188 protein-coding genes, 1 tRNA gene and 4 pseudogenes are annotated in these 190,821 nt (G+C 45.7%); 77 read left to right on the top strand and 116 right to left on the bottom strand.

Features of this window, described 5'->3' with window-relative positions:
- Positions 1 to 469 precede the first annotated feature (469 nt).
- Both CAG58_RS13195 and CAG58_RS13190 read right to left on the bottom strand, forming a co-directional pair.
- Positions 470 to 1,726 (bottom strand): HD-GYP domain-containing protein, encoded by a 1,257-nt coding sequence (locus CAG58_RS13195; protein WP_004394611.1) that lies wholly within the window; start codon positions 1,724 to 1,726, stop codon positions 470 to 472.
- A gap of 182 nt (positions 1,727 to 1,908) precedes the next feature.
- Positions 1,909 to 1,993, bottom strand: a tRNA-Leu gene (locus tag CAG58_RS13190).
- 189 nt (positions 1,994 to 2,182) lie between these two features.
- Between CAG58_RS13190 and CAG58_RS13185 the strand changes: the two genes are divergently transcribed.
- Positions 2,183 to 2,659 (top strand): RDD family protein, encoded by a 477-nt coding sequence (locus CAG58_RS13185; protein ID WP_161426508.1) that lies wholly within the window; start codon positions 2,183 to 2,185, stop codon positions 2,657 to 2,659.
- Positions 2,660 to 2,756: 97 nt separating this feature from the next.
- Here CAG58_RS13185 and lptG read toward each other — a convergent pair whose 3' ends face one another.
- Together lptG and lptF are read right to left on the bottom strand one after the other, a co-directional pair.
- The gene (lptG, locus tag CAG58_RS13180) at positions 2,757 to 3,827 is read right to left on the bottom strand and encodes an LPS export ABC transporter permease LptG (protein ID WP_004394610.1); all 1,071 of its coding nucleotides are present in this window, start codon (positions 3,825 to 3,827) and stop codon (positions 2,757 to 2,759) included.
- Positions 3,828 to 3,830: 3 nt separating this feature from the next.
- Positions 3,831 to 4,934, bottom strand: coding sequence for an LPS export ABC transporter permease LptF (gene lptF / locus CAG58_RS13175; protein ID WP_004394609.1), 1,104 nt, complete (start codon positions 4,932 to 4,934; stop codon positions 3,831 to 3,833).
- A gap of 192 nt (positions 4,935 to 5,126) precedes the next feature.
- Between lptF and pepA the strand changes: the two genes are divergently transcribed.
- The 3 genes from pepA to CAG58_RS13160 all read left to right on the top strand — a co-directional run bounded on the left by pepA (position 5,127) and on the right by CAG58_RS13160 (position 10,093).
- On the top strand, positions 5,127 to 6,635 hold the full coding sequence (gene pepA / locus CAG58_RS13170) for a leucyl aminopeptidase (RefSeq protein ID WP_004394608.1): 1,509 nt from the start codon (positions 5,127 to 5,129) through the stop codon (positions 6,633 to 6,635).
- Positions 6,636 to 6,690: 55 nt separating this feature from the next.
- Positions 6,691 to 7,140 (top strand): DNA polymerase III subunit chi, encoded by a 450-nt coding sequence (locus CAG58_RS13165; RefSeq protein ID WP_158138932.1) that lies wholly within the window; start codon positions 6,691 to 6,693, stop codon positions 7,138 to 7,140.
- 94 nt (positions 7,141 to 7,234) lie between these two features.
- Positions 7,235 to 10,093 carry a valine--tRNA ligase gene (locus tag CAG58_RS13160; RefSeq protein ID WP_161426688.1) on the top strand — a complete coding sequence of 953 codons (2,859 nt, stop codon included), beginning with the start codon at positions 7,235 to 7,237 and terminating at the stop codon, positions 10,091 to 10,093.
- Between the two features lie 62 nt (positions 10,094 to 10,155).
- Here the strand turns inward: CAG58_RS13160 and CAG58_RS13155 are convergent, their stop codons facing one another.
- Together CAG58_RS13155 and CAG58_RS13150 are read right to left on the bottom strand one after the other, a co-directional pair.
- Positions 10,156 to 11,118, bottom strand: coding sequence for a D-2-hydroxyacid dehydrogenase (locus CAG58_RS13155; RefSeq protein ID WP_154170085.1), 963 nt, complete (start codon positions 11,116 to 11,118; stop codon positions 10,156 to 10,158).
- 64 nt (positions 11,119 to 11,182) lie between these two features.
- Complete coding sequence (locus CAG58_RS13150) at positions 11,183 to 11,920, bottom strand: pseudouridine synthase (protein ID WP_161426689.1); 738 nt, start codon at positions 11,918 to 11,920, stop codon at positions 11,183 to 11,185.
- 444 nt (positions 11,921 to 12,364) lie between these two features.
- On the opposite strand from CAG58_RS13150, the gene CAG58_RS13145 reads away from it, so the two are divergent.
- The gene (locus CAG58_RS13145; protein WP_161426690.1) at positions 12,365 to 13,636 is read left to right on the top strand and encodes an NRAMP family divalent metal transporter; all 1,272 of its coding nucleotides are present in this window, start codon (positions 12,365 to 12,367) and stop codon (positions 13,634 to 13,636) included.
- 102 nt (positions 13,637 to 13,738) lie between these two features.
- Here CAG58_RS13145 and rapA read toward each other — a convergent pair whose 3' ends face one another.
- The gene (gene rapA, locus CAG58_RS13140) at positions 13,739 to 16,648 is read right to left on the bottom strand and encodes an RNA polymerase-associated protein RapA (protein WP_161426691.1); all 2,910 of its coding nucleotides are present in this window, start codon (positions 16,646 to 16,648) and stop codon (positions 13,739 to 13,741) included.
- A gap of 445 nt (positions 16,649 to 17,093) precedes the next feature.
- Between rapA and CAG58_RS13135 the strand changes: the two genes are divergently transcribed.
- The 5 genes from CAG58_RS13135 to CAG58_RS13115 all read left to right on the top strand — a co-directional run bounded on the left by CAG58_RS13135 (position 17,094) and on the right by CAG58_RS13115 (position 21,790).
- Entirely contained in the window at positions 17,094 to 18,470 is a 1,377-nt protein-coding gene (locus tag CAG58_RS13135; RefSeq protein WP_004394601.1) for a PhoH family protein, read from the top strand.
- 115 nt (positions 18,471 to 18,585) lie between these two features.
- On the top strand, positions 18,586 to 19,590 hold the full coding sequence (gene argF, locus CAG58_RS13130) for an ornithine carbamoyltransferase (protein ID WP_161426692.1): 1,005 nt from the start codon (positions 18,586 to 18,588) through the stop codon (positions 19,588 to 19,590).
- 260 nt (positions 19,591 to 19,850) lie between these two features.
- Positions 19,851 to 20,780 carry an aspartate carbamoyltransferase gene (pyrB, locus tag CAG58_RS13125; RefSeq protein WP_161426693.1) on the top strand — a complete coding sequence of 310 codons (930 nt, stop codon included), beginning with the start codon at positions 19,851 to 19,853 and terminating at the stop codon, positions 20,778 to 20,780.
- Positions 20,781 to 20,791: 11 nt separating this feature from the next.
- Positions 20,792 to 21,259, top strand: a complete 468-nt coding sequence (gene pyrI, locus CAG58_RS13120) for an aspartate carbamoyltransferase regulatory subunit (RefSeq protein WP_158138937.1) — start codon at positions 20,792 to 20,794, stop codon at positions 21,257 to 21,259.
- A 141-nt stretch (positions 21,260 to 21,400) separates the two neighbouring features.
- A complete protein-coding gene (locus CAG58_RS13115) occupies positions 21,401 to 21,790 on the top strand; it encodes a RidA family protein (RefSeq protein WP_004394597.1) in 390 nt (129 codons plus the stop codon).
- A gap of 100 nt (positions 21,791 to 21,890) precedes the next feature.
- On the opposite strand, the gene CAG58_RS13110 is transcribed toward CAG58_RS13115, so the two are convergent.
- From CAG58_RS13110 to mlaF, 8 genes are all read right to left on the bottom strand, one after another.
- Positions 21,891 to 22,628, bottom strand: coding sequence for a 1-acylglycerol-3-phosphate O-acyltransferase (locus CAG58_RS13110; RefSeq protein ID WP_158138938.1), 738 nt, complete (start codon positions 22,626 to 22,628; stop codon positions 21,891 to 21,893).
- Positions 22,629 to 22,700: 72 nt separating this feature from the next.
- The gene (gene murA / locus CAG58_RS13105) at positions 22,701 to 23,966 is read right to left on the bottom strand and encodes a UDP-N-acetylglucosamine 1-carboxyvinyltransferase (protein ID WP_161426694.1); all 1,266 of its coding nucleotides are present in this window, start codon (positions 23,964 to 23,966) and stop codon (positions 22,701 to 22,703) included.
- A gap of 9 nt (positions 23,967 to 23,975) precedes the next feature.
- Positions 23,976 to 24,230 (bottom strand): BolA family iron metabolism protein IbaG, encoded by a 255-nt coding sequence (ibaG, locus tag CAG58_RS13100; protein ID WP_004394594.1) that lies wholly within the window; start codon positions 24,228 to 24,230, stop codon positions 23,976 to 23,978.
- Positions 24,223 to 24,549, bottom strand: coding sequence for an STAS domain-containing protein (locus CAG58_RS13095; RefSeq protein WP_040904013.1), 327 nt, complete (start codon positions 24,547 to 24,549; stop codon positions 24,223 to 24,225). Before CAG58_RS13095 ends, ibaG begins: the two co-directional genes overlap by 8 nt.
- Entirely contained in the window at positions 24,546 to 25,184 is a 639-nt protein-coding gene (locus tag CAG58_RS13090) for an MlaC/ttg2D family ABC transporter substrate-binding protein (protein WP_154170073.1), read from the bottom strand. The genes CAG58_RS13095 and CAG58_RS13090 overlap by 4 nt, the downstream gene beginning before the upstream one ends.
- Positions 25,185 to 25,187: 3 nt before the next feature.
- Positions 25,188 to 25,676, bottom strand: coding sequence for an outer membrane lipid asymmetry maintenance protein MlaD (gene mlaD, locus CAG58_RS13085; protein ID WP_154170071.1), 489 nt, complete (start codon positions 25,674 to 25,676; stop codon positions 25,188 to 25,190).
- Positions 25,677 to 25,678: 2 nt separating this feature from the next.
- On the bottom strand, positions 25,679 to 26,470 hold the full coding sequence (gene mlaE / locus CAG58_RS13080; RefSeq protein ID WP_154170069.1) for a lipid asymmetry maintenance ABC transporter permease subunit MlaE: 792 nt from the start codon (positions 26,468 to 26,470) through the stop codon (positions 25,679 to 25,681).
- The gene (gene mlaF, locus CAG58_RS13075; protein WP_040904029.1) at positions 26,460 to 27,263 is read right to left on the bottom strand and encodes a phospholipid ABC transporter ATP-binding protein MlaF; all 804 of its coding nucleotides are present in this window, start codon (positions 27,261 to 27,263) and stop codon (positions 26,460 to 26,462) included. Before mlaF ends, mlaE begins: the two co-directional genes overlap by 11 nt.
- A 371-nt stretch (positions 27,264 to 27,634) precedes the next feature.
- Between mlaF and CAG58_RS13070 the strand changes: the two genes are divergently transcribed.
- The 12 genes from CAG58_RS13070 to mgtE all read left to right on the top strand — a co-directional run bounded on the left by CAG58_RS13070 (position 27,635) and on the right by mgtE (position 36,899).
- Positions 27,635 to 28,600, top strand: coding sequence for a calcium/sodium antiporter (locus tag CAG58_RS13070; protein ID WP_154170067.1), 966 nt, complete (start codon positions 27,635 to 27,637; stop codon positions 28,598 to 28,600).
- Positions 28,601 to 28,614: 14 nt separating this feature from the next.
- Positions 28,615 to 29,589: a KpsF/GutQ family sugar-phosphate isomerase gene (locus CAG58_RS13065; RefSeq protein WP_004394588.1), complete on the top strand. Its 975-nt coding sequence runs from the start codon at positions 28,615 to 28,617 to the stop codon at positions 29,587 to 29,589.
- Positions 29,589 to 30,146, top strand: coding sequence for a 3-deoxy-manno-octulosonate-8-phosphatase KdsC (gene kdsC, locus CAG58_RS13060; RefSeq protein WP_161426696.1), 558 nt, complete (start codon positions 29,589 to 29,591; stop codon positions 30,144 to 30,146). The genes CAG58_RS13065 and kdsC overlap by 1 nt, the downstream gene beginning before the upstream one ends.
- Positions 30,143 to 30,706: an LPS export ABC transporter periplasmic protein LptC gene (gene lptC / locus CAG58_RS13055; RefSeq protein WP_040904008.1), complete on the top strand. Its 564-nt coding sequence runs from the start codon at positions 30,143 to 30,145 to the stop codon at positions 30,704 to 30,706. The genes kdsC and lptC overlap by 4 nt, the downstream gene beginning before the upstream one ends.
- On the top strand, positions 30,687 to 31,184 hold the full coding sequence (lptA, locus tag CAG58_RS13050; protein WP_040904005.1) for a lipopolysaccharide transport periplasmic protein LptA: 498 nt from the start codon (positions 30,687 to 30,689) through the stop codon (positions 31,182 to 31,184). Before lptC ends, lptA begins: the two co-directional genes overlap by 20 nt.
- 2 nt (positions 31,185 to 31,186) lie before the next feature.
- Entirely contained in the window at positions 31,187 to 31,912 is a 726-nt protein-coding gene (gene lptB, locus CAG58_RS13045; protein WP_161426697.1) for an LPS export ABC transporter ATP-binding protein, read from the top strand.
- Positions 31,913 to 32,011: 99 nt separating this feature from the next.
- On the top strand, positions 32,012 to 33,466 hold the full coding sequence (locus CAG58_RS13040; RefSeq protein WP_161426698.1) for an RNA polymerase factor sigma-54: 1,455 nt from the start codon (positions 32,012 to 32,014) through the stop codon (positions 33,464 to 33,466).
- Between the two features lie 23 nt (positions 33,467 to 33,489).
- On the top strand, positions 33,490 to 33,777 hold the full coding sequence (gene hpf, locus CAG58_RS13035) for a ribosome hibernation promoting factor (RefSeq protein WP_004394583.1): 288 nt from the start codon (positions 33,490 to 33,492) through the stop codon (positions 33,775 to 33,777).
- Between the two features lies 1 nt (position 33,778).
- Positions 33,779 to 34,231, top strand: a complete 453-nt coding sequence (gene ptsN, locus CAG58_RS13030; protein ID WP_004394582.1) for a PTS IIA-like nitrogen regulatory protein PtsN — start codon at positions 33,779 to 33,781, stop codon at positions 34,229 to 34,231.
- Between the two features lie 8 nt (positions 34,232 to 34,239).
- On the top strand, positions 34,240 to 35,100 hold the full coding sequence (rapZ, locus tag CAG58_RS13025; RefSeq protein ID WP_154170061.1) for an RNase adapter RapZ: 861 nt from the start codon (positions 34,240 to 34,242) through the stop codon (positions 35,098 to 35,100).
- Between the two features lie 6 nt (positions 35,101 to 35,106).
- Complete coding sequence (locus tag CAG58_RS13020) at positions 35,107 to 35,385, top strand: HPr family phosphocarrier protein (RefSeq protein ID WP_161426699.1); 279 nt, start codon at positions 35,107 to 35,109, stop codon at positions 35,383 to 35,385.
- A 158-nt stretch (positions 35,386 to 35,543) separates the two neighbouring features.
- Positions 35,544 to 36,899 (top strand): magnesium transporter, encoded by a 1,356-nt coding sequence (gene mgtE, locus CAG58_RS13015; RefSeq protein ID WP_004394579.1) that lies wholly within the window; start codon positions 35,544 to 35,546, stop codon positions 36,897 to 36,899.
- Positions 36,900 to 36,970: 71 nt separating this feature from the next.
- On the opposite strand, the gene pmbA is transcribed toward mgtE, so the two are convergent.
- Positions 36,971 to 38,314 (bottom strand): metalloprotease PmbA, encoded by a 1,344-nt coding sequence (pmbA, locus tag CAG58_RS13010; protein ID WP_161426700.1) that lies wholly within the window; start codon positions 38,312 to 38,314, stop codon positions 36,971 to 36,973.
- A 111-nt stretch (positions 38,315 to 38,425) separates the two neighbouring features.
- On the opposite strand from pmbA, the gene yjgA reads away from it, so the two are divergent.
- Positions 38,426 to 38,953 carry a ribosome biogenesis factor YjgA gene (gene yjgA / locus CAG58_RS13005; RefSeq protein ID WP_154170055.1) on the top strand — a complete coding sequence of 176 codons (528 nt, stop codon included), beginning with the start codon at positions 38,426 to 38,428 and terminating at the stop codon, positions 38,951 to 38,953.
- Between the two features lie 108 nt (positions 38,954 to 39,061).
- On the opposite strand, the gene thiQ is transcribed toward yjgA, so the two are convergent.
- From thiQ to mpl, 5 genes are all read right to left on the bottom strand, one after another.
- Positions 39,062 to 39,775 (bottom strand): thiamine ABC transporter ATP-binding protein, encoded by a 714-nt coding sequence (gene thiQ, locus CAG58_RS13000; RefSeq protein WP_158144656.1) that lies wholly within the window; start codon positions 39,773 to 39,775, stop codon positions 39,062 to 39,064.
- A gap of 3 nt (positions 39,776 to 39,778) precedes the next feature.
- Complete coding sequence (gene thiP / locus CAG58_RS12995; RefSeq protein ID WP_161426701.1) at positions 39,779 to 41,371, bottom strand: thiamine/thiamine pyrophosphate ABC transporter permease ThiP; 1,593 nt, start codon at positions 41,369 to 41,371, stop codon at positions 39,779 to 39,781.
- Between the two features lie 3 nt (positions 41,372 to 41,374).
- On the bottom strand, positions 41,375 to 42,388 hold the full coding sequence (gene thiB, locus CAG58_RS12990) for a thiamine ABC transporter substrate binding subunit (protein ID WP_161426702.1): 1,014 nt from the start codon (positions 42,386 to 42,388) through the stop codon (positions 41,375 to 41,377).
- Positions 42,389 to 42,641: 253 nt separating this feature from the next.
- Positions 42,642 to 43,262, bottom strand: a complete 621-nt coding sequence (locus tag CAG58_RS12985; protein ID WP_161426703.1) for a flavin prenyltransferase UbiX — start codon at positions 43,260 to 43,262, stop codon at positions 42,642 to 42,644.
- Between the two features lie 31 nt (positions 43,263 to 43,293).
- Positions 43,294 to 44,655, bottom strand: coding sequence for a UDP-N-acetylmuramate:L-alanyl-gamma-D-glutamyl-meso-diaminopimelate ligase (gene mpl, locus CAG58_RS12980; protein WP_161426704.1), 1,362 nt, complete (start codon positions 44,653 to 44,655; stop codon positions 43,294 to 43,296).
- Positions 44,656 to 44,956: 301 nt separating this feature from the next.
- Here mpl and fbp point away from each other — a divergent pair, with 301 nt between their 5' ends.
- Entirely contained in the window at positions 44,957 to 45,970 is a 1,014-nt protein-coding gene (fbp, locus tag CAG58_RS12975) for a class 1 fructose-bisphosphatase (protein ID WP_004394571.1), read from the top strand.
- Between the two features lie 254 nt (positions 45,971 to 46,224).
- Entirely contained in the window at positions 46,225 to 46,755 is a 531-nt protein-coding gene (gene ppa, locus CAG58_RS12970; protein WP_004394570.1) for an inorganic diphosphatase, read from the top strand.
- 80 nt (positions 46,756 to 46,835) lie between these two features.
- Here the strand turns inward: ppa and CAG58_RS12965 are convergent.
- The 3 genes and pseudogenes from CAG58_RS12965 to tamA form a co-directional block, all read right to left on the bottom strand.
- Positions 46,836 to 47,183: pseudogene (locus CAG58_RS12965) on the bottom strand (gamma-glutamylcyclotransferase family protein).
- Positions 47,184 to 47,194: 11 nt separating this feature from the next.
- Positions 47,195 to 50,956, bottom strand: a complete 3,762-nt coding sequence (gene tamB, locus CAG58_RS12960) for an autotransporter assembly complex protein TamB (RefSeq protein WP_161426705.1) — start codon at positions 50,954 to 50,956, stop codon at positions 47,195 to 47,197.
- Positions 50,953 to 52,671, bottom strand: coding sequence for an autotransporter assembly complex protein TamA (gene tamA, locus CAG58_RS12955; RefSeq protein WP_161426706.1), 1,719 nt, complete (start codon positions 52,669 to 52,671; stop codon positions 50,953 to 50,955). Before tamA ends, tamB begins: the two co-directional genes overlap by 4 nt.
- A gap of 295 nt (positions 52,672 to 52,966) precedes the next feature.
- Here tamA and msrA point away from each other — a divergent pair, with 295 nt between their 5' ends.
- From msrA to CAG58_RS12910, 9 genes are all read left to right on the top strand, one after another.
- Positions 52,967 to 53,590, top strand: coding sequence for a peptide-methionine (S)-S-oxide reductase MsrA (gene msrA / locus CAG58_RS12950; RefSeq protein ID WP_161426707.1), 624 nt, complete (start codon positions 52,967 to 52,969; stop codon positions 53,588 to 53,590).
- A gap of 95 nt (positions 53,591 to 53,685) precedes the next feature.
- Entirely contained in the window at positions 53,686 to 54,363 is a 678-nt protein-coding gene (locus CAG58_RS12945) for a hypothetical protein (RefSeq protein ID WP_154170043.1), read from the top strand.
- Positions 54,360 to 54,917 carry a YtfJ family protein gene (locus tag CAG58_RS12940; RefSeq protein ID WP_161426708.1) on the top strand — a complete coding sequence of 186 codons (558 nt, stop codon included), beginning with the start codon at positions 54,360 to 54,362 and terminating at the stop codon, positions 54,915 to 54,917. Before CAG58_RS12945 ends, CAG58_RS12940 begins: the two co-directional genes overlap by 4 nt.
- Before the next feature lie 66 nt (positions 54,918 to 54,983).
- On the top strand, positions 54,984 to 55,277 hold the full coding sequence (locus CAG58_RS12935) for a DUF2607 family protein (protein ID WP_233268182.1): 294 nt from the start codon (positions 54,984 to 54,986) through the stop codon (positions 55,275 to 55,277).
- A gap of 59 nt (positions 55,278 to 55,336) precedes the next feature.
- Positions 55,337 to 55,924 (top strand): zinc uptake protein ZrgA, encoded by a 588-nt coding sequence (gene zrgA, locus CAG58_RS12930; RefSeq protein WP_161426709.1) that lies wholly within the window; start codon positions 55,337 to 55,339, stop codon positions 55,922 to 55,924.
- Between the two features lie 80 nt (positions 55,925 to 56,004).
- Complete coding sequence (locus tag CAG58_RS12925) at positions 56,005 to 56,721, top strand: ABC transporter ATP-binding protein (protein WP_158144650.1); 717 nt, start codon at positions 56,005 to 56,007, stop codon at positions 56,719 to 56,721.
- Positions 56,718 to 57,977: an ABC transporter permease gene (locus tag CAG58_RS12920; RefSeq protein ID WP_161426710.1), complete on the top strand. Its 1,260-nt coding sequence runs from the start codon at positions 56,718 to 56,720 to the stop codon at positions 57,975 to 57,977. The genes CAG58_RS12925 and CAG58_RS12920 overlap by 4 nt, the downstream gene beginning before the upstream one ends.
- A gap of 13 nt (positions 57,978 to 57,990) precedes the next feature.
- Positions 57,991 to 58,491 (top strand): DUF3299 domain-containing protein, encoded by a 501-nt coding sequence (locus CAG58_RS12915; RefSeq protein WP_158144649.1) that lies wholly within the window; start codon positions 57,991 to 57,993, stop codon positions 58,489 to 58,491.
- A gap of 307 nt (positions 58,492 to 58,798) precedes the next feature.
- On the top strand, positions 58,799 to 59,695 hold the full coding sequence (locus tag CAG58_RS12910; protein WP_161425535.1) for a TIGR03899 family protein: 897 nt from the start codon (positions 58,799 to 58,801) through the stop codon (positions 59,693 to 59,695).
- A 70-nt stretch (positions 59,696 to 59,765) separates the two neighbouring features.
- Here CAG58_RS12910 and cysC read toward each other — a convergent pair whose 3' ends face one another.
- The 4 genes and pseudogenes from cysC to cobA all read right to left on the bottom strand — a co-directional run bounded on the left by cysC (position 59,766) and on the right by cobA (position 63,693).
- Positions 59,766 to 60,383, bottom strand: coding sequence for an adenylyl-sulfate kinase (cysC, locus tag CAG58_RS12905; protein WP_154170028.1), 618 nt, complete (start codon positions 60,381 to 60,383; stop codon positions 59,766 to 59,768).
- Positions 60,383 to 61,816, bottom strand: coding sequence for a sulfate adenylyltransferase subunit CysN (gene cysN / locus CAG58_RS12900; protein ID WP_158138949.1), 1,434 nt, complete (start codon positions 61,814 to 61,816; stop codon positions 60,383 to 60,385). The genes cysC and cysN overlap by 1 nt, the downstream gene beginning before the upstream one ends.
- 17 nt (positions 61,817 to 61,833) lie before the next feature.
- Positions 61,834 to 62,745, bottom strand: a pseudogene (gene cysD, locus CAG58_RS12895) (sulfate adenylyltransferase subunit CysD); the annotation flags it as partial.
- A 66-nt stretch (positions 62,746 to 62,811) separates the two neighbouring features.
- Positions 62,812 to 63,693, bottom strand: a complete 882-nt coding sequence (gene cobA, locus CAG58_RS12890; RefSeq protein WP_161425536.1) for a uroporphyrinogen-III C-methyltransferase — start codon at positions 63,691 to 63,693, stop codon at positions 62,812 to 62,814.
- A 255-nt stretch (positions 63,694 to 63,948) separates the two neighbouring features.
- Here cobA and cpdB point away from each other — a divergent pair, with 255 nt between their 5' ends.
- Positions 63,949 to 65,910, top strand: coding sequence for a 2',3'-cyclic-nucleotide 2'-phosphodiesterase (gene cpdB / locus CAG58_RS12885; protein ID WP_161425537.1), 1,962 nt, complete (start codon positions 63,949 to 63,951; stop codon positions 65,908 to 65,910).
- A 237-nt stretch (positions 65,911 to 66,147) separates the two neighbouring features.
- Positions 66,148 to 66,723, top strand: coding sequence for a Crp/Fnr family transcriptional regulator (locus CAG58_RS12880; RefSeq protein ID WP_040903982.1), 576 nt, complete (start codon positions 66,148 to 66,150; stop codon positions 66,721 to 66,723).
- A gap of 33 nt (positions 66,724 to 66,756) precedes the next feature.
- Here the strand turns inward: CAG58_RS12880 and dbpA are convergent, their stop codons facing one another.
- The gene (dbpA, locus tag CAG58_RS12875) at positions 66,757 to 68,142 is read right to left on the bottom strand and encodes an ATP-dependent RNA helicase DbpA (RefSeq protein WP_161425538.1); all 1,386 of its coding nucleotides are present in this window, start codon (positions 68,140 to 68,142) and stop codon (positions 66,757 to 66,759) included.
- A 299-nt stretch (positions 68,143 to 68,441) separates the two neighbouring features.
- Here dbpA and CAG58_RS12870 point away from each other — a divergent pair, with 299 nt between their 5' ends.
- Entirely contained in the window at positions 68,442 to 68,894 is a 453-nt protein-coding gene (locus CAG58_RS12870; RefSeq protein WP_040903979.1) for a GNAT family N-acetyltransferase, read from the top strand.
- An 18-nt stretch (positions 68,895 to 68,912) separates the two neighbouring features.
- Here CAG58_RS12870 and CAG58_RS12865 read toward each other — a convergent pair whose 3' ends face one another.
- The gene (locus tag CAG58_RS12865) at positions 68,913 to 69,539 is read right to left on the bottom strand and encodes a LysM-like peptidoglycan-binding domain-containing protein (RefSeq protein ID WP_004394552.1); all 627 of its coding nucleotides are present in this window, start codon (positions 69,537 to 69,539) and stop codon (positions 68,913 to 68,915) included.
- A 230-nt stretch (positions 69,540 to 69,769) separates the two neighbouring features.
- Between CAG58_RS12865 and CAG58_RS12860 the strand changes: the two genes are divergently transcribed.
- Positions 69,770 to 70,390, top strand: a complete 621-nt coding sequence (locus CAG58_RS12860; protein ID WP_072670429.1) for an FKBP-type peptidyl-prolyl cis-trans isomerase — start codon at positions 69,770 to 69,772, stop codon at positions 70,388 to 70,390.
- Positions 70,391 to 70,569: 179 nt separating this feature from the next.
- On the top strand, positions 70,570 to 71,061 hold the full coding sequence (locus CAG58_RS12855) for a DUF2780 domain-containing protein (protein ID WP_154170020.1): 492 nt from the start codon (positions 70,570 to 70,572) through the stop codon (positions 71,059 to 71,061).
- A 151-nt stretch (positions 71,062 to 71,212) separates the two neighbouring features.
- Here CAG58_RS12855 and rplQ read toward each other — a convergent pair whose 3' ends face one another.
- The 37 genes from rplQ to kefG all read right to left on the bottom strand — a co-directional run bounded on the left by rplQ (position 71,213) and on the right by kefG (position 95,420).
- The gene (gene rplQ / locus CAG58_RS12850) at positions 71,213 to 71,599 is read right to left on the bottom strand and encodes a 50S ribosomal protein L17 (RefSeq protein ID WP_001216361.1); all 387 of its coding nucleotides are present in this window, start codon (positions 71,597 to 71,599) and stop codon (positions 71,213 to 71,215) included.
- Between the two features lie 26 nt (positions 71,600 to 71,625).
- Entirely contained in the window at positions 71,626 to 72,618 is a 993-nt protein-coding gene (locus CAG58_RS12845) for a DNA-directed RNA polymerase subunit alpha (RefSeq protein ID WP_004394549.1), read from the bottom strand.
- Between the two features lie 24 nt (positions 72,619 to 72,642).
- A complete protein-coding gene (rpsD, locus tag CAG58_RS12840; RefSeq protein WP_040903976.1) occupies positions 72,643 to 73,263 on the bottom strand; it encodes a 30S ribosomal protein S4 in 621 nt (206 codons plus the stop codon).
- 27 nt (positions 73,264 to 73,290) lie between these two features.
- On the bottom strand, positions 73,291 to 73,680 hold the full coding sequence (gene rpsK, locus CAG58_RS12835; RefSeq protein WP_001118870.1) for a 30S ribosomal protein S11: 390 nt from the start codon (positions 73,678 to 73,680) through the stop codon (positions 73,291 to 73,293).
- 19 nt (positions 73,681 to 73,699) lie between these two features.
- Positions 73,700 to 74,056, bottom strand: a complete 357-nt coding sequence (gene rpsM, locus CAG58_RS12830) for a 30S ribosomal protein S13 (protein WP_004394544.1) — start codon at positions 74,054 to 74,056, stop codon at positions 73,700 to 73,702.
- 149 nt (positions 74,057 to 74,205) lie between these two features.
- Positions 74,206 to 74,319: a 50S ribosomal protein L36 gene (rpmJ, locus tag CAG58_RS12825; protein WP_000868186.1), complete on the bottom strand. Its 114-nt coding sequence runs from the start codon at positions 74,317 to 74,319 to the stop codon at positions 74,206 to 74,208.
- 38 nt (positions 74,320 to 74,357) lie between these two features.
- The gene (gene secY / locus CAG58_RS12820) at positions 74,358 to 75,692 is read right to left on the bottom strand and encodes a preprotein translocase subunit SecY (RefSeq protein ID WP_004394541.1); all 1,335 of its coding nucleotides are present in this window, start codon (positions 75,690 to 75,692) and stop codon (positions 74,358 to 74,360) included.
- A gap of 20 nt (positions 75,693 to 75,712) precedes the next feature.
- Positions 75,713 to 76,147, bottom strand: coding sequence for a 50S ribosomal protein L15 (rplO, locus tag CAG58_RS12815; protein WP_004394540.1), 435 nt, complete (start codon positions 76,145 to 76,147; stop codon positions 75,713 to 75,715).
- A 5-nt stretch (positions 76,148 to 76,152) separates the two neighbouring features.
- Entirely contained in the window at positions 76,153 to 76,329 is a 177-nt protein-coding gene (rpmD, locus tag CAG58_RS12810; protein WP_000201159.1) for a 50S ribosomal protein L30, read from the bottom strand.
- Between the two features lie 6 nt (positions 76,330 to 76,335).
- Positions 76,336 to 76,839 (bottom strand): 30S ribosomal protein S5, encoded by a 504-nt coding sequence (rpsE, locus tag CAG58_RS12805; RefSeq protein ID WP_004394539.1) that lies wholly within the window; start codon positions 76,837 to 76,839, stop codon positions 76,336 to 76,338.
- Between the two features lie 14 nt (positions 76,840 to 76,853).
- On the bottom strand, positions 76,854 to 77,207 hold the full coding sequence (rplR, locus tag CAG58_RS12800) for a 50S ribosomal protein L18 (RefSeq protein WP_004394538.1): 354 nt from the start codon (positions 77,205 to 77,207) through the stop codon (positions 76,854 to 76,856).
- Positions 77,208 to 77,216: 9 nt separating this feature from the next.
- Positions 77,217 to 77,750 (bottom strand): 50S ribosomal protein L6, encoded by a 534-nt coding sequence (gene rplF, locus CAG58_RS12795; protein ID WP_004394537.1) that lies wholly within the window; start codon positions 77,748 to 77,750, stop codon positions 77,217 to 77,219.
- Between the two features lie 16 nt (positions 77,751 to 77,766).
- Positions 77,767 to 78,159, bottom strand: coding sequence for a 30S ribosomal protein S8 (rpsH, locus tag CAG58_RS12790; RefSeq protein ID WP_004394536.1), 393 nt, complete (start codon positions 78,157 to 78,159; stop codon positions 77,767 to 77,769).
- 29 nt (positions 78,160 to 78,188) lie between these two features.
- Positions 78,189 to 78,494 (bottom strand): 30S ribosomal protein S14, encoded by a 306-nt coding sequence (gene rpsN / locus CAG58_RS12785; protein WP_004394535.1) that lies wholly within the window; start codon positions 78,492 to 78,494, stop codon positions 78,189 to 78,191.
- Between the two features lie 17 nt (positions 78,495 to 78,511).
- Positions 78,512 to 79,051, bottom strand: a complete 540-nt coding sequence (gene rplE, locus CAG58_RS12780) for a 50S ribosomal protein L5 (protein ID WP_004394534.1) — start codon at positions 79,049 to 79,051, stop codon at positions 78,512 to 78,514.
- A gap of 22 nt (positions 79,052 to 79,073) precedes the next feature.
- On the bottom strand, positions 79,074 to 79,391 hold the full coding sequence (gene rplX, locus CAG58_RS12775; protein WP_004394533.1) for a 50S ribosomal protein L24: 318 nt from the start codon (positions 79,389 to 79,391) through the stop codon (positions 79,074 to 79,076).
- Between the two features lie 13 nt (positions 79,392 to 79,404).
- Positions 79,405 to 79,776: a 50S ribosomal protein L14 gene (rplN, locus tag CAG58_RS12770; protein ID WP_004394532.1), complete on the bottom strand. Its 372-nt coding sequence runs from the start codon at positions 79,774 to 79,776 to the stop codon at positions 79,405 to 79,407.
- Positions 79,777 to 79,936: 160 nt separating this feature from the next.
- Positions 79,937 to 80,191, bottom strand: coding sequence for a 30S ribosomal protein S17 (gene rpsQ / locus CAG58_RS12765; RefSeq protein ID WP_161425539.1), 255 nt, complete (start codon positions 80,189 to 80,191; stop codon positions 79,937 to 79,939).
- Entirely contained in the window at positions 80,191 to 80,382 is a 192-nt protein-coding gene (rpmC, locus tag CAG58_RS12760; RefSeq protein WP_072670434.1) for a 50S ribosomal protein L29, read from the bottom strand. Before rpmC ends, rpsQ begins: the two co-directional genes overlap by 1 nt.
- Positions 80,382 to 80,792: a 50S ribosomal protein L16 gene (gene rplP / locus CAG58_RS12755; protein WP_004394529.1), complete on the bottom strand. Its 411-nt coding sequence runs from the start codon at positions 80,790 to 80,792 to the stop codon at positions 80,382 to 80,384. Before rplP ends, rpmC begins: the two co-directional genes overlap by 1 nt.
- 11 nt (positions 80,793 to 80,803) lie before the next feature.
- Positions 80,804 to 81,502: a 30S ribosomal protein S3 gene (rpsC, locus tag CAG58_RS12750; protein WP_004394527.1), complete on the bottom strand. Its 699-nt coding sequence runs from the start codon at positions 81,500 to 81,502 to the stop codon at positions 80,804 to 80,806.
- 19 nt (positions 81,503 to 81,521) lie between these two features.
- Positions 81,522 to 81,854, bottom strand: a complete 333-nt coding sequence (gene rplV, locus CAG58_RS12745) for a 50S ribosomal protein L22 (RefSeq protein WP_004394526.1) — start codon at positions 81,852 to 81,854, stop codon at positions 81,522 to 81,524.
- Positions 81,855 to 81,864: 10 nt separating this feature from the next.
- Positions 81,865 to 82,143 carry a 30S ribosomal protein S19 gene (gene rpsS, locus CAG58_RS12740; protein ID WP_004394525.1) on the bottom strand — a complete coding sequence of 93 codons (279 nt, stop codon included), beginning with the start codon at positions 82,141 to 82,143 and terminating at the stop codon, positions 81,865 to 81,867.
- Positions 82,144 to 82,164: 21 nt separating this feature from the next.
- Positions 82,165 to 82,989, bottom strand: a complete 825-nt coding sequence (gene rplB, locus CAG58_RS12735) for a 50S ribosomal protein L2 (RefSeq protein WP_004394524.1) — start codon at positions 82,987 to 82,989, stop codon at positions 82,165 to 82,167.
- A 16-nt stretch (positions 82,990 to 83,005) separates the two neighbouring features.
- Positions 83,006 to 83,308, bottom strand: coding sequence for a 50S ribosomal protein L23 (rplW, locus tag CAG58_RS12730; protein WP_004394523.1), 303 nt, complete (start codon positions 83,306 to 83,308; stop codon positions 83,006 to 83,008).
- Positions 83,305 to 83,907, bottom strand: coding sequence for a 50S ribosomal protein L4 (gene rplD, locus CAG58_RS12725; protein ID WP_004394521.1), 603 nt, complete (start codon positions 83,905 to 83,907; stop codon positions 83,305 to 83,307). The genes rplW and rplD overlap by 4 nt, the downstream gene beginning before the upstream one ends.
- 16 nt (positions 83,908 to 83,923) lie before the next feature.
- Positions 83,924 to 84,553: a 50S ribosomal protein L3 gene (gene rplC / locus CAG58_RS12720; protein ID WP_004394520.1), complete on the bottom strand. Its 630-nt coding sequence runs from the start codon at positions 84,551 to 84,553 to the stop codon at positions 83,924 to 83,926.
- A gap of 14 nt (positions 84,554 to 84,567) precedes the next feature.
- On the bottom strand, positions 84,568 to 84,879 hold the full coding sequence (gene rpsJ / locus CAG58_RS12715) for a 30S ribosomal protein S10 (protein ID WP_001181007.1): 312 nt from the start codon (positions 84,877 to 84,879) through the stop codon (positions 84,568 to 84,570).
- 370 nt (positions 84,880 to 85,249) lie between these two features.
- Complete coding sequence (rlmB, locus tag CAG58_RS12710) at positions 85,250 to 85,990, bottom strand: 23S rRNA (guanosine(2251)-2'-O)-methyltransferase RlmB (protein ID WP_004394510.1); 741 nt, start codon at positions 85,988 to 85,990, stop codon at positions 85,250 to 85,252.
- Positions 85,991 to 85,997: 7 nt separating this feature from the next.
- Complete coding sequence (gene rnr, locus CAG58_RS12705; protein ID WP_004394509.1) at positions 85,998 to 88,445, bottom strand: ribonuclease R; 2,448 nt, start codon at positions 88,443 to 88,445, stop codon at positions 85,998 to 86,000.
- A 327-nt stretch (positions 88,446 to 88,772) separates the two neighbouring features.
- Positions 88,773 to 89,408, bottom strand: coding sequence for a flagellar protein MotX (gene motX / locus CAG58_RS12700; protein ID WP_040903975.1), 636 nt, complete (start codon positions 89,406 to 89,408; stop codon positions 88,773 to 88,775).
- Between the two features lie 225 nt (positions 89,409 to 89,633).
- Positions 89,634 to 90,932 carry an adenylosuccinate synthase gene (locus tag CAG58_RS12695; protein WP_004394507.1) on the bottom strand — a complete coding sequence of 433 codons (1,299 nt, stop codon included), beginning with the start codon at positions 90,930 to 90,932 and terminating at the stop codon, positions 89,634 to 89,636.
- A 147-nt stretch (positions 90,933 to 91,079) separates the two neighbouring features.
- Positions 91,080 to 92,021, bottom strand: coding sequence for an isoaspartyl peptidase/L-asparaginase family protein (locus CAG58_RS12690; RefSeq protein ID WP_158138951.1), 942 nt, complete (start codon positions 92,019 to 92,021; stop codon positions 91,080 to 91,082).
- A 135-nt stretch (positions 92,022 to 92,156) separates the two neighbouring features.
- Positions 92,157 to 92,747: a peptidylprolyl isomerase gene (gene slyD, locus CAG58_RS12685; protein WP_004394505.1), complete on the bottom strand. Its 591-nt coding sequence runs from the start codon at positions 92,745 to 92,747 to the stop codon at positions 92,157 to 92,159.
- Positions 92,748 to 92,834: 87 nt separating this feature from the next.
- On the bottom strand, positions 92,835 to 93,035 hold the full coding sequence (locus CAG58_RS12680; protein ID WP_004394504.1) for a YheV family putative zinc ribbon protein: 201 nt from the start codon (positions 93,033 to 93,035) through the stop codon (positions 92,835 to 92,837).
- Positions 93,035 to 94,837 carry a glutathione-regulated potassium-efflux system protein KefB gene (gene kefB, locus CAG58_RS12675; protein WP_161425688.1) on the bottom strand — a complete coding sequence of 601 codons (1,803 nt, stop codon included), beginning with the start codon at positions 94,835 to 94,837 and terminating at the stop codon, positions 93,035 to 93,037. Before kefB ends, CAG58_RS12680 begins: the two co-directional genes overlap by 1 nt.
- A complete protein-coding gene (gene kefG, locus CAG58_RS12670; RefSeq protein ID WP_050782705.1) occupies positions 94,827 to 95,420 on the bottom strand; it encodes a glutathione-regulated potassium-efflux system ancillary protein KefG in 594 nt (197 codons plus the stop codon). Before kefG ends, kefB begins: the two co-directional genes overlap by 11 nt.
- A gap of 257 nt (positions 95,421 to 95,677) precedes the next feature.
- On the opposite strand from kefG, the gene CAG58_RS12665 reads away from it, so the two are divergent.
- The 6 genes from CAG58_RS12665 to crp all read left to right on the top strand — a co-directional run bounded on the left by CAG58_RS12665 (position 95,678) and on the right by crp (position 101,240).
- Positions 95,678 to 97,597, top strand: a complete 1,920-nt coding sequence (locus CAG58_RS12665) for an ABC transporter ATP-binding protein (protein WP_161425689.1) — start codon at positions 95,678 to 95,680, stop codon at positions 97,595 to 97,597.
- Entirely contained in the window at positions 97,597 to 98,067 is a 471-nt protein-coding gene (locus tag CAG58_RS12660) for a TIGR02444 family protein (protein ID WP_154170012.1), read from the top strand. Before CAG58_RS12665 ends, CAG58_RS12660 begins: the two co-directional genes overlap by 1 nt.
- A gap of 25 nt (positions 98,068 to 98,092) precedes the next feature.
- Positions 98,093 to 99,061: a hydrolase gene (locus CAG58_RS12655; RefSeq protein WP_161425690.1), complete on the top strand. Its 969-nt coding sequence runs from the start codon at positions 98,093 to 98,095 to the stop codon at positions 99,059 to 99,061.
- 80 nt (positions 99,062 to 99,141) lie between these two features.
- Complete coding sequence (locus CAG58_RS12650) at positions 99,142 to 99,351, top strand: YheU family protein (protein ID WP_004394499.1); 210 nt, start codon at positions 99,142 to 99,144, stop codon at positions 99,349 to 99,351.
- Between the two features lie 95 nt (positions 99,352 to 99,446).
- Positions 99,447 to 100,316, top strand: coding sequence for a phosphoribulokinase (locus tag CAG58_RS12645; protein WP_004394498.1), 870 nt, complete (start codon positions 99,447 to 99,449; stop codon positions 100,314 to 100,316).
- A gap of 291 nt (positions 100,317 to 100,607) precedes the next feature.
- The gene (gene crp / locus CAG58_RS12640; protein ID WP_004394497.1) at positions 100,608 to 101,240 is read left to right on the top strand and encodes a cAMP-activated global transcriptional regulator CRP; all 633 of its coding nucleotides are present in this window, start codon (positions 100,608 to 100,610) and stop codon (positions 101,238 to 101,240) included.
- A 97-nt stretch (positions 101,241 to 101,337) separates the two neighbouring features.
- Here the strand turns inward: crp and CAG58_RS12635 are convergent, their stop codons facing one another.
- The 19 genes and pseudogenes from CAG58_RS12635 to pilM all read right to left on the bottom strand — a co-directional run bounded on the left by CAG58_RS12635 (position 101,338) and on the right by pilM (position 119,584).
- Positions 101,338 to 102,132 carry a DUF1338 domain-containing protein gene (locus tag CAG58_RS12635; RefSeq protein WP_161425691.1) on the bottom strand — a complete coding sequence of 265 codons (795 nt, stop codon included), beginning with the start codon at positions 102,130 to 102,132 and terminating at the stop codon, positions 101,338 to 101,340.
- 91 nt (positions 102,133 to 102,223) lie between these two features.
- Positions 102,224 to 103,684, bottom strand: coding sequence for a succinylglutamate-semialdehyde dehydrogenase (gene astD, locus CAG58_RS12630; RefSeq protein ID WP_161425692.1), 1,461 nt, complete (start codon positions 103,682 to 103,684; stop codon positions 102,224 to 102,226).
- A gap of 21 nt (positions 103,685 to 103,705) precedes the next feature.
- On the bottom strand, positions 103,706 to 104,725 hold the full coding sequence (astA, locus tag CAG58_RS12625; RefSeq protein ID WP_161425693.1) for an arginine N-succinyltransferase: 1,020 nt from the start codon (positions 104,723 to 104,725) through the stop codon (positions 103,706 to 103,708).
- A 97-nt stretch (positions 104,726 to 104,822) separates the two neighbouring features.
- Complete coding sequence (locus CAG58_RS12620; protein ID WP_004394493.1) at positions 104,823 to 106,034, bottom strand: aspartate aminotransferase family protein; 1,212 nt, start codon at positions 106,032 to 106,034, stop codon at positions 104,823 to 104,825.
- Positions 106,035 to 106,410: 376 nt separating this feature from the next.
- Positions 106,411 to 106,989 (bottom strand): aminodeoxychorismate/anthranilate synthase component II, encoded by a 579-nt coding sequence (locus CAG58_RS12615; protein WP_161425694.1) that lies wholly within the window; start codon positions 106,987 to 106,989, stop codon positions 106,411 to 106,413.
- A 103-nt stretch (positions 106,990 to 107,092) separates the two neighbouring features.
- Complete coding sequence (locus tag CAG58_RS12610) at positions 107,093 to 107,869, bottom strand: substrate-binding periplasmic protein (RefSeq protein ID WP_161425695.1); 777 nt, start codon at positions 107,867 to 107,869, stop codon at positions 107,093 to 107,095.
- A 136-nt stretch (positions 107,870 to 108,005) separates the two neighbouring features.
- A complete protein-coding gene (gene trpS, locus CAG58_RS12605) occupies positions 108,006 to 109,022 on the bottom strand; it encodes a tryptophan--tRNA ligase (protein WP_161425696.1) in 1,017 nt (338 codons plus the stop codon).
- Between the two features lie 254 nt (positions 109,023 to 109,276).
- Positions 109,277 to 109,957: a phosphoglycolate phosphatase gene (locus tag CAG58_RS12600; protein WP_004394489.1), complete on the bottom strand. Its 681-nt coding sequence runs from the start codon at positions 109,955 to 109,957 to the stop codon at positions 109,277 to 109,279.
- A 96-nt stretch (positions 109,958 to 110,053) separates the two neighbouring features.
- Positions 110,054 to 110,734, bottom strand: a complete 681-nt coding sequence (gene rpe / locus CAG58_RS12595) for a ribulose-phosphate 3-epimerase (protein WP_004394488.1) — start codon at positions 110,732 to 110,734, stop codon at positions 110,054 to 110,056.
- Positions 110,735 to 110,858: 124 nt separating this feature from the next.
- Positions 110,859 to 111,674 (bottom strand): Dam family site-specific DNA-(adenine-N6)-methyltransferase, encoded by an 816-nt coding sequence (locus tag CAG58_RS12590; protein ID WP_004394487.1) that lies wholly within the window; start codon positions 111,672 to 111,674, stop codon positions 110,859 to 110,861.
- Between the two features lie 68 nt (positions 111,675 to 111,742).
- Positions 111,743 to 112,267 (bottom strand): annotated as a pseudogene (locus CAG58_RS17170) (SPOR domain-containing protein); the annotation flags it as partial.
- 528 nt (positions 112,268 to 112,795) lie between these two features.
- A pseudogene (locus CAG58_RS17165) lies at positions 112,796 to 113,191 on the bottom strand (AAA family ATPase); the annotation flags it as partial.
- Between the two features lie 143 nt (positions 113,192 to 113,334).
- Complete coding sequence (gene aroB, locus CAG58_RS12580; protein ID WP_004394485.1) at positions 113,335 to 114,420, bottom strand: 3-dehydroquinate synthase; 1,086 nt, start codon at positions 114,418 to 114,420, stop codon at positions 113,335 to 113,337.
- 28 nt (positions 114,421 to 114,448) lie between these two features.
- Positions 114,449 to 114,967: a shikimate kinase AroK gene (gene aroK / locus CAG58_RS12575; RefSeq protein WP_040903956.1), complete on the bottom strand. Its 519-nt coding sequence runs from the start codon at positions 114,965 to 114,967 to the stop codon at positions 114,449 to 114,451.
- 186 nt (positions 114,968 to 115,153) lie between these two features.
- Complete coding sequence (locus CAG58_RS12570) at positions 115,154 to 116,875, bottom strand: type IV pilus secretin PilQ (protein ID WP_158144635.1); 1,722 nt, start codon at positions 116,873 to 116,875, stop codon at positions 115,154 to 115,156.
- Positions 116,876 to 116,899: 24 nt separating this feature from the next.
- On the bottom strand, positions 116,900 to 117,421 hold the full coding sequence (locus CAG58_RS12565) for a pilus assembly protein PilP (protein WP_040903953.1): 522 nt from the start codon (positions 117,419 to 117,421) through the stop codon (positions 116,900 to 116,902).
- Positions 117,411 to 118,001, bottom strand: coding sequence for a type 4a pilus biogenesis protein PilO (locus CAG58_RS12560; protein ID WP_154169997.1), 591 nt, complete (start codon positions 117,999 to 118,001; stop codon positions 117,411 to 117,413). The genes CAG58_RS12565 and CAG58_RS12560 overlap by 11 nt, the downstream gene beginning before the upstream one ends.
- The gene (locus tag CAG58_RS12555; protein ID WP_161426721.1) at positions 117,994 to 118,587 is read right to left on the bottom strand and encodes a PilN domain-containing protein; all 594 of its coding nucleotides are present in this window, start codon (positions 118,585 to 118,587) and stop codon (positions 117,994 to 117,996) included. Before CAG58_RS12555 ends, CAG58_RS12560 begins: the two co-directional genes overlap by 8 nt.
- Positions 118,577 to 119,584, bottom strand: coding sequence for a type IV pilus assembly protein PilM (gene pilM, locus CAG58_RS12550; protein ID WP_154169995.1), 1,008 nt, complete (start codon positions 119,582 to 119,584; stop codon positions 118,577 to 118,579). The genes CAG58_RS12555 and pilM overlap by 11 nt, the downstream gene beginning before the upstream one ends.
- Positions 119,585 to 119,725: 141 nt before the next feature.
- On the opposite strand from pilM, the gene CAG58_RS12545 reads away from it, so the two are divergent.
- A complete protein-coding gene (locus CAG58_RS12545; protein WP_110167722.1) occupies positions 119,726 to 122,206 on the top strand; it encodes a penicillin-binding protein 1A in 2,481 nt (826 codons plus the stop codon).
- Between the two features lie 53 nt (positions 122,207 to 122,259).
- Here the strand turns inward: CAG58_RS12545 and oxyR are convergent, their stop codons facing one another.
- Positions 122,260 to 123,159 (bottom strand): DNA-binding transcriptional regulator OxyR, encoded by a 900-nt coding sequence (oxyR, locus tag CAG58_RS12540; protein ID WP_004394478.1) that lies wholly within the window; start codon positions 123,157 to 123,159, stop codon positions 122,260 to 122,262.
- Between the two features lie 235 nt (positions 123,160 to 123,394).
- Here oxyR and CAG58_RS12535 point away from each other — a divergent pair, with 235 nt between their 5' ends.
- Positions 123,395 to 123,682, top strand: coding sequence for a DUF3624 domain-containing protein (locus CAG58_RS12535; protein WP_040903944.1), 288 nt, complete (start codon positions 123,395 to 123,397; stop codon positions 123,680 to 123,682).
- Positions 123,683 to 123,831: 149 nt separating this feature from the next.
- Here the strand turns inward: CAG58_RS12535 and argH are convergent, their stop codons facing one another.
- The 4 genes from argH to argC form a co-directional block, all read right to left on the bottom strand.
- Positions 123,832 to 125,700: an argininosuccinate lyase gene (argH, locus tag CAG58_RS12530; protein ID WP_161426722.1), complete on the bottom strand. Its 1,869-nt coding sequence runs from the start codon at positions 125,698 to 125,700 to the stop codon at positions 123,832 to 123,834.
- Positions 125,701 to 125,833: 133 nt separating this feature from the next.
- Positions 125,834 to 127,045 (bottom strand): argininosuccinate synthase, encoded by a 1,212-nt coding sequence (locus CAG58_RS12525; RefSeq protein WP_161426723.1) that lies wholly within the window; start codon positions 127,043 to 127,045, stop codon positions 125,834 to 125,836.
- A 97-nt stretch (positions 127,046 to 127,142) separates the two neighbouring features.
- A complete protein-coding gene (gene argB, locus CAG58_RS12520; protein ID WP_161426724.1) occupies positions 127,143 to 127,934 on the bottom strand; it encodes an acetylglutamate kinase in 792 nt (263 codons plus the stop codon).
- 23 nt (positions 127,935 to 127,957) lie between these two features.
- Positions 127,958 to 128,959: an N-acetyl-gamma-glutamyl-phosphate reductase gene (argC, locus tag CAG58_RS12515; RefSeq protein WP_161426725.1), complete on the bottom strand. Its 1,002-nt coding sequence runs from the start codon at positions 128,957 to 128,959 to the stop codon at positions 127,958 to 127,960.
- 153 nt (positions 128,960 to 129,112) lie between these two features.
- On the opposite strand from argC, the gene argE reads away from it, so the two are divergent.
- The 3 genes from argE (at position 129,113) to CAG58_RS12500 (ending at position 134,071) form a co-directional block, all read left to right on the top strand.
- Positions 129,113 to 130,255, top strand: a complete 1,143-nt coding sequence (argE, locus tag CAG58_RS12510; RefSeq protein WP_004394473.1) for an acetylornithine deacetylase — start codon at positions 129,113 to 129,115, stop codon at positions 130,253 to 130,255.
- A 288-nt stretch (positions 130,256 to 130,543) separates the two neighbouring features.
- Positions 130,544 to 133,177: a phosphoenolpyruvate carboxylase gene (gene ppc, locus CAG58_RS12505; protein WP_161426185.1), complete on the top strand. Its 2,634-nt coding sequence runs from the start codon at positions 130,544 to 130,546 to the stop codon at positions 133,175 to 133,177.
- Between the two features lie 354 nt (positions 133,178 to 133,531).
- The gene (locus tag CAG58_RS12500) at positions 133,532 to 134,071 is read left to right on the top strand and encodes a PadR family transcriptional regulator (RefSeq protein ID WP_158139081.1); all 540 of its coding nucleotides are present in this window, start codon (positions 133,532 to 133,534) and stop codon (positions 134,069 to 134,071) included.
- A 108-nt stretch (positions 134,072 to 134,179) separates the two neighbouring features.
- Here the strand turns inward: CAG58_RS12500 and cysE are convergent, their stop codons facing one another.
- The 5 genes from cysE to epmA all read right to left on the bottom strand — a co-directional run bounded on the left by cysE (position 134,180) and on the right by epmA (position 138,471).
- A complete protein-coding gene (cysE, locus tag CAG58_RS12495; protein WP_004394470.1) occupies positions 134,180 to 135,001 on the bottom strand; it encodes a serine O-acetyltransferase in 822 nt (273 codons plus the stop codon).
- 137 nt (positions 135,002 to 135,138) lie between these two features.
- Entirely contained in the window at positions 135,139 to 136,173 is a 1,035-nt protein-coding gene (gene gpsA, locus CAG58_RS12490) for an NAD(P)H-dependent glycerol-3-phosphate dehydrogenase (RefSeq protein ID WP_158138968.1), read from the bottom strand.
- 182 nt (positions 136,174 to 136,355) lie between these two features.
- Positions 136,356 to 136,823, bottom strand: a complete 468-nt coding sequence (gene secB / locus CAG58_RS12485) for a protein-export chaperone SecB (protein WP_004394468.1) — start codon at positions 136,821 to 136,823, stop codon at positions 136,356 to 136,358.
- 167 nt (positions 136,824 to 136,990) lie between these two features.
- The gene (locus CAG58_RS12480) at positions 136,991 to 137,425 is read right to left on the bottom strand and encodes a rhodanese-like domain-containing protein (protein WP_158138969.1); all 435 of its coding nucleotides are present in this window, start codon (positions 137,423 to 137,425) and stop codon (positions 136,991 to 136,993) included.
- A gap of 71 nt (positions 137,426 to 137,496) precedes the next feature.
- Positions 137,497 to 138,471 carry an elongation factor P--(R)-beta-lysine ligase gene (gene epmA, locus CAG58_RS12475; RefSeq protein ID WP_161426210.1) on the bottom strand — a complete coding sequence of 325 codons (975 nt, stop codon included), beginning with the start codon at positions 138,469 to 138,471 and terminating at the stop codon, positions 137,497 to 137,499.
- A gap of 315 nt (positions 138,472 to 138,786) precedes the next feature.
- Between epmA and frdA the strand changes: the two genes are divergently transcribed.
- The 4 genes from frdA to frdD are packed head-to-tail and all read left to right on the top strand — an operon-like array spanning position 138,787 to position 142,114.
- Entirely contained in the window at positions 138,787 to 140,598 is a 1,812-nt protein-coding gene (gene frdA, locus CAG58_RS12470) for a fumarate reductase (quinol) flavoprotein subunit (protein WP_158138971.1), read from the top strand.
- On the top strand, positions 140,598 to 141,356 hold the full coding sequence (locus CAG58_RS12465; protein ID WP_004394462.1) for a succinate dehydrogenase/fumarate reductase iron-sulfur subunit: 759 nt from the start codon (positions 140,598 to 140,600) through the stop codon (positions 141,354 to 141,356). Before frdA ends, CAG58_RS12465 begins: the two co-directional genes overlap by 1 nt.
- A gap of 1 nt (position 141,357) precedes the next feature.
- On the top strand, positions 141,358 to 141,741 hold the full coding sequence (gene frdC, locus CAG58_RS12460) for a fumarate reductase subunit FrdC (protein WP_004394461.1): 384 nt from the start codon (positions 141,358 to 141,360) through the stop codon (positions 141,739 to 141,741).
- Between the two features lie 10 nt (positions 141,742 to 141,751).
- Complete coding sequence (gene frdD, locus CAG58_RS12455) at positions 141,752 to 142,114, top strand: fumarate reductase subunit FrdD (RefSeq protein WP_161426209.1); 363 nt, start codon at positions 141,752 to 141,754, stop codon at positions 142,112 to 142,114.
- Between the two features lie 247 nt (positions 142,115 to 142,361).
- Here frdD and efp read toward each other — a convergent pair whose 3' ends face one another.
- Positions 142,362 to 142,928, bottom strand: coding sequence for an elongation factor P (efp, locus tag CAG58_RS12450; protein ID WP_004394459.1), 567 nt, complete (start codon positions 142,926 to 142,928; stop codon positions 142,362 to 142,364).
- A gap of 32 nt (positions 142,929 to 142,960) precedes the next feature.
- Here efp and epmB point away from each other — a divergent pair, with 32 nt between their 5' ends.
- Complete coding sequence (epmB, locus tag CAG58_RS12445) at positions 142,961 to 143,983, top strand: EF-P beta-lysylation protein EpmB (protein ID WP_161429680.1); 1,023 nt, start codon at positions 142,961 to 142,963, stop codon at positions 143,981 to 143,983.
- Positions 143,984 to 144,163: 180 nt separating this feature from the next.
- On the top strand, positions 144,164 to 144,634 hold the full coding sequence (locus CAG58_RS12440) for an MgtC/SapB family protein (protein ID WP_158138973.1): 471 nt from the start codon (positions 144,164 to 144,166) through the stop codon (positions 144,632 to 144,634).
- Between the two features lie 216 nt (positions 144,635 to 144,850).
- On the opposite strand, the gene ltrA is transcribed toward CAG58_RS12440, so the two are convergent.
- From ltrA to CAG58_RS12425, 3 genes are all read right to left on the bottom strand, one after another.
- The gene (gene ltrA, locus CAG58_RS12435) at positions 144,851 to 146,524 is read right to left on the bottom strand and encodes a group II intron reverse transcriptase/maturase (protein ID WP_148533180.1); all 1,674 of its coding nucleotides are present in this window, start codon (positions 146,522 to 146,524) and stop codon (positions 144,851 to 144,853) included.
- A gap of 1,089 nt (positions 146,525 to 147,613) precedes the next feature.
- Positions 147,614 to 149,251, bottom strand: coding sequence for a chaperonin GroEL (groL, locus tag CAG58_RS12430; protein ID WP_158138974.1), 1,638 nt, complete (start codon positions 149,249 to 149,251; stop codon positions 147,614 to 147,616).
- Positions 149,252 to 149,326: 75 nt separating this feature from the next.
- The gene (locus CAG58_RS12425; protein ID WP_004394454.1) at positions 149,327 to 149,617 is read right to left on the bottom strand and encodes a co-chaperone GroES; all 291 of its coding nucleotides are present in this window, start codon (positions 149,615 to 149,617) and stop codon (positions 149,327 to 149,329) included.
- A 321-nt stretch (positions 149,618 to 149,938) separates the two neighbouring features.
- On the opposite strand from CAG58_RS12425, the gene CAG58_RS12420 reads away from it, so the two are divergent.
- Together CAG58_RS12420 and CAG58_RS12415 are read left to right on the top strand one after the other, a co-directional pair.
- Entirely contained in the window at positions 149,939 to 150,568 is a 630-nt protein-coding gene (locus tag CAG58_RS12420) for a helix-turn-helix transcriptional regulator (protein WP_161425801.1), read from the top strand.
- 237 nt (positions 150,569 to 150,805) lie between these two features.
- Entirely contained in the window at positions 150,806 to 151,147 is a 342-nt protein-coding gene (locus CAG58_RS12415; protein WP_161425802.1) for a DUF3135 domain-containing protein, read from the top strand.
- Here the strand turns inward: CAG58_RS12415 and CAG58_RS12410 are convergent.
- A complete protein-coding gene (locus CAG58_RS12410; RefSeq protein ID WP_161425803.1) occupies positions 151,144 to 151,581 on the bottom strand; it encodes a DUF805 domain-containing protein in 438 nt (145 codons plus the stop codon). The two genes, CAG58_RS12415 and CAG58_RS12410, sit on opposite strands and share 4 nt — an antisense overlap.
- An 11-nt stretch (positions 151,582 to 151,592) precedes the next feature.
- Positions 151,593 to 151,940 (bottom strand): 5-carboxymethyl-2-hydroxymuconate Delta-isomerase, encoded by a 348-nt coding sequence (locus CAG58_RS12405; protein ID WP_154169969.1) that lies wholly within the window; start codon positions 151,938 to 151,940, stop codon positions 151,593 to 151,595.
- A 212-nt stretch (positions 151,941 to 152,152) separates the two neighbouring features.
- Between CAG58_RS12405 and tpiA the strand changes: the two genes are divergently transcribed.
- Positions 152,153 to 152,926, top strand: coding sequence for a triose-phosphate isomerase (gene tpiA / locus CAG58_RS12400; protein ID WP_004394450.1), 774 nt, complete (start codon positions 152,153 to 152,155; stop codon positions 152,924 to 152,926).
- Between the two features lie 128 nt (positions 152,927 to 153,054).
- Positions 153,055 to 154,398, top strand: a complete 1,344-nt coding sequence (locus CAG58_RS12395; protein WP_158144623.1) for an MATE family efflux transporter — start codon at positions 153,055 to 153,057, stop codon at positions 154,396 to 154,398.
- Between the two features lie 84 nt (positions 154,399 to 154,482).
- Here the strand turns inward: CAG58_RS12395 and rraA are convergent, their stop codons facing one another.
- From rraA to priA, 7 genes are all read right to left on the bottom strand, one after another.
- Positions 154,483 to 155,001 (bottom strand): ribonuclease E activity regulator RraA, encoded by a 519-nt coding sequence (rraA, locus tag CAG58_RS12390; protein ID WP_154169966.1) that lies wholly within the window; start codon positions 154,999 to 155,001, stop codon positions 154,483 to 154,485.
- Positions 155,002 to 155,076: 75 nt separating this feature from the next.
- A complete protein-coding gene (locus CAG58_RS12385; RefSeq protein WP_161425804.1) occupies positions 155,077 to 155,994 on the bottom strand; it encodes a 1,4-dihydroxy-2-naphthoate polyprenyltransferase in 918 nt (305 codons plus the stop codon).
- Positions 155,995 to 156,080: 86 nt separating this feature from the next.
- Positions 156,081 to 157,412, bottom strand: coding sequence for an HslU--HslV peptidase ATPase subunit (gene hslU, locus CAG58_RS12380; RefSeq protein ID WP_004394446.1), 1,332 nt, complete (start codon positions 157,410 to 157,412; stop codon positions 156,081 to 156,083).
- Positions 157,413 to 157,450: 38 nt separating this feature from the next.
- Positions 157,451 to 158,005, bottom strand: coding sequence for an ATP-dependent protease subunit HslV (gene hslV, locus CAG58_RS12375; protein ID WP_004394445.1), 555 nt, complete (start codon positions 158,003 to 158,005; stop codon positions 157,451 to 157,453).
- A gap of 188 nt (positions 158,006 to 158,193) precedes the next feature.
- Entirely contained in the window at positions 158,194 to 158,736 is a 543-nt protein-coding gene (locus CAG58_RS12370; protein ID WP_161425805.1) for an SPOR domain-containing protein, read from the bottom strand.
- A 120-nt stretch (positions 158,737 to 158,856) separates the two neighbouring features.
- Entirely contained in the window at positions 158,857 to 159,858 is a 1,002-nt protein-coding gene (gene cytR / locus CAG58_RS12365; protein WP_161425806.1) for a DNA-binding transcriptional regulator CytR, read from the bottom strand.
- Between the two features lie 312 nt (positions 159,859 to 160,170).
- A complete protein-coding gene (priA, locus tag CAG58_RS12360; RefSeq protein ID WP_158144622.1) occupies positions 160,171 to 162,372 on the bottom strand; it encodes a primosomal protein N' in 2,202 nt (733 codons plus the stop codon).
- A 245-nt stretch (positions 162,373 to 162,617) separates the two neighbouring features.
- On the opposite strand from priA, the gene rpmE reads away from it, so the two are divergent.
- Both rpmE and CAG58_RS12350 read left to right on the top strand, forming a co-directional pair.
- Positions 162,618 to 162,836 (top strand): 50S ribosomal protein L31, encoded by a 219-nt coding sequence (gene rpmE / locus CAG58_RS12355; RefSeq protein WP_004394441.1) that lies wholly within the window; start codon positions 162,618 to 162,620, stop codon positions 162,834 to 162,836.
- 223 nt (positions 162,837 to 163,059) lie between these two features.
- Positions 163,060 to 164,346, top strand: coding sequence for a malic enzyme-like NAD(P)-binding protein (locus CAG58_RS12350; protein WP_004394440.1), 1,287 nt, complete (start codon positions 163,060 to 163,062; stop codon positions 164,344 to 164,346).
- Between the two features lie 67 nt (positions 164,347 to 164,413).
- Here the strand turns inward: CAG58_RS12350 and metJ are convergent, their stop codons facing one another.
- Entirely contained in the window at positions 164,414 to 164,731 is a 318-nt protein-coding gene (metJ, locus tag CAG58_RS12345) for a met regulon transcriptional regulator MetJ (protein WP_040903918.1), read from the bottom strand.
- Positions 164,732 to 164,929: 198 nt separating this feature from the next.
- Here metJ and CAG58_RS12340 point away from each other — a divergent pair, with 198 nt between their 5' ends.
- The 3 genes from CAG58_RS12340 (at position 164,930) to metF (ending at position 169,650) form a co-directional block, all read left to right on the top strand.
- A complete protein-coding gene (locus CAG58_RS12340) occupies positions 164,930 to 166,096 on the top strand; it encodes an O-succinylhomoserine (thiol)-lyase (RefSeq protein ID WP_161425807.1) in 1,167 nt (388 codons plus the stop codon).
- Positions 166,096 to 168,498, top strand: coding sequence for a bifunctional aspartate kinase/homoserine dehydrogenase II (locus tag CAG58_RS12335; protein WP_161425808.1), 2,403 nt, complete (start codon positions 166,096 to 166,098; stop codon positions 168,496 to 168,498). The genes CAG58_RS12340 and CAG58_RS12335 overlap by 1 nt, the downstream gene beginning before the upstream one ends.
- A 258-nt stretch (positions 168,499 to 168,756) precedes the next feature.
- Positions 168,757 to 169,650: a methylenetetrahydrofolate reductase gene (gene metF, locus CAG58_RS12330; protein ID WP_154169958.1), complete on the top strand. Its 894-nt coding sequence runs from the start codon at positions 168,757 to 168,759 to the stop codon at positions 169,648 to 169,650.
- 64 nt (positions 169,651 to 169,714) lie between these two features.
- Here metF and zapB read toward each other — a convergent pair whose 3' ends face one another.
- On the bottom strand, positions 169,715 to 169,957 hold the full coding sequence (gene zapB / locus CAG58_RS12325; RefSeq protein WP_154169956.1) for a cell division protein ZapB: 243 nt from the start codon (positions 169,955 to 169,957) through the stop codon (positions 169,715 to 169,717).
- Positions 169,958 to 170,243: 286 nt separating this feature from the next.
- Here zapB and glpX point away from each other — a divergent pair, with 286 nt between their 5' ends.
- Entirely contained in the window at positions 170,244 to 171,251 is a 1,008-nt protein-coding gene (gene glpX, locus CAG58_RS12320; protein ID WP_161425809.1) for a class II fructose-bisphosphatase, read from the top strand.
- A 100-nt stretch (positions 171,252 to 171,351) separates the two neighbouring features.
- Here glpX and pfkA read toward each other — a convergent pair whose 3' ends face one another.
- The 3 genes from pfkA to CAG58_RS12305 form a co-directional block, all read right to left on the bottom strand.
- Positions 171,352 to 172,314, bottom strand: coding sequence for a 6-phosphofructokinase (gene pfkA / locus CAG58_RS12315; protein WP_004394430.1), 963 nt, complete (start codon positions 172,312 to 172,314; stop codon positions 171,352 to 171,354).
- 251 nt (positions 172,315 to 172,565) lie between these two features.
- The gene (gene fieF, locus CAG58_RS12310; RefSeq protein ID WP_154169952.1) at positions 172,566 to 173,474 is read right to left on the bottom strand and encodes a CDF family cation-efflux transporter FieF; all 909 of its coding nucleotides are present in this window, start codon (positions 173,472 to 173,474) and stop codon (positions 172,566 to 172,568) included.
- A 172-nt stretch (positions 173,475 to 173,646) separates the two neighbouring features.
- Complete coding sequence (locus tag CAG58_RS12305; protein WP_161425810.1) at positions 173,647 to 174,168, bottom strand: CpxP family protein; 522 nt, start codon at positions 174,166 to 174,168, stop codon at positions 173,647 to 173,649.
- A gap of 230 nt (positions 174,169 to 174,398) precedes the next feature.
- On the opposite strand from CAG58_RS12305, the gene CAG58_RS12300 reads away from it, so the two are divergent.
- The 3 genes from CAG58_RS12300 to CAG58_RS12290 all read left to right on the top strand — a co-directional run bounded on the left by CAG58_RS12300 (position 174,399) and on the right by CAG58_RS12290 (position 177,027).
- Positions 174,399 to 175,085: a response regulator gene (locus CAG58_RS12300; protein ID WP_004394427.1), complete on the top strand. Its 687-nt coding sequence runs from the start codon at positions 174,399 to 174,401 to the stop codon at positions 175,083 to 175,085.
- Complete coding sequence (gene cpxA, locus CAG58_RS12295; RefSeq protein WP_154169950.1) at positions 175,085 to 176,464, top strand: envelope stress sensor histidine kinase CpxA; 1,380 nt, start codon at positions 175,085 to 175,087, stop codon at positions 176,462 to 176,464. Before CAG58_RS12300 ends, cpxA begins: the two co-directional genes overlap by 1 nt.
- Positions 176,465 to 176,553: 89 nt before the next feature.
- Positions 176,554 to 177,027 (top strand): tRNA (cytidine(34)-2'-O)-methyltransferase, encoded by a 474-nt coding sequence (locus CAG58_RS12290; protein WP_040903916.1) that lies wholly within the window; start codon positions 176,554 to 176,556, stop codon positions 177,025 to 177,027.
- Positions 177,028 to 177,370: 343 nt separating this feature from the next.
- On the opposite strand, the gene CAG58_RS12285 is transcribed toward CAG58_RS12290, so the two are convergent.
- A complete protein-coding gene (locus CAG58_RS12285; RefSeq protein ID WP_004394424.1) occupies positions 177,371 to 177,583 on the bottom strand; it encodes a cold-shock protein in 213 nt (70 codons plus the stop codon).
- A gap of 263 nt (positions 177,584 to 177,846) precedes the next feature.
- Positions 177,847 to 178,338, bottom strand: a complete 492-nt coding sequence (locus tag CAG58_RS12280; RefSeq protein ID WP_161425519.1) for an FxsA family protein — start codon at positions 178,336 to 178,338, stop codon at positions 177,847 to 177,849.
- A 510-nt stretch (positions 178,339 to 178,848) separates the two neighbouring features.
- On the opposite strand from CAG58_RS12280, the gene aspA reads away from it, so the two are divergent.
- The 8 genes from aspA (at position 178,849) to CAG58_RS12240 (ending at position 190,463) form a co-directional block, all read left to right on the top strand.
- Positions 178,849 to 180,297, top strand: a complete 1,449-nt coding sequence (aspA, locus tag CAG58_RS12275; protein ID WP_004394423.1) for an aspartate ammonia-lyase — start codon at positions 178,849 to 178,851, stop codon at positions 180,295 to 180,297.
- A 219-nt stretch (positions 180,298 to 180,516) separates the two neighbouring features.
- Complete coding sequence (locus CAG58_RS12270) at positions 180,517 to 181,830, top strand: anaerobic C4-dicarboxylate transporter family protein (protein ID WP_154169948.1); 1,314 nt, start codon at positions 180,517 to 180,519, stop codon at positions 181,828 to 181,830.
- 496 nt (positions 181,831 to 182,326) lie between these two features.
- On the top strand, positions 182,327 to 183,772 hold the full coding sequence (locus CAG58_RS12265; RefSeq protein ID WP_158144618.1) for a YfcC family protein: 1,446 nt from the start codon (positions 182,327 to 182,329) through the stop codon (positions 183,770 to 183,772).
- 837 nt (positions 183,773 to 184,609) lie between these two features.
- On the top strand, positions 184,610 to 185,830 hold the full coding sequence (gene arcA / locus CAG58_RS12260) for an arginine deiminase (protein WP_004394419.1): 1,221 nt from the start codon (positions 184,610 to 184,612) through the stop codon (positions 185,828 to 185,830).
- Between the two features lie 60 nt (positions 185,831 to 185,890).
- Positions 185,891 to 186,805 carry a carbamate kinase gene (arcC, locus tag CAG58_RS12255; protein ID WP_158137459.1) on the top strand — a complete coding sequence of 305 codons (915 nt, stop codon included), beginning with the start codon at positions 185,891 to 185,893 and terminating at the stop codon, positions 186,803 to 186,805.
- A 117-nt stretch (positions 186,806 to 186,922) separates the two neighbouring features.
- The gene (locus CAG58_RS12250; protein WP_161426084.1) at positions 186,923 to 187,933 is read left to right on the top strand and encodes an ornithine carbamoyltransferase; all 1,011 of its coding nucleotides are present in this window, start codon (positions 186,923 to 186,925) and stop codon (positions 187,931 to 187,933) included.
- A 210-nt stretch (positions 187,934 to 188,143) separates the two neighbouring features.
- Entirely contained in the window at positions 188,144 to 188,623 is a 480-nt protein-coding gene (locus CAG58_RS12245; RefSeq protein ID WP_161426083.1) for an arginine repressor, read from the top strand.
- Between the two features lie 76 nt (positions 188,624 to 188,699).
- Complete coding sequence (locus CAG58_RS12240; protein ID WP_443084109.1) at positions 188,700 to 190,463, top strand: protein-disulfide reductase DsbD; 1,764 nt, start codon at positions 188,700 to 188,702, stop codon at positions 190,461 to 190,463.
- Positions 190,464 to 190,821: the final 358 nt, after the last annotated feature.

The following is a 190,821-nucleotide window of genomic DNA, read 5'->3' as shown; positions in this document are numbered from 1 at the left end:
TCCAACAGAACGATAATGAATTGACTGTGCCGATAGTGCTAAAAGCCCTATCAATTTGGTCACTCAGTTCATTGAAACCGAAGTGCTTATTGCTAAGCATTTTGATTATCATCAACGAGTGCCCACACAGATTGATTGGTTTAAATTGTTAAAGAGCTGGCTTGCGAATCTCTCGTTGAGCTTCGAAGCGGAGGTGAATTCTAGCGAGTTAATTTGAAGAGTCAAACACTTTTTCACTTTTTCAAATTTTCTTTTTTAGAAGCTTTCCCTCAACCAACACTGCCTGAAGCCTTGCGGCGTCTGCCGTGTCAGTGAGGGCGCATTATAGGGAGTTCGATAAACTTGGCAAGCGTAAATTTTAAATTTTCCCGAAAAAAAACGCTGTTTGCGCAAATAACCAGCAAGCCATTATTTACCTACCACTTATCATCATATAGCCAACATATTACCCACACCTTCCTGTGGATAACTAATCATCACTGTCAAAGAAATAGGAAATCCGAGCTCTTGGATTTAAGTAATCACGAATGTTATCAGGAAGCTTATGTGGCAAAATTGCACTCAGGATTTTTATTTCCTTATCGGCGAGATCGATAATTGGCGCTTGTGTTCTAGGAACCGAAGGATCATAAATCAATACATTCGGCGATAATAGCTGCTTAGCATTGACGGATATCACCAAGCCTATAGCATGATTCGACAATTGCACTACTGTACCTGGTGGATATACCCCCATAAATTTCACTAAAATACTTAAGTTTTCCTGGTTATAAAGATGCTTGGCATTTTTATATAGATAAGAAAGTGCGATATAAGGAATTTTTTGCTCGCTGGCAATCGCTGGATGACACAGATTATCAAATGCATTCGCAACCGAAATGACTTGAGCTAATTCATCAATATCGGCTTCTTTAAGACCTTTAGGGTATCCAGAACCATCGCTTAACTCATGGTGCTGCTCAATAACAATTTTTGCGCTTTCTGGAAAAGCTTCAAAACTACTCACCATTTCTAAGCCATATTTTGTGTGTAGCTTAAGATAATTTTTCTCTGGTTCAGTGAGCGGAGTGGTTTTACGTACAATCGCACTCGGTACTCTTATTTTACCAATGTCATGAAATAGTGCTGCAAAAGCAATTTGTTTGATTTGTTGCTCTGTGAGCCCTTTAGCTTTAGCGATCATCATTGAGATCACCGAAACATTCAGTGAATGGAAATAGATATCTTCAAATTCACTTTTACTATTCATTAAGTGCAAAGTGACATTCTCATCACTCAATAACTTGTCGACGATCTCTTCAACTAAGGCACTGGCTTCATCAATAGCATCAGCTGGGCGACTACGAATTTTATTCATAATTGCTCGCATACGCGCCAAAGAACGTTCGAACTCTTTTTCACACTCTAATACTTGGCGACGATAACGATTGAGTTTCTCTATCCGCTGTTCTTTCTCCTGCCAGAGCTTATCCGCCTGTTCATCAAGATCCGTCGGTTCTGCTACTGTTTGAGACTCACTATCGAGAGGTAAAGGCGAAGTATCACTTTGTGCGGGATTTAAAAAGACGTGCTGTATGCCCAAGTGCTTGATCAACTGAATTTGTTCAATGGACTGAATTTTAAAACTATTAAATAAGAAAGGATGCTCATTCCATTTAACTGGTAAGCGAATATGTAAACCTGGCTGCAATCTATCGACGGTGATTTTTATGCTTGTACTTGCCACGATCAGGACCAACAAAATAGAATTTTTTCTAGTGTAGGAGATACGCAGGGCAAGATCACCCTCAGAGGTCGCTAACTGTGCTTGCGGTTAACATATTAGCGGCATGAAATTGAAAATATCGATGTGGTTGCTTCAGAAACAACAAAGCCCCGACTTTCGTCGAGGCTTTGTTGTATAAATAATGGTACCGATGGGCGGACTTGAACCGCCACTCCCGAAGGAAACGGATTTTGAATCCGTCGTGTCTACCAATTTCACCACATCGGCATCTTGGCTATTGCCATCTGATGTTCGGAATTATACGTAAGAACGACGCTAGCGCAATAACAAAATATTGAAAAACAAATCGTTTGCTGAATATTTCGCCACAACGCCTCTTGTTTTTCTAACTCTCTTTCCAGAGCGACAAACTACCGATATGCTGATGGTCATTTATCGCACTTTACACAGACGACTATGAATAAAACTTCAACCTTACTGTCAGCCGGATTTTTCCGCCGATTGACCGCTCTACTCTATGATTCATTGATTGTTGTTTCTTTGTTGATCGTCGCGGGCGGTATGATAATGGTTATTTTAGAAACCTTAGTCGCCATTGGTGTCCTAAGTTATGGCCCTTATCAAAATGTCAGCCAATTTTTAACTCGTCATCCCACTTTCAGTCCAGCCTATACCTTGTATCTGGCCTCTATTTGGATTTACTTTTTTGTTTATTGTTGGACCAAGCATGGGCAAACCTTAGGTATGAAAGCATCGAAGATCTTGGTCCGTAATCAAGACGGTAGCTTAATTACGACCACACAAGCTCTTATTCGGCTTGCAACTGCAGGGCTAGGATTAGGGAATCTAACCGTGCTGATTGATCCACAAAAACGCAGTTTTCAAGATATATGGGCGAAGACAGAAGTGGTTGTAGTCAATCAATCTCGTTGAAACGCATAACCAAGCTACGTTGAGCTCTAAAAAGAAAGGTATCTTGCTCGAAACAAAGAAAGGGGAGATAAATTATCTCCCCTTTCTTTGTTTCATTCTACAACTTACGACGTAATAACATAACGGCAATCGTGAGAAAGACCAAGCTAGGGGCAATAGCACCAAAAGCTGGGGGGAAACCGTAAACTAAGCTTAATGGACCAAAAAACTCACTGGAAATGTAAAAAGTGAAACCCGCAATCACCCCAGAAAGAATTCTCGCTCCCATGGTTACGCTGCGCAGTGGACCAAAAATAAATGACAATGCCATCAACATCATCACACCAATCGAGAATGGTTGAGTCAATTTACGCCACAAGGCTAATTCATAACGAGAGGCGTCTTGCTCAGAGGCTTTCAAGTAATGTACATAATCGTAAAGGCCGCTTAAGGCGAGCTCTTCAGGTTTAACCGTCACAACCGCTAATTTATCGGGTGCTAAAGCCGTACGCCATTGGTAGACATCTAAATACTGTTTGGTTAAAACCACATTATCTTGTAAATCAGTTATTTGTACTTGTTTCATTAACCAATGATTATCACCTAGATAATCCACCTGTTCAGCAAATACCACATGACGAAGCTGTTTCTGCTCATCAAAACGCCACATATTCAGACCATAGAGGCGTTCATTATCAATCTTCGCAACAAAGATAAAATCATTGGCGTCTCTGGCCCATACACCTGTCCTTACGGAAAGGATATTACCACCAGAGGTTGCGAAGGCGCGCATATCACGCGCCATTTTTTGAGCTTGAGGAGCGCCCCATTCACCCAGTAACGTAACAATAATCATTAAGGGAATCGCGGTTTTGAGCACCGATAAACCGATATCTAATTTAGAAAAGCCAGAGGCTTGCATCACCACTAATTCTGAACTGGCGGCTAAGGCTCCTAAACCGATGAGCGCACCCAGTAGCGCCGCCATAGGAAAAAACATTTCCACATCACGCGGCACACTTAACAGCACAAAAAACAAGGCTTGCAAAAGATCATAGCTGCCATCGCCAACTTTTCTTAACTGTTCAACATATTTAATAATGCCGGACAAGCCCACGAAGGTCACCAGTACAAGAGTTGTGGTAGCAATAATAGTTCGCCCGATATACCAATCTAAAATTTTAAACACGAATTAGGCCACCTTGCGCTTTGGTCTGAATTTGTCTTTCATCTTTCTTACCCATACGCTATCCAAGGTATTTGCAATAATCGCTGCAAATAACAAGGCGGCGTTGATGGGCCACATACCGATTTCAATCGGAATCGTTCCATCTTCTAAAGCCGATTTCATGGCGCTGATGGTTAAGAAATAGGTTAAATAAATCAAAATGGCGGGGCCCATTTTGGCGAATCGTCCCTGTCTCGGATTGACTGCCGACAGTGGCACCACTAACATTGTTAATAGTGGAATACACAATACCAATGAAATACGCCATTGCAGCTCTGCTTGCGCACGCGAGTCAGGATTCCGAATCAGAGCTAAAGTCGGCGTTTCTTGCCAATCACGTCCTTTAGCCTTGACCGAGCGTTGACCAATTAAGCCTTCGTATTGATCAAAACGCGTGATCATATAGTCTAATCGCGTCGGAACCCCTTCATAACGAACCCCATTATGCATAGTGATCATCTGCCGGCCATCACTCAATTCTTTGACTTCGCCAGAATCAGAAAACATCACGCTAGGTAAAATCGATTGACGGGGGGCAAGCTGTGCGACAAAAACATTCTGTAACTTTCTATTTTCGATGTTATCAATAAAAACCACTGATGAACCATCTGGCGAGCGCTGAAATTGACCTTTTTGTAATAAATCAACGCTACTTTCCGCCGCTAACTGTTCAATGAGTTGAGCTTCTTTATCTTGGCTCCATGGCGATAACCAAAAAGCATTAAAAGCCGCGGCACTTGAGGTAATGATCGCTAAGTAAAGCGCGGCGCGGATCAGAAACTTATTGCCGATACCCGTTGCGTTCATTACGGTGATTTCGCTTTCTGCGTACAAGCGACCAAAGGTCAGCAGAATACCGATGTATAAGCTCAGCGGCAGCATGAGCAATCCCATCGCTGGCATATTTAACGCGACGATTGATAGGATCATTCGCGCAGGAATTTCACCATCCGAAGCATCAGCGAGAACACGAATGAATTTTTGGCTCAAAAACACTAAAAACAGCACGAAAAAGATCGCAAACTGGCTCTTTAATGTCTCTCTGATCAAATATCTAACAATAATCACGCTGAAATAACCTATGCAAAACTTGTTTTTTTGATTGAATCACTATAATTTCCCGTTGAACCTTTTATTTTTTTAAAATTTCGCTATCTGTTAGAACACCTAAACTATAGGTTGATCCATTAACGGATTCATCAAGTAAGAATGCATTATCTAACATTTAGTTCTATTTGTCTTTAGGATGTAGGAGTACGCATGGAGTTCAGTGTTAAAAGTGGTAGCCCAGAAAAACAACGCAGTGCATGCATTGTGGTGGGGGTTTTTGAACCACGCCGACTTTCTCCAGTAGCAGAACAGCTTGATAAAATCAGTGATGGCTACATCAGTTCACTATTGCGTCGCGGTGATCTAGAAGGAAAACCGGGCCAGATGCTGCTGTTGCATCAAGTTCCGGGAGTCTTGTCTGAACGAGTATTACTGGTTGGCTGTGGTAAAGAGCGTGAACTGGGTGAACGTCAATATAAAGAGATCATCCAAAAAACCATTAGCACTCTTAACGAAACTGGCTCAATGGAAGCGGTATGCTTCTTAACTGAGTTACACGTTAAAGGCCGCGACACCTACTGGAAAGTTCGTCAAGCCGTAGAAGCAACTAAAGATGGTTTGTATACCTTTGATCAATTTAAAAGTGTTAAGCCAGAAACTCGTCGCCCACTGCGTAAGCTGGTATTTAATGTTCCAACTCGCCGAGAATTAAGCTTAGGTGAACGAGCCATCAACCATGGTTTAGCGATTGCTTCTGGTGTGAAAGCCAGTAAAGATCTTGGTAATATGCCACCGAATATCGCCAACCCAGCCTATTTGGCTTCTCAAGCCCGTCGTTTAGCGGACGATTATCCGACCATCACCACCAAAATCATTGGTGAAGAAGAGATGGAAAAACTCGGTATGACGTCTTATTTAGCGGTAGGCCGAGGTTCGAAAAATGAATCCATGATGTCGGTGATCGAATATAAAGGACACGCAGACCCAACAGCAAAACCGATTGTGCTGGTTGGTAAAGGCTTAACCTTTGATTCAGGCGGTATCTCACTCAAACCAGGCGAAGCCATGGATGAGATGAAATACGACATGTGTGGCGCAGCTTCAGTGTTTGGTGCCATGAAGGCACTGGCAAAGCTGAATCTACCCATTAATGTGGTGGGTATTTTGGCTGGTTGTGAAAATATGCCTGGCAGTAATGCCTATCGCCCAGGCGATATCCTGACTACCATGTCAGGCCAAACCGTTGAAGTATTGAATACCGATGCTGAAGGGCGATTAGTACTGTGTGATGCTCTAACTTATGTTGAGCGTTTTGAACCCGATTGCGTCATTGATGTCGCAACCTTAACGGGAGCTTGCGTCATTGCTCTTGGTCATCACATCAGTGCCGTTATGTCGAACCATAACCCTCTGGCTCATGAGTTGATCAACGCCTCTGAGCAATCGAGTGATCGTGCTTGGCGTTTACCGCTAGCAGATGAATATCATGAACAATTAAAGAGCCCGTTTGCTGATATGGCTAATATCGGCGGTCGTCCAGGTGGTGCCATCACCGCAGGATGTTTCTTATCGAAGTTTACCAAGAAATATAACTGGGCACATATTGATGTGGCTGGTACAGCTTGGAAATCGGGTGCAGCCAAAGGTTCGACTGGACGTCCAGTCTCGATGTTAGTGCAATTTCTCCTCAATCGTAGTGGCCACGATAGCGAGGAATAAACCTCAAAAAAGGGCCAAACGGCCCTTTTTTATTGCAATCAATGTGAGGTAACCAATGGCAACCGCAACCTTTTATTTAATTGCTAATGATAGCCCTCAAGCGACCATTACAGGATTTGAGCACTATATTGTTTACCTAGCGCACCATTTTGCTCGGCAAGGTGCCAAGGTGTACGTACATTGCCAAGACCAGCTTCACGCAGAACAGTTAGCGGAACGCTTTTGGCAAGTTGAGCCCACTCAGTTTATCGCTCATAACCTGATCGGTGAAGGTCCCAAATATGGCACTCCGATTGAGATTGGTTATCACGGAGTGAAGCCAAGCTACAACCGCCAATTGGTAATAAATCTGGCCGATAATCATACAACCTTTGCGAACGCCTTTAGAGAGGTGGTAGACTTCGTCCCCTGCGAAGAAAAAACCAAGCAGCTGGCACGTGAACGATATAAAATCTATCGTCAAGCAGGCTATCAGTTACAAACTGTCGAGCTACAGCATCCGTAGGTCAAACCTTATAGTTAAGGCGATCTTGACCAAGATCCTTCACTTATGAAGTTTGACTAAGATTAACCATTCACAGTATCCATTTAAGAGCACTATGGAAAAGACATATAACCCAACAGCAATCGAACAAGCTCTCTATCAGACTTGGGAAGAGAACGGCTACTTTAAGCCACACGGTGACACTTCAAAGCCAGCGTACAGCATTATGATCCCGCCACCGAACGTCACTGGTAGCCTTCATATGGGTCACGCTTTCCAAGATACCATCATGGATACTTTGATCCGTTGCGAGCGCATGAAGGGTAAAAATACCTTATGGCAAGTTGGAACGGATCACGCCGGTATCGCTACCCAAATGGTCGTTGAACGCAAAATTGCTGCAGAAGAAGGCAAAACGAAGCATGATTATGGTCGTGAAGCGTTTATCGACAAGATTTGGGAGTGGAAGGCTGAATCTGGCGGTACGATTACTCAACAGCTACGTCGTCTAGGGGCTTCCGTCGATTGGGAGCGTGAACGCTTTACCATGGACGATGGCCTATCAAATGCCGTGCAAGAAGTGTTTGTTCGTTTGTATGAAGATGATTTGATCTATCGTGGCAAACGTCTTGTTAACTGGGATCCAAAACTGCACACCGCGATTTCCGATCTTGAAGTTGAAAATAAAGATATCAAAGGCCACATGTGGCATTTCCGCTATCCGTTAGCCGATGGCATTAAAACTGCGGACGGTAAAGATTATATCGTCGTCGCCACCACTCGTCCTGAAACCATGCTCGGTGATACTGGTGTCGCGGTTAACCCTGAAGATCCTCGTTACCAAGCATTGATCGGTAAAGAAATTTTACTCCCTATCGTCAATCGCCGCATTCCTATCGTTGCCGATGAGCACGCCGATATGGAAAAAGGCACGGGTTGTGTAAAAATCACTCCAGCTCATGACTTCAATGACTATGAAGTGGGTAAACGCCATCAATTACCGATGATCAACATTCTCACCTTTGATGCCAACATTCGTGATGCTGCCGAAGTGTTTAATAGTAATGGCGAAGCAAGTGATGTGTACAGCAGTGAGCTTCCAGAAAAATACCACGGTATGGAGCGTTTTGCCGCACGCAAAGCAATCGTTGCTGAATTTGCCGAACTGGGCTTACTGGATGAAATCAAAGATCATGATCTAACCGTACCGTACGGTGATCGTGGTGGTGTCGTAATTGAACCGATGCTGACCGATCAATGGTATGTGCGCACAGCTCCGTTAGCAAAAACAGCCGTCGAAGCCGTCGAAAACGGTGACATCCAGTTTGTGCCTAAGCAGTACGAAAACATGTACTTCTCTTGGATGCGCGACGTACAAGATTGGTGTATTTCTCGTCAGCTATGGTGGGGACATCGTATTCCGGCTTGGTATGATAATGATGGCAACGTTTATGTCGGTCGTGATGAACAAGAAGTCCGTGCCAAACATAACCTTGCACCAGTCGTAGTGCTTAAGCAAGATAACGATGTGTTAGATACGTGGTTCTCCTCTGCCCTCTGGACGTTTGGTACACAAGGCTGGCCAGAAAATACCGATGCACTAAAAACCTTCCATCCATCAGATGTATTGGTGACAGGCTTTGACATTATTTTCTTCTGGGTAGCACGGATGATCATGATGACCATGCATTTCTGTAAAGATGAACATGGCAAACCTCAAGTCCCATTTAAAACCGTTTATGTCACCGGCCTTATCCGTGATGAAAATGGCGATAAAATGTCAAAATCGAAAGGTAATGTCCTCGATCCTATCGATATGATCGATGGTATTGATCTAGAGTCATTAGTTGAGAAACGTTGTGGCAACATGATGCAGCCTCAACTTGCCGCTAAAATCGAGAAAAACACGCGTAAAACGTTTGAAAACGGTATCGAACCTTATGGAACCGACGCACTGCGCTTCACGCTAGCAGCCATGGCTTCAACCGGTCGTGATATTAACTGGGATATGAAACGCTTAGAGGGCTACCGTAACTTCTGTAATAAGTTGTGGAATGCCAGCCGTTACGTGTTAATGAATACCGAAGCGCAAGACTGTGGCTTTACTGCTGGTGAGATCGAGTACTCACTGGCCGACAAGTGGATTGAATCCCAGTTTGAGCTAGCAGCCAAAGAGTTTAATAACCATATCAATAATTTCCGATTAGATATGGCTGCAAATACCTTATACGAGTTTATCTGGAACCAATTCTGTGACTGGTATCTAGAGCTAACCAAACCCATTCTTTGGAAAGGGTCTGAAGCTCAGCAACGCGGTACGCGTCGCACCCTTATTACCGTTCTCGAAAAAACACTGCGTTTGGCTCACCCGGTGATCCCTTATATTACCGAAACCATCTGGCAAAGCATCAAGCCTCTGGTTGACGGGGTTGAGGGCGAGACCATCATGCTCCAAGCACTACCTCAATATAATCCAGAGAACTTTAATCAACAGGCACTGGATGATATTGAATGGGTAAAAGCCTTTATTACCAGCATTCGTAACCTACGTGCTGAATATGACATTAATCCGGGCAAACCTTTATCGGTAATGTTAAAAGTTGCTAGCGAAGAAGATGCCGCACGCGTTGAAGCCAATAAACCTGTGCTGATTTCTCTCGCCAAACTTGAGTCCGTACAAGTGATTGAAAGCAATGAAGTAACGCCAGCTTGTGCTACCGCACTGGTCGGCAAATCAGAATTGATGATCCCGATGGCAGGATTGATTGATAAGCAAGCTGAACTTGAGCGTCTAGCGAAAGAAATCGCCAAAACCGAAGGCGAGATCAAACGCATCGAAGGCAAACTGAGCAATCAAGGGTTTGTCGCTAAAGCCCCAGAAGCAGTGGTTGCTGTCGAGCGTGACAAACTCAATGGCTATCAAGAAACCCTGGTGAAGTTAATCGAACAAAAAGCCACTATCAGCGCTTTATAAATTTCATCTTTACCTAATAAGAAAGGCAGCAATAACGCTGCCTTTCTCTTTATAACCTGTAACTAAACCAACCTATTTTGCGACTTTCCAGCAATAAATGCCTCGATATTAGCGATTAGTATCGTCACCAGACGTTGAATCGCACTATCACTTCCCCAAGCAACATGTGGAGTGAGTAATAAATTCGGTAAGTCCATATTGGCAATCAGTGGATTCCCCATGTCAGCGGGCTCTTGAGTAAACACATCCACCCCAGCTCCAGCAATACGACGCTGCTTTAATGCATCCACCAGAGCCACTTCATCAATTAATCCCCCTCGACCGGTATTAATAACCAGCGCATTCGGTTTCATTAACGCCAACTCTGGCTGACTGATTAAATGGGTGGTCGCTGCCGTTAAAGGACAATGCAGTGTTAATACATCAGCCGTCGTTAATACCTGCTCAAAACGAACATACCCTTCACGGCAAGACTCAGCACCTTTGTGTTCTGCAAACATCACTTGCATCCCTAATGCTTGAGCTAGGGCTGCCGTTGCTTTACCGAGCGATCCACCACCAATAATACCCATCACACTACCGGCAATATCACCAATCGGATGAGTAAAGAAACAGAACTGCTTATTGCGTTGCCACTCTCCGGCAGCAATATCTTGATGATACCCAAAGAGATTGCGCCTTAAAGCAAACATCATCGCAATAACATGTTCAGGGACCGATTGAGTCGCGTACCCCTGCACATTACACACCGCAATATTTAGCTCACGACACGCCGGTAAATCAACATTATTCGTGCCCGTTGCAGAAATCGCGACCAACTTGAGTTTCGGCAGTTGAGCCAGTATCTCGCGAGTGAGTACCACTTTATTAGTGATCACGATATCAGCGTCACCGATACGCTCAAGTACCTGATCAGGCGTCGTAAAATCATACTCTCGCCACTGGTGAGCAACGCTCAGATCGGGAAGATCAATATGACGAGGGATCGTCGCTCGATCCAAAAACACCATGTTAAGTAATGACATAAACCACTCCCTCAAATCACTTTAATCGCACATTGATTACTTCACTTCGTCTCGTTCAATCACATTAAGGACGAGGTAGAGTTTTATAATCCGGTAGTTTTCTTTCTGGATCAAAATGATCCAAGATCACCGCCTCAGCTTCGGGATAGAAATCACACGGTACAAAAATGGTTCGCAGCCAATGACTGCGTGGATGATAAAAACTGAGTTCTGCAGCGTGCAGGGCTAATCGATCAGAAAAAGCTAATGCGTCAGGAGAAGCATAAAACTCGTCACCGACTATCGGATGCCCAATCGCTAACATATGTACCCGTAACTGATGAGAACGCCCCGTGACAGGAAACAAACGAACAATCGTTGTCTGCTCCTCTTGCTTAACCACCTGATACAAGGTTTTCGATGCTTTACCATGCTCAAAACAGACTTTTTGTCGCGGACGATTCGGCCAATCGCAAATTAATGGTAAATCAACTTCACCTTGCTGCTGCTCAAGTTTGCCCCATACTCGCGCATAGTAGACTTTATGGGTTAATCGATACTGAAACTGCTTTTTCAGCGCCGCTTCCATGTATTTATTCTTAGCAAACAGCATTAAACCTGACGTCGACATATCTAAACGATGCACGACTTGGATTTCCGAATGCTCAGCCACCAAGCGACTCCACATACTGTCATAGTGCTCAATATGTTTGCCGGGCACAGAGAGTAATCCTGACGGTTTATTGACCGCCAAAATATACTCATCTTCATACACCACATCTATCCACGGATCGGTGGGGGGATGGTATTCAATCATCGCCATTATTATTGTCTCATCAGGAAAAAACGCCGCATTATATACTTAAATAGGGTTAAGTTGCAGATTGATGGTAAGAGGGATGATCGGCACTTTATGCATCGCTTGAGCTTAGTAACTCCACCGAAAACGTAACTAAAAGTTGACAGAATATTAACCTATGATATTGATACGATATATTGACATAAGATCAATAATTCATATACCCAAATCACTTGGAGTTGCAGGTAGGCGGCAAGTGAGTTCATCCCCATGAGCATAGGCAGACGATGCGATCGGTGTGAACCAACGTAGCCAACACCGCTGTAGCTTCAAGTAGGAAGGGGATAGTGACCATAACAATAAATCAAACACAACTATCAATCATACCTCTGGCACTGAAGATTGCTGAATCATGGCCTAAAACCAAGTGACCGCAAACGCAAGTCAAAGGTAGAAAAAGGATCGAGAATGGAAAACAGTATCCCTTATTCAAACACCGAAAAACTCAGATTAAAACAATTAGTTCGCTCACTTGGTCCGGGGATCATGATGGCCGCAGCGGCAGTAGGAGGCTCCCATCTTGTCGCTTCTACTCAAGCTGGCGCAATTTATGGCTGGCAATTAGCGGCATTGATTTTACTGGTGAATTTATTCAAATACCCTTTCTTTAAAGCTGGTGTTCAATACACCATGGGAACCGGAGAAAGCCTCGTTGAAGGTTACGCTAAACTAGGAAAAACCTACCTGTGGGGATTCACTCTATTAAGTATTTTCTCCGCAATAGTTAATACGGCTGCGTTACTGTTATTCAGTGCCAGTTTACTGGGTTACTTCATCCCATTTGAAATAGCGACCAGCGTACTTAGCGGCTTCATTTTAGTAACTTGTTTGATTATTTTGATCGCAGGGCACTACAAAGCTTTGGATGTTCTCTCCAAAACCATCATGGCAGTGCTCACCCTAGCGACTCTCACCGCAGTCTTTATTGCCGCAACTGGGCCTGCCCCATTAACCGTGGTCAGCGAAACGCCCTCACCTTGGACATTCGCTGCGATCGGTTTTATCGTCGTGACGATGGGCTGGATGCCGGCACCGATTGAAATTTCGAGCTTAACCTCAATGTGGCTAAAAAGTCAGCGCCGCCAACAAAATGTGACTGCACAGTCAGCACTGTTTGATTTTAATGTCGGCTATATTGGTACTGCCGTGCTCGCTATCGTGTTTCTTGCCCTGGGCAGTTTGGTGCTACACGGTACAGGGGTTGAACTGGCACAATCAGGGATTGGATTTTCTCATCAGCTGGTTGGTTTGTACGCTTCCACCATTGGTGAATGGTCGCGCTATTTGATTGCTGTTATCGCCTTTTTCTGTATTTTTGGCAGCACGATTACCGTGATTGATGGCTATTCGCGTGTAATTGCCGAAGCACAGCGTTTACTGCAACATAAAACTCACGCTTCGCCTCGTTTGTTTCAAACATGGCTATTTATCGTTTCAGCGCTGGCGTTAGCCATCATTGTCTTTTGGGCGTTTGCCTTGATGCCGATGCTCAACTTTGCCATGGTAATGGCATTTATGACCACGCCATTTTTTGCCCTACTTAATTACATCTTAGTCACTAAGACCCCTTTACCAGCCGAATTAGCGCTCGGTAAAAAAACGCGAGCGTTATCGATCGTCGGATTGATTTATCTATTCGGCTTCTTAGCGCTGTTTATTTGGTGGAAATGGCTAATCTAATCGTAAAAGCGGGTGCTCTATTTCACATCCGATTCGAACGGATCAAAAAAGGCTTTGTCATTTGACAAAGCCTTTTAACATTAAAGCGTACGAGATATAACGTTAGTTATGTGAAACCACAATCAAACGCAGTGAATCAAGTTGATATTGCGCTTGAGAAATATACCCACTTAATGCGCTCATCTGCTGCTCTAATGCGCTGATCTCTTCATCACGGATATTCGGGTTAACCGCTTTTAGTGCCAATAAACGCGCCAACTCTGCGTGCAAGTTATGCTCCATCTCCTGCTTGGCCTGCTCACGAATTGCCTCTACTTTCGCGCTAACCGCAGGATCGCTGGCAACGATCAAGCGATGAATCTCAGCCTGCACAGAAGCGACCAATTTACTGGCTAAATGACGATTCACCGGGCTTAACTGGCGATTAAAGCTTTCAAAATCAACTTGCGCCGATAAATCATTGCCGCGGCCATCCATCAGAATACGGATTGGTGTTGCGGGTAAGAAACGGCTGATACCGCTGCTCTTAGGCGCTTGAGCATCCACCAGATAGACCATCTCTAATAGAATCGTCCCCACTGGCAGCGCTTTATTTTTCAACAGGGATACCGCACAAACGCCAACCCCTTCACTCATTAGAAGATCAATCCCACCTTGAATCATCGGGTGCTCCCAACTGATAAAGTGCATATCTTCACGAGAGAGCGCTGTATTACGGTCAAAAGTAATCGTCGCCCCTTCATAAGGCAAACCGGGATAACTCGAAACCATCATATGTTCAGAGGGCGTGACCACTAAAGCATTGTCACCACGGTCATCTTGATTTAACCCAACGGTATCAAACAGACTTAATGCGAAAGAAACCAGATTGGTATCACCATCGGTTTCTGCAATCGACTGAGCGATCTGCAGTGCTTTTTCTCCACCATTCGAGTGCATTTCCAATAAACGGTCACGCCCTTGTTCCAATTGGCTTTTTAGGGTTTGATTGAGCTTAGCTGAGGCGTCGATCACGCCTTCCAATTCACTGCTGTCTACCGTGGCTAGCATTGCGATCAAAGCTTCGGAGAATTGATCGTAGACCGCACGCCCGGTTGGGCATGTTTCCGCAAAAGCATTCAATCCTTCATTAAACCAGCGGGCCAAAATTCCTTGTGACGTCCCTTGCAAATAAGGTACATAAATATCGATGTCATTTTCTTGACCAATACGATCTAAGCGACCAATCCGCTGCTCAAGCAAATCAGGGTTAAACGGCAGATCAAACATAACCAGCTGGTGAGCAAACTGGAAGTTACGTCCTTCAGAGCCAATCTCACTACAAATCAGTACCTGAGCTCCGCCCTCTTCTTGAGCAAAATAAGCCGCCGCTTTATCGCGATCAATGATTGACATTCCTTCATGGAACACCGTCGCGCGGATCCCTTCTCGCTCACGAAGAGCTTGCTCTAATTGCAACGCGGTACTTGAGCGAGATGCAATGACTAAAATCTTTTCGCTACGTTTGGCTTTAACCTTATCAATCAACCAATTGACTCGTGAATCAAACTGCCACCAGCTCGCATCATCGCCTTCAAACTCTTGGAAGATTTCTTCTGGATAGAGCATTTTCATCGCTCGCGCTTGTGGACTTAGCTTACCACCAATCATCCCCGCGACGCGCATTGAAGTACTGTACTGCGCTGGAATCTCCATCGGCAATAAATGCACGTTCCGCTTAGGGAAGCCTTTAATCGCAGCGCGCGTATTTCTAAATAGAACGCGTCCTGTACCGTGGCGATCCATAAGATTGCTGATCAACTCATCACGGGCAGCGGCTTTTTCCTGTTCGTCAGCTTGACTGTCTAATACCCGCAGTAAGGGCTCGACGTCCTGCTCGGATAATAATTCTGCGATTTGATTTTTTGCGGTATCAGTCAATGCAAGACCAGATAACAGCGCGCTCACGGCATCAGCGACAGGCGCATATTGCTCTTCTTCTTTAACAAACGCGTCATAGTCATAAAAACGATCCGCATCCAACAAGCGTAAACGAGCAAAATGACTTTCGCGCCCCAGTTGCTCTGGTGTCGCGGTTAACAATAATACCGCGGGTGTGCGTTCTGCTAATCCTTCGATGACTTGATATTCACGACTCGGTTTATCTTGGCTCCATTGTAAATGGTGCGCCTCATCAACCACTAACAGATCCCATTCCGCTTCCAGCGCTTGTTCAAAACGTTGCCGGCTTTTACGTAAGAAATCTAATGAACATAAGACATATTGCTGGGTTTCAAACGGATTATCCGCTTCAGCATAGGCCTCAACGCAGCGCTCTTCATCAAATACCGAAAAATGCAAGTTAAAGCGACGCAACATTTCTACCAGCCACTGATGCTGCAATGTTTCAGGCACCACAATTAAAATCCGCTCTGCGCGTCCAGATAACACTTGTTGATGAATGATCATCCCCGCTTCGATGGTTTTACCTAGACCCACTTCATCGGCTAACAAGACACGAGGCGCATAACGGCGACCCACTTCATGGGCAATGTATAATTGATGAGGAATTAACCCCGCACGCATACCACATAGGCCGCGCATTGGGCTTTTATGTTGCTGGTATTGATTGGTCAGCGCACGATAACGCAACACAAAGTTATCCATCCGATCAATTTGCCCAGCAAACAACTTATCTTGTGGTTTATTGAAGCGGATTTGGTTACTCAGAAAAATCTCTCGCAACGCAATGCCTGCTTGTTGAGTATCTTCACGAGTCCCTAAATAGGTGAGTACGCCCTGATCTTCCACCACTTGTTCAACATTGAGTGACCAACCTTCTTGACTATCAACCGTATCACCGACATTAAAAGCCACCCGTGTGACTGGCGCATCATGACGCGCATACACTCGGTTTTCTTCGGATGCGGCAAACATTAACGTCACCGTACGAGCGTCCATCGCGACCACTGTACCCAACCCTAAATCACTTTCTGTATCACTTATCCAGCGTTGCCCTAAAGCAAAAGTCATCAAGACTACCTCATCTATTGGGATTAAACATTATCCGTTACCGTGACTGCACCGGTGCCAAGAAAAAGTCTACTTGTCCTACCGTTATGGTGCAGAAAAAGGTCGCTAATCTTACTTGATGGCGTGATACAGGTCACGTCCATTCCACGCTTTTTTTCTTCAGTGGCTGGCTGACATCAAAGTGTCACATTTTAATGTCAATGCTAATTCAATAGGTTGCTATACTGAAAAAGACCAGCAGGTTGCCAAACGATACTAAACTGGTATCACCTTACGTCGGCGTAAGGTTTGTTGGCATACGATATGCTTGTTCAAACAGAGAGTATCCATACCAGTTTGCCTTCTATCCGCAGTGATCGACAACCTGGCGACAGCGTAGAATCGATCGTAAGTACGAGAATGCAGACCTTCATTATACCCGCTATCACATAGCAAGGAGACGCTTATGGGCGATACTGACCGGAAACTGTTTGTCCTAGACACCAACATACTATTGCATGAACCGCTTGCAATTTACTCCTTCCAAGAACATGACGTCGTCATCCCGATGACCGTACTCGAAGAACTCGACAGAATTAAAGACAGCAAACGCGATGTGGCCCGAGACGCACGAGTCGCCATTCGTGCCTTGGAAAACATTTTCCACGATGCAACACCGGATGAGATTTCTGAAGGTATCCCATTAAAAAATTCAGGTGGCAATAAAGGAACCATTGCCATTTTGGCCGATTACGAAGTGCATGAAACGGTTAAAGCGTTTACCGACAAAGAGGGGGACAACCGGATCCTGAATGCCGTATTGCACCTACAAAACAAGCGCGCACCACGTTCGGTGGTATTAATCACCAAAGACATCAACATGCGTTTACGTGCGAAGGGAGCGGGAGTACGCTTTGTTGAAGATTACCGAACTGACCAATTAATTGACGATGTACAATACCTAACAAAAGGCTTCCAGACCCGTCCCGGTAATTTTTGGGATAATGTCGATAGTGTGGACAGTTATACTTTGGGAGGCAAAACTTTCCATAAATTGGATCGCAAACCCTTCGAGCCCACCTACATTAATCAATATGTATTGGATGAAGAAAGCGACTTCACCGCTCGAGTCGAAACTCTCAGCGATGACTCAATAACCCTACGTGATCTTGGACGTGAACGGCTCATGCACCGTAAAGTCTGGGATATTATGCCAAAAAACATTTATCAAGCCATGGCATTAGATGCCTTGCTCGATCCCGAGATTGATTTAGTCATTCTCACCGGCGCGGCCGGTAGTGGTAAAACGTTGCTGGCCATGGCGGCCGCCTTAGACCAAACCATCGAACGCAAAATGTTCGATAAAATCATTGTTACTCGCAACACACCCGATATTGGTGAGTCGATTGGCTTTTTACCGGGTAGTGAAGAAGAGAAAATGATGCCTTGGTTAGCCGCTATCACCGATACTTTAGAAGCGCTGCACAAGCACGATCACTGTACCGAGGGCTCGCTCAAATACATCTGTGATAAAGCCAATATTCAATTTAAATCCATCAACTTTATGCGTGGTCGCTCAATACAAAATGCCTTTGTCTTATTGGATGAGTGCCAAAACTTAACCGCATCACAAATTAAAACCATCATTACTCGCTGTGGGGAAGGAACCAAAATTGTCTGTTCCGGTAACTTGGCACAAATTGATTCCCACTATCTCACGCCTGTCACCTCCGGGCTCACCTACATGGTTGAGCGGTTCAAAAACTTCGAAGGCAGTGCCAACATTCACCTCAATGGTGTCGTTCGTAGCCGCTTAGCCGAATTTGCGGAAGAAAACTTGTAATCCAATGCGGTGAGTTATTTCACATAACTCACCGCCCAACAAAAAATAATTATTCACTTTTATAGCATTTATATGTTTAACTGGTCCTATTCTTTTTTATGGTTAAGGACTCGATATGGCTTTTAATTTGCGTCAGCGTAATTTTCTAAAATTACTTGACTTCACTCCCCAAGAAATTCAATTTTTGTTGAGTCTAGCGGCGGACTTAAAGCGAGCCAAATACGCAGGCACCGAGCAAAAAACCTTGCTGGGCAAAAACATCGCGCTTATTTTTGAGAAAGCCTCCACACGTACCCGCTGCGCTTTTGAAGTTGCCGCCTTTGATCAAGGCGCTCAAGTCACCTATATTGGCCCTTCCGGCTCACAAATTGGCCATAAAGAATCGATGAAAGATACCGCACGAGTATTGGGCCGTATGTACGATGGCATCCAATATCGCGGTTATGGTCAATCGATCGTCGAAGAACTTGGCCAATATGCTGGGGTTCCAGTATGGAATGGCCTCACTGATGAGTTTCATCCAACGCAAATTCTGGCTGATTTCCTAACCATGCAAGAGTTTTCTCATGGTAAAGCTCTAGATCAAATCCGCTTTGCTTATCTTGGTGATGCGCGCAATAACATGGGTAATTCACTCATGGTCGGCGCGGCAAAAATGGGCATGGATATTCGCTTAGTCGCTCCTAAAGCTTTCTGGCCAGATCGTCAATTAGTCGATATTTGTCAAAGTATTGCCCAACAAACAGGGGCAAGTATTACCTTGACCGAAGATGTCGCAGAAGGCGTCAAAGGCTGCGATTTCCTCTACACCGATGTTTGGGTCTCAATGGGAGAAGAACCCGAAGCGTGGGACGAACGCGTGGCGATCATGACGCCTTATCAAGTTAATATGGCGGCTATTCGTGCCACGGGGAATCCTCGCGTTAAATTCATGCACTGCTTACCCGCCTTTCATAATGATCAAACCACCGTTGGTAAACAAGTAGCCGAAAAATATGGTATGCAAGGCTTAGAGGTTACTGAAGAAGTGTTTGAGTCCGAACACGCGATCGTGTTTGATCAAGCGGAAAACCGACTCCATACCATCAAAGCCGTAATGGTCGCCACCTTAGGTAGATAACCATGCATTTAATGGTTAATAAGTAAACGAAAAACTCACTAAGCAAACGCTTGCCTTGAGAAAAGTTCGGCGTATAATGCCCAGCAATTTGTCTAAGGGGTGGCTTGTGAACAGAAACGATATCAACCATGTTTCTATGCTTCATTGCGGTGAGCAATTTTGCTTACTAGTCAATGCGTTGTTACCCTTTATTGATAATAAATAGCCTCCCAGATCGGGGGGCTTTTTTATGGCCGAAACACCAAGCAAGGGAAGACATTATGACCAATTCGCTTTACCAAAAGCACATCATCTCCATTTCTGAGCTATCACGAGCAGAACTGGAATTGATTGTCCGCACTGCAGGTCAGCTAAAAGCAGAACCGAAACCGACTCTGATTAAAGATAAGGTTATTGCCAGTTGTTTTTTCGAACCCTCAACTCGAACGCGACTCTCTTTTGAAACAGCGGTACAACGTATCGGTGGCAGCGTGATTGGTTTTGATAATGGTGGTAATACGTCACTGGCTAAAAAAGGCGAAACCTTAGCCGATTCAGTTCAGGTGATAGCCTCTTACGTTGATGCATTTGTTATGCGTCATCCTCAAGAGGGAGCCGCTCGTCTTGCTTCTGAATTTTCCAATGGCATACCGGTGATTAATGCTGGTGATGGTTCGAATCAACATCCGACACAAACCCTGCTCGACTTATTCTCCATTTTTGAAACTCAAGGCCGTTTAAATAACTTAAACATCGCCTTTGTCGGTGACTTGAAATATGGCCGTACTGTTCACTCTTTAACTCAAGCATTGGCGAAATTTGACAACAACCGCTTCTTCTTTGTCGCTCCAGAAGCACTGGCAATGCCCGATTACATTTGTGAAGAACTTGATGATGCCGGGCTGCAATACAGCCTACATAGCGATATGGAAAGCGTGATCCCTGAACTCGACATTTTATACATGACACGAGTCCAAAAAGAACGTTTCGATGAATCAGAATACGCGCATATTAAGTCCGCCTTCGTGTTAACGGCGACGATGCTGCAAGACGCTCGCTCAAACATGAAAGTCCTCCATCCGTTGCCACGGGTTGATGAAATCACAACGGATGTCGATAAAACCTCGCACGCCTACTTCTTTCAACAAGCCGAGAATGGGGTCTATGCCCGTGAAGCACTGCTCGCCCTTGTGTTAAATGAGTCACTGTAATGGAGCCGAACATGAATAAAGAGACTAAACTGCAAGTTGAAGCGATTAAAAACGGGACGGTTATTGATCACATCCCAGCCAAGGTTGGGATCAAAGTCTTGCGTTTATTTGATATGCACAACTCTCATCAACGCGTCACTATCGGACTCAATCTTCCCTCTTCTGCACTTGGCCATAAAGATCTCCTGAAGATAGAGAATGTCTTTATCAACGAAGATCAAGCCAATAAACTCGCACTTTATGCCCCCCATGCAACGGTTAACCAAATAGAAGATTATCAAGTCGTTAAAAAATTAGCCTTAACGCTGCCAGAAAAGATCAATAACGTTTTTGCTTGCCCAAACAGCAACTGTATCTCACACAATGAACCCGTTGAGAGTAGCTTCCGCATTTTTGAGAAAGCCAATGAAATTCGTCTTAAATGTAAATACTGTGAGAAAGTCTTTTCACGCGAAGTGGTCACCGAACGCGAAGCCTAAACAGAGTTCATTCGTACTAACGACGTAACATCCATAAACGAAGTGCAAACCGCCAAGGTTCTGCCGATTGCCTCTTTACCTCTACTAGGTTTAGAGGCACACTAAAAACTCATTTTTAATCAAGATTATGGAATAACTCGCATGACTAAAGTTCTGCATACCGAATCGGCTCCAGCGGCAATCGGGCCTTATATTCAGGGAATTGATTTAGGTAACATGGTGTTGACTTCAGGCCAAATCCCTGTAAACCCAGTGACAGGTGAAGTCCCTGCTGATATCGCTGCTCAAGCAAAACAATCTTTAGATAACGTTAAAGCGGTGGTTGAATCGGCAGGATTAACGGTAGGTGATATCGTTAAAATGACCGTCTTCGTCAAAGATCTCAATGATTTTGCGACCGTAAATCAAGTATACGGTCAATTTTTTGATGATCACAACGTCGCCAATTACCCTGCACGTTCTTGCGTTGAGGTGGCTCGTTTACCGAAAGATGTTGGGATTGAAATTGAAGCGATCGCTGTTCGTCGATAAGCGTTCTCGCGATAAAAAAGGTTGCTTGATAAGCAACCTTTTTTCTTTTCTCTGATGTATTAGCGAGACTTCAACGGCTCAGTGATTCTATAAAAGGCAATTATCCACGAGCTGGTTGAGCATCTAGTCGCGCCACTTCGGCATCAAGTTCAGCCAATTTGATTTGCATATCATGGTGACACTGCTTAGATAATTCACGGACTTGTTCTCGAGTTAACCCTTCCGTACTAACGGGCGGCAGCATTTCGACAATCACATGACCATTATTCCAACGATTTAAACGTAAATGATTGGTAGAACTGCACACTATCGGAATAATCGGCACTTTCGCACCTATCGCAGCATGAAAAGCACCCGCTTTAAAAGGCAGTAACCCCCGGCCACGGGAACGCGTTCCTTCAGGGAACATCCAGACCGAAACGTCACTGTTATTCATACTATCCACCACTTGATCAATCGTGCCTTTGGCTTTGGCCTTATTGCTGCGATCAATCAAAATATTGCCGGTTAGCCAATACAACTGACCAAACAACGGTGTCCATAATAGGCTTTTTTTGCCTACCGTGACCACTTTGGGCGTTACCGCCGCAGAGACGGTAAAAAGATCCCAAGTATTTTGATGGTTAGCAATATAAATCGCCTGACCACGATGATAAGCATCATCAGGAATACGTAACTCTAAAGTAATACCAAATACCCGAGACATTTTGGCAAACAGACGGCCAAAGGTGAAAACGTGTTTTGGATTGCGCGGACTGAGCAAACAATAGCCACATCCAAAAACAAACATCACAACAGCAAATAGAGCTAATGCCAAAAGACGCAAGACAGCAATCATGCAGATTCTCCAATGGAGCTTAAATAAAAAAGCCGAAATCCTAAAATTTCGGCTCATTAACCCTTGAGCCCGTTAGTTTGGCTCACTGACACGTTCGATATGAGCCCCTAACGCCGACAATTTATCTTCGATGCGTTCATAGCCACGATCGATATGATAAATCCGATCAACGATGGTTTCACCTTTAGCAATACAACCCGCGATCACTAAGCTCGCGGAAGCTCGTAGATCCGTTGCCATCACTTGAGCTCCACTCAATGATTCGACATCACCACAAATCACCGTGTTCCCCTCAACTTCGGCTTTGGCTCCCATACGCATCAATTCAGGTACGTGCATAAAACGGTTTTCAAAGATGGTTTCGGTAATTTTACCGCCACCTTTGGCCATCATATTCAGGAGAGTAAATTGGGCTTGCATATCGGTCGGAAAACCAGGATGGGGAGCGGTGCGAATTGACACGGCTTTCAGCTCTCGCCCAGTCATGTCCAAACTTATCCAATCATCGCCAGTTTCAATTTCTGCACCAGCTTCTTCTAATTTAGCGAGTACCGCTTCCAGTAAACTGGCTTTGGTATTGCGACAGAGGATCTTGCCATGAGAGACTGCCGCAGCAACTAAAAAGGTGCCCGTTTCAATGCGATCAGCAACCACAGCATGACGACCACCACCAAGACGTTCAACACCCTCGATAGTGATACTGTCTGTACCTGCACCGATAATTTTAGCGCCAAGTTTATTTAAAAAGGCAGCAGTATCAACAATTTCCGGCTCTCGAGCAGCGTTATCTAATACCGTTTTACCTTCTGCCAATGTCGCGGCACACATGATGGTAATCGTGGCACCGACACTGACTTTGTCCATAACAATATGCGCACCTTGTAAGCGCCCATCAACGCTCGCTTTGACATAACCGTCTTCTAACGTAATCGTCGCACCCAATTGCTCAAGGCCATGAATATGCAAATCGACGGGACGTGCACCAATCGCACAACCACCGGGTAGCGAAACTTGGCCTTGACCAAAGCGCGCAACCAGTGGACCCAATGCCCAAATAGAGGCACGCATGGTTTTTACGAGGTCGTATGGCGCGCAATATTGGTTAATTTGGCTAGCGTCAACATGAACTGAACCATTACGTTCCACTTTTGCGCCTAAGCGTTTGAGCAGTTCCATCGTGGTATTAATGTCACGTAAGTGAGGGACGTTAGCGACTTCAATTGGTTCTTCGGCCAAAATGGACGCAAATAAAATAGGCAGTGCAGCATTTTTTGCACCGGAAATGGTCACTTCACCTTGCAGCGGCTTATCTGACCCAATAACTCGAAATTTTTCCATTAAAAAACCTTACAGCGACATCAACTTTTTATTGCGAGCCCACTCTTGTGGGGTGAACGTTTTGATTGATACCGCGTGAATATCATTACGCTGAATGTACGCCATTAATGGAGCATAAATCAGTTGCTGTTTTTTCACTCGACTCATCGTCTCGAAGCTCGCATCAATCGCGATCACTTCATAATGGCTACCCTCACCTTTGACATGTAGCTCTTCAAGGTTGAGCGCTTGTTGTAATAATTGTTGTACTTGTGTGCTATCCACAATTCACCCCTGCTAATGGTTGAATATGTTGAGCCATCATCGCTTCGATGTTGCTCAACTGAAATAATGTGCGCAGTTGTTGTGGCACAAAACTCAGCATTATATGACAGTTTTGTGTTTTTGCATGCTCTATTAAGTGAATGAGCATTACCATCCCCGCAGAATCGATACGTTGTACCTCTGCTAAAGAAATCTCGCATTGCAAAGCCGTCGGTTGCCAAGTTTGTAAATGACGCCACAAGTTAGGAACGGTTTCTCTATCCAGCGCGCCTTTTAATAAGGCGTGTTCAGGATTGGTCATTTGCCATTGCTCACTCATTGTGACTCACTCTCAAAACGGATCGGTTGCTCTGATAAGCGTTGCAACTCTTTCGCGACCGCTAAGATCCCGTCTTGACGGATTTTACCGCTCCACTCAGATTGCTTACTTGATAACAAACTGATCCCTTCTGCAATCATATCAAATCCTTTCCATTCTCCATTTCTCTCCTGACGCAGACGGAACTCAATTTTCACATTCGGTCTTGGTGGGTCGATCAGTTCCACCTGTACGCCAGTAATCCGTCGCCCTTCTGGGACTGGAACTTCAGGAGCAAACTCAACGCGCTGATCGTTATATTGAGTTAAGGCTTGTGCATAGCTTGTCACCATATAAGCGCGAAACGCCGTAATGAACTGGCCAACCTCTTCACGATTAGCCCCTTGTAAATGTGTGCCGAGTAGTTTCAACGCTGCATACTGCTCATTGATGTAAGGCATCAGCTCTTCTTCAACAATGACTTTAAGATACTCAGGATTGTCGCGAATTTTAGGTTGTTCCGCTTTTAAACGAGCAAATGACTTTTCTGCCACTTGTTTCATCATCTGATAAGGCTGCGTTTTATCAATCACTTCGGCTTGAATTGCCAATGAAAAAAACAGGCCTAGTACTAAAACCCAATACCGTTTCAACATGATTTACTCCTGTTTTTTACTGTCTGAACTGCCTACGCTATACAGCACTTGGCCGATTAAATCTTCCAATACTAGCGCTGATTTGGTGTCTTCAATATGGTCACCATCTTTGAGCATTTGCTCATCATCAAAGACAAATCCGGGCACTAAACCTATGTATTGCTCACCAATTAATCCTGAAGTGAGTATTTTCACACTGGAGTTTTCAGAAAACTGATCATATCGACTATCGATTGCCATGGTCACAACCGGCAATAAACGATGACGATCCAGCTGAATATCGGATACGCGCCCCACGACTACACCACCCACTTTGACTGGTGAGCGAACTTTCAAATTGCCGATATTATCGAACTCAGCGGTTAATGAGTAAGTATCGTTTGAACCTAACCCTTTCACGTCAGCTACGTGAAAAATCATAATAAGAATTGCGCAAATTCCTGCTAGCACAAAACTCCCTACCCAAAATTCTACTTTTCGTGTTTGCTGCATGTTTAATTCCCAAACATCAATGCGGTCAGAACAAAATCCAGTGCTAACACCGCCAAAGACGAGTGTACCACGGTACGTGTTGTCGCTCGGCTAATCCCTTCTGAAGTAGGAATAGCGTCATAACCGTTAAACAGCGCGATCCAAGTTACTGTGATCGCAAAGACCACACATTTGATCACGCTGTTACCAATATCTCTACCTAATTCAACCGACGATTGCATTACCGACCAAAAACTACCTTGATCAATACCTTTCCAATCAACGCCGACTAAATGCCCACCCCAAATGCCTACTGCCATAAAGATCATCGCCAGTAAAGGCATAGAAATCAGTCCAGCCCACAAACGTGGGGCAATGATTCGCTTAAGCGGATCCACGGCCATCATTTCTAAACTGGAGATTTGTTCGGTAGCTTTCATTAAGCCAATTTCCGCCGTCAACGCCGAACCGGCTCGTCCCGCGAACAGCAATGCCGTGACAACAGGGCCAAGCTCACGCAATAACGACAAGGCCACCATTTGCCCTAAGCTGGTTTCAGCCCCAAAATCAACTAGGATTACATAACCTTGCAAGCTGAGAACCATGCCAATAAACAGGCCTGAGACGATAATAATCGCCAGAGACTGTACGCCAACGCTGTACAATTGTTTAATCAGCAGAGGTAAATGTTGGATCGGTCTTGGTCTTCCCACCAGAGCCCCAAACAGCATCAAGCTCGCTCGCCCAAAAGATTCGCCAACGCCTAAACAGCGCCGACCAAAGCGACTGATTGCTTGCTCCCAATTATTGGCCATCAAACAAGTCCTTCTCTATCGACTGCGCAGGAAAACGAAAAGGAACAGGCCCATCCGCTTCACCGCGTAAAAATTGTTGCACGCGTGGATCTGGGTTATTTTCCAGTTCTTGCGGCGTACCAAAAGCAATCACCTTGCCATCCGCCAATAAATAAACCCAATCAGCAATACTCATCACTTCAGGCACATCATGAGACACCACCACCGACGTTAAACCTAATGCTTGATTTAAGTTACGGATCAGCTCAACCAGAACTCCCATGGTGATAGGATCTTGGCCAACAAACGGTTCATCGTACATGATCAGTTCCGGATCAAGCGCGATGGCTCGCGCCAAGGCGGCTCGACGTGCCATACCACCAGACAGCTCGCTTGGCATTAAATGGGCAGCTCCGCGTAAACCCACCGCTTCAAGCTTAAGAAGGACCAGTGTTTTTATCAACGCCTCGTTTAATTTCGTATGTTCGCGAAGTGGAAAGGCGACATTATCAAACACATTAAGATCGGTAAATAGAGCACCTGATTGGAAAAGCATGCTCATTTTTTTACGGGCTTGATAAAGCTGTTTACGTGATAAATGGGGAATATTATCGCCATCAAACCAAATGTCACCGGCTTCAGGCAGGAGTTGACCACCAATCAAACGTAACAAGGTCGTCTTGCCTATTCCAGAAGGCCCCATAATGGCGGTGATTTTCCCTTTCGGTACCTGCAAACTCACCTGATCAAAGATGAGACGATTGGCTCGGGAAAAGGTTAACTTATTGATGGTCACTAGATCAGTTTCGGACATACTCTCGATTCGCTGTTGTGGTTTTCCATCCAGATAATGCGCAATCATAAGCAGATTAGGCCTAAATTAAAAGCGCTGTTCAATTAGTCATTCGACAAGCCCTCTCTCCGGCCAGTGATATTTTGCTCTAATAACCTTACATCACTGACGATAAGAAGAGTGATGAAAACGTCATCGAACCTTTGACTATCCGGAAAAATCGGTAACAAAGTGTAAGTAAAGCGTCCGATTTCTCTCAATTAAGCGCAATCACGCATGAAAACCCTTGATAAAAATGCCACAATAAATGTTATCTTCGACTTCCCTTTTAGTGACCAACACGTCAAAATTAGCGGTTACTCATTCATTTTTTATTGAGATTAGGAATCGCCATGCTCGAAGCCACTGGATTACTGATTGTCGGCCTGATTCTACTGGTTTGGAGTGCCGATAAGCTGGTTTTTGGCGCTGCCGCCATCGCACGTAACGTCGGTATTTCTCCCTTAGTTATCGGTATGACTATTTTAGCGATGGGCTCATCAGCCCCTGAAATGATGGTTTCAGCTACCGCCGCTTTAGATGGCAAAACGGATACCGCGGTGGGTAACGTACTCGGTTCGAACATCGCCAATATTGCATTGATCCTCGGCATCACGGCATTAATTAAACCATTATCAATCAGTTCAATGGTCTTGCGTCGCGAATTACCACTGATGGTTGGCGTGACGCTATTATCTGGTCTTCTGCTCTGGAATAGCTATTTAGGCTTTTATGAAGGTATTCTGCTGTTTGTTCTCTTTGCGGTGTTTATCTTAGCGATGTTACACATTAGTCGTAAAGAGCAGCAAAATGGTGATGCCTTATTGGCTGAATGTGAATCAGAGATTCCAAGCGATGTGAGTAATAAAAAAGCCATCATCTGGGTCGTTATTGGTCTAATACTACTGCCTTTTGCGGCCAGCATGCTTGTTGATAACTCAGTGATCATTGCCAAGTATTTTGGTATGAGTGATTTGGTTATCGGACTGACGATTATTGCCGTCGGAACCAGCTTACCAGAACTTGCTGCCTCGCTGGCTGGAGTATTAAAAGGTGAAGATGATATGGCCGTCGGCAATATCATCGGCTCGAATGTGTTTAATATTCTTGCCGTAATGGGTATTCCTGGGATTTTAAACCCATCGATACTGAGCGATAGCGTTATGGGCCGTGACTTTTGGGTCATGTTAGCGGTCTCATTATTACTAGTGATCATGGCCCTTGGTAAATCACGCAGTATTAACCGTCTCGAGGGTGCTGTACTGTTTATCATATTCATTGCCTATCAAGGGTATTTATTGATGAATATGGCTGCTTAATGTAGGGAATGGGAATGTCTGAAAACTTTGATTACCGCCGTGTTGCTCAGCAAGTGCTGGCCACTGAAATTGCCGGATTACAACAATTAGAACAGTACTTTAATGCTGATTTTACTCAAGCGTGTGAAATGATTATCGCGAATAAACAGGGTAAAGTCGCCGTAATGGGGATCGGTAAATCTGGGCATATTGGTAAAAAAATTGCCGCGACGTTAGCCAGTACAGGCACTTCGGCTTTTTTCGTACACCCAGGCGAAGCCTCGCATGGCGATCTTGGTATGATAGAACGCGGTGACATTGTGCTTGCCATTTCTAACTCTGGTGAATCTTCTGAGATTCTAGCGCTATTTCCGGTATTAAAACGGCTCAATAATCGCATCATCAGTATGACTGGTAACCCCCGTTCAACCATGGCGAACTTGGCCGATATTCATTTACAAATCACCGTTCCTGAAGAAGCCTGTCCGCTAGGTTTAGCGCCGACATCAAGCACCACAGCCACGTTAGTCATGGGCGATGCATTAGCCGTTGCACTTCTGCAAGCACGGGGGTTTACCGCTGAAGATTTTGCCTTGTCACACCCTGGGGGTGCCCTTGGCCGTAAATTACTGCTTAAGCTATCGGATATCATGCACCAAGGAGAAGCGCTGCCTAAAGTTTCGCCTAATGCACTGATCAGAGAAGCACTACTAGAAATCAGTCAAAAAGGCTTAGGCATGACCGCCGTCGTCAGCGACGATGATCGCTTAGTGGGGATTTTCACTGATGGCGATCTACGCCGAATTCTCGATAAACGAGTGGATATTCATAGCGCGACTATCGAGCAAGTCATGACGCAAAACCCAACCGTTGCTTCCCCCCACCTACTCGCGGTAGAAGGGCTAAACTTAATGCAAGAGAAACGTATTAATGGCTTAATGCTGGTCGATAACCATAAGTTGGTTGGCGCTTTAAATATGCACGACCTACTCAAAGCAGGAGTGATGTGATGACTCAACCAATCACCACTTTATATGGCCAAGTGGATGCAAATGTATTCGCCATCGCTAAGCAGATCCAACTGCTGATTTGTGATGTTGACGGTGTGTTCTCTGACGGGTTGGTCTACATGGGTAACCAGGGGGAAGAGCTAAAAACCTTCCATACCCGCGATGGCTATGGCGTAAAGTCTCTAATGAAAGCGGGAATTCAGATTGCGATCATTACAGGTCGTCAGTCAAAAATAGTCGAAAATCGCATGAAAGCGTTAGGTATTTCACTGGTTTACCAAGGCCAAGATGATAAGCTCAGCGCTTATCACGATATTTGTCAAAAGCTGGCCATTGCCCCAGAACACACCGCTTATATTGGCGATGATCTGATCGATTGGCCCGTCATGGACAAGGTCGCACTCAAAGTATGTGTCGCTGATGGACACCCTTTACTGGTTCAAAAAGCCAATTATGTCACTCATATTAAAGGGGGACATGGGGCGGTACGTGAAGTCTGTGATCTTATTTTACAAGCTCGAGATCAACTGGAAACCTATCAAGGTCTGAGCATATGAGCTTGACTCGTATCCTTTATCTTTGTTTATTTTTTGTTGCTGCTTGGTCGGGGTATTATCTGCTGGATAAAGATCAATCGACGGCGATTCAAGTTACCCCAAATTTTGAGCTGCCGATGTTCAGCGGCAAACATCTCAACAACGTCACCTACAATCAACAAGGTGTACGGAATTATGAGATTATCTCACAACACTTAGATTTTTATGCGGAAAGTGGCAACACGACGTTTGAGTATCCCGTCCTTAAAGTGTATCGAGATGGAACAACCCAAGAGTGGCAATTAACGGCAAAACGCGGAATTCTCACTAAACAGCAAGTGTTGATCCTTTATGATGACGTTGTGGCCCATAATTTATTGGCGGATTCTGGCTTTGAACGACTCACAACCAGTAAATTTAGCATTCAACTCGATAATCGTGACTTTTGGTCTGATAGCCAAGTCACGTTGATCGGGCCACAGTTTGAAACTCACGGGCAGGCGATGAAGGGTAATTTGTCTGACCATTCGGCGGTTCTCTATAACCATGTACAAGGTAGATATGAAACTTTCACACCTTAGTCTTTTGGCTTGTTTATTTGCTTCGGCACCGACATTGGCTCTGTCTACTGATACCCAACAGCCCATTCATATCAACTCAGATAGCCTGCAGTTGGATATGAAGAACAACCGAGTGACCTATATTTCTAATGTTAAACTGGTTCAGGGCAGTATTAATATCAATGCTGAACGACTGGTCGTGATTCGTAATCCGGAAAACGGCAAAATTGAACAAATTGAAGGTTATGGCAATCCTGCTACCTTTTCCCAGTTGACCGATGAGGGAAAAACCTTGCACGGTCAAGCAAAGCAGCTGTATTACAAAATGGCTGACGACGAACTGCTGATGATTGGTCAAGCGATGTTAGCTCAAGATGACAGCGAGATCCGGGGTCAGCAAATTCGCTATCAGATCTCATCACAAAAACTGATTGCTGATGGACAGGGATCGGAACGCGTCTCTACCATTCTTCAACCTCAAGCCGTGCAGCAAGATTAATTATGTCGATACTCAAAGCAGAACATTTAGCCAAAAGCTATAAAAAACGTAAAGTTGTCTCCGATGTGAGCCTACAAGTTGAATCTGGGCAGATCGTCGGTTTACTTGGCCCCAATGGTGCTGGTAAAACCACCTCATTCTATATGATTGTTGGCTTGGTTGCGCGCGATGAAGGTTCGATCATGATCGACGATAAAGACATTAGCATTTTGCCGATGCACAGCCGATCACGACTAGGCATTGGTTATCTACCGCAAGAAGCCTCGATTTTTCGCAAATTATCGGTCGAGGATAACATCATGGCGGTCTTACAAACGCGTGAAGAAATGCCCCATGAAGAGCGACAAGATAAACTTGAAGATCTTCTCGAAGAGTTTCATATCCAACATATTCGTCATAGTGCCGGCATGGCACTGTCAGGCGGAGAACGCCGCCGAGTAGAAATTGCCCGCGCATTGGCTGCCAATCCGAAATTTATCTTACTCGATGAGCCATTTGCTGGCGTCGATCCGATTTCAGTCATTGATATTAAGAAAATCATTGAGCACTTGCGCGATCGTGGACTGGGTGTGCTGATCACCGACCATAACGTACGAGAAACCCTCGACGTGTGTGAAAAAGCCTATATTGTCAGTCAAGGACGTTTGATTGCCGAAGGTACACCACACGAAGTCCTGAATAATGAACAAGTAAAACAGGTTTATCTTGGTGAACAATTCCGTCTATGATTACAGTACGACTACTTATCGATGATCAGTAGGATAGGCATTAACGTCGCAGGATAAACATCAAGTAAGGCATCACCTAGACAAGGTAGTTAATACTGAATGAAACCTTCATTACAGCTCAAGCTTGGTCAACAGTTAGCCATGACTCCCCAGTTGCAGCAAGCCATCCGTTTGCTGCAACTCTCTACCTTGGATCTACAACAAGAGATCCAAGAAGCTTTGATCTCTAACCCGCTACTGGATGTTGAAGAGACCATTGAAGAGTTCTCCGCTAACGACAACTCTGCGCGCAATGAAGACCCAGCTCCCAGTGCAGAGGCGAGCGAACCAGAAGACAGTTCACAATTAATCGAAAAATCAGAAATCAGTGCCGAACTAGAAATGGACGCCACTTGGGATGATGTCTACAGCGCTAACAGTGGCAGTACGGGGTTAGCCTTCGACGATGAGTTACCGGTTTATCAAGGAGAGACTACCGAAACACTACAAGATTATTTATTGTGGCAACTGGATCTGACCCCTTTTAGTGATACCGATCGTACCATCGCCCGAGCGTTAATCGACGCGATCGACGATCACGGTTACCTCACTGTCCCGCTGAGTGAGATTTTAGAAAACTTCGCAGAACAAGAGATCGAACTCGATGAAGTAGAAGCGGTTCGCAAACGTATCCAACAGTTTGATCCCCTTGGCGTCGCGTCGATCAATCTGCAAGATTGCTTATTACTGCAATTGGCAACCTATCCGAGTGAGACACCTTGGTTAAGCGAAGCCAAACTGCTACTCACTGATTACATCGACCTGTTGGGTAATCGTGACTTTAAATTGATTGTTAAAGAGAGCAAACTCAAAGAAGAGGTCTTACGTGACGCGCTACAACTGATTCAACAGTTAGATCCTCGTCCAGGTAATCGAATCTCTCAAGAACAAGCAGAATATGTCGTTCCCGATGTCTCGGTTTATAAAGACCGAGGTAAATGGCAAGTCAGCATTAATCCCGATAGCGTCCCGAAATTAAAGATCAATCAGCAATACGCTAGTCTTGCCCGCGGTAATAATCCTGACAGCAACTACATTCGGTCGAATTTGCAAGAGGCAAAGTGGTTAATTAAGAGCCTAGAAAGCCGAAACGAGACCTTGCTCAAAGTTGCCAAGTGCATAGTTGAACATCAACGCGATTTCTTCGAATATGGCGAGGAAGCCATGAAACCGATGGTGTTAAATGACGTGGCACAGATCGTGGAAATGCATGAGTCAACCATTTCTCGAGTGACGACCCAGAAATACATGCACACCCCACGGGGTATTTTTGAATTAAAGTACTTTTTCTCAAGTCATGTCAGTACCGATAATGGCGGAGAGTGTTCATCGACTGCGATTCGCGCCCTGATTAAAAAATTGGTGGCGGCAGAAAACCCAGCGAAACCATTAAGTGATAGCAAAATCGCAGCCCTACTCGCTGATCAAGGGATTCAGGTAGCAAGACGGACCATTGCAAAATACCGTGAATCCTTGGCGATTGCGCCCTCGAGTCAGCGGAAACGCCTGTTATAAGGCCCAACAGAGAAGGAATGTCTATGCAAATCAATATCCAAGGCCACCACATTGATCTTACCGATGCAATGCAAGACTATGTTCATTCGAAGTTTCAAAAGCTTGAGCGCTTTTTCGAGCATATCAATACCACTCAAGTGATTTTACGGGTTGAAAAACTTCGCCAGATCGCCGAAGCTACGCTCCACGTAAACCAGGGAGAAATCCACGCGACGGCAGACGATGAAAATATGTACGCCGCGATCGACAGTTTAGTGGATAAACTCTCTCGTCAACTCAACAAGCATAAAGAAAAGCTAAGTAGCCATTAACATGCAATTAAGCGAAGTACTCTCATTGGACTGCACCAAAAGTGCAGTCCAATGTTCTAGCAAGAAACGAGCATTAGAAATCATCAGTGAAATCGCCGCTCAACATACTGGTCAAAATGCCACTGAGCTGTTTGAATGCATGCTCAGTCGTGAAAAAATGGGCAGTACTGGCATCGGCAATGGTATTGCGATTCCCCATGCCCGAATGACTGACAGTGAAAAGGCGGTCGCCGTATTGATTCAGTGTGCTGAACCGATTGAGTTTGATGCCATTGATAACCGACCGGTTGATCTTTTGTTTGCTTTACTGGTTCCAGAAGAGCAGTGTAAAGAACACTTGAAAACCTTATCTTGCATGGCCGAACGCCTCAACGACAAGCAAATTCTTAAGCAGCTCAGACACGCCGAAAGCGACCAAGAGCTATACGATATTATGCTCAATCAACCTCAATAGGTCTTGTGATGCGTTTAATTGTAGTGAGTGGTCAATCTGGCGCGGGGAAAAGTGTCGCCTTACGAGTCCTTGAAGACTTAGGTTACTATTGTGTCGATAACCTGCCCGTTAGCTTATTAGATGCCTTCATACAATCAGTGCAAGACAGCAAACAAAATGTCGCGGTGAGTATTGATATCCGTAACTTACCGAAAGAACCGAGTTTGGTGGAAGATGTCTTAGACCAACTCAAAAAAAATAATGATGTCAGTGTACTCTTTCTGGACGCCAGTAAAGAGACACTGCTCAAACGCTACAGTGAAACACGCCGCATTCATCCCTTATCATTACAAGATGATAAACCGACCTTAGCTCAAGCCATCGAGCGGGAAAAGTGTCTATTAGCGCCATTAAAAGAGCAGGCGGATCTGTTACTAGACAGCAGCAATCAATCTTTGCATGAGCTGAGCGAAACTGTACGTATGCGAGTCGAAGGGCGTGAACGGCGTGATTTAGTGATGGTCTTCCAATCCTTTGGCTTTAAATATGGTATACCAAGCGACGCGGATTACGTATTTGATGTACGTTTTTTACCCAACCCTCACTGGGAGCCAGATTTACGCCCTCTCACTGGACTGGATGCACCGATCAAATCGTTTCTTGAAAGTCACAGCGATGTGATTGAATTAAAACTGCATATTCAACGTTTTTTTGAATATTGGTTACCGCTACTGGAAAAAAACAATCGCAGTTATTTAACCATTGCGATTGGCTGTACAGGCGGCAAACATCGCTCGGTGTATCTCACTCAACAACTCGGTGAGTACTTCGCCCAACTGGGTCATCAAGTCCAGATACGCCATCATTCATTAGAGAAACATCAAGGATAATCCCTTATGGCACACGAGCATCGTACAATCTTCATTCAAAATAAACTGGGGCTACATGCGCGAGCTGCCGTTAAACTGGTCGAGCTTGCTCAATCTTTTCAAGCTGTGATTACCATTAAAGGCGAAGATGAGAAGCAAGCCACCGCGGACAGTGTGATGGGCTTACTGATGCTCGAATCGGCTCAAGGACAGAGAATCTCTATTTGTGCCGATGGTGACGATGCCAGCACCGCTCTGGATGCGGTATGCCAACTGATTGAAAGTAAATTTGATGAGAGCGAATAAGCGTTATCGAATCTTCTTCACCTATCCCTACCGTCGAATGTTAATTCGTTGTTAATCCTATTGACATTGACCGCTCCAATATCTTCAGGTTACTTGATTCGTAAATTAAGTTACTATTCTGTCTATTGTCAAAAACTTAATAACCGTGAGGAGGAAGCATGGCCGAACCGATTGAATTTGACCAAGCCCATAACACCCTCCAAGAAATTACCGAAGCGCTAGAAAATGGTCGCTTTGTTCATGTGCGCAGGCAACTGCAGGACATGGAACCGGAAGATATCGCCCACCTGTTAGAAGCCTCTCCCCGCAAAGCTCGTGATGTTTTGTGGCAATTGACCGACCCTGAAGATTACGGCGAGATCCTTGAAGAGCTCAACGAAGACGTCAAAGATGCGTTAGTCTCGAAGATGGCCCCAGAGATGCTCATCGAAGCAACCGAAGGGATGCACAGTGACGATTTAGCTTATGTACTGCGTAGCTTACCAGATGATGTCTCTCGTGAAGTATTGGCACAAATGGATGCCGCCGAGCGTCAACGTGTCGAAACAGCGATGTCTTATCCAGAAGATACCGCTGGCGGTCTGATGAATACTGACGTCATCACTATTCGTGGTGACGTTGATGTTGATGTTGTGCTGCGTTATTTACGGATGAAAGGCCAACTGCCCTATGCCACAGACTCACTGTACGTCATTGACGAAGAGAGCAAACTGATTGGTTACCTACCTTTAGCCACCCTCATCACCACTCAGCCTGACATTCAAGTCAGTGAAGTGATGGAAGATGCCGATGAAGCGATTAAGGTCGATGCCAAAGACTCGGATGTCGCTAGTCTGTTTGAGCGACGTAACTGGGTCTCTGCTCCAGTGGTCGATGAGCACCAACATTTAGTAGGTCGAATTACCATCGATGATGTGGTGGATGTAATTCGTGAAGATGCCGAGCACTCAATGATGAGTATGGCGGGTATGAACGACGATGAAGATACCTTTGCCCCCGTGTTAAAATCGACTCGTAAGCGCAGTATTTGGCTGGGTGCCAACGTCTTAGCGGCACTGACCGCGGCTTCGGTGTCGAATATGTTTGAAGCAACATTGGAGCAAATGGCTGCCATTGCGGTATTAATGACCATCGTCCCCTCTATGGGGGGGGTAGCCGGTAATCAAACCGTAGCGTTGGTGATCCGTGGATTGGCTCTTGGCCACATTGGTGATAGTAATAAACGCGAACTATTGCTTAAAGAGGCCGCGATCGGCTTTTTTAATGGCATATTATGGGCACTGATCATTGGTGCCATCGTCGTGTTATGGAAAGGAGAATGGCTGTTGGGTGGGATTATTTCTGCCGCCATGATGGCCAACCTATTCATTGCGGGCGTCGCGGGTGTGACGATTCCTATCCTACTCAAAAAAATGAATATCGATCCCGCATTAGCTGGTGGTATGGCATTAACCACCGTGACCGATGTAGTCGGTTTATCGGTTTTCTTGGGTTTAGCGACACTACTGATTTAGCGACATCGTTTTAATGTCGGATGACTCAAAGCGCTGATGGTATTCAGCGCTTTGTGGCCTAGCCGTTAGCGTTATTCGCCAGCAACTTTCATTGATTCGATCAACATCGAACCCGTTTGAATTTGTGAACGAGTTTCGACATCAGTTCCGACCGCCAGCAATTGCTTAAACATGGTTTTTAAGTTACCAGCAATCGTCACACCAGAAACAGGATACTGAATTTGGCCATCTTCCACCCAAAATCCTGCTGCGCCGCGAGAATAATCCCCAGTCACCGTATTCACACCTTGCCCCATCACCTCAGTAACCAACAAACCACTGCCCATTGTTTTGAGTAATTGATCAAAGTCTTGTCCTGTAGAGGTAATAAACCAGTTATGGATCCCACCGGCATGGCCTGTTGGCTGCATATTCATCTTCCGTGCGGCGTAGCTGGTTAATAAGTATGTTGCTAGAACACCATCGGTGATGATCTCTCGGTCAATCGTCGCCACCCCTTCACTATCGAAAGGGGTCGAAGCAAGGCCGCGCAATAAGTGTGGACGCTCATTAATCGTGAACCAACTAGGCAAAATTTGCTGACCTAAATGATCCAACAAAAAAGAGGATTTACGATACAGACTGCCACCACTGATCGCCGTCACTAAATGGCCCATTAAGCCAGTCGCGACATCGGCAGCAAACATCACCGGATATTGACCCGTTTTCAGTTGGCGAGCATCCAAACGTTGGATGGTTTTCTCTGCCGCTTGTTGACCAACACGCTGGGGTGTCCATAAGTCATCCCGATGACGTGCCACCGTATAGCTGTAGTCACGCTCCATCTCGCCATTTTTGCCTTCACCGATGACGCTACAACTGATGCTGTGACGACTCGAAGCATAACTGGCTAATAAACCGTGGCTATTACCATAAACTTTGACGCCGTAATGACTGTCGTAGCTCGCTCCATCGCTTTGTTTAATTTTACTGCTGTAGTTGAGAGCTTCACGCTCTGCAGCAATGGCAATCGAAGCAGCGCGATCAGGGTTTGGCTCATCAGGATGAAACAAATCTAAATCTGGGATATCTTTAACCATTAACGCTTTGGGCGCTGGGCCAGCATACGGATCTTCTGAGGTATAGTGAGCAATATCTAAAGCCGCTAATACGGTCTGATGAATGGCTTTCTCACTCAAATCAGAGGTTGATGCACTGCCTTTACGTTGACCTCGATAGACGGTAATCCCCAAGGCACCATCGCTATTAAATTCAACACTTTCCACTTCACACATATGAGTGGAAACACTTAACCCGGTACTTTTGCTGATTGCCACTTCGGCGGCATCCGCTTGAGCAGAGGCCATATCGAGTGCTTTAGCTACCGCCGCTTCAAGTTCGGCACGTTGGATCATCACTTGCTGTCTAATATCCATCTCTCATCCACAACTAATTGAGCTTTTATCGTCTTAGGATAACAAGAATTTCGCTTTCTCCCCACGATTCTTGCTAAAATAGCAGAGATAAATAACTAATTAGTGAAGACTATGGCGCGTAAAAACCAGAAAGCCCCTTGGGAAGAGGAAGAAGAGATCATCTTAGTCAGTAAGACTGAGCTGAAAAATGACATGATTGTCTTACAAAAACTCGGTGAAGAGTTGGTGGAGTTAAAACCATCTGCCTTGCAAAAAGTCCCGCTACCAGAAGAGTTAGCCGAAGCGGTGAAAGATGCACAACGCTTTAAAAACGAGGCACGTCGCCGTCAATTACAGTACATTGGTAAAATGATGCGCCACGTTGATCCGGAGCCGATTCAAATCGCTTTGGATAAATTGCGCAATAAACACGCTCAAACTACCGCTATCTTGCATAAGATAGAGCAATGGCGGGATAAAATTGTTGAACAAGGTGATAGCGCGATTGAAGCTTTGATGGAGCACTATCCTGAAGCCGATAGACAGCGTTTACGCCAATTGGCTCGTCAAGCCAGTAAAGAGAAACAAGGTCAAAAGCCGCCCAAAGCGGCGCGAGAAATTTATCAAATGATCAAAACCCTTTATGGGCAAGATAGCTAAACTTCTCAGCCGTAGGAATAAAAACGTTCGCCTTCAATAACCTTCACTCACGGGGGGATTGAGGGCAAAACGGAACAAAGGTTAACGAGCAGGAAGTCATCGTGACCATTAGCTACGATGACTTCCTGCTCGAACAAACTCGCTAAATAATGGGTGAGCGTTGCGCTCGTGCAACTGCTCAATCTCGCCGGTCACCTGAACTTGACCTTGAGCTAAAAACGCAAAGTGACTAGCAATGGTTTGAGTATCGTTAAGATGATGCGTGACCATCAATACCGTCACTGATCGCGCTTTAGCTAATGATTTAACTAATTCCAACATTTCTTCACGTAATAACGGGTCAAGAGCCGAGAAAGGTTCATCCAACAACCAAATAGGATGAGCTTGTACAAAACATCGCGCCAAGGCTACCCGTTGTTTTTGGCCGCCGGAGAGTTGCTCAGGCAAACGCGTTAGTAACGCTTCAAGTCCGACTTGACGTGCGGCCTCAACCACTTGTTGTCGCTGGCTATCGGTTAATTTAAGACTTGGATTTAGCCCGAGTGCAATATTTTCCCAGACGGTGAGATGATGAAATAAATTGTGGTCTTGAAACAACATCGCAAAAGGTCGCTGATGGGGTGGTTGACCGAGCACAGAATGCCCCTCAACCTCAACTTGACCACTTTGAGGGTTGATAAAACCGGCAATTAAACTGAGCAACGTTGACTTACCTGCCCCACTGGGTCCCATCAACGCCATGATACTGCCTTGCTTGATCGTTAAATCAAACATGAAACTCTCATCTTGATATTGATAAGTAAGCTTTGCAATATTTAGCATGATTTACTCTCTCTGTTTAATCTGCAATAGCCGTTCAACGCCGTAATAAAGACCCACGCTAAAGACCAATAAAGCCAATGACACTACCGCGGCGGCCTGCATCTGATAGCTACCCATGAGTTGGTATAAGTACAGCGGGAGGGTGCGAAACTGCTGACTACCAAATAGCGCTACCGCACTCAGGTCCCCCATGGAGACTAAAAAACTAATGATGAAAGCGTGAGCAAACGGCTTTTTCAGCGCTCGCCACTCAATCAGTCGCAAACGCTGCCAACCCCTTAAACCAAGGCTGGCACACAATAAATGGTACTGCTGAGCAATATGCAACATCGGTTGCGATAAGGTTTTAATCACATAAGGTAACGCCATAACACTATTGACGACGACCACCAACCAATAAGCCATGCTAAAGATATCGACCATTTGACGCAGCAACAAAAATAACCCGGTACTGATCACTAAGCCTGGCGTAACCAGAATAATGGTGCCAATCCATTCAATACTATTGGCTTTAATAGGTTGTTGATTGATTCGCCAGTGACGACTCGTTATAACTATCGCACATCCTGCAAGTAACGCTATCGCACCGGTAACACTGGCCACTTGAAAAGAGGCTGCGGTAGCAAGCCAAAATTCCTGACTACTCAACACTTGCCACAGGTAGCTATTTAAACCACTTAAAACCACCATCAGTAAAGGAGGAATGACTAATAAGATCACCACACCAATCCACATTCCATCCCAGAGTTGTTTTAGTCGACTGTCCCCCCCAAAAACTTGGACAGGATAATTTCCCCCTTGAGTTGCGGGCAAACAACGACTAAACCATTGCATCGAAAAGTATAACAATCCACACAATAACATCTGCCAAATGGCTAGCAGTGCCCCCGTAGCCAAATCAAAATCAAACTTCATCGCTTGATAAATCGCTAGCTCAATGGTCGTCGCTTTCGGTCCTCCGCCTAATGCCATAACCGTAGCAAAGCTGGTAAAACAGAGCATGAATACTAGGCTAGCGACATGAGGTAATTGTTGGCGCAGTCTTGGCCACTCAACCCATTTAAATTTTTGCCAACTGCTCATGCCTAAATGGGCGCATAACTTGTGCTGTTCAAGTGGAATCGCGACCAAACTTTGCAACAATAATCGACTTGCGTAAGGTAAATTAAAAAACACATGAGCCAATAAAATTCCGTTTAAACCATAAATCGAAAAAGGCAGACGGATGTGCCAATAGCCAAGTATCTTGGCGACTAATCCTTGATTACCGTAAATCGCGAGTAAACCAAATACCCCGACTAAAACGGGTAACACCAAGGTCATCGCAAACAGCTTGAGGAGAAGTTCTTTACCTTTAAAGCGGCGACGACTTAAAGCGTGAGCGACTGGAATAGCAAAGCCCACACTCAGTAACGTAGAAAAAAATGCTTGATAGAAACTAAACCAAGTAACATGACGGTAATAAGCGTCATGCCATAATTGACTAATCGCAAAAGAAGGGGCTTGCCACAATAAAGCGGCCAATGCACTAATAACTAGGGCCGCAACTAATGCTGCGACCCCTATACCTAATTTAGGCGTCGTTGATAAGATCATCGATTAAAAAGTCAATGCGTGTTGCCACTCACGAATCCAATGACGACGCTGTGCCGCTACTTCGTTGGCACTAAAGGTCAATGATTGGCTGGGTTGTTGTAATTCAGAGAAAGCTTCAGGCAAAGCTACATTGGTTACAGGATACATCCAGTTGGTGGTTGGGATAGCCGATTGGAAGGCATCACTGACGATAAATTGCATAAATTGAGCCGCTAATGCTTGGTTCGGACTACTTTTCACCTTAGCCGCAACTTCAACCTGCATGTAGTGACCTTCAGCAAAGTTAGCCGTGGTATAACGATGGTCATTTTCAGCCATCTTATGGTAAGCAGGAGAAGTCGTATAAGAGAGCACCATATCGGCCTCCCCTTTTAAAAACATTGAATAAGCTTCCGACCACCCTTTGGTCACCGTGACGGTTTTTTTCGCCAGTTGCTGCCATGCGGTGGCGACTTGATCACCGTAGACCGACTTCATCCATAGTAGCAATCCTTGACCTGGAGTTGAGGTCCGCGGATCTTGATAAATAATCGTCAAGTCATCGCGCTGTTCGACCAGTTCTCTCAGGCTCTGCGGTGGATGAGTTAAGGTTTTCTGGTTATACACAAACGCAAAATAGCCATAATCGTAAGGGATAAAGGTCTCATCACTCCAACCATTCGGCAGAGTCAGTGCTGATAAATCGACAGAATGAGGGGCTAACAGTCCTGTTTGTTCTGCTTCGGTCATCAAGTTGTTATCCAAACCCAACAAAACATCCGCTTTAGTATGGCGACCTTCAAGACGTAAGCGATTTAAAATCGATACGCCGTCATCCAAACCAACCAAGTTTAGTTGACAGTTGCACTCGGCTTCAAACGCTTTTTTAATCACCGGACCCGGCCCCCAATCCGCGATAAATGAACTATAGGTATACACCGTCAAGGTTGGTTTATCGGTTGTCGAGGGTGGCGCGGCAAGCGCGAGGGAAGAACAGAATAGGCTAGTTAATGCGATGATAGAGTATTGATTTTTCAAGGCTTGCGCTCCATGGTGAGCGGCACAGGCTTGAGAAAGAGTGAGACAGCGTCCATGAGTCTGTGTCGAATCTCCTGCTCAATTCCTACGCCAGTATTATCTGGTTCAGGTGTTTAGTCAGTATCGCTTGACGGTCAAGGCGATGACTAATGCGGGTCCCAAGCATGGCTTGATCTCAGCGCCATTCGATGATGAATGGTTGGCTCCCCGATGAGTGAATAAGATTGTAATGCTAAAACATGAAAGAAGCTACTTAACGCTGATCATACCCCCAGCGCGGCACAAGTCCCTGTTCAATCCCTAGATGGTCGAGAATTCGAGCTACCATAAAATCAACCAAATCATCGATCGATTTAGGCTGATGATAAAAACCGGGCGCTGCCGGCATAATGGTAACGCCCATTTGCGATAATTTATGCATATTCTCTAAATGCAGGGTAGAGAACGGGGTTTCGCGAACCACCAGCAGTAACTGTCCTCGCTCTTTGAGCACCACATCTGCAGCGCGCTCAATCAAGTTGTCCGACATGCCATGAGCGATAGCAGCAACGCTGCCTGCTGAACAAGGACAAACCACCATTTTTTTCGGTGCCGCAGAGCCTGAAGCCACGGGGGAAAACCACTCTTCTTTGCCACAGACGATCAGTTTACTCGGATCGCAATTAAACTGCTTAACCAACTGCTGCTGCGCCGCTTGGGGTTGACTAGACAATTGCAAACCATGTTCCGTCGCTAATACCACTCTGGCGGCCGATGAGATAAGCAAATACACTGTATGATTACTGGCGAGTAAACATTCTAAAAGACGCAGTCCATAGGGTGCGCCAGAGGCTCCGGTCCAGGCTAAGGTAATGGCTTGGCTATGTGTTGTCATGTCGGTCACTTTTTATTTAATGCCTAAAGTGTTACTGAGCGCGCTTTTTAAGCGTGGCAAGTAACTTGTTATGTATGCCGCCAAAACCACCATTACTCATCACTAAAATGTGCGTGCCCGGTTTGGCTGCTACGCAAATTTTCTCAACTAAGTCGTCGATATTATTGCTCACATAAGCGGGTGAGGAGCATTGCTGAGCCACCTCATCAACCGACCACGCTAATTCGTTAGGCTGAAAAAAATAGACTGAATCAGCTTGCGCGAGTGATGCCGCCAGCGTGCCTTTGTGCACACCTAATTTCATGGTTGCAGAGCGAGGTTCGACGACAGCAATGATCTTCTCATTGCCGACCTTGTTACGTAAGCCAGACAAAGTTAGTTCAATCGCCGTCGGATGATGAGCAAAATCATCATAAACAGTCACGCCATTTTCCTGACCTTTTTGCTCTAAACGGCGCTTAGTATTGATAAAGCTTGCTAATGCCTGACAGGCCAAATCTGGCGTAACGCCCACATGTCGCGCGGCGGCAATCGCCATTAAGGCATTATTTACATTGTGATCACCAATCAATGACCACTCAACGTCACCCACTCGTTGTTCTTGAAAATAGATCGCAAATTGTGAGCCTTGTGGGTTGTGCTTTTTAGCCTGCCATTGCCCCTGCTGACCCATTAATTCTCGTTCACTCCAGCATCCTCGACTCAACACATCCGCCAAAGCAGAGTCTTGCTGGGGAGCAAACACTCGTCCATTATCCGGTAAGGTGCGGATTAAGTGATGGAACTGACGCTTGATCGCTTCAAGATCATCAAAAATATCCGCATGATCAAACTCTAAGTTATTCAGGATCAAGGTTCGTGGGTGATAATGAACAAACTTAGAACGCTTATCGAAAAAAGCACTGTCATATTCATCGGCTTCAACCACAAAAAACATGCTTTCTCCCAAGCGAGCTGAGAGATCAAAGTTGCCTAATACGCCACCGACAAGAAAACCGGGCTGATAGCCACACTGTTCTAAAATCCACGTCAACATACTCGCGGTGGTCGTTTTACCATGCGTTCCCGCCACAGCCAGAACCCAACGATCTTGCAATAAGAAATCATGTAACCATTGCGGCCCAGAGGTATAACGTAAATTGTGGTTTAAAACATACTCAACACAAGGATTACCACGACTCATCGCGTTACCAATCACCACCAGATCAGGACGTGGGGTTAGCTGTTCAGGATTAAAACCCTCAATAATTTCAATGCCTTGTGATGATAACATCGTACTCATTGGTGGATAGACATTCGCATCACTACCCGTCACTTGATGACCTAACTGACGAGCGAGGATCGCCAATCCGCCCATAAAAGTGCCACAAATCCCTAAAATATGAATATGCATCAACCTGATCTCACTTGTGCTGTTTGTCTGCCTGACCATTATCCTGATTCATACCATAAAAGCGAGTACCACAAATCGCCACAATGTAATTTATCGAAAGTCGACATCTAAATTGAGATCTTCGGCAGTTAGTTTATTACTCGTAAAAAGTTCTAGGATTTAAAATCACCGCTATAACGAAACACCTTGAAAAGGTAGCTAAATTTGCTTTCTTCTCAAGGAGTAAGAACACCAACGCTGATGACCCTACTCTTTCGCGTTACCTTTCTCCCCCAGAACCAATAAGTGTTAAGGAAATAACATGTCGAAGATGCGCACCCTTGGTGAGTTTATTGTTGAAAAACAACACGACTTCCCCCATGCAAGCGGTGAACTCTCCTCTCTACTTGCGTCCATTCGTCTTGCCGCTAAAATCGTTAACCGAGAAATCAATAAAGCTGGATTAGCTGATATTACTGGCGCATCGGGTAACGATAATATTCAAGGTGAAGAGCAACAAAAACTGGATGTCTACGCTAACGATAAGTTTAAAGCGGCTTTAGAAGCGCGCGATCAAGTCTGCGGTGTGGCTAGTGAAGAAGAAGATGAGGCGGTCGCCTTCAATAAAGAGCTCAACCAAAATGCGAAATATGTCGTGTTAATGGATCCGCTCGATGGCTCATCGAATATTGATGTCAACGTTTCAGTGGGGACCATTTTCTCGATTTATCGCCGCATCTCTCCCGTTGGCGGACCACCAACCGCAGAAGATTTCCTTCAGCCCGGCCATAAACAAGTAGCCGCTGGCTATGTGATTTATGGCTCCTCGACTATGTTGGTGTACACCACCGGCAATGGCGTCAATGGCTTTACTTACGACCCGTCGATTGGTTCATTTTGTCTCTCTCATGAAAATATGCGCATCCCAGAGCAGGGCAAAATTTACTCCATCAACGAAGGTAACTACATTCGTTTTCCAACCGGCGTTAAAAAATACATTAAATACTGTCAAGAGAGCGTACCGGAAGATAACCGCCCTTACACCTCACGTTATATTGGTTCATTAGTCGCCGATTTTCACCGCAACTTACTCAAAGGCGGCATCTATCTTTATCCAAGCACTCAAAGTCACCCCAACGGTAAGCTGCGTTTGCTGTATGAATGCAACCCGATGGCACTATTGATTGAGCAAGCGGGGGGCTTAGCGACAGATGGCAGACAACGTATCCTTGATATCAAACCTACCGAGTTACACCAGCGTGTGCCGTTTTTTGTCGGTTCAAAACAGATGGTTGAAAAAGTCTCTCAGTTCCTTGAAACCTACCCAGATGAATAGTCATCTGAACGGGACTCAACTGACTGAGCGTTGTCGATAAATATCGAATAACCATAGAACAAATCTAATCAATGGCGCTGATCCTTAAAGTTAGCAGGAGCTAAAAGCCCATCGAGTTGAGCACTGCTACTTGGGTATCCGGCTTTTTACAGGTAAACTTCGCCTTTTTCTGCACGTCGGTTTTGCACCGACGTGCAGTTTGCATAATAATGAGCGACACTTTTTAAAATCCGGCTAACCAAAAGGAAACCGTAATGAGCTTAAATAATGTGCCAGCAGGAAAATCTCTGCCAGATGATATCTATGTAGTGATTGAGATCCCAGCGAACGCAGATCCAATCAAATACGAAGTAGATAAAGATTCTGGTGCTGTATTCGTTGACCGTTTTATGTCTGCGCCTATGTTCTACCCATGTAACTACGGTTATGTGAACCACACACTATCTCTTGATGGTGACCCAGTTGATGTATTGGTTCCAACACCCTACCCATTGATCCCGGGTTCTGTGATTCGTTGTCGTCCAGTGGGTGTTCTGAAGATGAGTGATGAGTCCGGTGAAGATGCCAAAGTCATCGCCGTTCCACACTCTAAGCTGTCTAAAGAGTACGACCACATTCAAGATGTGAATGATATTCCAGCACTACTGAAAGCTCAGATCACGCATTTCTTCGAGCGTTATAAAGAGCTAGAAAGCGGTAAATGGGTAAAAGTAGAAGGTTGGGAAGATGCCGCTTCTGCGCGTGCTGAAATCCTCTCTTCTTACGAGCGTGCACAGCAAAAATAAGGCTCTTTCCCCTGATTAAGTCAGGGTGAATAAGCTCAAAAAGCCAGCATTGCTGGCTTTTTTCATTGAGAAAACACGGCTTAAATACGTTGGCACCAATCGCCAGATTCAATTTCAGAATCAAGCCGCGACGCCTCTTGATAAATGTATATCCAAGCCAGACCGTAAGGAGTATCAATCGTTTCACGTCGATATTCAACGGGGACATCTTCTAATACATCAAGTTTTGCCAATGTGCGCTCATCAACTTGATACACTTCCCCTTTGATTGATTGCTGACCAGCAATCAATCCCGGATACGGACCAAGATCATGCAACGCATAGCTTGGCGGTGTTTAAAAATAGCCCAAAAGCTTACTTGCGCTTAAATAATCGTGATGGCTTTGCCCTTGTCGTAAGGTGCCATAGACAAACACTAGAGACAGCAATATAACCCTCCTTAGTTAAATTCGAAGCGATAGAGCAAATCAAACGTATTGCTCTCTTTTGAATTAACAACCTCTAAGTAGAGATCCCTCATCAAACGATAGCGAATAGTAAATTGCTCTAGTGCATTAAAAACACCTACTGCATATTTTACTTGTAATCCAGGTAAAATATAGCCACTCACGGTAACCTGTGCATCCTCCCCCGAACCTGCTGTATCCAATTGCAGATCTTGTACGCCAAACTCCTCGCCAATTCGACCCACCACTTTACCGCTTTGCGCTAGGCTTAGCCCAATTAGGGTCATGGTCATCGCACTACCGCCAGCTTCACCATCAATATCTTGTCCACGTAATAAATAAGATAAAGCATTGGCTTGTGGTTTCGCTGGCTCAGAGAAAATGGTGATCATCGGCTCATCAGCGGGTCCTGTTACTTGAATACCGGCAATCACACCATCTTGGGTATTATTGGGATTACGAATCGCTTTAATCGACACAAAAGGCTGATCGATTGGACCGTTCATTAAAATTTTACCTTCTTGGATCTGTAAATCCTGACCAAATGAGCGATACTGACCCTGCAAAATATTTATCTCACCGATCACCAATGGCCCACGATCACGCTGAGTAAAATTCAATCGGCCTCGTAGCCCGCCTTCTAAGCCAAAAGCACTCAGACGAACATCGTCACCAATTACGATCTCAACATCCGTTTCAATGCGCAGTGGTAAACGGCTTTGCTCACTTAAAGGCTGTAAATCTTTACTCAGTATGACTTGATCTTTAGACACTTCGATGGCGCTCGGAGGTAGCTCTTCGACCGTAATCCGTCCCCAAGGAAGATGGATAGAACCGGTGACTTGTGCCACATCCGGTTGCATGGTTAAGGTTAAATCAGGGATCACCTTCATTTTTACAATCGGTGGCATATCCACCAACAGAGAATCGGCAAACACTCGACTGTTAACTCGCCACTCAGCCATGTTGTGCCAATCAGCGTCACCAGTGACATTCAGTAAGCCCTCGGGCGTACCAATTTGTGCATGCAGCGCCGCTTGGTAACCAGAAAAGTCTAGCGTAACTTGGCCCGAATCCATATCAACCGGAGAGATATCACCTTTGAGCTGTAGCCCCGTCAACTCAATATTACCCAGCACTTGAGGATGAAGCATGGCCCCTTGCAAACTTAAATCCGCCGTTATCGTCGCATCCGCTTGACTAAACTCACCGACTAATGGCTGTAGAAAATCAAGATGAAAGGGGGTCAGTTTTAGTCCGGCCTGCCACTGTTTTTCTTCTGCAGTGACATCGGGGATCTGTACATGACCTGAAAACTGACCATTATTTGTCACTTGCAGCGACCACTCCGCTTGTAAGGAATTATTGGCTAATTCAGCATTAAACTGCATCACATCCCATCCAAAAATAATCGGTTGTGACAAATTTTGCTCCACTTCGCCGGCTGGTAAGGTAACGGAAAGTTTTACTTGTGGTGCCGCCTGTGCTGACCACTGAGCCGACAATTGACCAGCAAATCCTCCCTTTATCTGGGTTTCCGGAGGCAGTAACGCTTGAATTTGACTAAACTGAAAATCCTTTAATGCCACTTGAACCGCGCCGCTATCCCCCAAACTGGCAGTTTCTTCAAGACACAGTGATGCGTCCGCTTGTAACCAACAGTGAGGAGCAACCTTCACTCGTGACTGCTCAAGATCAACACTGATCTCGGTGGCATGATTTAACTGCCATGGCCCTTGCATGGATTCGATGTTCATGCGCTCAAGCTGGCCATCCCAACGCCAATTGGTCGACTCGGTAAGCCGTCCTGTGATTGCCAGTTGGCTAGAAACTATCGGCGAATTAACCTCTAGTGTTAAATGGTGCTGCTCTTGCTGACCACTCAAGGATAACAAAAGTGATTCAATGGTCTGATCTTGATAATGAATATCAGCAACAGAGAGGTGTAAATCCGCTTGAGGTAAAGGCAGCGGCGTTAACTGGCCGACTAACGATAATTCACGAATCGTTGCCTCGTTTAACCAAGCCAACTGATCTGCGCGCAAATCCAGCTGAATATCTGGCTCTGTCAGTTGCCCACGTAACGTTACGTGACCTGCTACTTGCCCCGATAGATCCGGCACTGTTTTCGCTAAATCCTTTAACGATAAAGCAATATTCATTTGCCACTGTTGGTCTAATTGGCCTTTAGCGGTCAATCGATTTGGTCCGTGCGCGAACGTTAACCCAGAGGTAGAGATGCGATACTCCCCTTGACCTCGCGGATCGGCGGCGTTGAGTTGCCCTTTAATATCCAACGGATAGCCACGAAAATCACCATTAATAGCCAGTAATGGCAGGGCAATCTCAAAACCACCTTGCTCAGTCAACTTGCCAGAAGTGATTAACTGGCCACTGATCATCCCTGGTGCTTCAGGCCATTGCAAACCGGGATTAATCTGCTTAACGTTGAGCTTGGCTTGCCAATCAATGTTTGGTTGCCAGTTGGCTTGCAGTTCGCCCTCAATCTCACCATTTAGGGTCTTCAAAAGCAGTGAATGCAAGGCTATCTGGGTCAATGAACCCTGTCCTTGAACTGCCAAGCTCATCTCAGGGAGATCCAGTCCTGCTAGTGTTGCTTCGATGGCTAGCTGATAATCATTGAGCCTCCCCTTTGCGTTAAGCAAAGGGGCTTGCACAACATAATCGCCTTCACCGACCAGCGGCCACTGGGCTTTTAGCTGCTGCACCTTGATATCAAAAGGCATATCGGGTTGTAGCGGTTTTAATTTCGCCTGCAACTGGGCCTGTGCCAGTCCGGCAAGTTGCGCCTCCAAAGCGAGATCGGCCATACTGCCTGAGGCCTTTAATTGTAAAGTTTGTCCCTTCGCTTCTGGTAACTTCAGCAATGACTGAAAAGTGAGATTCAGAGGATAATCACCTCGCAAAGTCGCCCGCCCCGTTAGAGAGGCGTCCAGCTCTGGCATATCAAGGGTTATATTTTTTACGTCAATTTGAGACTGAAAGGCTTGAGCTTGTAGCACCAAGTGATTAATGGCGATCGGTGATGCTTGCTCGAGGAGAAAATCGCGCAATTCAAAGCGACTCAGCTCAATTCGCAATGGAATAATAACCTCAGGTAAGCTTATCGGCAGCGCATCGGATGAAGAAGCGCTCGTCGCAGCCGACGGCTCCGTCTGTTCTTCAGCCAACGCAATGCGTACGCCTCGCCATAACGTGCGATCAATCGTTAATCGATCGCCTTGTAGTGAGCCACTGGTCGTAAAGTGCTGCCAGTCAATCTGATTACCAAGCAGATTAAGCTGAATATTATTCAAGGTTAATCGGCCCAATTTGATTGGCACGGGTGTAGAAATCGCGGTCACTGGCGCTGATGCCGTCTCTGCCGATTGATGTGTTGAATCGGCAATAGATTCCAAATTAAACTGCAATCCCGAGACAATCACCTCATTAATACAGATCATCGGTTCGAGTAAGCAGTTCGCATTTACCGCGAGCGTTAACTGCTCAAGCTGCAGATCAATAGCGGATGATGGCTCTTGATATTCAATACCATAAAGAGTGAAACGGGGGAAAATAGCCCCTTGGGTCGATTGAACCGAGAAATCGGGTAACGCTTTTTGAGCACCCCAGACTAAGACATTTAAGCCACTGTTGGTAAAAAATAACCCAGCAAACAACAGCAACAAAAGCGTGACAATGCCAGCCAAGCTTGCGGATAACCAACCGGTCCATTTCATCGCTCGCTTAATCATAATTCAGGCCCTAACGTAAAATGCAGTTTGAATCGATCGCCGGGTTCAGAGTCTAATCCCCATGCAAAATCAAGTCGCAGCGGCCCCACGGGTGAAACCCAACGCAAACCAAATCCGGTCCCCGTTTTCCAATCAGGGGTGTCATTAAAGGCGTCACCATAATCGACAAACAGCGCAGCCCACCAATTACCACCAATTCGATATTGATATTCTAATGAGCTGGTGGCCATGTATTTAGCCCCCGTTAACGAGCCACTGGCATCCCGCGGCGAAATAGATTGATAACTATAACCACGTAGGTTGTTGTCTCCACCTGCAAAAAAACGCAGCGAAGGGGGGAGCTTATCGAACTCGTCGGCAAAGTTGGCACTACCGTCAATTCTGAATAGACCACGATGACGCTCACCTAAGCTTCTGACCCAAGAGCTACCAGCTTGGACTCGAGTGGCTCGCGTTTCCGAAATTACTGAGGGGTCGGCGTATTCTAAGGTGATGGTTTGCTTATCGCCCCAAGTTAATAACGAGCGATTCAGCCGTGTACGAGTACGGGTATAAGTAATGCCTGGCATTAAAAATTGCGCTCCATCATCTTGTAAACCCTGCTCATAACTTTCAATCAGATAGCGCAAAAACACCGTTCGATGCCAGCCACTATCGAGCAACCAATGACGCTCTAGCACGAGATTAGATTCAAGACTTTCAGTATCTCGATTATCGACATGCTTCATCCCATATTGGATACGGTAATACTGCCGAAGTACATCTTCGAGAGGAATTTTATACCCTGCGGTAATACTCTGTTCAGGACCCGATATCGATAGACTACTATCAAAACTGTGGCCATATTCATTTAACCACGGCTTCTTCCATTTTAATGAGCCTCTTACGCCAACATCGGTTGAATAACCAATACCCGTTTCTAGTTGATTACGCGCTTTTGGCGCTAAAGCAACCACCATAGGTAATTCACGCTGTTCAGGATTTAACTGTTCCAAATCGGGTTTGACGAATACCGATGAAAACCAATCCGTATTGGCTAGGTTAAGGTTAAATTGACCAACTTGTGAGACTAAATAAGGATCGCCTTGTTTAAACGGTTGCAGTGAACGAACACGAACCTCTTCAATTTGACTCCCAGAGATCGACGTGGCGCCAAAATGATAACGAATGCCACTGTCAAAGTGTAAACGAACAAATGCTTGATGCCGATCGGGAACCACTTCCAAACGACTTAACTGAAAATCGCCATCGAAATACCCCTTTTGGAGCGCTAAGTTACGCAAGGAGGATTTAAGGCTATCGTATTGGCTATGATTCAGTGTCTCACCAACCTTTAAGCCACTACGTTCAATCACGCGAGCAAAATCCGCATCTTGCTGCGCTTCTCCCTCAATCACGATCTCAACCACCGCCAAACGTACCACTTCTCCGGGAGAAACATGCACCGTCATCGCTCGATCCGGTTCCGTGACTTCAAAAACAAACGTCGGGTGATAATAACCTAGCGCATTTAATGCAGCGGTTATCCTTTGTTCTAGACGCGACTGAAAACGTAACTGGGTCGAGTAATCGCTGGTCGATATTGAGGACAGATAGGCATCGACGTTATCTTTTAGATCGCCGCTTAATCCTCGAATGGTTAAATCGACTTTCGCCAACACAGTGCAGGAGAAGAATAACGTCGCGAATAGTACATAGAATGGGAGTGATCTCATGTTAAATAGTGGTTAAGCGCCTTACCGCAATTCAGGTTAATAGACTTTAAATCATACCGACTATAGGATAAGAAGTCTGTAGGATAATCGCTCACGCGCCAATAGATTACACGCAGATGTGGCGATAAAGCGATCTCGGCACGTAAGACGAACAACGAACGTCATCACATCATCAATGCTGATATTCCAGAACAATACTCTGGATCAATCGCATCCGATGTTGAATAAAAATTGTATCAGTGAGACACAGAATTTCACTCAACGTTCCATTGACTATGACTAATAAGGAATTGCTATGCTCAACAAATCTTCGCTTATTTCAGCGGATCAAGCCTTACCAGGCCGTGCTACTCCCATCGAGTTTGAAGACAAACATTTTATCCATCATACCCCCCTAAGCAGCAAACCTAACGCGGGACAAGAGCAATTACTGATTGGAATGGGCTGTTTTTGGGGAGCGGAACGTTTATTTTGGCGTTTAGACGGTGTCGTTTCTACTTCTGTCGGCTATGCTGGCGGCTTTACTCCAAACCCAACCTATCAAGAAGTTTGTACGGGTAAAACTGGCCATGCGGAAGTCGTCCGAGTGATCTACGATCCTAAGGTGTTACCCTTGAGAACACTGTTGCAAGCCTTCTGGGAAAATCACGATCCAACCCAAGGTATGCGCCAAGGCAATGATTTAGGAACTCAATATCGTTCGGTGATCTACACTTACACCGATGAACAGCAAACGCTAGCAGAGCAAAGCCGCGCAGAATATCAAGCTTTGCTAAACGAACACCATAAAACGGAGATCACCACCGAAATTACTCCTGCTGGCGCTTATTATTTTGCGGAAAGTTCTCACCAGCAATACCTCGCTAAAAACCCGCAAGGATATTGTGGCCTTGGTGGTACAGGGGTGTGCTTTTTGTGAGTAATAATCGAGCTCACTAATATAACGCTCGCTTCAGCAATATCAACGAAGCGAGCTGATTAATGGCTCATTAAATGATGAAAGAGCATTCTGTTATGATCAATTATTTAAGAACGAGCGTTATTTTTACTCTTTGCTATAGCCTCCCAATTTGCGCTATTGAGCTCAATCTGGGTCTACAATTAACCACCAACAACATTGATGTGCGCGACGAGTCCGATCAAAACATTGCACAAATGAATAATAAGCTCGCTCTTTCTCCAACGGTCTCTCTCTTATCAAAAGGCTATTATCTTTCAGAGCAAAGCTCGTTGGGCGTACAATTTCAACTGGATGGCAATCTCGTCAAAGTTAATCGACAAACGCTTCATCAAAACAATCAGCTAACCAATCTTGATACTAAAATATCTGGCTATGCGCTGTATGCGATGCCATTATTTTTTTACCATTTTAATCGCCACCAGCCAGAGAAATGGCAAGTAAAAACGGGGATTGGTATTGGGCTAGGTTATCTTAATCTGAGTGGTAATTATCAAATTACTCAGCCCCTACATCCCGAGTTTGGCGAGACAAAAAACATCAAACTTAGTGAGTTTGGTCAGGCGGTCGGGGTTTATTTAGAGATCAAAAAAGGCAAACATGCGTTCTTGCTCTATAATTTTAGTCCCTACGTCAATAACAGTAATTACCAATTTCAAGAACACAATGCGGTCCTTGCATACCGATACACCATCAACTTAAACCACTTATTTACTAAAACGGACTTACCATGATAAAAAAAATACTACTCACTCTATTGATCACCACTCATAGTCTCGTTGCGTCAGCACACAATCTAGTACTCGGTCAGCCACTGCCAGCCGTCGACGTCGCAAAATATGGCGAAGTGATATTGGAGGGTAAAGACACTCAGTTTGTACCATGGAGTAGCACTCAACTCCCAGGTAAGGTTCGAGTGATTCAAGCTATTGCTGGTCGAAGCGCCGCCAAGGAAATGAACGCCCCTCTCATGGCCGCAATCACCGCAGCAGAGTTTCCTCGTGATGCATACCAAACTACAACGATCATTAATCAAAATGATGCGGTATGGGGAACGGGCTCGTTTGTAAAATCATCGGCTCAAAGCAGCAAAACCGATTTCCCTTGGTCGTCGATTGTCCTTGACCAAGCGGGTATCGTGGCACAAAGTTGGCAGTTACAAAACCGCTCATCAGCGATCATCGTGCTCGATAAACAGGGTATCGTGCAATTTGTCCAAGAAGGAGCTTTAAATGACGATGCTATTCAAAACGTACTGTCGCTCATTCAACAACAGCTAGAAAAATAACCTTAAGACTTGCCAGACAAGAAGATTGTTATACTATAACAATCTTCTTGTTGTATTGGGTATAAGATGATGGTCAAACCACAGCCTTTACGTCTATCGACCAACACTGTCAGTATACTGGCCGTATTGTTGGTGCTGTGGCTCAATATCGCCGTGATAAATCATCAATTAGACATTCATCCAACTCAACATACCGATCATCATTGCCAACTGTTTTCCGTAATGAAACACGGCCTTGAGCATGCCACTCTGATCATCCCTATTTGGCCAGCACAGGGTTTTATACCAGCCATCGTTAGCCCATTTTGTTTGGTACTCGACTACATTACTTATGTAGCACGTTCACCACCAAAACGTTGAACCGTTCAATACATTAACCAACACAATATTTACTATCCCTATGTTATGGAATCAACACTATGCTAACTAAACCTTTGCTTGCCTTAAGTATTTCTGCCGTATTATCAACCGCCGCGTTTGCCCATCAAGAATTTCGTCAACACGATGCTCATGTTCATGGACAAGTTGAGCTTAACATCGCTCAAGATGGCACGGATTTGCTGATTGAGATCACTGCTCCGGGCGCAGATGTGGTGGGTTTTGAGCACGCACCACACAACGAAACCCAAGTTCAAGCACTTAATCGCGCATTAGATATCTTAGGACAAGCAGAATCACTGTTTACCTTAAGCTCGGCAGCGAAATGTCAATTGGAAGAAACCCATGTTAGCCACACCCTAAGTGGCGACAAAGATAACCATGATCATAGCGATCATGCTCATCATGATCACGGACATGATCATAAGCATCACGATCACAAGCATCAACACGGTGAATTTACTGCGCAATATCACTATCAATGTGAAAATGTTGGCGCGCTCACTCAGATCAACACAGAATGGTTCGCCTTGTTCCCAAGCACGGAAAAAATGCTGGTCAATTTACTCACCGAGCGTACACAAACTGCCGTTGAGCTGACCAAGCAACAAACTCGTCTGTCACTGTAAATGCATCAACCGATGTAAGCGTTCACGCCCCAATCGGGTAAGCCTGGCTTACCCGATTTTCCATCAAATAAGGATAAGTGATGAACAGCCAACCGCTGCCAAGCGCCACTCCCGTAATTGACCTTATCGATGTACAATTTCAGTGGCCAAATAATCCTCAACCGACCCTCCATATTGATGCTTTGAGCGTGCTTGCCAAGCAACATCTGTTTGTAAAGGGGCCAAGTGGTTGTGGTAAATCGACCTTACTAAGCTTACTGACCGGAATTAATACCGCCACTCAAGGCCATGTCCACTTACTCGGTCATGACTTAGCTAAACTCAAATCTCGCCAACGAGATAAATTTCGCGCTGACAATATTGGTTATATTTTCCAACAATTTAACTTATTACCTTACTTGTCAGTGATTGATAACGTCATCCTACCCTGTCAATTTTCAGCTCATCGCCGCGCGAACGTCTCTGGAGATATTCGTGAGCGAGCCAAACAGTTACTCGCTCAGCTGAAGCTCAGTGACACACTGCTTAATAAGCCGGTGACGGAATTAAGTATCGGTCAACAACAACGCGTCGCCGCGGCAAGGGCATTGATTGGCGATCCGCCACTACTGATTGCCGATGAGCCCACTTCCGCACTCGATTACGATAACCGCAGTGCCTTTATCGAACTGTTATTAGATGAAGCCAATCGTGTCGGCACAACCCTGGTTTTTGTTAGCCACGATCCAACTTTAGAGAAACTGTTTGAACGAAGTGTGTACTTACCTACTATTAATCAAGCACGAGGTGTTGCATGAGCGTAGTCACTACGTTAGCGTGGAAAAGCTTACTGAATCGCAAAACTACCGCTTTATTAACCATTCTTACCGTAGCGATTTCCGTCATTTTATTAATGGGGGTTGAGCGCATACGCACTCAAGCTAAGAGCAGTTTTGCTAATACCATTTCAGGTACCGATCTGATTGTCGGAGGCCGTTCAGGACAAGTGAATCTTCTGCTTTATTCGGTATTTCGGATTGGCAATGCGACCAATAATATTGATTGGAAAAGCTATCAAGAATTTAGCCAGCATCGCGCCGTAAAATGGGCTATCCCGATTTCACTGGGCGATTCGCACCGTGGTTTTCGTGTCATGGGCACCAACCATAACTACTTTGAACACTTTCGCTATGGAAGTAAGCAACCACTTACTTTTTCTCAAGGCAGAGAGTTTTCCGGCTTATTTGAGACTGTACTCGGTGCCGACGTCGCCAAACAACTCGGTTATCACTTAGGCAGTGAGATCATTATCGCTCATGGCATCAGCGATGTCGGCTTCAGTCGGCACGATAATCTGCCTTTTACTGTCGTCGGTATTTTAGCGCCAACCGGCACGCCGGTAGATAAAACCGTCCACGTCTCTCTTGAAGCCATTGAAGCTATTCATGTTGGCTGGGAGTCTGGGGCTAATTTAGGCAATACCCCGAGCAAAGAAGAGTTAAAGCAGCGCGAATTTGAACCGCAGCAAATCACGGCGATGCTACTCGGTTTGCATTCAAAAATTCAGACCTTTGCGCTACAAAGACAAATTAACCAATACCGAGCGGAACCATTAAGTGCCATTCTACCCGGTGTAGCACTGCATGAACTGTGGGGAATGATGTCCGTTGCAGAGCAAGCGTTAATGGCGGTGTCGGTTTTTGTCGTTATTGCCGGGTTACTCGGCATGCTAAGTAGCTTACTGACTAGCCTGCAAGAACGTCGTCGTGAAATGTCGATTTTACGTGCGATGGGGGCACAACCAAAACACATTTTTGCCTTACTGATCAGCGAAGCGAGTGTTTTAACCTTATTAGGCATTGTCACCGGTTTAATCGGCTTATATCTTGTTCTTGCGGTCGCTTCCCCTATCGTCGCGAGTCAATATGGTATTCAACTGCAACTCCAAGCCCTGACTCATTATGAGTGGCAACTGCTTGGCTATGTGCAAGTGGCTGGCACCATGATAGGCTTTATTCCTGCACTGCGTGCTTACCGTCAATCACTCAGTGATGGTATGACGATACGACTCTAGGAGAAACAATAAGATGTATAAATGGTTACTGAGCTTATTGGTGCCACTACTTACGGCGATAAGCTTTAACGTCTACGCCAATGGTGAACCGCTGCAATTAGACTGGATTGATCTCATTCCAGAAAATGAGCGCAACCAATTTAACGCGATGGGCATGCCGATGATCGATCACAACCTCGATCTACCCGCCCAACAAATCAAAGTGGGCAGTGTACGCAGTGAACTCAATGGCAGTCAGGTAAAAATCCCAGGTTTTGTCATTCCTCTTGAGGGAGACGAAAACTCCATCACCGAGTTTTTACTGGTTCCCTATTTTGGGGCCTGTATTCATGTCCCACCACCGCCACCGAATCAGATCATTTACGTCAAGTACCCTCAAGGGGCTCCGATTCAACAGTTATGGGATGTGGTGTATGTGATAGGAACATTGAAAACCGAAGTGGTCAGCGCTGAGCTGGCGGAAACCGCCTATCTGATTGAAGGAACCGCGATCGAAGATTACGATGACATGTAACCATTTGTTAAATAATTGCTAACTCAAAGACCACCTTACTCGTTACATCATGTATTTGGCTAAATAACTTAATAACCCCAAATAGATCAAAAACAGTAAAGTGGTCGATAGATGCTTAAACCAGCGATTTTCTTTATCGTACTTCATTGCGTCAGTGTGCCCTCACAGTTGTTGATAACAATTTTAACAAGTTATTATCATTTATGATAGCGCAAATTTGTGCGCTATCACCAAGAGTTTCACTGGTTACCTTAGCCAATCCACGGTACATTTTAGAGTATGATTCAATGGTAAAATTTGGTAACCCATGGCTGAGCTGAAATCCTCGGTTGTGATTGAGCATCCAACCACAACCCATTCCAATACAGAGAAAAAATCCAGTTATCTAAAAGATAGCGCGAGTCGTATCTCATCGATTGCTCAGCAACATGGGTTAGATGCCTTATTACTGGATGAGAAGCCGCAAAAAACGCCGTTAGATAGAGCGTTAAAACGTGAGCGAGAGAGAAAAGAGCAGCGACAAAAAAATCTGGAGCAAATCGTACGTCTTGCACATCTCTCGTGTCATAACGAAACGGCGGGAGACCCTGACCAAGACTGGCTATACCGTTTCTTCGATATGGCGCAAGATATTCATAACTCATCAATGCAGCGTCTGTGGGCGCAAGTTCTGAAACGTGAAGTGACCAACCCAGGGTTTACTTCGATGAAAGCACTGAGTATTTTGCAAAACATGACTCCCAAAGAAGCGCAAATTTTACAGCGTGCCGCCGGTTTGAGCTGCAGTTTCGGCAGCGATCCGAGTTTAAAATTACTGTTTGGTCTTAAAGTACAAAACAGTATTTTTAGTTTAGGCAAACGCAATATCACCTCAACATTAAATATTGGTAGTCACCAATTACCTTACTCCAGCTTACTGGTATTAATCGAACTTGGCTTACTGCATGCCACAGAATTAGAATCGGGGGCAATTGAATTTGATCCGCCGCTCACGCTAAGCTACCAAGGTAAACAGCTCTCATTAAACGTCACTGCCAAAGGGGTGCACTTGCTGTACTATCGCTTCACTCCTACCGGCAATGAACTCTGCCGACTATTAGGCAATAAACCCAATAGTGGTTACTATGATCAACTAATCGCTCTATTAGGACAAAAATTTATTGTCCATAGTGACGCCAGCAGTACCATTCATCACATGGTATAAATCGCACACATAAAAAAAGCCACTCATCGGGATGAATGGCTTTCACGATCAAAGGGTGAGAGGTATCGCTTTAACCAATAATCCCTCGTTGCTGTAACGCCACAATGCAGCGCTCAACCAATGCCTCGACCGGCTCTTCACCAGCGGGCAAATCAATCTCTGCCTCCAGCGGCGCTTCATACACCGAATCAATCCCAGTAAACTGAGTCAGTTCACCCGCTCGTGCTTTCTTATACAACCCTTTTGGATCACGCTGCTCACACACCGCTAAGTGAGTATTCACAAACACTTCCAAAAATTCACCTTCAGGCATTAATGCTCGAACTCGTTGCCTTTCAGCACGATGCGGTGAGATAAAAGCCGTTAACACAATCAATCCTGCATCGGCCATTAACTTGGCGAGCTCACCGATGCGGCGAATGTTCTCCCGGCGATCTTGCTCTGAAAAACCTAAATCTGCGCACAATCCGTGACGCACATTATCGCCATCCAATAAATAGGTATGGTAACCAAGCTCAGCAAGGCGTTGTTCTAGAGCTCCCGCAATGGTTGACTTTCCAGCTCCAGATAGCCCAGTGAACCACAATACCGCTGGGCGCTGTTGTTTCAATCGTGCTCGATGGGCTTTATCAACATGATGCTCATGCCAAACGATCGTCGGTTCAGTGACATTATCGATAGTGTGCATTATTGCCCCTTGAACTGGCTGAGATCTTTCGCATCCCAATGAGGGAAATGTTTTCGGACCAACGCATTAAATTCTAACTCAAAAGCCGACAATCCCGTTGCGGTTGGTAAATCTACGGCTTGCAGCGACTCGCGAATCAAACCCGCTCCGACCGTGACGTTAGTCAAACGATCAATAATAATAAAACCGCCAGTATCCGCACAATCTTGATAGTTATCCACCGCCAGTTGATGGGTAAAGCGCCATTGACAACGGGCAATACCATTCAGTGGTAGCTGTTCAGTATTGAAGGTGCTTAGCTGATTAATATCGTATTGATGCTCAATGTTGGTCACTCGACCCAGAGTTTTCTTACCTGCGATTTTAATGTCGTATTCACGATCAAGTTGTAGTGGCTGCTCTGTCATCCATACCACATCCGCGACGAGTTGCGAGGTTAGCGAAACATCAGCATCGGCCAACACTAACAGATCACCACGACTGATATCGATCTCATCTTGTAACGTCAAGGTGACCGCTTGTCCAGCATTGGCATGGCTTAAGTCTCCGTCAAAAGTAACAATCCGCGTAATCGCAGAGGTTTTTCCAGACGGTAACACTTTGACCTTATCACCAACATGAATTGTGCCCGCGGCAACCGTACCAGCAAAACCACGAAAATCTAAATGGGGACGATTGACATACTGAACGGGAAAACGAAAATCTGCGTTGAGACTCGGTGGCTTAATCTGCACGTTTTCTAGTCGCTCGAGCAGTGATTCACCTTGATACCAAGACATAAATTGGCTTTTCTCGACGACATTGTCACCTTCTAGCGCAGAGATAGGAATCAACTGAATAGCAATATCTTGGGCAAGATGCTTTGAAAAATCAGCGTATTGCTGAGTAATTTCTTCAAATCGCGCTTGGGAATAATCCACTAAATCCATCTTATTGATCGCGACGATAAAGTGTTTGATCCCCAATAAATGGGCAATAAACGAATGTCGGCGGGTTTGATCTAATACCCCTTTACGAGCATCAATCAAGATAATCGCTAAGTCGCAGGTCGACGCCCCGGTAGCCATATTACGCGTATACTGTTCATGCCCTGGGGTATCGGCAATGATAAATTTGCGTTTTTGAGTGGAAAAATAGCGATAAGCGACGTCGATAGTGATTCCTTGCTCACGCTCGGCTTGTAAGCCATCGACCAATAGCGCAAGATCGGGCCGCTCTCCGGTGGTTCCCACGCGCTGACTGTCCGAATGAACCGCGGCGAGCTGATCTTCATAGATCTGCTTAGAATCATGCAACAGACGACCAATTAACGTACTTTTTCCATCATCAACCGAGCCGCAGGTTAGAAAGCGTAATAATGATTTATGTTGATGTTGGCTGAGGTATCCTTCAATACCCAGCTCAGCAAGTTGAGCATGCACTGCACTGTTCATTTTCTTTCCTCAAATCCTTAGAAGTAACCCTGGCGTTTTTTCAGTTCCATCGATCCAGACTGATCGTGATCGATCGCCCGTCCCTGTCGCTCACTGGACGTTGCCACCAACATCTCTTCAATAATCCCGGTCAACGTATCGGCTTCAGATTCTACGGCTCCGGTTAGGGGATAGCAGCCGAGGGTTCTGAACCGAACTCGCTTGTATTGAACCTCTTCACCCGGTTGCAATGGCATCCGCTGATCATCGACCATAATTAACATGCCATTTCGCTCAACTACCGGGCGGACATCAGCAAGATACAGCGGCACAATATCGATGTTTTCTAGATAGATGTATTGCCAAATATCCAATTCCGTCCAGTTCGATAAAGGGAATACGCGAATACTTTCCCCTTTATTAATTTGCCCGTTATAGGTTTTCCATAGCTCTGGACGTTGGTTTTTCGGATCCCAAGTGTGGTTTTGATCTCGAAACGAATACACTCGCTCTTTAGCTCGGGATTTTTCTTCATCACGACGAGCACCACCAAAAGCGGCATCAAACCCATAATGGTTCAGCGCTTGTTTAAGTCCCTGAGTTTTCATGATGTCGGTGTGTTTCGAGGAGCCATGCACAAAAGGATTAATCCCCATCGCCAATCCTTCTGGGTTTTTATGTACCAAAAGCTCAAAGCCATACTTTTCAGCTGCCGCATCACGAAACTCGATCATCTCGCGAAATTTCCAATCCGTATCCACATGCAGTAAAGGAAAAGGAATTTTTCCCGGATAAAATGCTTTGCGAGCCAGATGCAACATCACGGAGGAGTCTTTACCTATCGAGTACATCATCACTGGGTTCGCAAATTCTGCTGCCACCTCGCGAAGAATATGAATACTCTCCGCCTCAAGCTGCTGTAAATGGGTTAAACGTTGTGGATCCATTCTGTCGGTTTCCTTTTCGCTGCCTCGTCATTGTCTCGAACAAGAAAATGGCAAGAGTAAAATAATCAATTAGGCATAGTGGTAGTGAGTGGGACGCTCAGTTTGCTCTCCAAACCAAGCCAATTTATCGGCTAACGCGACCACCTCACCAATCACAATTAAGGCCGGTGATTGCGCTTGAGTCGCTAATTGGGGTAAATCTTGCAAAACGCCTCGAAAGACTTTTTGGGCTTGTTGAGTACCGCGCTCGATGATCGCAATCGGCGTCGAGGCTTGACGTCCATGTAGGAGGAGTTGTTGCGTGATCATCGTGGCATTCATCAATCCCATATAGATGACTAAGGTTTGATGACCGCGCGCTAAGGTCGGCCACTCCATCTCATCAATGGTGTCATTTTTTAAGTGTCCGGTAATAAATAAAGCCGATTGTGCATAATCACGGTGGGTTAATGGAATACCAGCGTACGCGGTCGCTCCTGCTGCTGCAGTAATGCCAGGGATCACTTGAAATGCGATGCCAGCATCCGCCAACACTTCCAACTCTTCACCACCACGACCAAACATAAAAGGATCACCGCCTTTGATTCTCACCACGCGATGACCCAATTGGGCAAAATCGACCAGCAGTTGATTGGTTTTTTCTTGTGGAACACTATGATGACCAGCCCGTTTCCCCACACAAACTAAAATGGTTGTGCTGGGGATCAGCGCCATAATGTCTTCTGAGACCAAATAGTCATAGAGCACAACATCCGCTTGTTGTAGATAGTTGAGTGCTTTGACTGTCAGCAATTCAGGATCGCCAGGACCGGCACCAACCAACGCCACTTCGCCGGCGCGCAACTGACTACGAGACAGGCGAGTATAAGGGCTCGATGTTGCCCCTCCATCCAATGCCACCAGCGTTGCCTGTTTGACCTTTGTGGTCTTAACGTGTTGAAAACCCGCCATCGTTGTCATCCTTAACTCAAATTGATGACGTTATTATGAGCGGTGGATGTTATTACTCGAAATTCTAAAATTTCATTTTTTATACTAAAAGCTGATAAGCAGTCACTCACCTGACTTTTAAGCGGTAAAAGACCCGGAATAACTCACACTTTGTGATGTTCAGTCCGACACATTGCATCACAATTTGTTACATTTTCAGCCATTGCCAATGAGGTAACTCAAACCGTACCCCAGATAATCAACAGGAAATGACCTATGCCATCAGTACATCACTCTTTATCCATCGCCGTGTTAACGGGTCTTTTAAGCATGGCAGGACCAGCAATGGCGGAAACACTCCAACTCAGGATTATTGAAACTACTGATATTCATACCAATTTAATGGATTATGATTACTACAAAGATATGCCATCCAAACAATTAGGGTTGGCTCGTGCGGCAAGCTTAGTCAAGCAAGCTCAGCAAGAAGTGACCAACTCGGTACTGGTCGATAACGGTGATTTACTGCAAGGTAGCCCTATGGGTGACTATATGGCGGCAAAAGGCATCACTCCAGGCGAGATTCACCCGGCTTATAAAGCAATGAATCAACTCGGCTACGATGTGGGCAATATTGGTAACCACGAGTTTAATTACGGTTTAGATTTTCTCCAGCAGGCGATCAAGGGAGCGGACTTTCCTTACATTAATGCCAATGTGTTTGATCAACACACTGGCAAGCACTATTTCCAACCCTATTTGATTAAAACCCATACTTTTACTGATCAAAGTGGTCAATCTCAAACCGTGAAGGTGGGTTACATTGGCTTTGTCCCTCCGCAGATCATGGTCTGGGATAAGAAAAATCTTGAAGGCAAAGTGTTTGCTAAAGACATTAAGCAAACCGCAGAAACGCTCATTCCACAAATGAAACAGCAAGGCGCCGAGGTGATCATCGCGATTCCTCATTCAGGGATCTCGACCGATCCTTATCAAGCTGGGGCGGAAAACTCGGTTTATTATCTCACCCAAGTCAAAGGTATTGATGCAATCGCCTTTGGACACTCACACGCGGTATTCCCAAGTGCAGACTATGCCAACTTACCAGGTGCTGATATTAATCAAGGTACTATCAATGGCATTCCTGCTGTGATGCCCGGTCGTTGGGGTAGCCATGTCGGCGTGATGGATTTAACCTTAAAAAATGAAAATGGCCAATGGCAAGTGGTCAATGGACGCGCAGAAGCACGGCCAATTTTCGATCGTAAAACGCAACAAGCACTGGTGTCGGCAGATAAGAATATCGTCAAAGCCTTAGCTAATGACCATCAAGCAACACGAGAGTTTGTCAATCAACCCATCGGTAAAGCCGATGATGTGATGTACAGCTTTTTAGCTCTAGTGCAAGATGACCCAACCATACAAATCGTCAACTTAGCCCAAAAAGATTATGTCGAACGCTTTATTCAAGGCGATGCTAATCTGGCTGGATTACCCGTTTTATCAGCAGCTGCCCCCTTTAAAGTCGGGGGTCGTAAAGATGATCCTAATGGCTTCACTGAAGTCGAAGCTGGACAACTGACCTTCCGTAACGCGGCAGATCTTTATCTCTACCCTAACACACTGGTGGCGCTGAAAATGACCGGTAAAGAGGTCAAAGAGTGGTTAGAGTGCAGTGCTGGTCAATTTAATCAGATTGACCCACACACTACAGAGCCACAAAGTTTGATTAATTGGCAGGGTTTCCGTACTTATAATTTTGATGTCATCGATGGGGTCAATTATCAAATTGATATCACTCAACCGGCAAAATACGATGGTGATTGTAAGCTAATCAATAAAGAGGCTGAGCGTATTGTCGGTTTAACTTATCAAGGTCAACCGCTGGATCTTAAGCAAACGTTTTTGGTTGCTACCAATAACTATCGCGCCTACAGTAATAAATTTGCTGGTACGGGCAGTGAGTTTGTTGCCTTTGATTCACCGGATGAAAACCGCACCGTGGTAGCAAGCTATATTTCGCGCATCAGCGCAGAAAAAGGCCACGTTACCCCTAGTGCTGATAACAATTGGTCATTTGCGCCTATCAAAACCGATGCTCGCTTAGATGTGCGTTTTGAAACCTCGCCTAGCGACAAGGCGGCACAATTTATTGAGGCCAAAGGCCAGTACCCCATGCAAAAAGTCGCTCGCGATCCACTCGGCTTTGCTATTTACCGGATTGATCTCACCCAATAAGTTTTTTATCGCTTACCCATGAACCGAATAATGAGGTTCATGGGTTTTGATGATGTTAACTGACCTTCAAGTTCGTCTCGTCTCACCACACAACATGACATTGCCAGTCGACGCTAAATAAAGCTATCTCTATCAGTATCAATAACGATGTCATTGAGCGAACGAAGCTAACCAATACCGCTACAATTTCAGGTAATATGGCGATATCAATTTCTTATTTCAATTGGACAGCCTGATATGTATGTCGAGTTTGAACAACAACTCTCAAGTGATGGATTTGAACCACATGAGATCAATCAATTAATTTCATGCAGCCAACCACTTGAACTACCGACGCGACATATTTTAATTCACCAAGGCGACATCCCCCAACAGATCTATTTCGTGTTAGAGGGCGTGTGTCATGCTTGCTATCTAACCGAGCAAGGTAAGTCGTTCAGTAAAGAATTTTATTGGGCTCAAGACTGGGTAATTGGTTTTGAAAGTCTCATCAAGCATCAAGCTTCTCCCTATTTATTAGAAACGTTAACCCCAGTGCGTTTAATTGAATTGCCGATCCACATCTTACATTCTTGGCGCGCGACTCGTCACTCTCTCTACCTCAAACTACTGGAAACTCAGTTGATGCATAAAGAAAATAAAGAACGCTTTATGCTGCTTTATAGCCCCGAAGAACGTTATCAACTTTTTAATGACCATTTTTCAGCCCTTAAAAAACAGTTGACCAATGGTCAGATTGCCGCCTACTTAGGGATCACTCCCATCAGCTTAAGTCGAATTAAAGCCCGCATAAACGCAAAAGCCAGCGACTAAACGCTGGCCTTGTCACAACACCGCAGGGAGCCTTTATTTCAATAAACGAGCGCGAAATTGGCGGCCTTTCATTTTCCCGGTTTCCATTTTCTGCAACGCTCGTTTAGCCACCGACTTATGCACGGCAACATAAGCGCGCATCGGCAAAACATTAATCTTACCGACGAACTGGCCATCGATCCCATCATCACTGGTTAAAGCGCCTAAAATATCACCTGGGCGAACTTTTTGTTTTTTACCACCATCGATCTGGATCGTCACCATATTCGCTTGATAAGGCGCGGCATTCTGTCCACTCATGTCTGGCCATTGAGCTGGCTCAATCGGCATATCCATGTATTCATCAATCATCGCCACGCGATGCATCTCATTGTCGCTAAAGAAACTGATCGCTAATCCTTGACTACCAGCGCGCCCCGTACGACCAATACGATGCACATGCACTTCAGGATCGCGGGACAACTCAAAGTTAAACACGGCATCTAAGTTATCGACATCCAGTCCACGAGCGGCCACATCGGTAGCGACCAAAATCGAGATACTTTTATTGGCAAACTGCACCAAGGCTTGGTCACGATCGCGCTGCTCTAAATCACCGTGTAGCTCAATCACACTGAACCCTTTATGCTTTAACTGCTCGGCAACATGAGTGACTTCCTTTTTGGTATTACAAAATACCACCGCTGATTCTGGTTGATGATGCAATAACAGCTGGGCTAACGCTTTATCTCGCGCCTCCGCCCCTTCAAGTTTATAAAAGTACTGTTGAATCGTCGTTGAAGCGTGGGTGGATTCTACTTTAACCATTTCCGGATTACGCATGATCCGCTCAGCCACCTGCTTGATTTGTGCAGGAAAAGTGGCACTGAATAGTAAGGTTTGTCTGACTGTTGGCGCTTGAGCAATAATCGCATCTAACGCATCTTGAAAGCCCATCTCCAACATTCGATCTGCTTCATCGAGTACTAAAGTATTCAGCTCGGAAAGATCAATCCGTCCTTTTTCAAGATGATCCAAAATACGTCCTGGTGTGCCAACCAGAATATGCGCTCCATGCTCTAATGAACCGATTTGCGGCCCCATCGGCATACCACCGCACAAGGTGAGAATTTTAATATTATGGATAGCGCGACCTAACGTACGGATTTCAGTCGCCACTTGATCGGCCAGCTCACGAGTAGGACAGAGCACTAGCGCTTGCACGCGAAAGCGTTTGACATCAAGATTGGATAAAACGCCTAATCCAAAAGCGGCCGTTTTCCCTGAGCCTGTCTTTCCTTGGCCGATAACGTCCCTGCCCGCTAAAATGGTCGGTAAACTTAATGCCTGAATGGGAGTCATTTGGGTGTATCCCAACGTCTCAAGGTTAGAAAGTAGTTCAGGTTTTAGTGGTACGGTCGAAAATGCACAATTACTCAAGGGGCGTCCTTTGGTTAGACGAAATTAAACGTCTATTATCGTTATTTAACCTCGTGTGGCTAGTGAATCTTTAATGATCTATACCCAAACAACGTGGAGTTACAGGTGGGCGGCAAGTGAGTTCATCTCCATGAGCATAGACAGACTCTATGATTGGGGTGAACGAACGTAGCCAACACCCCGCAGCTTCAAGTAGAAAGGGGATAGCGGTGAAATTCTTCATCAATATTAACCTTTGTTAATGAATCCTGTTGTTAAGCTTGCTAGAGTCAAGTTTTCATTTTCAAAGGAAGCTCACGATGATCACTTGGCAATGCCTTCCCTTTACGGGTTTAACTACTCAACAATTGTATGAATTACTCAAACTGCGAGTTGATGTGTTTGTCGTCGAACAAGCCTGCGCTTACCCGGAACTCGATGATAAAGATATTCAGTCTGACGTATGGCATTTGTTAGGCTATCAAGATCAATCCTTGATTGCTTATGCAAGACTACTCGCTCCGGGAATCAGCTACCCTTCTGCAAGTATTGGCAGAGTCGCCACCCAACAACAAGCAAGGGGAAACGGCCTTGGACGTCAATTGCTAGATCAAGCATTGGTCGAGTGCCAACATCAATGGCCAGATAAGGACATAGAAATCGGTGCACAGCATTATCTAGAGAATTTTTATCAGAGCTATGGTTTCCAACCAACCTCTGCTGTCTACTTAGAAGATGGTATTCCTCACATCGATATGAAGCTGGTTAAGTAGCGTGTTTATCACTCTCGATTATTGACTGCGCCCAAAGCCGCCATCCGATAATCGGAAAAACATCACTGACTGATTATTACGTTCTAACTGTAAAATATCCAGTTGCCCATCTGCGGCTAACTTAAAACGGATCCGTTGCCCTTGCTGTATTTGACTCAAGGGCTTATCACTACCTTCAATTCTCACTAACGCATTAAGATCAGCTAAGGGCAAGTTGTTGCTTCTAAACACCTGTGACAAAGTATCCCCTTGCTTAATAATATATTCTTGCCATACCTTTTCCTGAGGAGTCGCAGAGATAGTCACCGCTGTAGGTTGCTCGACGCTTTGTTCACTTAAACCTTGAGTATTAAGAGCAATCGAGACTCGAGTACTGGCTGGTGCGGGAGTACGAGTTGGAGCATCCTGTTTCGGTGAGGAAGGGAAAAATAACAACAAGATCACAACCGGAATCAAAACCATTAAGCCGCGTTGATGATAAACAGGCAGTTGTCCCCAAAGAAGCTTAAGACGTAACCAGATAGGATACTGAGCCAGCCGCTTAGCATAAGATCGCCAATCAATAGCCGCCCACTGATGCAACCATTGTTGTTTAATTTTCCCCAGAGAATGGGGCTGTTGCTTTTTTCTGTGTCGACGATTCATTTTTATCCGCCCTTCATTGACTTGGTACAGTATAAAAACTCATGCGCTAAGAGTATAGAGCATGACCCTGCTTCAACCAAAGGTTGACACAATCTTGAAGATTAAAGCTTGAAGTCTCGATCTGAATCACACCTTGGCACCTTTATAACATGAATCTTCGTCAAGCATTTCATCATAGCGCTGAAGCTGGTATTCTGTGGGCTTTCTTTTTGTGACAAAGAGTGACGTGTATGTCTGACGTAAAATTTGAAACCGTAGAACAAAAAGCCAGCTACGGCATTGGTCTACAAATGGGCCAACAACTAGCGGGCAGCGGCCTTGAAGGGCTAAATGTGGATGCCATTGCTGCTGGTATCGCGACAGCGCTTGTCGGTGATATGCCGGCAATTGAAATCGACGAAATTAACCAAGCTTTACAAGCGATGCATATGCGTGCTGAAGAAGCAATGCAAGCGGCCGCTAAAGTCGCTGCTGCAGAAGGTGAAACGTTCCTTAAAGATAATGCTCTACGCTCAGAAGTTACCGTGCTTGACTCAGGCTTACAGTATGAAGTGATCACTCAAGGTTCTGGTGAAATTCCGACGTCTGATAAATCGGTCCGTGTCCATTATCATGGTGAGCTGACGGATGGTACCGTTTTTGATAGTTCAGTTTCTCGTGGCCAGCCTGCAGAGTTCCCTGTAACTGGCGTTATTAAAGGCTGGGTCGAAGCCCTACAATTGATGCCTGTAGGCTCAAAGTGGAAACTGTATATTCCACATGATCTCGCATACGGTGAACGTGGCGCTGGCGCAGCAATTCCACCCTTTGCCGCACTCGTGTTTGAAGTAGAATTGCTCGATATTCTTTAATCATCATTAATACGCTATTCTATTGTTAAGCGGTGCAATGCACCGCTTTTTTTATACGAATTTTCTGAGATTAATAGCCAGAGATGAATCAGTCATCATAGGTTTGCTACACTGTTCAGACACATAACCTCTATTTACGACAAAAAGTGATCAATAGCATTTTAGGAGCCTATCCCCCCATGAACAAAACCTTATTCCGTACACTACTGATCTCAACGCTACTCAGTAGTACACCTAGCATGGCTTTTATCAAAATTGGTGGACAATCAAATCAAGACCTAGCCACATTAGTTGGCAGTGGCTTATTGGAAACCAAACAACATACCACACTGATTAACCAAGTAAAAAGTCAACTTCCAATCTCAGACCAACAGGCTGGTGGTGGAATAGCAGCATTATTAGCCCTCGCCGAGAATCAATTAGCGGATCAACATCAAACTGAACTTAACGGATTAATCCCTAACCTTGAGCAACTCACTCAATTAGGCTTATCGACAACCGGTTTATCGCCAGCAAGGATGGCTAATCTTAGCGACGTTACTCATGTCTTTAACCAATTAGGTTTGGATGCCAATATGATCGGACAATTTACACCAATTATTATTCAGTATTTAACAAGTCAGGGGGCTGGAAGCAGTTTAGTTGGTGCGTTGCAAGGTCTCTGGAAATAACAATAAGAGAACGGTCCAATATTAAAGGACAAAGAAAATCCAAGCAGAGGATCGGAAGACAAGATTATGTGTGACGTGAGCTATAGGTAAGATACCCCGATAGGGTAATAAAAAAGCCGAGCTAATGCTCGGCCTTTTATTCGCGAACTGATTACTCAGCAGCAGCTTCAACAGCTACTTCTGGGCGGTCAACAAGCTCAATGTAAGCCATTGGAGCTTTATCGCCAGCACGGAAACCACACTTAAGAATACGAGTGTAGCCACCTTGACGTGCAGCAAAACGTGGACCTAATTCGTTAAATAGTTTTGCAACAACTTCGTTATCACGAGTACGTGCAAATGCAAGACGACGGTTAGCAACACTGTCAGTCTTAGCTAGTGTAATCAAAGGCTCAACGACGCGACGCAGCTCTTTCGCTTTTGGCAAAGTAGTCTTGATAACTTCATGACGTACTAAAGAGCTAGCCATGTTGCTGAACATCGCTTTGCGATGACTGCTGTTGCGGTTGAGTTGACGACCACTCTTACGATGGCGCATGACCAAATCCTTCTAACTAATATCGATTAATCTTCAGCGATTGACGCTGGCGGCCAGTTTTCTAGGCGCATGCCCAGAGAAAGACCACGTGATGCAAGCACGTCTTTAATCTCAGTAAGAGATTTCTTACCAAGGTTAGGCGTTTTCAGTAGCTCAACCTCAGTGCGCTGTACTAGATCACCGATGTAGTGAATCGCTTCTGCTTTCAAACAGTTAGCAGAGCGAACTGTTAGTTCAAGATCGTCTACAGGACGCAGTAGGATCGGATCGAATTCTGGCTTCTCTTCCTTCTCCTCAGGAACGCGTACATCACGAAGATCTACGAACGCATCCAACTGTTCAGCAAGAATCGTTGCTGCACGGCGGATAGCTTCCTCAGGTTCTAGAGTACCGTTCGTTTCCATATCGATGACGAGTTTGTCTAAGTCTGTACGTTGCTCAACACGAGCAGCATCAACAGAGTAGGCAATTTTGTCTACTGGGCTGAATGTTGCGTCGACAAGCAAACGACCGATTGGACGTTCATCTTCTTCAGTATGAATACGAGCAGAAGCAGGAACATAACCACGTCCACGTTCTACTTTGATACGCATAGCGATCTCAGCGTTGTCATCAGTGAGATGACAAATAACGTGTTCAGGGTTTACGATCTCTACATCACCATCATGGGTGATGTCACCTGCAACCACAGGGCCCGAGCCTGATTTATTTAATGTAATGAACACTTCATCTTTATTTTCGCCTAAGCGAACAGCCAGTCCTTTCAGGTTAAGAAGAATCTCAAGGATATCTTCTTGTACACCTTCTTTGGTACTGTACTCATGAAGTACGCCTTCAATTTCTACCTCTGTTACGGCACAACCCGGCATAGATGATAAAAGAATTCGGCGAAGTGCATTACCAAGAGTATGGCCGAAACCACGCTCTAATGGCTCAAGAGTTACTTTTGCGTGTGTCGTGCTGACCTGTTCGATATCAACAAGACGTGGCTTAAGAAATTCTGTTACAGAACCCTGCATTGTGTCCTCTCTTTAGTTTAAACCTTACTTAGAGTAAAGCTCGACGATCAATTGTTCGTTGATGTCAGCAGATAGGTCTGAACGTTCAGGCTTACGCTTGAATGTACCTTCCATCTGGCTTGCATCTACTTCAATCCAAGTTGGTTTTTCGCGTTGTTCTGCAACTTCTAGAGCTGCTTTAATGCGAGATTGCTTTTTCGCTTTCTCACGGATTGCAACAACGTCGTTAGCCGCAACATTGAAAGAAGGTACGTTTACAACGCTACCGTTTACTAGGATAGCTTTATGGCTAACTAGCTGACGAGCTTCAGCGCGAGTCGCACCAAAACCCATACGGTAAACTACGTTGTCCAAACGGCCTTCAAGAAGCTGAAGCAGGTTTTCACCTGTGTTGCCTTTTAGGCGAGCAGCTTCTTTGTAGTAGTTACGGAATTGTTTTTCTAGAACGCCATAGATACGACGAACTTTTTGCTTCTCACGAAGCTGAACGCCATACTCAGATAGACGACCGCGACGAGCGCCGTGTACACCTGGTGCGTTATCAATTTTACACTTGGTATCAATCGCACGAACGCCTGACTTAAGGAACAAGTCAGTACCTTCGCGGCGGCTAAGCTTCAGCTTAGGACCCAAATATCTTGCCATGATCTTTCTCCAATGTTCCCAGAAACGTTAAACGCGACGTTTCTTAGGTGGACGACAACCGTTATGAGGGATTGGTGTCGCATCAACGATGTTTGTGATACGGAAACCAGCAGCATTCAGTGCGCGAACTGTAGATTCACGACCTGGACCTGGACCCTTAACCATAACCTCTAGGTTCTTTAGGCCATATTCTTTAGCCATTTCAGCACAACGTTCAGCAGCAACCTGTGCAGCAAACGGTGTTGATTTACGAGAACCGCGGAAACCTGAACCACCAGCAGTAGCCCAAGCTAATGCGTTACCTTGACGGTCAGTGATGGTTACGATTGTGTTGTTGAAAGATGCGTGGATATGCGCTACGCCATCAGCAACTTGCTTGCGTACACGCTTACGTGCGCGAGTTGGTTGTTTAGCCATTGTACTCTACCCTTCCCGATTATTTCTTGATCGGCTTACGCGGACCCTTGCGGGTGCGAGCGTTGGTTTTAGTACGCTGTCCACGTAGTGGTAGACTGCGACGATGACGAAGACCACGGTAACAACCAAGGTCCATAAGACGCTTGATGTTCATGGAAACTTCACGACGAAGATCACCCTCTACAGTGTATTTAGCTACACCATCACGCAGTTGATCGATCTGCTCTTCAGTTAGTTCACTGATCTTAACACTTTCAGCAATACCCACGTCAGCTAGGATAGCTTTTGAACGGGTTTTACCGATGCCGTAGATTGCAGTTAATGCGATCACAGCATGCTTTTGATCAGGAATGTTAATGCCTGCTATACGGGCCACTATTCACTCCTAGTACTTTCTATAAAAGAATTATCCGCAGCAAAGCCCGTCGAGGATACGCTGCGGGATACTACTTCTTTTGCACGCAAAAGGTAGGCCGAGAAATATACTCGACCACCCTTTAATTTTCAAGTAAAAATTTCTGCTTATTAGCCTTGGCGCTGCTTGTGCTTTGGCTCACTGCAAATCACGCGAACGACACCGTTACGCTTGATAACTTTACAGTTACGGCAGATTTTTTTAACGGAAGCACGAACTTTCATTGCTAAACTCCGTAAATCTAACTTAAATGGCGACCGTATTAGCGGCCATAGCCTTTTAAATTTGCCTTTTTCAACACAGAGTCATATTGATTTGACATCAAATGAGTCTGTACCTGTGCCATAAAGTCCATAATAACCACTACTACAATCAGTAATGATGTACCGCCGAAGTAGAAACGTACGTTCCACGCGACCATCATGAACTCAGGGATCAGACAGATAAAGGTAATGTATAACGCACCGGCTAGGGTTAAACGAGTCATTACTTTATCAATGTATCTTGCTGTCTGTTCGCCTGGGCGGATACCGGGTACGAATGCACCTGACTTCTTCAGGTTATCAGCTGTTTCACGTGGGTTGAAAACCAACGCCGTATAAAAGAAACAGAAGAAAATAATCGCTGCGGCATAAAGCATTACATACAATGGTTGACCAGGGCTAAGCGCTAATGATACGTCGGTTAACCAACCGAACCATTGGCTCTCACCATTTTGACCAAACCACTGAGCGAGTGTTCCTGGGAACAAAATAATGCTTGATGCAAAAATTGCAGGTATAACACCAGCCATATTGATTTTTAATGGCAAGTGGGTACTTTGCGCTGCAAAAACTTTACGACCTTGTTGACGTTTTGCGTAGTTAACAACGATACGACGTTGACCACGCTCCATGAAAACAACAAAGTAGATAACAGCAAAAGCTAATACCGCAATCAACAACAGAAGAAGCACATGCAGTTCACCTTGACGCGCTTGCTCGATAGTATGTCCTATTGCCGATGGCAATCCAGCAACAATACCTGCAAATATAAGAATGGAGATACCATTCCCAATCCCTCGCTCTGTAATCTGTTCACCTAACCACATCAAGAACATGGTACCGGTTACTAAACTCACGGTCGCAATCAGGGTAAACATGGTTTGGTCAATAACAACCAGATTGTTGACCATGTTTGGTAGGCCTGTTGCAATACCTATCGCTTGGAATGTTGCAAGTACAAGCGTGCCGTAGCGTGTATATTGGCTTATCTTACGACGGCCTGCTTCACCCTCTTTTTTGAGCTCGGCTAACGCTGGATGAACTACAGTTAGCAACTGGACAACAATTGACGCCGAAATATACGGCATGATGCCCAGTGCTAATATAGATGCACGCTCAAGAGCACCACCAGAGAACATGTTAAACATTTCTATGATGGTACCTTTTTGCTGTTCGAACAAATCGGCAAGTACAGCAGCGTCAATACCAGGAATCGGCACAAAAGAGCCCGCTCGGAATACTAAAAGTGCACCAATTACGAATAATAAGCGCGACTTTAACTCACCTAAGCCGCTCTGAGCACTACGAAAATCTTGTCCTGGTTTCTTAGCCATCTGTACCTCAATCCTCGAGATTATTCCTCGATTTTACCGCCTGCAGCTTCGATTGCAGCTTTAGCGCCTTTAGTCACGCGTAGACCTTTAACAGTCACTGCTTTATTGATCTCGCCAGAAAGAACAACTTTAACGAATTCAATATTCTTCGTTACAAGGTTTGCTGCTTTCAAGCTGTTTAGATCAATAACATCACCCGTTACTTTCGCTAGCTCAGCTAGACGAATTTCAGCAGTCACAAGGCTCTTACGAGAAGTGAAACCGAATTTAGGTAGACGTTGTTTCAGAGGCATCTGACCGCCTTCAAAACCTGGACGAACACCGCCGCCAGAACGTGACTTTTGACCTTTGTGACCACGGCCACCAGTTTTACCAAGGCCAGAACCGATACCACGACCTAAACGCTTCTTAGAAGGCTTAGAACCCGCAGCCGGCGATAGAGTATTCAAATGCATTCTGATTACTCCTCAACTTTAACCATGTAGTAAACCTTGTTGATCATACCGCGTACACACGGTGTATCTTCAAGTTCTACTGTATGGTTGATTTTACGAAGACCTAAACCGCGCAAAGTAGCTTTATGCTTTGGTAGGCGACCAATTGAGCTTTTAGTTTGAGTTACTTTAATCGTTGCCATGTGTTCTTACTCCGAAATCGCTTCAACAGTTAGACCACGTTTAGCTGCAACCATTTCTGGTGACTTAACATCTACTAGAGCATCGATCGTAGCACGAACGATGTTGATAGGGTTCGTAGAACCGTATGCTTTAGATAGAACGTTATGTACGCCGGCAACTTCAAGTACAGCACGCATCGCACCACCGGCGATAACACCTGTACCTTCTGCAGCTGGCTGCATGTAAACTTTAGAGCCCGAGTGGCGACCTTTCACTGGATGGTGAAGAGTGCCTTCGTTAAGTGCGATAGTAAACATGTTACGACGCGCTTTTTCCATTGCTTTTTGAATCGCTGCAGGTACTTCACGTGCTTTGCCGTAACCGAAACCTACACGACCATTACCGTCACCAACAACTGTTAGTGCAGTGAAGCTCATGATTCGACCACCTTTAACCGTTTTAGAAACACGGTTAACTGCGATTAATTTTTCTTGCAAATCATTCGCTTGAACTTGTTGTTCTTTAGCCATCTTCCAACCCTACCTTAGAATTTCAGACCAGCTTCGCGAGCAGATTCTGCTAGCGCGGCTACTCGACCGTGGTATTGGAAACCAGAACGATCAAACGCAACTGACGATACGCCTTTTTCAAGCGCACGCTCAGCAACAGTTTTACCTACTGCTTTTGCTGCATCGATGTTACCAGTATTCTTCACTTGCTCACGGATCGCTTTTTCTACAGTAGAAGCTGCGGCGATAACCTCAGAGCCATTAGCTGCAATCACTTGAGCGTACACGTGACGAGGAGTACGGTGTACTACTAGGCGAGTTGCACCCAGTTCTGCAATCTTACGACGTGCGCGTGTAGCACGACGGATGCGAGATGCTTTCTTATCCATAGTGTTACCTTACTTCTTCTTAGCTTCTTTAGTACGCACATTTTCATCTGCGTAACGAATACCTTTACCTTTATAAGGCTCAGGCGCGCGGTAAGAACGAATGTCAGCCGCAACTTGACCAACTTCTTGCTTATCACAACCAGTTAGGACAATTTCAGTTTGGCTTGGACATTCGGCTTTAACACCCGCTGGCAACTCGTGCTCAACTGGGTGAGAGAAGCCTAGAGTTAGACCTACAGCGTTGCCTTTCATAGCAGCACGGTAACCTACACCCTTAAGAACGAGCTTCTTAGTAAAGCCTTCAGTAACACCAACAACCATATTGTTCACTAGTGCACGAGCAGTACCTGCTTGAGCCCAAGCGTTTGCGATTCCCTCACGAGGACCGAACGTTAGGTTGTTTTCTTCCTGTGCGATCACGACGCCAGTATGAACTACACGAGATAGTTCACCTTTAGGACCTTTAACCGTGATCTCTTGGCCGTTTAGTTTCACCTCTACGCCAGCTGGAATAGCGACAGGTGCTTTAGCAACACGAGACATGTTCTACTCCTATTTATTAAGCTACGTAGCAAATGATTTCACCGCCAAGACCTGCTTTACGTGCAGCGCGGTCTGACATGAGACCCTTGGAAGTGGAAACAACAGCAACACCAAGACCGCCCATCACTGATGGTAGTTCGTCTTTCTTCTTATAAACACGAAGACCTGGACGAGACACGCGCTTGATTTGCTCGATTACTGGTTTAGCTTGGAAGTACTTAAGAGTAACTTCTAGCTCAGGTTTTGCTTCGCCTTCAACAGCGAAGTCTGCGATATAACCTTCAGCTTTAAGTAGTGCAGCAATTGCAACTTTAAGCTTTGAAGAAGGCATTTTAACAGCAACTTTGTTTGCTGCCTGACCGTTACGAATACGGGTCAGCATATCCGAAATCGGATCTTGCATGCTCATAAACTTTACTCCAAATGATTAAGTGGCAATTACCAGCTGGCCTTACGAAGTCCAGGAATCTCGCCTTTCATGCAAGCTTCACGAACTTTAATACGGCTCAGACCGAATTTACGTAGGAAACCGTGTGGACGACCAGTTTGGTTGCAACGGTTGCGCTTACGTGATGCACTCGAATCACGTGGAAGTGATTGCAGTTTAAGAACTGCATTCCAACGATCTTCTTCAGATGCGTTTACATCGCTGATGATAGCTTTAAGTGTTGCACGCTTTTCTGCGTACTGAACTACTAGCTTGGCACGTTTTACTTCACGTGCTTTCATTGATTGTTTAGCCATAACAGTAACCCTTCACCTTACTTACGGAATGGGAAGTTAAAGGCAGCCAGCAGAGCACGGCCTTCCTCATCGGTACCAGCAGACGTCGTGATAGTGATATCAAGACCGCGTACACGATCGACTTTATCGTAGTCGATTTCCGGAAAGATGATTTGCTCGCGAACGCCCATGCTGTAGTTACCGCGTCCGTCAAAAGACTTAGCGCTAACACCACGGAAATCTCGTACACGTGGTAGAGCGATAAAAATCAAACGCTCTAAGAAATCCCACATGCGCTCGCCACGCAAGGTTACTTTACAACCAATTGGGTAGCCTTCACGGATTTTGAAACCAGCTACAGATTTGCGAGCTTTAGTGATAAGTGGCTTTTGACCAGAGATGGTCGCCATATCAGAAGCTGCGTTTTCTAGTAGTTTCTTATCGTTGATTGCTTCACCAACGCCCATATTGAGGGTGATTTTCTCAATTCTAGGGACTTGCATGACGCTTGTGTAACCGAACTGTTTGGCCAGTTCAGCGACTACAGACGACTTGTAGTAATCATGCAGTTTCGCCATAGTAGAACTCCAAATTACTCTATTAGTTAGAAACGATTTCGTTGTTAGACTTAAAGAAACGAACTTTCTTACCATCTTCGAAACGGAAACCGATACGGTCCGCTTTACCGGTTGCTGCATTAAAGATCGCAATGTTAGATGCATCAATCGCTGCTTCTTGCTCTACGATACCACCTTGGATACCAAGCGCAGGAACTGGCTTTTGATGTTTCTTAACTAGATTGATACCTTCAACGATAACTTTACCAGTTGTTAGAACCTTAGTTACTTTACCTTTCTTGCCTTTGTCTTTCCCAGCAAGAACGATCACTTCGTCATTACGACGGATTTTAGCTGCCATTTTTTGCCGCTCCTTACAGAACTTCAGGTGCTAGTGACACAATCTTCATGAATTTCGCGTTACGAAGCTCACGAGTCACTGGACCAAAGATACGTGTACCGATTGGTTGCTCGGTATTGTTGTTTAGCAATACGCAAGCATTACGGTCGAAGCGAATGACAGAACCGTCTGGACGACGTACGCCTTTACGGGTGCGAACTACCACCGCCTTCAATACATCACCTTTTTTCACTTTACCGCGAGGAATTGCTTCTTTCACAGTAACTTTGATGATGTCGCCAACATGGGCGTAACGACGGTGAGAGCCACCCAGAACCTTAATACACATTACGCTGCGAGCGCCTGAGTTATCAGCTGCGTCCAGCATACTTTGCATTTGGATCATGTTAGTGCTCCGCTAAATATTAAAAAAACTAGACCCATCTCGGGTCGGGCTGCCTCTTTAAAGGGACGCGAATTGTACCACCCTTTTTTGTGATTGGGTAGTCAAAAAACAAGCGGCCCCAAAAATAATCGGGGCCGCTGTATTCGCATTAAAAGCTCAATTAAATTTTCGCTTTTTCTACTATTTTTACCAAAGTCCAAGACTTAGTCTTAGACAATGGACGACACTCACGGATTTCAACGGTATCGCCTGCGCCACACTCGTTGTTTTCATCATGTGCGTGTACTTTAGTCGTGCGACGAACGAATTTACCGTAAATTGGGTGCTTCACGAAACGTTCGATAGCAACAACGATAGATTTGTCCATCTTGTCACTGATAACACGACCTTGTTGGGTACGAATTTTATCGCTCATTATGCGCCTGCCTTCTCAGTCAAAACAGTTTTCACACGTGCGATATCACGACGGACAGCTTTCAGAGTATGAGTTTGCTGAAGTTGACCAGTCGCCGCTTGCATGCGCAAGTTGAACTGCTCTTTCAATAAACCTAGTAGCTCTGCATTAAGCTCTTCAACGTTTTTCTCGCGTAGATCTTGTGCTTTCATCACATCACCTGCTTAGTTACAAATGTAGTCTTGAATGGCAGTTTACGTGCCGCTAGGCGGAACGCTTCACGAGCCAATTCTTCAGGTACACCATCAACTTCGTACATCACCTTGCCAGGTTGGATTTGGGCTACCCAGTACTCAACGTTACCTTTACCCTTACCTTGACGAACTTCAAGTGGTTTTTCTGTGATTGGTTTGTCTGGGAAAACACGGATCCAGATTTTACCTTGACGCTTAATGTGACGTGTCATAGCACGACGTGCCGCTTCGATTTGACGAGCAGTTAGACGACCACGGCCTACAGCTTTCAAACCAAAGGTGCCGAAGCTTACTTCAGTACCTTTTGCTAGACCACGGTTACGACCTGTATGAACCTTACGGAACTTGGTACGTTTAGGTTGTAGCATCTGTCGACTCCTTACTTACGGCCTTTGCGCTGCTTCTTAGGCTTGTCAGCCTTTGGCTCTACTGCGTTAGCAGCTGGCATACCGCCTAGGATTTCACCTTTGAAGATCCAGACTTTAACACCAATCACACCATAGGTAGTGTGAGCCGAAGAAGTTGCGTAATCAATGTCAGCACGTAGAGTGTGTAGAGGCACACGGCCTTCACGATACCACTCAGAACGTGCAATTTCAGCGCCGCCTAAACGGCCACTTACTTCCACTTTGATACCTTTAGCGCCTAGACGCATAGCGTTTTGTACCGCGCGCTTCATAGCACGACGGAACATAACACGACGCTCTAGTTGAGACGCGATGCTATCAGCCACTAGCTGACCGTCTAGCTCAGGTTTACGTACCTCAGAAATATTAATCTGAGCTGGTACACCTGCAATCTTCGCTACTGCTGCGCGTAGCTTCTCAACGTCTTCACCTTTCTTACCGATAACAACGCCTGGGCGAGCAGTGTGAATAGTCACACGGATGCTCTTAGCAGGACGCTCGATAACGATGCGTGATAGAGACGCTTTTGCCAATTCCTTAGTGAGGTATTGACGTACCTTGAAGTCGCCGTCTAGGTTGTCAGCGAAATCTTTGGTATTAGCAAACCATGTAGCATTCCAAGGCTTAACGATGCCTAGACGAATACCATTAGGATGTACTTTCTGACCCATTGCTTACTCTCCTAGTCTTTTAGCGGTCTGCGACAACAATAGTGATGTGGCTTGAACGCTTCAAGATACGATCCGCACGACCTTTTGCACGAGGCATAATACGCTTCATGGTTGGGCCCTCATCTACGAAGATTTTAGCGACACGTAGGTCGTCAATGTCAGCACCTTCGTTGTGCTCCGCGTTAGCGATTGCTGACTCTAGAACTTTCTTAATAAGTTCAGCCGCTTTTTTGTTGCTGAACGTTAACGTTTCTAGAGCTTGGTCAACTGACTTACCACGAATTTGATCTGCAACTAAGCGAGCTTTCTGAGGCGAAATGCGAGCAAAGTTATGTTTAGCGAATGCTTCCATCATCTACTCCTTAACGCTTCTTAGCTTTCTTATCCGCAGCATGGCCGCGGTAAGTGCGAGTTGGGGCAAATTCACCCAGTTTGTGACCGATCATCTCGTCAGTTACAAAAACTGGAACGTGTTGACGACCATTATGGACAGCGATGGTCAAACCGATCATTGTTGGAATGATCATTGAACGACGGGACCAAGTCTTAATAGGCTTTTTGTCTCCGCTTTCCACCGCTTTCTCTACCTTCTTCAGCAAGTGTAGGTCAATAAATGGACCTTTCTTGAGAGAACGTGGCATGGCGATTCCTCTTTAAATAGATTACTTATTACGACGACGTACGATGTACTTGTCAGTGCGTTTGTTGCTACGAGTTTTGTAGCCTTTCGTTGGTACGCCCCATGGAGATACAGGATGACGACCACCAGAAGTACGGCCTTCACCACCACCATGTGGGTGATCAACAGGGTTCATTACTACACCACGTACGGTTGGACGTACGCCGCGCCAGCGTGAAGCACCCGCTTTACCAAGCTCACGTAGCATGTGCTCAGAGTTACCAACTTCACCGATTGTTGCACGGCCTTCAGAAAGTACTTTGCGCATTTCGCCAGAACGTAGACGGATAGTAACGTATGCACCGTCGCGAGCGACAAGTTGAGCATACGCACCAGCAGAACGAGCTAGCTGTGCACCTTTACCCGGAGTTAACTCAACGTTATGAATCGTTGAACCAACAGGGATGTTGCGCAATGGCAGGGTGTTACCTGCTTTGATTGGCGCATCAACACCAGACTGGATAGTATCACCAGCTTGGAGGCCTTTAGGTGCAATAATGTAACGACGTTCACCATCTGCGTATAATACGAGAGCGATGTTTGCGCTACGGTTTGGATCGTATTCTAGACGTTCAACTTTCGCTGGGATACCGTCTTTAGTACGTTTGAAGTCAATCAAACGATAGTGTTGTTTATGACCACCACCGATATGACGTACTGTGATACGACCGTTGTTGTTACGACCACCATTCTTAGAGTTTTTCTCTAGAAGAGGTGCGTATGGCTTACCCTTGTGGAGGTCAGCGTTAACAACTTTAACAACGTGACGACGACCAGGGGAAGTCGGCTTACATTTAACAATAGCCATTATTCAACTACTCCTGTTATTCCGCGCCGCCAACAAAGTCAAGATCTTGACCTTCTTTCAAAGTCACATACGCTTTTTTAACGTCGCTGCGGCGACCTTGGCGTAGACCTTGACGTTTGGTCTTACCCTTAAGAATAAGAGTATTTACAGACTTAACTTCAACTTCAAATAGCTTTTCTACAGCTGCTTTGATCTCTTTCTTAGTTGCATCTTTTGCTACTTTGAAAACGATCGTGTTCGCTTTTTCAGCAGCCATAGTGGCTTTTTCAGAGATGTGCGGTGCACGTAGAACTTTTAGTAGACGCTCTTCACGGATCATGCCAGCATCTCCTCAACTTGCTTAACTGCAGCAGCAGTCATTAGAACCTTGTCAAATGCGATTAGGCTCACTGGATCAATACCAGTTACGTCACGCACGTCAACTTTGTACAGGTTACGAGCAGCTAAGAATAGATTCTCGTCTACTTCGCCAGTCACGATAAGAACATCGTTCAGCTCAAGTTCTTTCAACTTAGCCGCTAGCTCTTTCGTTTTTGGTGCTTCAACCGAGAAGTTATCAACAACGATTAAACGCTCTTGACGAACTAACTCAGAAAGAATGCTTTTCATAGCGCCGCGGTACATTTTTTTGTTTACTTTAACGCTGTGATCTTGTGGTTTCGCAGCAAAAGTAACACCACCTGTACGCCAGATTGGGCTACGGATTGTACCAGCACGTGCACGGCCAGTACCTTTTTGACGCCATGGCTTAGCGCCACCGCCAGAAACTTCTGAACGTGTCTTTTGAGCACGAGTACCTTGACGAGCACCTGCTGCATACGCAACAACTACTTGATGTACAAGAGCTTCGTTGAACTCACGTCCGAAAGTAGTTTCGGAAACAGTTAGTGCGTTAGCACCTTTAACCATCAATTCCATTACTTACTCCTAGACGTTATGCTTTAATAGCTGGTTTGACGATCACGTTAGCGCCAGTTGCACCTGGGACTGCACCTTTAATAAGAAGCAGATTGCGCTCAGCGTCAACACGTACGATCTCTAGGTTTTGAGTCGTTACACGCTCAGCACCCATGTGACCTGCCATTTTTTTGCCTTTAAATACGCGACCTGGAGTTTGACATTGGCCAATTGAACCAGGAGCACGGTGAGACAAAGAGTTACCGTGAGTCATATCTTGAGTACGGAAGTTCCAGCGCTTAACAGCACCTTGGAAGCCTTTACCTTTCGATGTACCAGTAACGTCTACTTTCTTAATTTCGTTGAACAGTTCAACAGTCAGTTCAGCACCAACTTCGAACTCTTCGCCGTTTTCTAAACGGAATTCCCAAAGACCGCGACCAGCTTCTACACCTGCTTTCGCAAAGTGACCAGCTTCTGGCTTAGTTACGCGGTTAGCTTTCTTAGTTCCAGCTGTTACTTGAATAGCAGCATAGCCGTCAGTCTCAAGAGTTTTCACTTGAGAAACACGGTTCGCTTCAACCTCAACAACAGTTACTGGGATAGAAACGCCTTCTTCAGTAAATACGCGGGTCATACCCACTTTACGTCCGACTAGACCAATCATTCTTCTAATCTCCCTTAACCTAGGCTGATTTGAACATCAACACCAGCAGCAAGATCAAGACGCATAAGTGCATCAACAGTCTTGTCAGTTGGTTCAACGATGTCGATCAGACGCTTGTGAGTACGAATTTCGTACTGGTCACGTGCATCTTTGTTTACGTGTGGAGAGATAAGAACAGTGAAACGCTCTTTACGAGTAGGCAGTGGAATTGGACCACGAACCTGTGCGCCGGTACGCTTAGCTGTTTCAACGATTTCCGCTGTAGAAGCATCGATTAGTTTGTAATCGAAAGCTTTAAGGCGGATACGGATGCGTTGGTTCTGCATGAGACAGAGCTCCAATAAGTAAAAATTACACAAACAATATCGCCATTCGAACCTGCCATGGCGGGTGAATGTCGATTGATTTATGTGAAACCGTAGTACCCCGATTGGGCACATTGTCAGCTAATTAAATTAACTAAAGCTAATCCTATTAACTGCGAACATAAGCTGAGTATACGTTACCTCACCTGTGTTGCCACAAGCTTGCTCCTCGCTGCTCATTGGTTCACAACTGGCTTAACCAGTGGGGGTGCATTATACAGATCACAGATTGACTTGCAAGGGGGTGTTGGAAAAATAAACGAATGAGGCGAGAAACAAGAAACCTAGGTCAGTAGACCTAGGTTTCTTAACGATGACATCAGCATAAACATTAAACGTTATTGCGTTGACGGACCGCTTCAAATAAGCAAATCCCGGTCGCGACTGAGACATTTAAGCTGGAAACACTGCCTGCCATTGGGATTTTGATTAGATCATCACAAGTATCACGAGTTAAACGGCGCATACCATCGCCTTCAGCTCCCATGACAATCGCTAACGGACCAGTCAGCTTGCTATGATAAAGATCATGCGTCGCCTCGCCCGCTGTGCCAACAAACCAAACACCTTGCTCTTGTAGAGCACGCATCGTGCGCGCTAAGTTGGTCACACGCACTAAAGGAACGGTTTCTGCAGCACCACAAGCGACCTTACTTACCGTGGCCGTCATCGGTGCTGAACGATCTTTAGGGACAATCACCGCCGCCACACCAGCAGCATCTGCATTACGCAAACACGCACCTAAGTTATGCGGATCGGTCACGCCATCCAGTACTAGCAGCAACGGTTGTTCATGCTGACTTAATATTGCGTCTAGATCATGTTCGTTTAACGCTTTAGCTGGCTTGACTTTGGCTATCAACCCTTGGTGATTAGCACCTTGAGCTTTGTCATCCAGTGCCTTACGCCCCATCTCCTGAATGGATAGCCCTAAACGCTGCAACTCATTCAATACCGGAAGTAGCCGATCATCTTGACGACCTTTCAAAACATACACTTCAATGATACGGGCTGGCTCACGCTGCATCACAGCGTTGACCGAATGAATGCCGTAAATCAGTTCATTACTCATTACTTACCTATTTCGTTTTTGTCCGGCTCTTTGCCGTTTTAGAACGAGATTTCGCTTTACTGGCTTTATCAGACTTAGCGCGTTTACTTTTCGCTGAATCTGCGCTCTCTGATTTATCTGGACGCTTGGTTGGCTCAACCATTGGAACGGCTTTTCCACCACGCGTGCCCGCTTTTTTACTCTTGGCTTTTGCTTGCGCTTCTACTGCCCGCTTTTTGGCCGTTTTACCTTCGCCGCGTAGCTTACGACTTGTTTCGACTAATTCAAAGTCAATTTGTCGATCATCCAGATTCACCGATAATACTTTCACTTTCACCGCATCACCCAAACGATAAATATTACCGAATGACTCACCAATCAAACGTTGACCGATAGGATCAAACTGATAATAGTCATTAGCCAAATTGGAGATGTGAACCAAACCATCGATATGTAATTCAGTGAGTCGAACAAAAAAACCAAATCCAGTCACATTGGCAATCACACCATCAAGCTCTTCACCGACATGATCTTGCATGTACTCGCACTTCAGCCAATCAGACACTTCTCGTGTTGCATCATCAGCACGGCGCTCGGTCATTGAACACTGTTGTCCATAAAAGTCCATCTCTTCAAACGAGTAGTGATAGCCTCCGGTTGGTGTCCAGCGATCTTGGGTCTGATGTTGTTCTTTCGCTATCAAATATTTGATTGCACGGTGTAAAAGTAAATCTGGATAGCGGCGGATTGGAGAAGTAAAGTGCGCATAACGTTTTAATGCCAGACCAAAGTGACCTGCGTTATGGGCGTTATAGACAGCCTGCTTCATTGAGCGCAGTAGCATGGTTTGAATCAGCTCTTTATCTGCACGCTCACCGATTTGTTTCATCAGATTGGCGTAATCGGTTGGCGATGGCTCAAGCCCACCACTCAAGTCGAGTCCTAGTTCGCCCAAGAAGTCTCTAAAGCCCATTAAACGTTCTTCACCTGGTGGCTCATGCACTCGGAACAGAGCGGCTTCCTTGGCTTTTTCGACTAGCGATGCTGAGGCAATATTGGCAAGGATCATACACTCTTCAATCAGCTTATGAGCATCGTTACGGATCACTGGCTCAATGCTTTCGATCTTACGCTGGGCATTAAAGATAAATTTGGTTTCTACCGTTTCAAATTCAATCGCACCACGTTGATCACGAGCCGTTTTCAGCACCTGATACATGTTATGTAACTGTTCAAGATGAGGCACGACCGCTTGGTAGCGCTCACGCAGTTCTTCATCACCCTGCAAAATATCGTTAACTTTGGTATAGGTTAGTCGAGCATGAGAACTCATCACCGCTTCATAATGCTGATAATCAATGAGTTTGCCGCCATCAGAGATCGTCATTTCACACACCATGCATAACCGATCGACTTGTGGGTTGAGCGAGCACAGTCCGTTAGATAAAACTTCCGGCAACATGGGGACCACTTGCGATGGGAAATACACGGAGTTACCACGATTGGTCGCCTCTTTATCCAAGGCGCTGCCAGGACGGACATAATAGCTCACGTCGGCGATGGCTACCCATAAACGCCAGCCCCCCTCTTTTCTAGCTTCACAATACACAGCATCATCAAAGTCACGGGCATCTTCCCCATCAATAGTCACCAAAGGCAATTGCCGTAAATCGACTCGACCTTGTTTGGCCTCTTCAGGGACTTCTTCTTTGAGTCCACTGACTTGCTTTAAGACTTCATCAGGCCATTCATGGGGAATTTGATGGGTGCGAATAGCGATTTGAGTCTCCATACCCGGTGCCATACTTTCACCCAGTACTTCTACAACCTTACCCATCATGCCTCGGGTACGAGTGCCACGATCGGTTACTTCAATCACCACCACATTACCCATCCGAGCGCCTTCGCGGTGTTCGGTTGGGATTAAAATATCTTTATGGATGCGCGAGTCATCCGGCACCACATACGAATAACCTTGTTCAAGGAAAAAACGCCCGACAATTTGTGCATTACGAGCTTCAAGGATACGAACCAAGCGCCCTTCTTTTCGGCCTCGTTTGTCGGTGCCAGTTGGCTGCACTAATACAAAGTCACCATGAATCAAGGTGCGCATTTGGTGGTGCGGCAGTAAAATATCGTTTTCTTTGTTTAGACCACCCTCTGGGCGAACCCAGCCATGGCCATCTTTATGACCAATAACATGGCCTTTAATCATTTCCAGTTTTTCTGGTAGGGCGTAACATTGACGACGCGTAAACACCAATTGACCATCTCGCTCCATCGCTCTGAGGCGGCGACGTAGACCTTCGTAATGATCCTCACCCGATAATTCAAGGGCGGCAAACAGATCGTTACGGTTCATGGGGACATTGGCTTTGGTTAGGAATTCTAAAATATATTCACGACTTGGGATCGGGTTATCGTAGTTATCGGCTTCGCGATCCGCAAACGGATCAGTATGGGTAGTATCAGACATAGGCAGACCTGCTTTTCTAGGAAGGTACATAAAGTATATCCTACTGTGTTCTTAAGCTTAATAGCTAATCCCAACCGGCAGAAGCGCAACAACTTTGTGTATTACGTGACCGGAATCAAGTTGTCACAATAAATAACGAAGAGTTGAATCGTGTGTATGATGACAGGATGTTGAGAGAAAGTGGTAAAGCGAGCGTTAAACGCTAAGTAGGAAATAATAAGATAGGATTGAGTATTAATAATATTCTATATCTATCACTTACTGCATGACAATCATCCAGCAAGCGACAGAATGATAGAGAAAAAAGCTAAGATAAACAAGCTTTATTTACCAGAAGCTGCCTCGGCGCTTTGCTCGAGCAATGATATTTTCTGGCATCCTCATTTCTAATCCTTGTCGCAGCAAGGTAATTCGATTATGAGTTCGCTGATCGGCAGTCACGGAATTGTATAACCAACGATAGGCATCTTCATAATCTAACGGGCTACCATGATCGCGTAATAACAGCTCAGCAAGATGAATCCGAGCATTAAGATTGCCCATCGCCGCCGCTTCACGAAGATACGGAATGGCTCGCTCTCTATCTTGCTGAACTAACGTGCCTCGCGAATAATAACGACCAAGCTGTTCTAGGGCACTGGCTAATCCTTGATGGGCAGCATTTTCCATATAATATAAGCCCAGCTCAACATCTTGTTCAACGCAAACGCCCCACGCCAGCATATCACCATATAAAAACTCGTACGCAGGCAGACTGATCCGAGTTGCACGAGCAACAATGTCCTCAACCAACTGGCAGCGATCGGCTTTCAGTCGCTCCAAGTGTTGGTTCTGTTCAATCAGTTTGATTAGCTCAGCTTCAGAATAAATCGGCACAGGCTCTTTAACATCCGCCACGTTGGCGTGACCGAAGGAAGAGTGAAATGCGAATAATATAGAAGCGGCTACCGTACGTAGCTTCATACTTGCACTCTTGGTTGAATCCGATAGCCATACTAGTATAGCGCGACAGCGCGCAAGGGCTCGGCTTGATTCTTGTATCGGCAGCCCTAGCATTCACTTTAGGATAAATTGCCTCTTTGCGGCAACTTTTTGCCACCAAGACTAAGAGTATGAAGAATGAGGCATAAAAAAAGCTGGCGAAGCGCCAGCTTTTTAAATAGAGAAATCGTCAAGCGAATCAAAAAATCACACGTTAAATGGGTGTACTTTGATGATCGTTTCGTTACGGTCTGGGCCCGTTGAAATAATATCAATTGGCACGCCCGTTAACTCTTCAATGCGTTTAATGTAATTAATCGCCGCTTGAGGTAATGATTCTATTGATGTCGCGCCAAAAGTATTTTCTGACCAACCTGGCATGGTTTCGTAAATAGGCGTCACCGCCTCGAAAGCATCTGCTGCCATTGGTGATACCTGTGCAACAGAACCATCCGGCATTTGATAACCCGTACAGATTTTTAGCTCTTCCAGTCCATCAAGTACATCTAACTTAGTTAAGCAAAAGCCAGTGACTGAGTTGATTTGAATCGCACGGCGCATAGCCACCGCATCAAACCAACCACAACGACGTTTACGACCCGTCGTCGCGCCAAATTCATGACCTTTAGTACCTAAGTGGTTACCTACTTCATCATCCAATTCTGTTGGGAATGGACCCGCACCAACACGAGTACAGTAGGCTTTTGCAATACCTAAGATATAACCTAGATGACGAGGACCAAAGCCTGAACCAGCAGCCACACCACCAGCGGTCGTGTTAGAAGACGTTACATAAGGATAAGTACCGTGGTCAATATCCAACAGCGTACCTTGTGCACCTTCAAACATGATCTTGTCGCCACGCTTGCGGGCTGCATCCAATTCATCCGTCACATCGATGACCATAGAGGTCAACAATTCAGCGTATCCTTGAACTTGAGCTAAGACGTCGTCATAGCTCACTGGATCTACTTTATAAAAATGCTCTAGCTGGAAGTTATGGAATTCCATGACTTCTTTAAGTTTTTCAGCAAAGGAAACCATGTTGAACAAATCGCCAACACGCAGACCACGACGCGCCACTTTATCTTCATAAGCAGGACCAATGCCGCGACCTGTGGTACCAATGGCTTTTTTGCCACGAGCCAGTTCACGCGCTTGATCAAGAGCGATATGATAAGGAAGAATCAAAGGACAAGCTTCAGAAATAAACAGACGCTCCTTAACAGGAATGCCACGCTCTTCAAGCGGTGTCATCTCTTTGATTAATGCATCGGGTGACAGAACCACGCCATTACCAATGATGCATTTTACGTTGTTGCGGAGAATACCGGACGGAATTAAGTGAAGAACGGTTTTTTCACCGTCGATGACTAGAGTATGTCCAGCGTTATGGCCACCTTGATAGCGAACCACATATTTGGCATCTTCTGTTAAAAGGTCAACTATCTTGCCTTTACCTTCGTCACCCCACTGGGTGCCTAGAACGACTACGTTATTTCCCATCTTTCCAAGTCTGATTGCTAGTTAAAAAAGGATTCTAGCACCGAATCCTTCGACTTGCAGTTATTTTTTAAACGCGTGGCAATTGCCACGCGCCAGTAGTGAGACACTGATGAAAATCAACCTGACACTCAGAAGGCATCTCCGCGTTTATTCATCAGCATAAATTTTTACCGAACAAACCCCATCACGATCAATCGCCGCGCGATACATGCCGGAACTGTTCATCGCAAAGTGAATGTGGCCCTGTTGATCAATAGCGATCAATCCGCCCTCTCCTCCCACTTGCTTGAGTTCACCTTGAATGACCGTCTCACAGGCGGTGACGAGGTCTTGTTGCAGATACCGCATTCGAGCGGCGACTTCTCCCGCTACCTGATAGCGAATAAAATATTCACCCACTCCAGTGGCTGAGATAGCCACATTACCATTTTCAGCCAGCGTACCTGCGCCAATGATCGGCGAATCCCCGACGCGTCCATAGCGCTTGTTGCTGATGCCACCTGTACTGGTCGCCGCCGCCAAATTACCCTGTTGATCGAGCGCAACCGCACCCACGGTGCCATATTTCTTATCATCTGGATAAACCGATTCAGATAACGCCGTTTGATCACTGGCTTTCATGGCTAATAATTGCTCATAACGTCGCTCAGTAAAAAAATAGTCCTGTTCGGTATACGTATGCCCCTGCGCAAAAGCAAAGGCTTCTGCGCCTTCCCCAATCAAAAATACATGCTCACTGTGCAACAGCACATCTCTCGCCAGAACAACCGGATTTTTGATGTGTTTTACCCCAGCAATCGCGCCAACGCGCCGTTGTTGACCATCCATCACCGCGGCATCCATCTCAACCATTTCTTGATGAGTCAAGACGGAGCCTTTGCCAGCATTAAACAACGGCGAATCTTCAAGTAAAGTAACAGCAGCGACAACCGCATCTAGCGCATCGCCGCCTTGCTCTAAGTGCTGATGTCCCGCGCGCACCGCCGCCTCTAAGGTTTGGGTTATTTCTTGCTGCAGTGAAGCGCTCATCTGCTCACGCAAGATAGTGCCAGCTCCGCCATGAATGGCGATTGCAAAAGGTGATTTCATCGTAGAGTTCCTTTAAAAAAAGCGCTAACCGCAGAACAGTTAACGCTTTCAATATCGACAAACTTACACGATTTCCGAATACCAATCGGTCTTAGCCGCTCGTTTCCATCGTAATAAGTTATCTTTGGCTATCGATTAATGAGAGCCGCAGCTACCGCCACCACAGCAGCCTTCTTTTTCTTGTCCATGATGGTGATGACCTTCGCCACCGCAGCAACCATCGTGATCGTGGTCATGCCCATGGTCGTGACCACAGCCACCAGCATGATGAATGTGACCATGCTCAAGCTCTTCAGCTGTCGCTTCACGTAGCGCAATCACTTCAACATCAAACGTCAAGGTCTGGCCGGCTAACATGTGGTTACCATCAACCACCACTTCATCACCATCGACTTCGGTGATCTCAACAGGGATAGGACCTTGATCGGTATCAGCTAAGAAACGCATACCGACTTCCAACTCATCCACACCTTGGAAAACATCCGCAGGAACACGTTGTACTAGCGCATCACTGTGTTCACCGTAAGCATCTTCTGGTGCGACAGTAGCGCTAAATTTATCACCGATAACTTTACCTTCTAGCTCACGCTCAAGACCAGTGATTAGGTTGTTGTGACCATGTAGATACTCCAGTGGGGCTTCCACTGTTGATTGGTCTACGACCACGCCATCTTCCATTTTTACTTGGTAGGCAATGCTCACAACCATGTTTTTTTCAATTTTCATAACGGCTCCAAGGAGGTTGGTTTTGTTTTGCTCATCTCAGATTAAGAGAGATGAGCAATATTATGAAGATTATACACTGAAACTCAATTATTCTGGTTTAAAAATCCCAATCATTTGCTCAGTAGCATGTTGGCTTTTTTCTACCGATTGCGGTTTACGTTGCTCTGCGTAATCACATTCTACACACTCAACCAGCTCAATATTATTCTCTATCCACCAGCGCAGTGTGTCTTGTGTTTTACAATTTGGGCAACTGGCTCCAGCAATAAAACGTTTTTTTGTGCTCACTATTTCGTCCTACGTTTTTCCCAATAATCACGAGCTTGACGATCATTTGCCATCTCTCGTCCAAAAATCTCTTCCAGCTCTTTACGAGCCGCTTTAGTCCGTAACGTTAAGTTTTTATCATCACTGTGCTGCGGCAATAATTCTTTAAGCATCGTGACATCCAACCGCCGAAAGTGCGCTTCTGCTCGTTTCGCTTGATAAGGGTGCATGCCTAATTGCACAAGCACTTGGCGGCCTAAATCTAAAGCGCCAAGAAACGTCTCTCGAGAATGCCCTGCGATACCGTGGCTTAATAATTGATAGGCCTCTACCCGACTTCGCGCCCGTGCTAAGATTTTTAATTGTGGGAAGTGCTGTTGACACAAAGTCACAATCCGCATCACTTCATCGGGTTCATCGGTACAGATCACTATCGCCTCTGCCTGTGCAGCCCCCGCAGAGCGCAACAGTTCAAGGTGGGTCGCATCGCCATAAAACACCTTATAACCATATTTACGCAGCAGTTTAATTTGGCTGGCATCACTCTCTAATACGGTAATTTTAATCTTATTGGCGTACATTAATCGGCCAACGATCTGTCCAAAGCGGCCAAAACCAGCGATGATCACTTGCGGAGTTTGATGGCCAATCGTGTTGTCAGGCTCCTCTTCAGGGCTATTTAACGTCTGGCTATAATAGAAGGTTTGGAGTTTGAGCAATAATGGGGTCGTCATCATCGAGACACTGATCACTAAAACCAGCAACGCTGACTGACTAGCCGTGAATAATTGCCCCTCCGTCGCGGCCGTCAAAATGACAAAACCAATTTCTCCGCCTTGACTCAAAATCAACGCGCTGCGACTGCGTGCTTTCGAACGCACTTTAGCTAGACGCGCTAAACCATACATGATCGCCATTTTGACACTGATTAGCCCGATCACCAGCAGACTGACCAACCACCACTCCTGCCACAGTAAGGCGATATTAACCGACATGCCCACGGCGATAAAAAATAGCCCCAACAGTAAGCCTTTAAAAGGCTCAATGGCTGTACTTAACTCATGACGAAACTCACTTTCCGCAAGCAGCATACCTGCCAGAAAAGCCCCTAAGGCCATCGACAAACCCAGCTTTTCCATCAATAAGGCAATCGCAATCACCAACAACAGTGAGGCTACGGTAAATAGCTCGCGCACCTGGCTATTCACCACCCACCGAAATAAAGGCTGCAATAGGAAATGCCCAGCCATTAATAGCCCTGCTACCCCTGCCAACATCCACATTAATGGTAAGCTGTCACCCGTTGTTTGGCCGGCAAAAATGGCCACTAAAGCGAGCGTTGGAATAACCGCTAAATCTTGAAACAGCGACACGGCAAATACCGTGCGTCCCGTATCACTTAAGGTTAACCGCATTTCATCAATGGTACGTAGCGCTATTGCCGTCGATGATTGAGCAAGAATCAACCCAACCGTGATACTCACTGGCCAAGAGAAACCGTACATCCATAAACCGCTCGCGAGCACGCTACTGGTGATTAACATCTGTGACCCACCTTGCCCAAGGATCGGTCCTTTCATTTGCCACAATCGCTTAGGGTTTAGCTCTAAGCCAATCAAAAATAGCAGCAGTACCACACCAAATTCGGCAAAGTTCAAAATCGCATTAACATCAGTGATAAGCTTAAAACCCCAAGGACCAATCACAATCCCAGCGAGTAAATAGCCCAAAATAGCCCCAAGCCCTAAACGTTGAGCAATCGGTACTGCGACCACGGCAGCCGTCAAAAAAATCACCGAACTGGACAGCCAATCAGTCATCATGACGTAACCCTTCTAGCCAAGCGACATATTGATCAGCATGTTGCCTACGTTCAGCATCACTGATGTGCCTTGCCCAATACATCACTAACGGATCAATCCAGCGCATACGACATAACGCGGCGGTTAATTCAAAAGGTTGTAGAATTGCACTCAATGGATAACGATTGTATCCCTCAGCACTAAAAGCCTCTCGATGCCCACCGGTCGTGATCACGCTTCGCCAACACTTACCTTGCAGCGCACTTTCTGGTCCAAAGGCAAAACCTTTACCGAGCACTTTATCAATCCACTCTTTTAATAATGCAGGACACGAATACATGTACAACGGGTGTTGAAAGACAATCACATCAACTTCCAGTAAACGTTGATGCTCTTGATTCACATCGATAAAAAAATCGGGATAGGTCGCGTACAGATCAAGCACTTCAACATGAGGCAAAGCGATAATTCGTTCAATCAGCAGACGATTAGCCAGCGAGTGATCAGGGTCGGGGTGAGCGTAAATAACCAATACCTTGGGTCGATCGGCGGTGCCCACTTGATGATGGGAGGATGCGTTCTCTTTATCCTTATCCTTGGTCATTCCTTGATTCTCTTTAATAGATGCGAACGGTCGATAGAGCAACCAACGGATTTCCTTATCGTAAGCGGCTCAACAGTAACACAAATTGTAGCCTTAAAGCCGACCAAGCGATAGCCGAGCATGTAACGAGCCAATGTCGCTAAACGATAGAGAACAGCCTAGGAAGACCATCAACGAATCGGTATAATCATCGACATTGATCAAGATTACTCCTACTATTCGCGGCGACATACACGGCTAACTAGACACGACTCTTTATGATTATCTTCTCTGACATTCAATTACTCCGTGGCGGAAAACCGCTGCTTGATAAAACCTCAGCCACTATTCATCCCGGCGATAAAGTCGGTTTAGTCGGTAAAAACGGCTGTGGTAAATCAACACTATTTGCATTAATGAAAGAGGAGTTATCGATTGATGCCGGCTCATTTAATCAACCGGCTCACTGGGAGTTGGCTTGGGTTGCCCAAGAAACGCCCGCTTTAGAGCGACAAGCTTTAGAATACGTGATTGATGGTGATCGAGAATATCGTCGCTTAGAACAACAACTCCGTGAAGCAGAACAGCAAGATAATGGCACCCGTGTTGCCGAATTGCATGGTCATATTGAAACCATTGGTGGTTACAGCATTCAAGCGCGCGCTGCCGAACTGCTGGATGGTTTAGGTTTCAGTCAACAACAAATGAGTTGGAATTTAACCCAATTTTCTGGTGGCTGGCGCATGCGTCTTAACCTTGCCCAAGCGCTGATCTGTCGCTCTGATTTATTGCTCCTCGACGAGCCCACTAACCACCTCGATTTAGATGCAGTGATGTGGCTTGAGCGTTGGCTACAAAGCTATCCTGGTACGCTACTGTTGATCTCTCACGATCGCGATTTTCTTGACCCGATCGTCAATCGAATTATTCATATTGAAAATCAACAGCTCAATGAGTACACCGGTAACTACTCATCGTTTGAAGTGCAACGCGCGCAAAAGCTAATGCAGCAACAAGCGCAATATCAAAAACAGCAAAAGCAGATGGCACATATGCAAAGCTACATTGATCGCTTTCGCTATAAAGCCTCAAAAGCGCGCCAAGCACAAAGCCGAATTAAAGCACTGGAAAAAATGGAGCAAGTTTTACCAGCGCAATTTGATAACCCGTTTAGCTTTGAGTTTCGTCAACCTGCCGCCTTGCCTAATCCGATTTTAATGATGGATAACGTGGCCGCCGGATATGACGATCGGCTGATCCTCGAAAAGATTCGTCTTAACTTAGTCCCGGGTAGCCGAATTGGTTTGCTAGGTCGTAATGGCGCGGGTAAATCAACATTAATTAAACTGCTCTCCAGTGAACTGAAACCGCAAAGTGGCGATCTCACTTACTCTCAAGGCGTGAAAATCGGCTACTTTGCCCAGCATCAGTTGGAAACATTACACCCACAAGAAACGCCGTTGCAGCACATGATGCAAATTGCCCCTGATAAAACCGAACTTGAGCTGCGCAATTATTTAGGCAGTTTTGGTTTTCAGGGTGAAAAAGCGCTAGAAAAAGTGGCCCCTTTCTCCGGTGGCGAAAAAGCCCGTTTGGTGCTGGCGCTGATTGTGTGGCAAAAACCTAATCTGTTGTTGTTGGACGAACCCACCAACCATTTAGATTTAGACATGCGCCAAGCACTAACCTTTGCCTTACAAAGCTTTGAGGGCGCAATGGTTATCGTCAGTCATGACCGCTACCTATTACGCGCGACCACTGACGAGCTGTACTTAGTGCATGATCAGCAAGTCGCTCCTTTTGATGGTGACTTAACCGATTACTACAAATGGCTAACCGATCAGCAGAAAATGGCCCGCAAAGAAGCCCAAGCGACTCAGCCAGTCAAAGACAGCACCAACAGTGCTGCGGCGAAAAAAGAGCAAAAACGTCGCGAAGCTGATTTTCGTAAACAAACCGCGCCAATTCGCAAAAAATTGACACAGTTAGAAGAGAAAATGGATAAATTGAATGCCATTCTCGCCCAAGCCGAGTTAAATCTCTCTGAGGCCACTTTGTATGACGCAGAGAACAAAGCCCAATTAACCGAAGTGATTGCTAATCAAGCCTCAGCAAAAAGCGCGCTTGAGCAAGTAGAAAGTGATTGGATGGCCGAGCAAGAACATCTTGAACAACTGGAACAGGAATTCACTCAGTAATGATCCCAACGCACGCTCATTCATCATTAACGTTAGAAGGCTTATGGCAATTTAGCCTCGACTATTATGCGGTTAATGAAGTGAAAGAAGCGTGCTTGTGTCTGCAAAACCAGTTTCAGGGGAATGTTAATTTACTATTGCTGCTCAAGTGGTTAGATGAACAACAACTCAGTATTAACGACTCAGAATGGCCACGCTTATTGGCGTGTTTAAGTCATTCAGAAAGCTTAGTTCACTCTTTTCGTGAGTTGCGCCGTAAACTAAAGTCTCACCTATCAGAAACACTGTACCGTGAAGCGCTACAGTTTGAATTGCGGTTAGAAAAACAGCAACAAGCAGAGCTGATCGGCTGCGTACAGGGATTCCGATTATCCCCGACCAAAGACCTAGCGTTGACTGAGCGCTACTGTCGACAACTTGGCGCTGAGCATTTGATCTCTCTATTCTCTACCCCGGTAAAACCAACATGATGCTCATAAAGAATTGAGGCTTTTTATGTCGCCGTTTACTGCCGCGAAGGGATTAACCAATCCACATTTACAAACCCTACTACCGCGCTTAATTCGTCGAGCGGCTTGCTTTACGCCGGTTTGGCAAACCTTAACCACGCCAGATAACGATTTTCTTGATTTAGCATGGAGTGAACCAGCCCTCCCCTGTGTCGATAAACCCATTTTTGTCTTATTTCACGGTTTAGAAGGCAGTTTTTATAGCCCTTATGCTAATGGCTTAATGGATGCGTTTGCTCGACATGGTTGGCTATCGGTGATGATGCATTTTCGAGGCTGCAGCGGAAAACCCAACCGCTTAGCTCGAGCTTACCATTCGGGTGAAACGGAAGACGCGCGTTTCGTACTTGAATACCTACGCGCACAATTCCCTCAGCGTACCATCATTGCGACTGGAGTCTCTTTAGGCGGTAATATGCTGGTCAACTATTTGGCGCGCTATCGGGATGATCCGATTGTCGATGCGGCAACCATCATTTCCGCACCACTGGATTTAGCAGCGTGTTCGCAACGTATTGAACAGGGCTTTTCAAAAATTTATCGCCGTTATTTACTCTCATCATTAAAAAATAATGCGTTAAGAAAAGCCCCATTGCTACAAAATGAGCTAGGTTTAACCACGCAATCCATTCGTCAAGTAAGCAAGCTCTATCAATTTGATGATTTGATCACCGCACCGCTACACGGCTTTAAAGATGCGCAAGAGTACTATCAACAATGCTCAGGACTCATGAAATTAGGCGCGATTACTATCCCTACGCTGATCATTCATGCTGCCGATGATCCGTTTATGACTGAAGCAGTGATCCCGCGCGGTCCTTTAAACCCACAGATTAACTACCAATTATTTGAACACGGTGGCCATGTTGGTTTTTTAGCTGGCAGCTTACGTCAACCTAGGTTCTGGCTTGAGCAGGCTTTGCCGAGTTACTACGCTAATTGGCGACAGAAATAAAAATTAGCGTCATTTAGCGTCATATGGCAGCAAAATATCGTAAAACAGAGATTATCAGTTCATAAAATCATGAGGTATTTATGATCGTTCCTTGGCAACATATCGCCAGTGACACTCTAGACAATTTAATTCGTGAGTTTGTATTACGCGAAGGCACTGACTACGGTGAAAGTGAAATCAGCTTACAAGACAAAATCGATCAAGTCATCGCTCAACTGCGCAGTGGGCAAGCGATGATCGTCTATTCTGAGTTACACGAAACGATCGATATCAAAAGTACCGCACGCTGACGGTAAAAATCGGCGTTTTCTGCTGCGTTTTTTCCATGATATAGTGAAACCAGCCATGGGCTTTGCCCCTCAAGGATCAACAGACAAGGTATGTCATGTCAGCAAAACACCCCATTATTGCGGTCACCGGTTCATCAGGCGCTGGTACAACGACCACATCAGAAGCTTTCCGCAAAATGTTCAATATGATGAACATTAAACCCGCTTGGGTGGAAGGTGATAGCTTCCACCGCTTCACTCGTCCAGAAATGGATATTGAAATTCGTAAAGCAAGAGAACAAGGTCGACATATTAGCTACTTCGGTCCGCAAGCGAATGACTTCCCTGCTCTGCAGGATTTTTTCCGCCAATATGGCAAAACGGGCGCAGGACAAATTCGTCGTTATCTGCATACTTTTGATGAAGCCGTCCCCTATAATCAGATGCCTGGTACCTTCACACCTTGGCAGCAGTTGCCTGATGATACCAATGTCTTATTTTATGAAGGCTTACATGGCGGAGTGGTCGATGGTGACATTAATGTCGCGCAACATGTCGATTTTTTGATTGGCATGGTTCCAATTGTCAATTTGGAATGGATCCAAAAATACGTGCGCGATACTCGTGACCGCGGCCATTCTCGTGAAGCCGTCATGGATTCTATCGTTCGCTCAATGGACGATTATCTGAATTACATTACCCCTCAGTTTTCGCGTACGCACATTAACTTTCAACGAGTGCCTACGGTCGACACCTCAAATCCTCTCAATGCGAAAGGCATCCCGAGTTTAGATGAAAGCTTTGTGGTGATCCGTTTACGCGGAATAAAGAATGTCGATTATCCCTATTTACTGGCAATGATTGATGGCTCGTTTATGTCGCGTCACAACACGATTGTGGTTCCTGGCGGCAAAATGGGCTTTGCTATGGAACTTATCGTGCAACCCTTACTCCAGCAATTAATTGAATCCGGAAAAATTGGTTGAGATTGCCTTATCTTGACCTGATGAGTAAGAAATTCGCATAATCGGTCAGGCTACGGTCTTATTAACACGATTACTTTTCATACCGTGATCATGTGCACGTTTTTGCGTAAAATATCCATGGTTTGATACGATTAAAATCAAGAAATCGCGTTCGAAAAAGGATACTATTCCTTACCGAACACAAGATAGCTTGCAGCCATTAGGAAGTCCTCTTATTCTAGTTAATCCATTAAGGCTTCGCTAAAATATACGGACAGCAGCGAGCGTACCCTGCAGAGGAAGTGAGATATTATGGTTCTAGGTAAACCTCAAACCGACCCAACACTAGAGTGGTTCCTTTCACATTGTCATATTCATAAGTACCCTTCAAAAAGCACGCTGATCCATGCGGGCGAAAAAGCGGAAACCTTGTACTACATTGTTAAAGGTTCTGTTGCGGTACTGATTAAAGACGAAGAAGGTAAAGAGATGATTCTTTCTTACCTTAACCAAGGTGATTTCATCGGCGAGCTTGGTCTGTTCGAAGAAGATCAAGAACGTACCGCTTGGGTTCGAGCTAAATCCCCTTGTGAAGTCGCGGAAATTTCTTTTAAGAAGTTCCGTCAATTGATTCAAGTTAACCCCGATATCCTGATGCGTCTATCAGGGCAAATGGCTCGTCGCCTACAAGTGACCAGCCAAAAAGTCGGTGATTTGGCGTTCCTTGATGTGACTGGTCGTATTGCACAAACTCTACTAAACCTAGCAAAACAACCCGATGCAATGACTCACCCTGATGGGATGCAAATCAAAATCACTCGTCAAGAAATTGGTCAAATCGTTGGTTGCTCTCGTGAAACCGTTGGCCGGATTCTGAAAATGCTTGAAGAGCAAAATCTGATATCAGCACACGGTAAAACCATCGTGGTCTACGGCACTCGTTAACCTCTGGTTTAACATGCTTAAAGCCTGAATAAGCTACTTTAGTTGACCTAAAGTAGCTTTTTTGTTGTTCATCGTTGGCTACCCGTTCCGTTTTTTACTAACGAAGATCGGTACTTTCAAAGATTTTATCTGCTGAAGCCGCCACAAAGCCGCTATACAGTTGACCGTTCGCCATCGGATAACGTTTAGCGAACTCATAAAAACCACCAGGGATCACTTCAACACCGTCGTTAAACGAGACTGGCACCTTATCAGCCATAGTCGAGGACTGTTCTAGTAATACTTCTGGTGTGCCTTTCACTTCACCGCCATTTTCATTGATAGTAAAGCCCGCCTGACGCAGATGATCATTGACCGCTTTGACCTCATTAAATGCCTTGAGCTGATTAACACTCACCGTAAAGTGATTGGCCCCATAACCATGGGCGGCTAACCACGCCGCATACTCGCTTTCTTTGGCTAAGATTTGATAATCTGCAAACGAGAGATCCCATAGACGGCCGGCGTAAAGAAAATCGACATCATCAAGGCGAGTCGTCTCGACTTGAGCCACTAACTTAGCGACTATCGCTTGTAACTCTGCTGAGCACTCTTCGACCTCCAATTCACTAATAAATACCTTAGGTTGCTTAGGATCAGGGTGCTCATAATGCTTCGCCACCAGCTTTTTGCTTTCAAACAGATAATCACCGCAAGCAACGTAGCCTAAGGCCAGAAACGGCTTGGCCAAAGTCTCTATACCCAGTGGTGCGATATTAAAAGTTCGTAAAGCAATGTGGTCATTGATCAGTGCTTCGTCTTCCTGGAGCAAATGATGGACTTTTTCTGCCGCAGGGCAAAGACGCTGAATATAGTCATTCCATAAACATTGAAAAAGCGCACTTGGCGTCATGACGCCTCCTTGTCAGTGGGTGGATAACGCCTCTCGCGATAGAGACGTTATGGGTTAAACATTATCTACACTCTTTAGCTGTGTTGACGACTTAAGGCAAAACAACCCCTGGTGATAGTGTCGCGGGTAATTCTGTCGTTTGCCCTTCCATCGACGCCATTGGGTAAGCACAGTAATCCGCGGCGTAAAACGCGCTGGGGCGTAAGTTACCTGACGCACCCGGCCCACCAAAGGGAGCATCGCCACTGGCTCCGGTAAGTTGACGGTTACGGTTAACAATTCCGGCGCGAATATGATCAATAAAATATTGCCACTCTTGATCGTCGGTCGACACTAAGCCTGCTGACAAACCAAAGCGCGTATTATTAGCCAGTGCTACAGCTTGAGGCAGTGTTTGATAACGAATGACTTGCAATAATGGGCCGAAATATTCTTCATCAGGTAAATCATTAATCGCAGTGACATCAATAATCCCTGGTGTGACGAACGCCGCTTGTTGTGCCTTCGCGGTTAATAAACTTTTTCCGCCTAACGCTTGTAAATTCGCTTGTGCCGTCAAAATAAACTCAGCGGCAGCACGTGAAATCTGTGGCCCCATAAAGGGTGCAGGATCAGCAAAAGGCTGATCAATGCGCAGCTGCTCGGTCGCTTTTAGCAACTTATCAAGCAACTTATCGCCTTTTTCGCCTTCAGGTAAATAAAGACGACGAGCGCAAGTACAACGTTGTCCCGCACTAATAAACGCTGACTGAATAATAGTGTATACCGCCGCATCAATATCGCCATAGTGCTCAGAAATCACCATCGGATTATTGCCGCCCATCTCCAGTGCTAACATTTTATCGGGTTGACCGGCAAACTGACGATGTAAGAGGTGACCAGTATTCGCACTACCAGTAAAGAGCAAGCCATCAATATTTTTTGATTGCGCGAGCGCAATACCCGTTTCTTTCGCACCTTGTACTAGGTTAAGCACACCATCGGGCAATCCCGCCGCTTGCCATAACTGCATCGCTAGCTCACCAGTCCATGGGGTTTGCTCTGAAGGTTTAAACACCACGGTATTACCAGCCAGTAAAGCAGGAACAATATGGCCATTGGGTAAATGGGCAGGAAAATTATATGGACCAAATACCGCCATTACGCCAAGGGGACGATGCCGCAATACAATCGTATTACCTGCCACCTCACGTTGCTGCTGCCCAGTACGTTCATGGTAAGCACGAATAGAAATCGCAATTTTACCAGCCATCGCCGCGGCTTCGGTGCGCGTTTCCCATAATGGTTTACCGGTTTCTTTAGCGATCACTTCAGCAATTTTTTCACTGTTGGCTTTGACCTGCTCAGCAAAAGCCAACACCACTTGCTCACGCTCAGCAAACAGGCGATTTTTCCAACTAATGAATGCCTGCCGAGCAGCCGTAATAGCTTGTTCAACTTGCTCTGCCGTTGCGCTATTACCTTGCCAAACCACTTGGTCATCGTAAGGGCTGATTGAACTCAACGCATCGCCTTGTCCAGCAATCCATTGACCTGCTATCCACTGAGTCATTGTATCTTCCTTATCTAAAAACTATTGAGCCAAAATTCGCAACCAATCCCCTTGGTCAACGTTTAATGCTTGAGCCACTTCGGGAGTAATCAACACCGTTTCTCGCTCACGGTTGTAGGCCGCTTTTTCGGCGGTAGCACGAAAATGAGTAAATGAGGTATTACACATCAAATATTGTTGGGTGCTGGAATGACGCGTGACTTCAACCCTAGCACGAACAGAATTACGTACCGATTCAATATTACGGACATCACATTCTACGGCTGGGCCGGCATCAAAAATATCGACGTAATTGCGGCAAGTAAATCCTTCGTCTTCCAATAACTTGAGGGCTGGACGAGTATTCTCGTGCACTTGACCAATCACCGCCTGAGCTTCAGGACTCAACAAGTTGATATAAATCGGCAACTTGGGCATTAAGTCAGCAATAAAGCCTTTTTTACCTATGCCAGTTAAGTAATCCGCTAAGGTAAAATCAATCGAAAAGAAGTGCTCTTGCAGCCACTGCCAAAAGGGGGAATTACCATCCGCATCAGAGACGCCTCGCATCTCAGCAAAGATGGTTTTAGAGAAACGTTCTGGATGCTCCGCCATCATTAAAAAACGACTCTTTGACATTAAGCGGCCATTCAAACCTTGGCGAAAGTGCTCTCGCAAAAATAAGCTGCAAATCTCTGAGCATCCGGTGTAGTTGTTACCAAAGGTGAGTAATTTAACGACATTGTTGACCCCAAGCTTATGTGAGGCATGGACAATCGTACTAATATGATAAGAATAAAAAGGACGATCCCAACCAACCGCCGCTTCGATCCCCGTCGTACCAGCCACCTCTCCGGTTACACTGTCTACACCGACCATTAAATAACCTTCATCCCCTGGTTGCGCTACGGACGGTTTAGCAAAGCTGTATTCTGAGTGTTCAATACGATTGGTGAGTAATTCTTGATTAACGGGCAGTGACGTAAAGCCATGACCCGATTCAATGGCACAGTCATGAAGTGCCGGATAGTCAGACGTTGCAATAGGGCGAATAACTAGCATCAATATTCCCTCCAGATGCATAGCACTAGACCAGCTTGGCCTAGCGAAGACAGCAAACACCCACCGCTATCCATGGTGGGTGTGAATAGCAGAAAGACTACACGAGTGTTGCGATCGCTTGCTCGAGTTTAGCCAATCCTTGTTCGATTTCTTGTTGAGTGATCAATAATGAAGGCGTCATACGGATCACGTTCGGTCCCGCCACCAACAGCATTAATCCATGCTCTCCAGCCGCTAATAAAATGTCTCGAGAACGGCCTTGCCACTGCTCATTGAGTGCCGCGCCAAGCAGTAAACCTTGACCACGGATTTCAGAAAACACATGGTACTTATCATTAATTTTGGTTAATCCCTCGCGAAACCAAGCTTCACGTTGCTTCACACCCGCTAAGGTTTCTGGTTGACTAACAATATCAACGACGGCCAGACCAACAGCGCACGCTAACGGGTTACCGCCATACGTTGAACCGTGGGTACCGACTTTCATATGCTCGGCAAGCTTATTAGTGGTTAACATCGCACCAATCGGGAAGCCGCCACCTAATGATTTCGCCGTACTTAAGATATCTGGCGTGACACCTAAACCTTGGTAAGCATAAAAGTGCCCCGTACGCCCATTACCAGTTTGAACTTCATCAAAAATCAGTAGCGCGTTATGCTTATCGCACAGTTCACGCACCGCCTGAACAAATTCTGGCGTTGGCGAAATAATACCGCCTTCGCCTTGCAGGGGCTCCATCATGATCGCGCAGGTGCGATCCGACATATGCGCTTGCAAAGCATCAATATCGTTATAAGGCAGGTGAGTAATATCGCCAGGTTTCGGTCCAAAACCGTCAGAGTAAGCCGCTTGCCCACCTACCGTGACAGTGAAGAAGGTTCGGCCATGGAAGCCTTGTTTAAAGGCAATGATTTCCGTTTTCTCTGGACCATAAACGTCAGCCGCATAACGACGAGCTAATTTCAGTGCCGCTTCATTGGCTTCAGCGCCTGAGTTGGCAAAAAAGACTTTGTCAGCAAAACTCAGTTCAATCAATTTATTAGCAAGTTGTAATGCTGGCTCATTAGTCATCACATTACTCAAATGCCACAATTTATTGGCTTGCTCGGTTAATGCATTAACCATGGCCGGATGGCAGTGTCCTAAGCAACTGACTGCGATACCACCAGCAAAATCGATGTACTCTCGTCCCTGCTGATCCCAAACTCGGGAGCCTTGTCCTTTTACTGGGATGAACGCCATCGGGTTATAACAAGGCACCATCACCTCATCAAATAAACCACGTTGTATCTGTTTTTCCATTGTCATTACCCATTCCTTCTTATACCGCATGCCAAGTTGCTCTGCCATTTGGCGACAAAACCTTAGCGTAAGATTTTGTATGGCATTATCACTAATACGGCATTGTATTTACAAAATATTAACCAATTCAATAGCGAAATATTCTTTTCACGACATCAATACCAGTGTACTCGATATCGCCTCTGATTATTTATGCACTAACGACTGTCTTTTATGAAGTATTTTTTACCTTCGCATGCAAAATAGAATAGATAGCCATTGTAAGGCAAGGGATTCACCAAGGAGAGAGACTATAAAGGCGCATAAAATCGCACATCACGATCAAGCGCCATTTAGACGAAAGAAATGTTAAGAAAAGTGATCAAGATCGGTAATGGTTGGCTTAACGATTTAAGAAATTGGCCAGTAGCTGATGCCCTTGCTCGGTTTTAATCGATTCAGGATGAAACTGCACCGCATCAATCGGTAACGTTCGATGTTGATAACCCATAATTTCATCGACAGAACCATCGTCTAATTCTGTCCATGCCGTGAGTTCAAAACATGCCGGTAGCGAGTGCTTTGCAACCACTAATGAGTGGTAGCGGGTGACCCTCAAGGGATTGTTTAAGCCAACGAACACACTGCGTCCATTGTGCTTAATCAGTGATGTTTTACCGTGCATGACTTGTCTGGCGCGCACCACGTGTCCACCAAACACTTGCGCGATCGCCTGATGACCAAGGCATACCCCTAATATCGGTAGCTTCCCGGCAAAATGAGTGATCGCTTGGAGAGAAATCCCCGCTTCATTCGGCGTACAAGGTCCGGGGGAAATCACTAAATGTCTCGGATTAAAGGCTTCAATCCCCTTGATGTCTATCTGATCATTACGTACGACTTTGACCTCTTTCCCTAATTCACAGAAATATTGATATAAGTTGTAGGTAAAAGAATCGTAGTTATCGATGAGAAGCAACATAATATCAGCCGTGCCAGTCAGTTGAAGAAACAGAAGGCGATATTGTGCAGCACCGTTGCAGAAAGGCAAGTGCTTTACTTGAGTCGAATAAGAGTCATCGACATTAAGGGTCTTGATGTTCCGCCGCATTGAACAATAAAAAACGATCAAATACAGCTTGTGCATGTCCACTTTGCTGGGCATCGAGTAAATACTGGTTAATACCATTGAGTAGGAATAATGCCTCCGGTAAATCACGACGGATTTGCACATGAAACTGCTTATCTCTCCCCAATAAATGAGGTGTAATTGGCCGTTCAAGCTGATAAAGACCAAGCTGAATACCACCATAAATTGGCTCAATTTCACTTAGAAACCAATCACAGCGCTGCTTTTGTAACATATCTAACGCTTGTTGGACGGTGTTTAAACGCAACGATGGCTCGCGAGATAGGCCAAAGTCCTGATAATTAAAACCATGTACACCACACAATACGCCAGAATCTTGATGATGACTGAGGAGATTATTCGAATCAGCGAGAGTAAAATAACCAAGTTGAATACGATACAGGGTGACTGAAAAGTAGCTGTATTCCGCTCTGTCATGACGATAGCTGGCATTCCACGTTAAATCACAGCGTCCATTCGCCTGAGCTAGCTCATGCTGTACCCTCGCCCACGGCATAAACAAAAGCTGATAATCCACGTTTAAGTGTTCAAGGGATTGTAATACCAATGTCGTGGCTGATCCGGTTAATGATTGAGCTTTTTCTTCATCGGTAGCGCCTTGCCAATAAGTAAAAGGTGGCCATACATTCATATTACCTACACAAACCCGTAAAGGGCTCGCAGCTAACCCATTGCTGATGATCAGCAATCCACACAATAACCACCATTTCATCGCGATCCCCTTACTGTACTACTCCCACTAAGTGTAGACCGTGTTGATTTATCTTGTAGTCGCTAGCAGACAAATAAGCCCAAAGTGAGTCATTCGCTTTGGGCTTATTCAGTGTCGTAGAATCAAGGGGGGCAGCTTATGGACGAGGCACAAATCCAACCGCTTGCTGAACATTTTTCAGTGTGAGAGCAGCGTGAGCGGAGGCTTTTTCGGCCCCGGCTTTCATGACCGCATCCAGATAGGCTCTGTCATCGCGAATACGATGGTACTCCGCTTGTACCGGAGCAAGCATCGCGACTAATGCCTCTCCAACATCCTTTTTAAAAGGACCGTACATTTCAACGCCTTGGTATTGCGCTTCAATCTCAGCAAAGGTTTTGCCTGTGGCCGCTGAATATAGGCTCATTAAATTCGAGATACCGGCTTTTTGCTCAGTATCAAAGGCGATACGCGGTGGTGTTTCGGTATCCGTTTGCGCTTTATTGATCTTCTTGATAATCGACTTGGGATCTTCCAATAACGTAATCACATTTTTACGATTATCGTCCGATTTTGACATTTTCTTAGTCGCATCTTGCAGGCTCATGACTCGTGCATTGACCTGCGGAATATACGGTTCAGGAATGGTGAAGATCGGTTGTTCTGGACTGTAAATATTGTTAAAACGTGTCGCGATATCACGCGCGAGTTCTAGGTGCTGTTTTTGATCGCTGCCCACGGGAACTTGATGCGCGCCATAGAGCAAGATATCGGCCGCCATCAATACTGGATAACCAAATAGTCCGGCATTGACATCATTGGCATAACGAGCCGATTTGTCTTTAAACTGAGTCATGCGACTGAGTTCACCCATTTGGGTATAACAATTAAGTATCCAGCCAAGTTGAGTATGTTCAGGCACATGAGATTGGACAAACAAGGTGCTTTTTTGCGGATCGACACCAACGGCAAGACAGATGGATAACGCATCAAGTGTCGCTTCATATAACGCCTTTGGATCTTGACGTACGGTAATCGCATGTAAATCAACCACACAGTACTGACAATCATAATCATCTTGCATCTGTTGCCATTGACGCAGAGCACCCAAATAGTTACCAATGCTGAGTTCACCAGATGGTTGAACACCACTCAATACGATGGGTTTGCTCATGAGTATAATTTCCTTGTGATTCAAAATAAGGGAAGGCGATACCCACACCACTGAGCATGGCTAATCGGCAGCAAATGAACCTAGCCCACGAGCATAGATAAGTTCTATGCTTGGGGTGAACGAACGTCGCCAACACCGCAATAGCTTCAAGTAGGAAGGGTATAAAACCAATAAAAAACTGCGCTTACAGTGAATAGGCGCAGTTTAGCAGTGTACTCATTGATGAGTATTTTACCAGAGGCAAGTGATAATTTTTACGCGCAAACCATAACAACATCGAGGAGTTGAACGATATCATCCGCCACCACATCAGGCTTGGCATTGGCAATTGGCTCACCGTGGTTATAACCATAGGTTAAGCCAAATGAAGCACAACCCGCATTTTGGGCCGCTAAAATGTCGTTTTTCGAATCACCGACCATCAACATTTGCTCTGCCTTCAAGTGGTGCTTTTCGAGCAACCAATTAAGGGCCATAGGATCGGGCTTTTTATGGCTAAAGGTATCGCCACCAATCACATCACTAAATAGCTCAGCTAAACCATGTTGAGCAAGAACATCAGGCACAAATTTACTCGGCTTATTGGTCACCAACGCTAAGATAAACCCCGCGCGATGCAGTTCCGCCAAGGTATGCTTTACATTCGGATAGAGGTGGCTCAATTGGTGGCCCGTTTGCGCATAATACTCATCAAATAACAAACGCGCTTGTTGATGAGTATCATTATTCAGCTCAGGGTCGATATTGAGACTTTGACTTAAACAGCGACCGATTAACACATCGGCACCATTACCGACATAGTCACGTACCTGAGATTCCGTTACCCCAGGATAGCCCAAAGCGCGCACCGCTTGATCAGCAGCAACAGCAAGATCTGGCACACTATCAAGCAGTGTCCCATCGAGATCAAACGCGATTAATTTTATTGATTGCAAAACTCTGTCCTATTTGTGCTCTCCCTACCGACGAATCACAGTCGCTTGCCGATGGACGTCATCGGCGCTCAGCGGTAAGGAATAATAACTATCTTATTAATTACGACGTTCAACACCAGCCAGTTCACTACGCATAGCATCAATCACCGCTTTATAATCTGGCTCGCCAAAAATTGCCGACCCGGCAACAAACATATCCGCGCCAGCTTGGGCGATTTCACGGATATTCTCGACCTTTACGCCCCCGTCTATTTCTAAACGAATGGAGCGACCACTTTGCGTAATACGCTCACGTACCGCACGTAGCTTATCTAACGTGTGCGGAATAAAGGACTGGCCTCCAAAACCTGGATTGACCGACATTAGGAGAATCAAATCGACTTTGTCCATAATGTAATCGAGGTGACTGAGCGGCGTGGCTGGATTCAGCACCACTCCAGCCTGACAACCATGCTCTTTGATCAGTTGCAAGGTGCGATCAACATGCTTCGAGGCTTCCACATGAAAGGTGATCATTGATGCGCCAGCGTTAGCAAAATCAGGAATAATTCGATCAACCGGCTCAACCATAAGATGCACATCGATTGGCGCGGTAATACCATAATCACGTAGCGCTTTACAAATTGGCGCACCAAAGGTCAGATTAGGTACGTAATGATTATCCATCACATCAAAGTGAATCACATCCGCTCCAGCGGCAAGCACTTTATCAACATCGTCGCCAAGGCGCGCAAAATCTGCAGAGAGAATGGATGGAGCAATAAGAAAATCTTTCATACCTGACCTCTTCGGTGATAGAACATAGCAAACAAAATATGCCCAGTATTCTAACCTAGGGGTGGCAAAGATCCTAACCGGAAGCGACGTTCACTCCCTCAGAGAGTGAGAATTACTTTATTGACTAAGGTGTAAATAAGGCCAATAACTCATCGACTTTATTCCGCCCAGCACCATTACGACTGATCGTGCGCTTAACTTTAACCACATTCAGTTGCGCACCATGGTAAAGGCGACGAGTTAAAATCGTATCATGATTGGAAATAAGGACCGGAATACCCCGCTCTTGGGCGGTTTTCTCAGCCAAATCGGCTAAAGCCGCTTGGTCATCAAGACTAAATCCATTCCCTGCATAAGCCGTAAAATTCGCGGTATTCGACAACGGCGCATAAGGAGGATCACAGTAAATAGCACTGGATGCCATGGCTTGATGAAAAGTTTGTTGGTAACTTGCGCAAATAAACGTGGCACGCTGCGCTTTCTGTGCAAAAAACTCTAGCTCGGCTTCAGGAAAATACGGTTTTTTGTACGAGCCAAACGGCACGTTAAATCCACCTTTTTTGTTATAACGGCATAAACCATTAAACCCAAAACGATTCATATACAGAAAAGCCAACGAACGATACATCACATCATCGCAGTCATTAAACTGTTTACGTACGTCTAAATAGGCTTCTTTACGATTATTTTCTGGTGTAAACCAACGCTTGGCTTCGCGAATATACTCTTGCGGCTGATGTTTTAATAAATTGTATAAATTGATTAAATCCGGATTAATATCCGCCAACAAATAATGTTCAAAATCGCTATTAAGGAAAATCGAACCTGCACCGACAAAAGGCTCAACCAACTGACTTGCAGGTGGCAGATGGCGTTGAATCTCTTCGACTAGGCCAAACTTTCCCCCAGCCCATTTCAAAAAGGCACGCTGCTTTTTCATCTACTGCTCTAATCAATCACCAAAAATAAGGGTGCGGAATGTAACATATTTTCTACTGAATCTCAGCGTTATTTCGCACGTTGAATTTCACGTTGAACTTGGCTAAGTGATTTGGCCCAAGGACCGAGTGCTTGTACCGCAGGCGGTAAAGTAGCCACCGCGTCACGAGCTAACTGGATGGTTGGATAGTTATCATAAGTAACGATATACCAATCCACCTCATCACGAACGGTTGGGTAGACGTATAGCGTTTCTGTCAGTGAATAACGGTCAATAAAGTTTTGGACTTCTTGCAGAGAATTCACCGCCGCCAACTGTAAGGTATAGCTGCGCGGCGACATCGCCATCAACTCTTCTCTAGCGAAAGAGAAACGAATAGATCCTGATGACGGAGCAGATTCCACTATCGACAAATCGTCATTCGTCCCTTGAGTGATAGGATAGCGATTAACCTCAACAGCGACTGATTCCGAACGACCATCCAGTAAGGCATCTACCACATCGGAAGTGATCACCACTCGCTGATGTGCAGTATCAGCGATACCAACCCCTTCTAAACTCTCAACCACTTTGGGAGGCAAAGCAATGGCATCATCGGCCATCGGATTGGATGGGTTCGGTTGTGAAGACGTCACAGCGACGTTTTGATAAGAACGAGCATTGTCCTCTTGAGACGGTAACGTCGGAATCGCCGTTTGCTCAGCTCGTTGAGTTAATACAGGCAATGTCTCATTTGGCGACGGCTGGGACCATAGCCACCAGTAGCCACCACCAATAAATAACATCAATAATAGTACCAGCAAGCCAATATTCAGCGGTGAGCCGATGATCGAGCGAATAATGATGCGCTTCTCACGCTTTTGATCGACTAACGCCATGATCTCCCCCGGAAGATAATTCACTTTTTTATATGCGCTACGAGCTTGACGCTCCAGTGTTGGATCAACATAACGCATGACTCGCTGTTCAAATAACCGGTCGGCCTCATACTCTGATAATGGCTCGATCTCGAGTTCAATCGGTTTATGTTCTTGACCATAAGTTAAGCGAGTTAATAACGCATCAAGACGATTAGCTTGCGCAAATAACACCACATTAATGGTCCAGCGAGGATTAGTCTGAGCTTCAAGCACCCACATCCATAACTCGGAGAGTAACGTATCAGACAACAAATGCGCATCATCAATCACCACAACAATATCGCATGTCGTACGCTCGCCAATCAAACGTGAAAAACTATCAAGCAACGCATCTTTGGCATTAAACAGTGGCTCTGATAACACTTGGCTAAGAATGGTGGTACGATGCTGCTCATCGCTTTGATTAGGATGACATAAAAGTAAGGATTGATTTTTATCCGCCGCCCAATACTCAAGGTAACGTTGCGCTAACCAAGATTTTCCGGCACCTAGACCGCCAAAAACATTCACTAGGTTGGAACCAAAACGCGTCAGTAACTGTAATCGTTCCAACAGTTCAGTTTGCGAATCTAACTCTAGTTCATGTTCCACACTCATCGACGATCCTAATGGCTTAATGTCTGATACTGATACCGAAACTGACTGATCAACGATACAGCGGTCAGGTAGACTCATTCTAATTTAGATTGAATGGGAACGTCTGGCCAGCACCGCTGTAACATCAAGTAGGCAGAATACCACTATATATTACGACAATCTTCTATCGCTTGCTTAATCACCGTTTGCGAAACCCCTTTTACCACTTCAGACGTTCCGATACCGGTTGGGAGCACTAAGCGTAACTCACCCGCCAAAACCTTTTTATCACGCATCATATGTTTAATGAAATCATCAAAACTCATGCTGCTCGGCGTGTGCACAGGTAAGCGCGCTTTTTTCAGTATGGCATGAATACGCTGTTGCTGCTGCTCTGAGATCAAACCTTGTAACTTAGCCGTTACTGCGGCCATCATCGTGCCTGCCGCTACGGCTTCACCATGCAACCAGCAGCCATAACCTAACTCGGCTTCAATGGCATGGCCAAAGGTATGACCTAGATTTAATAAAGCGCGAATTCCGGATTCCTTTTCGTCTTGAGCAACGACTTCCGCCTTTATCTGGCAGCAACGAGCAATCGCATAAGACAGCGCGGACGCCTCTAACGCATACAAGTCTTCAAGATGGTTTTCAAGCCACACAAAGAAATCATGATCATAAATAATGCCATATTTGATCACTTCAGCCATGCCGGCGGCAAACTCTCGGGGGGGCAGTGTCGCTAGGCAGTCAGTATCAATAATCACCGCTTGAGGCTGGTAAAATGCCCCAATCATATTTTTACCCAACGGATGATTCACCGCGGTTTTTCCACCGACAGAAGAGTCGACTTGAGCCAATAATGTGGTTGGGATTTGAATAAAATCGACACCGCGTTGATAACACGCTGACGCAAACCCGACGAGATCACCAATCACCCCACCACCAAGCGCAATAATCACCACATCGCGGCTGTAATTATGCTCAAGTAGATAGCTCATGACCGTATTGAAGGTATCGAGATTTTTGTACTGTTCGCCGTCTGGAAGTTCCAGTAGAGCCGATGAACAGCCGATTTGGTTTAGAACGGCAAGTAATCGCTCAGCATAAAGTGGCGCAACCGTATGATTGGTGATCACCACCACTTTTTGCTGGGCGGAAAGAGGAAGAAGGGCCGGATTATTTAATAATCCGGCACCAATTGAAATGGGGTAGCTACGCTCACCTAGGCTGACCGTAATCCGTTCCATGGTTTGCACTCCAAAATAAAAGAACTGGTTAGTGTTCTTCTAGCATTTTTACGATCTGGTTGGCTACCACTTTTGCACTTTGATCGTCGGTACGTACTGTGATGTCCGCAATTTCTTCATACAAAGGATTACGCTCATCAGCAAGTGCTTCTAGCACTTCTCGAGGATGATCCGTCTGTAATAAAGGGCGTTTCTTGTCACGGTTAGTACGTGCTAATTGTTTTTCAATAGTGGTTTCTAAGTAGACAACCACGCCTCGAGCAGAAAGGCGGTTACGGTTTTCTTTGCTGATCACTGAGCCACCACCAGTGGCGAGAACAATACCTTGTTGCTCAGTAAGATCATTGATCACCGCTTCCTCGCGTTTGCGGAAGCCTTCTTCACCTTCAACGTCAAATACCCATGCGATATCTGCGCCAGTGCGCTCTTCAATGACAGTATCGGAATCAACAAACTCCATATGAAGTTGTTGAGCCAAGTGTCTACCAATTGTACTTTTGCCAGCGCCCATCGGGCCAACAAGAAAAATATTGCGTTTTTCGGCCATGTTTAGCAGTAATTTACAACGTTAATTCAATGACATCGCCACAAGATTCGCCAGACAGCGGTCGACGATAGGAATGCTTGTGGCACCTATTCCTCACAGATAATTCGTGATAAGACCCGAAATTATCTAGATAAGGTGCCACTAATGCAACTTTAATTTTGCTTTAGCGGAAATAATCACACTAAGTTACTGAATTACAACCTTTGGAGTAACAAAAATCAGTAGCTCACTTTTGCCCATTTGCTGATAGCTACGTCGAAAAAGCGCACCGAGTAACGGTAAATCACCCAGTAATGGCACTTTATCGACCGTATTAGTGATGCTGTGTTGGAAAATACCGCCCAGTACCACGGTTTCGCCATTATTGACTAAAACTTGAGTACCAATCCGTTGCGTGTGGATCGCTACCGCTTCTCCGGTACCGGTTTTGACAATATCGCCAGGTCGGTCTTGGGTAACACTTAAATCCAGCACCAAACGATTATCCGGCGTAATCTGCGGGGTAACCTGTAAACTCAGTACCGCTTTCTTAAATGCCACCGTAGTCGCACCGCTGGAAGACGATTCTAAATAGGGGATCTCTGTCCCCTGCTCTATATAAGCTGGCTTTTTATTGGTAGTGATGAGCCGTGGACTGGAAATAATTTCCGCCTTCGATTCTCGCTGCATCGCTGAAAGTTCAAGATCGAGCAGTGTCCCTGAACCCAGCTTTGCCACCTGAAACGCGATGCTCGAAGCATTCGCTGCTGTGGCTCCCAAATTGACATTAAGGAAGTTATTGATCATTTCGCTACCATCTTCTGGTTGATAGAGACCAATACCCGTTAAGTTACCTTCTATTGAACCACCAACTGTATTATTACCGCGTGTTGAGCTCACGCCCCAACGAATACCGAGTTCATCAAGATTACCTTCATTCACGGTCACAATTCGCGCTTCAATTTGTACCTGCTTAACAGGGATATCTAACGCCGAAATGATCTCTCGGATCACATGAATATTTTCCGGCAATTCGCGAATTAATAAGGCATTGGTGCGTTCATCGATACTGATTGAACCTCGTTCAGAGAGCATATTCACCGCTCCCGTCCCACCAATCATCTCAGCGATATCTGACGCCTTCGCGAAACTTATTTTGATGATGGCTGACTGCAAGTCTCCCAACTCTTCTGCTAAACGGGCTTTTTCCAGCTGTTGTTTTTCACGTAAATCGAGTTCCGCCTTAGGCGCTACCAAAATCACATTGCCCTCAACCCGTTTATCCAACCCTTTCACCTGCAAAATAATGTCCAACACTTGCTGCCATGGCACACCATCTAAACGCAGGGTTAAATTCCCTACCACTGAATCAGATACCACTAAGTTAAACTGATTATAATCAGCGATCAGTTGTAAAACGTTACGTACCGGAATGTCTTGAAAGTTAATCGAAATCAGCTTGGCTGATGGTTCAAGTAGATTGGCTGGCGCACTTTGAACCTCGGCTTTTAACGGCGTGATCGTCACTTCAACGTAACGACCTTTGAGCTGATAATCATAATGAAAGGGACCGTGTATTTTAGCCAACAACAACGTGCTTGGTGTTTGACGAAAAACTTCCACACTCTCAACTATGGTTGCGAAATCTTGAACATCAAGTAAATAAAGCTGTTCCTCAGCCACATCGGTTTTTAATAATTCAATACTCAACCCCTGCGTCGTTTTCTGGACATCAACCACACTCGATGCCGACGCTAACTCAATCACAATCACCGCGGCTTTGTCGGGGGTTACCCGAAAATCGATGTGTTTAAACTGATTGCTATCACTCGCTAGAGCAGCCTGCGTCGTCAATGCTAAACCTAGCCATAGCGTGATGCACAGATAGCGCAGCACTACCGCGATACTTGAAGGTAATCCTTTAATCATAATTTAGTCTCTAAACAGAAATGTTTATTTCAAAGCCAATGTGACGTGACGCTGATTCCAGCACCCCAATCCATCTGGTAAGGTTTCTTTAATCAATAGATGATCCTCGGCCACGCGTATAACTTGCCCATTATTTACTCCGACGTACTGACCCGCTTGGAGAGTAACCACCATTCCATCAGGTGTTTGAATCAAAGCAGAAACCTCTCTTTCACGGCGCATCACACCACGCAATTGCAATTGATTTAGCGGATATCGCTCCAGTGAAGTGGTTTTTCCTCTCGATTTAGGCTGCCAGCAATGGCGATTGGTGATCGGTTGATTTTGGGCAATCGCTTCTCGTGGTAAAACAAAAGGCTCGCGTGCGTCATGCTGTGCATATTCAAAAGCTTGAAACGCAATCACTGGCGTTAGCTGAGCAACCTCTTGTTGACTCTTAGCTTCCACTTCCGCTAAGTAGTCCACCAGAGACTCTTGATTGGCTTTACAGCCGATCAAAGAAACAAAAGTGACTAGCGCAGTCACGATTGACGTACTATTTCTCATCGCCTGCCTCCGCTTTAAATTGATAGGTGTAAGCCCGTACTCTGAAATGTAAGGTACTGCTCTCTTGACTGACTCTTTGCCAATCCACATCATCAACATTGATGATTCTTGGTAGCGTGGCTATCGCCTGAGAAAAATCGCCAATGTTGTGGTAACTTCCCGTCAGTTCAATATTCAATGGTAAGCGATACAAAAATGCCTGCGGTTGCTTTTCTCCCCAATCAATTCGAGTAAAGGTTAACCCATGTTCTAATCCCAGCTCGTTGACGGAAGCAAGCAAACTGGCCAGCTCTTGCTGTGCTGGGAGTTGGCGCAATAAAAAATCATAACGCTCAGCTAACTCATCCAATTGAGTTTGCAACTGAGGTAATGCCGCGACTTTATTGGCCTTAATGCGTACTAATGATTTAAGACTCTGCTCTTGCTGATTGAGCCCTTCGAGTGCCTCTTGTTTAGGTGATAAATACATGCCATAGCCGATGACTTGAATCACTACCATGACCAACACAATCACCGTCAGTTGTGCGTTGAGCGGCCATTCAAGCAATTCATCGATATCTAAATCACGAAAATTAGCCATGATGTTCACCTTGCCGAATCAACGCCTCTAATCCTGGTTGAGCAGTATGAAAATGAAAAGAGACCTTAAAACTCTGAAAATCTTTATTAAAACGCTGATTCCCAGCGACAATCGAGTGCATGCCTACTGCTGATAAGTGTGGTGACCTTTCTAATTTATCTAACATGGTGGCTAAGCGTGCGGTACTATCGCTAATCCCGCTGACTTCGACCGCATCCCCCTTCATACTAATTTTGTCGACGTAAACCCCTTCAGGAATCAACTCTGGCATCAAGTTCATCAATTGTGTGGTTTTATTGCGCTTTTGCTGTAAGGACTCAACAACACTGAGCCGGGCTTGCAGTGCTTGATGCTCAGCTTCGGTCATTTTGAGCGCCCGTAATCTCTGATCCAGTTGCTGAAGATGCTGATTCAAAAAATCTAATCGTGCCTGTTGGTGCTGTTGTTGCTGATCAAGGTAATGGCCGGTCCCCCATTGCATGAGCAAAGCGACTAAGACACCAAGACTCATAAGCTGGAGAAAGCGCCGTTTATGATCAGCACGCTGCGCCTCTCGCCAAGGGAATAAATTGATACTATGCAACATGCCCACTCTCCAACCATGCTATTCCTCGCAACGCAAGACCAGCAGCCGTCGTGAATTTAGGCTGATCATTTAACCGCTTACGTTGAGTGATTTTGTTGACAAAAGTCGCTAATGGCGCGAACCGTTCACAGGGTAATCCAAGCTGCTCGGTGATGGTTTCTGCTAGCCCATCCATCATCGCCCCGCCACCAGATAACCAGATCCCCGCTAGGCTTTGCTGACCATGAACGGAAGTAAATAACTGCAGTTGACGGGTTAGGCGTTCGACAAATAATCGATTGAATAGCCATTGGTTACGTTCATCGCTGCGCGCCATCGTTTCCGCCAGAGACGGCAATTCAAACCAGCGTGTACCTAAAGCAATATCCTTATAAAACGGCGCTTTATCAGCAAAATCGATACATAACGTTGTTTGGGTATAACCAACATCGACCAACATCCAATTCGAGCGCTGTTGAGCCTGACTCACCTGCTGCCAAATCTGAGCCAGACCATGTAATTGCACATCCAGTAAGGTTGCTTCCAGTCCGGCTTGTTGAATCGCCGATAATCGACTCGCGACGACTTCTCTTCGGGTGGCATACACCTGATAGGTCGCAGTTCGGTTTTTAGCGAACGCTTGAATCGGTAAGGGAACAAAATCTAAGCTCAGTTCTTCCATTGGCAACGGCGATTGATGAGAAAAAGCCTGATAAATAGCAAACTCTTTTTCACGAGGGTCTAAGTCGCTATCTATTTGTAATACTTTACTAATTACCGCCGTGTCAGGCAGTGCAATCGCAACCTTGCGACTAAATAGCGGCAAACTCTTTTTTAGTTCTTTGAGTTTCTTTACAATTTTCTGATAATTCAACGTGTCGTTATCGGCGAAAATGTCGTCAGTAATGACGATTTCTGTGCAACCGTGTAGCGAATAATTGTCGCCATTTGGTTTAAGAGCCACAGCTTTGATGCTGTGGTGACCGATATCGACACCAATAACTAATGATTTACTCATGCCATTAACTCCAGTGACAATTCTCAGCCTCACACACTTATTTGTGAGAAAATAACCGTTCACTATTTTTAAGTGCTGAGGTTTTAGTCTAGAGTACAGGGGTTTGTACTAAGACAGCCTCTACTAAACAGGGATTCTCCGGTGAAGTTCATAAAGCGTTTACTCATATTTTCATTGATTTGCATTATTCTTGGAGTCACTACAATCTTTGGCTTCTATTTTTATGTAAAGCCAGATCTACCCGATGTCGCTGAATTAAAAGACGTTCGGCTACAAACTCCCATGCAGGTGTTTAGTGAAGACGGTAAACTGATTGCTCAATTTGGTGAAAAACGACGCATTCCATTGCGCCTTGATGAAATGCCACCAGAATTACTCGAAGCGGTGATAGCAACCGAGGATTCACGTTTTTACGAACACTACGGCTTTGACCCGATTGGTATTACTCGTGCTGCAGTGGCCGTCATGGCCTCAGGGAGTGCCTCTCAAGGGGCAAGTACCATTACCCAACAACTGGCCCGTAATTTCTTCTTATCCAATGAGAAGAAAATCATGCGTAAAATTAAAGAGATCTTTATTGCCATTCATATTGAGCAGCTCTTGAGTAAAGAAGAGATCTTGGAGCTTTACCTGAATAAAATTTATCTCGGTCATCGTTCTTACGGTGTTGGTGCCGCAGCCCAAACCTACTTTGGTAAAGAAGTCAAAGATCTGACTTTAAGCGAAATAGCGATGATTGCTGGCCTACCCAAAGCCCCTTCTACCATGAATCCCCTTTTCTCTGTGGAGCGAGCCACTCACCGTCGCAATGTCGTCTTATTACGCATGCTGGCAGAAAACTACATCACGCAACAAGAGTATGATCAGGCTCGTAATGAACCATTAATCTCCAAATTCCATGGCGCAGAAATTGAGCTACGAGCTCCTTACGTGGCAGAAATTGCGCGCGCATGGATGGTCGAACGTTATGGTGAAGAAGCGGCCTATACCTCTGGGATGAATGTCTACACGACGGTCAACACCAAGTTACAACAAGCCGCAAACCAAGCCGCTATCGATAATCTCCTCGCTTACGACATGCGTCACGGCTACCGTGGTGCCGAAAAAGTACTCTGGAAAGCGGGGCAATCGGCTTGGGATACCCCGACCATGATCGCTCACTTACGTAGTGAACCCACTTACGGTGATCTTCTGCCTTCGATTGTGGTTAAGGTCGAAGAAAAATCGGCTCAGGTTTGGGTAAAAAATGCCGGGCTAAAAACCATTGCATGGGAAGACATGAACTGGGCAAGGCGATTTATTACTGACGATCGTCAAGGGCCTTTACCGACTAAAGCCAGTGATATTCTTGCGGTAGGTGAACAAGTATGGATTCGTCGCCAGCACGCTATAGGTGATGAACAAGAACACTGGACATTAAGTCAAGTGCCTAATGCGAATACGGCGTTCGTTGCTATGGATCCCGATAATGGTGCGATACTAGCACTGGTTGGTGGCTTTAACTTCGTGCACAGTAATTTTAACCGTGCAACCCAATCGGTCCGTCAGGTGGGGTCAAGTATCAAGCCGTTCATTTACTCTGCGGCTTTGGAAAAAGGCCTCACTCTAGCCTCATTAATCAATGATGCTCCGATTAACCAATGGGATCAAAGCCAAGGTATTGCTTGGCGTCCTAAAAACTCGCCCCCGACTTACGTCGGCCCCACTCGTCTGCGGATTGGTCTAGCGCAGTCGAAAAACGTCATGGCAGTCCGGGTACTGCGAGAAGTCGGCTTGGAAGAGACTCGCCATTTCTTGACCCGCTTCGGTTTTGAGTTATCTCAATTACCTCGCTCTGAGACCATTGCCCTAGGCGCAGGCAGCTTAACGCCCGTCAAAATGGCTCAAGGCTATTCGGTATTTGCTAACGGTGGATATTATGTTGAGCCGTTCTACATCAGCAAAGTGGAAGACAGTTTTGGCCATGTCGAGTTTTTAGCTAACCCCAAAGTGGTTTGTCATCAGGATTGTCAATCTTCATCCGATAATCCGTTCAATGAGCAAGATGCCACGGTCAATTATGCACCACAGGTGATTTCCGAACAGAATGCTTTCCTCGTTCGTGAAATGATGTATAGCAATATCTGGGGTGGCGGTGATTGGCGTGCAGGAACGGGATGGAATGGTACCGGTTGGCGCGCACAAACCTTAAGACGTCGTGATGTGGGCGGAAAAACAGGAACAACTAACGACTCGAAAGATGCTTGGTATAATGGCTTTGGACCAGGCATGGTCGCAACGGCTTGGGTCGGATTTGATGATCATAGTCGTAACTTAGGTAGCACAGCCCCTAACCCGAATACTGATGATGATATTACTGGCGCGGAAGCCGGAGCGAAAACAGCCCAACCGGGATGGGTAGAATTTATGCGCATCGCTCTCGATGGTGTACCGGCCCAACCCAAAGCCATTCCACCGAAAATCATTCGCGTGAGAATTGATCGCGACAGTGGGCTACTCACCAATAAATTAGATTCCAGTTCTATGTTCGAATACTTTGTCCAAGGAACGGAACCGAAAGAGTATGTACAAGAGGACACCCCTCACAGTATCTACTTAGATGATAGTGACAGCTTATTTTAATCTTGACCGCCCCAATTAGGGGCGGTGTTATTTTCAGACACTGAACAGGCAGGCTATTGAGTGGCTAACGCTTGTAGGCGCTCTTTCATCACCTGAGCTAGCTGTTCATAGCGCTGGCGCAGCGGTGAACCGGGGCGATAAGCCAAAACAATTTGTCGTGATGGCTGTGGATTGACCGCTTTGATATAACATACACCATCTTTGGTTTTTTCATCCGGTAGCGAGAGCTGAGGTAATAAAGTAATCCCAGCCCCAGCGGCGACCATATTACGTAAGGTTTCTAAACTGGTGGCTTTAAAACGCTCATCGTCTTTCGCCCCCGCAGCAAAACAAAAACCTAACGCTTGGTCACGTAAGCAGTGACCATCGCCTAATGCCAATACGGTTTTACCGTTCAGTTCCAACATATCCACCTCATCACGATTGGCCCATTCGTGTGAACAAGGCACAGCAATACTCATCGGCTCGTTGTAGATATCGATCTCTTTAAAAGGGGCACTCTCCTCAACCGAGGCTAATACCAAGCAATCGAGCTTGCCCTCTTCTAACTGACGCACTAATTGATGCGTTTGCGCTTCATGTAAATAGAGTTCCAAATCAGGAAATCGAGCTTTGAGCTCAGGGATAATCTTCGGCAATAAATAAGGGCCTAGCGTCGGAATAAACCCAATGTGCATCGGGCCACTCATGGCCCCTCCCTGTTGACTGGCCATATCTTTGAAAACTTTAATTTCACTGAGAATACGTTTGGCTTGGTCAACAAGCTGTAGCCCAGAATCGGTAAATAATACCCGCCGACTACTACGCTCTAACAATACCGTACCAAGTTCATCTTCTAGCTTGCGAATTTGTCCACTAAGAGTCGGCTGACTGACAAAGCAGGATTCAGCGGCTTTACGAAAATGCTTGTGCTCAGCAAGAGCAACTAAGTATTCAAAATCTCGAATGTTCATCTTATTCCTAGATAAAAACCATCAATCATATCGAAAGCAACAGAAAAGGCGTCTCGTTATAGCGTCACTGCTGCAGTAAGAATATACCTATCAAAAACCATAACATTGAATGCTGATGACTATCAAAGCTTTTATGTTTTGCCACTAATCTCACACTGATGGGTTAATACTTCTCGTGTTTCGCTTAACGCGATAACATACTTAAGCGCTGCACCTCATCCATTAAGGAGTCACCATGAAACTCACCAGTTGTCACTACTGTGATCAAGCATGGTTCTGGAAAAAAATTGGTCGTTGCCAACGCTGTATTGATTGGTTAACCGTACTATCTGTCGCTTGCTGGGGAGTCTGGTTTTGGTTATTTAGAAATGAGCCAACCGCCATCGCATCCATCGCCCTTCTCTTCGCAGGTTTCGCTTTTAATGGTTTGTTATTTTTACATTTATGGATGAAGTTTGTCGTACTGCCTTGGCGAGAGCGTCAAAAAAACTCGACTGATCACTCGCCCACAAAAAAGCCCTAAAACGAAAAGGAGTTTTAGGGCTCTCTTAGAGCGATCTAAGAAAAAGCAGTGGTACAGATATAGACTGTGCTTTTTCTGGTTGGTTCCACTTTACACGATCTTTTTTGATCTTTTCTTTTGCTTGGTTTCACCATAAAAGATCTCAACACTTATCGTTGATGGATAACAATCCGCTGGGCAAAATCCACTTCTAAGGCTACTTCATCACAAGCATGTTGCCGCGGGCACTGCTCACAATCTTTTAATACCTTTTCCGGCAATAACGTTTTCGAGGTTGGAATAAAGTTCAGTTTCATAAAGAACTCCGGAGAACGAGTCAGTACGAACACTTTATTAATCGCCATTTGCTGGGCTTTTTTCACTAAGTAATGGACAATCGCACGCCCTTGACCTTGACGCTGCCAGCCCGCTTCAACCCCAAGAGAACGAATTTCTGCTAATCCTGAATCGTAAACGTAGAGCGAGGCGCATCCCGTGATCTCACCATGATGTTCAGCCACAGCGAACGAACCAATATCGCGTACAATGTCGCTTCGTGAACGCGGTAAGTTCTCGCCCATGTTTGCCCAATAAGCAACCATGCCTTCTAAACGTTCAATATCGGTTAAGCGTGCCGGACGTACTTTGACCGCACTTGTATCCCGCTTCGCCAAACGTTTTTCGGCCTCTTCAACGGCATAAGCCACTTGTGACGGAGCGACACCACCGAGTGCACTGCGTTTTTCTAAGCATGATTCGATGGTTAAAATGGCGTAAACATCATCTTCAATCACGGGAGAAAAGGCTTTTAACTCAGCCAAGGATAACTCTTCCAATGCGCAGCCTTTTTCGATAGCGCCAACTACCGCGACGCCGACAATATGGTGCGCTTCACGAAACGGGATACCTTTAGCCACTAAATAGTCGGCCAGCTCAGTAGCATTAGCATACCCTTGTTTGGCCGCTTCTAAAGTCCGCTCAGTTTTCACTTTGATCCCGTCAAAACACAAGGCTGCCATTTCCATACAATCATGCCAAGTATCAAGCGCGTCAAACAGCCCTTCTTTATCTTCTTGCATGTCTTTGTTGTAAGCCAAAGGCAAAGCTTTTACGGTCATCATCATCGCCGCTAATGACCCATAAACCCGACCAGTTTTACCGCGGATCAGTTCCAGAGCATCAGGATTTTTCTTCTGCGGCATTAATGAAGAGCCAGAGGTTACGGTATCTGCTAATTCAATAAATCCAGACTCACCGGAGTTATAGAAGATCATATCTTCGGCTAAACGCGATAAGTGAAGCATCGAAATCGATGCCACCGACATCAGTTCCATCACATGATCGCGATCCGACACCGAATCGAGTGAATTACGCGTAGCCCGGCGAAACCCAAGATCATAGGCCAACTGCTGACGATCAATAGGATAAGCGGTTCCAGCCAAAGCGCCAGAGCCGAGGGGACAAGTATCCAGCCGTTGTAGCGCATCTTGTAAACGTGAGTAGTCACGCTCAAACATCTCAACATATGCCAAACACCAATGAGCAAACGTGACGGGTTGAGCACGTTGCAAGTGCGTATAACCAGGCAGTACTGTCGCTTGATGTTGTTCAGCGACCGAAACCAACTGACTCTGCAATCTATCCAAGCCGAGCAGTAATTGCTGGCCTTGCTGACGACACCATAATTTTAAATCGGTGGCGACTTGATCATTACGTGAACGTCCGGTGTGCAGTTTCTTACCTAAATCGCCCACTTTACTGATTAACTGCTGTTCAACCCACGAGTGAATATCTTCCGCATCCGATGACAAGATCTGCTCAGGATCTTCCATTACCGCGAGCTTCAACTCATTTAATGCCAATTCTAATGCTTGTTGCTCTTGTTCTGTTAGTACGTTGACTGACCGTAATGCTTTCGACCAAGCAATCGAGCCGACAATATCTTGCTCAGCCAATCGGTAGTCAAAACGCAGGGAGTCGTTAAATTGTTTAAACCGGGTGTCTGCTGCTTGGGTAAATCTTCCGCCCCATAATGCCATTGCGTTTCTCCTACCTTTGACCTAAGGCGCATACGCCATAGGAAAACATCTTGTACTCGGGTTAAAAACAAGGATCGCCGAGCGATCCTTATGAGCTAATCTCTAACGATGGCCTCATTCAATCCAGTGAGGCTTATTTATTTTCGTTCAAGGCACGAATCCGACTCGCCAAAGAATACAAACGAATGAATCCACCAGCATGACTTTGGTCATATACTTCATCAGCCCCAAAGGTAGCAAACGCTTCTGAATACAAACTGTTCGCAGAACGTTTCTGAGTGGCGATCGCTTGCCCTTTGTAAAGCTTGATCACCACTTCACCGTTGACTTGCTGAGCGAGCTGATCAGCAGCGGCAAACACCGCTTCACGTAGTGGGGTGAACCAACGGCCATCATACACCAGATGTGAGGCTTTAATGCCGAGCTCTTCACGAAACTCAAACGATGCCTTGTCTAACACCAGTTGCTCTACTGCACGTAGTGCTTCCATCATGATCGTGCCTCCCGGAGTTTCATAACAGCCGCGAGATTTCATCCCCACCAAACGGTTTTCAACAATGTCGATCCGACCAACACCATGTTTAGCCCCTTTTTCGTTCAAATAAACTAAGGCGTTATAAGGTGTCATCAGCTCACCGTCGACACCAACTACCTGCCCCTTTTCCACTTGTAAAGTGACATACTCAGCGTCATTCGGTGCTTGTTCAGGATCAACGGTCCATACCCAGCAGTCCTCATTGGGTGCATTCCAAGTGCTCTCCAGTACACCACCTTCAGTGGAAATGTGCCACGCATTAGCATCACGTGAGTAAATTTTAGTTAACGATGCTGCGCAAGGGATATTACGCTCAGCCAGATAGTCGAGACACTCTTCACGGCTGACAATATCCCACTCTCGCCATGGGGCAATAACATGCAAATCTGGTGCAAGGGCAGCAAACGCACCTTCAAAACGTACTTGATCGTTGCCTTTACCAGTACAACCATGACACAGCGCATCAGCGCCGACTTTACGAGCGATCTCTACTTGTGCTTTAGCGATGATTGGGCGAGCCATTGAGGTACCCAGCAGATATTTCCCTTCGTAATACGCGCCTGTTTTTAAGGTTGGATAGATGTATTCAGCAACCATTTGTTCTTTTAAATCGACCACATAACACTCTGAAGCGCCTGAGGCTTTCGCTTTTGCTTCAATGCCTTGTAACTCTTCTTCTCCTTGGCCGACATCTGCAACAAAGGCAACCACTTCACAGGTATAGTTTTCTTTTAGCCACGGAATAATCACTGAAGTATCTAGACCACCAGAATAGGCAACTACTACTTTATTAACTTGAACTTTACTCATTGATGCTTTCTCCATTACCCAGTACCCGCTTAGCGGTCTGCACTAAGGTCTATTGATTGTGTTTAGTGGTCATGCGCCACTCATTGCCTATTGTGATTTATTGCGGTAAAAATTGGGTTCCAATACTTTCACCAGCAAATAGTTTGTGCAGCTTTTCCGGATAGCGCCATGTGGCGACTTGAATCGGACGCCCCAAATCATTGGCGGCCTCTAGTGCGGCTTTGACTTTGACGATCATCCCATCGGTGATCACTTTACCAGCAATCAAACTGGTGGCTTGCTGAGCGTTCAAGCTCGGCAATAAGTGCCCTTTGCCATCCAATACTCCACTCACATCAGAGAGCAGAACTAACTCGGCATCCAGTGCACCGGCCACCGCCACCGCCGCCTGATCGGCATTGACATTCATCATTTGTCCGTTTGCAGTAAGCCCAATCGAACTGATGATCGGTAGCCCGCCAGCATTAAGAATGGCTTGTAACAGTTGTGAATCGCCCGGCAGAGCTTTACCCACCGCTCCCAGTTCAGGATCGAGTTCCTCGACTTGACATAAGCTGCCATCCGCTAAACATAAACCGATGGCATTCAAACCGTCTTTTATGGCTTGTCCTTGGAGCATTTTATTGGCCGTTCCCGCTAACGCTCCGGCAATAAAAGGAATTTGTTCATAAGGGGTAACGCGTAGCCCTTCTTTCTTTACCGTCGGCAGGTGTAATTTTGCCATCAACTCATCGACCAAATAGCCGCCACCATGAACAATGACAATTCGTCGCTGAGCTTGAGCTTGATACAGTGCGATAGCGCCAAACAATTTGCTTAGCGTGTCAGAACAAGACAGCGCTGCGCCGCCTAATTTAATCACCAATGGATTATGCTGTGTATCTGTCATATTTCACCCTTACGCTTGGTGCTTTACACCAAAGCCGTTAGCTCAGAAAAACCGTAATGAATATTTAAACATTGCATCGCTTGACTCGATGCCCCTTTTAGTAAGTTATCGATCGCTGAAACGACGATGATATGCTCACCTTGCACTCGCCATCCCAAATCACAAAACGGCGTAAATTCCACATCTTTAATCGATGGCAAACTGGATTTTAGCCTCACCGCAGGCTGATCAGCATAAGCTTGAGTAAATGCCTCATCGACCTGCTGCGCCGTAACACCGGCTGCCAACTTCATGGTTATTGTGGCTAAAATACCCCGTTTAAAATTGCCCAGATGCGGGGTAAAAATCACCTCACAGCCTAAATGGGTAGCAATTTCTGGTTGATGACGGTGAGTAAATACGCCATAAGGCTGCAGGCTAACTTCACAAAAACTGTTGGTTAAGGTCGCTTTTCGACCTGCCCCCGTCACGCCGCTGGTCGCATTAATCACTGGCCATTGCTCAGTATCCAACAAATTTGCGTTAATCAACGGTTTAATAGCCAGTTGCGCCGCCGTCGGATAGCACCCTGCAACGGCAATCAGTGAACTATGCTGAATGGCTTCACGGTTCCATTCTGCTAAGCCATACACCGCCTTATCTAACCACTCACGGTGCTGGTGCTCAAAACCATAATAATTAGGATAAAAATCCTCACTTTTCACACGAAAGGCACCAGATAAATCAAAAACCTGACAATCTTGGGCGAGAAAAATCGGTGCCAGGTCGTGACTCACTTCATGAGCCGTCGCTAAAAACACCACATCGCACTGACTCGCAACAACAAATGGGTCAACTAAAGGCTCAATCTCCATGTCAATCAGCCCAGCTAATTTACCATGCAGCTCAGCCATTGATTTTCCTGCATCGAGACTGTTGGCGGAAACATATAAACCTGCTAGTTTGAGTTGAGGGTGTTTTTCCACCATCAGCGCTAATTCAGCACCGGTATAGCCACTTGCACCAATAATTGCGGTTTTTAACATTAATACCCATCCCAAAGCGGAGTGAAAGCCAAGTTAAAACTGATTTTTAATTTATAAAAACGAGTCTTAATTGGTTTTTTATTCATAAAAAGTGATTTAATATGTGTTTTACATTTTCAGCGATACTCTGTCAATAGTAGGAGCAAAGATAATATGCAATTACCTAGTTTCTTGGAGGTCTATTCGGGCCTGATTTCCACGCCTTCCATCAGCTCCACTGACCCGACATGGGATCACGGCAACAGTGAGGTGATTGCTAAATTAGCCGAATGGTTTGAAGCACTCGGCTTTACCACTCAAGTCGAAGTGGTTGCGCCAGGAAAACATAATTTAATCGCCAAAAAAGGCGCGGGAGAAGGCGGACTACTCTTGGCTGGGCATAGTGATACGGTGCCTTTTGATCAAGGTCGCTGGAATTTTGAACCTCATGCTTTAACTCAAGCGAACGATCGTTTCTACGGCTTAGGCACCGCCGATATGAAGGGATTTTTTGCTTTCATTTATCAAGCAGTAAAAAATATCGATTGGAGTAAGCAAAATAAACCCCTGTATGTCTTAGCGACCTGTGATGAAGAGACGACCATGCTGGGTGCCAGACATTTTACGGCTAACGCACCTTTTCAACCCGATTACTGCATTATTGGTGAACCGACCAGCTTAGTGCCTGTTCGTGGGCATAAAGGCCACGTCGCCAATGCGATTCGCGTAACAGGGCAGTCTGGTCATTCATCCAATCCTGCGCTGGGTGTTAATGCGATTGAGATTATGTACGAAGTCATGTTTGCCCTGATGCAACTGCGTGACCGACTGATTAAAGAGTATCATCACCCAGGCTTCGAGATCCCGAGTCCGACCCTCAATCTCGGCCATATTCATGGCGGCGATAGTCCGAACCGTATCTGTGGCTGTTGTGAGCTGCATTATGATGTCCGGCCTTTACCGGGAATTAGCTTAGATGGACTCGATAACCTACTGCGCGGCGCACTCAAAGACGTTCAAGACAAATGGCCAGGTCGAATTGCGATTGAAGCATTGCATGAACCTATCCCTGGTTACGAGTGTCAGCACGATCACCCGTTTATCCTTGGCGTGAGTGAACTGTGTGGACAACCCTCGCAAACGGTCAACTATTGCACTGAAGCTCCGTTTCTACAGCAGTTGTGTCCAACCTTAGTTCTCGGTCCCGGCTCTATCGATCAAGCGCATCAACCCGATGAATATTTATCCTTCGATTTTATCGAACCGACCGTGAATATTCTTTCTCAAGCCATCAATAAATACTGCTTTACTGAGTAATCCCATTTCCCCCGCGCCGCTCGTTGGATGGTGTTGATAGCGAGAGCGGCGCAACATCTCATCAAGGTTTTATATCGATGATGCCAGCATAAGCATGCTAATGGTTTCAATCAATTGTAAGAAAATTTCAACAAAATAAGTTATTTTGCCACCATTTTTCTAACAAAATGCAGCCTGACATAAATGAAATCTTTGTATGCTTTGTTTGACTCTACTAGACAAACTTCGCTAGATTGTGTAATTAAATAGATGACATTGGATGTAATTTTTTTACAAGGCAGGATGATAATGAATGAAAAATACGCCGCTCTAAAAAGTAACGTGAGCATGCTGGGTCGATTATTAGGGCAAACCATCCAAGCTGCTGACGGCGACGTTATTTTGGCAAAAGTCGAAACCATCCGACAACTTTCTAAATCAGCTCGAGCCGGCAACCAAGCCGATCGAGAAAAACTCATCGAAGAAATCAAACACCTCAATAATGATCAACTGACTCCGGTCGCGCGCGCCTTTAACCAATTTCTCAACTTAACCAATATCGCGGACCAATATCATACCATTTCTCGGCATAGCGAAGACCATCTTGGTGAAGCCAACGAGCTGCAAAGCTTATTCGCAAAATTGGCCGATAAAAAAATCAGCCAATTCGATGCAATCCAAGCCGTTCGTGATTTAAACATTGAATTAGTTCTCACCGCCCATCCGACGGAGATTACTCGTCGTACCATGATCAATAATTTGGTCAAAATTAACCAATGTTTATCGAATCTTGAGCTGAGCGATCTGTCTTCTAAAGAACGTCAAAAAACTGAACGTCGTTTAGAGCAATTAATTGCTCAAGGCTGGCACTCTGACGTCATTCGTAAACAACGTCCAACACCACTCGATGAAGCGAAATGGGGCTTTGCGGTGGTCGAAAACTCTCTCTGGCAAGCCGTTCCAGAATTTTTACGTGAGCTAAACGACAATATTAAAGCTAACCTTGGTGAAGGGTTACCGATTGACGCACGTCCCGTGCATTTTTCGTCTTGGATGGGTGGAGATCGCGACGGCAACCCCTTTGTGACCCATAGTGTCACACGTGAAGTTTTACTCCTCTCACGCTGGAAAGCCGCCGATTTATACTTAGCTGACATTAATGAATTGATCAGCGAATTATCAATGACCAAGTGTACCGATGCACTCCGCGCTTTAGCGGGTGAAGAAGAGCACGAACCTTATCGCGCGGTCCTCAAAGGTGTACGTCACTTATTGCAAGACACACTGGATATTCTCGACAGTAAATTACATGGCCAAAAATTGGCGGTTAAAGCGCCTTTACGGACCGAAAGTCAGTTATGGGACCCATTATACGCGTGCTATCAATCACTGCATGAATGTGGCATGGGGGTGATTGCCGATGGATCACTGCTTGATGCTCTGCGTCGAGTCAAAGCCTTTGGCGTCCATTTGGTTCGTCTCGATATTCGTCAAGAAAGTAGCCGCCACGCTGAGGCATTATCCGAACTGACACGCTATCTAGGGATTGGCGATTACAATCAGTGGAGCGAACAAGACAAACTGGCTTTTTTAACCAATGAGCTGAGCTCTAAACGTCCGCTACTTCCGCTAGATTGGCAGCCGTCTGAATCGGTCAAAGAGGTCTTAGAAACGTGCAAAATCATTGCCGCCCAACCGCAAGATGCCTTTGGTGCTTATGTAATTTCTATGGCTCATACCGCCTCTGATGTCTTGGCTGTCCATCTATTATTAAAAGAGTCTGGCTGCCCTTACCGCATGAGTGTCTGCCCGTTGTTTGAAACGCTCGACGATCTCAATAATGCCGAAAGCGTGATTAAACAGCTACTCGCTATCGATCTCTATCGTGGCTTCATTCAAAACCAACAAATGGTGATGATTGGCTATTCTGATTCCGCAAAAGATGCAGGGGTGATGGCCGCCGGATGGGCTCAATATCGGGCCATGGAAGACTTGGTCAAGGTGTGTGAAGAAGAGAGCATTGATCTGACGTTATTCCACGGTCGTGGTGGCTCGATTGGTCGTGGTGGTGCGCCGGCTCATGCAGCGCTATTGTCTCAACCACCGAAGAGTTTAAAAGCCGGATTACGGGTCACCGAACAAGGGGAAATGATCCGTTTTAAACTTGGCTTACCCGAAGTTGCCATCAACAGCTTACATCTTTACGCCAGCGCTATTTTAGAAGCGAATCTATTACCACCACCAGAACCAAAGCAAGAGTGGCGCGACTTAATGGAAGTCCTCTCACAAGTCTCTTGTGAAGCGTATCGAGCGATTGTTCGTGGCGAACCGGATTTTGTCCCTTACTTCCGTCAAGCAACCCCTGAACTTGAGTTAGGTAAACTGCCGCTTGGCTCACGCCCAGCCAAACGTAATCCGCAAGGTGGTGTGGAGAGCCTACGAGCGATCCCTTGGATCTTCTCATGGAGTCAAAACCGTTTGGTACTCCCAGCGTGGCTCGGTGCTGGGGAAGCGATTCAATACTCGGTTGATAAAGGCCATCAAGCTCTGCTTGAGGAGATGTGTCGTGAATGGCCATTCTTCTCTACTCGATTAGGCATGTTAGAGATGGTATACACAAAATGTAACCTTGATGTCTCTCGTTACTATGACCAACGTTTGGTCGAGCCAGCATTACGTCCATTAGGCGATCGCTTACGAGACCAGCTCCAAAAAGACATCAAAGCGGTACTCAATGTTGAAAATAATGAGAACCTGATGCAAAGCGATCCGTGGGGTCATGAGTCGATTCGTCTGCGTAATATCTATGTTGAGCCATTGAACATGCTGCAAGCTGAGTTGTTGTATCGGACTCGTCAATCCACCGAGGCGGATCCCGAGTTAGAGGAAGCGTTAATGGTCACTATTGCTGGCATTGCAGCCGGAATGCGCAATACAGGTTAGTAAAACCAGAATAAAACTCTAGACAGAGACCAAAAGGCCATCTAAAGATGGCCTTTTCTATGCCTTTCCGCGATTATTGAGAAAATTATCAACTTTTTTATTCGAAAAACTGTTTTTATTCTACTTTATGCTTATTATTTAGATATAATGCTAAACCCTGTGATGCCCTAATAACTATTTCAAATCACAGTCCAATCAATACAACATCATAATCCTAGGTGATACAAGGCTTTTTAAGGTGACAGAGACAGCACTCGATGCTGCATGACTGATACCTCATATCCCAATGTACCGATAGAAGTACATAAGATGGTTCAGTCGATTACGAAGTTACTCACCATTTGGATTAAAGACATGTCATTACCACACGTTATTCTCACCGTTCTTAGTACTCGTGACGCTACTGGATACGATATCACTAAGGAATTTTCAGCCAGTATTGGCTATTTTTGGAAGGCAAGTCATCAACAAGTTTACCGTGAACTGAACAAAATGGGGCAGCAAGGGTTAGTGACTTGTGTACTAGAGCCTCAAGATGGCAAGCCTGATCGTAAAGTTTACTCAATAACAGAAGCCGGCCGCCGAGCTTTAGGCGAATGGTTTGACCAACCAACGGCACATCCAACCGTTAGAGACGAGTTCAGTGCGAAGCTCATGGCGTGCTCAGTACAATCTGCTGAACCTTATCGTCTCCAGTTAATTGGATTAATTGAGGAATCTCGTAAGCTTGTTACCCACTATCAAGACATCGAGTCTGCATACTATGCCAATCCTGCGATGATGGATAAACAGCAGCGTTTAGAACGCCTGACCTTACGCCGTAATTTACTTACCCGTCAAGCATGGATCGAATGGGCAGAAGAGACGCTCGCTGAACTCAATGCGATGGCTTGATTGACCCAACATGAAAAAGAGGATGCTGAGCATCCTCTTTTTTTGTTGGTTTACTTCCCTTCCTAACCGCCACTCGAAGTGGTCAGGGTAGCTAAGGTAGATAGCCGATCAAATACCATCACCACCAATAAAGGTTTGTGAGCGACCATTAAATTGCTGGTCCATATCTAATGAGGGCTTATCTGTTTTCGGACGACCAACAATACGCGCTGGCACTCCAGCAACGGTGGTATGAGGAGGTACCGGCTGCAATACAACTGAACACGAGCCAATTTTCGCGCCTTCACCGACTTCAATATTGCCCAGGATCTTGGCCCCCGCACCAATCATCACTCCTTCGCGAATTTTTGGATGACGATCACCACACTCTTTACCAGTACCACCTAGCGTCACATCTTGTAAAATGGAGACGTCATTTTCAACCACGGCGGTTTCACCAATCACAATCCCAGTTGCATGGTCAAGCATGATGCCACAGCCAATGGTTGCAGCAGGATGAATATCCACCTGACAAGCCACTGAAATTTGATTTTGTAGATAAGTCGCCAGTGCAATGCGCCCTTGCTTCCAAAGCCAGTTGGCGACGCGATACCCCTGTAGCGCATGATAACCTTTGAGATACAATAGCGGCATCGAGTACATCGATACGGCAGGATCGCGATTCACGGTCGCACAAATATCGCAGGCAGCAAACTCACTGATCGTCGGATCAGCGGCCAAAGCTTCCTCTACCACTTCACGCACCGCCATGGCCGGCATAGAAGCCGTATTAAGTTTATTGGCTAAAATATAGCTTAATGCTGCCGATAAACTGTCATGCTTAATGATCGTCGCGTGATAGAAACTCGCCAACATCGGCTCTTGCTCGGATTGTTCACGTGCTTCTTGGATGATGGTTTGCCAAACTTTTTTCTGTGCGCACTGCTTCATTTTATTTTGCCTTTCACTGAGTTAGCCTCATCACGCTCATCCTCCAGACGGGTCGCGATAGCACTATCCTTCCACAGTATCTATCAGGTATTGAAAATTCAACCGTTATCGATTGCTGATCTCATCAGCAGTCTCGATCATTGCTCAGCTTTTTTATCTCGTGCGAGCAAGTCTTGCGCAGCCAAACGGGCATCTTTACCTTGATATAAGACCTGATAAATTTGCTCAACAATCGGCATTTCAACCCCCATACGCGCAGCTAATAACGACACTTCCTTGGTGTTACGATAACCTTCAACCACTTGTCCAATCTCTTGCTGAGCAGCATCCACCGCTTTACCTTGACCCAACGCTAAACCAAAACGACGATTACGAGACTGGTTATCGGTGCACGTTAATACTAAGTCGCCTAATCCTGCCATGCCCATAAAGGTTTCTGGCTGTGCTCCTAAGGCAGCGCCAAGACGAGACATCTCCGCTAAACCTCGAGTAATTAACGCCGTACGTGCATTAGCACCAAAACCAATCCCATCGGACATGCCTGCACCAATCGCAATCACGTTTTTCACTGCACCGCCCAGTTGCATGCCGATAAAATCATGGTTGGCATACACTCGAAAGGTTTTGTTGCAATGGATTTTTTCCTGCAAGTCGGCAACAAACTGAGCATCAGGCGAAGCCACCGCTATTGCCGTTGGCATACCCATAGCAAGCTCTTTTGCAAAGGTAGGGCCAGACAGTACCGCTAATGGCACACGACTGCCGAGAATGTCGAGGGCGACGTCTTGCAATAAACGTCCCGTTTCAGGTTCAAGACCTTTGGTTGCCCAGCAAAGACGACTGTCTTGACGCAGATGAGGTTGTAAGCTGCGTAATACTACCCCGAAGACATGGCTCGGAACGACAACCAGTAAATCTTGGCTGGCCTGCACCGCTTTCGACAAATCAGATTCAATAATTAAACTGTCTGGAAAGGCAATCCCGGGAAGAAACTCTTGGTTGGCACGATCAGACTGTAAACGAGCCATATGCTGAGGATCATGCCCCCATAGCACAATATTTGCTCCATTACGTGCTAGCGAAATAGCCAGAGAAGTACCGTAAGAACCGGCACCAATCACGGTCATGGTTATCGGTTTGGTACTGACATGCTGTGCTTTCGAATCGGTCATTTTTTTACCTAATGAATAGCGAATGAATGAATGGGTAACCTGAACGGCTCGTAACCGCTTATTAGATCGAGACTAAAAACAAAAATGCACATCGCTTAGCTCAATGAGCGGCTCTGTGCATTTTTCTACCTATTCCTAAGCGAGGTCAAGCAGTAAGGAATATAGACAGCCATTAAATCAAATTAAGCTTGCGCAGTTTCACCGGCAGCTTGCTGTTGTAGGTAGTTCATAAATAGAGCGTCGAAGTTGACTGGCGCTAGGTTTAACTGCGGAAAAGTACCTTTAACCACTAAGCTCGAAATAGTTTCACGCGCATAAGGGAAAAGAATATTTGGGCAGAATGCACCCAAACAATGAGCCAGTTGGCCCGCTTCCATTTGCTCTGCAGTAAAAATACCCGCTTGCTGAACTTCACACAGGAAGGCCGTTTCTTCAGCATTTTTTACCGTTACAGTCAAACGAAGCACGACTTCATAGACACCCTCACCCAACTCACGACTTTGCGTGTCTAGATCCAATTTAACATCTGGATTCCACTCTTTTTGAAACATCGTCGGAGAGTTTGGTGCTTCAAATGAAACGTCTTTGAGGAAGATACGTTGAATTGCGAAATTTTGTTGTGGTGCTTCTTGTTGTGCGGCTTCAGCCATGATTAAAATCCTTAATATCAAAAATAGTGGTCAGTCAACTGTCTTGAGACTAAACGAGTACCGATAAATCATCCAGAGGGCGTTGCCAATCAATGGCAACGATCACAACTCGAATCATTCAGCGCAGCTTGTGGCAAGCAACATTACTCAAAACGACACAGCAACGATTACTTTTTGCCACGAACCAAAGGTAACTTCGCTTCACTCCACGTTACTAAACCATTTTTAAGCAGACTGACATTTTCAAATCCTGCTTTGGCTAGATGTGTCGCGGCTTCACGAGAGTTATGGCCTGTTTTACATACGACTATGATGGGGTCAGCTTTATGTTTTTCAATAGCAGGGAAGTTACCCGCTTTGATCTCAGATGGTAAAATGTGAACTGCGTCAGTAATATGTCCCTGCTTATATTCATCTTTAGTACGAATATCAACCACAATCCCATTTTCACGGTTCATTAAATGGGTCACCTGAGCGGCACCGATCTCTTTATAGACGGCGGTGGAAGATTTATAAATATTTAAGATCAACGCGATAAACACCCCTACCCATGCGAGGGAGAGGATCATGTTCTGTTGAAAAAAGTCAATGTACTCTTGCATATCCTGTGCTCTTACAGTGGAAATTCAAAACAGTGATGGAGTATAACGGGCTTGCCAGCTTGACGCGAGTGCTAAGCGCGAGGAAAAGGAAAAGCCGTGACCTTATCGATGTGATCTTCATCCAGTGCCAACATGATCAAACGATCAATCCCTAACGCGACACCAGCGCAAGCAGGCAATCCCGCAGCCAAAGCCGCCAATAAATGCTCATCGATCGGCTGCGCAACAAGCCCCATCGCCACTCTTTTTTGGTTATCTTGTTCAAAGCGTTTGCGCTGCTCAGCCGCATCGTCTAATTCATGGAAACCATTCGCCAATTCGATGCCTTTAAAGTACACCTCAAAGCGATCCGCCACTCGTGGATCGTTTCGGTTTACCTTGGCTAATGCGGCTTGAGAAGCCGGAAAATCGTACACAAACACAGGTTTATGTTGCCCGATATGAGCTTCAACCCCAATGCTGAACAGCAATTGCAACAAAGTATCACGATCTTGCTCAGGCTCAGCGATATCACTGAGACCTAATTGAGCAGCCACCTGCTTAAGCTCGACGAGGCTAGCCTCAAGCGGACAAACGTTTAATACCTGCAAAAAAGCATCTTGATAAGTGATTCTCTCCGCGGTATCGGTAGAAAGTATCATCTGCAGTAAAGCATCCACCTCATCCATCAAATCATGATGATCAAAACCGACTCGATACCATTCGAGTAAGGTGAACTCGGGATTATGATAACGACCATTTTCTTCATTACGAAATGCTTTGTTGATTTGATAAATAGAGCCACTACCTGCCGCCAGTAAGCGTTTCATATGAAATTCAGGACTGGTCATCAGATACAAGGTTTTTCCTGCGGCATAATCCGGCCCAACAAATTGAGTTTGAAAGGTTTGCAGATGGATGTCAGTTACCGTCGCCTGACTCATGGCTGGAGTATCTACCTCTAATACCTCACGCTCAGCAAAAAATTGGCGGATATTCTGTAATAAACGGGCACGCTGCTGTAATTGGGCAATTGATGCACTCGGCATCCACTGTGGCTGACTCATAAAAAATATCTGTTATTGAACAAAGAGCATCATTTTACTCTGAGAAACCAAAAAACCAAATAAACCACAGCACACACTCTGTACGTGATCGTTATCACACAAAGCACATTAAGTATGCTTGTACTTGCACTACCGAAGCAAAAACCCAACAGAATCAATTTTTTCTTCGCTCTGCTCTTCTACACTAGAGCCAGCACTTGAGTTCAAGTGTTGAGTAGCGAGAGCGGATCAAGAATCTTTCTAGCCGCATCACGCGCCACATAATAATCAGAGGCGATAACCAAGCCTTACAATACACTACACTGGAGGATAACTGTGCAAACGATTACCACAGATATCGCAGTCATCGGCGCTGGTGGCGCTGGTCTTCGTACTGCTATTGCAGCGGCTGAAGCTAACCCAAATTTAGAAGTTGCACTAATTTCTAAAGTTTACCCTATGCGTTCCCATACCGTTGCCGCTGAAGGTGGCTCCGCAGCAGTTATCAAGGAAGAAGACAGCCTAGACAATCATTTTAACGATACCGTTGGTGGTGGTGATTGGCTGTGTGAACAGGATGTCGTCGAATATTTCGTTGCTAATGCAACCCGTGAAATGATCCAAATGGAGCAATGGGGTTGTCCTTGGAGTCGTAAAGACAATGGGGAAGTCAACGTTCGTCGTTTTGGAGGCATGAAAGTCGAACGGACTTGGTTTGCCGCCGACAAAACCGGCTTTCATATGCTGCATACTCTCTTCCAAACTTCAATTAAATACCCACAAATCAAGCGTTTTGACGAATACTTTGTGGTCGATTTATTAGTCGTTGATGGTGAAGTGCAAGGCCTGATTGCCATTCATATGGCAGAAGGTGAACTGGTCATTATTAAAGCAAAATCGGTAGTGCTCGCTACTGGCGGTGCTGGACGTGTCTACCATTGCAATACCAACGGCGGTATTGTAACGGGTGATGGCATGGCGATGGCGTATCGTCATGGTGTGCCACTGCGTGATATGGAATTTGTCCAGTATCACCCAACCGGACTACCAGGTACCGGTATTTTAATGACCGAAGGCTGCCGAGGAGAAGGCGGTATCATCGTCAATAAACATGGTTACCGTTATTTACAAGATTACGGCATGGGCCCAGAAACCCCAGTTGGTCAGCCGAAAAATAAATACATGGAACTTGGACCACGTGACAAAGTGTCACAAGCTTTCTGGCACGAACAGCAAAAAGGCAACACCATTAAACATCCATTAGGTGATGTTGTCCTACTTGATTTGCGTCATCTTGGTGAAGAATATCTGCAAGAACGTTTACCGTTTATTTGCGAACTATCAAAAGCCTACGTTAACGTTGACCCAGCGAAAGAGCCTATTCCTATTCGTCCAACGGTCCATTACACCATGGGTGGTATCGAAACCAATGGCCAGTGTGAAACTCGCATTAAAGGCTTATTTGCGGTGGGTGAATGTGCCTCCGTTGGTCTACACGGGGCCAACCGTTTAGGCTCTAACTCATTAGCTGAATTTGTTGTCTTTGGCCGCGTCGCTGGTGAACATGCCGTGCAACGGGCGGAAAGCTTTAAAGGCTGGAACGACTCGGCGATTAACGAGCAAGTCAAGGCCGTTGAAGCACGGATTCAAGCATTGATGAATCAAGAGGGCGATGAAAACTGGGCGACGATCCGTACCGAAATGGGTCATAGCATGGAAGCGGGTTGTGGAATCTATCGCCAAGAAGATCTGATGCAAACCACCATCGATAAGTTAGCTGAACTGAAAGAGCGTTATAAGCGCATCAGCATCAAAGATAAAGGTAAAGTCTTTAATACCGATCTACTGTATGCGATTGAAGTCGGTTATGGCTTAGAGGTGGCGCAAGCCATGGCACACTCAGCGATGCTACGTAAAGAATCGCGTGGTGCTCACCAGCGTCTTGATGAAGGCTGCACTGAACGTGATGATGTCAACTTCCTGAAACACTCATTGGCCTTTTATCAACCGGATAGCGCACCAAAGATTGATTACAGCGATGTGAAAATCACTAAGTCTCAACCTAAAGCGCGCCTCTACGGTGAAGCCGCTGATCAAGCCGCAGCCGCAGAAAAAGCCGCCGAGCAACGCGCAGAGGAGCAAAAATAATGGCCGCAGACCGTATTCAAAAAGTCGATATTTTACGTTACGACCCAGAGCAAGATGCAAAGCCTCATTTACAGGCGTTTGAGATACCGTTTGATGACACGATGTCGGTCCTCGATGCCCTCGGTTACATCAAAGATAATGTCGATAAAGATCTCGCCTATCGCTGGTCTTGTCGGATGGCGATTTGTGGCTCTTGCGGCATCATGGTCAATGGTGTGCCTAAGTTAGCCTGTAAAAGCTTCCTGCGTGACTATCCAAATGGTGTCAAGATTGAACCGCTCGCTAACTTCGCGATTGAGAAAGATTTAATCGTCGATATGACGCCGTTTATCGAACGACTAGAAGCGATTAAACCGTACATCATTGGCAATGATCGCACCCCTGAAGATGGTGCGAACTTACAAACGCCAGAGCAGATGGCTCGCTATAAGCAGTTTGCAGGCTGCATCAACTGTGGTCTGTGTTATGCCGCTTGCCCTCAATTTGGACTTAACTCTGAGTTTATCGGCCCGGCAGCACTGACCTTGGCGCACCGTTATAATTTGGATAGCCGAGATAACGGTAAAGCCGAGCGCATGAAACTGATCAACGGTGATAACGGCGCTTGGGGCTGTACTTTCGTTGGCTACTGCTCAGAAGTCTGCCCAAAACATGTTGATCCGGCTGCAGCCGTTAACCAAGGCAAAATCGAGTCCTCCATGGATTTCGTGATTGCCATGTTGAAACCTGACGGTTCACCTAAAAAAGTGGAGGCATAGAATGAGTAATCGTAAACCTTACGTTCGTGAAATGACCCGTACGTGGTGGAAGGATGATCCTTTCTATCGTCTTTATATGGTACGCGAAGCAACCGTACTGCCACTCATTCTATTCACGCTATTTTTGACTATCGGGCTGGGATCTTTAGTCAAAGGTCCCGAGGCTTGGCAGAGTTGGTTAGCGTTTATGGCGAATCCACTGGTTGTAGCGATTAACATCGTTGCTCTAGCGGGGAGCTTATTTCATGCACACACCTTTTTTGGCATGATGCCGCAAGTCATGCCGATTCGCATTAAAGGTAAGTTGCTGGATAAAAAGATCATTGTCTTAACTCAGTGGGCGGCAGTGGCTGTCATTTCACTGATCGTTCTCATTGTGGTGTAAGGAGCTTATTGTGGTGAATACCAATCCAAAACGTTCAGACGAACCCATCTGGTGGAGCCTATTTGGTGCTGGTGGTACTTGGTTTGCGATGATTACTCCGGTCACGGTACTCGTGCTTGGGATCATGGTTCCACTGGGTATGATTGATGCGCAAGCCATGAGTTATGAGCGAGTCAGTGCTTTCGCGACCAGCATTGTTGGTGCTTTATTTATTATAGGCACCCTTGCTTTGCCAATGTGGCATGCCATGCACCGCCTACATCATGGTATGCATGATCTGAAATTTCACACTGGCTTGGCGGGAAAAATTGCTTGTTACGCATTTGCGGCGCTGATTTCTGTGTTAGCCGTTGTGTTTATTTTTCTGATCTAGTTACGCAAGCTGATTTAGCCATTCAACCTTCCATTTATGCTCACCCCTAATGGAAGGACACTAAACGTAAGAGCCAGCGCATTGCGCTGGCTCTTTTATCTCTATTTGATGAGATATGCCCAAACGAGTTGAAGATGCAGGTAGGCGGCAAGTGAGTAAATCCCCATGAGCATAGGCAAACTATGTGATTGAGGTGAACAAACGTAGCCAATACCGCTGCAGCTTCAAGTAGGAAGGGGATAGAAGCTTATTTCACGCGTCCAACATACTCGCCACTGCGGGTATCGACTTTAATCACTTCACCAATAGCGATAAATAAAGGTACGCGAACTACAGCGCCAGTAGCTAAAGTCGCAGGTTTGCCACCAGTACCTTGCGTATCGCCTTTTAGGCCAGGATCGGTTTCGGTGACTTCTAATTCAACGAAGTTTGGTGGCGTAACCGAGATTGGGTTACCATTCCATAATGTCAAAGTGCAACTGGTGTTTTCAACCAGCCATTTCGCGCTATCACCGACTGATTTTACATCCGCGGCAATTTGCTCAAACGTTTCGTTGTTCATAAAATGATAGAATTCACCATCGCTGTACAAGTAATCAAGATCGATATCGATCACATCAGCCACTTCGGCAGAATCACCTGACTTGAAGGTTTTCTCTAACACTTTACCAGAAAGCAATTTACGGATACGTACACGGTTAAATGCTTGACCTTTACCTGGCTTCACATACTCATTTTCGAGAATGACACAAGGCTCATTATCAAGCATAATTTTCAGACCGCCTTTAAATTCGTTCGTGCTAACAGTAGCCATTTTTTCCTCTTACCTTCTTCGAGTTAAATTCAATGCCAAATATAATAACCCGAAAACACCAATCTGTTGAGCAAAACTGGCTGCAACAGCTAGCGAATGGGATCTCCGATCCCGAGCAGTTACTCACACAGTTAGCCATCGATCCATCGCCTTGGCAATCTGGCTTTAAAGCCAGAGCGCTTTTTGCGCAGCGAGTACCCCAGAGTTTTGTTGAGCGGATGGAAAAAGGTAATCCTCACGATCCCCTTTTGCGCCAAGTGCTACCATTGAGTGACGAATTTATTATTCACCCTGGCTACTCGACGGATCCACTCGAAGAACAAAATAACTCGACGCCGGGGTTATTGCATAAATACCGTAATCGCTGCTTACTGATCGTCAAAGGTGGCTGCGCGATCAATTGTCGCTACTGTTTTCGACGCCATTTCCCTTATCAAGATAATAAAGGCAATAAATTGGTGTGGCAGCAAAGCCTCGACTACATCGCCCAACATCGACAGCTCAATGAAGTAATCCTTTCCGGTGGCGATCCACTCATGGCAAAAGATCATGAGCTGAGCTGGCTGGTCGAACAGATTGCCGCTATCCCACACATTAAGCGATTACGGATTCATTCTCGCTTACCCGTGGTGATCCCCGCTCGCATTACCGATGAACTAGTAAGCTTATGCGCCGAAACTCGTTTGCAGGTGATCCTCGTAACCCATATTAATCACGCTAATGAAATTAATACTGAACTGAGCCAACAACTGGCTCGCTTAAGGGCCGAAAAAGTAACGCTACTCAATCAAAGCGTGCTCTTAAAAGGCGTCAACGATTCAGTACCGGCACAAGTCGCATTAAGTGAAGCATTATTTGATGCTGGAGTTTTGCCCTATTACTTGCATGTACTAGATAAAGTGCAAGGCGCGGCGCATTTTTATGTTAGTGATGAGCAAGCTAGAGCGATTATCGCAGGGCTGATCGAGCAAGTGTCTGGTTACTTAGTTCCCAAGTTAACCAGAGAAATTGGTGGACGACCGAGCAAAACGCCCTTAGATCTCCACCTCGAATGATTCGCTAACTCTATCGGTCATCATACCACCGTCAAACGTTACCACTGAGGTGATTGTGGTCGATGATGATAAAAAGAGTATAAACATTTTTTATCAAAACCAATAAAGTCTATGATTTAACTAATCAAACAAGATCACGCATACTGACGCCTTTGTCGCGCGCTCACATTTGGAGACAACATGTTCACTTTAGACACCCTACTTGATCTAGGGCCGTTCAGCTGGTATGCACTGTTTTGTTGTGCGGTTAACGGATTGCTGGTCGGTATTGAGCGACAAACTCGTGGCAAACCCGTTGGGATTAGAACCTCGATTTTGATTATCTCCGGAACCTATTTTTTTATGGCGATGGCAGTGTCTTTGTCGCCAAATACCTTAGATCAAGCGCGCGTACTAGGACAAATTATTACTGGGGTGGGTTTTTTAGGGGCCGGCGTAATGATGACTCAAGACGGTAAAATTCATGGCGTAACCTCTGCCGCGGTAATTTGGGTGCTCGCAGCACTCGGTTTAATGATCGGCTTAGGCTATTGGGTACAATCGGTGGTGATTACCCTGCTGGTTTTGTTAGTGCTCTATGGTGTTGATAAAGTGGAAAATACTTTTCAAAGTTTACGCCGTGGTGTTCATCAACGATTTCGTGGCCGTTAATTGCATCATTTCACTCTCGATAAATATAAAAAAACCGGAGTTTTCACTCCGGTTTTTTACTAATTAGCGCATTAGGCTAGCATGTCGGGTAGCAGCAGCGCATTACTGCGCCACCGCCCCCTAAGAACCGTACGTGCGAGTTTCCCCGCATACGGCTCAAGCCTTTATAAGTTCCATTATGGATGAAACCAGCAACTAACTTTTACCAAGATGTTTTCAAAGAGGTATTGGCAACTGAGATACATGAATTTGTCGATGACAATTCACATGCAACATCATTAAGTTCGAACTGTCGTCGCTGCCCCCATCAACCCGTCGGATGATATGGTGAATATCCCACTCATCTTCTGAGTTGAACGTCTGTTGACAGACCGCACACTGGAAGTTTTGTCTTTCAACAATCTTCCACAACTTCAGGTTACCTGCCAAAGATTTCTTCAACCTTTGCATCTTTAGACGTTCAAAATACTGCTCGTCTTCGGGTAGGTAACAATTGGCTGTTGCCCGAATTTTCACATGCTTGTCGATCTTCACTCGTGCTGCGTAAAACAGACGATAGTAGCCTTCTTCCCCTTTTTGTTTTGGTGCGCTAAACACCCAATTTCTTTCACCCACTGTCTTAAAATACTTGTTCTTAATCCAGCGTTTACGGCGATTAGAATGAATGCGTCGGCACCATTTCCAAAGCATTTTCCAGATCCGGTAATCCACATACTTAAATGTCTCGCTAGCACAAATCCAACGATGGTAGTTACACCATCCCCGAATCATCGGATTCAGCTTGGCAATGATCGCCTGAGCTGGAGCCATTTTATTGCTGTTGAGATAATCCCGTATGTTGTTCAGCAATGTCTGCACGTTTTTCTTCGACGGTTTGATTAACATCTTACCGTTGTATTTTCGTACATTTTGCCCAAGGAAATCGAACCCTTGCTCTATATGTGTAATCAACGTCTTTTCCTTCGATAGTGCCAACCCACGCTCCGCCATAAAGGCTTCAACTATAGGTAACACTTCATTTTCCAGCAGCTCTTGCGAGATCCCAGTAATGATGAAGTCATCCGCATAACGTACATAGTTGACCTTAGTCTTATAGCTCGCCTTGGTGTTCTTCTTCCCAAAATGAGATTCCAATACCTCGTCAAGTCCATCTAAAGCCATGTTGGCCAACACAGGAGAGATAATTCCCCCTTGTGGTGTGCCTGCCACAGTAGGATTCCAACTTCCGGATTCCATAAATCCGGCTTTCAGCCATTTCTTTAATATCGCTTTATCCATAGGGACGTGGGCAATAAGCCATTCATGACTGATATGGTCGAAACACCCTTTGATATCGCCCTCTAGTACCCATTGGGCACTCGACTTACGGCTGAGATTCACGAAACATTGTTCGATAGCATCAGCGCAAGCACGATGAGGACGAAAGCCATAGCTATTCCTGTCCGCTCTGGTTTCCGATACGGGCTCTAAAGCTAGCAGGTACAAGGCCTGCATCGCTCTGTCCCGCATGATCGGTATCCCCAATGGGCGGGTTTTTCCGTTAGCTTTAGGAATGTGAACACGTCTTAGTGGCATCGGTTTGTAACCTTTACGACTGAGATTATGTATCGCTTCCCATTTCAATTGGGGTGTATTCCAGATTGCTCCGTCCACACCGGGTGTTTTCTTACCACGGTTCTCAGTAACCTTTCGAACCGCTAATGCTCTGGCAGAAAAAGACTTCACAAGCATTCGTTGCAGTTGCTTTACTTGTCGCCAATTTTTCCTTTGCGTTGCTTTCGCAATCCGCACTTGTAGCTTCTTCACTGTCCGATGGCATAGTTTCCAATCTAGGGCATGCCAGCCATCATTCTGGTGTGAGAATGCAGGTAAACACTGTGTGCTACTCATCTTGCTTTCCTCATGGTTACCCCCATGGGAAATGAAGACAGATCCCCCCTTAGGGTGAAATGTCATTCACCCTAGGGGGGATTGTTTCAGGTTAACGCAATAACATTAACCCGCTTTCAGCTTTACAAGCCATCTTACGATTAAAGACCTAATGGAAGTCTGCACTCTTTCGAGTCGAAGCAAAGTCTGAACCTCTATCATGACCATTACAGCCAAGCATTCGCTTTTTCCATCGTTCCCATACCCACTTACCCAACAGCTTCTCTTACGAGTCACCTGCCACTTGGGCGGATAATTGGGCTTACCAAGTTCCTGTGTTTGTACAAATAGTTACTTAGGTTCTGTCTATCCAACGGTGGCACAACAGTAGCGTCTTCCCAGATGTAAAAGAAAGAACCTGTCCACATACCTTTTGGTCAGAGCGTAACAAAGACATTTCGCTCAACGCGGCTGACGTTGTTTATCAACAGTTCACGTACGTTAACCCTATAACCAAGCCTAGCCCCTCAACCACTTGTCATTAGTGATATCTACAATTCTGCTCACACAGAAATTGCACCTTTTCAGGGGGTACATTGTCAGGAAGCTTCGCACCAATCCATTACTAGATTCGCACTATCCCTAGGCTACAACTTGCTACAAAGTTGGTCTTATCAGTTCAGGCTGCTGCTGAAAGTAAGACAATACAACACACAAGCTTCAGTCGTTTTGACCGTGAAGCGCATCTTCTTGTGATGAAACACAGTAAATTACCGAGTTCTATTAAGAAGCCAGTGCTTTTAAGTGAAGGGCATATCGGGCATTGCCCGATATGTCGGTCCCAAGTTTTATTTTCCTAAATTGCGGTTTCCCGCTCACGTTGTACACCTTTAAAAGGTATGTGATCATAGTGAAAATCTGAGGCAGCGGTGCTGCCTCAATACTTGTTTCCTTACTGCTGTTTCCAGCGGGTGGTTTAATGGTGAGGAACTCTTGGGAGAGCGCTATCTTTACATCCTCGGGTGATAGCTAGGGCAGTTATATCTTCTGATATTTCTGCCCACCTTAGTGATTAACACCAAGGAACGGTCAAATGCGACCCTTGTCGCATCACATCATGCCGCCCATGCCCCCCATACCGCCCATATCAGGCATTGCTGGGCCATCTTTCTTTGGTAGCTCAGTCACCATTGCTTCCGTAGTGATCATCAGACCTGCAACTGAAGCAGCGAATTGTAGTGCACTACGAGTAACTTTAGTTGGATCCAAGATACCCATCTCGATCATATCGCCATATTCACCCGTTGCAGCGTTGTAACCGTAGTTACCTTCACCAGCACGAACATTATTAGCAACCACCGAATCTTCTTCGCCAGCATTTTTAACGATTTGACGAATAGGGGCTTCCATTGCACGCAGCGCAAGGCGGATACCCACGGTTTGATCTTCGTTGTCACCTTCAAGGCCCGCTACTTTAGCGGCAGCACGAATTAGTGCAACACCACCACCCGCAACAACACCTTCTTCAACCGCAGCGCGAGTCGCGTGTAGCGCATCTTCTACGCGATCTTTCTTCTCTTTCATTTCAACTTCAGTGGTTGCACCGACTTTGATTACTGCTACACCGCCAGCCAATTTAGCAACGCGCTCTTGCAGTTTCTCTTTGTCGTAATCTGATGTTGCATCTTCAATTTGTTGACGAATTTGCACTACGCGGCCTTTGATAGCTCCTTCTTCACCAGCACCATCAATAATGGTGGTGTTTTCTTTGGTGATAGAAATACGTTTTGCTTGGCCAAGATCTTCCAGCGTCACTTTTTCAAGTTCAAGACCAATCTCTTCAGAGATAACGGTACCGCCAGTTAGAATAGCAATGTCTTGTAGCATTGATTTACGACGGTCACCAAAACCAGGTGCTTTAACCGCAGCAACTTTAACGATACCACGCATATTGTTAACAACGAGAGTGGCTAACGCTTCGCCTTCGACATCTTCCGCAACAATCAGTAATGGACGAGACGCTTTGGCGACGCCTTCAAGCGCAGGCAGTAATTCACGGATGTTAGAAATTTTCTTATCAACCAACAGAATGAATGGGTTGTCTAAGTCAACGCTACCCGCTTCTTGGTTATTAATGAAGTAAGGAGATAGGTAACCGCGATCAAATTGCATACCTTCCACAACATCAAGCTCATCTTGTAGACCTTGACCTTCTTCAACCGTAATAACGCCATCACGGCCAACTTTTTCCATTGCTTCAGCAATGATATTACCCACGCTTGAATCAGAGTTTGCAGAAATAGTACCCACTTGAGCGATGGCTTTGGTGTCTGCACATGGTGCTGATAGGTCTTTCAACGCTTCAACGGCAGCAACAACGGCTTTATCAATACCGCGTTTCAAATCCATTGGATTCATACCCGCAGCGACAGCTTTCAAGCCTTCAGTAATGATCGCTTGTGCTAATACGGTTGCGGTTGTCGTACCGTCACCAGAAGCATCATTGGCTTGTGAAGCGACTTCTTTTAGCATTTGTGCGCCCATGTTCTGGAATTTGTCTTCCAGTTCAATTTCACGCGCAACGGACACACCATCTTTAGTGATAACTGGAGCACCAAACGATTTGTCTAATACTACGTTACGACCTTTAGGGCCAAGAGTCACTTTTACCGCGTCAGCGAGAACATTAACGCCTTCTAGCATTTTAATGCGTGCATCGTTACCAAATTTAACGTCTTTAGCAGCCATGTTTCATTTCCTTTTCTTAATTCTGTTTTAATCAATCGTTTTTGAATCAGAGCAAAAATTACTCAATGCTTACTCTTACTCGACAATCGCCATGATGTCGTTTTCAGATAGAATCAACACTTCTTTGCCATCGATCTTTTCTGTTTTGGTACCGTAACCTTCAGAGAAGATAACAGTATCACCCACTTTTACATCCAGCGCTTGAACCGAACCATTCTCAAGGATACGGCCTTTACCCACAGCTAATACTTTGCCACGAGTGGATTTTTCTGCCGCTGAGCCCGTTAGAACAATGCCACCAGCAGACTTAGATTCAACTTCTTGGCGTTCAACGATAACTCGGTCGTGTAATGGACGAATGTTCATCGGTCGTCTCTCCTGATTTTATTTTCTATGAGGTTAATGAAAAGGCTGATTACTCAGCTTGTGACTGTTATGTGGGGGAGAAAGCCAACAATCCCAAGGGGGAAGAATAAAAAAAACGTGATTTAGTTAACAAATTTATCGAGAAAAGATTCAACGCCCAAGGAAACGATCGATCAACAACGATCCATAGGATCAAGAATTGCAGACTCAACGGTCATCCAGCGCGACGTTCAGTGAGGATTCTATTCTCAGGTGATTGTAAATCCTTTGCTTTATTAAGAGGCTTATCCATAATAGACAGAGTAATTAAAGAGGAAAACCATGAAGACCATCGAGCGGATTTTACACACCATCAAACGAGAAGGTGCTGTCACAGCAAAACAAGTGGCAAATGATCTGCACATTACCACCATGGGCGCTCGACAGCATTTACAAAGCTTAGAAGATGAGGGGATCCTGATTTTCTATGATGTCAAAGTCAAAGTCGGTCGCCCAACTCGTCATTGGTCGCTAACCAAAAAAGGACATGATCAGTTTGCAGACCGACATGGTGAGCTAACGATTCAAATGATCGACGCGGTTGAACATCTATTTGGTCAAGATGGCTTAGCCAAAGTCACCGCTGAACGAGAAGCGCATACACTGCAACATTACCAACAAGCATTAATAGCCTGTAATGATTTAGCAACTAAATTACAGACTTTAGTCAAATTGCGTGAGCAAGAAGGCTATATGGCTGAACTAGAACGTACAGAATGGGGCTATTTATTGATTGAAAATCACTGCCCTATCTGTCGAGCGGCTAAACGCTGCCCCGCTCTCTGCGTCTCCGAACTCAATGTGTTTAAGCAGCTACTTGGCCCAGAGTGTCATATCGAACGTAGCGAGCACATTATTGAAGGCCAGCACCGCTGCGCTTATCGTATCCAACCTGTCTCAGCACATCTTTGAGCGCCGTAGCCGATTTTCTGTTTCAATAATGAGAATGGCGTGATTCTCTTCTCATTATTTTGATCTGTTATCTATACTGATCATTAAGTCATTAGGAGGCATGGCCTGTAACAAGTAAACACGTGGTGAGCTTCAACCAACCAACAAGTTCAGCAACGCTATTTGCTTTCGGGTCACCTCTTCATCCGCCATGATTTACCTCATGGCATGGTACTCATAGAAGATAAGGTGCACTCAATGTCTCGATCACCCAGTCCTATCCAAGTTCTCCCCTCTTTTGATGAGTTAGTATTGCTAGCGGAGCAAAATCCTGAAGCGTTTAGCTCGTTGAAACAATCGCTCTGTGATGAATTGATTGATTCTGCTTCCGCTATCATGCAAGAGCGATTACGCGCCCAGCAAAACCATATTGATCGCATACTGAGCCGCTGTAAAAATCCTCACCATGCAAATGTCAAACTGATGCAGGAACTGAGTGTACAAATGATCAAGTTTCGAGGTGCTTTAGAAGGAGATAGCCAACCAACCACCTCGGCACAAATTATCCCTTTTCAAGCTCGCCACGATGATTGGCGCTAGGGATTCGTTGTATGGGGGGATTTGCCAAAACGATTATCGGTCACTTTACCCGCAAGAAAACCACATTCGACTAAAATCCAACTTCCGCAGCCCAATGCAAGTAACGCAAGGGCGGTTTCCCACCAATTGGGAGTGGTCGCCATCGTTGTTTCCCCAACGGGCATACCCATTCGCCCGACCAACAACGGTAAATTCAATAACAACCACCAACTCGACTTATCGCGATCATGCCAGCGCTTAGCGGTTACCGCTAAATCTGGCAATAAGAGCCCAAGCAGTAATAATGGCCAAAGATAGGCCGCAAAGCTCGGTAACCAGCGACTCACTGTTAACATGAAAACAATAATGGTCAAATAATAACCGAGATTCCATAACCAATAGGTTTGGCGACCAATCCGGCCATGGAAAGAAAACAACAATTGGGTTAATGGCATTACTTACTCACTCAATAAATAATTTTCTGAAAACTATCTTTGTCCATATCACGCACATTGATCGTTAATGAATGAACCTGACTCGCTTGCTCAGCGAGTACGGCCATTAACTGGCGAGAAAGCTCACGTTTTTGTTGGCCACTACGTCCATCGAGTAATTCAAAGCTGAGATGGATAAAGTCGACACTATCGCCCTGTTCACCAATCAACCAATGATGACAACGCAAAGTGCGAGATTTGATCGAGGCGGTTTCAAATAACCCACTGTCTATCGCTACTTGATGTAAATCTTCCAGTAATCCTTGGATGTTGACTCGCTCCTCAACAGAATTTGAATACTCTAAGACTAAATTTGGCATGAAAACTCCCTGTCTATCACTCTCGATGATTCATTTGCCACGATAGCAAAAATGATTCCCCTTAATATCACTCTCGTCAGCTTAACGCACTATGGGCAAGACAGAAAAGAGGATCCAAGAAAGTCATGACCCTAATCATGATCTATGCGCTTTTATCTGTTATATTCTTTGCCAGTCGTTCTTTTTTTATCAATTAAATTGGAGATATTCCTATGCGTCGTCCTGTTGTGATGGGTAACTGGAAACTTAACGGTAGCAAAACTATGGTGACTGAGCTACTGAATGGCCTGAATGCTGAGCTAGAAGGTGTAAACGGTGTTGATGTGGCTGTCGCTCCACCAGCGCTATACCTCGATCTTGCTGAGCGTTTAATCAAACAAGGTGGCAACAAAATCATTCTTGGTGCACAAAATACTGACCTAAATAACAGCGGTGCTTTTACCGGTGATATGTCTCCAGCGATGTTAAAAGACTTCGGCGCCACTCACATCATCATTGGTCACTCTGAGCGTCGTCAATACCATCATGAATCTGACGAATTTGTCGCTAAGAAATTTGCATTCTTAAAAGAGAACGGTCTAACACCAGTGTTCTGTATCGGTGAATCAGAAGCACAAAATGAAGCCGGCGAAACCGAAGCGGTTTGTGCGCGCCAAATTGATGCCGTGATCAATGCTTACGGCGTAGAAGCACTAAACGATGCGATCATCGCTTATGAACCCATCTGGGCAATCGGTACTGGTAAAGCAGCAACAGCGGATGACGCACAGCGTATCCATGCTTCTATTCGTGCTCACATCGCCGCGAAAAGCCCTGCCGTTGCCGAGCAGGTGATCATTCAATACGGTGGCTCAGTGAAAGCAGAAAATGCAGAAGCTTACTTCTCACAACCAGACATTGATGGCGCTTTAGTTGGCGGTGCTGCACTGGATGCGAAGAGCTTTGCTGCAATCGCGAAAGCAGCCGCTAAAATGAAAAATGCTTAATCATTATCAATAAGTTATCTCAAGGCCAGCCATGCTGGCCTTATTTTTATCGCCAAGTTCATCGCTAGTACCCGATCCTGATATAGAGTATCCTAGCCCCTCTTGCACTTTCTATTCGCTGATTCACCATGCACGATAAACACGGCTTGTTGTCCGCCCCTATCCCCCAAGTACTGCGCCAAATGACGCTGCCAATGACGGTAGGGATGATCGCTATCTTACTGTTTAACTTAGTCGATACCTTTTTTATTTCGTTGCTCGGTACTCAAGCGCTAGCCGCCATCAGCTACACCTTTCCGGTCACCTTCGCCGTCAACTGTATCACCATGGGGATTGGCGTTGGACTCTCTACCTGTATTGGCCGTTTATTAGGTCAAGGAGAAACCAAGCAAGCGGCGCGCCTGACTAGTCATGGTTTGTTATTGGCCGTGGTCCTGGTACTGTGCGCCTCCTTCATCGGTGTTCTTACTATCGACCCACTATTTCGTTTACTCGGCGCACAAGCTGAACTGCTCCCCCTGATTAACCAGTATATGCAAATTTGGTATCTGACCATTCCTTTACTGGTGATCCCCATGGCGGGCAATAGCGCCATTCGCGCTACCGGAGACACTAAAACTCCCGCCAAAATCATGTTATTGGCGGGAGTCATCAATGGCGTACTCGATCCATTATTGATTTTTGGCTATGGCCCCTTTCCAGAATTAGGCATACAAGGAGCAGCGATTGCCAGCGCCTGCTCTTGGCTCGGCGCGCTAATCGGCTCACTGTATATTTTAGCTCGACGTGACAAGCTGCTTGCTCGAGCTAATTTGAAAATGCTTAATCGTGACTGGCGACAAATTTTAACCATTGGCACCCCAGCGGCGCTATCGAGTGCGATGAATCCATTATGTGGTGCCGTGTTAATGATCATGCTTTCCCAACATGGCACCGCAGCCGTCGCGGCTTATGGTGCCGCACAGCGTATTGAATCGATTTTAATCTTGGTATTAATGTCGCTCACTTCTGCCTTAACGCCATTCATGGCACAAAACTTAGGGGCCGATAATCCACAGCGCAGCTTTGAAGGGTTATTTGTTGGCCTGCGTTTTGCCGTGGTTTTTCAGTTCTTGATTTTTATCATGATGGTGCCATTGAGCATTCCGCTAGCGGCATTGTTTTCACAAGAGCAAAGCGTGCGTGACTTACTGTGGTACTACTTACTGATTGTCCCTATCAGTTATGGCTTTCAAGGTATCGTGATGATGTTGGTTTCGGCGTTGAACGCCCTTCATCAACCGCTAAAAGCATTTCAATGGAGCGTAATGCGTCTTTTCATCTTTACTTTACCTGCGGCTTGGCTTGGGGCGTATTGGTATGGTGTGATCGGATTGTTTATCGGCATCGCTTTAGGCAATATTATGGGCGGTTTGCTTGGCTACCTATATGCGTTACGGCTACGTCAACGAATACTGTCGATAACAAACTAGATACCAAGACAAGTTTTATGGCAACAAAAAACCGAAGCTTTTGACTTCGGTTCTGCTTCAGATTATCCAATCGGCGCGCGAAAGTTAGATCTCTTCGAGCTCGTCGTCTTCAACGTCTAAATCGACGTTTAACGGCTCAGGTGATAAAATCACCCCTGTGTTATCGGCGTAGAGATAATCTTCAGGTAGGAAGGTTACCCCACCAAAGTTCACCGCAACATCAATTTCACCGATACCCAGTGACACCGCACCAACAGGAATAGAAGCCAGCGCTTGAATACCCACGCTCATCTCTTCCAGTTCATCGACTTCTCGAACGCAGCCATAAACGACAATGCCTTCCCACTCGTTTTCTTCAGCAATCGCAGCGAGCTCGGCATCAATCAGCGCTCGACGTAACGAACCACCACCATCGATCAACAGCACTCGGCCGACACCGTCTTGTTCAAGAGTTTCGCGAATCAACCCATTATCTTCAAAACATTTAATGGTCGTCACTTGACCAGCAAAGGATGCTCGGCCTCCAAAGTTACTGAACATCGGTTCTAGTACATCGACTTGCTCGAGATAGATATCGCACAGCGCAGAGGTGTTGTATTCCATAGCTTTACTCTCTTAACGAACCATTATCCCACGAGTATATAGTGTCAGTAAGTCAATGCAATGACAGAACGCAAATTAACGTAGGATTGTTTGAGCGATGACGACCGAAATAAACAATACATTGGTAACTAAAGCGCATTTAACTGCATTGGGTAACAAAGGCGCAATCTGTACCGGTTGCGAAGTTCGATACACCGCTTGCCCATGATTAATCAATACCATCAGGCTGAACAAAAAAGGAGCACTAAGCCAAGCTGAGCGGTCTTGAATCAATAAGTAACTGGCAAAGGCACATAGGGCCCCGGCTAATAACAACAGATGATACACCTTGGCACGCTGCTGCCCTAAACGTACCACTACCGTACGTTTACCACATAAGGCATCGTTTTCAATATCTCGCATATTATTAATATTGAGCACCGATACCGCTAATAACCCACAACCAACAGAGGGCAATAACAACCGCCATTCGATCTGGCCTGTATGTAAAAAATAACTGCCAGATACACCAAGTAAACCGAAAAAGATGAAGACGGATAAATCCCCCAACCCCACATAGCCATAGGGTTTATTGCCAACGGTATAGGCAATCGCAGCGAGAATGGCGACTACGCCCAGCGCCAAAAAGGCAGCAATACTTTGGGCACTGTCTAACGCATAAAAAACCAAGGCTAATCCAGAGACGATCGTTAATAGCACGTTAATGATCATCGCTTGTTTCATATCGGCTAATGAAACCGCACCTGATTGAATCGCCCGCATCGGTCCAAGACGCTGTTCGTTATCCGTCCCTTTCAGCGCATCACCGTAGTCATTGGCTAAATTGGAAAGAATTTGCAATAAAGTTGCGGTCAGTAACGCTAAACCGGTGACTGGCCAAGACCACGAACCGACAGAAAACGCCAGTATACTCCCCGTAAGAATAGAGACCAAAGCGAGAGGAAGAGTTTTCGGCCGCGCCGCATCGACCCAAATACGTAAAGAGTTATTCATAATAAATAGCAATGACAAAACAGTGCGCTGAGTATACGCGCAAACGAGGGCGATAAAAAAGCCCACCAGTGCGGTGGGCTAGTAATTTATAAGATAAAGCGGCTAAGATCCTCGTCTTCCACCAATTCACTAAGGCGGTCATGCACGTAGTCACCATCAATCACCATTTGACTACCCGGACGCTCTGTCGCTTCATAAGAGATCTCATCCATCAAACGCTCCATCACGGTATGCAAACGTCGTGCACCAATATTTTCTGTGCTTTCATTGACTTGCCACGCGGCTTCGGCAATTTGTTTAATGCCATCTTCAGTAAAGCTGATATCGACCTGTTCGGTCTTCATCAACGCGATATATTGCTCAGTTAAAGACGCTTTCGGTTCGGTAAGAATACGTTTGAAATCATGACTCGATAACGCTTCTAACTCAACACGAATCGGTAAACGACCTTGCAGCTCTGGAATTAAATCCGAAGGTTTAGCCACTTGGAAGGCACCCGAAGCGATAAACAAAATATGATCGGTTCTTACCATACCGTGCTTAGTTGAAACGGTACTTCCTTCAATCAGTGGTAATAAATCACGCTGTACCCCTTCACGAGACACATCCGGACCAGAGCTTTCACCACGCTTACAAATTTTATCAATTTCATCGATAAACACGATGCCGTTATTTTCAACGTTGTAGATGGCTTGCTCTTTCAACTCTTCTTGATTAACCAGTTTAGCGGCCTCTTCTTCAACCAAGGCTTTTAAAGCTTCTTTGATTTTCAGTTTACGCTTTTTCTTGGTATCACCTGCGAGATTTTGAAACAACCCTTGCAGCTGATTGGTCATCTCTTCCATACCTGGAGGAGCCATAATCTCAACGCCCATTTGCGGTACGGCAACGTTAATTTCAATCTCTTTATCGTCTAACTGGCCTTCACGAAGTTTTTTACGAAACACTTGGCGAGTGGTCGATGACTGCTCGGTTTTTTCTGACTCTCCCCACGCATCGCGCGCAGGAGGCAAAAGGGCGTCAAGTACCCTTTCTTCGGCCAATTCTTCAGCACGAAACTTAACCTTTTCCATCGCCTGTTGATGGGTTAATTTAACCGCCACATCGGTCAAATCACGGATAATACTTTCGACTTCTTTACCAACATAACCCACTTCGGTAAATTTCGTCGCTTCTACTTTGATAAACGGTGCATTGGCTAGCTTAGCTAAGCGGCGAGCAATTTCTGTTTTACCCACCCCTGTTGGGCCGATCATCAGAATGTTTTTCGGTGTCACTTCGACCCGTAAACTTTCTTCAAGTTGCATACGGCGCCAGCGGTTACGTAATGCAATCGCTACAGCACGTTTGGCTTTCTCTTGACCGATAATATGGCGGTTTAGTTCGTGAACAATTTCACGAGGCGTCATTTCAGACATCATCAATTCCTTACATTCAGTACAGAGTTCACACCAGATTATGCGTTCTTTTCAGGCAATAATGCGGCTGGTATTTCTAGTTCTTCAATGGTGTGATGGTGGTTGGTAAATACACAAATATTGCCAGCAATATTTAACGCTTTTTCAGCAATTTCACGCGCGTCTAATTGAGTGTTTTCCAACAACGCGAGTGCTGCGGCTTGAGCATAATTACCACCAGAACCAATCGCAATCAGATCGTGTTCTGGCTGCACCACATCGCCATTACCAGTAATGATCAACGATGTGGTTTCATCAGCAACCGCTAAAATCGCTTCCAAACGACGCAAAGCACGATCACTACGCCAATCTTTAGCAAGCTCAACCGCTGCTTTGGTCAAATGACCTTGGTGCATTTGCAACTTACTTTCAAAACGCTCGAATAGCGTGAAGGCATCTGCGGTACCACCAGCGAATCCGGCCAGAACTTTATTGTTGTATAAACGACGAACCTTGCGCGCATTACCCTTCATTACGGTATTGCCAAGCGAGACTTGGCCGTCTCCGGCAATCACAACTTTATTATCACGACGTACAGATACAATGGTAGTCACGTGAGGACCTCTTTATTATTTCACTAGGGTGTTTAAGGTATATGAGGATGCGGAAAAACGATTTCAAGGTAAGGAGAAACGGAATGCAGAAAAAAGGCCAACGCGGCCGTTTTCTCTCCTCTTACGAAGAAGAGCGAGAGAAAGTGACTCGTTAGCCATCTTGAAAGGTTGAATCGCCTAAATTCTGTTTATTGTGATTCTTTCCATATCGCACAAGGCTCAATTTTAGCGCGTTGTAAACGGTGGCGATCTCGCTCAGCATCTCGTTTTAATGGATATGGTCCTAACACCACTCGAAACCAACTGCTATTTTCAGTTTTGCGGATGTTGCTCTTCAGCCCTTGAAAAGCAATCTCGACCTTACGCGCTTCCGCTTGTTGCAAGGTTTTAAATGCCCCACACTGCATGATGTACGGGATCTCCGACAGTTGCTGCTCTTTAGCGGTGACTTCAATTTCACGCTGAGGCAGACTCTGCACATAGTCCCACTTTTCCGTCGGTGGTGGCGGGATCACTCGCGCAGGTGGCGTCGCAGGTTTAACCGGAGAAACGGTTTTGACTGGTGGTGCGGGCGGCTCAGGTTTCTGGTTGAGCCAATACAATCCATAAGCAAAGCCACTGAGGAGGATTAACGCGATCAATCCACTGCGCCAAGGTTTTCGGCGCGTTGTTGTTTTTGCGGTCGGCTTCTTTGGACTACGACCCCTTCTTACATAATCTTTATTAGCCACGATTCAATTCAAACGCTGACAATTGTAGCTCCATGGTAAAGGAGTTTGCCGTCGGATAACAGCGTCAATATGTAAGCAACGCTGGTTATCTTCTGCAAACCCGCTCAGTCAGGGCAATATTTACCTTGGCGGCGCGGCGCTGGATCTCACTACCAGATGAGTTTCTAACAACCGTGATCCGGCCTGAACATCTCGACCTCGCAGTAATTCAAGCATCATCAACATCGTTTGTCGGCCAATTTCATAGCGTGGCTGGCAAATCGTCGTTAACGGTGGATCGCAATACTGAGAAAACTGAATATCATCAAACCCCACAACGGATAAATCTTGCGGAACTCGTAAACCTAAGCGTTTCGCCTCTTGCATTGCCCCAATCGCCATCGCGTCATTATGACAAAAAATCGCACTTGGTGGCTCAGATAGTGCTAATAACTGCCGTACCGCTTTAGCACCGGATTCAAAAGAGAAGTCACCAACAACGGTATAGGTTGGGTTTTTCATCAATCCAGCTCTACGCAGTGCTTGCTGGTAACCTTGCTGACGAAATTCACACAACACAGCACCTACTGGCCCGCTGATTTGAGCAATTTTTTTATGTCCCATCTGAGTGAGGTAGTTCACCGCCTCAAATGCTGAGGTAAGGTTATCAATATGTACCGTCGGCAGTTCTAACTCTGGGGCATATTCACAGGCCATCACCATCGGTGGCAGATTTTTCTGTTCCGCTTTACTGACATCAAACGGCAGATCAGCACCAAGCAATAACATACCGTCGGCTTGCTTGGTGAAGACTAAGTTCACAAACGAGCTTTCACGCTTCTTTTGTTGACCACTGTCACCCAGCAGCACCAAATACCCATGCTCCATCGCCACATCTTCGATACCACGAATGATCTCGGTGTAATAAGGGTCACAAATATCGGGCACGATCACCACAATGGTTTTTGATTCATTACGGCGCAGATTTCGCGCTAAAGAGTTGGGGGAGTAGCCAGCTTCAAGTACCGCTTCTTCCACTCGTTTACGAGTGGTGGTGGATACTTTCTCAGGATTCATCAACGCACGAGATACCGTCGCGGTAGAGACACCTGCCAACTGGGCAACGTCCTTCATTGTCGCCATAAATTCTTAACCCTCTCTATTTTCTCTCAATACCTAAGCCGAATAAACGTTGTCGGTAAAACGACTCCCTTCGTCGTAAAGTCATAACATGGTCGACGAAAACGATTCACTGAACGTATAGTGCCCCTAGTTTATTTCTTTCCATAGAGAAAGTTACGGCTTAAGTAACATTTTTTGCATTACAAATATGACATCGATCACAGCAAGTGATTTTAGTTGCGCAAATAAAACTCACTGCTATTTAGAACCCCTAAAAAACAGCGCTCAGTCAGCCCTACTTTCAATAAGCATCAAGCGAGTGAGGGGAGAGATTTAACTCAAATCTTGCGGCTCAATATCCAAAGACCAACGCACTTTATTGGCTAAAGGCAACAACTGAATAGCCGTTTTTGAACTGGTTAATATCGCCTGCATCGTGCTACGTGAAGGGGTTTGTAGTAACAGTTGCCAACGGTGCTTACCCGCTCGCTTAGCCAGTGGTGCAGGCGTTGGCCCAAGTACCACGCAGGCTTGATCAAACAACGGATGAACTTGTAAGGTTTGCCGAACTTGCCTTAAGAAGGTTTCTACCACCGATGACTGATTCGCTTCAGCGCGAAACAGCGTTAAATAGGTGTAGGGCGGAAGTTGAGCGACGTGCCGCTCAGCCAGAGCGGTTCGAGCAAAATGATCGTATCCCTTATGCAGTAGCGCTTGTAATAAGCTGTGCTCAGGATGATGAGTTTGCAAAACCACTTCCCCTGGCTTACTTGCCCTTCCCGCGCGGCCAGCAACTTGAATGAATAACTGTGCCAAGCGCTCTGGGGCACGAAAATCACTGCTGTACAAAGAACCATCCACATCCAACAGCGCGACTAAGGTTACATTGGGAAAATGGTGCCCTTTGGCCAACATTTGCGTACCAATCAAAATTTGATACTGATTATTGTGGATGGCGGTCAACGCAGCTTCTAAACTGCCTTTACGCCTAGTGCTGTCTCGATCAATACGAATGGTGCGATAATCAGAAAATAACTGAGCAAGCTGCTGCTCAAGTTGCTCAGTCCCAACGCCAACGGTCACTAATTGATGTGAGCCACAACTTTGACAGTGCTGAATCACCGGACGTTGCGAGCCACAATGATGACAACGGACCTCGTTACTGTGTTGATGATAGGTGTAATAAGCATCACAGCGCTGACAATCGGCAATCCAACCACATTCATGGCACATCAAGGCGGGAGAAAAACCACGTCGATTAAGAAACAACAAGACTTGATTGCCTTGCTGTAAATGACGACGCATTTCGGCTATCAACGGCGCAGAGAGTCCGCTCTCTAAATACTCACCTTTAATATCCAGCACTCGATTTTTCGTGGGCACGGCGTGCCCCGCTCGCTCAGTCAGTTGCAGATGATAATATTTTCCACTCAACGCATTATGCAGCGTTTCTAAAGCCGGAGTTGCCGAGCCGAGGACAATCGCCACTTGCTCAAGATTGGCTCGCATGACCGCAACATCGCGCGCGTGATAACGCAAGCTATCTTGCTGCTTATAAGATGTATCATGTTCTTCATCAACAATAATAATCCCGAGATCAGCAAAAGGGGTCAATAAGGCCGAACGAGTACCAATAATAATCCCCGCCGCTTTATCCCGTGCTGCTAACCAAGCATTAAGACGCTCCGTGTCATTTAATCCCGAGTGAATCACGACCACGGGCACGGTAAAACGTTGACGAAAACGTTGAATCGTTTGTGGCGTCAAGCCAATTTCTGGCACTAACACCAAGGCTTGTTTGCCTTGTTCCAAAACAGGCTTGATCAAATTTAAGTACACTTCGGTCTTACCTGACCCCGTGACGCCTTGCAACAAGTAGCACCCAAAGCCCGGCTGACTGTTCACCGTCGCAATCGCAATCGCCTGCTCTGGGTTTAATTTCGGTTTATCAACCCGAGCTTCAACATCAGAAGGCCAAGGTACGATCTGCGGAGCTTGCTCAAGCACTTCTATCCATTGCTTATCAAGCAGAGTATTTAGCGTGCTACTTGATACCGCTTCATCCAACATGGTCTGATGAGAAACGGGCCCCGCTTGCAATAACTGCATAACCTTGGCCTGCTTGATGGCACGACCAAAGCCTTGGAGTAGTTGATTGCGCCCTTGCTCAGTCAGTCGCCACTCCTTAGTCACCGCAAATTGCGCCGCTTTGCCTTTACGCAACGCACTTGGCATCGCGTTAGCTAGGGTTTCTCCCAGAGGGTAATGGTAATATTGACTGCACCACTGCAATAACCCATAGAGTGTTTCTGGCCATAACGGCTGTGTATCTAATACCGCATGCAGCGATTTCAATTGATGCAAAGGAAAATCGGATTCAGACACGAGAGCAATGACAATCCCCACTAAGGTTTGGCGACCAAACGGAACCGAAACCCGTCCGCCAACCACAGGACACACACCGTCAGCAATCAAATAATCGAAGGATTTATCAAGAGGAACCGGTAAAGCAACACGAGCAATAGTGGGGCGCATAACCATCCGTTAGCAATAAAAAGGAGCAGAAAACACAGTCTACTGGATGACAACCAGAAATTCGACCAACAAAAGTGGTGAAAATAGCGCCGAAAGCAGTTGATCCCATGGCGTGGATTCATTAATATATCGCGCCTTAAAGATGCTTGGCAAATCGGTTTAGCATCTGCATATTATCATTAACATTACGTGTGGTGTCCGGCATTGATCCGGATAGCGACGCGGCCTACATTTGAGGTTATCCCATGAAAGCTGGTATCCACCCAGAATACAAAGAAGTCAGCGCAACTTGCTCTTGCGGCAATGCTTTCACATTTAAGTCAACGCTTGCTAAAGAAAGCATCTACCTTGACGTATGTGACAAATGCCACCCATTCTACACTGGTAAGCAACGTATCGTTGACACTGGTGGCCGCGTTGATCGCTTCAACAAGCGTTTCGGTGCTCTATCCAGCAAGAAGTAATCCTTACTTCACGCGAAGATTATTAAAAGAGAACGCTCCGGCGTTCTTTTTTTATGTGTTCATGTTATTGCTCTCTGCTTTGTCTTATTTGACGCTCATCTGGTCTTATCAGTCTTCATCTTACCGATTTGATGGTTTGTGATCGCAATCCCACCTAGGCAGCTCAATCGACATCCTTTAGAATCATAGTTTCGTTGATAACATTATAAGAGAAGCTCCCCCTATGTCTGATGATCATCGCCAAGACCTCTCGCCACAAGAAGCATTTCGCCAACGCGCTCTTGATTACCATGCACTACCGACTCCAGGTAAAATTGGCATTGCCTTAACCAAGCCGGCCGATTCAGCCAGTGACCTTGCGCTTGCCTATAGCCCAGGCGTGGCAGAACCGGTACGTGAAATCGCCCAACAACCTGATAACGTGTACAAGTACACCGCCAAAGGCAATACGGTTGCCGTCATTTCGAATGGCACCGCAATTCTTGGTTTAGGTAATCTTGGTCCGATGGCATCAAAGCCGGTAATGGAAGGTAAAGCGCTACTCTTTAAACGCTTTGCTGGTCTTGATTCGATCGACATCGAAGTCAAACATCGCACTATCGATGAGTTTGTCGATACCGTTGCCAACATCGCCGACACCTTTGGCGGGATCAATTTAGAAGATATTAAAGCGCCAGATTGCTTTGAAATTGAACGCCGCCTCATCGAGCGCTGTGATATCCCTGTCTTCCATGATGATCAACACGGCACCGCGATTGTAACGGCCGCAGGAATGCTCAACGCGATTGAGCTGCAAGGCAAACAACTCAATGAATGTATTATTGTTTGTCTGGGTGCGGGCGCCGCAGCGGTCGCTTGTATGGAACTGTTGATTAAATGCGGGGCGATGCGTGAAAAAATTTACATGCTGGATCGCCAAGGCGTCATTCATACCCGCCGTGACGATTTAAACGAATACAAGCAATTGTTTGCCAACAATACCGATAAGCGCACTTTGGAAGATGTGATTGCCGGTGCCGATTTATTCCTTGGGGTTTCTGGCCCGAATTTATTACCACCAGAAGCCCTGGCATTAATGGCCGATAAACCCGTTGTTTTTGCTTGCTCCAACCCCGATCCGGAAATTAAACCTGAATTGGCTCATCAGGTGAGAAACGATTTAATCCTCGGTACTGGGCGCAGCGATTACCCTAACCAAGTGAATAATGTGCTGTGTTTCCCATTTATTTTCCGTGGTGCATTGGACGTTCGCGCCAGCGAAATTAATGATGCAATGAAACTTGCCGCTGTCGATGCAATTCGTCAATTAGCCAAAGAGCCGATCCCAAGTGAAGTACTCAAAGCGGCTGGGGTTGAAAAGCTTAGCTATGGTACTGATTATATTATTCCAAAACCAATGGACCCACGCTTACTACCACGAGTCGCCAAAGCGGTCGCTCAAGCCGCCGTCGAGTCAGGTGTTGCCCGTATCGACATGCCAGAAAATTATATGGCAGAAAATAGTCGTTAATGATGACCTTATAGCGACCCTTGATCTAAAAAAACCTAGCGTAGCTAGGTTTTTTTATGGGCATTATTCAGTCATCGTACGCTTCAAACTCAATACCCATTGCGGTCATCAAGGCTTTAGCTTCACTTGGAATATCATCCGGCCTGTCTTTACGTAAATCCTCATCGGTCGGTAAAGGTTGACCGGTATACGCATGCAGAAAAGCTTCACACAATAATTCACTGTTGGTAGCGTGACGTAAATTGTTGATTTGTCGGCGAGTTCTTTCATCAGTAAGCACTTTGAGTACCTTCAACGGAATGGATACCGTGATTTTTTTTACCTGCTCACTCTTTTTACCATGCTCCGCGTAGGGGCTAATATAATCGCCATTCCAGTCTGCCATTGCGCACCTTCGTTGTGTGAATTTGAGTCTACTAATCAAAGTCCCTAATTTTAGCGGGATTTACTGCCATAAGCAAAGACATATAGACATCTAGATGTGTTGACGTCTTCTTTTTTGATCAGTAAAGTGTGACTCTATTGACGATGAGATCCCCTCTGCCGTTAGCCCATTTATTGTAGATTCAGAAAGGAAGCCACTATGACCACTCGCCAACCCGCCACCATTGCGGTTCGCACAGGAATAGAATCGGACAGCCAATATCATGCGGTGGTACCACCGATCTATCTATCGACTAACTTTGGCTTTCCTGCCTTCGGTGAAGTGCCTACCTATGATTATACCCGCTCTGGTAACCCAAACCGTAGCTTACTAGAGCAAACCCTAGCGGATCTCGAAGGGGGGCAAGCGGCGATTGTCACCAACTGTGGAACCTCGGCTATCAATCTGTGGATTTCGACCTTTTTGTCTCCTCAAGAGTGGATTGTCGCTCCTCATGACTGTTATGGCGGTACCTATCGACTGCTCAACTCACGAGCGAAAAAAGGTGATTTCAAAGTCTTGTTTATTGATCAATCGGATCCGACTGCGGTGAGTAAGGCGTTAACGCTCAAGCCCAAACTGCTGCTGATCGAAACCCCTTCTAACCCTTTAGTACGAGTGGTCGATATTCAGCAGCTCTGCCAACAAGCCAAAGCAGCCAATACGTTAGTCGCCGTAGACAATACGTTTTTAACTCCTATTTATCAGCAACCTATCTCCTTAGGGGCGGATTTTGTCATTCACTCCACCACCAAGTACCTCAATGGGCATTCTGATGTGATTGGTGGCGTCATCATCAGCCGCATAGCCGAGCATGGCGAACTATTAGCGTGGTGGGGAAATTGCCTTGGTTCAACCGGCACACCGTTTGATAGTTATATGACCTTGCGTGGCTTACGAACCTTATCAGCCCGGATGCGCGTTCACGAAGAGAGCGCACAACAAGTACTCGCTTACCTACAAACTCAACCTCTGGTTGGGCAAATTTATCACCCTAGCTTGGTCAGCCATCCCGGCCATGAGATTGCGAAACAGCAACAAAGTGGCTTTGGTGCCATGCTCAGTTTTGAATTTGCAGGCACCTTTGAACAACTCAAACACTTTGTCGGTGCATTAGGTCTGTTTTCGCTAGCGGAATCGTTAGGTGGCGTCGAAAGCTTAATTTGCCATCCCGCCTCAATGACTCATCGAGCTATGGGGGAGATTGCCCTTGCCGAAGCTGGTGTCGGCCAACAACTGCTGCGCCTCTCTGTCGGATTGGAAGCGGCTTGCGATCTGATTGCTGACCTTGAACAAGCCTTTCATCAAGCACAGGAAAAAAATTAATGAAGCAGCAGTTACATAAATTTGGCGGTAGTAGCCTAGCCGATGGTGATTGCTACCGAAATGTGGTGGATATTTTACAGCAGTATTCGCAGCAGCACGATCTGGTGGTGGTCTCTGCCGCTGGCAAAACCACCAATCAATTGATTGATTTTGTCAGTCACCTTGAAAAAGATAGTCTAACGGCACATCAACAACTGCAAGCTATCCGTCAGTATCAAACTCAACTGATTGAGGAATTACTGAACGGCGATATCGCCGACCATCTTATGAGTCAGCTCAATCAGGAGTGCTCTCAACTGGCCGCACTCACCCCGCCACTGAACTATGCCCAACAATCCGCGGTGCTGGCGCATGGTGAGGTATGGTCAGCGCGCTTATTGGCAGCACTACTCAATCAGCAACAATTACCCGCGATTGCACAAGACGCACGTGCTTTCTTACGTGCCGAAACTGGGCCACAACCTGAGGTTGATCGCACTCGTTCCGCGCCTTTACTCAAAGAGATTCTTGCTCAGCACCCGCAGCAGCGCGTCATCATTACTGGCTTCATTGCACAAAATAGCGCAATGGAAACCGTTCTGCTTGGGCGTAATGGCTCCGATTATTCTGCAACCATGATTGGCGCTTTAGCGGACGTTGAACGAGTCACCATTTGGAGTGATGTCGCGGGTGTATATAGTGCGGATCCAAGAGTGGTGGATGACGCTTGTTTATTGCCACTGCTGCGCTTAGATGAAGCCAATGAACTGGCTCGATTGGCTGCTCCCGTGCTGCATAGCCGCACTTTACAGCCGGTCGTACACAGCACCATGGAACTGCATTTACGCTCCAGTCACCAGCCAGAATCGGGATCGACACGCATTGAGCGTATTCTCGCCTCTGGGCGAGGAGCAAAAATCATCACCTCTTTGGAGGATGTGCTGCTGATTGAATTGACGTTAGCCGCCGGACAAGATTTCCAACGCCTACAGCACACGGTATTAGCACACCTCAAACGGGCCCAACTGGAGCCATTGGCCTTTGAAGTGCAAGCCGATCAGCATCAACTTCGTCTTGCCTATACCCGAGAGATGGCCAGTGATGTATTCAGTTATCTACAGGACTCGGCACTCGCCACAGAGAGTAAACTCAAAGAAGGTTATTCACTATTAGCCGCAGTAGGTGCAGGTGTAACACGTAACGCGCAGCACAATCACGGTTTTTACCAGCAACTGAAAACCTGCCCAGTTGAGTTTATCTGCACAGCGGAATCCGAGCTCAGCTTAGTGGCAGTGTTAAGACAAAATACGTTAACCGAAAGGGTGATTGGCTTACATAAGCAGCTGTTTCAAGCCCAAAAACGCGTGGCCTTAGCGCTCTGTGGTAAAGGTAACATTGGTAGCAGTTGGTTAAAGCTGTTTGCAGAGCAGCAAACCGAATTAGAAAAACGCTACGGCATGCAATTTTCATTAGTCGCGATTATCGATAGCCAAACCTTTTGGTTTGATGAGGCTGGCATCAATCCAAGCCAAGTTGCGGCTCGATATCAAGATGAAGCACAACCCAATGATGGTCGCTGGCTGCAACAGCTCGGTGAACTGCGTAACTATGATGAGGCCATTGTCTTAGACGTAACGGCCAGCGAACATTTAGCGCAGCAATATTTAGCGATGGCGCAGCATGGTTTGCATTTGATCAGTGCCAATAAAGTCGCCGGATCGGCAGAGGGTGAGTACTATCATCAAGTCAAACACGCTTTCAGTAAAATTGGCCGTCATTGGTTATACAATGCTACGGTTGGAGCGGGCCTACCCATTAATCATACTGTGCGTGATCTGCGTGAAAGTGGCGATGATATCACCGCTTTATCAGGAATTTTCTCGGGTACACTGTCGTGGCTATTTCAACAATACGACGGCTCGACGCCATTTAGCGAACTGGTTGAGTTAGCTTGGCAACAAGGACTGACGGAACCGGATCCACGCCATGATCTCGATGGTTCCGATGTGATGCGTAAACTGGTTATTCTGGCAAGGGAATCTGGTCTGAACATTGAACCTCAACACGTCAAGGTCGAGTCTTTGGTGCCAGAGGCACTGCGTCACTTATCTTTGGATGATTTTCTTGATCAAAGCCATCTGCTCAATCAAAGTCTTGCTGAGCGCTTAGCTCGCGCCCAAAAAGAACATAAGGTGATCCGTTATGTCGCTCGCTTAGAGAAAAATGGCCAAGCCTCGGTTGGCGTAGAGGCCGTAGAACTCGACCACCCACTGGCTAACTTGCGCCCTTGCGATAATATTTTTGCCATTGAAAGCAAATGGTACCGAGATAACCCTCTGGTCATTCGCGGTCCAGGTGCTGGACGTGAAGTTACCGCTGGCGCCATTCAATCGGATCTGAACCGACTCGCCAGCCTGTTATGAGCGAGCATTAACACACCTTACCTCTGCTTGCCTGCTCCTCATTCAACACGTCTCTCCTTTCCAACAGGGAGAGACGCTTCGGCCTCGCTCAATTTCTCTTCAGTTAAATCTGTGAATTTTACTCAGCATCAACATGAAAAACCTTCATACTAGTAATGTTGACATTAAAATCGATTCATTACATTCTGCAGACATATGGACGTCTATACGTAAAGAATGTTGTGTTTGCGTTGTGGTCGTTAGCACAGGGAGAGAAAAATGGGATACACGCACGCCAGTCATATCGACGCTTTAAATCAAAGCATCGCTGAAGTTTCAGATATCAATGTCTCGTTTGAGTTTTTTCCACCGAGTACACCGCAAATGGAAGAAACCTTGTGGAGCTCGGTGCATCGCTTAAAAGAACTCAAACCCAAATTCGTTTCCGTGACCTACGGAGCAAACTCTGGTGAGCGTGATAGAACCCATTCGATCATTAAAGCCATCAAAGATCAAACCGGATTGATCGCGGCACCGCATCTGACCTGTATTGATGCCAGCCGCGAAGAATTAATCACTATCGCCGATGACTACTGGCACAACGGCATTGAAAGTATTGTCGCCCTACGTGGTGATATTCCACCGGGTGGTGGCAAGCCGGAGATGTACGCCGCTGACTTAGTTGCTCTACTCAAATCTCGCCACGATTTTGATATTTCCGTGGCCGCGTTTCCCGAAGTGCATCCAGAAGCGAAAAGTGCCCAAGCCGATCTGCTCAATTTAAAACGTAAAGTCGAAGCGGGAGCCAACCGAGCCATCACTCAGTTCTTTTTTGATATTGAGAGCTATCTACGCTTTCGAGATCGCTGCGTTGCCGCCGGAATCGATGCCGAAATCATTCCCGGTATTTTACCCGTTTCAAACTTTAAACAAGCCGCACGCTTTGCCGCGCAAAACCACGTTAAAGTGCCGCAGTGGATGGCCAAGCAGTTTGCAGGATTAGATGATGATCCGGTCACTCGACAATTAGTTGGGGCGAGTCAGGCTATTGATATGATTAGAGTCCTGAGCCGCGAGGGGGTAAAAGATTTTCACTTCTACACCTTGAACCGCGCCGAAATGACCTACGCGCTTTGTCATACCCTTGGTGTACGCCCGATTGCAGTGGCTTAACCAACGTATATAACAATAACGCCGAACAAAGTTCGGCGTTATTAGCAATCAGCGTAGGTAGAGATTACTCAACCTCTTCCATCTTACCTAGCAGGCTACGGATACGTGTTTGCCATGCTGCATGCTCTTGTTCCATTTCTTGGGCTTTTTGCTCAAGCTCTGCACGGCTGGCTTTTAATTCATCCGCTTCTTGCATGAGCTGTTGTTTCTCTTCTTTCAGCTCTTCCACTTCCATTTGCAGTAAGGCGATGGTATCAACCGCAGTTTGAATTTTTGCTTCGAGTTGTTCTAGTACTTCAAAAGACATGTGACTTACCCTTGTTTATTCCGTGATATGAATTCAATTCACTCTATTTAACCATTCTACTCAGCCATGCGCAGAGAAACACTTACTATATTCGATCTTGTTCGCTATTCGGTCAAAAAAACAACGCAATTGACGCTATCTTTACTTCTCTCGCTTAAAGCGCCCTTAAAAGACAAAGTGTTGATCCACTACAAGGCTTGCAACGCTAAATAGCAAACGTTTACTTATGAATGTGCTAGAATTCGCGCAACTTTTTTATCCTCTTTAATTTGTGGTTGGAGTAAGCATGAAACGCGATTTAGCAATGGCTTTTTCTCGGGTAACCGAAGGTGCTGCACTGGCAGGTTACCAATGGCTTGGCCGAGGTGATAAAAACGCGGCTGACGGCGCAGCGGTAGAAGTAATGCGGATTTTATTGAATAAGACAGAAATCAATGGCGAAATTGTTATTGGTGAAGGAGAGATCGATCAAGCTCCGATGCTCTATATCGGGGAACAGGTCGGCTTAGGTGGTGACGATGTCGATATCGCTGTCGATCCCATTGAAGGGACACGAATGACCGCGATGGGTCAATCCAATGCATTGGCGGTATTGGCAGCGGGAGAAAAAGGCAGTTTTCTCAAAGCACCGGACATGTACATGGAAAAACTCGTCGTCGGTCCTGGAGCCAAAGGCTGCATCGATTTAAATAAGCCATTAGCCGATAACTTACAGGCCATCGCCACCTCACTGGATAAAGCGTTACACCAACTGACGGTAGTGACTCTGGCGAAGCCGCGTCATGATGCCGTGATACGCGAGATGCAGCAACTGGGTGTACGGGTCTTTGCGGTGCCGGATGGCGATGTGGCCGCATCGATTCTTACTTGCATGCCAGATAGCGAAGTGGATGCTATGTACTGTATTGGGGGTGCTCCTGAAGGGGTGATTTCTGCGGCGGCGATTCGGGCCTTGGATGGCGATATGCAAGGTCGCTTATTAGCGCGCCATCAAGTCAAAGGCGATAGTGAGGATAATCGTATTTGGGGAGCCAAAGAGTTGGCTCGCTGTGCCCAAATGGGCGTACAAGCTAACCAAGTACTGGCACTCCATGATATGGCACGCAGTGATAATGTCATTTTCTCGGCGACGGGGATCACCAAAGGCGATTTATTGGAAGGCATTAGCCGACAAGGTAATATCGCGACGACCGAAACGCTGTTGATCCGTGGCCGCTGCCGAACCATCCGACGGATTAAATCCATCCATTACTTAGAGCGTAAAGATAGCGATGTGTTACCGATGATCCTTTAAGGCATGGTACTCGATTCAACGTTACGAAGAAAAAAGACCGCAATGCGGTCTTTTTTGATTGGTGATTGTTTTCTTCACTCAGGTTGAATAACCCGCGTTCTTAAAATAACTCTTCAGCCACTTTGTACAAATCTTGGCGCACCGGACGCTTCATGGTTTCAATCGCTTCAATGATATCATGATGAACCAGTTCTTCTTTTTGGATACCAACGCAACGACCACCATGTCCTTCTAGCAACATATGCACCGCATAGTTACCCATGCGTGAAGCTAAAATACGGTCAAATGCGGTTGGTCGACCACCACGTTGAATATGCCCCAGTACTGTTGCACGAGTTTCACGACCGGTTGATTTCTCAATTTCTTTTGCCAACTGGTTGGCGTCGGTCATCAGTTCCGTTAACGCAATGATCGCGTGTTTTTTGCCTTTTTTGATCCCGTCTTGGATATTAGAAATCAGTTGCTGCATATCCAGACCCGTTTCCGGCGTAATGATGTACTCACAGCCACCAGCAATCGCTGACATCAGGGTTAAATCACCACAGTGACGGCCCATGATTTCCACAATGGAAATACGCTGATGTGAAGAAGACGTATCACGCAAACGGTCGATCGCATCGATAACGGTATTAATCGCCGATAAATAACCGATGGTGTAATCAGTACCCGCAATATCGTTATCGATCGTGCCTGGTAAACCAATGCAAGGGAAGCCCATTTCGGTGAGCTTTTTCGCGCCCATGTAAGAACCATCACCACCGATCACAACTAAAGCATCAATATTGTGCTGCTTTAAATTCTCAATCGCTTTTAAACGCACTTCTTCATTACGAAACTCAGGGAAACGCGCTGAACCTAAAAAGGTACCGCCTTTGTTGATCACATCAGAGACGCTGTAGCGATCCAGTTGCTTAATGTTCCCTTCATAGAGTCCAAGATAACCATCATAGATACCATAGACACCTAAACCTTCACCTAATGCAGTACGAACAACGCCACGAATCGCTGCGTTCATGCCGGGCGCATCACCACCACTTGTCAAAACACCGATATTTTTAATCATGCTCACCCTCGATTTTTTGAGAATTCAAAACTCATTTTTAGTTGTGCTCATTCAGACAAAACAAGCAACAATATTGTGCGTTATGTTACCTCGCCCTATAAGGAATACTACTGTTATTTGAGCGTTTTTTTGTAACTTTATTACTTATGTAAGAGTATTACAGTTTTATCCTATCGCTTCGTTGATTCATATCAGGATACTGTTTTTTAATTAAACTGACTGAAATATAGTCAAGTTGAGCGCACTTTGCCTTACCACGTCGATAATTTTTGTTTACGTTCCACATTAAACACTACGGAGTAAGGATCTTGGTGAATAATCACATCCGCACCGGGAAATAGGTGGCGTAGTTTTTCTTCAACTTGATCAGAAATGCGATGGGCTTCAATCAGCGGAATATGATCATCTAATTCGAGATGCAATTGAATGAATCTTACCGGCCCCGCCATGCGCGTTCGCAATTGATGAACCCCTAACACACCATTGACCGACAAACAGGCGGCCCGAATCTGTGCCAGCTCGTCATCAGGGAGTTTTCTATCCAGCAGCGTTTGCACCGCCTGATAAGCCATGCCAATCGCACTGTATAAAATGTACAAGCCTATCCCAATAGCAAAAATCGCATCGGCTTGTTTAAAACCCAACCAACTCAAACCCAGAGCCAAAATAATCGCCGCATTCATGTATAAATCGGTTTGGTAATGCAAAGAATCGGCGGCAATTGCTTGGCTGTTGGTTTTTTTGACCACATAACGCTGAAACGAGACTAAAGCAAAGGTCACCAATAAGGCAAACACGCTGACATAAATCCCGTATTCTGGCGATTGAAGTTCGTGAGGACGGAAAAAACGCTCAACGCCATTGAGGAGTAAGAAACAGGCTGAACCGGAGATAAACATCGCTTGCGCTAAGGCCGCTAAAGATTCGGCCTTACCATGACCAAAGGTATGTTCTCGATCGGCAGGTTGCAGGGCATAACGTATGACAATTAAATTGACCACAGAGGCGGCAATGTCGAGTAAAGAATCCACTACTGAGGCAAGTAGGCTGACCGATCCGGTCACCCACCATGCGGCTATTTTAACGATTAATAGACCACTGGCGACAATAGTGGCGGTCCAGGCAGCCAGTGTTACTAAGCGAGCGTACTCTTGTTTCATTACTTTTAACCATAACGTAATAGACCCATGCACAGGATATAGCGTGGTGCTGAGCGATAAAATGGCCTACCCTTGCTTCGTTATTTTGTAACACAAGGAGTGAAATTAACCACCCTACACCAGCATCTCAATTGCATCAAGTCAGTAAAGTAACACCCGCTGTTGACTTTCGTTATCCTCGGCCTTTGTCTTTACTTCCGTGTTTATGCCCACGTGGCTCACCACCCTCTCGATGATGCTTTTCCATACACTCTTGCTGTAAAGTTTGTAGCTGGGTCTTTTGCTCATCGGTTAAAATACTCATCATTTGATGACGTTTTTCGAGCATGTTTATTCGGCGTTCAACCTGTTTATCAACCATCTGTTTAGCCAGCTCGTTAGCCGCGGCGCGATCAAAATCAGCAGAGAGCACTAACGCTCGCTCTTGTTCACGCAAGGTACTCATTTCATCACGCGAGCCACGACCACGCTGATCTTGCATGGCTTGGCGATGCTCTTCGCGCAAGGCTTTTAGCTGGCTCTGCTGCTCTGTGGTTAAGTTCAGTTGACTGACGATACCTCTTTCACCGTGTAAACCACATCGTTGCTGTTGATGCTCCGCGTGCTTACCCTTTCCATAAGCCAGTACACTGGCACTACCGATAGCCAAAGGTAAGGCGACTGCAGCGAGAATCATTGTCTTGGTCATATTCATCATTATTTCCTCTCTCAATAGTTATCGTTGATAAGCTTTAGCCTTCCAAGCTTGTTACGATGGGAGAGCTGCACAAGCAGCGCTTAATCAAACAATACAAGTTGACGAGTAAAGTGGCGTGTAGAGAGCGTAAAGAATCGTAAATAGTCACTAATAGCCCATTATCCAAACCGATTTCGCAGTAAACTATCCTCATTGACTAGGAAAGTAATATCGGTAACGAGGCACCAATGGCACATATTCTTCTGATTGACGATGACACCGAACTCACCAATCTACTTAAAGAAGTCCTCAGTTATGAGGGATTTGATGTCTCTGAAGCCAATGACGGTCAATCGGGGTTGGCGGCGCTTAACGATGAGATTGATCTGATTCTATTGGATGTCATGATGCCTAAACTCAATGGCATGGAAACCTTGAAGAGACTGCGTGAAAACTGGACAACCCCAGTACTGATGCTAACCGCAAAAGGCGAAGAGATTGATCGCGTAATTGGTCTCGAATTAGGGGCCGATGATTACCTTCCCAAACCATTTAGTGATCGTGAATTACTCGCCAGAATTCGAGCCATTTTACGCCGCACACAGCATCAATCCGTACATAAACCGTCGGATGTGATTGAGTGTCAAGACATACAAGTTTACCCAGGCAAACAAGAGGCCTATTGCCAAGGGCAACTCCTCGACCTAACCACTACCGAGTTTGCTCTATTAGGCCATTTTGCCCAAAATCCAGGGGAAACCCTCACTAAAGAGATGCTCAGCCTCGATGTATTAGGTAAACGACTGGCCGCTTTCGATCGAGCCATTGATATGCATGTCTCGAATTTACGCAAAAAATTACCCGAACGGGTCGATGGCAAGCCTCGAATTAAAACCTTACGTGGCCGTGGCTACTTAATGGTGGCGGAAGAGTAATGCGCTTACCTAAATTCAATAGCCTGTATGGCCGTATCTTTGCCATTTTCTGGCTAACCATGCTACTGGTGGTGATTGCGGTGCTATCTTTACCACATCTCGATCCGCGTAAATCACGCGATCTTCCATCTGAAAGCTTGCAAAGAATGCTCGACTATCAGCAACTTTTGGAAAAACGTTTCATCCAACAAAATAACCTTTCGCGGATCATTACCGAACTAGAATCAGGCAGTCACCATAGTTCGCGGCCGCGTTTTTTTGTTACCGATCAAGAGGGCAATATCCTCACCACGAAACGGCATGAAAATTTTCAATTAAAGGCATTAAAAAACTTTACCACCAGTATTGAGTCGGTTGATAAACCGCAACAACGTTTGTATGGTCGTTATATGATTTCTGGCCCAGTCTCAATTCGATTGGCTGATCAGGATCTATTACTATTCATGGGCATGCGTTGGGATCAGCCGCCACCATTTCTACTGAGATTATTTGATAAACCGCTGCATCTACTGTTGTCGGTTATGTTAGTCAGCACTCCTTTGTTGCTATGGCTCGCTTGGGCATTGAGTCAACCCGCTCAGCGGCTCGCGCTCGCCGCTCAACGTGTTGCTCGGGGCGAGTTTATCGTCGACCCTGAACTGGAAAAAGGCACTACAGAATTTCGTCAAGCCGGACGTAGTTTTAATCGCATGGTACAGGCGGTTAACCAGATGATCTCCGGCCAACAGCGCTTATTATCAGACATCTCCCATGAATTACGCTCACCGCTGACTCGTCTAAGAATGGCCAATGCCTTAGCCAGCCGTAAGCAAGGAGAGAGTAAAGAATTAGAAAGAATCGATACCGAAGCCCAACGTTTAGAACGTATGATCGGTGAGCTACTTGAACTGTCTCGCATGCAGACCAATAGTCATTTAAGTCGCGAAATACAGCCATTGTCTAGCTTATGGGAAGCGTTGCTCGATGATGCACAGTTTGAGGCCGAGCAAATGCAAAAACAACTGCTCCTCGACCCGATTCCTGATCAATACATTTCTGGTAATCCACAATTATTGATGAGTGCGTTAGAAAATGTCGTCCGCAATGCAATTAACTATAGTCAGGATCGGATTCAAGTTAGCTTTCGTTGTGTGGCACAACAAATCATCATCACCGTTGAAGATGATGGACCTGGCGTTCCGGACAGCGAGCTGAATGAAATATTTCGACCATTTTACCGAGTATCAACCGCAAGAGACAGAGACAGCGGAGGAACGGGGCTCGGGTTAGCAATCACGGAAAGTGCCATTCGTCAGCATAGTGGTCAGGTTAGCGCGAGCCGAAGTGATCTTGGCGGCTTAAAAGTGCAAATCACCCTACCGATTCAACGGGATCAATGAGCGATGACGGTAAACCCATTCGATAAGATAAACATCTAAGCTTCGGTGCAGTATACTGATGCGCTCTATTGATAAGGAACCGTTCGACCATGTTTGACATCGCCCTCTATGAACCTGAAATCGCCCCTAATACGGGGAATATTATTCGCTTATCCGCTAATTGCGGCGCGAACTTACATTTAATAGAACCTTTAGGGTTTGATTTTGAGGAGAAAAAACTGCGCAGAGCCGGTTTAGATTATCATGACCTCACCCGAGTCACTCGCCATCAAAATTATCAAGCCTTTCTCGACTACTTAACGGCTCGTGGTGAATTCCGACTCTTTGCCTGCACCACAAAAACCACCGGACATCATGTTGATGCACAGTTTCAAGTTGGGGACGTATTACTGTTTGGCCCAGAAACGCGCGGCTTACCCGCCGACCTGATCCATAGCTTACCGATGAATCAACGCATTCGTATTCCAATGATGCCCAATGCTCGCAGTCTAAACTTATCCAATGCGGTAGCCATCATTGCCTTTGAAGCTTGGCGTCAATTAGGTTTTTCGGGAGCTCAATAAGCTACCCACCGAGTATTTAAGGAGAGGCGATCGATATTAACGCGTTTTCCATGCGTAATCTGAGATGATCAATCCGCCTCAACCTTAAGTGATACTAAAGGTGAGGTATGCTCACGATTCCGACAGCCAGAAACTACAAACCGACACTTTTGCAAACAAGCGATACGAAGAGCAGAGTAGAGCAGATAGCTTTAGACATAGACTGGATCGACAATAGACACTGACGTAGGAGAGAGCAATCACGACCAAGCCATGAAAAGATCAATGACAGCCATTAAAAAAATGACAGACAGCAAAAAGGCCGCCTAGGCGACCTTTAAATATTCTGATGAATATCAGTAAATTATAGAGTTACAACTTGAGCAGCTTGTAAACCTTTTTGGCCGTTTTCAACGACGAATGATACTTTTTGACCTTCGATAAGAGTTTTGAAACCCTCAGAAGCGATTGCGTTGAAGTGTACAAACACATCCGCGCCGCCGTTGTCTTGAGATAGGAAACCAAAACCTTTAGTTTCGTTGAACCACTTTACTGTACCAGTTGCTTTGTTAGACATAATTTGTCCCTTATATAGAATTCATTGGATTACTGCGCAAATGCGCAAGGTGCTGAAGCATGAATTATTTAATGTAGCTAATCATGTAAGGGAAATATTAGGATAACAACTTTTACGATGGGATTCTAAGAATTTACTTTTACTTTTGATTTTCATTAATAACTCTTAACTATAGAGCCAGATAACTATAAGGGTTTCCTTCTCATTAAGCAAACGTTTTATTCAAAAATAACCAAATAAAATCGAATCTCCAGACAGATCAATCAATTGAGTCGATTCGAGTCGTCCCGCGGATGATCCTTTTGTTCTTTATACTCATACTCACCATCAAACGTCTCCCCCTCGGCGTTTGGTCGAGATTGTGATGATTGATGGGAAAACGAGTCAGGACCACTCATGGTATTCACAACCAGATGGCCCATTAAGTAATGAGCCAAACGCGCCCTTGGAATAGGCAGTAAAACGAGCATGCCTATTCCATCTGTAATAAATCCAGGCGTCAGTAATAAAACACCGGCGACAGCTAACAACATACCTTCGATGATTTGCTGTGCCGGCACTTCACCCCGTTGAAGGCGCTGCTGGACGGACAGAAACGTCAAGACACCTTGACTACGCACCAGTATCGCCCCAACCAAAGCTGTAAATAGGATTAAAGCAAGCGTTGGCCATAAGCCTAACAAGCCACCGAGCTGAATCAGCACCGCAATTTCAATGATTGGCAAAGCAATAAATAAACATAATAAAATAAGCAACCTAGCTTCTCCTTAACTGAGCCCGACTTTACCTGACTGCACTGCTCAGCCGTTTGTTGATGAGCCAATGGGAATCCTCGTTCACCACTGAACGTTTTTCAAATTAACGTGATGGCTACGGAACTGCAACCTTGTTAGGTCATCAGCCGGTCATTTCTCATCAGACTATTCTAACCATCTATGATTGATGAATCATACGATTACGAGGTTCACCCAACACCACTCGCGATTAGGCCAACAAACATTCCATAAAATAATTCTTATTTTCAATATCTTAAATTTCTATTAAACCAATTCACTCAAACCGTGAGATCTTAGCTAAAGATCCTAAACCTCTCCGGAGTTATGCACCGGAAAGGTGATCCAGTTCCTATTTTTTATCTACTGGTCAAGTATGATTAGCGAAGAAGTCAGGACAGATTTTCCCAGCCAACCATTCTGGTGAACGGATTCTTAAGACAGAGATGGCTAAGTGTGACTAATCAGAACAATTATCTTAAGGATCCTGTGATGGCTACCCTATCTGAAACCCCTATTACGAACCAAGCAACCCGCATCGAAGAAGACCTGCTCGGCGAACGCCATGTTCCTGCTGATGCTTATTATGGTATCCATACCCTGCGGGCGATAGAAAACTTCAATATTTCTAATGTTACGATCTCAGATGTCCCTGAATTTGTTCGTGGCATGGTCATGACCAAAAAAGCGGCCACGCTCGCTAATAAAGAGCAAGGCGTGATCCCTAAAGATGTCGCTAACTATATTATTCAAGCGTGTGATCTGATTTTGGAAACCGGCAAGTGTATGGATCAATTTCCTTCCGACGTTTTCCAAGGTGGCGCAGGCACTTCAGTCAATATGAACACCAATGAAGTGATTGCTAACGTAGCCCTTGAACTGATGGGTAAAGAAAAAGGTCAATACCAATTTATTAACCCCAATGATCACGTTAACAAAAGTCAATCCACCAACTGTGCGTATCCAACCGGATTCCGAATCGCCGTTTACAACAGCATTCTCAAACTGATTGAATCGATTGAGTACATCAAAGGCGCTTTTGAACTTAAAGCCGTTGAGTTTAAACAGATTCTCAAAATGGGACGTACTCAGCTCCAAGACGCCGTACCGATGACCGTTGGTCAAGAGTTCCATGCGTGGGCCGTGACGCTGAACGAAGAGATCCGTGCTCTGCAATACACCTCTAAGTTATTATTAGAAGTTAACCTTGGTGCGACGGCCATCGGCACCGGTTTAAACACCGCTCCAGGCTATCAAGCATTAGCAATAAAATATTTAGGCGAAGTCACTGGCCTAGAAGTGGTACCTGCTGAAGACTTAATTGAAGCGACGTCCGACTGCGGTGCTTACGTAATGACTCATGGCGCGCTGAAACGCTTAGCAATGAAGCTTTCGAAAATCTGTAACGATTTGCGCTTGCTCTCTTCTGGCCCTCGTGCGGGTTTTAATGAACTGAACTTGCCTGAATTACAAGCGGGTTCATCGATCATGCCGGCCAAAGTTAACCCGGTTATCCCTGAAGTGGTTAACCAAGTGTGCTTTAAAGTCTTCGGTAATGACAACACCATTACTTATGCCGCTGAAGCGGGTCAATTACAGCTTAACGTAATGGAGCCAGTGATTGCTCAAGCGATGTTTGAGTCTATCTCCTTGCTTTCTAACGCATGCGTTAACCTGCGTGATAAGTGTGTCGATGGTATTACGGTCAACAAAGAGGTTTGTGAAGGCTATGTGTTTAACTCGATCGGCATCGTTACTTACCTTAATCCTTACATCGGCCACCATGAAGGTGACATCGTTGGTAAAATCTGTGCCGAAACGGGCAAAAGCGTCCGTGAGGTCGTACTGGAGCGAGGCTTGCTCACTGAAGAAGAGTTGGACGATATTTTCTCAGTCGACAACTTGATGTACCCTAAATACAAGGCAAAACGTTACGAGTAATTCGATTTACTCTACAAGAAGGCTCTGATTCAGAGCCTTCTTGGTTTTTGCCAGATGGAAAGTCGCCAAAACTTATTCTAAATCATGGTAATTAATTAAAAGCGTCGGCTACCTTCCATTGATACTAAAAAATAAGATAAACCTATGAATTCACAGCCTTGCGTTAGCTTAACACTGGGCGGTAAAGCGGATTTTCCCATAATCTTTTAGGAGTATAAGATGTTCATAATTGAGTTCCTTATCGTATTAGGATGTATCCTAATCGGGGCAAGGATTGGTGGTATCGGACTGGGTGTCATGGGGGGGATTGGTCTTGCCATTCTCAGTTTTGTGTTTGGTATGCGTCCAACCAGTCCACCGATTGATGTGATGCTGATGATCATGGCGGTGGTGGCAGCGGCGGCTTCCATGCAAGCCGCCGGCGGCTTAGATTACTTAATCAAAATCGCCAGTAACATCTTGCGCAAAAATCCTCGTCATATCACTTTCATCGCCCCATTAGTCACTTACTTTTTTACCATGATGGCTGGAACTGGACACGTAGCCTACTCGGTATTACCCGTGATCGCAGAAGTCAGTCGTCGTAGTGGTATTCGCCCAGAGCGTCCGCTTGGTATGGCAGTCATCGCATCACAGTTTGCGATTGTGGCTAGCCCTATCGCGGCCGCCGTCGTGGCATTAGTGGCCTTCTTAGAACCGCAAGGGATCACTTTGGGTAACGTATTGATCGTCACCATTCCAAGTACTTTCCTTGGCCTTGCCTGTGCTTGTATTTTTGTCAACAAAATCGGTAAAGAGCTGAAAGACGATCCAGAGTATCAACGTCGCCTACAAGACCCTGAGTTCCGTGCAGAAATGGAACAAGAGATGAAAGTGGAAGATATTCAAATCACGCCACAGGCCAAAACATCGGTTTCTCTGTTCCTATTTGGTGCGATTATCGTGGTCTTTATGGGCGCGATTCCTAGCTTGCGTCCGCACTTTGATGGCTCACCAATGGGCATGGCACATACGATTGAAATCGTGATGCTATCCATTGCAGCCCTGATCATCCTGATTTGTAAACCGGACGGCAATACCATTACTCAAGGCTCTGTATTCCATGCCGGGATGCGCGCAATCGTGGCCATTTTCGGTATCGCTTGGCTAGGTGATACCTTCATCGCGGGTCACGGCGATATGGTGAAAGAAGCGGTATCTGGTCTGGTTGAAGTTGCGCCATGGACCTTTGCTTTTGCCCTATTTGGACTATCGGTGATGGTCAATAGCCAAGGAGCCACCACAGCAGTATTGGTACCGGTTGCGATTACCTTAGGCTTACCACCTGCAATCATCATTGCGGTGTTCGTCGCGGTTAACGGATATTTCTTTATTCCGAACTACGGCCCGATCATTGCGTCGATTGACTTTGACCGCACAGGGACAACGCGGATCGGTAAGTACATCTTTAACCACAGCTTTATGCTGCCGGGTTTATTGAGCATGATCTTCAGTATCGGTTTTGGTTTAGTCTTAGCGAATATTTTCCTCTAATTTTCATACTAACCATCATCAAAGGGAGCTCAGGCTCCCTTATTATTTTTGATATAAATCAAACAAACTTCGATTAATTCAACTGTTCATACCCATTATCAAAAGTGCATAATATTTCTTCCTGAACGTTCTAAATAATCAATCCTGTAGCGCAAGCTTACTGTTTAGGCACAACTGACCAAGATGAGTCTAAAAAGAGAGTAGTCTTTGAGAATATTATTTCATTATTCATAAACAAATACCCTAAAACAAATAATCAACGTTCTCTCGCCTTTTATATCTAAGAATATTATGTGAAGCAAAGCCAAGATAATAAAACTTACTATCTTTAAAATAAAACCCATTAAAGCATCCGTCTAAAAACCTCACTCAACATTTTAATATCATATATTTCATTTAATTCACTGATTAATAAAAGCCATGCTGTTTGATTAAAAAGTGAATATTAGCCACCAAGCACATTTAGGCCAGATTATCTAAATGTAAGGAGAACGCTATGACAAGCCAAACTTTACCAACGGACCATAAGAAAGGCTTTTTTGCTAACTTAAAGTTTCCCTCTGCCTATACCATTTTATTTTTACTGATTGCCTTTGTGGCATTACTCACGTGGATAGTCCCTGCTGGTCAATATGAACGAACCATGAATGCCGAGCTCGGTAAAGAAGTGCCGATTGCGGGCACTTATGCTCCAACCGAAGGTAATCCACAGGGTGTGATTGATGTACTTCTCGCTCCCATTGATGGTTTTTATGATCATACGACTTACGAAGCGGCGGCAATTGATGTTTCGTTATTTATCCTCATCATCGGCGGTTTTCTTGGCTTGGTGACTAAAACTGGAGCGATTGACGCAGGTATTGAACGAGTCACCTCGCGCTTACAAGGGCGAGAGGAATTAATGATCCCCATCCTGATGGCACTCTTTGCCGCGGGAGGCACCATCTACGGCATGGCAGAAGAATCACTCCCCTTCTATACCCTATTAGTGCCAGTGATGATGGCAGCTCGTTTTGACCCAGTGGTCGCAGCGGCAACCGTATTACTAGGGGCTGGCATTGGTACTTTAGGTTCCACCATTAACCCCTTCGCGACCGTGATTGCCGCCAACGCAGCGGGGATTCCTTTTACCGACGGCATTTTCCTGCGTCTTGCGATTTTATTAGTCGGCTGGATCATCTGTGTCATGTACGTGATGCGCTATGCGAAAATGGTTCGCGCCGATCAAAGTAAGTCGATTGTTTACGATAAATATGAAGAAAACCAAGCACACTTTTTAGGTAACCGTAGCGGAGAAAGCTTAGTTTTTACTACCACTCGCAAAATTATTTTAGCCATTTTTGCCCTCTCCTTTGCCGTGATGATTTACGGTGTATCCGTTGCGGGCTGGTGGATGGCCGAAATATCGGCGATGTTCTTGGGTTCAACGATTCTGATTGGTCTTGTAGCCAGAATGAGCGAAGAAGAATTCACCACTAGCTTTATTGATGGTGCACGTGATTTGCTTGGCGTCGCGTTAATCATCGGGATTGCGCGTGGTATTGTCGTGGTGATGGACCGGGGCATGATCACTGATACGATACTCAATTCAGCTGAGCATATCGTGACTGGATTATCGTCAGTGATGTTTATTAACGTGATGTACTGGCTAGAGATTTTATTGTCGTTCTTAGTGCCATCGTCTTCTGGTCTAGCCGTGTTAACCATGCCAATCATGGCGCCACTGGCCGATTTTGCCGGCGTCAGTCGCGATCTGGTAGTGACGGCATACCAATCTGCATCAGGGATAGTTAACCTCGTCACACCAACGTCTGCAGTGGTGATGGGGGGCTTAGCCATTGCCCGCGTCCCTTATGTACGCTGGATAAAATGGGTCGCGCCATTACTGGGAATTTTGTGTGTATTGATTATGATTATGCTCAGCATTGGTGTGTTACTTTAAAGGTTCACGTGAACGCCGCTTAATCAACGTCATCCTAGCCATAACAAAACAATAAAATCATTGCTTGATAATATTCTTACTCTGCAAAGCCGCACGCTATCTGGTGCGGCTTTTTGCTTTCCTACTATCCCCTATCGTCATGTTGCCAACAACGATCTGACTTGCGATTAATTATAAATTATACCCTTCCTATTTGAAGCTGCAGCGGTGTTGGCTACGTCCGTTCACCCCAATCACATAGTTTGCCTATGCTTATGGGGATTCACTCACTTGCCGCCTACCTGCAATTTCAAGTCGTTTGGGTATAGTTTTATTTATCAAACCATGAATTAAATTAATCCATTAATTCTAGACTCCCGTAAATCACCAGCAATTTACAATTGTTCTAGATCAATCTTTCCTCGCTTATTTTGTTAACATTAGGGAAAATAAAACCATAAAAACCGTTACCTAATCCCGAATAGTGAATAAATTCGCCACTCTAATACCACCCAACACTTTTATGGTTTGCATAATATTTCCAAATCAAATGCTATCAGACTGAAAACTGGCTGATGAACAATAATAAAAAGCATTTTATTCCATAAAAAACCATTAAAAAACCGCCGATTTAAACGTTATCAAATGAATAATATTTGTTAATAACTCATCTAAAATGGCAAATTAATATAAAAAGTAAACTGTGAGCCACATCCAAGAAAGAACATCCACACAAGGTAATATAAAACACAGAACAAAGAGATGAATTTAAATATAAATTTCAATCTCCCTCATACACCCTACAAAATAATTATACCTTTAGTTAATCAAGGTATACAAAATAAGAGAGATACGATTATGAGTAAGTTATACGTAGGTTCTGAAGTAGGTCAATTACGCCGCGTTTTAATTCATCGTCCACGACGTGCATTAACTCATTTAACCCCCTCTAACTGTCACGACTTATTATTTGATGATGTGTTAGATATTGAACGTGCAGGTAAAGAGCACGATATTTTTGCACAAACCCTCCGCGATCAAGGTGTTGAGGTTTTGCTGCTAACGAATTTGCTTGCCGAAACCCTCGATGTCAGTGAAGCCAAAGAGTGGTTGTTACATACGCAAATCTCAGATAATCGTTTTGGACCAACGTTTGCCAACGATGTTCGCTGCTTCCTTAATGATTTACCGCATATTGAATTAGCTAAAATCCTAACCGGTGGCTTGTCTTACGGCCAGTTCCCGATGCAATCATCGTCTATCTTACAATCGATGCATAAAGCCGATGATTTCATTATTAAACCACTACCTAACCATTTATTTACTCGCGATACCTCGTGCTGGGTATACGGTGGCGTCTCCATTAACCCGATGGCGAAAGTCGCTCGTCAGCGTGAAACTAACCATCTCAGAGCAATCTATCGCTGGCACCCAACCTTCGCTGGCCAAGACTTCATCAAATATTTCGGTGATGAACAACGCAACTACGATAAGTCTACCATCGAAGGCGGCGACGTTTTAGTCATCGGACGCGGCGCGGTGTTAATCGGCATGTCAGAGCGCACTACGCCACAAGGGGTGGAACAACTGGCTTCAGCACTGTTTAAACACGGTCAAGCCAAACAAGTGATTGCCCTTGAGCTGCCTCAAGAACGCTCTTGTATGCATCTCGATACCGTCATGACTCACATGCGTGAAGATACCTTCTCTGTCTATCCAAATGTGATTCCAGATGATGTGAAATGTTGGAGCTTAACCGGCGATGCTTCTGGCAAAGTTAAAGCCACTCAACAAGCCTCTTACATTCATACCATCGAGCGCGCACTGGGTGTTGATAAGTTACAAATGATCACCACCGGCGGCGATAGCTTCGAAGCAGAACGCGAGCAGTGGAACGATGCCAACAACGTCCTAACGGTTCGCCCAGGCGTCGTTATTGGTTATGAGCGCAATACTTACACCAATGAGAAATACGATAAAGCAGGCATCACCGTGCTGCCTATCCCAGGTGATGAATTAGGCCGTGGCCGTGGTGGCGCTCGCTGCATGAGCTGCCCTATTGAACGTGATGACATCTAAGTTAGGGCGAGTGATATGGAAGGAGATTTCTCCTTCCATCCATCAACGAGAGAAATGACCATGACAAAACAAACTGTTGTCGTCGCCTTAGGAGGCAATGCCTTACTTCGTCGCGGCGAGCCATTAGAAGCGGATGTTCAACGCCACAATATTCAGATTGCCGCGCAAGCCATCGCGAAAGTGGCCGAGCACTACAATGTGGTACTGGTGCACGGTAATGGCCCACAAGTCGGATTATTAGCATTACAAGGGCTAGAGTACAAAAAAGTTAACCCGTATCCACTTGACGTATTGGGCAGTGAAACTCAAGGCATGATTGGTTATATGCTGATGCAAGAGTTTAAAAACCTACTTCCAGAACGCAACGTGACTTGTATGTTGACTCAAATGACCGTTGATGCCAATGACCCTGCGTTTGCCAATCCAACCAAACCGATTGGCCCGGTTTATCAAGCCGAAGAAGCGCGAGCTTTGGCAGAAAAATACCATTGGACAGTAAAACCTGATGGCCAGTATTTCCGCCGTGTGGTGCCAAGCCCACTACCAACGGGGATTGTTGAACATCAAGCCATCAATACCTTGATTGCCGATGGACATTTAGTGATTTGTACTGGCGGTGGCGGCATTCCAGTTAAGTACCAGCAAGGTAAATTAGTGGGCGTTGAAGCGGTGATCGATAAAGACATGTCAGCCGCCTTTCTCGCCAAACAAATTGGCGCCGATGCATTGCTTATTTTAACCGATGCCGATGCGGTTTATCTCGACTGGGGAACCCCAACTCAACATGCTTTGCGTCAAGCAACGCCAAGTGAATTAGCGGCTTATCAATTTGACGAAGGGTCTATGGGACCGAAAATTCAAGCTTCCTGTGAATTTATTAAACAAGGTGGCCGTCTGGTAGGCATTGGAGCTCTGGAAGACGCGGTAGCCATTTTAGAAGGTCAAGCGGGGACCAATATCATTCGTGACCATTAAATACTAGGTTTCAGGCTGGATGACAACCTCCCACCAATCTAGGTTGTCACCACGTCAATCAGCGAAATACTCAGCGCTCGCGCACATCATGCTAGCGCCTAAAACGAGGATAACATCATGGCTTTTAATTTACGTAACCGTAACTTCCTAAAACTGCTTGATTTCACACCAAGAGAGATCCAGCATCTATTAGATTTATCGATTGAGCTGAAAAAAGCCAAATACAATGGCTATGAACAGCCTCGCCTGAAAGGCAAAAATATTGCCTTAATTTTCGAAAAAACCTCGACCCGCACTCGCTGCGCCTTTGAAGTCGCGGCTTTTGATCAAGGCGCGCAAGTCTCCTACCTTGGCCCTTCTGGCTCACAGATTGGCCACAAAGAATCGATGAAAGACACCGCTCGCGTACTAGGTCGGATGTATGATGGGATTGAGTACCGTGGTTTTGGCCAAGAGATTGTCGAAGAACTCGGCCAATACGCTGGCGTTCCGGTATGGAATGGACTAACCGATGAATTTCATCCAACGCAAATTCTCGCTGATTTTATGACCATGCTCGAACACGGCCGTGGTAAAGCACTGCATCAAATCAAATTTGCTTATTTAGGCGATGCGCGCAATAACATGGGTAACTCGTTAATGGTCGGCGCTGCGAAAATGGGCATGGACATTCGCCTCGTCGCGCCAAAAGCATTCTGGCCAACAGAATCACTGGTTGCCACTTGCCGCGCAATTGCTGAAGAAACGGGAGCAAAAATCACCCTAACTGAAGATGTGCAAGAAGGCATCATGGGTTGTGATTTCCTCTACACCGATGTTTGGGTCTCGATGGGCGAAGCCAAAGAAGCGTGGGCCGAGCGCATCCAGTTAATGCTGCCTTATCAAGTCAATATGGACATGCTTAAAGCCACAGGTAATCCGCATGTCAAATTCATGCACTGTTTACCGGCATTCCACGGTGAAGATACCACGGTTGGCAAAGAGTTGGCCCAAGCTTACCCAGAGCTAAAACAAGGGGTTGAAGTCACCAATGAAGTGATCGAATCTGAACATTCGATTGTGTTTGACGAAGCAGAAAACCGGATGCACACCATTAAAGCGGTGATGGTAGCCACCCTCGGTGACTGATCGATAACCCTTTATCTTCCTCTCACCACATCACGAGCCGAAGTCCGGCTCGTGATTTTCTCCACCTCGTTGTTCATCCATTTAAACAACTAACTAATCATCATAATGCAGTTTTTTATTTGGTGATCTGCCGCAATAAGCCGTAAATCAATAAGTGATATGCTCAACTCCAGAATGATGTTTGCTTAATCGTTAAACGAGGGCACGACCGTGAACCGAACCATCCCTGACATTGATGCTGATGAACGCTCATTAACCGCGGCCTGCAAGAGGCTGCTACAACAGCAAAGCTTCGCCAATCAACATGAATTACGCGAGCGCTTAGTTGAACTGGGGTTTGAAGGCGTAAGCCAATCAACCGTATCACGCTTACTTTCTCAGCTTGGTGTAGTCAAAATCCGTAATGCTTGTGGCAAAAAAGTTTATTGCATCACGGTAGAAACCGCATCAGTACGCGTTGAATCGTCCATTGCTTCGCAAATAGAGTTTATTACTCACAACCAATCGGTCGTGGTGGTCAAGACCCATCCGGGCAGCGCTCAGTTAGTTGCTCGTTTGGTTGATATCGATCCGCACAGCGAAATCATTGGTACCGTGGGCGGTAATGATACCGTACTCGTGATTCCGCGCGACGCCAATCGTGTCGAAGCCTGTGAGCGGATTGTCAAAAGTCGCTTAGGGGTGGCTTAAGCCCAGCGCTGCACTGTATCTTCCAACCCGTTGTCTATATAGTAAAGCCAATCGTGTTTTGGATATTGTAGTGATGATGCGTCTATTTATTTCTCTTTTACTGCTGCTTAGTACGGCAATCAGTACGCCGGCATTGGCCACTTTGACCGTTAATCCCTCATTTGAGTTAAACGGAGCATCGCGCTTTGCTCCGGTCGATCAAGCCTTTCCGCTGTCTTTTTTCCAACAAGCTGATCAACTATTTTTAGATTGGCAGATCAAGCCAGGGTACTATTTATATCAAAGTAGCCTAACCATTGAGGCTAAAAACGCCCAGTTGGCCGATTACGTGTTGCCGCAAGCACAGCCGTATCATGATGAATTTTTTGGCGATGTGATGATTTATGATACGCCACTGTCGATAAACGTATCACTGAACAATGCCCAATCTGGTGCTACATTGACCGTGCGCTATCAAGGCTGCGCCGCCGCAGGATTTTGTTATCCACCTGAAACTCGGGTTGTTGATCTCGATCCCGTCATCGCCCAAGCATCCAGCGAATCTATCTCTAGCACGACCGTTAACGAAACCAACCTTGCCACTTCACAACAAGATTCTTTAGCGAATCGATTAGCCCACAGTGCTTGGACTCCGCTGCTGTTTTTATTACTCGGTATTGGCTTGGCTTTTACCCCATGCGTATTACCCATGTACCCAATTTTAACCAGTATCGTACTTGGTGGCGGAGCTATCTCACAACGCCGCGCATTGCTGCTAAGTGTGGTCTATGTGCAAGGGATGGCGTTGACCTACACCTTATTGGGTTTAGTGGTAGCTTCTGCGGGTTTACAATCTCAAGCCGCTTTGCAGCACCCTTATGTCCTGATGACATTGAGTGTCTTATTTGTCGCCTTAGCGTTATCGATGTTTGGTTTATACAGTTTGCAACTGCCAAGTAGCGTGCAAACTTGGCTAAGTAGCTTAAGTCAGCGCCAACAAGGTGGACGGCTTGGCGGCGTGTTTATGATGGGCGCAATTTCGGGTTTAGTCTGCTCTCCTTGCACCACAGCTCCTTTATCGGGAGCCTTGCTCTACGTGGCACAAAGTGGTGATTTGATCACGGGGGGCGTCGCGCTCTACGCATTGGCCTTAGGCATGGGAATTCCCTTAATCGCTGTCGCCGTATTCGGTAACCAGTTATTGCCGAAAGCAGGGGATTGGATGAATCGCATCAAGATCTTGTTTGGTTTTGTTCTGCTCGCCGCACCCATTTTCCTACTGGAGAGAATTATCCCTAGCTTATGGAGCACGGTCTTATGGTCGGCGTTAGGACTAAGCGCATTCGGTTGGCTCTATCATGCAAAAAACAGCTTACCTTTTGCAGGTTGGAAACAAAGCCTGATAGGGATCATCGCTATCCTCGGCTTATTATTCTCTGCTCAACCACTGCTGAGTTATTGGCTGAATCCCAATCATTACAGCGCTCAGCAAGCTAACATTCAGTTTCAACCGATTAAAACCGTCGAGCAGCTTAATCAAGCTTTGCTCGACGCTAAAACAGCCGGAAAACCGGTGATGCTCGATTTTTACGCTGACTGGTGTGTCGCGTGTAAAGAATTTGAGCGTTATACCTTTCACCAGCCCGCCGTTGAAGCGCAGCTAAAAAACTTTGTATTACTGCAAGTGGATGTCACCCGTAGTGAGCCGGAAGATTTTGAACTCTTACAGCATCTGCAAGTACTTGGTTTGCCGACCATCGATTTTTGGGATGAACAAGGAAACCGACTACCTCAAGCGCGTATTACCGGCTTTATGGCCGAACATCCTTTTCTTGCTCACCTAGAAAAGTTTCAACGCTAATCGGCTTGGCAGATAAATCACCGTTGATTTATCTGCCATCTTTATTTCCCTAATTAAATATCTCTCCCTTTTTTGTGATACCACACGCCGTTTACGATAATCATAACCAGAGAGCAACTTTCAACAACCAAGCATTTCCTTGACCAATAAGACTATTGCTGTAAATTTTCTTCAGCTCATCCCCCTTGCTCATCCTGCAAAGTGTGCGCTTATCGAACGCCATTCAACCTACCAAACGTGATAATGGTTCGTAGACGGTGATTTTTATCGCTCTAAAAAATCTTTACCGCGGTAGCTCACATTTTGTAGAGGTTACTTATCCCTAGCATATCCAGTGAACTCATAACCTCACTAATTC

Origin of the sequence: Vibrio sp. V31_P5A7T61, from assembly GCF_009904895.1 — a bacterium.
Taxonomy (GTDB): domain Bacteria; phylum Pseudomonadota; class Gammaproteobacteria; order Enterobacterales; family Vibrionaceae; genus Vibrio; species Vibrio metschnikovii.
Note: the sequence above shows the minus strand (reverse complement) of the source record. Positions and strands in the feature narration are given on the sequence as shown.

Coding starts and splice junctions, on each gene's coding strand:
- CAG58_RS13185 (WP_161426508.1), top strand. CDS start 2,183: ATGAATAAAACTTCAACCTTACTGTCAGCCGGATTTTTCCGCCGATTG.
- pepA (WP_004394608.1), top strand. CDS start 5,127: ATGGAGTTCAGTGTTAAAAGTGGTAGCCCAGAAAAACAACGCAGTGCA.
- CAG58_RS13165 (WP_158138932.1), top strand. CDS start 6,691: ATGGCAACCGCAACCTTTTATTTAATTGCTAATGATAGCCCTCAAGCG.
- CAG58_RS13160 (WP_161426688.1), top strand. CDS start 7,235: ATGGAAAAGACATATAACCCAACAGCAATCGAACAAGCTCTCTATCAG.
- CAG58_RS13155 (WP_154170085.1), bottom strand. CDS start 11,118: ATGTCATTACTTAACATGGTGTTTTTGGATCGAGCGACGATCCCTCGT.
- CAG58_RS13150 (WP_161426689.1), bottom strand. CDS start 11,920: ATGGCGATGATTGAATACCATCCCCCCACCGATCCGTGGATAGATGTG.
- CAG58_RS13145 (WP_161426690.1), top strand. CDS start 12,365: ATGGAAAACAGTATCCCTTATTCAAACACCGAAAAACTCAGATTAAAA.
- rapA (WP_161426691.1), bottom strand. CDS start 16,648: ATGACTTTTGCTTTAGGGCAACGCTGGATAAGTGATACAGAAAGTGAT.
- CAG58_RS13135 (WP_004394601.1), top strand. CDS start 17,094: ATGGGCGATACTGACCGGAAACTGTTTGTCCTAGACACCAACATACTA.
- argF (WP_161426692.1), top strand. CDS start 18,586: ATGGCTTTTAATTTGCGTCAGCGTAATTTTCTAAAATTACTTGACTTC.
- pyrB (WP_161426693.1), top strand. CDS start 19,851: ATGACCAATTCGCTTTACCAAAAGCACATCATCTCCATTTCTGAGCTA.
- pyrI (WP_158138937.1), top strand. CDS start 20,792: ATGAATAAAGAGACTAAACTGCAAGTTGAAGCGATTAAAAACGGGACG.
- CAG58_RS13115 (WP_004394597.1), top strand. CDS start 21,401: ATGACTAAAGTTCTGCATACCGAATCGGCTCCAGCGGCAATCGGGCCT.
- CAG58_RS13110 (WP_158138938.1), bottom strand. CDS start 22,628: ATGATTGCTGTCTTGCGTCTTTTGGCATTAGCTCTATTTGCTGTTGTG.
- murA (WP_161426694.1), bottom strand. CDS start 23,966: ATGGAAAAATTTCGAGTTATTGGGTCAGATAAGCCGCTGCAAGGTGAA.
- CAG58_RS13095 (WP_040904013.1), bottom strand. CDS start 24,549: ATGAGTGAGCAATGGCAAATGACCAATCCTGAACACGCCTTATTAAAA.
- CAG58_RS13090 (WP_154170073.1), bottom strand. CDS start 25,184: ATGTTGAAACGGTATTGGGTTTTAGTACTAGGCCTGTTTTTTTCATTG.
- mlaD (WP_154170071.1), bottom strand. CDS start 25,676: ATGCAGCAAACACGAAAAGTAGAATTTTGGGTAGGGAGTTTTGTGCTA.
- mlaE (WP_154170069.1), bottom strand. CDS start 26,470: ATGGCCAATAATTGGGAGCAAGCAATCAGTCGCTTTGGTCGGCGCTGT.
- mlaF (WP_040904029.1), bottom strand. CDS start 27,263: ATGTCCGAAACTGATCTAGTGACCATCAATAAGTTAACCTTTTCCCGA.
- CAG58_RS13070 (WP_154170067.1), top strand. CDS start 27,635: ATGCTCGAAGCCACTGGATTACTGATTGTCGGCCTGATTCTACTGGTT.
- CAG58_RS13065 (WP_004394588.1), top strand. CDS start 28,615: ATGTCTGAAAACTTTGATTACCGCCGTGTTGCTCAGCAAGTGCTGGCC.
- kdsC (WP_161426696.1), top strand. CDS start 29,589: ATGACTCAACCAATCACCACTTTATATGGCCAAGTGGATGCAAATGTA.
- lptC (WP_040904008.1), top strand. CDS start 30,143: ATGAGCTTGACTCGTATCCTTTATCTTTGTTTATTTTTTGTTGCTGCT.
- lptA (WP_040904005.1), top strand. CDS start 30,687: ATGAAACTTTCACACCTTAGTCTTTTGGCTTGTTTATTTGCTTCGGCA.
- lptB (WP_161426697.1), top strand. CDS start 31,187: ATGTCGATACTCAAAGCAGAACATTTAGCCAAAAGCTATAAAAAACGT.
- CAG58_RS13040 (WP_161426698.1), top strand. CDS start 32,012: ATGAAACCTTCATTACAGCTCAAGCTTGGTCAACAGTTAGCCATGACT.
- hpf (WP_004394583.1), top strand. CDS start 33,490: ATGCAAATCAATATCCAAGGCCACCACATTGATCTTACCGATGCAATG.
- ptsN (WP_004394582.1), top strand. CDS start 33,779: ATGCAATTAAGCGAAGTACTCTCATTGGACTGCACCAAAAGTGCAGTC.
- rapZ (WP_154170061.1), top strand. CDS start 34,240: ATGCGTTTAATTGTAGTGAGTGGTCAATCTGGCGCGGGGAAAAGTGTC.
- CAG58_RS13020 (WP_161426699.1), top strand. CDS start 35,107: ATGGCACACGAGCATCGTACAATCTTCATTCAAAATAAACTGGGGCTA.
- mgtE (WP_004394579.1), top strand. CDS start 35,544: ATGGCCGAACCGATTGAATTTGACCAAGCCCATAACACCCTCCAAGAA.
- pmbA (WP_161426700.1), bottom strand. CDS start 38,314: ATGGATATTAGACAGCAAGTGATGATCCAACGTGCCGAACTTGAAGCG.
- yjgA (WP_154170055.1), top strand. CDS start 38,426: ATGGCGCGTAAAAACCAGAAAGCCCCTTGGGAAGAGGAAGAAGAGATC.
- thiQ (WP_158144656.1), bottom strand. CDS start 39,775: ATGCTAAATATTGCAAAGCTTACTTATCAATATCAAGATGAGAGTTTC.
- thiP (WP_161426701.1), bottom strand. CDS start 41,371: ATGATCTTATCAACGACGCCTAAATTAGGTATAGGGGTCGCAGCATTA.
- CAG58_RS12985 (WP_161426703.1), bottom strand. CDS start 43,262: ATGACAACACATAGCCAAGCCATTACCTTAGCCTGGACCGGAGCCTCT.
- mpl (WP_161426704.1), bottom strand. CDS start 44,655: ATGCATATTCATATTTTAGGGATTTGTGGCACTTTTATGGGCGGATTG.
- fbp (WP_004394571.1), top strand. CDS start 44,957: ATGTCGAAGATGCGCACCCTTGGTGAGTTTATTGTTGAAAAACAACAC.
- ppa (WP_004394570.1), top strand. CDS start 46,225: ATGAGCTTAAATAATGTGCCAGCAGGAAAATCTCTGCCAGATGATATC.
- tamB (WP_161426705.1), bottom strand. CDS start 50,956: ATGATTAAGCGAGCGATGAAATGGACCGGTTGGTTATCCGCAAGCTTG.
- tamA (WP_161426706.1), bottom strand. CDS start 52,671: ATGAGATCACTCCCATTCTATGTACTATTCGCGACGTTATTCTTCTCC.
- msrA (WP_161426707.1), top strand. CDS start 52,967: ATGCTCAACAAATCTTCGCTTATTTCAGCGGATCAAGCCTTACCAGGC.
- CAG58_RS12945 (WP_154170043.1), top strand. CDS start 53,686: ATGATCAATTATTTAAGAACGAGCGTTATTTTTACTCTTTGCTATAGC.
- CAG58_RS12940 (WP_161426708.1), top strand. CDS start 54,360: ATGATAAAAAAAATACTACTCACTCTATTGATCACCACTCATAGTCTC.
- CAG58_RS12935 (WP_233268182.1), top strand. CDS start 54,984: ATGATGGTCAAACCACAGCCTTTACGTCTATCGACCAACACTGTCAGT.
- zrgA (WP_161426709.1), top strand. CDS start 55,337: ATGCTAACTAAACCTTTGCTTGCCTTAAGTATTTCTGCCGTATTATCA.
- CAG58_RS12925 (WP_158144650.1), top strand. CDS start 56,005: ATGAACAGCCAACCGCTGCCAAGCGCCACTCCCGTAATTGACCTTATC.
- CAG58_RS12920 (WP_161426710.1), top strand. CDS start 56,718: ATGAGCGTAGTCACTACGTTAGCGTGGAAAAGCTTACTGAATCGCAAA.
- CAG58_RS12915 (WP_158144649.1), top strand. CDS start 57,991: ATGTATAAATGGTTACTGAGCTTATTGGTGCCACTACTTACGGCGATA.
- CAG58_RS12910 (WP_161425535.1), top strand. CDS start 58,799: ATGGCTGAGCTGAAATCCTCGGTTGTGATTGAGCATCCAACCACAACC.
- cysC (WP_154170028.1), bottom strand. CDS start 60,383: ATGCACACTATCGATAATGTCACTGAACCGACGATCGTTTGGCATGAG.
- cysN (WP_158138949.1), bottom strand. CDS start 61,816: ATGAACAGTGCAGTGCATGCTCAACTTGCTGAGCTGGGTATTGAAGGA.
- cobA (WP_161425536.1), bottom strand. CDS start 63,693: ATGGCGGGTTTTCAACACGTTAAGACCACAAAGGTCAAACAGGCAACG.
- cpdB (WP_161425537.1), top strand. CDS start 63,949: ATGCCATCAGTACATCACTCTTTATCCATCGCCGTGTTAACGGGTCTT.
- CAG58_RS12880 (WP_040903982.1), top strand. CDS start 66,148: ATGTATGTCGAGTTTGAACAACAACTCTCAAGTGATGGATTTGAACCA.
- CAG58_RS12870 (WP_040903979.1), top strand. CDS start 68,442: ATGATCACTTGGCAATGCCTTCCCTTTACGGGTTTAACTACTCAACAA.
- CAG58_RS12865 (WP_004394552.1), bottom strand. CDS start 69,539: ATGAATCGTCGACACAGAAAAAAGCAACAGCCCCATTCTCTGGGGAAA.
- CAG58_RS12860 (WP_072670429.1), top strand. CDS start 69,770: ATGTCTGACGTAAAATTTGAAACCGTAGAACAAAAAGCCAGCTACGGC.
- CAG58_RS12855 (WP_154170020.1), top strand. CDS start 70,570: ATGAACAAAACCTTATTCCGTACACTACTGATCTCAACGCTACTCAGT.
- rplQ (WP_001216361.1), bottom strand. CDS start 71,599: ATGCGCCATCGTAAGAGTGGTCGTCAACTCAACCGCAACAGCAGTCAT.
- CAG58_RS12845 (WP_004394549.1), bottom strand. CDS start 72,618: ATGCAGGGTTCTGTAACAGAATTTCTTAAGCCACGTCTTGTTGATATC.
- rpsD (WP_040903976.1), bottom strand. CDS start 73,263: ATGGCAAGATATTTGGGTCCTAAGCTGAAGCTTAGCCGCCGCGAAGGT.
- rpsK (WP_001118870.1), bottom strand. CDS start 73,680: ATGGCTAAACAACCAACTCGCGCACGTAAGCGTGTACGCAAGCAAGTT.
- rpmJ (WP_000868186.1), bottom strand. CDS start 74,319: ATGAAAGTTCGTGCTTCCGTTAAAAAAATCTGCCGTAACTGTAAAGTT.
- secY (WP_004394541.1), bottom strand. CDS start 75,692: ATGGCTAAGAAACCAGGACAAGATTTTCGTAGTGCTCAGAGCGGCTTA.
- rplO (WP_004394540.1), bottom strand. CDS start 76,147: ATGCATTTGAATACTCTATCGCCGGCTGCGGGTTCTAAGCCTTCTAAG.
- rpmD (WP_000201159.1), bottom strand. CDS start 76,329: ATGGCAACGATTAAAGTAACTCAAACTAAAAGCTCAATTGGTCGCCTA.
- rpsE (WP_004394539.1), bottom strand. CDS start 76,839: ATGGCTAAAGAACAACAAGTTCAAGCGAATGATTTGCAAGAAAAATTA.
- rplR (WP_004394538.1), bottom strand. CDS start 77,207: ATGGATAAGAAAGCATCTCGCATCCGTCGTGCTACACGCGCACGTCGT.
- rplF (WP_004394537.1), bottom strand. CDS start 77,750: ATGTCTCGTGTTGCTAAAGCACCTGTCGCTATTCCAGCTGGCGTAGAG.
- rpsH (WP_004394536.1), bottom strand. CDS start 78,159: ATGAGCATGCAAGATCCGATTTCGGATATGCTGACCCGTATTCGTAAC.
- rpsN (WP_004394535.1), bottom strand. CDS start 78,494: ATGGCTAAACAATCAATGAAAGCACGTGAAGTAAAACGTGCCAAGCTA.
- rplE (WP_004394534.1), bottom strand. CDS start 79,051: ATGGCGAAACTGCATGATTACTACAAGTCGTCTGTAGTCGCTGAACTG.
- rplX (WP_004394533.1), bottom strand. CDS start 79,391: ATGGCAGCTAAAATCCGTCGTAATGACGAAGTGATCGTTCTTGCTGGG.
- rplN (WP_004394532.1), bottom strand. CDS start 79,776: ATGATCCAAATGCAAAGTATGCTGGACGCAGCTGATAACTCAGGCGCT.
- rpsQ (WP_161425539.1), bottom strand. CDS start 80,191: ATGAGCGATAAAATTCGTACCCAACAAGGTCGTGTTATCAGTGACAAG.
- rpmC (WP_072670434.1), bottom strand. CDS start 80,382: ATGAAAGCACAAGATCTACGCGAGAAAAACGTTGAAGAGCTTAATGCA.
- rplP (WP_004394529.1), bottom strand. CDS start 80,792: ATGCTACAACCTAAACGTACCAAGTTCCGTAAGGTTCATACAGGTCGT.
- rpsC (WP_004394527.1), bottom strand. CDS start 81,502: ATGGGTCAGAAAGTACATCCTAATGGTATTCGTCTAGGCATCGTTAAG.
- rplV (WP_004394526.1), bottom strand. CDS start 81,854: ATGGAAGCATTCGCTAAACATAACTTTGCTCGCATTTCGCCTCAGAAA.
- rpsS (WP_004394525.1), bottom strand. CDS start 82,143: ATGCCACGTTCTCTCAAGAAAGGTCCATTTATTGACCTACACTTGCTG.
- rplB (WP_004394524.1), bottom strand. CDS start 82,989: ATGGCTATTGTTAAATGTAAGCCGACTTCCCCTGGTCGTCGTCACGTT.
- rplW (WP_004394523.1), bottom strand. CDS start 83,308: ATGATCCGTGAAGAGCGTCTACTAAAAGTTCTACGTGCACCGCACATC.
- rplD (WP_004394521.1), bottom strand. CDS start 83,907: ATGGAATTGATGGTTAAAGGTGCTAACGCACTAACTGTTTCCGAAACT.
- rplC (WP_004394520.1), bottom strand. CDS start 84,553: ATGATTGGTCTAGTCGGACGTAAAGTGGGTATGACCCGCGTATTTACT.
- rpsJ (WP_001181007.1), bottom strand. CDS start 84,879: ATGCAGAACCAACGCATCCGTATCCGCCTTAAAGCTTTCGATTACAAA.
- rlmB (WP_004394510.1), bottom strand. CDS start 85,990: ATGAGTAATGAACTGATTTACGGCATTCATTCGGTCAACGCTGTGATG.
- rnr (WP_004394509.1), bottom strand. CDS start 88,445: ATGTCTGATACTACCCATACTGATCCGTTTGCGGATCGCGAAGCCGAT.
- motX (WP_040903975.1), bottom strand. CDS start 89,408: ATGAAGCTACGTACGGTAGCCGCTTCTATATTATTCGCATTTCACTCT.
- CAG58_RS12695 (WP_004394507.1), bottom strand. CDS start 90,932: ATGGGAAATAACGTAGTCGTTCTAGGCACCCAGTGGGGTGACGAAGGT.
- CAG58_RS12690 (WP_158138951.1), bottom strand. CDS start 92,021: ATGAAATCACCTTTTGCAATCGCCATTCATGGCGGAGCTGGCACTATC.
- slyD (WP_004394505.1), bottom strand. CDS start 92,747: ATGAAAATTGAAAAAAACATGGTTGTGAGCATTGCCTACCAAGTAAAA.
- kefB (WP_161425688.1), bottom strand. CDS start 94,837: ATGATGACTGATTGGCTGTCCAGTTCGGTGATTTTTTTGACGGCTGCC.
- kefG (WP_050782705.1), bottom strand. CDS start 95,420: ATGACCAAGGATAAGGATAAAGAGAACGCATCCTCCCATCATCAAGTG.
- CAG58_RS12665 (WP_161425689.1), top strand. CDS start 95,678: ATGATTATCTTCTCTGACATTCAATTACTCCGTGGCGGAAAACCGCTG.
- CAG58_RS12660 (WP_154170012.1), top strand. CDS start 97,597: ATGATCCCAACGCACGCTCATTCATCATTAACGTTAGAAGGCTTATGG.
- CAG58_RS12655 (WP_161425690.1), top strand. CDS start 98,093: ATGTCGCCGTTTACTGCCGCGAAGGGATTAACCAATCCACATTTACAA.
- CAG58_RS12650 (WP_004394499.1), top strand. CDS start 99,142: ATGATCGTTCCTTGGCAACATATCGCCAGTGACACTCTAGACAATTTA.
- CAG58_RS12645 (WP_004394498.1), top strand. CDS start 99,447: ATGTCAGCAAAACACCCCATTATTGCGGTCACCGGTTCATCAGGCGCT.
- crp (WP_004394497.1), top strand. CDS start 100,608: ATGGTTCTAGGTAAACCTCAAACCGACCCAACACTAGAGTGGTTCCTT.
- CAG58_RS12635 (WP_161425691.1), bottom strand. CDS start 102,132: ATGACGCCAAGTGCGCTTTTTCAATGTTTATGGAATGACTATATTCAG.
- astD (WP_161425692.1), bottom strand. CDS start 103,684: ATGACTCAGTGGATAGCAGGTCAATGGATTGCTGGACAAGGCGATGCG.
- astA (WP_161425693.1), bottom strand. CDS start 104,725: ATGCTAGTTATTCGCCCTATTGCAACGTCTGACTATCCGGCACTTCAT.
- CAG58_RS12620 (WP_004394493.1), bottom strand. CDS start 106,034: ATGACAATGGAAAAACAGATACAACGTGGTTTATTTGATGAGGTGATG.
- CAG58_RS12615 (WP_161425694.1), bottom strand. CDS start 106,989: ATGTTGCTTCTCATCGATAACTACGATTCTTTTACCTACAACTTATAT.
- CAG58_RS12610 (WP_161425695.1), bottom strand. CDS start 107,869: ATGAAATGGTGGTTATTGTGTGGATTGCTGATCATCAGCAATGGGTTA.
- trpS (WP_161425696.1), bottom strand. CDS start 109,022: ATGAGCAAACCCATCGTATTGAGTGGTGTTCAACCATCTGGTGAACTC.
- rpe (WP_004394488.1), bottom strand. CDS start 110,734: ATGAAAGATTTTCTTATTGCTCCATCCATTCTCTCTGCAGATTTTGCG.
- CAG58_RS12590 (WP_004394487.1), bottom strand. CDS start 111,674: ATGAAAAAGCAGCGTGCCTTTTTGAAATGGGCTGGGGGAAAGTTTGGC.
- aroB (WP_004394485.1), bottom strand. CDS start 114,420: ATGGAACGGATTACGGTCAGCCTAGGTGAGCGTAGCTACCCCATTTCA.
- aroK (WP_040903956.1), bottom strand. CDS start 114,967: ATGGCCGAAAAACGCAATATTTTTCTTGTTGGCCCGATGGGCGCTGGC.
- CAG58_RS12570 (WP_158144635.1), bottom strand. CDS start 116,875: ATGATTAAAGGATTACCTTCAAGTATCGCGGTAGTGCTGCGCTATCTG.
- CAG58_RS12565 (WP_040903953.1), bottom strand. CDS start 117,421: ATGAGAAATAGTACGTCAATCGTGACTGCGCTAGTCACTTTTGTTTCT.
- CAG58_RS12560 (WP_154169997.1), bottom strand. CDS start 118,001: ATGGCTAATTTTCGTGATTTAGATATCGATGAATTGCTTGAATGGCCG.
- CAG58_RS12555 (WP_161426721.1), bottom strand. CDS start 118,587: ATGTTGCATAGTATCAATTTATTCCCTTGGCGAGAGGCGCAGCGTGCT.
- pilM (WP_154169995.1), bottom strand. CDS start 119,584: ATGAGTAAATCATTAGTTATTGGTGTCGATATCGGTCACCACAGCATC.
- oxyR (WP_004394478.1), bottom strand. CDS start 123,159: ATGAACATTCGAGATTTTGAATACTTAGTTGCTCTTGCTGAGCACAAG.
- CAG58_RS12535 (WP_040903944.1), top strand. CDS start 123,395: ATGAAACTCACCAGTTGTCACTACTGTGATCAAGCATGGTTCTGGAAA.
- argH (WP_161426722.1), bottom strand. CDS start 125,700: ATGGCATTATGGGGCGGAAGATTTACCCAAGCAGCAGACACCCGGTTT.
- CAG58_RS12525 (WP_161426723.1), bottom strand. CDS start 127,045: ATGAGTAAAGTTCAAGTTAATAAAGTAGTAGTTGCCTATTCTGGTGGT.
- argB (WP_161426724.1), bottom strand. CDS start 127,934: ATGACAGATACACAGCATAATCCATTGGTGATTAAATTAGGCGGCGCA.
- argC (WP_161426725.1), bottom strand. CDS start 128,959: ATGTTAAAAACCGCAATTATTGGTGCAAGTGGCTATACCGGTGCTGAA.
- argE (WP_004394473.1), top strand. CDS start 129,113: ATGCAATTACCTAGTTTCTTGGAGGTCTATTCGGGCCTGATTTCCACG.
- ppc (WP_161426185.1), top strand. CDS start 130,544: ATGAATGAAAAATACGCCGCTCTAAAAAGTAACGTGAGCATGCTGGGT.
- CAG58_RS12500 (WP_158139081.1), top strand. CDS start 133,532: ATGTCATTACCACACGTTATTCTCACCGTTCTTAGTACTCGTGACGCT.
- cysE (WP_004394470.1), bottom strand. CDS start 135,001: ATGAAGCAGTGCGCACAGAAAAAAGTTTGGCAAACCATCATCCAAGAA.
- gpsA (WP_158138968.1), bottom strand. CDS start 136,173: ATGACCGATTCGAAAGCACAGCATGTCAGTACCAAACCGATAACCATG.
- secB (WP_004394468.1), bottom strand. CDS start 136,823: ATGGCTGAAGCCGCACAACAAGAAGCACCACAACAAAATTTCGCAATT.
- CAG58_RS12480 (WP_158138969.1), bottom strand. CDS start 137,425: ATGCAAGAGTACATTGACTTTTTTCAACAGAACATGATCCTCTCCCTC.
- epmA (WP_161426210.1), bottom strand. CDS start 138,471: ATGAGTCAGCCACAGTGGATGCCGAGTGCATCAATTGCCCAATTACAG.
- CAG58_RS12465 (WP_004394462.1), top strand. CDS start 140,598: ATGGCCGCAGACCGTATTCAAAAAGTCGATATTTTACGTTACGACCCA.
- frdC (WP_004394461.1), top strand. CDS start 141,358: ATGAGTAATCGTAAACCTTACGTTCGTGAAATGACCCGTACGTGGTGG.
- efp (WP_004394459.1), bottom strand. CDS start 142,928: ATGGCTACTGTTAGCACGAACGAATTTAAAGGCGGTCTGAAAATTATG.
- epmB (WP_161429680.1), top strand. CDS start 142,961: ATGCCAAATATAATAACCCGAAAACACCAATCTGTTGAGCAAAACTGG.
- CAG58_RS12440 (WP_158138973.1), top strand. CDS start 144,164: ATGTTCACTTTAGACACCCTACTTGATCTAGGGCCGTTCAGCTGGTAT.
- ltrA (WP_148533180.1), bottom strand. CDS start 146,524: ATGAGTAGCACACAGTGTTTACCTGCATTCTCACACCAGAATGATGGC.
- groL (WP_158138974.1), bottom strand. CDS start 149,251: ATGGCTGCTAAAGACGTTAAATTTGGTAACGATGCACGCATTAAAATG.
- CAG58_RS12425 (WP_004394454.1), bottom strand. CDS start 149,617: ATGAACATTCGTCCATTACACGACCGAGTTATCGTTGAACGCCAAGAA.
- CAG58_RS12420 (WP_161425801.1), top strand. CDS start 149,939: ATGAAGACCATCGAGCGGATTTTACACACCATCAAACGAGAAGGTGCT.
- CAG58_RS12415 (WP_161425802.1), top strand. CDS start 150,806: ATGTCTCGATCACCCAGTCCTATCCAAGTTCTCCCCTCTTTTGATGAG.
- CAG58_RS12410 (WP_161425803.1), bottom strand. CDS start 151,581: ATGCCATTAACCCAATTGTTGTTTTCTTTCCATGGCCGGATTGGTCGC.
- CAG58_RS12405 (WP_154169969.1), bottom strand. CDS start 151,940: ATGCCAAATTTAGTCTTAGAGTATTCAAATTCTGTTGAGGAGCGAGTC.
- tpiA (WP_004394450.1), top strand. CDS start 152,153: ATGCGTCGTCCTGTTGTGATGGGTAACTGGAAACTTAACGGTAGCAAA.
- CAG58_RS12395 (WP_158144623.1), top strand. CDS start 153,055: ATGCACGATAAACACGGCTTGTTGTCCGCCCCTATCCCCCAAGTACTG.
- rraA (WP_154169966.1), bottom strand. CDS start 155,001: ATGGAATACAACACCTCTGCGCTGTGCGATATCTATCTCGAGCAAGTC.
- CAG58_RS12385 (WP_161425804.1), bottom strand. CDS start 155,994: ATGAATAACTCTTTACGTATTTGGGTCGATGCGGCGCGGCCGAAAACT.
- hslU (WP_004394446.1), bottom strand. CDS start 157,412: ATGTCTGAAATGACGCCTCGTGAAATTGTTCACGAACTAAACCGCCAT.
- cytR (WP_161425806.1), bottom strand. CDS start 159,858: ATGGCGACAATGAAGGACGTTGCCCAGTTGGCAGGTGTCTCTACCGCG.
- priA (WP_158144622.1), bottom strand. CDS start 162,372: ATGCGCCCCACTATTGCTCGTGTTGCTTTACCGGTTCCTCTTGATAAA.
- rpmE (WP_004394441.1), top strand. CDS start 162,618: ATGAAAGCTGGTATCCACCCAGAATACAAAGAAGTCAGCGCAACTTGC.
- CAG58_RS12350 (WP_004394440.1), top strand. CDS start 163,060: ATGTCTGATGATCATCGCCAAGACCTCTCGCCACAAGAAGCATTTCGC.
- metJ (WP_040903918.1), bottom strand. CDS start 164,731: ATGGCAGACTGGAATGGCGATTATATTAGCCCCTACGCGGAGCATGGT.
- CAG58_RS12340 (WP_161425807.1), top strand. CDS start 164,930: ATGACCACTCGCCAACCCGCCACCATTGCGGTTCGCACAGGAATAGAA.
- CAG58_RS12335 (WP_161425808.1), top strand. CDS start 166,096: ATGAAGCAGCAGTTACATAAATTTGGCGGTAGTAGCCTAGCCGATGGT.
- metF (WP_154169958.1), top strand. CDS start 168,757: ATGGGATACACGCACGCCAGTCATATCGACGCTTTAAATCAAAGCATC.
- zapB (WP_154169956.1), bottom strand. CDS start 169,957: ATGTCTTTTGAAGTACTAGAACAACTCGAAGCAAAAATTCAAACTGCG.
- glpX (WP_161425809.1), top strand. CDS start 170,244: ATGAAACGCGATTTAGCAATGGCTTTTTCTCGGGTAACCGAAGGTGCT.
- pfkA (WP_004394430.1), bottom strand. CDS start 172,314: ATGATTAAAAATATCGGTGTTTTGACAAGTGGTGGTGATGCGCCCGGC.
- fieF (WP_154169952.1), bottom strand. CDS start 173,474: ATGAAACAAGAGTACGCTCGCTTAGTAACACTGGCTGCCTGGACCGCC.
- CAG58_RS12305 (WP_161425810.1), bottom strand. CDS start 174,168: ATGAATATGACCAAGACAATGATTCTCGCTGCAGTCGCCTTACCTTTG.
- CAG58_RS12300 (WP_004394427.1), top strand. CDS start 174,399: ATGGCACATATTCTTCTGATTGACGATGACACCGAACTCACCAATCTA.
- cpxA (WP_154169950.1), top strand. CDS start 175,085: ATGCGCTTACCTAAATTCAATAGCCTGTATGGCCGTATCTTTGCCATT.
- CAG58_RS12290 (WP_040903916.1), top strand. CDS start 176,554: ATGTTTGACATCGCCCTCTATGAACCTGAAATCGCCCCTAATACGGGG.
- CAG58_RS12285 (WP_004394424.1), bottom strand. CDS start 177,583: ATGTCTAACAAAGCAACTGGTACAGTAAAGTGGTTCAACGAAACTAAA.
- aspA (WP_004394423.1), top strand. CDS start 178,849: ATGGCTACCCTATCTGAAACCCCTATTACGAACCAAGCAACCCGCATC.
- CAG58_RS12270 (WP_154169948.1), top strand. CDS start 180,517: ATGTTCATAATTGAGTTCCTTATCGTATTAGGATGTATCCTAATCGGG.
- CAG58_RS12265 (WP_158144618.1), top strand. CDS start 182,327: ATGACAAGCCAAACTTTACCAACGGACCATAAGAAAGGCTTTTTTGCT.
- arcA (WP_004394419.1), top strand. CDS start 184,610: ATGAGTAAGTTATACGTAGGTTCTGAAGTAGGTCAATTACGCCGCGTT.
- arcC (WP_158137459.1), top strand. CDS start 185,891: ATGACAAAACAAACTGTTGTCGTCGCCTTAGGAGGCAATGCCTTACTT.
- CAG58_RS12250 (WP_161426084.1), top strand. CDS start 186,923: ATGGCTTTTAATTTACGTAACCGTAACTTCCTAAAACTGCTTGATTTC.
- CAG58_RS12240 (WP_443084109.1), top strand. CDS start 188,700: ATGCGTCTATTTATTTCTCTTTTACTGCTGCTTAGTACGGCAATCAGT.